This is a genomic window from Parabacteroides sp. KHUB-01 (assembly GCF_056640935.1).
On record NZ_CM153256.1, the window covers coordinates 3,525,659 to 3,756,344 of the forward strand.

Consider the following 230,686-nt stretch of genomic DNA (forward strand, 5'->3'; position numbering starts at 1 on the left):
TATTTTTTTTCTTGTCATATCTTGTTGCAGACTAAGAAACTATTTATATTTTCTTCAATCTGTACGGTAAATAGCTTTAGTACAGATAATATATACGTCTGCCGGATACCTTGCAAAAGTGTGTACTATGGCAAAGTATTTTTCAAAACGTAAAGTTAATAAATTATTTCGTATTTGTACTTTTAGTTAGGTTGGAATCTGTTAAAACTATATTTTGTGGAATTTCCGTGTTACAACTGTTCTAATTTTCTCAAGAGTTTAGAGTATTATATTAAAGAAAAAACAACGAGTTGGCAAGGTTTCTAAACAAGCTTTGTTTAAAGCCGTTATTTTTACCTTGTCAACTCGTATATGAAATAATTGCCGAAAAAAACGGACAATGTGTTTTTATTTACATACTTTTTCTATTGCTTTCTGCACTAGTCCTTCCATCACCTTATATCCTTCAAGATTAGGATGAACTCCGTCTTCAGAATACTTCTTAGGCAAACCACCTTCAGAATCGCTCATAGCTGAATGATAATCTACATATTCAATGCCATTAGCTTCTGCATATTCTTTAACTTTCTTGTTCAAAGCTTTAATAGTTTCTGCAGGCTTTACACCCGGACGCCATCCGAACTTGCTTGCAGGCATAGTGGAGCATAATATAACTTTGATATTATTTGCTTTTGCAAGCTGTACCATTGAAACAATGTTTCCGAAAGTCTTTTCCGGAGTCATAGCATAGTCATTCAGAGCTATATCGTTTGTTCCTGCAAGAATTACTACTGCTTCAGGTTTCAAGTCTATTACGTCCGGACGCATTCTCAACAACATTTGTGCTGATACTTGTCCGCTTATACCTCTACCCACATAGTTATTGCTCTTGAAAAAGTCTGGGTCAGCACTAGGCCATCCGTCAGTAATTGAATTTCCCATGAACACAACTTTAGGGCTTTTTACCTCTTTGTTTGCCGCTTCATAACGTGCAAAGTTTGCCCAGTCTTTTATTTCCTGAGCAGATAAATGCAGTGAGCCAATTATAAACAAGGCTGCTAATAGTATTTTTTTCATTTTTATATGTATTAGAATTATACTTCAGTATTCTGATTTACTTTATTATTCGCAGATGCTGTTTTTGCACTTTTGCGTTGTCCGCTTTTTCTTCTCGAATTCTTTTTACTACTACTTTTTTTCTTGGCATATTTTTCCGGTTCATAAGCCGGTGTTTCTCCAAACTCAGGGTCAACAGGTATTTTATATACCGTTTTGCCAAGGAAAGATTCGATTTGCTGGAACTGGTATTGCTCTTCAGGCGATACAAATGTTATGGCGAGACCTTTGTCATTTTTACCCCTTGCTGTTCTACCTATTCTGTGGACATAGTCTTCAGGATCGTGAGGAATATCAAAATTAACAACAAGCTGGATGTCGTTAATGTCTATACCACGTGAAACGACATCTGTTGCTACAAGAATATCTATTTTCCCACTTTTGAAATCCTTCATCACTTCCTCTCTTTGGCTTTGTTCCAAATCTGAATGCATTTCAGCTACATTGAAATTCATTCTTTTCAGGCTGGATGTTAAATCCTTGACCTTTAACTTTGACGAGGAGAAAATAATAACTCGTTTAGGATTACTGTTTTTGAAAAGGTCTTTAATAATCTGTATTTTCTGTATTTCATAACAGATATATGCCGTTTGCATGATAGTTTCCGGAGGTCGCGAAATTGCTATAGTGATTTCAACCGGATCCTTCAGGATATTCTGCGCCAATGTTTGTATTTTGGGCGGCATAGTTGCTGAAAACATGATTATCTGGCAGGATTGGGGCAGATGCTTGTATATCTGCATTATATCATCATAGAATCCCATATCCAGCATTCTGTCAGCTTCATCTAGAACAAAGAAGGATACCTTTGAAAGGTCGATTGAATCACATTTGAGGTGTGAAATCAATCTTCCGGGAGTTGCAATAACAATGTCAGCGCCCATTTCCAGACCGCGTTTTTGTTGTTCCCACACAATACCGTCAGTTCCACCATATACAGCCACAGCTGAAGCAGAAACAAAATATGAAAATCCGGAAATCTGTTGGTCAATCTGTTGTGCCAACTCTCGGGTGGGAGCCATAATTATTGCATTTACGGCATTCTCGGGAAATCCACCATAATGGAGTTCGTTTAATATCGGGAGAACATAGGCTGCAGTTTTACCTGTTCCTGTTTGCGCGCATGCAATAATGTCTCTCCCCTCCAAAATGATAGGAATAGTTTGCTCTTGTATTGGAGTTGCTTCCGTGAAGTTCATCGCATCAAGACCATCAAGGATAGCTTCATCCAAAGGTAATTCATCAAATCTCATGTCTCAATCAAAAATATCCGTAAAAATAAGGATTTTCATTGATTGTGCGAAATAATGTGATATGTTTTTTTCAACGCAAACTGGAGTATTCAATAGGGTTTTACTTATAATATCTTCGGTATATTCTGTTATATAGACCGTTCTCTCTTATTTGGCTAATCCATTTGTCGAGGCTGTCTTTTAGGATAGGAGAGTCCTTTCTAAGTACCCATGCCTGTAGTTGAGTGAAGCTGATATCAGTTTTTATATCGATATTGTTGAATTCTTTTAATGATGCTTCAGCAATTTGCTGGTCACATACTGCCAAGTCAATATCTCCGCTTGAAACCATTATTATAAGTTGTTCGTCAGAATACAAGCTGTCTTCTTTGATATATATAGTATCACCAATTTCTTCACTAAGATTTTTCAGTCTTTGCAGTGCAGGTGAACCTTTGGGTATATAAATGGTTTTACCTCCAAGTTCCAGATGATTTCTTATAGGCTTTTGCTCTTTCCCATCTGCCAGCTTTCTTTGTACCAGCACTTGCTTGTTTAGAACAATAGGTTCCGTAAAAAGATATTTATCTTTAAGCTCGCTTGTTATAGGTACATTTCTTGCAATGACATCACACTCTCCATTGTTAAGCTTTTCGAAACTGTTGTCAAGGTTCATATCCAGAAGAGTCTGGATTTCCAATCCTGATTCTTTTGATATTGCCTGACTCATCTCATATTGAAATCCGCTGATTGTATCTCCATTAACAAAATATCCCGATAAAGAATATTCCGTTATTATCCTCAGAATACCTTCTTCCTTTATTTCCGGATAATCTTTGGTGGATAGCTTAGGCTGTTCCTCTTTGCTTGAAGGCATAAGGTTAATCATTGTTGCCACAGCCAATGCAAGCATAACAATATATACTATAAGAAGTCTCTTAGTTTTCATTTCAATCAGTTGTTGAACATAACTGCAACTCCCATCTTAATCATCATAGGATTCAATGGGTAATGAGCCAATGAGAAATAATTTGGCTTTATAAATTGTGAGCCCAAATTATATGCTGTGACAAAAAATCTTGCCTGTTTCAGATGGCAGTTCACATATGCATTAATTAGAGGGTAATTACCAATCTTTACATCGTTCTGTATTTGGAACTGTTGTGTTGCCGGTTCATAATATGGAGCATAATATGATGTATGATAGTGAACATCTGCGCCTAATTGTATTGAAAGTACTTTTACGACCTTGAATGACAAATACAGGTTTGAGTATGCACTTATTGCAGGTAATGGCAATACGTTTTTGTTGCTGCTTAATTGATAACAAATTTCATTTTCCCATCCCAAAGCTCTATACCTGAAATCCTGCTTTAGATTTGCGGATATGACTTGTATATTTCCGTTGTGTTGCGCAGGATAACCGAGATACCCAAAATATACATAATTCTGGATGCTTTCAACTCCAGCAGAAAGTTTAGTCTTAGTTGATTCAATGTTTACTTCACCACCTGCATAGAATTGTTGTATGTTGCTGAACTCATTTTCCCATGCAAAATATTTTGAAAAATTGTGACGCAGGTAAAATGCAGGAGTCACATTCTTTATATATCCGGTTGCTTTTACTGATGCATTTTTATTGAATAACTTGAATTGTGTCTGCATTTCTCCATTTGCCCTGAACTCACCAATGTCATCACCAACTACGCAAAGTTCACCGTTTGCATTATATGTAAACAAGGTGCCCAGTCTTTTCGAGAGTTCTGCCCCGATATATGTAGAAAATTCACTGTAATCTTTGTTTCTCATACTTTGAATATCCGGGAAATTATCCATTGGACCCAAATAAGGCAAACGGAATTTCCTTTGTTCCATCCTGATGAAACCTGTTAGTCCGAATTTTGCCCAATCCTGAAAACCTTCTCTTAGCGACAAAGCCAAAGTATTCTTCAACACCCACGCTGAAGTTGAATCATTAGGAAATTCGTCCAAAGTGTAAACTTCTGGATAGTTGGCATCAAGGCTATTGTCAGACAGGAAATGTCTCCTGTTCTGTTCATAGTCTATAGTGTGTATGATACTGGATACGGGAACAAACTGCTCCTTTGGATTACCTTCTTCATCGGTTTCCTGAAGAGTTTTTGTGAATCCAAGGTTATATCTGTGAGTAAGATATATCTGCATTCCACTGACTTTATTCCATGTGTTGATATATCTGACAGGATAGTCTTTGGGTTTCATCATCTGTTTGCCAACGGCATAATTGTCTGGATGTGTGAGCACAGAGTCATTAGTCAGACCTCCATTTTCATAATTAGTCACACTGTAGTTTCTGATATAAGCCTTTGCCTCATACCTGTCACTGTTGTAACTTGAGAAAATTCTGTATCCGATTAGTTTTGTACTGTTTGACTGATAATATCCACGTCCGTAAATATAATCAAAATCACCTCCGACATTCAATTTCTTGCCGAAGTTTATAGTAAGAATACCCTTGAGTTGTTCCTCTTTATTCAAACTACCACCAGCAGTTGTATACATAATATTGGTGTACGGAACCTTGGTGTTATAGAATTTTGCTTTTTCAGGAGTTATGATATAAGGATCATAAGCGTCAGCAAAAATGAAATCCCTGGCTTCTTTTCGTTCTCTGAAAATTCTGGACTGTGATGGTGAGCCTAAATTACCCAAATGAGCAATGGATAGGGATTTACCTTCAACAAGTGTTGAATTTGCAGTATTCTCTCTTAACGTATCAACTTCAGCTTCATAATAATCTCCCAAAATAGGAGTGAGTTGATAGGCATTGAGTCTTCTTGTGCCAAGAGTAGTGCTGTCTGTGAGCAGACTATCTGGAATATCGGTTTGCTTTTGTGTCAGATTTGACAATGAAAAGCCTCCTCTTCGGCTACCACTTCTGCTTTGAGCGTTCGAAGTAAGAGTCAATGAGCAAACCAGTATTGATAATAATATATATATACATTGTTTCATGGTCTGCAAAGATATAATAAAAGGGCATTTCTAATGCAAGAAATGCCCCGCTTTCTAATCTTTTATAAAAAGAATTATATCTTTTCAATGATTTCCATTCCTTTTTTGATTGCAGCCTCATTCATCGGAATCAGGTTATGGTGTCTTTCCGGAAGAGACTTTTTCAAGCCTAACAGCACGTTCTCAAGTTTCACCATCGGCTCTATCTTAAGCAATCCGCCAAGAATTAGCATGTTGAATGCTTTTGCATTTTGCATTTCAGTAGCAGCATCCATAGCATCAATCTTATAAACCTGAATGTCTGTTCTTTTTACCGGAGTGTGTATACCATAACTGTCATAAATAAGAATTCCTCCAGGTTTTACTTTATTCTCAAACTTTTCCAAAGATGGTTGATTAAGAATTATAGCAATGTCATATTCATTCAGGATAGGAGAGCTGATAGGGTCATCGCTCAGTATGACCGTCACGTTTGCAGTTCCACCACGCTGTTCCGGACCGTATGATGGCATCCATGTCACCTCTTTGCCTTCCATAAGACCTGAATATGCAAGGATTTTACCCATTGAAAGCACTCCCTGACCTCCGAATCCTGCAATAATTATCTCGTGTTTCATAATTTTTACAACTTTTACTGGTTATACATTCTTTAAATCGCCTAATGGATAAGCTGGGAACATATTTTCTTCCATCCATTTGTTAGCTTTTTCTGGAGACATCTTCCATCCAGATGAACAAGTAGAAACAAATTCTACAACAGAAGTTCCCTTTCCTTCCATTGCGTTCTCAAAGGCCTTGCGAAGCATTTTCTTAGCTTTGCGCACTGCAGCAGGAGTGTGAACGCTTTGACGAGTTACCAGACAAGTTCCATCAAGCTGAGCAAGCAGGTTACTTATTTTCAGAGGATAGCCGTTCAAGGCAACATCACGTCCGTAAGGGCAAGTTGCTGTAACCATTCCTTCCAAAGTTGTCGGAGCCATCTGACCTCCGGTCATACCATATATTGCATTGTTTATAAAAATAATAACTATATTTTCACCTCGGTTTGCAGCATGTATTGTCTCAGCAGTTCCGATAGCAGCCAAGTCTCCATCTCCCTGATAAGTGAACACCATCTTGTCCGGATTCAGTCGTTTAGCAGCAGTTGCAACAGCTGGAGCACGTCCGTGAGCAGCTTCAATCCAGTCAATATCAATATAATTATAAGCAAATACAGCACATCCAACAGGTGAAATGCCTATGGTTTTTCCTTCGAGCCCCATTTCTTCAACAACTTCAGAAATGAGTTTGTGAACAACGCCGTGGCTACAACCCGGACAATAGTGCATAGGGTTGTCGTTCATTAATTTCGGCTTGCCGTAAACCAAATTTTCCGGTTTAATAATATCATTGAGTTCCATAACTTAATTCTTTTCTTTAATTACTAAGGCTATGTAAACCTTGTCAACTTGTGTTTGAAGCCTTTCAACTTAATTGTTGAGCAGCATTATTTATGAAAGAATCTCAGCAAATACTGAACCACACGCATTATGATTGCAGCGCCGGCACAGCATAGAAAGATTGTTTTGTCGGGTGACGAGAAACTATATATGTATGAAACAATTGCTGCAATGGCAAAAACCATAAACACCAAAGTCATAATTTCGTCAGCTTTACTACCTTTAGTCATATTCTCAGAATAATTTCTCTTTTAAGGCATTCAACACTTCATCCGGAGTGAAAACAATACCACCAAGACGTCCGAAATGTTCAACTTTTACCTTTCCGTTAACGGCAAGTCTGATATCCTCAACCATTTGTCCGGCATTAAGTTCGACAGAAAGCATGCCTTTAACCTTGTTGGCATATTCTGAAATAACTTTGCTTGGGAATGGCCACAATGTTATAGGTCTGAGCAAGCCAAGCTTCAAGCCTTCAGCTCTTGCATTTTCAACAACTTTCTGGCATATACGAGCTGATGAACCAAATGCAACAAGCAGATATTCTGCATCGTCACAATGGAATTCTTCATATCTCACTTCGTTTTCTTCAATCACTTTATATTTTTTCTGGAAGCGAATATTGTTCTCTTCCATTTTTGCAGGGTCAAGCTCTAGTGATGTAACTACATTCCTGTTGCGGTCCGGACGTTTTCCTCTTGCAGCCCAAGGACACTGTTTAATGATTTCTTCTTCTGTTCTTCTTTTACGGAAAGGAGGGAGAACAACTTTTTCCATCATCTGTCCGATGATACCATCTGCAAGTATTATTGCCGGATTACTATATTTGAAAGCAAGATCAAATCCTAATGCAACGAAGTCTGCCATTTCCTGTACTGATGAAGGAGCAAGTGTTATAAGTCTGTAGTCTCCATGACCTCCACCTTTAACTGTTTGGAAATAATCTGCCTGGCTAGGCTGGATTGTTCCAAGTCCAGGACCTCCACGCATTACGTTTACAATCAGACAAGGAAGTTCAGCTCCCGCAATATATGAAATACCTTCCTGCTTAAGACTTACGCCAGGACTTGACGATGATGTCATAACAGCTTTTCCGGTGCTGGCTCCGCCATATACCATGTTTATTGCTGCAACTTCGCTTTCAGCCTGCAATACAACCATACCAGTTGTTTCCCAAGGCTTTTCAGCCATAAGAGTTTCCAGAACTTCTGATTGGGGAGTGATGGGATATCCAAAATAGCCATCTGTTCCGTAACGGATTGCAGCATGTGCGATGGCTTCGTTTCCCTTCATTAGTTTTATATCTTCTGCCATAATTATTGCTTTTTATTGAAATAAGATGAAAAGCTTGAAGAAATAAGCTTTGATTATATCTCTATTTTTTTCTTGTAAATAGTCAAACATCCGTCCGGACATACCAGTCCGCAACTTGCACATCCGATACAATTGTCGGGATTCTTCATATACACATAGTGATAGCCTTTGTTGTTGACCTCTCTTGGATGGAGTTCCAAAACATTGGCGGGACATGCAACCACACATAAGTTGCAACCTTTGCAGCGTTCAGTATTTACAACAACTGCTCCTTTTATTTTTGCCATATAATTATAGTTTGTTTGATTTTAGAGGAAACCAACATCCGTGGCAAAATTAGGTTCCCATCCCCGCACACTGCCGGAGAACTGTGTTTTTCGGCTGCTTTGCGGATGAACCGCCTGTTTGTCTATCGAAAAATTGAATTCCGCTAAACATTAGTTATAAACAAATGTAACACTTTCTATTGTTGCCAAAGTTAATTAAAACTTTTTCAATTTGAAATCTATTTTGATGAAGAAAAGAAAAAAAAACTTGTCTTTTTTTCAGAACAGCGTTGTGAATCAGTGAGTTTTATTTAATATTGAAATAATTACTATTTGTATGACAAAATGACATATTGGATTCTTGCTTTTTTTATTAAATTCAGCATTTTAGCTCTTAATTTAGACTAAAAATCCTTTTGTTTTAGATTGGTTAAAAAAATGATTGCAATGTTTTCAGTAAACGATTACAATTGTTGCCTCAAGTCTTCTAAATGATTTCACTGTATGATTGCAATCATTGCCTGAAGTCATTGCAATCATTTTTTTAACAGTTGCTTCTTTTAGATAAAAGTACTGTTTTCTATGCTTAATTTACCGCAAAAAACAAGCTTTTTTCATCTGGAACGACAAATTTCGTGACCAAAATCAGAATGTCGTTTTGATGATGATTCGTGAAATAGCCTTTACATTGTGTCTTGTTTTTAATGAAATGATTATAAACGTTATTCTTTATGTGTTAGATTTCATTTTGTTTTACTTTCAATATGTATTTTCTAAACTTCATGAGAGTGATGTCTTTTTGTTTTTTCTTTATTATGTATCGGAATAATCGATTCTCGTGAAGTTAACGTGACATAATGGCACATTCCGTTACGTTGCAAGGAATAAAAACAGAAAATTCCTTTCGAAAGCAATTTAATTTTCTTTCGAAAGGAATTTCTTTTTGTTCCGAAAGAAAATCTGATTGCTTTCGAAACAAATTATATTTATGTCCGAATGTAATTTCTTGTTGCTTTTACCCAACAAATCCAGATAGGAATGAACTTCCCATAAGAACATTAAGCAGCATGTTTACTGCAAATGTAAGGGCAATAGTTGCGTATAGAATTTTTATATTTATTCGTTTCAGCATCTGATAATATACAGCAGCCAGCATTACGCATGTGAATCCGGCAACAAGTGTTATTCTTGGGGTGAAATCTATAACCAGATTGATGCCCCAACTTTCAGGGAAAAATGGAACCATCAGACCAAGGAGTACAACTGTTGCAAGAAATGCAGCAAATATGCGGGTGCAAAGCGTTCTGTATTCTGTTACGAAAAGAGCATATTCTGCAAGGAATATGGTTATGAAAGGGTATATTGGTAGAAGAAATGAACTCTTCTTTACCGGCATGATTGCATATACTACAAACAGGGAAACAAGGACAATGAAACTGAAAAACTTTACATTGTTTTTCGGCATTGATGGTTTTTTGTATTGAGCTCCGAATAGAGAGAATACAAAAAATACGACCCAAGGCATGAATCCAACAGCAAGGAGCAGGAATGTGTAGAATATATTATAGTTTGAGCCTTTCCAGAAATAATCAAACTCAAGGCTCATCACAGACTGTAATAATTCGAAACCACCTTGTTTCCAGATTGCAATATACCACAATGCAGGAATAAATAAAGCCGAAACTCCCATATAGAAAAGGGTTTTGAATATGGTAAGCTTGTCGTATTTATTAAGCATAAAAAGATATATTCCAAACGCAAGGAGTGGCAATATTAATCCCATAAGTCCTTTTGTGAGTACGGCAGCGCTAAGAAGTGCGGATATTCCAACCGGAAGTCCTTTCAGCTCAATGGTTTCTTCCCATCTGTAGAGCTGGGTTAGGGAGATGATTATGAATGTAGCAAAAAGCAAATCGCCTGAATTGACGAAGTATATATTCTGCATACCAACGCAAGTGATTAAGAAAAGTGAGCCAATGAAAGCTTCGTGGAACTTGGTTCGTCTGCCGAAAAATATCAGTGTACTAGTTATTATAGCAATATATGCAACGGCTCCCGGAAGCAACACTGTTAGGTGTGAGACATATCCTTGCCATAACGAACATAAAGAAACAAGCCAATAGAGCATTGGATGGTCATATGATACATATTTACCAGACAGGATAGGAGCTATCCAATTGCCCGATTCAAGCATTGCCGATGAAATTTGTGCCGTTTCGGAATTGTCGGGCATAGAGATGTCCGAAAGTCCAAGCCATGGCAAAACCGATATTATACATATGATGACTATCATTGTTACCGGTTTTTGCAGGTACAAATATTGCAGTGTAGGTGTACGCATAATAATTGATTTAAAAAATTGCGTCAAATATACAAAAAACAATCATTATTGCTTGTCTGTTTTTTTATAAATATGTTGGGTAACATAATTTATTAACAGAAGTTTTACAAGCTAAACGTACGATAAATTATGTGGTAAGTTAATGTGATGGCAAGTTGGCAAAGATGTTTTTAGTTTGCCAACTTGCTTAGATGTTTTTGAGGATTAATCAGCATGAACCGATAGCGCATCTAATGCAGTTTCTTATCCTCTGTCCGTCAGCGTCGTTGCTTTTTAACAGTGAAAGGATAAGGTTCAGATAGTTCTCCTTATTACTGATGCCGCACAAAGAGCATAATCTGCTTTGCGGAAGCATTCCTTTCTGGTTGTAGACGCGAAGGATACTGCTATAATCTTCGTTGTCAATATAGCTTTTGAACTCTTCTTTTATATTGTTATATATTTCTTCTGCATTGATGTTATGGCGAATACTTTCTACATGAGCAGTAAGTTCTTCACAACTGTTAATCTTGTATGCCATAGCCATTTCTAGTTTCTTGCGGACTAAATGTTTTGCATGCAGAAGTGTCTGGCTGTCTAATTCTTTTTCAAAAAGACGGATTACATTTTCCTTTGTTTGTGAGAACACTTCTTCCGGGTCTTTCAGAAGTCTTCCGGCTACAGTTTTGATTACGTCTTCGAGCATCAGTAAGTTTTCTACTTCTGCTACATCTGGTACGAATATGTTCTGACTTCTGAGATATTTTATTTCGCCTTCAGTTCTTCTGTCTCTGTCAACAATACCCATGCTTTTCAGATTATGGAAATCCTTGAGCTCGCCGAAAGCTTTTGTAGTTTCAATAACTTTCTGACATCCACCCATTGGCTTTACCATATAATCAGGGTATATAAGTGGATATAAACGGCTGTCAATGCTATTACTGTCTGTTCCTTCGATGAATAATATAGGTTTACGGCTTCCAAGTATTTCCATGTATAATTCTTCCGGAAAACCGTCGTTATTTCCTATAATATCATAATCCCAACATTTCTGTTCGGCATTGAAAGAACGTAGCCAGATTCTTTTGCTGTCGTTTCGGGATGCGGCAAATTCTATGTCGTGGGTAAGATATACAAATGTACAGTCAGGACGCATATTTTCAATCTCATCCCATAGCTGGTTTTTTATACAATTATGGAGAAGAGTTTCTGGTTCATCAATTATTAGAAGTGCATTAGGTTTGGCACATAATATTGCTCCAACCAGATAGAATACGAGCTTTTCACTGTCGCTCATTCTTCCAGCAGTATATGATGGAATATTCTTTTTTGCCGGACGAACTTCAATGAATCCTGATTTTCTTACCAGCTGGTTGTGAGGAAACATTTTTTCCCATATTTTCTGTATATAGTCCAGTTTTGTTACAGGAGGCTGAAAATCTTTGTTTTCTTTATATCTTTCCTTGAAGTTTACAGCAGCTTCGTATTCTTCATATTGAAGCTGTAGGATAAGTTTTTCATAATCTGATAATACAGGTACAGAAATTCTTTCTTTAAGGATAGATTTGAAGAATGCGAATGATGGTCCTGGACTTTCTGTATTGTCACTGTTAATAAACAAGGCATGCAGTCCTGATATTCTTTCTGATTGATTTGGATATCTGTCTAGTAAATCGCGGCCGAACGAACTTTTACCAACACCATTCGTCCCGATTACTACAAGAATATTTGTATGGATAGTTTCTGTATTTCTTGCTCCTTGTTTTATGGGAAGAGTTAATTCCATAATATCTAAGATTTACGTTTTTCAAATATAAGAACTCTTCTGTATAAAAAACAAGTGATATGCATTAAATGATGTTTAATGCATATCACTTATAGGAGCTATACTCTCTTTTTTAGAGTAAACAGGAAAGTTGTCCCTTTTCCTAATGTGCTTTTGGCTGATATTTGTCCTTTGTGGAAGAGAACAGCGTTTTTAACTATTGACAATCCTAGTCCTGTTCCACCTATTTTTCGGCTTCTGCCTTTATCTACTCTGTAAAAACGTTCGAATATTCTGTTCAGATGCTCTTCCGGAATTCCCGTACCATTATCTGCGAAACTGAAATAATAGTAAGAATCGTCTTCCTTGTAGCAATTAAGTTTTATTTTTATACCATCGCCAGCATAAGCAATAGCATTGTCATACAGGTTACGGAATATTGAATACAACAAAGAGTAGTTTCCATGAATCATAGCATTTTCCGGAAGGATTACTTTTGTTGTTATACCTTTACTTTCAATTTTCTGGGCACATTCTTTTTCAATTTCTTCAATCATCTTGTTGATGTTGACATCTGTGATTTCGAACATGCCTGAAGCTTCTTCAAGTCTGTTGAGGACAGAAATATCTTGCAATAAATCTGTAAGGCGCAGACTTTGTGAGTAACATCTTTCCAGGAAAAATTTCTGTTTGCTAGCTTCAATATTGTCATTGTAAAGTAATGTTTCCAAATATCCTTGTATGCTGCTGACAGGAGTTTTCAGTTCATGGGCAATGTTTTGAGTCAATTGCCTTTTCATCTTGTATTCTTCTTCCTGCTGAGTTATGTCATTAATCGAAATCTCATAGCTATTGTTTAGGAAAAGAATACATTCAACGGAGAACGTTTTACCTCCTTTATCAATTGTCGATGTTTGTCTGAGAACTTTTACCTTAGGCTCTTTTGACTTTTCATTAATGAAATTACGTATTTCTTCAAGTTCTGGAATGTCAATGATTTCTTCAGAAGAATGAATTTCAGTATTTGAAATCAGATTGGCAAATTGGATAATTTGGATATTGGCAAGAATTTCAACACCTTCTTTTGTAAATACTGCAAATCCTTCTTTGGCGTATTGGAAGTGTTTGATTATCTTTTCTCTTTCCAGAGCAAGGTCGTTCTTTGCCTTTTGTTGTTTTCTGTATATTGAAATGATTTGTTGTGCTATATCTCCAAGTTCGTCATTGGGAAAATTGTATTCAATTTCCTTTTCTGGGTTCTTTGGAACATTTTGTGAGAAATACTTTAGTTTGGCTATAGTTTGTCCGATACTGAAAGTAAAACGTGAAAGCACAATGAAGAAAACAAGAATCATCAGCGCCATAAAGTATATGAATTCCTTATTTACTTTCAATGTGTTTTTTACATAAGGGCCATAAAGTATAGCACATCTGTAGATGTATCCGTCAATATTGTTTGCCGAATAGAAATATTCCTGTCCTGTTGATCCTGACGAGCGGATAGCATATCCGTTCATATTCATTCGTGCTTTTCTTACCTCACTTCTGTCGTTGTGGTTGTTGAATTTTTCAGTTCCAGTATTGTCAAACAGAACTTCTCCTTCGGGACTGATTATAGTCACTCGCATTTCGGTTTCAGGAATTTCCCTGATAAATTCTTCAACAAGACTATCCAGATTGTTAGTGTATTGTGCTCTATGATGTAACTGATAGTTATAACTGCTTAGAACACTGTTGAGTTTCTCTCGTGTAAATTCTGTTTCACGCTGATATTGAAAAATAAGAACGCAAACAGTGAAGCCTAAAAAAATGAAAAATACAGACCAAAATAGTCTTTGGCTAAAAGGTATTCTATTCTGTGAATTTTTTTCTGTTGTATTATTATACATTATTATTCTCCTTCAAAACAATAACCAAAACCAAGGCGTGTTACTATATTCTTTCCATATTCGCCTATTTTTTTTCTTAATCTGGTGATGTTTACATCAATAGTTCTATCGAGAACATATACTTCATCACTCCATACTCGGGAAAGAATGTCTTCGCGGCTTAATACGCAGTTTCTATTTTCAAGGAATAGTTTAAGTATCTCAAATTCTTTTTTTGTAAGAGATATTTCTTCTCCCTTAATAGTCGCTTTTATGCGTTTTGTATCCAGTGTGAGAGTTTGGTAGCTGAGATATCTGTTTTCGTCTGATTCTTCTTTTTTATTTACAGTGTTTGTTCTGCGTATCACAGCTTTAACTCTGGCGATAACCTGTCTGATTGAGAAAGGTTTGGAAATATAATCGTCTGCTCCAAGATTGAAACCAGTCAGTGCATCGTTCTCTGTGTCTTTTGCTGTCAGGAATATGATTGGCAAATGTGCAGTCTTTTCGTCTGCCTTTAATATTTTAGCCATTTTAAAACCTGAAATTTCTCCCATCATTACATCAAGTAGCAAAAGTTGGTATTTTGTAAGATCCAACTTTAATGCTTCTTCCGCGCTATGGGCTGTATCAACTTTGAAACCTTCCATTTCAAGATTGAACTGAAGAATTTCGCATAGGTCTTCTTCATCATCTACTACCAGAATATGTGAAGATGTAATGTTATCGTTCATTTTGTCGTACTTTTTTGTTTGCAAAAGAATATATATGGTATTTCCGAGATATGAAAAATGTGTTACAATCGTGTTACAAGGATTAAAATTGCTGTAATTGTAAACAAGAAGGAATAATTGTTTTGTTGTGTTTTTGTTTTGGGTTTGTCATATATTTGAAACAAAACTTAGATTCCTTTTTCAGAAATCTAAGTTTTGCAATTTAATAATCAGATTGAATTTTGTTATTATCTGGATTTTTCAAGGTAAGTGTATCCATAAAGACCAGAACGGTAGTTCGCCAGGAATTCACGTCCTTCTTCAGTAGAAATTTTACCTTGTTTTACGGCTCCTGCAACCCAAACTTCGATTGAGCGTGCCATGCGTTTTGGATTAAACTGTACATAATCAAGAACGTCAGCAACTGTTTCGCCTTCGATAATTTTATCAATTACATATTTGTTGTCTTTGATTTTTATATGAACAGCATTTGTGTCACCAAACAGATTATGTAAATCTCCAAGAATTTCCTGATATGCACCTACAAGGAATACACCAATATAATAAGGCTCATCCGGTTTCAATGGATGAACAGGCAAGTGGTATGAGAAATTCTTTGTTGATATGAAGTTATCAATTTTTCCGTCAGAGTCACAAGTTATGTCTTGTATAGTTGCTGATTTTGTCGGCTTTTCATCCAATCGGCTCAATGGCATAACAGGGAAAATCTGGTCGATAGCCCAAGAGTCTGGAAGAGACTGGAACAGAGAGAAGTTGCAGAAATATTTATCAGGTAACATTTTTGCAATTTTCTTAAGCTCTTCAGGTGAATGTTTGATATTCTCAGCCATTTCGTATACTTCGCGTGCTATGGACCAGAACAAACGCTCTACTTGAGCCCTTGTTTTCAAATCAATCAGACCTATGTTAAAAAGCTCAAGAGCTTCTTCACGACATTGCATTGTGTCATGCCAAGTTTCGATAAGTCTTGGCTGGTTCAAATTGTCCCATAGATTATACAATTCTTTCACAAGCTCATGTGCATCTGGTTGCAACTCTTCGTTGTCATCACATATCGGAAGACCTGCACTTGCCAGAGCTTCGAATACAAGAACGGAATGATGTGCAGTAAGTGATCGTCCAGATTCTGTGATGATATTAGGCTGTTCCATATTGTTCTTTTTGCAGACATCAGCAAGAGATGAAACAGCATCGTTTACATATTCCTGTATAGAATAGTTCATGCTGTTACCACTAAGAGGAGAACGTGTGCCATCATAATCAACACCTAAGCCTCCGCCAATATCAAAGAAACGGATGTCGTATCCCATCTTTTTCAATTGAACATAGAACTGAGTTGCCTCACGCAAAGCTGTTTTAATTCTTCTGATGTTTGTAACCTGGCTTCCAATGTGGAAATGAATCAACTGGAGACAATCTGATAATTCATTTTTTTCAAGGAAAGCCAAAGCATCAAGAAGTTCACTTGAGTTCAGACCGAATTTGCTGACATCGCCTCCTGATTCTTCCCATTTTCCACTTCCGGAACTTGCAAGTTTAATACGGATGCCAATATTAGGGCGGACATTCATTCTTTTTGCCAAAGTCGCGATGGTATGCAGTTCCATCATCTTTTCAACAACTAGGAATATCTGTCTTCCCATTTTCTGGGCTAACAAGGCGAGTTCGATATAACTCTCATCTTTGTATCCATTACAAACAATAATTGCATCGTTGTCAATATCGATTGACAAAACAGCATGGAGTTCTGGCTTTGAACCGGCTTCAAGACCAATATTGTACTTGTTGCCATGGCTTACAATTTCCTCCACAACTGGACGCATCTGATTCACCTTAATAGGATAAATGACATAATTTTTGGCATTATAGCCATATTCTTTTGCTGCCTTTTCAAAACAACCGGATATTTTTTCAATTCGATTGTTCAGAATATCTGGAAAACGCAGTAACAGAGGGGCAGCTACATCATGCAGCTGCAGTTCTTCCATCAACTCCTTTAAGTCGATAGTTGGACCACCCGGCTTTGGTTGAACAGCCACGTGCCCTTTCTCGTTGACCGAGAAATAATTCAGCCCCCATCCATTGATGTTGTACAGCTCGGCTGAATCTTCAATTTTCCATTTTCTCATTTACCTTAAAATGTGTTTAAAATGAATATTTACCCCAAGTATATGTCTGATACTCTATGGGATGTTAATTAATTTATGTGTTTGTAAACTTAATCTCCACCAAGGGTGTTTTTTTATATATTCAATCACTTCGTCAGTGTTTTTGCAAGAACATGGTTGAAGGAAATAGTACTGAGCTTTGATGTTATGATAATATTGCTCAACATCTTGCTGTGTGTATACTATTTTCACTTCATTCGCTTTTTGCAATTTAATAATAGAGTTTTCTTTGGGTGAACATGTAATCCAGTCAATGTTTTCTGGCAATTTATGCGTGCCATTTGTTTCAACGCATACAAATTTACCTTCTTTGTGTAGCATATCCACAAAATTTGAATCAATCGACAGTGAAGGTTCTCCTCCAGTTAGAATTACAGTTTTTGCCGGATATTGGCGGACATTGAGCAATATTTCTTCATCATCCATATATTCTCCTTCAGTATGTTTTGTATCGCAGAAGTCACAATGGAGATTACATCCTGAGAATCTGATGAACAATGCTGGTGTCCCAACATGAAAACCTTCGCCTTGCAAGCTGTAAAAAATCTCATTAATCTTTCTCATAGACTGCGGTATTGTTTTCAGATTCTTGAACTTCTACTTTATAACATGACTCAAGTTGATCACATATCCAGCGAGCAATGTTTTCTGCTGTTGGATTGAAAGGAAGAATTTCATTAAGATTCTTATGGTCTAATTTGTCTTTGATTTTATTTTTGATATGGCTGAAATCAATAACCATTCCATCTTCATTCAGTTCTTTAGAACGGCAATGAACAGTAATAATCCAATTGTGACCATGTAAATTACAACATTTACTTGGATAAGATAACTGCAAGGAATGAGCAGCAGAAATTTCTAATTTTTTAACAACAGTATACATAGCTTTTGTTATTAATTAAAGTTGTGCAACTTGACGTATGGCTGACAATAAATAAGCTGACAAGTTTTTCATTTATTATTTTAAAATCTTGTCAACTTCATAAGTGAATCTTTGTCAACATAGAGTTGTAAGTTTGCAAAACTTAAATTGTTTAATTATTAAAAAAGCGAAGCTCTTAATGTCACCTCAGAGCATCGCTACAAATTTACTACTTTTCTTTATAACCCAAATAACTGTATAAGTGTTTTCATGTGATTGAAAAATGTTTTTAATATCGGTATACGCTATAAATTCAAAAATGTCGGTAAAATTTAGTTTTTTACAAAGATTACATTAATTTTGTATTCAACATTTCTGGTATGCCGGGTTGTGTCGGAGATGTCGTTTTATAAGAATTACTTATATATTATTCAATCCGGTTATCATTGAATCAATAATTATTTTTATGTCAGACAGTGTAGTTATTATTCCTACATATAACGAAAAGGAAAATATAGAAAATATTATTCGTGCGGTTTTTTCGTTGGAAAAGGAATTTCATATTTTAATAATTGACGATGGTTCTCCAGATGGAACAGCTGCTATTGTTAAACGATTGAAAGAGGAATTTCCCCAAAAGCTTTTCTTAGTTGAACGCACTGGAAAATTGGGTCTTGGAACAGCATACATATGCGGCTTTAAATGGGCTATCGAACATAAATATGATTATATTTTTGAAATGGATGCTGATTTTAGCCACAATCCGAACGATTTGCCAAGACTTTATTCTGCTTGTTCAGAACAAGGTGCTGATGTTGCTGTAGGTTCGCGTTATTGCAATGGTGTGAATGTTGTGAATTGGCCTTTGGGAAGAGTTCTGATGTCTTATTTTGCTTCAACTTATGTACGTTTTGTTACAGGAATGAATGTCCGTGATACAACTGCAGGTTTCAAATGTTATAAACGCTATGTACTTGAAGCTATAGATTTGGATAATATACACTTTAAGGGGTATGCATTCCAGATTGAAATGAAATTTACAGCATATAAATGTGGATTTAAGATAATAGAAGTGCCTATAATTTTTATTAATAGAGTTTTAGGCGTTTCAAAGATGAATTCTTCAATCTTTGGTGAAGCTTTGTTTGGCGTGCTTAAACTAAAAGTATGGAGTTGGTTCAATAAATTACCGATAAGATCTTATAAGGCTAAGAAGGCTTAATGTGATAGTAATATATACTAAGAAGCTCATTATGGTATTTATGGATGTTTGATATATATTCTTATAATACCATAATGAGCTTTCATTTTATAAACAGATTAAGATTTACTTTTTATATTTGGTAACTCTTTCATCGTTTATTACACCTTTCCAGTTAAGACCAAATGCAAAATCATATACATTTCCTTCACTGTCCTTGTAACATTTCATGTCATGTGAAGTATCTTCAAACTGCTCTTCTACGGTTTTCATATCTGCTGGCATTTGTAATGGTAAAAGTGCTGAAGGTTCTGCTTCGCCACTTATAATATCTAGCATTGCCTGATTCTGAACATCAAAACCAATTAGTATAGCATCAGCCGAAGGTTCAAATTCTGACATGACGGTTGGATTTGTCATAGACAAGGAAACAATAACTGGTTTTCCTTTCATTTTCTGTTTTGTTTCAATTACAGACAGCATATCTTGTTTATTGGCTGTTTTTACAGATTTACCCTTATAGCTTCTGTTTGTAAAGTCTTCAAAAGGATCACCGCCAGAAAGACTCTTCGCTCTTGCGTGTGTCGCTGTGTAATCGTTGTATTGCAGGCTGATTGGCATATATCCGTTTCCTCCTTTATCACGATCAGCTTTATCATATCCGACACCACTATTAGGGCTTGTAATGAATACTATTGCGAAATCTGCTTCTTCAGGATTTTCAACCAGTGTATAATATTTTTTTACTAAATCAAGATTGACCGGATAATCTGTATGAGCTTCGCTAACAGTTCCAAAGAATCCTTTCACAGCAGGGAAGTAGCGTTTAGGAATATACACCTTTTTGCTCTTGTTCATAGGCAGAACATTGTTCTTGTTTTTTACCATGACGATTGATTTAAGCTGAGTATTATAAGCTTCTTTCATGAAATCAGGATTACCTACGGTTTTCTGTGATTCTTCCGGATCGAGATATGGATTTTCAAACAGTCCTGTTCTGAATATATTCATAAGCAGTCTTACTGCAGACAATTCAAATCTTTCTCTCATTGCTTTTTCTCCAAATTCCTTTACACCCATCTGATATGCTTCAAGCACAGGACCCTTGTCGTTGTTTCCGCCAAATTGGTCAACTCCTGCTTTCAAAATAGCATAGTGACGTTCTGCTACGGTCATATTTTCCGCACCCCAAGGTTTTCCGGCAAATGTTTCAACACCTGTTTCATCTGCAGTGATTCCCCAGTCAGTACATACAACACCTTCATATTTATATTTATTTCTCAACTCGTCTGTTATAAGAAATTTGTTGTAGCTATTGGCTATATCAACTCCTCCGCCATTCTGACCGACAGATATTGTGTAATAAGGCATAACTGCTGAAGCCATCTTAGTTTTACCATCAAGTTTAAATGCCCCATCTGTAAAAGGTTTTTTCAATTCTTCCCAGTTTTTCCCTGGATAAACAGCATATTTACCATAGGCATAGTGTGCATCTCTGCCTGCTTCGCCTGGTCCGCCTCCAGGCCAGTGTTTAATCATTGCGTTTACACTGTGAAATCCCCATCCGTCTTTTATTTCACTTTCACCTTCAGATGTTTGGAATCCGTCAACATATGCTCTTGCCATATCTGCAGATAATTGTGAGTCTTCGCCAAAGGTTCCGCTCACTCTGCTCCATCGCGGTTCAGTTGCCATATCAATCTGAGGCGATAGGGCAGTAGCTATACCTAATGCTCTGTATTCAATAGATGCAATTTCTCCGAATCGTTTGGTAAGTTCCGGGCGGAATGTTGCTGCCAATCCAAGTGATCCGGGCCAAAGTGATATTTGTCCGCCACTACCATAGTTATATTCAGTGTCCGCTGCAGTTGCATGTCGTGGATCGGAACTGTTGTTGGCAGGAATACCATGTCCGATACCTTCAACAAGAGCTTGAACATTGTTGTTCCATTCGGCAGCAATAGCTGGACTTTGAACTTTAGTAATCAATACGTGACGTAAATTGTCTTCGGTGAGGAATTTTCTTTGGGCATCAGAAATATCTGAAGCCTTTGCTCCGCTTTCGTCAAAAGGTTTTCCGTTATATGTTGAAGCTCCAAAACCTTTACTTGCACCAGGAATAGACTGATGTGCGCTATATAACATCAATCCGGCAATTTCCTCTATGGAAAGTTGTGATGCCAGATCTTTTGAACGCTCAAGTGCATCTTTTCTCCAATCTTCGTAAATGTCAAGTTTCCCGTTTTTGTTCAAATCTTTGAAAGCCAAACCGTCTATAGTCAGAATCTTAATGCCGGATTTTGTGGAATAACCAAGAGTTGCACCGGCATCTTGCGTGATAATGTTGTAAGAACCTTTTTCTTTTTCTGTCCATTTACGGTTAGAACATGCTGCTGATGATAATAGTACAGCTCCAATCATTCCATAGGCTGTACATTTTCTTAATTGCTGCTTTTTCATTTTTATAAGTAAAATAAGTGGTTTTATAAAGTTAATATCCGAAAATCTTAAATACTAAACAAACAATTGAATATAAAATAAACTTACTTATATGTTTTGTTGTTTTGTGTTTCGAATACAATTAATAGTATAAAAGTAGTGAATATATTTTATTTATTATCCAATTTACTTGATTTTGTTTTTGCAGTGTATAATATATACGATGATATAGAATATAATTGAGATAAAAATATGTCCGAATGTGTTTTGTGATACATTCGGAAGAAAATTAACGTAGGTTCGAATGTAAATATAATTACATTCGAACCTATATAATGGTTACATTCATATATCTTTATTCAAGATTATCATCTTTATCTGAAAATTCAAGTTTGTTTTCTCCTTTATATAATTCCCAGATTCTGTATCCGATAATAATAAGTAATATGATTGTACCTTGTATACAAACCCATCCGAACAGCTCCTTCATACTAACCATTGTAGCTTGTCTGTTTACTTCGGCATACAATTCTTTTATTGGGGCATTGGGCATCCATTCATGCAGTTGGTCAATATCCCTACCAACAATTCCTATTTTGTCCACTTGAAGGAGACGCATCCATCTGTTAAGAATAGCTGTTCCTAAAGGAGTGGCAATACTTGTCCTTATAAAACTTAGAACACACAATGCCTGAAAGAAATGCTTGAACGGAACACTCAATGCTATATATATTGTAAGGGAAATGTACAGAATACCATGACCTAGCCCTCGTAAGAAGTTCGGAAAATAAAGACTTTCAATGTTCAAATCCGGATAAATAAGGAAATACATATAATATTGGTAAATCACTACTAAAAGAAATCCAATGAATATAAGCATCTTAAATCCTTTTTTTAATATTGCTTTACGATAAAAAACGGTTGCAGAACCACATAGTATTCCTGCAAAAGCGAACCAATTAATTGATATACTATTCAGATTATCATAGTTCAGAATTCTTGACATAAGCAGGTTTTGAAGAACTGATGATGTTGTCTGATTAAGGCATAACATAAGGAAAAGCAACAGAACGATTGGAAAATTCTTGTATCGTAATGTCTGGAATTCAATGTATGGACGTTTTAAACTTGCCATTCTGTTTATATTTATCAAAATGGCAACAACTGCTATTACTGCTGCTATTCTTATCTCCCAACTGTAAAACCAATCGAAGTATTCTCCATATATACAAATGAAGACTACAGAAAACAGCATTATCGTCCATATAACGGCACTAGTCCAGTCGATACCATAAAGAGGCATCAGTTTGCATTTACGAATATGCCTTGTCAGCAAATAGAGGGTTATCCATGCTACTAATAACAAACATATAACAAAATAATGCATATATTGCCAATTGGCTAAATCAGTAAGATGCATTGCCACGATACCAGAAACTTGAATGCTTTCCAAAACGACAATATAAATCACCGGATAAAAGACTGAAAAGTTTCCTGAAGGTGTTACTGTCAGTCGGATATTTGAGAAACATTCAAAGGTTCCCCACATCCTGAAGAATCCAGATATGAAGCAGGTTATTATCAAAATGAGCTGGTTATGTACATTTATAGCAATAATATTACATATAATTAGGATAGGACATACAGTCATAAGAATTGACCTTGTGGTAAATCTGAATTTCAGTCGTATAAGGATTGGAAATATGATGGTCATTCCTATGAACGAAGCATATCCTGCCATCATAACGTCCTCTTGTATCCAACCCAAAGCACTTGACATCTGATATGCTGTGGGCAGGAATACTCCACCGTTGAATTGGAATATCATTGCACAAATCAATGATATAACAATACATACAGGTGTAGGAACTTTTTCTTTGAAATATATAACTCTGGGTAAATGTGAGAAATCCATACTTAATCAAAATCAACAATACATTCCACATTCATACCGGCACGAAGGCGGTTCAGATTCTCAACTTTATTGTTTTCCGTAAATTCAATTCTGACAGGAATTCTTTGCTCAACTTTGACGAAGTTTCCGGCTGAGTTGTCTTGTGGAATTATAGAATAGAAAGAACCGGTTGCATCGGATATTGAAGATATTCTACCTTCAAATGTTACACCTGGAATAGCATCAACCTTTACTTCGACTAATTGGCCAACACCCATATTAGTAGTTTGAGTCTCTTTGTAATTGGCAATAACCCATTTTTCTGTACCGTCCACCAAAGTGACTAGAGTTTGTCCAGGTTGAACTAATTCTCCTTCATGGATGTTTTTTCGTCCTGTTACACCGTCAGTAGTTGCAAGTATAACAGTATATGAAAGGTTTAGTTTTGCCAAATTCAAGGCAGCTTCAGCTACTTTTATTGCTGATTCATTTTGTTCAAGTCTCTGTGTCTGTTCTTCCTTAATCAGAGAAGTTGACTGACGCTGACGTAACAATTGCTCATATCTGGCTTTTGTTGCTTCATATTCAGTTTTCATGCGGTCAAACTGTTGTGGAGTAACAGCTTCTTCTTTCATTAGCTCTAAATAACGCTTGTATTCAGTTTCGGCATTTTGCATTCTTATGTATTGCTCATCGATAGCAGCTTCTGTGACCAAAATATCATTTTGTGTCGTGTTGATTGTTGTGTACATTGCAGTTTTACCGATAAGAGCGTTCTGATAGTCAGCCTCGGCTTGTGCGACTTTAAGTCTATATTCTGTATCTTCTATAATAACCAAAGTATCACCCTTTTTAACAGACTGATATTCTTCATAACATATTTTCTTAACAAAACCTTGAACTCGCGTATTTATAGGAGTAAGGTGTTGCTTGATTTGAGCATTGTCAGTATATTCAACACTTCCTATATGAAAAAAACGTCCGAATGCCCAGCTGCATCCTGCAACTATAACTAAAATAATGATGAAGTTAGGGATGATTCTTCTCTTATTGCTTATCATATCTTTTTATTTTTAAGTTTCTGATTAAATAAAATTGCTCTTGAAATTATAAACTGCCAGTAATTTTCTTAAGTAGGAAATATTGGTAAAGTATACCAATCTGGTCATTTGCAAGTTTCAGCTCCATATCCAGCTGCATATTACTAGCGTCAAGCATATCCGTAATTAGTGACAGACCGTTAAGATAACGTTGCTGGACGATTTTGTAGTTTTCGTGAGCCAACTGTACACTCTTCTTTTGTGTACGCAGACGGACATAAGCTTCATCCAGTCCGATATATGCTTCATGTAATGCATTATCTATTTCTTCCTCGATAAGTTTTCTTTTCTCCTCAGATTTCATTGTGGAGATTTTCGCCTTTTTGAGTTTTTTGTTGCTTTTGAATAAAGCATCAATATTATAAGAGACTTCAACACCAGCAAACCAATAAGTGAAATTATTATTCATTGGAGGAACTTCAATAAGGATAGGTCCACTGAATTCATTTGTTGCAAAAAGGCTAATGTTTGGACGGCGCTCTGCCTTAATCATTTGTTGTTCACTAAGGTTTAATTCAATAGCCTTTTGGGCAAGTTTCATTTTAGGTGTATTGTCAATATCTTCTCTCCAGGTTGATTCTGTTCCTTTATCAATGGAATATTTAACAAGCATAGTTGTATCTGGCAATAATTTTATTGCTGGGTCAAGACCAATTGTTGTAGAAAGATGATGATTGATTACGTTCATCTTATTTTCTGTAGTTGTCAGACCAAGTTCCAAATTCTGTAACTGAAGTTCATATCGAGTAATGTCACTTTTTAATGCAGTTCCTTGTTTATATGCTGCTTGCATATCTTTTACAAGAAGTTTAGTCTGTTCTATGTTTTTTTGGTATACAACGACTTGATTCCTTAATTGAAATAAATCAAGATAATAGCCAAGTAATATAAAGCGTAAGTCCTGTTTTTGCTGTGAAAGTTCAAGTTCCGCAATTTGTTGATGTAATTGTTTATTTCTGATATTTTCGGAAATTTTTCCTCCTGCATATACAACTTGAGATGCTTTAAGAGCAAATGAATTTCCGAAATGAGGCATTTCTGCATGTATAGCATTTGAAAAATCTCTATCAGTCATATATCCGTCACCAATATAATTTAAAGACAAGTGAGCTTTTATATCTGGCAATTTGTCGTTTTTAGCTACTTTTATAGCTTGTTCCGCTTCGTCAATAGCTATAGAACGTATTTTAATTGCCTTACTGTTTTCATCTGCCAATTGGAACATTTCCTCGATGGTGAGAATTTTGTACTGTGCAGATATTCCAATAAATGAACATAACAATGTAAAACCTAGAAACAATCTTCTTTTAATCATATAATATGTTTTATATTTATTTCGGGACACTCTTGTCCTAATATTATTCCCTAAAAATTATAGTGCAATACAACCTGTTGATAATGTTCTATATATCTTTTGTTGTCTTATTTTTGCCTAAAAAACTTGCGTATGTTATTTTTGATTTTGCAAAAGTAAAATATTAATTTTGGTCAGAATTTTCATAAAAAGCAACAATATTATCCTTTTATGCCAGAATTAAGAATAATATGAACAAGGAGCAACGAGCGTATATAAATATAATTAATGATTCATCTCCTACTGAAATATATATAAAAAAGACAGGCTGGGAAGGCGTGAATCTTGATAATCATTCACATCCGAAGTTTCAGATTATATATATGCTTTCTGGAACTTTGAGAATTCAGATTGGAGAGAATAACTATTTTGTTCCTGAAAAGCATATAGCTTGGATTCCTGGAGGAACAGAACATAAATTGTCCAGCAACAATAAAAGAATATCTATAGTGATTTTTTATTGTAATCTTAAGTTTGAGCCGGGCGATAGAAGAAATAATTTTTACATATATAATACGAACGCTGTTATTTCAGAAACGTTGAAGTTTCTTGCAACAGGAAATGCTAAAATTAGTATTGACGAGTCAAAGGATTTATATAATTATGCATTAGGATTTCTGAATTTCCTGCCAATTATGAATAAGAATCTGGAATTTATGTTTCAGGCTAAAGTAATTCCCAATGATTCACGTATACGTCCGGTGCTTAAATATATAGTGGAACATTCAAATGAAGATATAACATTAGCTTCTTTGGCTGAGAAGTTTGGTTTTTCAGTCAGAAACCTTAGCCGTTTATTACAGGGTTCAGGAATACGTTTCAACCGTTATTTGAATCAGCAGCGTATAATTCGTGCAATAGAATTGTTTACCGATGGAGGCAAAACTATGCAACAGATAGCCTTCGATGTTGGTTTCAGTACACCGAATAATTTCAATAGAGTATTTAAACAAATCACAGGAACATCTCCGGGTGGATTCTTGCGTGATAAATAACATTTAAAGTTACAATAACTTTATCTTTTTTGTACTTTTGCGCAGTTAAAAATAATAATATGCTAACATTAGATAGAATTTATCAGGCTTCTTATGCTTTACGTACGGTGATTCGCCGTACGGATTTGATATTTGCTCCACGGATTAATCCAAAGAGTCAAATATATCTTAAACCGGAAAATCTTCAAGTTACAGGTTCATTCAAAGTCCGTGGTGCTTGTTTTAAGATTTCCCAGTTGACAAAAGAAGAGAAGGAGAGAGGCGTTGTTGCCTGCTCTGCCGGAAATCATGCTCAAGGTGTTGCTCTTTCTGCAACGGCTCATGGAATAAAATCACTTATTTGTTTGCCTGATAATGCTCCTATATCAAAGGTTGAAGCAACTAAAGCATTAGGTGCTGATGTTTGTCTGGTTGAAGGTGTATATGATGACGCTTATCAGAAAGCCTTGCAATTGCGTGATGAAAAAGGTTACACATTTATCCATCCTTTTGATGATGAAGATGTAATTGCTGGACAGGGAACAATTGGTCTGGAACTTCTGGAACAATTGCCGGATGTGGATGCTGTTATAGTTCCAATCGGTGGCGGTGGACTTATATCAGGTGTTGCATTTGCAATCAAACAACTAAATCCTAAAATAAAGGTTTATGGAGTTCAGGCTCAAGGTGCACCAAGTATGCAACAGGCAATAAGTCATGGTAAAATTGAGCGCCTTGAATCAGTCCGAACTATTGCAGACGGAATCGCAGTAAAAGAACCAGGAGTAAATACATTCGACTATTGCCAGCAGTTTGTTGATGATATTGTAACAGTTAACGATGATGAAATCTCAACAGCAATACTAGCTTTGATTGAACAACAGAAGCTGATAGCAGAAGGTGCAGGTGCTGTTTCTGTTGCTGCTGCAATGTTCAATAAAGTTCCAGTTGAAGGAAAGAAAGTTATATGCCTTGTGTCAGGTGGAAATATTGATGTTACTATTTTGTCTCGTGTCATAGGTCGTGGCCTTCAGAAGTCAGGACGTTCAGTCACAATGACTATCGAACTTGTTGACAAGCCTGGACAGCTTCAGCATGTGTCTGAAATTATTGCACGTTGTGGCGCTAATGTTGTTTCTGTTTATCACGAGCGTGTAAGCCATACAAAAGATATTAATGGCTGTTATCTGCATCTTGAAATGGAGACAAGAAATCAGCAACAGATAAATGAAATACAGCAGGCTTTGACTGTTGCGGGTTATAGGATTATAAGTTAATTCCTATTTATTCAAAGAGTATAAAACAGTACTAAACCCGGCAATTATCGGGATAGAACCTGGCTTAGTTTGGGCTCGCTCTCGATAGCTGCCGGGTATGTGTTTTTACAAATGTTGCTGTTATATTTTATTGAAATATATTTTTGTTGTATTCCATACTTACATTAATATAAAATGATTATGATGAACAATCCTTTGAAGTGTATTCCGCTTCTTTTTTCTTTAATATTTGTTTCATGTACTACAGAAATACATGAAACAAATATTTTGCCGTATTCTCCGGAGATTTCTGTCGACTCATTAAAATATAATGATATTTCAGATGATAGTAAGCGTACTATTCTTTATGTAGATAAGAATAGGATGGAAAACAATGATACAGTAGTCAATAATCAACTCCGTAGTTTCAATACAAAAGAGCTTCTGCAACTTCGGATTTATGATGACAGGACAGTGAGATTGACTAGTTGGGTCTGTGAAACGATTCACGATGTTTCCATTTATTGTTCTTTGCAGAATATTGGAATGGACGAGCCTTTCCTTATTGCTCATATTGACTCGCTTCCGGCATTAGGTCAGATTGACTATACTCCGAGATTTGTGAATGATCAGTCAATATATCAGACAGCAGACGGAAAGTACATTGATTTTGAACTGCCTTATCTGAAATCAGATGATGTGAAATTTACAGTTTCTTCTAATGACAGCTTATATAACAAGCTGCAGAACGAGATAAAAGTAAGCTGGAATCTTTCATTCAGTAATTATCATCTGAATAGTTCGTGGGGAACAATGGATGCTATTTATGCTCGTGAATGGGTTGTTATGATAACAAATCTGGCATATATGGTAAGTTCTCCTGAAATGAATCATATTGTGCATAATTATAATGCTGTTATGGGCGGTGAATTATACGGAAATGATGGAGAGACTTTTAATGCAGATGATTATGAAGATTTGTATAACAGGTTGACTATGGACAGGACATTAATACTTGGTCGTACAACAATGGGAGGCGGACTTGGCGGTGGAACTACTTTAGGAGTTGATCACTGGATGTTCTATACTCATTATTATTCCTTGTCTTCTCAAGCTTGGGATATGATTTCACATGAATTTGCCCATTGTATGGGATATAATCACAGCAGTAATCTTACTTATGGAAATAGTGCAGGTTTTGCAGTGAACTGTATGCCTTGGCTTCATAATTATTTACGTAAACAGGAAAGACTGCCTTATCGTAATCCTAAGAAATTTGATTTCACTAATCCTGATTATGAGAAATATTGGGGACATTCTGTAGATTACAGTGCAATGAAATATACTGATACAGATACAAAGATGGATATTTACTTCAGAGATAATGCTGATAAGGTTTCATCTTTACAATATAAAAAATAGCAGTTTTCCCGCTTGCCAATTACAGTTGATATGAGAAACATTCCATTCAACCGTATATTGTGCAGGTAATATATAAACTAAACGGAATTATGTATAATAATAATTTTATCCCTATAATGTCTCTTTTGCTTGCCGGGTCTTTATATTCATGCAACAAAGAGAAAATTGTAATAAATGATGTTCCGCAATCTACTGATACGATAACAGTTGTGGAACGCTATGCAGAAGCATTATGGCAACCGATAGACAGAAACACTTTGCCCTCGGATGCCGCAGGATTCAATCCTTTAGGTTTCTGTATTTCCGGTGATACATTATATATATCAAACTGGACTGCACGAGCAATTGAAGTGTATGATGCAAAGAATATGACATATTCTCATACAATCTACGCTAACGAAAGCGGCAGAACTCTTAACAGCCGTGATGTTTGTGTGTCCGATTCTTTGCTATTTGTTACAAGCGGAAATCCTAGCCAAGTTTCTGTTTATAATCGTTTTACTGAAGAATATCTTTGCCGTCTTGGAGATGGCTCTACTTCTGGTTCTGTTCAGCAGGCGAACAGTGTGGCAGTTGACTCGAATTTCGTTTATGTGCGCGATCAGTCTGAACTCTTAAAACTGTTCGACAGAAGAGAAATAAATGAAGCAATAGCTAAAAAGCAGAAGAATGTTTCTCCTAAATATAAATATAGTATACCAGGTTCTGTATCAATCTCTCAGGATTATGATATGCAGGCAGTTGACGGATATTTATTGGCTGCAAATAATATGGATAAGACATTGTATATCTATTCTTGTGAGGCGGATACTTCTTTATATGAAGTAAAGTCATTGAAATATACTGATAACACTATTCCTTACGGAATTGCCGCTTCTGAAAAGTATATCTTTATTTCAACAGAAGGAGCTTCTGCTGGTATTCATGCTTATAACAGGAAATCGTTCTTTGAATTGGATAATCTGGATGAACCGGAATATACATTAAACTACACAGAAGTTGTAGGTTTGGACAATGCCTTGGAATTTGTTCATTTCATGGACTTTTCAAATGATAGTACATTGTTTGTGCGTCAAAATGGTAAAATACAACCTTTATTGTTAAGGGAAAGACATTATCATATAATAACTCCGGTTCTAGTGCCTGGAAACACTGATAGCGATAAAAACAAAAATGAGCAGAATTAACTCTGCTCATTTTTTGTATTCATTTAATATCTGCATTCTTTCCAAAGAGAAAGTGGAGTCGTTGGCTTGTACATATTCTATGATTTCACAAGCTTTGCGACGCAGGATTTCTGAATCCTTATCACAATAATAACTTTGCTCAATCATTGTTTTAGCAGCAAGTTCCATACGTTCCAATCCGCATGAATCATCGTGATTAAGCTCTTCCCTTATTTCTTCAGGCGAGTGGGAGAGAATGAAATCTATATTAGTCTTTAGTGTACGGTAGATTGTGTCAATCAGCTCTTGTGCTTTCTGCGAATCTTGCTGTTTTGCGCCGTCATTTCCGTCGTTACGGTCGAAAACCAGTTGCACAATCATTTTGCTGATTTCCTCAATTTGAACCATTATGAAGTCTCTTTTCAGCATGACTTTAATCTTTTCTCAATTATTTTTTCTCAACTTTGACTTCCAGGATACGAACGTCATTTAACGGTCTGTCATATTTGTCCTTCTTCTGGTTTGCTATGTTGTCAAGGACATCGAAGCCTTCGACCAATTCGCCGTAAATAGTGTAAACTCCATCGAGATGATGACAGCCGCCGATTGTCGTATAGGCTTTTCTCTGCTCTTCTGTGAATACAAGATGTCCCGGTGTTGCCAGAATAACAGAGTCGATTTTTTCATTTATTTCTGCAATCTTTTTGTTGTATTCTCTCGGATTGTCCATTTTTAGAATTTGCAGTTGTCCTCTTACTGGATAATAAAATTCCTGCAAAGCCTTTTTTCTGGCAGGATAATTCTTTACTTTTTCCAGAGTGTCCAATTCTCCGCCGCTATAAACTTTTCCTTGTACTATAAAGAACTGCGACATGTCAGACTTCTTCTGAGGATTTATTTTGTCGTCTTGTCTTGGAGCTGCCAATGCACCTTTTTTATGGAAATATTCAGGTCTGAGTTCCGGCATAATCTCCGCACTAGAATCACCAAATCCACATCTTGCACCGGCAGGAGCGTTTCTGGAGTCGGGCGCACCGCCTTGAATCATGAAATCTTTTATGACTCTCGTAAACAAAGTTCCGTTGTATTCTCCGCTTTGAGCTCTTTTGATAAATGTACTTACATGGTTTGGCACGTTGTCATAAAGACGGGCTTTCATCGTGCCAGCAGTAGTTTTGAATGTGACAAAAATTGTGTCGTTCTGGGCATTGATGCCTGTCAGGCTAATGAACAAGGCTAAAGCTGAAACAATAGTTTTTTTTATCATCATAAATTATAATATTTGATTAAAGTTGAGCAGTTGCAATCTTGAGTTATGATTGCCGTTGCAAAACATCAGTTTTAAGTAAAAAATGTAGTTTATTATTGTTCTGTAAAGATATAAAAACTATTTTTATGGCAGAAAAAGAGCTTGCTTAATTTTATTTTCGCAGTTTAAATTTAAACAGGCTTCAAAAGTGCAGCTTAAAAATGCATTGATGGTTATGCATATTTTATTAATTAATAATCGTTATACTTTATGAAACACCTTTTGTATTTATTTGTGGCTTGCTGCTTTATGCTATCCTCTTATGCGGCAGAGCCAATCAAGACGCTTGTCGTTACCGGGCAGAATAACCATAATTGGCCGGTCAGCCATGTAGCTATTCAGAAAATTCTTGAGAATTCCGGACTTTTTGATGTTGATATTGCTTGCTCTCCGTCCAAAGGTGAAGATATGAGCAGTTTCAAGCCAGATTTTATGAAATATCAGTTGGTTGTGCTTGATTATAATGGCGACAGATGGCCAGCTGAAACAGACAGCCGTTTTTTGGAATTTGTAAGAAACGGTGGTGGCGTTGTTGTTTATCACGCTGCAGATAATGCTTTTGCAGACTGGCCTGCCTTCAATCAGATTTGCGCATTGGGCGGTTGGGAAAATAGAAATGAAAATTCCGGCCCTTATGCCTATTGGAAAGATGGAGCGTTGGTGAAAGATTATTCAGCCGGTCCTGGAGGTTCACATGGAAAACAACATGAATATGTTGTTAATTCACGCTCTTCAAATCATCCTGTACTCAAAGGTTTGCCAAACCAGTGGCGCCATGCTACAGATGAATTGTATGACCGTATGCGTGGACCTGCCAATATAAAAGATTTGCTTTACACTGCATATTCTGATAAGAGTACTGGTGGTTCAGGACGTGAAGAGCCACTTGTTTTTACTGTTGACTATGGTAAAGCTCGTATTTTCCATATTATGATTGGACATGCAGGAAATACTGTTGAAGACAATGTTGCTATGCAATGCACAGGTTTCCAGGTTTTGCTTCTTCGCGGAAGCGAATGGGCTGCAACAGGCGAAGTTACCCAGCCTGTTCCGTCTGATTTCCCAACCAAGGACAAAATTTCGTTGAGAAAGGATTATCGTTGACAGTTGAATTATATAAGGTAAGTTTCGTAAGCGAAACTTTCAGCTGATAAGTTGACAAGAAAACAAGTTGACTTTATTTAATCGCAGAAACAGCAAATAAGATTGATTACAATCTGCTGTCTCTGCGATTTTTTTGTTTTGAAAAATAAAAATCCGTACAGAACTTCACAGCTCTGTACGGACCAAACAAATAACAAACTCTACTTATATGAAAAAACAAATACTACTGATATTCTGCTTTATTCTAATAACAGAACATAGTTTCAAAAGGTTCATTATTTTCCGTGATTTTTTTATCTAACTTGATGAAATACTTGAAATAGACTTGAAAATATTAAATATATTCTTAAAACTAAGCTTTAGTTTCTAAGAACTAAGATTCAGTTTTTAGAAACTAAGACTTAATTTATAAAAACTAAGGCTTAGTTTTAAGAAAAGATTACTATTTACTGAAAATAATAATAGATTTAAGATACTAAAGTTGCTTATTTTTTAAGTTGATAAGGCTTCATTGACAAGTTAAACAGGCAAATTATTTGTCTCTTCATGCTTAATTGTCTAAAAAAGTTTTGTCAACTTGTTTTCTTGTCAACTCTTTAACTGTAAGTTGAGTTTGCGAAACTTCAGTTAACATATTTGTCAATTGGATAATATGGCTTATCTTTGTCTGAATAATAGCTGAAAAATATTGAATAAATTATGAATAAAATCTGGATTTGCGTCTTTGCAATGATGTTTGGCTGGGGATTTGAATCTCAAGCTCAAAGAGATAACACTTCGGTCCGAATAGTTAGTGAAAGAGACAAAACTTTTTCTCATACCATAGAGCGAGGTCAGACTGTTTATGCCATAGCAACTATGTATGGCGTTTCTACTGAAGATATCTACAGGCTTAATCCGGATAGCCGAAATGGTATAAAGGCTGGCGATACTTTGCTGATTCCTCAGCAAAAAGCCGCGACAGAGAAGGCTGAGTCTGCTTCTGCAACACAGAACTATACTTTCCATACAATTCAGAAAAAAGAAACTTTGTATGCGGTTTCAATGCGTTACAAGGTTCCTGCTACCGAGATTGTCAAGGCAAATCCAGGTCTGACAGCAAAGACCTTCACCATCGGCAGAACAATAAGAATTCCTAATTTCATTGATGCCGAGGAAAATGCAGTTTCGGAACCATCTGTAAAAACAGAAACAGTTGTTACGGAAGAGGAATACAAAATTGCAAGACGTGAAACAATGTATAGCCTTTGCAAGAAATTCAATATTTCAAGCCATGAATTGATTAAGCGAAATCCTGTCCTTAAGAAAGGTGTAAAGGCTGGTACAATAATTTATGTACCAGTTACTAAAACAGAGGAAGTTGTTGTAAACGACTTGAAACACGATGCAATACTGAGCGAAACCGAGGTTAATGCTCTTTTGGACAAAACTGAGAATATTGAGAAATTGAATCAGATTAAGGTCGCTTTGCTATTGCCTTTTAAAGACGGACAAAGTTCTCATGCCACATCTCGTTTCGTTGAATATTACGAAGGAATGCTGTTGGCGGTGGATAGTTTGAAAAATATGGGAGCTTCAATCAGTCTTTCTGTTTATGATACAGGAAAGGGAACAGCAAAGCTGAACAAAATTCTTAAGGAAGATGCTTTGAAAGAATCTAATTTGATTATCGGAGCCGTTCAGAACGACCAGATTGCGCAGATAGCACAGTTTGCCGAGACAAATCAGATTAAATATGTTATACCTTTCACGTCTAAGAATGACAATGTGCTGTCGAACTCAATGATATTCCAGGTGAATACTCCTCATTCATACTTGTATTCTAAAGCAGCTCAGGCTGGTTGCGAATTGTTTGCTGAGGATAATATTATCATTGTGAACATTAACGATAAAGATGTAAAGAAAGATTTTATCACTGCATTCAAAACAGAGCTTAAGGACAAGAATATAAAGTATAAGGAAATTAACTATAAAGGGGAAACTTTCTCATCGGATATTCTTGCTCTTATGGATAAGAACAAGAAGAATGTTGTTTTGCCAACTTCTTCTTCGTTGGACGCCTTGCAACTGATAAAGACTCCTTTACGTTCGTTGGCTGAAACAGGAATAGAAGAAACAGATTCTGCTAATCCGGAAAATAAGAATCGTTTTGTGTATAATATATCAATGTTCGGTTATCCGGAATGGCAGACATATATGCGCGAAGCTTTGGAGGACTTCTATGTTCTGGATACATATATTTATACGAATTTCTATGCAGATAATTTGTCTGACAGAATTCATAATTTTTATAACTCATATAAGTATTGGTATAGCAAGACTCTGATAAATACTTTCCCGAAATATGGCATATTGGGATTTGACACAGGAATGTATTTCTTGGGAGCAATTCATAAGTATGGTATCAATTTTGAGAAGAATATAGATAAGATTTCTTATCCGAGCCTTCAGACGGGCTTTGATTTCCACCGGGTGAACAACTGGGGCGGATTTATAAATACTAATGTATTTGTTGTACATTACAAGAAGGATTATACAGTGACAAGAGATGAACGTAAGTAAATATATATTTCTACTGGCTTTTTTGTTTGTTGCGTTGGGGAATTCTTTGGCTCAGGATGGCAAATTCAAGCACGAGCTTGATGTCGGCGCCTCGTTTGGTATGAATTTTTCATCAGTAAGCTTTTCTCCTAAAGTGGATCAGAAAATGCTCCAGGCATACAACGGAGGATTGATTTTGAGATGGATAACAGAAAAGCATCTGGGTTTGCAGGCTGAGGTGAATTTCACCCAGCAAGGTTGGGAAGAGGAGTTTGAAGAGCAGCCTCAGTATCAGTATAGCCGCACGATAAACTTTATCGAGATTCCTTTCCTTACGCATATTTATTTCGGCAGTGACCGTTTCAGGTTCTTTGTGAATCTTGGTCCTAAAATAGGATATGCTTTAGGCGAATCAACGAGCAGTAATCTTGATGGAGCCGAACCAAATAAGAACAATGAACAGCATAATCTGAAAGTGCAGAAAAAGTTTGATTGGGGATTGTGCGGCGGACCGGGAATTGAGCTCCGCACCGGAATCGGACATTTCATCCTTGAAGGTAGATATTATTATGCTTTAGGTGATTTGATGAACAGCACAAAGAGCGACCCTTTTGCCAAGTCTTCAATACAAAACATCTCTGCAAAAGTTGCTTATTTGTTTAGAGTAAAATAATTGACAATGTAATTCTGGCTTTGCAAGTATGGTTTCTTTTTTGTCATGCTTGCAAAGCATAAATAAAGATTATTATGAAACAACCTTTTCAAATTTTCAATACCAATATTCCTAAAGTTGCATATTGGGTTTTGACATTTGTAGCGTGGCTTGTATTTTTTCAGCTTAATAGTGAATACCACTTATTTTATTTGGAACAGTCGCAGCTTTTTGTTCCTGAATCAGTAAATCTGACTTCTTCTTACGGCGTTGTAGATTATTTGACTGGAAGTTATGTGCAACATTTTGGAGTGCCGTTTTGCGGGGCATTCATAATGGCATTGTTTAACACTCTGACTTCGATGATGGCTACATATCTGCTGACAAGAATATCTCCTTCTAAGATATGGTGTGTATTGTCTCAGCTTCTGCCTGCAACGATGACTTTTGTTTTCTTCAGTCATCTTTATCGTATGCAGGGAACAACGGCTATGTTGTTGGCTTTGTTCCTAATGTGTATCCTGCAATTTGTAAGAAATTATTTTTTGCGTTTGGGACTTTCTTTTTTGCTTGTTCCTCTGTTGTATTATTGCGCCGGACCGATTGCTATATTTATGGCTTTCTGTATAGTGCTTGTTGATATATTCCGTGAGCGTTCAGGAAAATCTCTTCTTGATATACTCCTCATTCCTTATTCGATATATATTGGATGGTGCGCATTCTATTTTGGAATAGCAGGTTCGATGAGGACAGCATTGTTCCCTGATGAATATTTTAACCATTTGATGTCGGCTCCGGCTATGGTTTATTATCCTTGGCTGGTGATGTTTGCATTATTGTGTGCAGCCGGAATATTCAGGAATGTTAGGATAAAGTCCGTTTGGGCGTCTCGTTCGGTGACAGTAGCTTCAGTAGTATTAGTTCTGCTGGTAATATGGAAAGGAACGGTTTTGTATGGTATTTCGCACGCTTTGCCATTAAAACAGATAACATATTATTCGCAGCACGATAATTGGGAAAAAGTTTTTGATGTGACAAAGGATAACGGAAGTAATTATTTGTATGTTGCATATAGAAACCTGGCATTGTCGCATGCAGGAGTTCTTGCCGACAGGATTTTTGAATATCCGCAAGTCGGACCGTTGGGCTTGCTTCCGAATTGGGACCAATCGTTTACTGTTTCGCAGCTTTTGAGTGATATATATTATCAAATAGGAGATATTGCCATATCTCAGCAAATGGCATTTGAGGGAATAATGGCTCAGGGAAACGGAGGCAATCCACATCTTTGGAAACGTCTGGTTGAAACAAATCTTATATTTGGATATAATGAAGTTGCCGGAAAATATATTGATATGCTGTCTAAAACACCACATTATTCAGATTGGGCAGAAAAATACAGACCATATCTTTATTCTCCGGATAAAATCAGTGAAAATCCTTTGCTGATGGAAAAGAAAAAAAATGTTGGAGGAGAGAACCATTTGTCCAGAGTTCTTGGTTTTGACACCGATATCGATAATATTCTGAAATGTAATCCTGGAAATAAACCGGCAATTGAATATCTTGGTTGTTTGTATCTTCTTGGAAAGGATTTGGAAGGATTTCAGAAAATGCTCGACAAATATTATGGAACCGAATCTTTGCCGGAATTGCCTTTGAGTTTCCAGCAAGCTGTCATTATAATAAATGAAGGAAATCCGGATAAGTGGAAAGAATATAAGTTGTCGGATAAAGTTATTTCTCAATTTGAGGCATTCAGAAAATTGTTTGTTGAGCAACGTCAGTCTCCTTATTTGCAGGAAACTGTTTATCGTTCGTTCGGTAAAACTTATTGGTTCTATTTTACATTCAAGAAGTGATAAACGGTTATGAAGATTTTAGGTAATATATTATTGTTGTCGGCTTTTTTGTTTTCATGCAGCGGTGGAATGAAAAAGGCTGATGTTACTAGTCCGGATAAACCGGATATTTATCCGGACTATAAGGATGTAACAGTTCCGTCTGATATAGCACCGTTGAATTTCCGTCCGGCTGCAGGTTCGGTTACGGAAGGAATGGTGTCTGTTTCCGGCAGTGGCATTGAGCTCGTCGTGCCGCTTAAAGAACAAGGTTTTTGTTTTCCGGAGAGTAAATGGCATAAAATACTGGAAGCAAATAAAGGCAAAAATATAACATTGAATGTGCAGCTTAAGGAAAACGGGAAATGGATTTCTTATGCTCCATTCAACATAAACATTGCGGAAGAAGAAATAGACAGTCACATTGCCTACAGATTGATTCCTCCAGGATACGAAACATGGAATGATATGGGAATTTATCAGCGGGATTTGTCGTCGTTCACTCAGAAACCTATAATAGAGAATTATAGGACTGATAAGAATTGTATGAACTGCCATTCGTTCTGCAACCGTAATCCGGAGAAGTTCCTTTTCCATATGCGCGGGAAGAATGCCGGAACTTATATTATTAATAATAATACAATAGAGAAGCTCGATACCAAAACACCTGAGACAATATCAGCTTTGGTTTATCCTTCGTGGAATCCAGACGGAAGATTTGTGGCTTTTTCTACAAACGAAACTTTCCAGTCTTTTCACCGACATGACAAGAACAGGATTGAGGTTTATGATAATGCGTCGGATGTTGTTGTGTATGATACCGACAAGCATGAAATAATATCATCACCATTGCTGTCTTCGTCTGAGCGTTTCGAAACTTTCCCTACATTTTCGGCAGATGGCACCAAACTATATTTTTGTTCGGCCATTGCAAAAGACAGAGTTGATTTTGATGAAATACGATATAGTTTGTGCAGTGTATCATTCAATCCCGAAACACGAAGTTTCGGTTCAGAGGTTGATACATTATATAATGCAGAAAAGGAAATGAAAAGCGTTTCTTTTCCGCGTGTTTCTCCGGATGGAAAATATCTGATGTTTACAGTGTCAGGATATGGAAACTTTTCCATCTGGCATAAGGATGCGGATTTATATTTGATGAGTCTTGCTGACGGAACATATCGTGAAATATCTGAGGTAAACAGTGATGATGTGGAAAGCTATCATTCCTGGAGTAGCAACGGTCGTTGGTTTATATTCAGCAGCCGCCGTGATGACGGACTTTATACTCGTCCTTATATTGCTTATATTGATGAGAACGGGAAAATTGGCAAACCTTTTATGTTGCCTCAGGAAGATACAGGTTTCTATCACGATTTTATGTATTCATATAATATTCCGGAATTCATTACCGGAGAAGTGGAATGCAGCGGATATGATATAGCAAATACTGCACGAAGAGAGAAAGGACGAAAAATCAGATTTGTAAAATAAGAATCTATAAGAGGAAAAAAGGACTGCTGAATATTTATTCGAGCAGTCCTTCAAGTTTTGTTTCCGGCGAAAGCCTGTATTTTTTCATCCATCCGATTAATGTGGAATATAATGCTGTATTGTTCTGGTAGTCCGGAACAAGTCTTATTTTCTTTATAGCATCGACGGGCAATGGGAAAATACTTGCAGCTTTGATATTGTTGTCACCTAAAATATAAATTGCATTTTCCGGTTCTGACATTGTTACTATTCTCCATTCCTTGAAATCTGTATTTTCCGGTTTGTCGATATTCAGGCAAGCATTGCATAGTAATGAGAAAAAGCGTGAATCCGGAGAGAATCCTGTATTTTCGGAATCAAAGAAAACTTTGTCATATTCTCTATTCAACTGTTCTTTCAGATATGTTTTATTCTCGTCAACATCATATTTGCACTTAATTAGAAACATATTTTCCATCAAAGCCTGTTGCGCCAGTTCGCTGTAATCAATGCTGATTATAACTCCTGATTTATTATTTCCGTAGCATTGTTTCATAGCTGTTGATTCGTCCTCGAAAAGTGACAATGAGAAAGGAGTCACTTCCGGACCGATAAGCCGGCATTGATAGTCACGGAAAAAAGGCATAGATTGTTTGGAGTCATTCAAGCTGATGTTATTCTTGGTTTCGTATTCCTTTATTGTCTGTCTCAGCAAGCTGAAGCCATAAGGTTCGTTTCCGGCAGAATAGTCGGATAGGAAATCGTGCATTTTCAGAGAAATGGTGTTGCTCTCAGGATTAAATCCTGAAATTAAGTCTTCAATATTGATATAAATATGTAGATTCTGCATATAAGTTGATTTTATATAGCAAAGTTAGTTCAGTTTCTCTCATATTGCCAAAATATAAATGATGAACTTTGTTTTGATAATTCGGCTGTATATAGAGAGGCACAATATCCTAATCACATAAAAATATATTTATTGAAAATATTTTGTCAAAAAATTAGGACGAAAAAAATATTATTATAATTTTGCAGTGTAAATAAATAATAAAATGAAAACAAACTCAATATTGCATCATTATCATCATCATTGTAACAACGGACAATAGTTCGGTGGCTGATGGATATGTGTGTAATATTCGATATAAGAGAAAAGATAATGAGCCTGCCGAATATCGGTAGGCTTTTTTTGTTAATCAAAATATAGAAAAAACAATGTTACGTATTGCTGTACAATCAAAAGGCCGTCTTTATGACGAAACAATGATGCTTCTTGAAGAAGCAGGTATCAAGTTGAATCGTGGAAAACGCATACTGCTTCTTTCTGCCAAGGATTTTCCTGTTGAAGTATTGTTCCTGCGCGATGACGATATTCCTCAGTCTGTTGCTAATGGAGTAGCTGATGTTGGTATTGTAGGCGAAAATGAATATATAGAGAAAGGAGCTGAGGCTCGTTTGGTTAAGCGTCTGGGATTCAGTAAATGCCGTTTGTCTTTGGCAATACCGAAAGACGAAGAATATATTGATGTGAATTGGTTCCAGGGAAAAACTATTGCAACATCTTATCCGGGAATACTTTCTACATATTTGAAGGAAAAAGGAGTAAATGCTGAAATGCATGTGATAACTGGTTCTGTTGAGATTGCTCCGGGAATTGGTTTGGCAGATGCAATTTTTGATATCGTAAGTTCAGGCAGCACTCTTGTCAGCAATCAACTGAAAGAAGTTGAAGTGGTGATGCAAAGCGAAGCTCTTCTTATCGCTAATGAGAACTTGAGTGAAGATAAACTTGCAGTACTGGAAGAGCTATTGTTCCGTTTTGAATCTATACAGATGGCGGAAGGAAAGAAATATGTGCTTCTAAATGCTCCTAAGGAAAAACTTAATGACATTATTGAGGTTTTGCCAGGTATGAAGAGCCCGACTGTAACACCTTTGGCAAATGGCGAATGGGTTTCTGTTCAGACTGTTATTGCCGAGAAATATTTCTGGGAAATAATTGGTAAACTTAAGAACCTTGGTGCTGAAGGAATTCTGGTGTTGCCGATTGAGAAAATGATATTATAATAATTGTATTTTGCAGACTGTACAAATTATTCATAATATATATATGATACGAAATAATGGAGTTTGCAGAATTTGACGAATTGAAATAGAATATAATTATGGAAATAATCAGATATCCGTCGCAGGAAGAATGGGCTTCGATAGCAAAGCGTCCTACTCTGGATGTGACATCTCTTTTCGATACAGTTCGTTCAGTGTTGGATGATGTCCGGAATAATGGAGATGATGCAGTGCGACGTTATGAAGAGAAATTTGATAAAGTATTGCTTTCGGAACTCGTGGTTTCTGAATCGGAAAAGGAAGAAGCTTATGGCTTGGTTGATGAATCATTGAAAAATGCCATTTGCCTTGCTCATAAGAATATTGAAACATTTCATGCCTCACAACGATTTACAGGTCGTAAGATTGAGACAACTTCCGGAGTTACATGTTGGCAAAAGGCTGTTGCTATAGAAAAAGTGGGGCTTTATGTTCCCGGTGGAACTGCTCCATTATTTTCAACAGTTCTTATGCTTGCAGTTCCTGCCAAAATAGCCGGTTGCAAGGAAATAGTTTTATGTACTCCTCCGGGAAAAGACGGGAAAGTTAATCCTGCAATTCTCTATGCAGCAAAAGTTGCAGGCGTAAGTAAAGTTTGTAAAATTGGAGGAATACAGGCTATAGCAGCAATGGCTTACGGAACAGAATCTGTTCCAAAGGTGTATAAGATATTTGGTCCGGGAAACCAATATGTTACAGCTGCCAAACAACTTGTCAGTCTGAAAGATGTGGCAATCGATATGCCGGCAGGACCATCTGAAGTTGCTGTAATAGCAGATGCTTCTGCTAATCCGGAATTTATTGCAGCAGATTTCCTTTCACAGGCGGAGCATGGGAAAGACAGTCAGGCTATTCTAGTGACTGTTGATGAGGCGTTGATTCAGCCGGTATGTGATGCCATCAAATTACAGCTTTCTGTCCTTCCACGTGCAGAGATAACAGCTCAGGCTTTGACAAACAGCCGTATTATCCTGATGAAAGATAAGAATGAAGTGATGGATTTTATAAACTATTACGCTCCTGAGCATCTTATAATCCAAACAAAAGATTATGCGAAACTTGCTGAAAAGGTGGAAAATGCAGGAAGTGTTTTTATGGGACCATTCACACCGGAAAGCGCAGGTGATTATGCTTCTGGAACGAATCATACATTGCCGACAAATGGTTACGCTCATGCTTATAGCGGTGTCAATTTGGATAGTTTTATAAAGAAGATAACTTTCCAGGAAATAACAGCTGAAGGTATATCAAAATTGGGACCGACAATCCAGATTATGGCAGAGAACGAACAGTTAGAAGCTCACAGGAATGCAGTAACAGTTAGATTGAAAACATTATGAAAGGGAATGAATCATTTGATATAAATGCTCTTGTCAGACCAAATATAAGAGCGATGAAGCCTTATTCTTCAGCTCGTGATGAATTTCATGGCTCGGCTTCTGTGTTTTTGGATGCCAATGAGAATCCATATAATGTTCCATATAACCGTTATCCGGACCCGATGCAATGGGAGTTGAAAAGACGGATATCAGAAATCAAGGGCATTGATGTTTATAATATCTTTTTGGGAAACGGAAGTGATGAACCGATTGATTTGCTTATCCGCGCTTTCTGTGAGCCGGGAAAAGATAAAATAATCACTCCGGATCCGACTTACGGAATGTATCAGGTAGCTGCTGATATTAATAATGTGGAATGTGTGAAAGTTCCGTTAAAAGAAGACTTTTCTTTGGACGTTGAGCAGATAAAAAACAACATATCGGATGAGGTGAAACTTATTTATATGTGCTCGCCGAATAATCCGACAGGAAATAGTTTGAATAGGGACGATATTTGTGACATCATCAACTCATTCCATGGAATAGTGGTAATTGACGAAGCTTATATAGATTTTTCTTCACAACCTTCATTCTTGGGTGAGTTGAACAAATATCCTAATGTTGTTGTTCTGCAAACTCTATCAAAGGCTTGGGGCGCTGCTGCAATCAGATTGGGAATGGCTTTTGCTTCTCAGGATATAATATCTGTGCTCAATAAAATAAAATATCCTTACAATGTAAATCTTCTTACTCAGGAAAAAGCTTTGGAAATATTGGATGTGGAAAGAATGAAATCCCAGCGTGAGATGATTATACAGGAAAGAGAGCGTATGATCAAGAATCTGCAGTCAATACCTATTGTAAGAAAAATATATCCGACTGATGCCAACTTTGTGTTGGTAAAAGTTGATGATGCTAATATAACATATAACAAGCTGGTTGAAGATGGTATAATTGTCCGAAACAGAAATAAAGTTTCCTTGTGTAATGGCTGCTTGCGTATAACAATAGGAACTGAAACGGAGAATATGTTGTTGGTTTCGGCATTAAAGAGAATGTAACTATGAAGAAGAAAGCATTGTTTATCGACCGTGATGGAACGCTTGTTATTGAACCGCCGGTAGATTATCAGTTGGACAGCCTCGAAAAGCTGGAGTTCTATCCAAAGGTTATTCGTAATCTTTATTTTATCCGTGAACGATTGGATTTCGAGTTTGTTATGGTTACTAACCAGGATGGATTGGGAACAGATTCTTTTCCTGAAGAAACATTCTGGCCGGCTCATAACAAAATGCTCAAGACTTTCGAAGGTGAAGGCATAACATTTGATGACATACTAATTGACCGTTCATTCCCGGAAGAACATTCTCCAAACAGAAAACCGGGAACCGGAATGCTCAAGCAATATATGAATGGTGATTATGATTTGTCTGCCTCTTTTGTGATCGGAGACAGACTTACTGATATGCAATTGGCAGCAAATCTGGGAGCAAAAGGAATATGGCTTACTGACGATGATGAAGTTTCCAAATCTCTGTTGGCTCAGCATCCGGAAATTTCTCCTGTTCTTATTACTAAAGATTGGGACAGAGTGTCTGAATATCTTTTTGCAGGTGAAAGAACGGCAAAAGTTAAGAGAACAACAAAGGAAACAGATATTGACGTTTATGTAAACCTTGATGGTAAAGGCAAGACCGATATATCCACTGGCTTAGGTTTCTTTGACCATATGCTGGAGCAAATTGGCAAGCATTCAGGAATAGACCTTTCCATTAATGTAAAAGGCGATTTGAATGTGGACGAACATCATACAATTGAAGATACTGCTCTAGCTTTGGGCGAAGCTATATATAAAGCTTTGGGCGAGAAACGAGGAATTGAGCGATATGGATATTCTTTGCCGATGGACGACTGTTTGTGCAGTGTAGCTTTGGATTTCGGCGGTCGTCCATGGCTGGTTTGGGATGCTGAATTTAAACGTGAGAAAATCGGAGATATGCCGACTGAAATGTTTCTTCATTTCTTCAAGAGTTTTAGTGACTCTGCACGGATGAATCTTAACATCAAAGCTGAGGGACAGAATGAGCATCATAAGATTGAAGGAATCTTCAAGGCTTTAGCACGCTCTATAAAGATGGCGGTCAAACGTGATATATATAATTATCAGTTGCCTAGTACTAAAGGTGTAATATAATCTTTTATACCAATATGCAGTGTTTTTCGTCTATGTGGTTTTTTATTTCTATCTTTGTGTTTAGTATAGATTTATCTAAACATTAATATTCACTTATAATAGATAGATGAAAAAAATTATAATTGCAGCTGTGTCATTTATCATGATGTTTTCGGCTTGTGATAAAATGACTACTGAACTGGAAGGAAAATGGCAATTGAAGCAAATCGAATCTGAAGGTTCTTTTACACCGGTCGACACTGTTTGGTATAACTTTCAGACATCATTGTTTATGTATCAGATATATGACGCCTCAAAGGGAACTTACCCAAATATGTATGGTTTCAATTATTTTGAAAAAGAAGGAGAAGTTCGACTGGAGCTTAGTTATAACGAAGATTTCCTGAAACGAACTGACTGGACTTCAAATATCAGAACATTCAAGATTGAGAAAGTTTCCGGAAAGGAACTTATATTGAGCAGCGACGGTAAAAAATATTATTTTGACAAATTCTGATAACAGAATATTTTATTGTGTTTAATCAAACTGATTGTCCGATGGAAAGATTCAATTATTCTATCGGACAATCTATCCCATAAATTTTTTATACTATTATGTATTGGCAAAAAGACATCGAAACAATGAGTAGGGAGCAATTGTCGGAATTGCAACTGAAAAGATTAAAAGAAACAGTCAAGCATGCAATTAACTCTCCTTTTTATAAAGAAGTTTTTGAGCGTGAAGGACTGACTCCAGATGATATACAGACATTGGACGATTTAAAGAAAATACCTTTTACAACTAAAGATGATTTACGTAGTCACTATCCATACGGAATGGCTGCTATTCCTTTACAGAAATGTGTGAGAATACATTCTTCCAGTGGAACAACAGGCAATCCTACCGTAGTGCTTCATTCTGCTAAAGATTTGGATGAATGGGCAAATCAGGTGGCACGTTGTATGTATATGGTTGGAATACGCGATACTGATATTTTCCAGAACACTTCAGGATATGGAATGTTTACCGGTGGTTTAGGTTTCCAGTATGGAGCTGAGAAACTTGGAGCGCTTACAGTGCCTGCTGCTGCTGGAAACTCAAAACGACAGATTAAGTTTATTACTGATTTCGGTACAACTTGCCTACATATAATACCAAGCTATGCAACACGTCTGGCTGAGGTTATGCAGGAAATGGGTATTGACCCGCGCAAAGACACAAAGCTTCGTGTTGTTTGTATTGGTGCAGAGCCTCATTCTGAGGAGCAGCGTCGTCGTATCGAACAGCTTTTAGGTGTCAAGGCATATAATTGTTTTGGAATGTCGGAGATGAATGGTCCTGGTGTAGCCTTTGAATGTCAGGAGCAGAACGGACTTCATATTTGGGAAGATAATGTAATTGTTGAGATTGTTGACCCAGTAACTTTGGAACCGGTTCCAGAAGGAGAAGTTGGAGAATTGGTGCTGACAACCATCAACCGTGAGGCAATGCCTTTGCTCAGATACAGAACAAGAGACCTTACTTGTATTTTACCTGGCGATTGCCCTTGTGGACGTACTCATAAACGACTTGCTCGATTCAAAGGAAGAAGTGACGATATGATTATTCTTAAGGGTGTAAATCTGTTCCCGATTCAGATTGAAAAGATTCTTATGCAATTCAAGGAATTGGGTAGCAATTACCTGATTTCAATTGAAACGGTAGAGAATAACGACGAAATGTTGATAGAAGTTGAACTCAGTGATTTGTTTACTGACGATTATTCTGCTCTTCAGCGCTTGACTAAAGAAGTTACACGCCAGTTGAAGGATGAACTTTTACTTACTCCAAAGCTTAAACTCGTAGGAAAAGGCACTTTGCCTGTTCAGGACGGAAAGGCTGTTCGAGTTAAGGATTTGAGAAAATTATGCTGATAATTATTCACCAATTAAATAGTATTAAGTATGACAGTAAACCAAATATCCATTTTCCTGGAAAATAAATACGGGAAATTGTGCGAAATTCTAGAGCTACTTTCTGCAGCCAATATTCGAATAATAGCGGCAACTGTCGCTGATACTTCAGAATATGGAATATTGCGTATTATTGTAAGTGATCCGGAACGTGCCTACGAAGTGCTGAAGAATAACAATGTCAGTGCAAATCTTACAGACGTTTTGGCTATTGCAACTGATTCAAATGCAAGCAGCTTTGCACAAACTTTATCATATTTCACAAAAGCAGGTGTCAGCATCGAGTATATGTATTGTTTCTCATTGAATGGAAAGTCAATTCTTATTCTTAGAACAAACAACAGAAATGCAGCCCGCGAAGTTATCCGCCGTCAGAATATTGAATATATTCATGAAGCTGATTTGCTGAATATGTAATTCTTTAATAAATATAATATAGAAGATATATGCAGTTGATAGATACGGAGCTTCTTGATTCAGTTACCAGCAAGGCAAAGGAATCGCCTCGTTTGAGAATGAATCATAATTTCCATGAATCACTGGATGCAAAAGCCCAGCGATTGTTGAATGCTATGGAACCGGGAACAATTCTCCCAATCCATCGTCATCAAGAAACCGCAGAAACATACATTCTACTTCGAGGAAAAGTAAAAGTTATTTTCTATAATGAACAGAAAGAAGTAACAGAAGCAGCGGTTCTTGATCCTAAAACAGGAAATTATGGTATTCATATCCCGAAAGGTCAGTGGCATACATTGGAAGTTTTAGAAAGTGGTTCTATGATTTTCGAGGTGAAAGACGGGCCATATAAACCGTTTGCCCCTGAAGATGTGCTTCAATAAAATATTGGAGAATCTAAGGATTTTTTCCAAATGAATATTGTATCAAAAAAGGTCGGCAGCTTTTTTCAAAAACACTACTATATTTTCTGAAAAAGTTGCCGACCTTTTTTTACAAACATCGCAGTCTTAATTTTGTAATGTCTATTTTTATTGTCTTCTGCAGGGTATTTTTACTTTTGTAAGCTTCACATCATTTATATATCTGTGATTATTAGATAAATCCTGTGATTTTAGAAAATCTTTTAACATCCCATAATTTGCCATTCTGTCTTAAGATTTTGAATATGATATATTGATATACATGGCTATTTTATATATAGCTGTAATCAAATAATCGGTTAAATCAAGTTAAATCCGGAGAAAAATATATGTTTTACAACATAGATATTAAAAATCTTATATATCTTTGCATCGTATTTAAGGCAGAAAAGATAAGTTTAGGTTAATTATTAATTTATTTCCCTGGTGAGGGAAATCCCCTTTGCCTGGGAATTCTAAAACAGAAAAATTATGTTAGTGGAAAATGAAAAGGATATGCGAACATTGGCAATGTTGCGCTATCAGGCAGAACGTTATCAAGCTATGGGAAAAGGTTCTATGTGCCAGTTGTTGAACGCCGAAATCCGTCGTTTGACAAGACAACAGCTTAATTCAGTAAAGAACTGATTAGCTGTTGATTTTTAGATTATTAAATTGAAGATGTATTAGAAAAGAAGTAATATCTCTTACCACCGTTAAACGGTATGGTGAGAGATGATGATGGAGGGACTTTCAGCGAGGTTTTACGCGGAAGGTCTTTTTTGCTTTTATATGTTACCAAAACATTACTAATAATATATCTGTTATTAATTACAGAATAGAATTTTTGAAAACTATATATATTATGAATAAACTTTTGATGTTGCTAGTAATAGGACTTAGCGCTTGTACAGCAAATAATAACAAAGAAGAGAGTGTGAAAGCTTGCAAAACTGAAATCAGTAATTTATCAGACAGTGTATCAATTCGTAAGGCTTATGATGGTTTTACGTGGGCAACTTTATCAGGTGCAGGAATAAAGCTCAGAGCACAATCCAATCAGGAAATAAGGCTTATGATTGATCCTTCAATACCCGGAGTAGTTATGGTAAGAAACGGTGATACTAGTCCGCGAATGCTTATCCAGATTTTTGACTTACCAAATAACGATATTAATGATGTAATAAATTCTTTATCTAAATCAGAAAATTGGGATGAAAGTCAGACTTGTAAATTCAAAGAAGTTAAATCAGGAAGAAAAGGTGTGAAAAGATTCGTATTAGTTCCTGATGGAAACTATGCTTTGGAAATTGACAATCAGATGAAAACGGAACCAGTTCCAGCAACTTGCAACGACTGGGGCGTTGGAAATAGCGGAATGAGATATTTTGAGATTTACGATAACAAACCTGATAAAGCTGTTTTTATGGAAATAGGTCAGGATGCACCATTGTTTGATGAGAATAGTATTGAATTGACAGAGCTTTCTCATGACGATATCTCAAGTAAATCAAAAGACATTCTGTATAATATGAGTGGTATTGTTTGTATTGGCCACGAAGTGCGCTCCTTTAAGCCAGATGGTTCAAATGAAGAATATTGGCTTATAGACAAAACAGGAGAACTAAGTCAGAAATACGATAGTTTGACAGGTGGAGTGAAAAACGGAAAACCGGTGCGCGCAATGTTGAAATTGGAATATAACGGAGTTTGGGATGACGGTTTTGCTGCCGAATATCCAGGTGTATATTTTGTAAGAGAAATAGTTGAACTCGGAGAAAGTAAGTAATATTTAATTTTGGTAGTTTAATCTGTAAATCGTATACAATCCTATATATTTATTTGAAATACTTTTGCTTGAAATGGATTAGATGAAAATAGAAATTCTTGCCTGTTGATTCTTTCCAGTACGTCTTATCATTAAATAGTAAAAGTATGAATTGGAAATTGCTGCTTCTTCCTGCATTGTTTATTGCAGAAATGGCTTATCCGTCAGTAAAAGGTGGAACAATAGAAAACAATGTTTCAATAAATAATAAATTTATGGGAGAAAAATCGAATTATACTCTTGACTGGGATAAAACATTCCCGAAGAGTGACAAGGTGACGCATTCTAAAATAAGTTTCCATAATCGTTATGGTATAACTCTTGTAGCGGATTTGTATATTCCAAAGGATTCTGAAAATAGTAAATTGCCTGCAATAGCAGTAAGTGGACCTTTTGGAGCGGTAAAAGAACAGTCTTCAGGATTATACGCGCAGACATTGGCTGAACGTGGTTTTATCACTATTGCGTTTGATCCGTCTTATACAGGAGAAAGCGGAGGTGAGCCGAGGTATGTCGCTTCTCCGGATATAAATACTGAGGATTTCTGCGCAGCTGTTGACTATCTTTCTACAAGAGATGATGTGGACAGTGACCGTATCGGAATTCTTGGAATTTGCGGTTGGGGAGGAATGGCTCTTAATGCAGCAGCAATTGATACACGAATAAAGGCTACAGTTGCTGTAACGATGTATGATATGAGCCGCGTCAACGCAAATGGCTATTTTGATTCGATGGATGCTGATGCTCGTTATGAATTGCGACGTCAGCTTAATGAACAACGAACTGAAGACTATCGTAACGGAACATATTCACTTGCCGGCGGACTTCCGGATTCATTACCCGAAGATGCTCCTCAGTTTGTAAAAGACTATTTCGGTTATTACAAAACAGAAAGAGGATACCATAAACGCTCGCTCAATTCAAACAATGGTTGGAACAAAACATCTTCGTTATCGTTTATCAATATGCCTTTACTTTCTTATAGCAGCGAAATCCGCAATGCTGTTCTTATGATTCATGGCGAAAAAGCTCATTCTCGTTATTTCAGTGAGGATGCTTTTAAGAAACTTAAAGGTGACAATAAAGAGTTGATGATTATTCCTGGAGCTAATCATGTTGATTTATACGACAATCTTAAAGTCATTCCTTTTGATAAGATAGAACATTTCTTTAATGAATATTTAAAGTAAGAAGTGTTAAAAAAATGGGTCCGAACCTACGTTGTCGTGGGGTCGGACCTATTTTGATTTTATTACGGCCCCAATTGCCGATAGGTTCGGACTATTTTGGGACGTAATTTTTGTATGCCTAATATGTTAAATATCAGTTATTATAATTCTCTGTCGGGATATAACTCATTCCACCATTCCGGCTGTCCTTTAAGCCATTTGGCAAACCAAGCGAAGATTGTATTTTGCCATTTCACACGTTTGCTGTAGTCAAGGATATGATGGTCCTGCCCGTCAACTTCAACAAGCTCAACTTCCTTGCCAAGTATTTTCAGAGCTGCAAACATTTGGATACTTTCTCCAACAGGAACATTTGTATCTACATTTCCATGAAGGAGCAGGAGAGGTGTATTAATCTTATGGGCGTTAAACAGCGGACTGTGCTCTGTAAAGAACTCCGGATTGTTCCAAGGATAAGTTCCAGCATTGGCAACAGCACAATATCCGTAGCCCCAATATCCTTCGCCCCAGTAACTGCTCAAAGCACTGATTCCGGCATGACTGATTGCAGCGGCAAAAATATCTGTTTTGGTTTGCAGATATTGAGTCATAAAACCACCATAACTTGCGCCGATACATCCAATCTTTGTTTTGTCAACGAATGGATGCTCTTTGCAGAACAATTCTGTTCCGCGTATAATCTCGTCGGCAGTTTTTGTTCCCCAGGCATTTACGTGTCTTGCTGAAAATTCCTGTCCATATCCGGTTGTACCGCTAGGATTCAGAATATATACTACATATCCTTGTGCTGCATACATATGAGTTGCATAACGTCCTTCCATTGAGCGGTCGGTAGGCGATGTTCCTCCATAATAATTCACAATAAGAGGATACTTTTTGTTCGGGTCGAAATTTGGTGGCAGATAAAATCTTCCCTGGATAGTTGTTCCGTCGGCAGATTTAAAATTCCAGTCCTTAACTTCTCCAAGAACTACATCTTTCAGCTTAGCAGATGAAAGGTCGTCTATCATTGTAGCTTTGTCGCTCTTGATATCATAAGCATACAGGCGATTTGCATTTGACGCACTCTGTCCGTAAGTCAACATCACAGATGCATTTTCAGCCAATGCATAATGCGAAACTACATCTTCAGGAATGTTAAGACGAGTGATTTCTCCTGTTTGAGGATTACATCTGAAAATACGCACATAATCTTCATCTTCTGCCTGAAGATAAATTTGTCCGTCAGCCTTGCTCCATACTGCATTGCTTACGCTAGGGTTGAAGTCTTTAGTAAGCGGACGTGCTTCTTTTGTTGATAGATTATATATGAAAAGCTGGCCGTCATATCTGTTGGACATTTGTCCTTTCTTAATGTTAAGACCGATTTTTCCGAAACTTTCCCCCGAGCCGAAAACAAGAAGTTCTTTTCCATCCGGTGAGAATACGGCATGATTTAGATATTCTGCATCTTTCCAGATAGTCTCTGTCTTCATCGTTTGCAAATCAAGACAGAACAATGAACTGCGAGAGAATGGCAGCGAAGTGTAAATTCTATCTGATGTGCCGAAGAGCAAATATCTTCCGTCACTGCTTATATCATTAATGCCTGTTGTGTGATTACCGAATGTAAGTCTCTGATACAGTCCGGTTTTTATGTCATATTTCCAAATGAAATATCTGTTTCTGAAACCAGGTATTCTGTCGGCTGGTTCAAGAACTCGGATTATTTCCTTATCTTCTTTCGGACCTTCTTCTTTCACCATATAGAACAGTGACTTTTCGTCCGGTGAAACACTGAAAGAACCTTCAGGAATACCGCAAGCCATAACACGTTCTTCTCCGTTTGCCGGATTTACGCATACAAGTTCGCGGCCGTAAATGCCATTACGTGTGATATAATAAAGGTTGCTTTTCGGCATCCATTGTGCATAGGCAAGTTCTTTGCTCTGCAGAATCACTTTTCCGCTGATATCTCTTAATTGTCCGTATGAATCACTTTTCCCGCTTTCATATCTGTTGGTATATGAAATCAGAGCATATTTTCCGTCGGCAGAAAGACTTGCTCCGGAAACATCTTTGCCGTACATTACATCAGACAGTTCATATCTCTTTTCTTTGTCAGTTGTTGCGACAACGACAGCTTCCGAGTCTGTTTTGTAAGTAACTTTTATTTCCGGTTTCTCAACATCTTTTGATGCTATATATTTAATCACAACTTCATATCTTCTCGGCTCAAGATTCAGCTCTGATTCTGTTTTTACAAGTTCCCCGTTAATGAAAACCTGAAAACTTCCATTTCCCGAAACTTCAAGTTTGCCTTTTGTGTATCGGTCACTGTTGAGATAGAATGAAAGCAAATGTAAAGCATAATCTGTTTCCGGAGTGCTGAATATAAACTTTCCGTCATTTCCGGCTTCTGAAATCTTTGAAGACTTAAGAGCTTGCTCAAAAGGAATGGAAGTTTTAAGCATTTCTTCAGCATTCAACTTTTTCCCTTGAACATTAAGACTGTCCGTCATAATCGGCGAAGCGATACTTATCGGACCGGCATGTATGAACTTCTTCACTTCCACATTCTCCGCATACAACGAGCTGCATAGAAGAAGCGACGCTAATAGATAATGTTTTTTCATGATTCAATTTATTACTTATCAGAAAACAAAAATATCAATAAATACAATTTTGACAATAAGCAAATAAGTAAAATCTATAACATAAAATAATAATTCCTTAGGAATACGATTAATAAAATTAGTGTATTTTTGCGCCCGATTTTTAGCAAGACAAAAATTATAAGGAATATGGCAACTTATAGAGAAATGACATCAGGAGCAGCTTTGCCCATTATTTTTGCTTTTACATTGCCTCTTTTGTTAGGCAATTTGCTACAGCAGACTTATTCTATGATTGATGCTGCGATAGTCGGACAATATTTGGGAATAAATGCCTTGGCGTCGGTTGGAGCAAGCACTTCCGTAATTTTCCTTATTATTGGTTTTTGTAATGGCTGTTGCTGTGGTTTTGCTATTCCCGTTGCTCAGAAATTTGGAGCAAGAGATTATGTTACGATGAGGCGTCTGGTGAATGTCAGTCTCCGCCTGGCAATGCTTATGTCTGTTCTGATAGCAGCTATTACGAGTTATTTCTGTTATGATATTCTGCATCTGATGCAGACACCGGAAAATATATTCCATGACGCATATCTATATTTGTTGGTCACATTCATAGGAATACCTTGTACATTCTATTATAATTTACTTTCAGGAATAATTAGAGCTTTGGGCGATAGCAAAACTCCTTTCTATTTCCTTTTGTTCTCCACTGTGCTTAATATAATCCTTGATTTATTCTGCATACTTGTTCTTGGCTGGGGCGTTTTAGGTGCAGGTGTTGCAACTGTTGTTTCTCAGGGAATATCAGCAGTTTTGTGCTATATTTATATGATGCGGCGTTTCACAATCCTTCAGAGTTTTGCCGAAGAAAAAGTATTCGACAAAGGATTGGCTAATACATTGTTGGGAATTGGTATACCGATGGGACTTCAGTTTTCAATTACAGCCATTGGCAGCATAATGTTGCAAAGTGCAAACAATGCTTTGGGCACAGCTTGTGTGGCTGCATTCACCACTGCGATGCGCATAAAAACATTCTTTATCTGCCCTTTTGAGAGTCTGGGAATTGCGATGGCAACTTTTAGCGGTCAGAATTATGGCGCAGGAAAACCGGAGCGAGTTTGGTTGGGAATAAAGGCAAGTATGCTTATGATGCTGATATATGCAGCTTCAATGTTCTGCGTGCTTATGTTGGGTTCGGGAAAACTGGCGCTGCTCTTTGTGGATGCTTCTGAAACTGAAATAATAAAAGATACAGTTCAGTTCCTTCATATATCTTGCACATTTTTCCCTGTGTTGGGTTTGCTTTGTATATTTAGATATACAATCCAAGGTGTAGGATTCACCAAATTGGCAATGCTTTCCGGAGTTTCCGAGATGATAGCCCGAACTTTGGTCAGCTTATATGCAGTTCCGGTGTTTGGATATCTTGCAGTTTGCTATGGCGACCCGACAGCTTGGATTGCAGCAGATATGTTTCTTATACCTGCATTCTATTTTGTATATAAACGAATCAAATGCACCACTCGCAGTAATCTTTAAAGCTGAATTTCTCGAAATTCGGGATTACTTTATACGCTTTGTCCTTCAATGTTTCAGCAGGATTTGTTGTGGAAAGAGCAATGACTCTGGCTCCGGCAGCAGTTCCTGCCTGTATTCCGGCGAATGAATCTTCGAAAACAATGCAATCTTCAGCTTTTACGTTCAGTTTTGAAGCCGCAAGCAAATAGCAAGAAGGGTCGGGTTTGCCATGCTCTATTAAATCAGAAGTTACAACAACGTCAAACAAATCTTCAATTCCAAGTTCGCGGAATGCACGGTTCACTTTCTCACGATCGGAACTTGTAACCAAAGCTGTTTTCACTCCGTTTTCTTTCAGAGACTTTACGAAACTGATGGAACCAGGCATTTCCGGCAATTCCATTTTGCTTTCATATTCTGTCGATTCCTTTATTACCATTTGCCTGAATTCTTCTGTTCTGTTACCAAAATATTTCTTCAGAATGTTAGGTAGAGTAGTTCCTTTTATAACTGCTGCAAAATCAGGAATTCCTGTTCCGTATCTTTCTCCAGCTTCATTCCAGAAAATGTCATAAAGAGGTTCGGTGTCAACTATTACTCCGTCAAAATCAAAAAGTGCACACTTTGTCATTGTTCTTGTTTTATAATTATAAAGTTTGTTAGTCTTTTAAATTCCAAGAAGCCATCCGACTGACAACTCCTTGGAAATATCTTGTAAAATCGAATGCAAATGTATGATAAAAATTATGAACCTTGAATTATATCTCTCAATTTTTCAGCTACTAACTGATAGCCTTTGTCCGTGAAATGAATATAATCTTTGCTGTAAAATGCGTCATCAATCTTTCCGTCCTTATCAAGGAACCACTGGCTAGGATTTATATATTCCACACCGTCAACAGGTGTTTCGCCTAATATTGAATGTATTTTGTCGCATTTCTTCCTCACTTCGCTGTCCTTTTCTTTTCCAGAAGGAAACAATCCCAAAAGAATTATGCGAGAGTCCGGGAATTGGCTGACAGCCTCTTTACTTACGGCAATGATTCCTTCGGCTGTGTCTTCGGCTGAGTTCTGTCCGGATACAAGATTGTTTATGCCAATAGCAATCACAACAACCTTTGGCTGGCATCTGTTATAGTTGCAATGTCTTATTCTCCAAAGCAAATTCTGAGTTCTGTCGCCGGATATTCCTGCAGTTTCCCAGCGGTTTTCTCCAAACATCTTATCCATTGCAGCTTTCCCAGGTTTATATGTGACAGCCTTGCGATTTCCGCCCCAACCTTGAGTTATGGAATTTCCGAGCAGAAGCAAATCAAGTTTTCTGTTCTCCAGACTGTTTTCAATATCCTGTGATACGGAATGCCATTCCGAATCTTCTGCCCATCCGGCTGCAGAACGGAATTCATTTCCAGGAACAGCTATAGTGCAGTAATTGATATACATATTCATCGAGTTGAGAATGAAATCAACAATAGGTTCCGGATTGCTGAGCGAATGTGGGTGATGTCCTACGTTTGGTTTGTGAATCACCAGAATATCTTTCCCATATTTCTTCATTTCATCAACAAAAATCTCTGTGTTTTCATCAACCGGAACAGTCTCGTCAATATCGCCCACAACGTGAATGATTGGGATATTATGCTTTGCCATTATCGATGCGTGGTTCAAAGGGTTCTTTTCCCATTTAATAGCCTCGTCCGTATTGCTGAATCCGTAAGCTCCCATCATCAGCTTTGTGTCTGCTGCCGAACCTTCTGATTTTCCTTTTCCCATAGGCCAGCTTTTGATGTCCATCACCGGAGCATCAGCATATATGCATGCCACTTTCTCAGGATTGCGGGCTGCCCAATTATACACAATTAATCCTCCTCGGCTCATTCCTTCAAGAACAACCTTTTTGTTGAATCCTAATTTGGTCATATATTTATAAAAGGAATTCCACCGTTTAACAGCTTTGTCCGAGCCATACAAATCAGCCACGTCACAATATGCTATGTGAAAACCTTTCTCCAGCAAATCAATATCGGTCTGCGGCTCGTGTCCCCAGAATCTTGCACGCAAAACCCACGGTTTTCCTTTTGCCTCATTCTTCGGTACAACAATTTTGCAGTTAATGCCGTCAACTGTGAAATCATAACCTTGGTGACCATGGAAATTGAAAGGCTTTCCATCGATGTTTGTATCTGCCTTTTGATTTGAATTTATTGACAGCAGATAGCTGCTTATCTTTTTAGCCATTATTCCTGCACCGATTGACGAAGGATGCAATTTGTCCGGAAGAAGAGCTTCGTCCCATTTGTCGCCAAAAATATTGAAAAGATTGATGATGTCCAGCTTGTTTTCCCATGCCACATCTTCAACCATCTGCCTGATATCTTTCGAGATAAGTTCCGCTTTTATATTACTCTCCGGAGCGAGAAAACATCTTACCGGAGTCAATATTATTATTCTTGGCTTAGATGGAAGATTGCGATATGATTCAATAAGAGAATTATAGTTTTCCTTGAAATTATCTTTGAACTTCCAGTTTTGAGGTTTTGAATCGTTTGTTCCTAGTTTAATAAGAACAATATCCGGATTGAATGACTTTGATTCTTTGTATTCTTTAGTTGTGATATAAGGATAATCACCTTTGGACAGAAGAGTTGTTGCCGAAACTCCGAAATTCTTCACTTCATATCCTTCACCTAAATAATACTGTAATTGTGCCGGATAGCTGTTTTTGTCTCTGTTTGCGATTCCTGCTCCATAGGTGATACTGTTACCGACGCAGGCAACTCTTATGGTTTTACCTTGTGAAAAGAATGTCGGTAGAAAAAGAACGATTAAAAATAATTTTAAGACAGTCTGCTTCATAATATTGATTTTTTTTAGTTTCGCATATTGCTCAACTTAAAAGTTGACAAGGTTTCAGATGCAAGTTGACAAGAATAAATACGTTCATTAAAAAGTAATTATCAAGAAACTCTTGTCAACTTGTTTTCTTGTTAACTTATTAACTGAAAGTTAAGCATACGAAACTTGATATTAAGTTTAACATAGCAAATATATAATATTGTTTGTTTATATATTCCGTTTTATTCTTCTAAAAATAAGCCGAAAACTTTATAGATAGTGATTTATTCTTAAAACTAAGACTTAGTTTACAAAAACTTAGTTTTAGTTTTTATAAACTAGGTTTTAGATTGTAAAAACTAAGCTTTAGTTTTAAGATTAAATAAGCAATATGTAATGTTATAATTAGACCTTTTTCAAAAGGTTTAATGACACTGTGAAATAAAAATGAAATTTAAGATTTACTTTTTGATGTTCTTAAAAAACAAGAAATACTGCGTGCAAAGCAGGAAATAATGCCGTAAATATTGTTTTCATTTATATATTAGCCACCACAAAAGAGGAGGAAAGAGTATGAAAAGAGGAATAATTATATCATTGATTTTTGTTTTGACAACTTGTTTTCAGGCGTTTTCGCAGATTTGGGTACATTTTGAGTGGGGAAAACATGACTGTCGGGAATGTGCATGGATGTGCAGTTCCTTGCATTTGTCGCCTAGGGCACAAATAGAGTATCAGAAGATTATCCATAAATATGGAAAGAAAATAGAAAAAGAGGCTCTGAGGGATTATTATTACTGGGACCGCTCTGCTGAGAGAATATATAAATACAGAATGCAGCGCGACAGAGAATTGCAGAGATTGATGAGTCCTGCCCAGTTCAGACAGTTCATAAGACTTGCACGAACAAGACCAATACGCATACATGACTACAGAGGCTGGTATATGAATCCTCATCATCCGGATTGGCATCCTTCATATGATTGCTACAGATGGGAAGATTCATATTGGGATTGCCGTTGGGATTATGTGGATGGTCATTGGCATTCTCACTTTGATATTAATCTGTGGCAGCCGCCGCATAATGTTCCGCGTCCTCAGCCGCGTCCGGAAGTCCGTCCGCCGCATAATGCCCATAAGCCAGGCAAGCCATTGCCTCCTGCAAACAGACCGAAGGATAAGAATCATTACAGCAGCAGAGATGACAGGAATCCGGGCCGTACGCAAGTAGGAAGCCATTCTGCCGGAGGAAGAACGGAAACTACAGTCAACGGACGTTCAAGTTATAGCAGCAGTAGTAAAAGAAATGACAAAGTGAAAACTGAAGCTCCTGCTAAGAGAAGTTCTAACAATAAGGAAAATAAGGGAGGACGTTCGTCAAGGTAGTTTAAATATTGTTTTTTTGTAGTATCTTTGTATTGAAATAACTGAGGTTTCGCAAAATTGACAATGTTTTTTAAAAACAGAGTTCATAGAGTTACAGAGGTTTTTTAGTTGACAAGTTGACAAGACTTCAGGTAAAAAAGATATTTCTACTTGACTTCTTAACTTCTTTAAAGCTTAACTTTAGGATTTTAAACGAATAAAAAGATAACATCAATCTTTAATAGACAGATGAAGGAAAACGAAATGATTTTTGGCATTCGTGCCGTTATTGAAGCAATACAGGCAGGGAAGGAAGTGGATAAAATCCTTGTCAAGCGCGAATTGCAAGGAGAATTGGTAAAGGAACTGTTTGAAGTTTTGAAAGGAACAGAGATTCCTGTTCAGAGAGTTCCTCAGGAAAGACTGGACCGTTATACACGTAAGAACCATCAAGGAGTAATAGCTTTCGTATCTGCTGTTACATATCAGAAACTGGAAGATATCATACCTTTCGTGTATGAACAGGGAAAGGATCCGTTCATTGTCCTTTTAGATGGTGTTACTGATGTCCGTAATTTCGGCGCCATTGCCAGAACTTGTGAGTGTGCCGGTGTGGATGCTATTGTTATTCCGGCTAAGGGAAGCGTAACTGTGAATGCTGATGCAGTAAAAACTTCGGCAGGAGCATTGCATGTTTTACCTGTTTGTAAGGAAAGAAGCATCAATCAGGCAATCCGTTTCTTGCAGCAGAGCGGAGTTAAAGTTTATGCTGCGAGCGAGAAGGCTGCGGAAAATTATACCAACATCAAATATGATGGTCCTGTTGCCATTGTTATGGGTGCGGAAGATACGGGAGTGTCGATGGACAATCTTCGCATATGCGATGCGATGGTTAAGATTCCTCAGTTTGGAACAATCGGTTCGCTTAATGTTTCGGTAGCTTCGTCAATTCTTGTTTACGAAGTGGTTCGCCAGAGAATGTTGAATAGTTAATAGAAAGGAAAGAAATACGGTTGGTTGGAATATTTTTCCCGGCCAACCGGTTTATTTATAGAAAACTCAAATTATATAAATCTTATGAAAAAGATAATTGCTACTAAAAATGCTCCTGCAGCTATCGGCCCTTATAATCAGGCTGTAAAAGTTGGTAATATGTTGTTCGCTTCAGGACAGTTAGGATTGAATCCTGAAACAGGAGATTTTGCTGAAGGCGGAATCAAAGAACAGACAGAACAGGCATTCCGTAACGTAAAAGCTATTTTGGCTGAAGCTGGAATGACAATTGACAATGTGGTTAAGACAACAGTATTCTTGGCTGATATGGCTGATTTCGCTGCTATGAACGAAGTTTATGCTTCACAGTTCAACGGTGATTTCCCTGCACGTTCAGCAGTTGCAGTGAAAACTTTGCCAAAGAATGGTTTGGTGGAAGTTGAAGTTATTGCTGTAAATGATTAATGATTTACATTTACTTTCAGATAAAATTCCTTGCCAGTCTTGTATCTAAAGTTGGTAGTTATAAGGGAATTTAAACAAACAATCAGCCAATCAATTACATTCAGATGTATTGGTTGGCTGATTTTCTTGCCTCATCTCGGACTGAATACCATTATTCAAAATCTTCAAGGATTGAATGTAGGCGTTTTAAGTCAGCATTACTTTTCTTAATAGTGCTCAATCCGATTTCTTTTTCAATGTAAGAATACAGTTCATAAATAGCTGGATTTATCTTTTGTTGTAAATCCACTCCAAGTTCCGTAAGATAAACACAATTGTTTCTTCGGTCGACTTTACTCTCTTCACGTCTCACGAAACCGCGTTTTTCCATATTGGTCATCAGACTAGTCAGGCTTGCTTTGTCTTTTGCGGTTCTTTCTGCCAAAGTTTGTTGGCTGATACCTTGTTCTTGCCATAGGCAGCTTAATATTTGAAACATTTCAAAAGTAATGCCTGTATTGTGTTTTTTCAGAACACGTTGCATGGCTTTCTTAAAAGCCATCCTTGTGTGTATTATTTGCAACACACATTCTCTTGCTTCTTTTCCGTTTTGCATAATGTATGATATTCATTTTTCTTTACCCTAATGCAAAGATATGTTTATTTAGAATAAAAATAAAGAATATGATGTTTTTATGGTATATAAAGTAATATTATTAAACTAAATATATGGGTATTTGATGCATTTATAAGGCGTTTACTGTATAAATACAAAAATAGTGATTTATCGTGAATTCCATAATTATTGTTACGTTAGTTTTTCCTTTCTTTTCTTTATTATGCCTTTGATATTCCTATCTTTGTAAACAAAGCTTCTTTGTAAATTATAATTCCAAAAAAAGCCTACCATTAACGAAACAAACATTTTACAAACAATGAAAAGGTTATCAAAAAAGCCTGATAAAGTTTCTTGTACCCAAGCATTAGCTGTAATAGTTTCAGTAAGAAGATAGGTTCCATAGGTATTTAGGAAAATACTTCCTATCCATACCAATGTGTATTTGATGAAAACGAATTCCATACGGCATCCGCCATCCTTGAAAGTCCATTTATAGTTGATTATACAGTTGACAATACCACCACAAATTGCACCGCTGAAAGTAGCTACAACATAATATACACTAAAGATATTTGCTAATATAATTGTTGTGCTAAAATCAACCAAACTTGAAATTTGTGAAGCAAATTGAGCTTTCATAAAGGTTATCAAACCTCTTTTTGTCCATTTTATTTTATCGGTCATTAAGCAACTGTTATAAAATCAAACTTAAAAAAGACATAACAATAGTCTGTCATCATCACAAAAACTTTTTCCGGATAATATTACTTCTTAAAATATTAGAAAGTATTATTTGGTAAAAGCTAAAGCTTATATCCTTATAAATGAAATTTCTTTCTTGTTATACTCAAGAAGGTTTTTCATTGTTTTTGTATTCCTCAAAAATAAAGAGTTGAGAATTGGGATTAACTATCTCAATTTACAACTCCTTAATTATATATTTATTTTTTATAAGTCTCTCTAATTATTTAAATACAAAATAATCATAGTAAGACGGTACAAATATAGACAAAATTTATTTTCTACAGACTGTTATCAATTAAATATATCTTAAACATTGAATTTTTGTCATTTTAGAACCAATTTGAAAAATTGGCAATATTTATCAAATCAGATTATAGATATTAAAGAAACAGACGTTCCATTGTCATCATTTTGTCTTCTGTTTCGTTCCATTCATCCTCCAGTGAAGATGACGGTAATAATCCGCCTCCGGCATAGAATGTGAATTTGTCTGGACTTATATTCATACAGCGGAGATTCACATATAAATCACTCTGTCCGCCCGGTTTTAGCATACCGATAAATCCGGAATAATAACTTCTGTCATATCCTTCTTCCTTAAGAATAAATTCATAAGCAGTTTCTTTAGGAAGACCACAAACAGCAGGAGTGGGGTGAAGTACTTTAAGAACTTTACCTATTATATTCTCATCGTAAAGATTAAATATGAATTCCGTTTTAAGATGAGATAATTCACCGGCTTTGACAGGAAACGGACCTTTGCTTTCCGTAAGAATGTTTAACGATAATAACTTCTGTCTGATATATGTTGCAACTAAGGCTTGTTCCCGAATGTTTTTTTCATCCCATGTTTCTGGAAGTTTTCCATCTTTAAGCCTTTGTGTACCGGCAAGAGCAACTGTCTGCCATTTGTTTTTACTTCCGGCAAGTAATATTTCAGGAGTGCTACCCATCCAAATACCAGTTTGCGGAGTATAACAAATGTATACATATGAATATATGTATCTTTTTATGGCTCTAAGAAAAGCTGTTGTAATAGAAACATTTCCTCGCCTTTGTACTGTTTTTTTTCTGGACAAGACTAGTTTCTCTTGTTTATTTGAAACAAGCTCTTGCAGGAAATTGTTGAATTTCAACTTATAATCTGATATGTCTTTCTCTTCTGATACAAAAGAATAACCGGAAGGATTGCTATGCAAATCACAATTGTCAGAAATTTCTTCTATTTCTATGTAACCAGTGTCTTCAGGAGAAATTAATACAATCGGGTGGGCATCAGAAATATTGAACGGAGCGATGACAAAACCGCTCCGTCCATTTAAAGATTCTATATCGTAAAGTAAAGAAGATGATTCTTTTGTTTGTATTGCGTAATGAATACATGTTTCACCGGGAATTCTCCACAGAGCAAAAGACTTCTTTTGATTAATAAGACTATCAATCTTTGTGTTTAAATTTGTTTTAGTCATTTCTTCTTTAAAATGCTGTTTACTACACGAACTGATGAAACCAGTTTGTCTGTTGAAGTATATATGTTCACATCCCAAACATGAGAAGAGCGACCTTTATGTATAATAGAACCAACAGCTCTTACTGTATCTCCTTCATGAGCTGAAGACATATGGTTTCCGCTTACTTGCATACCGACAACCATTTCGTCAGGATTTGCTATTAACATTGAACCTAAGCCAGCAACGGTTTCTGCGAGTGCCAGAGTTGCTCCACCATGCAAAATACCGAATGGTTGTCTTGTTCTCTCGTCAACAGGCATTGTCGCTTCAACTCTGTTATCTGATACATAAGTATATTGTATACCAAGGTTTCCCATAAGAGCATGTTTGCCTCTGGCATTAAGTTGTTCCAAAGGTATTTCAGTAGGTTTGATGCTCGTTAGTAAAGCCTTTTCTATAGCAGCAGCAACACCATTCTCTTCGTTGCTTAGTGTGATAAAATCAGCACAGGCTTTTACAGAATCTCGTGCATTGCCCATTGCTATACTTGTTCCTGCAAGTTGTAGCATACTGACATCAGCAACTCCGTCACCTATAGCAACAACCTCATCAGTTGATAGTTTTAATTCTTGAATCAATAGAGCCAAGGTGTTTCCTTTGTCAACTGTAGGTGGAACAACTTCAAGAAAATAATCTTCAGAGCGGAAAACATCAGCCATACCGGCAAGACGCTTTTTCCAGTGATTCTCCAATGATACAAGTTCTTCAGTATTGTCGCTGGTTAATACACATTTTGAAGGACGGAATTCTATATTCGCAAAATCATTTATTTTGACAACTTCAAGATTATTAATCTTTGCTTCACTTATGATGTGCTCATTATCTGCTTGTTCGGTAAACAACTTGTTACCTTTGTAAGTGAAGATTGCAAAATCATTTCTTTTCGCCTTTTTATCCAAATATGCCAATAAATCATTTTCGAGCCTTTTCTCGAAAATAACATCTCCTGTTTGCATATTTATGATTTGCGCACCGTTATATGAAATCACGTAACCGCCGTAGTGATTAAGCTCCAATTTATTGGCAATTGGTAAGATGCCGCTTGTTGGTCTTCCCGAAGCCAATACAATTTGTATTCCCATCTGCTGAGCTTTGCGCACAGCTGCAATATTATGGGGAGAAACTTCTTTTGCTTCATTCAAAAGAGTTCCGTCAACATCAAGAACTAATAACTTATACTTCATAACCTGTCAATTTTCGATTATCTACAAATATAAGAAACACTTTTGACAAAGTCGAATATTTAAGTTCATAAGTTTTGGCGTTTATCCTTTTTTCAATAGAGCATTGACAAAATGAGCAACACCGTCTTCGTCGTTTGTATGTTCTGTTATAATATCTGCTTCCGCTTTAACAGCTTCTTGCGCATTAGCCATAGCTACACCAAGTCCTGCAAATTTAATCATTGTCAAGTCATTGAACCCATCTCCAATAGCAATAGTATTTTCTTGCTTAATTCCTATTTTATTTATTAGATTAGATATAGAAGCCGCTTTGTCAATTCCTTTAGGAACAAGTTCTAAAAAAAATGCTTCGGAACGGAATATGTTTATTTTGTCACCGATTTCTTCTTTTAGTTTTTCTGCAAGTGGAATTAGTAATTCCGGTTCAGCAACAGCCAGACATTTGTCTGCTGGCAATTCTAAATCTCTAAGGAAATTGTCTGTTTCCTGCAATTCCATTTTATTAAGGAATGATTCATATTGGACATATTTATCATTAATGTTTTCTGTAATAATTTTAGGTCCGTTATATGATAATATGGAAACAGCAGCTTCTTTAGTTCTGTTGTATAATATCGGTAGAACTTCATTTGGAAGAGCTTGCTCAAACATAATAGTGTTAGTACCATATTCTATTACTCTTCCTCCATTAAAGGCCAGAATATAACCATGATATTTTTGCATTTCCAACTCTTCTGCTAAAGGGATTATACCATAAGTTGGTCTGCCTGATGCCAACGCAATACGTAAACCTTTTCTCTGTGCATTAAGCAGAACTTCTTTAGTAAATGGAGTTATTTCTTTTTTACTATTTGTCAGAGTTCCGTCAAGATCTAAAATTAAGAGCTTTGAATTCATATTTTATAATATCCTATTCTTTTATTTTTATAACTTTTCCTTTCTCCCCAATATAATGATAAAGCTTTCTATAGAAATTATGTTTTGATAATGTCTCAGAATCACCTATAATTATAAGCTTCATTCTTGCTCTTGTGATAGCAACATTCATTCTTCTCAAATCTTTAAGAAAACCAATATTGCCATCTTCATTTGCTCTTACAAGGCTTATCATTATTACATCTCTTTCCTGTCCCTGAAAACCATCTACTGTATGAATTGTTATAAGTTTTCGGAACGGGCGGAAGAAAGGATTTCTTTTTATCAGACCTCGCAGATAATAAACTTGAGCTTTATATGGAGAGATAATTCCAAAGTCAATGTTCTCTTCCAGGATTCTTTCTTTTCCGATATTTTCCATATAAACCTGTAGTTGCAGAACCAGTAGTTCTGCTTCTTTTCGGTTTATACGGCTTAAACTGTCGGTTAAGTCTTCTCCTTCAATATCATATCCTGCAGTATCAGTCCATACTAAAGGCGTGTCCCAATCAAGAATGCCACGATTGCAGACTTCCGGTGCAGAAAACAGTTCACCGTTATAGAACCATTGTGATGAAAATCCCATAATGTCGTTATTCATTCTATATTGGATTTTCAACAAAGAAACAACTTCAGGTTTACGGTCTGCAACATATTCCATCAAAGTTTTGTCTAATCCGCCTTTAGCTGCTTCAATACATTTTACAGTAGGAGGGAGCTGTTTATGGTCGCCCGCAAGAACAACTCTGTCTGATTTGTTTATTGCAATCCAACATGCTGCCTCAAGAGCCTGAGCAGCCTCGTCAATAAACAGGGTACTGAATCTTTTTCCTGTTAGAATTTTATTTGCCGAACCTACTAATGTGCAGGCAATAACTCTTGCTTCGTCAAACAGGCTAGCTTCAATGCTCATTTCAAGTTCAGTTGCTCTGTATCTTAACCTGGATAACCTGTTTCTGTCTGTATCTTTTTCGCTTCTGCTTTTTTTGCGTAGCGATGATTGTATTTCCCTTATCGTTTTTCGTATGCTCCACAATTCTGCATAATCTGGATGAGATTCGAATTTCCTTTCATATGTGAATGATAGCATTTTATCATTTACTCTAGTAGGATTGCCAATTCTCAAAACCGGAACACCTCTGTCTGTAAGTTTTTCTGCTATCCAATCTACAGCAGTATTACTTTGTGCGCATACCAAAACCTGATTTTCCCTGTGTAAAGTTTCATATATAGCTTCAACCAGGGTTGTTGTCTTTCCTGTCCCTGGCGGGCCATGAACAATACTTACATCTTTAGCGGCGAGGACTTTGTTTACTGCGCAGTCTTGCGAACTGTTAAGCCAAGGGAATCTTACCGGAAATATTTTCCTTTCCTCAGCTTTCTCCGAACCAAGCATAACATCACGCAAATGAGCTGTTATATTATTCTTTGCCGACATAACTTCTTTCATGGCAGCAAACATAGTTTTATAACTTGTCTCATCGAAATAGAGCTGAACACCTATTTCTGATGTGGACATCTGCAGTTCTGCCAATGACTGTTGGGAAGGGACAGAAACAATCATTACGTCGCCTTCAACATAACTGATATTTGCGCTGAAATTGAAATAGTTCAGCTTCTGTCCTGTTTTCATCGTGAAAAAACATACAGGCCGTCCATGTTCGAATACATGCTCTATTTCTTTTTCCTGTGTGCGCTCAATTTCTACAACCAGTTGGTTCAAAGAGTTGTAATAGCTTCGTCCAAGTCTTATCGGATACCAGCAAAGTCCTTGTTTTATTCTGTGCAGAAGTCCAGCCTGTTCGGCTTGTTCCTTGTATTGTTCCTTCTCAAACAAGTATTCTTTTTGGAGAAGATCATATTGTGTCTGAAGATGAGCAAATGGAGAAATTGAATTTAGATACATGAAACCAAATCTTTGAATATCGTTGTCATTCGTTTTGCAGCCTTGTCTGCCTGTATGATAACATCGTTGGCATCATTTACAAAGTCGTCAGCAAAATGATATCCTTCGTTAGTTATTACGGACATACCGAAAACTCTGATACCTGCGTGGCGAGCCACAATTACTTCCGGAACGGTACTCATACCAATGGCATCTCCACCAGCTTTTCCGTAGAAAGCATATTCAGCAGGAGTTTCATATGAAGGACCAGTAAGACCTACATATACGCCTTCCTTAACAACAATATCATGCTTATTAGCTATTTCTTTAGCCTTAGCAATAAATTCGCGGTCATAAGCACGAGTCATATCCGGAAATCTTGGTCCGAACTTTTCATTGTTTGGTCCGATTAATGGATTAGGCATCATGTTTATATGATCACGAATTATCATCAAATCCCCAATCTTGAAAGATGTATTTATACCGCCGGCAGCATTTGAAACCAACAGATTCTTTATTCCCAGTAATTTCATTACTCTTATAGGGAAAGTAACCTGTTCCATTGCATAACCTTCATAATAATGAAAGCGTCCTTGCATAGCAAGCACATTCTTGTTTCCAAGTCTTCCGTGTATTAAATTCCCTTTATGACCCGTTGCAGTCGATGCCATGAAATTAGGAATCTGACGGTACGGGATTATTGCTGCATCTTCTATTTCATCAGCTAATGAGCCCAAACCGCTACCTAAAATGATTGCTGTGTCCGGAATATTTTTGATACAGGCAGCCAGATAGGCTGCCGTTTCAGAATATAAATCTTTATTAATTTGCATATTTTATTTCATTAGATTATACGCACGTTCACTAGTCTTTTCCATTATTTCTTCTTCTCCCGGAACCTTTCTGTTCTCCATAATGATTTGCCCGTTGCACAAAACTGTGTCCACACTGTTCCCGTTTGCAGCATAAACAAGGTTTGATACAAAATTGAAGTTCGGAGTGAAAACAGGTGATTTTAGCTCTATCAGAGATAAATCAGCCAAATAACCTACATCAATTTTTCCACATTTCAGCCCAAATATTTCAGCTCCGACTGATGTTGTTGCATCAAAGACTTCAGCAGCAGAAAGTACTTCCGGGTCTTTTCTCCAAACCTTGCCAAGTAAGGCTGCAAGTTTCATAGCTTCAATCATATCCAGATTGTTTGATGAAGCACATCCGTCAGTACCAATACCCACTTTTATTCCGGCGTTTTTCATTTCATGAAACTTGAATTCCATTCCTGAAGCCAATTTCATATTTGAAGCCGGATTGTGTATAACTTTCACACCATGGTCTGCCAACATTCTGATTTCATCATTATCCACATAGATTCCATGAGCAATGATTAATCTTGGAGATAACAGGCCAAGATGATACAAATATCTGACAGGAGAATATCCGAATTGTTTGATAGAATTGCTCACTTCTCCTTCTGTCTCAGCCAAATGAATATGAATTGGAATGTTATTCTCTTCAGAAAATTTATTTATCCATTTCAGCAATTCACCTGAAACTGTATATATTGCGTGAGGACCCAATGCCGGAAGAATCCTGTCGTTACATTCTTCAGTTATGAATTCATAAACCTTTTTACAGTTTACTTTTGCTTTTTCGGCAGTTTCTGCGTCAAAATGGTCAAAGCATGCTGCAGAAAGAATAGCTCTAAGTCCCATTTCTTCGGCAGCTTTTGCTATGCCACGAACCTTAAAATACATATCGGAAAATGTAGTAGTCCCGCTTTTTATCATTTCCAGACAAGCGAGTTTTGTTCCCCAATATATATCTTCCTGTGTCATTTTTGCCTCATTAGGCCATATTTTCTTTTCCAGCCAAGGCATAAGCTTCATGTCATCAGCATACCCGCGGAACAATGTCATTGCTGAATGCGTATGTCCGTTGATAAATCCTGGAATGATTGCTTTATCTTTAGCATTGATGACTCTATCAGCTTTTACCTGCAGATTTTCTCCAATGCTTTTTATCCATTTACCTTCAATATATATGTCTTTTATTGCTCCATCTAAAAGAGCATCTTTTATAAGTATATTCATGATTTGAAAATACGATAAAATTCAGCAACTGATTCAATACCTTTGTAGAAAATATCCAGCCTGCAACTTTCATTGGGTGAGTGAATTGCATTTTGCTCAAGACCGAATCCCATAAGAACAGTTTTTATACCCAAAACCTGTTCGAAAGTTGAGATAATAGGAATACTTCCGCCTCTTCGGACTGCAAGAGGTGTTTGTCCGAATGCAATTTCCACAGCCTTTTCTGCAGCCTGATATGCCGGAAGGTCAATAGGACAAACATATCCTTCTCCGCCATGCATAGGAGTAACTTTTACTTTTACATAATCAGGAGCTACATTAGCGATATATTCTTCAAACATTTTTGATATTTTCTCATGATTCTGATGTGGCACAAGTCTGCATGAAACCTTAGCATAAGCCTTTGACGGCAACACCGTTTTGCTTCCTTCGCCAGTGTATCCGCCCCAGATACCGCAAACATCAAATGACGGACGACAGCTGTTGCGTTCCAATGTTGAATAGCCTTTTTCTCCAAACAGTGCATTGACATCAATAGCTTGTTTGTATTTTTCTTCGCTGAAAGGAACTTTTGCAATCATTTCTCGTTCACGAGCCGACAATTCTTCCACATCATCATAGAATCCTGGAATAGTTATTCGACCATCAGCGTCAGTTATGTCAGCAATCAGTTTACACAAAACATTTATAGGATTGGCAACTGCACCACCGAAATGACCGGAATGAAGGTCTCTGTTCGGACCAGTCACTTCAATTTCCCAATAAGCAAGTCCTCTCAGTCCTGTTGTCAGTGAAGGAACTTCTGCACTTACCATACTAGTGTCCGAAACCAGAATTATATCAGCCTTGAGCAGTTCCTTATGTTTCTCGCAGAAACTTTCCAGGCTAGGAGAACCGATTTCTTCTTCTCCTTCGAATATGAATTTTACGTTGCAATCCAGCAAACCTTCATTAAGAGCAGTTTCAAATCCTTTTACCTGAATCATACCCTGACCTTTGTCGTCATCAGCACCGCGTGCATATATTTTCCCGTCTCTGATTTCCGGTTCGAAAGGATTACTTTTCCATAATTCCAAAGGTTCGGCAGGCATAACATCATAGTGGGCATAAACCAAAACTGTTGGTTTACCTTCACCAATTATTTTTTCGCCATAAACGATAGGATTACCTTCTGTAGGCATCACTTCTGCTTTGTCTGCACCGGAAGAAAGTAGCAATTCAACCCACTTTTCGGCACACTTTGTCATATCTGCCTTGTGTTCATGTTTTGCACTTATCGAAGGAATACGAATAAGAGAGAACAGTTCTTCAAGAAATCTCTCTTTGTTATTTTCAATATAATTCTTTACTGACATAGAATGTTAAGTTTATGAGTTTATTAGTTTTAGGTGTAAAGGAGTCAAGTAGTTAAGTAGTCAAGAAGATATTAGTTACTACCTTGTCAACTCGTCAACTTGTCAACTTGTTAACTTGTCACCTTAAACACAGAGATACTGAAACTCCGGATTATAATTCTATAATTACCTCTGTGACTTTGTGCCTCTGTGTTTTCTTTACTTCCAACTTCCTCCAAAGTTATAAACTAATATTGATAAATGCAAAAAGGGAACAAAAGCTCTGTTGGTGTATTTTAAATAACCAAAAGACTTTAGTTCCCTTTGTATATGTTGCCAATTTATTTATATTCAAGTTTCGTAAACTCAACTGTCAAGTTACGAGTTGACAAGAATTATTATAAAGTTCAAATTAAAAGCTGTTTGACCATGTTAACTTGTCTCTGAAGCCTTGTTAACTTTTAAGTTGAGCAACTTGAGAAACTTAAGAGATTTATCTCTTTTCCAACAACCAAGCATCCTGGAAGTTAGGAGCATATTTTGCTTTAACTTCGTCACGGCTGTGAGCTGCATCAATCTTGCTATCATAGCTTGAAACGATAACTCTCAACATACCCTGTTCGTTTTCACCAAGAACTGCATTGTAACCGTCGTTAATCATACGTTCTTTAAGTGCGTATGCATTTGTTTTGTTCTTGAAGCTACCTACAACAACACTGTAGCGTCTCAGTCTGCTTGCATCTTCACCTGCAGCAACTCTGATGCTTTCAGAGCGAGTAGTTGTGTTTGTTGGACGAGGTTTTGAAACCGGAGTAACAACTTCTTCCTCTTCTTCGTCATAAATTTCTTCCTCCACAGGAGCAGTAGTCTCTTTCTCTTTTGCTTGTTCGTAAGCAGCTTTGTAAGCACTCTGTTTTGGCTTACAAGAACCAAAAGCTAACACCATACACAATGTAGCTCCAAATAACCAGATTTTATTCATAATTTTTTATGTTTTTTGAAACCTATTTCAAGTTTAATAGGGGCAAAGATATTAAAAATACGAATTGGCAAGCAATTTTATTGATGGAAAAAAGTAATTTCGCAAACAAAATTGGTTAACTCAAGTTTAAAGCTTTATTTTTTATATGAATAAATCTATAGGTTCAATGATTATGGCAACATCCGTGTTGTTAGGCTCGTGTGCCGGTAATGGAAACGATGCTTCCAATTCGACTGTTGAGACTAAAGATCTCATCGGCCGTTCAGAGATTAATGTTACTGATGGCAGAATGACTCCGGAAGCTCTTTGGGCATTTGGTCGTATCGGAGGGGTAAGTGTTTCTCCGGATGCCAAGAAGTTGGTTTACACTGTAGGATATTACAGCGTTCCTCAGGATAAAGGAAACAGAGAAGTGTTTGTTATGAACGCTGATGGTTCTGAAAATACTCAGATAACAAAAACTCCTTTTTCCGAAGGTAATACAGTATGGTTTAAAAATGGAACGAAAATAGCATTTCTTTCTTCCGAAAGTGGTAGCAGCCAGGTTTGGGAAATGAATCCGGACGGAACAGGACGCAAGCAGCTCTCAAATTATGACGGAAATATCGAAGGTTTCGCTTTCTCTCCAGACGAAAAGAAGATTCTTTTCATTTCTCAAGTTAAAACTGTTCCATCAACAAAGGATAAATATCCAGACTTGGATAAAACTACAGGACTTGTAATTACCGACCTTATGTATAAGCATTGGGATGAATGGGTGACAACTGCTCCTCATCCTTTCGTTGCAGATTTCGATGGAGAGAAGATTTCTAATCCGGTGGATATAATGGAAGGTGAACCTTTTGAAAGCCCGATGAAACCTTTCGGTGGCATTGAGCAGCTTGCGTGGAACACAACGTCGGATAAAGTGGCATATACTAGCCGTAAAAAGGTTGGTAAGGAATATAGTCTTTCAACTAACTCAGATATATATGAGTATGATTTGAAAACCAAAGAAACTCGTAACCTGAGCGAAGGTATAATGGGCTACGATACAAATCCTCAATATTCTCCTGACGGTAAATCTATTGCTTGGCAGAGTATGGAACACGACGGATACGAGTCAGATCAGAACCGTCTTATGGTTATGGATCTTGAAAGTGGAAAGAAAACATTTGTCAGCAAAGATTTTGATTCAAATGTGGATGCTTTCTGTTGGAGCAACGATTCAAAAACTATTTATTTCACAGGTGTATGGCATGCTAAAACTCAGATTTATGCTGCTGATGTTGCTAACTGCACTGTGAAACAGATTACAGAAGGTCAGCACGACTACAGCGGCGTTTCTCTTCTCGGCAACGATAAACTTCTTGCCTTGCGTCATTCCATGAGTGCGGCAGACGAAATATTCACTGTTTCTCTGGATGGCGAACAGACTCAGATTTCATTTGAAAACAAGCATATTTATGACAAGCTTGAAATGGGTAAAGTCGAAGAAAGATGGATTACTACAACTGATGGTAAGAAAATGCTTACATGGGTGATTTATCCTCCTCATTTCGATGCTTCAAAGAAATATCCGGCAGTATTGTTCTGTCAGGGCGGACCGCAAAGTCCGGTAAGCCAGTTCTGGTCTTACAGATGGAACTTCCAGATTATGGCTGCTCACGATTATATTGTTATAGCTCCTAACCGTCGCGGTCTTCCGGGCTTTGGCAAGGAATGGAACGAGGCTATCAGTGGTGATTATGGCGGACAGTGTATGAAAGATTATTTGTCGGCAGTCGATGAAATTTCAAAAGAACCGTTTATTGATAAAGACAGACTTGGTTGCGTTGGTGCAAGCTTCGGCGGTTTCTCTGTTTACTGGCTTGCCGGACACCACGACAAGAGATTCAAGGCATTTATTGCTCATGACGGTATTTTCAATATGGAAATGCAATATCTTGAAACAGAAGAAATGTGGTTCGCTAATTGGGATATGGGCGGAGCATATTGGGATAAGTCAAATGCTACAGCTCAGCGTACATTTGCTAATTCTCCTCATCGTTTCGTTGACAAGTGGGACACTCCGATTCTTTGTATCCATGGCGAAAAAGATTACAGAATACTTGCAAACCAGGGAATGGCTGCATTCAACGCCGCAGTTCTTCGTGGCGTTCCTGCAGAACTTCTTATCTATCCGGACGAAAACCATTGGGTGTTGAAACCTCAGAACAGTATTCTTTGGCAGCGTACATTCTTTGAATGGTTGGATAAGTGGTTGAAGAAATAGTTTTGGCTAGGTGACGAGTTGACAAGGAAACAAGTTGACAAGGAATTATGTCTTGTCAACTCGTTTCTGGAGCCTCGTCAACTTTTAAAAAAATCAATTGTATGAAAGGAAAAATTATTCTAATAACCGGCGCAACAAGCGGAATAGGAGAGGCTTGTGCCAGAAAGTTCGCCAAAGAAGGAAATGATATAATCCTGAACGGACGTAATTTGGAAAAACTCGGAGCATTGAAATCTGAGCTTGAGGCTTTGAATGTTGACGTTCTTCTGCTTCCGTTCGATGTACGCGACCGTGAAGCTATGCGTTCAGCCGTAAATTCATTGGAAGGTAAATGGAAGAATATAGATGTCCTGATAAATAATGCCGGGCTTGTCATTGGGCTTGACAAGGAACACGAAGGTTCGCTAGACGAATGGGACATTGTTATCGATACAAACGTAAAAGCTCTGCTAGCAATGACACGCATGGTTGTTCCGGGAATGGTGGAACGCGGATGCGGACATATAATTAATGTAGGCTCAATTGCCGGCGACGCAGCATATCCGGGCGGAAGTGTATATTGTGCAACAAAGGCTGCTGTCAAAGCTTTGTCGGACGGCCTTCGCATTGACTTGGTTGATACACCTCTGAGAGTTACAAATATTAAGCCCGGAATGGTGGAAACTAATTTTACAGTAGTACGCTATCGTGGCGACAAACAGAAAGCTGATGATTTCTATAAAGGTATCCATGCTCTTTCGGGCGACGATATTGCCGATGTTGCTTATTACGCAGCTTCAGCTCCTGCTCATGTTCAGATAGCTGAAGTGCTGGTTATGCCAACAAATCAGGCAACAGGTACTATCAGCCATAGAAACCCGGTAAAGTAATTCCTGATTCAAGTTTCGCCGGGCTAAATGTTCAGTTAACGAGTTAACAAGAAAATAAGTTGACAAGGAAATTTTGGTATAATTAAGAGCTGATTAGCAGATATTTGACCTTGTCAACTTGTTTCTGGAGTCTTCTCAACTTTTAATTTGAGCAACTTGCGGAGCTTAAATTCCTAATTTAAAACTTCATTAACCTAGGTATTATATCGTTTTTGTATTAATCGTTGAATATTAGCTGATTACATTTTCAGCTAATTTTTTTATGTTGGAAAACTTTTTTCATAATATATGAAAATAAAATTTCATAATATATGGAAAAACTTTTTCATAATATATGGAATTTTTGTTTCATATATTATGGAACTCCTGACAAATAATAATCATTTTCCGGAAAAGTCCGTTTAACATGCAAAACGATGTACAACCTTTGAAAAAAATAATCGAATATGCCAGACAGACGAATCAATTATATATGTATAATTTCCATATTATTTCTGATACTTTGTTCGTGCGGAAGCAGAAAAAAGGATAAGGTTGTTTTGCCGGCAGACTTCAAGGGACCGAAGGAATTGTCGCGTCTTTATGGCGTCCGACTAACTCCGGATGATAATATTTATCTTTATAATGCCGGTGCCCATTGGCTTGGTGTTCCTCACCGGATGGGAGGACTTACAAAAAGAGGAGTTGATTGCTCCGGTTTTGTTACAATAATTTATAGAGAAGTTTACGGAAAAGAATTGTCACGCTCAGCAAGAGAGATGTTGAACAAAGACTGTAAAAAAGTGAGCCGTTCGAAGCTGAAGGAAGGAGATTTAGTTTTTTTCCGCACGGGAAGTGGCAGGAAAAAGATTCCGAATCATGTAGGTATATATCTTAAAAACGGAAAATTCATACACACCAGTACATCCCGCGGTGTGATGGTCAGCAGCCTCAGCGAACCTTATTATGCTCGAACATGGATTTGCGGTGGGAGAGTGAAACAGTAAAAGAAGTTTCCGAATGATTTCTTTGAAATAATTTACATTTCTTTCTATCTTTGCACGTCTTTAAGTTGGCGGTGGACTATCGGATGAGGAGTTAAGGAGCCAAGGAGTTAAGGAGTTAAGAAGTCAAGGAGTTAAGTAGTCAAGTAGATGTTAGTCTCTATCTTGTTAACTTGTCAACTCGTTACCTCGTCACCTTGTCAATTTAAAAACTCAAAAACTCAAAAACTCAAAAACTTAATAAAACATATATGTTGACGCTAAAGTTAATTTCAGAAGAAACAGACCGCGTTATAGCAGGTTTGGAAAAGAAACATTTCAAGAATGCAAAAGAAACAATTGCGCAGGTTCTTGAATTGAACGATAAGAGACGCAGTACACAGAATGTATTAGATAAAAACCTTGCTGAGGTTAACTCAATTTCAAAGTCTATCGGTTCCTTGATGAAGGAAGGCAAGAAAGAAGAAGCTGAAGAAGCAAAGAAGAAAGTTGCCGAAATCAAGGAAGCATGCAAAAACTTGCAGGCTGAGATGGATAAGGCTGCAGAAGATATGCAGAACATTCTTTACACAATTCCTAACATACCTTATGACGAAGTCCCTGAAGGAAAGACTGCCGAAGACAACAAAGTTGAGAAGATGGGCGGTATGGAAACAGAACTTCCGAAAGACGCTCTTCCTCACTGGGAATTGGCAAAGAAATATGATTTGATTGATTTCGACCTTGGTGTTAAGATTACAGGCGCTGGTTTCCCTGTATATAAAGGTCAGGGCGCTCAGTTGCAGAGAGCTTTGATTAATTTCTTCTTGGATGAAGCTCGTAAGGCAGGATATACAGAAATTATGCCTCCTACAGTTGTTAATGCAGCTTCTGGTTACGGAACAGGACAGTTGCCGGATAAGGAAGGACAGATGTATCATTGCGAAGTAGATGATTTGTATCTTATTCCTACAGCTGAGGTGCCTGTTACAAATATCTACCGTGATGTTATTCTTGATGAAAAACAGTTGCCTATCAAGAATTGCGCATACACTCAGTGCTTCCGTCGTGAGGCTGGTTCATACGGAAAAGACGTTAGAGGTTTGAACCGTTTGCACGAATTCTCAAAGGTAGAGTTGGTTCGTATCGACACTCCTGAGCATTCAAAAGAATCACACAAAGAAATGCTTGACCATGTTGAAGGTTTGCTTCAGAAACTTGAATTGCCATATCGTATCCTTCGCCTTTGCGGTGGTGATATGAGTTTCACTGCAGCACTTTGCTTCGACTTTGAAGTATATTCAGAAGCACAGCAGCGTTGGTTGGAAGTAAGTTCAGTTTCTAACTTTGATACTTATCAGGCAAACAGATTGAAATGCCGCTATCGTGATGCAAACAAGAAAACTCAGCTTTGCCACACATTGAACGGTAGTGCTTTGGCATTGCCTCGTATAGTCGCTGCATTGCTTGAAAACAATCAGACTCCAGAGGGAATACGCATACCTAAAGCGTTGGTTCCTTACACTGGATTTGATATGATTAAGTAATTTAAGTTGTGCAAGTCTGTTCAACTTAAAAGTTGACAAGGAGTATTAATTGAAAGTCAGATTAATACTCCTTGTTTATTTTTATTTTGTATTAAAAATTTGTCAGCTCCTTAAAATCATCTTTCTGTTGTTCCCTTCTTTTTTCAATGACAAATGCAAAAAGTTTTTCTTTTTGTATACAATAGCCTGGTCAAACTCCAGCCCCGAGTCGAGAAGAACTTGAAGCAGAAATTCCGGACCATCCGTACAATAACAATCCGCAGCTTCACCTTTAGTGTGCTGGCTCGTCGGAACACCGCCAACAAGACGGTTAAGCTCTTCGCAACGATAGCCGCTTGTGACATGAATAGGCTTCCCAAGCTTGTCACGCAAAGGCTGCAAAAGATTTTTACAAAGATTTTTGAGGCTTTCCAAACTTTTTTCATCAGGCGTATTATCTATTGCGTTTTCAATAGCGGTCAGAGAATGGGTGAGTTCGGATAAGTTGAAATTTGGTGATAGTTTGTTTGTGTTGTGTAACATATAAATATTATTTGATTGTAGTTAGTAAAAGATTACATTTGAAAAATGTTAAACAATATACCCTAATGTAATTTTAAAGAGAAGAGGCTGTATGGTGTTTTATTGCCATATTGACTTTTAATCAATAAAATTATTAGGCTTTTAGTGAGTTCGCCTTATTTTAAGGTGAAGGGGGAACAGCAGTGATGCTCTTCCCTTTTGTTTTATTAAAATATGTTGTGTAGCATATAAATAAATTTGTTTGAAATTATTTTAAATATTATTTTCGCAATTAAATAAATATTGATTATTCCTAAATTGTATTTTGGGAATTTAATATTTACTGTGGTGAAAAATAAAAGTTGAGAAAATATAAAAACTACAATGATAAAACGCTATTTTTTTTAGGGTACAGGTTTGGTTAATTAAAAAAGTGTCATTATAAGCTGTGAAGCTTATTGATACAATTTATAGTTAAGGTTATAGGGAATGGTCGTAATGACTGTTCCCTTTATGTTAATTCTTACATAGATGTTCAATTAAGGAGGGAATAGCAGCTACTTTTTCCCTCCTTGTTTTTGTTCCATTAAATTTGCAATCACGTTTTGAATGGTATGAATTGCAAATCTATCGGAGTATATGATTGGACTATGTCGAATAACATATAAAAGTTATTTTTATTGTTATATTATAAAGGTTATATTTGAATAGTTAAAATGGTATTTTCTTAAGAATCATTAGGAGAAGGGAAGCTGTGAAGTTTCTCTTTTCCATTTATGGTTTTTGTATAACTGAAAATTTTGATATTGATAAATGATTTTTCATTGTTGAAGGGAATAGCAGTGATGCTCTTCCCTTTTGTTTTTTTTATTAAAATATGTTGTATAGCATATAAATAAATTTGGTTGAAATTATTAAAAAATATACATTTGCCACAAGAAAAGTGGGAAAAATAATCCAGTAATTTTGTAAATAATTCAGTATCATTATCAGCTGTGAAGCTGGTATGATACAATTTCATAGTTAAGGTTTTGGTCAAGGGAACAGCCATTAGGTTGTTCCCTTTTTTTGTGTGAGTGGCTGAAATCCTTGGTGTATTATTCTTTCCCTTGTCCCCTTGTATCTGATCTCTTGTCTCTGTACTTATAATCCACCCCGAACAACGCCCCTGCAAACGTCGAAACCTCACCGAAGGCAACCAGGACTGAAGAATCAATCTCTCCTTGAGGTGGAATCCAGAAACCGAGAAATAATAAAACAATGCCACTGAGGCAAAGCGTTACGGCAACATATAATTGAATCATTCTGTCACGTGTCTGAATTTTAGAGAATCTTTTTTCAGTTTGATTTTCTTGCCGGGGCAGAAGATAAGGCTTGAGCTTCTTATGTTTCTGTTAGCGATGAATTCATCCGGATTGTCCACACCATCCGAGGATAACGACAAGCGGAAACTGCCTAATTCTCCGAGCTGGACAATTCTACCTTCTTGTAGTTCCCTGCGAATTATGTAACAAAAGCTGTCAAGGATGGATTTTACAGCGGCACTGTTCAGATGCGAGCGGTTTTCCACAGCTTCACAAACAGCATCTAAATCGAAAGTTCCGCTGTGTGATACTATTGCATAGTATTTTTCAGTTTTACCGGCACCGAATTTACCGATGCACTTTTTGATTAATTTGTAATTTACAGGCATTGACTACGGTTCTCCCAAATATTTAAAGATTAACTTAACTTGGAGCGGCGTAAAAACACGCTGTCCGTTGATATAACCTGCTTCGAGAAGCGACTCCCAAAGCGTAGTGTTGAGCATCAGCCAACGCTTTAGTTGGCGGCGTGCCGAACTGGCGGTGCTGTTCGGAAAATACATAACCGCCAGTTCTTTCATATGTAATGCGTTGTTTTTCATAATATAAAAATAGTAAAAAATTATGACAAAAACAAGCAAAACATACTGTTTTTCAGTGGATTTACTCCAAATGAGGCTTGTCGCAAACTTCAGTTACCACAACCGGCTCAACTTCGGAATATGACAATCCTGAACGCATATTCTGCAACAGCTTGCCCGGAGTGAACACGATTCTTGACTTTCGCATATTGGTTGCCACCGAGAATTCTTCGCCTTCTCCTGCGCCAATTGACGATACGGACGGGCGGAAGTTTCCGATTTCTCCCAATTTTACGATGTTTCCTTTCTTCATCTCAAAGGCAAGCACGTAGTTGAGCGAATCGATGATACTTTTCACGTCTGCGCTCGACATTGACGAACGCATCGACACCAGCTCGCAGACATCTTCCAACTCGATAGTTGCGTTGTAGACAGTCTGTGCATAGGATTTTTCAACTGCCGGACCACCTTTGAGGTCACTTACTTTTCTTTTTACTAAACGGTACTTTACTGGCATAAGTTTTTAAGTTTTTGAGTTTATAAGTTTGTTAGTTTATGAGTTGACGAGTTAACAAGTTGACAAGGCTACAGGAACAAGGGGTATAAGGCTGAAAGCCTCCGTTCCATTGGATTTGCAATCCAATGGAAATTTATTCGGGATTTGTAATCCCGTTTCCAATGGTGTGGATTTCAAATCCACCAATATTAACCAACGGATTTCAAATCCGTTGGAACGGAGGGATAAGGCTGAAAGCCTTTGGCATAGCCCAGGGCGTGAGCCCTGGGTCACCAGCCGCCACCCACATACAAGCTCTGAAGGAGCGCTTCAATTCTAATTCTTGTCTCCATGTTTAAATCTATTGCAAAGTTACCGCCCCCCATTTTTCCCACTGTCCGCATCTGTCCGCTTAAGGTTTCCGAAAGATTCCTTTATATCTCAAGAGCATTATAATCGCAATGATAAAAGCAGACGCAAGGAAATATTTCCGAAATCCGGAGCTTTTAATTTTAGATTCTGTTTTGTCGGTTATTTCCGAATTTTGCATTTCTCCTATTTTCCTTTCGTATTCCCATATGATTTGTGAAAGGCTGTCGCAGTTAGCTTCAACAAAAAGGGTATCACGTATGAACCGCACGCTGACGGATGCGTTGCCTTTGCGTGCGTTGTAGGAACTTCCCGGCGGAGTTTTGTTGATCACGCCATTTATCGCAGGGATTTTCATAGACACGTTGCTCGCCGGAATATCAACTTTCCTTGTGCTTATTTTCTCCAATTCTATTTTTCTGTTTTCGGAAATATTTTCCACGGCGGTTTTACGTGAGGAGTGGCAACTCGCCATAGTTGACATGAATAATAAAATAATGTATGTTCTCATAGCTGCAAAAGTTTAAAATTTTTGCCCGCCAAAATATATTCTGATGATTTACAATTGTCGTGTTACGTCATTTTGCAGCTCTATGTATATCTAAAAAGTCCCGAAGCCATTTTTTGTAGGTCCGACCCCACGGAGAAATATATATTGCCCCACGAAAGAATATATACGGACGTATTTCCATATAGGTTCGGATAGGCACTAGTATATCAAAGTAGTGCTAATGTATAAACATATTTTAAATAAAAAACAATAACAGAAAAAATTAAATATATTGTAAATTAATGGTATAAATATTTTGTAGTTAAAAAACATATCGTTATATTTGTTACTATAAGATAAGAGGAATAGTCCACTTATCAACTTTAAATCTCAATATATGGGAAAAAACAAATCAGTAACTCTCAAAATTGACATCAATTCTTTTGAGACCGTTTTAAACGAAAATGCCGGAAAAAGCGTTGCAACTAAGACCACAGGTGAAAAACTTTTTGCGCAGGCTGAAACTTATGGCATGAATGAAAATCTAGCCGAAGAAATCCGTACTTACATCGCTGAATGTTCCGGTGCAGTCCGGACGATGCACGAAAAACGCAGACCGTTCACTGATACGCTGACTAAATTGCAAAAGCAGCTTGTTGCACTTGAAAATGCTATTGATCCGAAGAAAACGGATTCGCCGGCTTACAATTGCAATGTTGTTTTGAAACAGTATCTGAGGAGTGTGGCTGAAAAAGCCAGAGCCGAAGCTGCGCGTCTTCAGAAGAATTACGAGATGTCGCAAAAGCGTATCAGTAAAATTACTGACGAGAAGAAAAAAGCAGAAGCTTACAATCGTGCTGCTGAACGCCGCACGTCTGGTCTTGCATCATTGCAACTGAACGCCGTTGAAATGGAACTGATACCTGAAGCTCTTACCGTTGACGGATATGTTGAACTCTTCAAATTCTGGTGGGAAAATGTTGGTAAGGGATTGCCCGATGCAGACCTTCGCCGCATAATGCACCCGATGTTAATGTTTGCGAAACAGCAGGCTAGGAAAGGAATAAGAATAGATTCTCCAAGCGTGGAATATAAGGAAGAACCTAAAGCAGCGTGATTATGGAGAAGTTAAATAGTCCGTTCCATTGGATTTGTAATCCAATGTGTATGCTATTCGGGATTTTTAATCCCGTTCCAATCAATGTGGATTGCAAATCCACTAATGTTAACCAACGGATTGCAAATCCGTTGGAACAGAGACAGAGACAAAAAAAGTTAACCCAAGACTCACGTCTTAGGTTAACCTATGGTAATTTTAAAACTAATAAATCATTTATGTATGGGAAAAAACAAAACGATTTACCAAATTTCCGTCAAAAGTAACTACTTAAAAGTAGAAATGGAAATTTTTGATGAAAAAAACGACGATACTTATCGCACAGTTTATTTCAACGAGGCGCCGATTCACGAAGAATTTGCGTTGGCAATGCAAAACCTTGCATTCCATATTGAAAAAATCACGGGAACAAGTTATCATAATCTTGTTGTTGACGGATATTATCGCCAACCGTCGGGAAATAGTGAGTTGCTGACCATATATGCCCATCTTTCAGTGAATTACGAATCGACAACCAATATGTCTGTACGTCTGCATCTTGGCAAAGACGAGTATGCTTGGATTGACCGCCTTCTTGAAGATATGTCACTTTGCGAACGTGAAGCACTGCTCTACATCACGAAAGGCAAGCGTTACGGACTGGACAAGTTCCTGACAATAGAAAACACCAATGTAGAACCTAAAAAAGTTGCGTAATTATGAAAAACTACATGATTAATGCAGAAAAAGTGCGGGAGGTTATGAACTCCTGCCTTTTCGACAATGAGGCAAAGAAAAAATACAATGAGCTGAATGTTGGTGAACATCTTAGCCGTGCTTACAGTTTCAACCATAACCACGATTACGGCTATTTCTATGAAGAAGCCAACAATGCCTGGATAGCATTCGACAACCGGATGAACACGTATGAGGTGAAAATGTTCGACTCTCAGTATGAAGCTGAGCAATTCCTGATAGACTACAATGAGTTATTCGCCGCTTGACGATATGGTGTTCCGCAACACCGGCTTTCATGTCGTTGCGGAGCACCGTTTCCATCCCACGCGCGACTGGAGCTTCGATTTTGCAATCATTGAAGCAAAAGTTGCCGTCGAGGTTGAAGGTGGTCTCTATAATGGCGGTCGCCATTTCCGCCCCGAAGGATTCCTGCGTGATATGGAAAAATACAATGAGGCAGCCGCCTGCGGTTGGTTACTTATACGTGTTTTGCCGTCGGAGTTGTTGACGGTGAGGACAGTGAGGTTGATTGTGAGGGCAATAAATATGAGGAGACAAGTTGACTAGTAAACGAGTTGACGAGGATTTGAGGTTATCCGTTGGAACAAAGGAGCTCTGAAAGAGCGACACTCATATAGCCTAGGGTGTAAGCCCTAGGTTTATGATGCGTCACCGCCGAAAATAAGCTCTGAAGGAGCGACATATTTGGCTGAAAGCCTTAAATTATATAGCACAGGGCAACACCCTGTGTCTCAGACGTGTATCATATATTAAGCCCTGAAAGGGCGGAACTTCCCTCAGTTATGCCCCTTCAGGGCGTATAATAGGTGGGGAAATGCCTGAAACGTAGGGCGTTGCCCTACGCTGTAAAATGCAAGGCCTTCAGCCTTGACAAATTGCTAACTAATAAACTAAAAAATTATGGCTACAGAAATAAAGAAATTATCGTATTTCCCTTTGGACACACAATTTTTCGAAAATGAAAAAATCGAAATGCTAATGGCAAATTTTGGCTTCGAAGCATCCGGAGTGTATATAAAACTATTGTGCAAAATATATACGAATGGTTATTATATGCGATGGAATGAAACAATTTGCAAGGTGTTTACATATTCGTTGCACTCACGTTTTAACAGTAAAAAGGTGCAGCAGATAATCGACTTTCTGGTTGAGTTTAATTTCTTTAACAAAAAGCTCTTTTTAGAGCACCAAATCTTAACATCAAAAGGAATACAGGAGCGTTTCTTTGAAATTATATCACGCCGTAAAAACTTTGTATGTGAGAATGTTGAATATCTTTTGGTGCCAATTCCAAAGCGTTTTTCTGAATCAAAAAACGCCTCAAAAATGCAACAATCATCTCCGTTGAATGATGAAAAATGTAACATTTCAGTTGATTCAACGGGTGAAAATGTTGACATTTCCAAACAAAGTAAAGTAAAGGAAAGTATAGTAAAAGAAAGTAAAGTAAAAAATTTATATTCTTCTTCTTCATCATTCGCGTGCGCGTGCGCGCGAGAAGCGAATGGAGTTATAGTTTTAGAGGAAGAAATTAAAAAGCCAAACTCATTCAGCGAAAACTGCAAGAAGTGGAATGCCGAGCTTATGAAAGACGAAGAATGGCTGAGCAGCGTTGTCAGAAGCAGCGGGAAAGGATCTCCGGTGTTAAGACTGCTGCCAGAAATTATGGACTATTTTGAACAGCACATAGTGTCAATCGGCGAAACCGGTTCGATGCTTAACATCAACGACTACAAACGCCGTCTGATAAACTGGTGGAGATACCTGAAATTCCAGTCAGTTCCGGAGATATTGGAACAGCAAAATTCAAAGCCCCGTAAGATTCGTGAAGAAAAGAAATCGAAGGTTGACGAGGCTATGGAATGTGCTCAAAAAGCGAGTGTTATTGCCCAACGATTATTAGATGGAGGAGGATTGTAATATGGAAAACAGTTATGAAGAAATGATGCTTTATAAAGCAATGCATGATAGAAAGATAAAAGATATGAGCCAGAAAGAGTTGACCGAGTTTGTATCGTCCCAGATAGTGCAATGCTATTTTATGGTCGGTTATCAGACTTATGAAGAAAAGGCGGTTGGTGTAATTTCCGCAAAACTCGTATCAGACCTTTTTCAGTGTTATTCTTATCTGACATGCAAGGAAATTGAATATTGCTTTGAAAACGGAGCAAAAGGACGCTTAGGACGCTTTAGCGGAATAAATCTTTGGACATTCACAACCTGGCTTGAAAAATACAAGACAAGTGATATTCGCCAACAGGTGCGCAAAAGGATTCAGGAAGAACAACAGCAAAAAGCCCTTTCCGCCGACAACAGCCTTTCTTCCGCCGACCAGGATATGCAATACGCCCGCGAAGCCTTCCGTCGCTACAAAAACGGAGAAAGTCTGGAAATGCTCCGCCCGCCATATATCTACAAGACATTGCAGGACCGTGGAATTATCCATCACACCCGTGAGCAGAAACTGGAAGCCATGGAGCGTTTCAAAGATTTCAAACCGACCGGAGGTTTTAATATCCCGGAGCATGCTTGCCAGTATATCATAAAATCCCAAGCGATGGCATGGCTGCTGATGCAGGAGTTTGATAAGTGGGGGGAGATGAGGGCGTGAAGATTATTTTTTTAATAAAAAATCACGGTATTCGATGCAAAAAAGGTGAATTTCTGCGTTTTGAACTGAGCCATAACGCATTAAACAGAAAACCTCAGAAATAGTGACAATAGCAATTTAGCAAAGAAACGCAAGGTAATGAAATAGAACGGTTGCCAAGTCATTACCCGATAATGCAGTAAAGTTTTTCTTTGTGTCGTCACGTTTCATCGTTCTGCGTTAGTTTGCATATCAATGTGTAACTCGCTGATAACTAATTTTGTAACTAAAAAAAGATTAGATTATGCGAAGTACATTTAAGGTGCTGTTCTACGTGAACGGAAGCAAAGAGAAAAACGGTATTGTCCCGATTATGGGACGAGTAACAATCAACGGTTCTGTGGCTCAATTCAGTTGCAAGCAGAGCATCCATAAAGACCTATGGGATGTAAAAGGCAACCGAGCAAAGGGCAAGAGTAAAGAATCGAGAGACATCAATTTGGCTTTGGATAATATCAAGGCTCAAATCATCAAGCACTATCAACGCATTTCAGACCGTGAGGCGTTTGTAACTGCCGAAATGGTACGCAATGCCTATCAAGGCATCGGAACGGAGTATGAAACACTGCTTCGAGCATTCGACAAGGAGAACGAAGCCTTTGCCAAACGAGTTGGCAAGGATCGTTCTCTGCGTACATATCAAAAGTATCTCACCGTAAGAAAATATCTGGCCGAGTTTATCAAGGTGCATTACAAGCGCAATGACATTGCAATGAATGAACTTACTGAAGATTTCATTCGTGATTATTGCTTGTATCTACGAAATGAGGTTGGATTGGCTCAGTCATCAGTATGGATATACTCCATACCACTGAAGCATATTGTAACTACTGCTCACTATAACGGTAAGATAGCACGCAATCCATTTGCCCAATATAAGGTTGACCCCGACCACAAGGAACGAGGTTTCTTGACGGAGGAGGAACTGCAAGCCTTTACAACTGTTGAATTGAATAATCCCGATTTGGAGTTGGCAAGAGATTTATTCGTGTTCGGCTGTTGGACGGGTATATCATTCATCGACATCAAGAACCTGACAACTGAGAATATTACAATGTTGGGCGGTTCACCGTGGATTGTATCAAAGCGACAAAAGACAGGTGTACCGTTCCAAATCAAGTTGATGGATATTCCTATGCAGATTATCAAACGATATGAGCCATACAGAATAAGCAACAATCTATTCAATATCGGTAGCCACGATGTGATTAACAGACGCATCAAGGAGGTTGCCAAGATATGCGGTATCGAGAAGCGAACTTCGTTCCATCTGAGTAGGCATACATTCGCAGTGTTAGCCTTGAACTATGGTATGCCGATAGAGAGTGTAAGCAAGATTCTCGGACATACGAACATTACCACAACGCAGATTTACGCAAAGGTTACTAATACCAAACTTGAACACGATATATCAATGTTTGAGAGTCGAGTTAGCGGAAGATTTGCAATTTAATATGTATAGATATGGAACGAACAATAATAACAATCAGCGAATCAGGCAAAGTGAACATTCCTGATAGCAATATATGGATGTCGTTTACGGAACTTATGGCGCTATTCGATGTGGCAGCACCCACATTAAAGGTTGAAATCCGAGCCATACACAAAAGCGGAGTGATAACAGAACACACTCAACATTGCGAAGTAATACCATATACCTATTGGGCTACCCTCTACAATATGGATATGATTATAGCCCTTGCATTTCGCATCAACTCATACGGTGCAGAGAAGATACGGGGTGAGTTGTTAAAGAGAATATGCGGACGAAAAGAGAAAGTATGTTATCTCTTTTCGCTTGCAAACTCTATATCGGGTATGTCGTGATGGCATACCGACAAGCCGATAAATCGGTAAGTCTGCATATCGGCTGACTAATCAGCAAAGCAAGCCCGAAGATAGGTTTTTCGCCTGTTTTCGGGCTTGTGGTGTTTATATACCCCTCACATTCCCACCCTCAATGTATCTTATTCATCATTCTGCTACAATTTGCGTAGCAACTTATCCATCAATCACTTATATTTTTGTAGCTGACATTTTTCAAACCCAAAAGAGTGAAATATGGAAGCTAAAAAAGTTACAACAAGCTATCAACCGCCATCAGATGGCGGTATGGCAAAAGAAGAATTTATCCGAGTGGGAACAACACTCTACAAGATTGTGGAGCAGCCAAGACTGAGTGGCGGATATGTGAAGAAGCGTATCCCGTGGAACAATGAAACGCTCCGCCAAGATTATGGCAAGGACTACATCGGCAGCGTTCCCAAGTATGACGGTTTCTGCACCGTACCCGAACACATCGGCTATCGCCCAGTAATCGGCAAGTTTCTTAACCTCTATGAGCCGATAGACCACCGACCGCAGGAGGGTGATTTCCCCTCTATCCGCTCATTGATAGAACACATCTTCGGTGAGCAATATGAGTTGGGTATGGACTATCTGCAACTGCTCTACCTGCAACCTGTTCAGAAGTTACCAATCCTGCTGTTAGTATCGGAGGAACGCAACACAGGCAAGAGCACATTCCTCAATTTTCTGAAAGCCCTCTTTCAGAACAATGTCACATTCAACACCAACGAGGATTTCCGCAGTCAATTCAATTCCGATTGGGCAGGCAAGCTCCTTATCGTGGTCGATGAGGTGCTGCTCAATCGCAGGGAGGACAGCGAGCGGTTGAAGAATCTTAGTACCACATTATCCTACAAGGTGGAAGCCAAAGGCAAAGACCGTGACGAAATAGCGTTCTTTGCCAAATTCGTGCTATGCTCCAACAACGAGTATCTGCCCGTAATCATCGATGCAGGAGAAACACGCTATTGGGTACGCAAGATAAACCGCTTGCAGTCCGATGATACCAACTTCCTGCAACGACTAAAAGCAGAAATACCCGCATTTCTTCATTTCCTCACCAATCGAAAGTTATCCACCGAGAGGGAGAGCCGAATGTGGTTCAACCCCTCATTGCTGCATACCGAAGCATTGCAGAGGATTATCCGCAGCAACCGCAACCGATTGGAGATAGAGATGTCGGAGCTGTTGCTCGATATTATGGCAACTATGAATGTGGATAGCGTTTCATTCTGCCTTAACGACTTTATCGTGCTGTTGATGCACTCTCAGGTAAAGGTAGAGAAACACCAAGTGCGTAAGGTGGTGCAAGAGTGTTGGAAACTGACACCTGCACCCAACGGACTTACCTATACCACCTATCAAGGCAACTACAACCAAAGTTGCCACTATGAGCCGATAAGGAGAGTGGGACGCTTCTACACCATCACAAGGGAGCAACTCGAATCCTTGTAACATTATCTTTTTCTGTTGAATTGTTGAATATGAGTATAAACACACTGATAACAAGCAATATACATTCTCAACAAAATCTCAACAATCCAAAAGAGAAGTTGAGAGACCGACAACCACCGTTTGTGAATTTCTCTTTTGGTGAGCGGTTTGTTGAGAAGATGTTGAGAGGTTACAAGGTTGTATATAAGCATATTACATCAACGGTTCATCAAATCAACAAAATTTCATTAACCTCAAAATCGTAGTAATATGACAATCAACGATGCAAAACAAATCAAGTTGGCAGATTATCTGCAAAGTTTGGGCTATACGCCTATCAAGCAGCAGGGCAAAAGCCTATGGTATAAATCACCACTGAGAAACGAAACCGATGCTTCATTCAAGGTAAATACCGAACTTAACCAATGGTATGACTTCGGTATAGGCAAGGGTGGCAACATCATCGCATTGGCAGCCGAGCTGTACCATAGCGAGAATGTAGCCTATCTGTTGGCTCGCATAGCGGAGCGGACTCCATACATACGCCCTGCCACCTTTTCTTTTGGCGAGCAACAAACCTCTAATCATAGTTTCGAGGACATACAGGTTGGCGAGTTATCCTCGCCTGCACTAATCGCCTACTTTCAGGAGCGAGGCATAAACATCGAACTCGCCAAAAGAGAATGTAAGGAGTTGCGATTTGAGTATAACGGTAAGCCATACTTCGCCATCGGCTTTCCGAATATGGCAGGAGGCTATGAACTCCGTAACCGCTACTTCAAGGGTTGTCTTGCTCCAAAGGATATTACACATATCCGACAGCAGGGCGAGCCACGAGCAACGTGTTACCTCTTCGAAGGGTTTATGGATTACCTCTCTTATCTTACCATTCGGGTAAACGACCACCCCGAAGAGCCACGCATCGAGGCGCAGGATTATATGGTACTCAACTCCGTTACCAACCTCTCAAAAGCAGAACGACTGCTACAACCATACAGCAGAATCGGCTGTTTTCTCGACAACGACCAAGCAGGGCAAAAGGCAATGGAGAGTCTGAAAAAGATGTTCGGAGACAAGCTTAGGGATATGTCGAAACACTATGCCGAGCATAAGGATTTGAACGACTACTTACGCCACAGAATACAAGCGAAACAAGCAGTAAAGAAATCGCAAGTTCAATCCGTAAGACGGATGCCACAACCGCAGCCAAAGAAGAAACGAGGCTTCAGGTTATAGCCCACTATAACTACACGCTTCGCCGATGTGTAGTTGTGGGGCAGAGTGACCTCTCTGCACTCCGCTTATGGGCGTTGCCCCTAAGGACCCCGTAAGCGGAAACTAGCAAACAAACAGCCTAATTGTAACCAATAAAATCAAAGAACTATGGCAATAAAAAGCAGCATACATATCAAGCCTTGCAATATATCATCAAGCGAGGCTCACAACCTCAGAACTCCCGAATATATGCGTAACATCGGAGAGTCGAAAATATACCTCATTCCCGAACTTGTTGCCGACAACGAGCATTGGATAGACCCTCGCATTGCCGACTACGATTTGCAGACGCATTACGACAACATCAAGCAGATGGTTAAAGCAAAGACGGGGCGAGCAATGCAAGAAAAAGAGCGAGAACGCAAAAACAAGAGTGGCAAGATTATCAAAGTGGCAGGATGTTCTCCAATTCGTGAGGGCGTGTTACTCATCAAGTCCGATACAACATTGGAGGATGTTCGCAGATTTGGCGAGGAGTGCCAGGAGCGTTGGGGTATCACACCGCTTCAAATATTCCTGCACAAAGACGAGGGGCATTGGCTGAGTGGAAAGCCCAATGCAGACGATATGGAGAGCTTTCAAATCGGTAGCAGATGGTTTAAGCCGAACTACCACGCACATATCGTATTCGATTGGATGAATCACGAAACGGGGAAGAGTTACAAACTCAACGATGATGATATGACACAGATGCAGACATTGTTATCTGAAATCCTATCAATGGAGCGAGGGCAATCCAAAGCCGAGACAGGCAAGGAGCATTTGGAACGAAACGACTTTATCATCGAGAAGCAGCGTGCAGAGCTGGAACGCATAGAAGTTGAACGGCAGCACAAGGAACACCAGATAGATCTTGCCGAGCAAAAACTCAAACAGGTGAAATCGGAGATACGCACCGACAAACTAAAAAGCGTAGCCACCGATGCAGCCACAGCCCTTGCAAGCGGTGTGAGTTCTCTTTTCGGCAGCGGTAAGATGAAATCATTGGAACGCAAGAATGAGGATTTGAGAGATGAGATAGCCATCCGAGATGAGACCATCAAGCAACTGCAATCCGATATCAAGCAAATGCAGGTGGAGCATCAAAAGCAGATGCAGGAGGTTAAGAGGTCTTACGAAGAAGAGAACCGCAAACAATCGGAATATATCGACAAGATTTTGCGTTACTTCCCGTATGTGGAGAAACTGATGCCGATGATTAAATACCTCAGCGAAAAGATGGGCTTTACGGACGACCTTATACGGAAATTATGCACATTCAAAGATGTATCTGTTACAGGTAAACTCTACTCATCGGAACATAACCAATCGTTTTCAGCTAATGGTGCTATTTGCTCTCTTAAACAAGATAGAGAGGGACATTTTGACCTTAATATCGATGGAGTTTCACGCCATTCGTGGTTCAGACGCAAGAAAGATGAGTTTATGGAAGCGTTAGGACTGCCGACAAGCAGAAGAAACCAAAATCGAGGGCTGAAACTATAAAACACACCCCTAAGTCGTAATAATTCGCCCGTAGAGTGCTTATTATTACGACTTTTGAGTAATTTTGCAGAATAAATAACAAGCTTGAAAAATGGATTGGAAAGTCAATAAACATGTGATTATACCAGAAGGGACAAAATTATCTGAAAGGATGTTTCAATATAATAATATTGTTGAAACAATTACTTTACCAGATGATATTACCTTTTTGCCAGAATATTTCTGTTTTGGCTGTAAAAACTTGAAAGCAGTTTTGGGTGGTCGTAATGTAAAAGTTGTTAGTTATAATACATTTGAGAACTGTTCGCAACTTCATCATCTTGATTTTATACCTAAAATTGGTTACTGGGCTTACGATAGATTTTCCAAAGAATACAATTTAAAGATCGTTCGTGAGTTAAGAATTACAGATTTTTGCAATAGCTATTCAATGAATGACAAACAATATGGTTATGTATTACATAAACAAAATAACGAATATTTAATATGGAATATTACTGCAAAAAAATATGTTTATGCAGTAATTCACTCAGATATTCCATTATATAGTTATGTTGAGTTTTTATACAAATACTCAATGATATTTGATACAAACAATGCTTCATTGAATATCGAACGAAATTTTGTTGATAACATATCTTTGGCAAGTGATGAAGATGTTGATAAATTCATAAATATTGATGATGCTAAAGCATATATAAATGGTTGTTTCTCCTATATCAAGAAAATTAATGCTATGAAAGAGACTGTTCTAAATTATATTGATTCATTAAATATTAAAGAAATAATAGAATCTTATACGGTTTCTATAGATGAGCATATTCGTACAAAAATAGGAGATGATGATACCTATACATTAAATGAGTTTGCATATAGCAATGCTAATCCGTCTGATGTATATTTAGGGAAATTACTGCCATCATATTCTAAAAAAACAAGAGAAAGTGGGTATTGTACATTTTCGTATATGACAGATAAAGAAAAGGAAACTTATAAAGACAAAGAAAATACTGTGAAATTTGAGGCCTTGCACCAATATTCTAAAGAAGAACACATAACCTCGCTAATAGATGCATATATAAGATATCTCTATCGTAGAACGAATATTTATCAAGAAGTTTTAGACGCTGTTAATATTCTAAACAAAAACAGAGAATACATAAGAAGTTCAATGTCATGGAATAGTGATTATAGTTTTTATTGGGATAATATATCACAATTTACATTCAAATTAAATGATAAACTGAATTCTCTGATATTTAAAAAATGAAAATAATATAATAATTGCAATTTATGAAAATAAAAATATTACAAAAAAATGGATGTGCCATATTAGCTGTATTATGCTTAATTGGTTTGTGCCTTCCGTTTGTTGATGCGTATAACGGAGCAGAAAGGTCTATATATTCTAATGTAAAAAATGCGAAAGACTACGAAGTTGACTATGAATGCATGAAATACCTTGATAAATATCCTAAAGGAGAATATGCAAAAGATGTCTCGAATATACTAATATCAAAAATGAAGAAAGATGGAGATATTAAGAGGACATATAAATTGGGTGTCCGTTATGCATCTTTGGAAGTTGGTAAGAAATTAAAAGAACTATCTTATAAAATGGCAGAAATAAAGAATGATTACTATTCTTGGAGTCAATATCTCGAAGTGTGCAACATTGAAGATATAAAAGATGCACAAGAAAGACTTAATAAGTGTACTAACTAATCAGCCTTCTTTATATAGAGCTAAATGTTAATGAGTTTTGATATTTGTGGTATGGAAGAACATATATTTTCTGTTTTTTATTCATGGCAATCTTATATTGGAGGTTACGCAAACAAAAGTTATATTAAAGACAAAATAATATCCGCCTTTAATGAACTATCAATTAGTATAGAGCTTCTTGAAGATTCGAGAGGTTCCACAGGAGCACCAGACATCCCCAACGCCATATTAACAAAAATAGGTAAGTCTGATATTTTTATATGTGACGTAACACCTGCATATACTCTTGTAGTAGATAATGTAAAACAACGAGCTTTGCCCAATCCTAATGTAATGTTTGAATTAGGGTTTGCAGTGCGTTCTTTAGGTTGGGAAAGAATTATTTGCATATGTAATGAAGAATATGGTAGTGTCGAATACTTACCTTTTGATATATCCGCACATCGAATTATCACATACAGGAAAAAAGATACTGACAAAAAATCTGTCAAATCATTGTGTCTAACAAAACTATTGTCTGATATTATATTTAATTACAATGATATTGTCGCTAAGGAAAATGAATTTGATTACAAGAGACACGATATTGAAATTTTTGAAAAAATGATGTCCTTTGTGTCTGAGGAAGAATTTATCAATAGTATCACAGATTTTCGTTCTTCTGGACGATTCTTTAAATGGTATGAAAAGTGTTGGGACTATGTTCAATATTTTCAAGATTATCCTCAAAACAGATTTATCAATTCCTATCTTAACGATAGTTATACCAAGTTATCAAAAGCATTAGATGATTTAAAATCATTAACTTGCCAAATATGTCGTGCTTACAACACAAAATATTGGGAATATGAAGAACCTGAAAATGAATACACTCAAGAAGAATTAAGAGATATTTTAATGACTCAAGAATATAGAAAACGTGAAATACCATATCCTGATAACAATAATTCTGATGAAATTCGTAAATATTACGATGTTATCGATAATGATGAAAGAGAGATTAGAGAAGTGTCTGATAATGTGCTAAGAACATACACAATTTTTCGTGATTGTATAAAAAAAGAACTGATCATATAAATCTATGCATATGAACAATATACAAGCATATACCGAAGCCGTAAGGATTATCAAAGAGGCGATATTACAAAGCCAATATCGTGCAGTTTCCATTGCTAACAAAGAACAATTATCGTTATATTATGGCATTGGCAAATATGTATCAGAAAACTCCCGTAATGGTTTTTGGGGCAAAGGTGCAATAGAAACCATTAGCGAACGATTACAGAAAGAATTACCGGGACTTCGTGGATTCTCTGCTGCGAACATCAAATTTATGCGTCAATTCTATGAGACTTGGTGCGAGGACTTGAAATCGCTAACTGTGGTTAGCGGATTAGGGGATGATAAATCGCTAACTGCGGTTAGCGAAATAGATACGCAGTTATTGATTCCTTGCGAAAGCCCTCAAAAAGAGAATTTTGATGTTGCTTCATTCTTGGGATTGGGATTCACACATCATATGATTATTGTTCGTAAGACCAAAACACTTGCAGAGCGTCTGTTCTACATTCGTCAAGCTCTTGCGAATAAATGGAGCAAAGAGGTATTGTCAGCAAGAATCGAGGATGATTTGTTTAATCATCAAGGAGAGATTGCAAATAACTTCATACAGAAGATACCAGATGCCCGACAGTCATTGAAAGCCATTGGAATGTTCAAAGATGAATATCTTTTGGATTTTATCAATGTAGAGGAACTTGGAGAGCGAGACAAAGAAGATATTGACGAACGAGTCATAGAGCAGAAAATCATACACAACATTAAGAAGTTTATTCTCACTTTTGGACGAGACTTTGCTTTTGTCGGCAATCAGTACAAATTGGAGGTGTACGGGGTGGAACATTTCCCTGACTTGATTTTCTTTAACCGAGAGCTGAACGCACTCGTGGTGATTGAATTAAAGAAAGGAGCGTTTAAATCTTCTTATTTAGGGCAATTATGCACCTATCTTCGTTTAGTGGACGACCAAATGCGTAAGCCACATGAAAATCCATCAATCGGTATAGTTCTATGCAAGAGTGCCGATAAAAAGTATGTTGAGTATGTAATCCAAGACTACGACAAGCCATTAGGCGTTGCAACATACAAAACTTCGGACGAAATGCCTGAGAAATTGAAACAAGCATTGCCCGATATTGAAGAACTGAAAAAATTGCTATAATTGAAATGCAGGCGAAAGAAAATTATTATCATTCTCTTCTCGTCTGCATTTCTTTTTGTACCTTTGTAGCATCAAGAGTTATCACATTGTAGCATAACAATGAAGAACTCAGAAATACGAACGGTTGCTATCTCGTTACCCAATTTTCAAGCAATCCGAATAACCGTTTAATTATAAGATAATTGCATTTTTAGCGTTATTTTTGTAAAAAATATCGTAAAAATTTGTTGGTAATTAAAAAATGCGTACATTGCGTCAAGTTTAGAAATTGTTAACCTAAGTTTGGATTTTGATATAATTATTTGTTGATATAAGTGGAGAATATGAAACAAATACAAAGAGAGGTTATAATTTTCAAACTAATTTGTTTGAGATAAAAAGAAGTGAATCCTTATTCTAATAATTAAATGTATGAAAAATAAATCTCAACCATTATCTATGATGGCTAAAGTAGCTAAATTATCTACTTTATGTCTTATGGTTTCGGCTTTTTCTGCTTATACAGCAAGCGCAGAAGAGGTAAGTTCAAATGATGTTAACATATCAACTGTTACACAGCAATCTAAAACAATCAAAGGAACTATTGTTGATGCTTCCGGCATTCCAATTATTGGTGCTAATGTCCTAGTAAAAGGAACGACAATAGGTATAATTACAGACCTTGATGGAAAGTTCGTTCTTCAGGATGTCCCTGCAAACGGAGTATTGCAGATTTCTTATATTGGCTATAAGTCTGTGGAACAGCCAATCGGTTCAAAAACAGATTTCAATATTACATTGACCGAAGATTCCGAGAAACTTGATGAAGTTGTTGTTGTAGGTTATGGTACTCAGAAGAAAGTTACTGTAACTGGTTCTGTAGCAAGTGTCTCTGGTGAAGAATTGAAAGCATCACCGACATCAAACCTTACGAATGCAATGGTTGGACGTATGCCTGGTGTAATCGGTTTTCAGACAGCAGATGAACCTGGAGGTGGCGGAACAACAATCCGTATCCGTGGTACAAACTCTTTGGGTAGTAAAGACCCGTTGATTGTAATTGATGGTATACCTGATCGTGGGGGTGGTATGAACCGTTTGAATCCAAATGAAATAGAATCAATGTCTGTTTTGAAAGATGCATCAGCAGCAATCTATGGTGCACGTGCAGCTAACGGTGTAATATTGATCACTACAAAACGAGGTAAAGAAGGAAAACCTACAGTATCTTTTAATGCAAGTGCAGGATTTTCTCAGCCGAGTAGATTGCCTAAAATGGCAAATGCTTATGAGTATGCAACAATGGTTAATGAGATTAATCCGGGAACTTGGTCAGATGAAGATTTACGCTTGTTCCAAACAGGAGAAGATCCTTGGGGACATCCTGATACCGACTGGTTTGATACTGTATTGAAACCTGCATCACCAGTTTATCGTGCTGACGTTGGTGTAAGTGGTGGTACAGATATAGTTAAATATTATGTAAATTTAGCTGCAAATGGTGAAGATGGTTTGTATAAAAATTCTCAAAACCGTTATGACCAGTATAGTATTCGTACAAATCTTGATATAAAAACAAGTAAATATGTAACATTCCAAATAGGTTCTACTGCGCGTTTAGAGAATACTAATTATCCGGCAAAGTCTGCAGGTAGTATATTCTCTGGTATTAGACGTGGAAAACCTACACAAGTAGCCTTTTGGCCTACAGGTGAACCAGGTCCGGACTTGGAGCGCGGTGATAACCCAGCAGTAACATGTACGGATGTGGCAGGAAAAGATCAATATAAAAATTATTATATTCAGAATAATGCTTCTGTAAATATAAAATTGCCTTGGGTGGAAGGTTTGTCTTTAAGAGGTAATGCTTCTTATGACGTGCATTTCCAAAATCGTCATAAATTTGAACGTCCTGTTTATCTTTATTCATGGGATGGTGTAAATTATGATAGTTCAGGCTTAAGTGGTGCAAAGCGTTGGTTGGAATCACCTCAGTTAGAACGAAAACATATTGAGCAAACAGATTGGATGACTAACGTGTTGGTAGATTATAACCGTACATTTGGTGATCATACTTTTGGCGGAACATTTGGTGTCGAGGCGCAGAAAAAACATTATGAAGAAACTTATGCATTTCGCAAAGGATTTATTTCTGATTCAAAACCAGAATTGAATCTTGGTGGTGAAGAAGGAATACAAGCTAATGGATATTCATGGAATGAGTCTCGTTTGAATTATTTCGGTCGTTTTTCTTATAACTATTTGGAACGTTATTTGTTAGAATTTGTATGGCGTGTTGATGGTTCTTATCGATTCCCTAAAGATTCTCGTTATGGATTCTTCCCTGGAGTTTCAGCTGCTTGGCGAGCATCGGAAGAAGGTTGGTGGAAAGATAATATCAAATTTATAGATTATTTTAAATTAAGAGCTTCTGTATCTCAGACTGGTAATGATGCATTGCTTGATGCTAACGGTAACTATGACAGATCTATTCAATATCTTAATACCTACGGATTCAGCTCTGCAGGAAGTGTGTTTGGAGGTGTCGAGTATAAACGTTTGTATCCTACAAGAACACCAAATACAGCTATTACTTGGGAAGTTGGTACAACATATGATGTTGGTTTGGATTTCAAATTTTTAAACAATCGTTTGAGTTTGGAAACAGACGTATTTTATCATAAACGTACCAATATGTTGATTTCTAGAAATGCTTCTCTTCCAGAAATAACAGGTATAACATTACCGCGTGAGAATATTGGAAAGATGAAAAATCGTGGTTTTGAAATGTTGTTAGGATGGAATGATAAAGTAGGTGATGTTGAATACTACGCATCATTCAATATGACATATGCAAAAAATGAAATACTTTTCTGGGATGAGACTCCAGGTGTTCCTTCATATCAGGTGTCAACAGGTATGCCTGTAGGTACAGAATTGTATTATATTGCTGATGGAATATTCAGAGATCAAGAAGCTGTTGATTCATACCCTCATTGGGAAGGAGCACAACCAGGTGATATTCGTTTTAAGGATGTTAATAATGATGGTGTAATTAATGCAGATGACCGTGTACGTTTAGATAAAAATCAGGAACCTCGTTTTGTTGGAGGTTTGACTTTAGGTTTGAACTGGAAAGGTTGGGATTTAATGGCATTGTTCCAAGGTGCAACAGGAGGTCAGGTGTATATTCAGACTTGGTCAGGAACAATTGGTAACTTTTTGAAGAGTTATTATGATGAACGTTGGACACCAGAAAATCCTGACGCTACAGGACCACGTACTTACGAACGAGAAAATCAGTATTGGATAACTAACCGTAATACATATTTTTTGAAGAATGCTAATTATTTACGATTGAAGAATGTGGAATTAGGCTATACATTCAATAATGAAGTCTTGAGTAAGATAGGCTTAACTAAGTTAAGAATTTATTCAAATGCAACAAACTTGTTCTGTATTGACGGTGTTAAAGATGCGGACCCAGAACAGCGTGATGTTAATTTGGAATCATATCCATTGAGACGTATTATTAATTTTGGTATTCAAGCTACGTTCTAATTTTTTATTATTATGAAAAAAGTTATAAAGAAAATACATTTGATAGCTGCCTTAGGTTTGGCTATGTCTGTGTCGATTAGTTCATGTTCAGATTTTATGAACTTAACTCCGGAAGACCAGTATGATGAAGAAACCGTATGGTCTGATGCTGGACTCGTTCAGGCTGTAGTAAATGATGTATATTCATACATCCGTCATGGATCAGACGAAGTAAGTACAACAGCTTTGACAGATGATGCGTATTTTACACATAATTATGGTATAAAAGCCATCAATGAAACTGCTGTTTCAGGAAGTGATCTTCAATGGTATGATAATGATTTTTGCCCGTTCAGATGGTCGAATTGTTATAAGGGAATTTATAGAGCTAATCTTGTTCTCAATAATATAGATAGAGTTCCTGAAAAAGTAGGTTATGATCTGAATATGATGAAAGGTGAAACTCTTTTTTTAAGAGCATATTTATATTCTCAATTGGTGAGAGGTTTTGGTGGTGTTCCATTGGTTGATAAAGTATATTCAATCGAAGAAGCTTCAAAACTTTCAATGCCAAGAAATACAGTAAGAGAATGTTTGGATTTTATTATTTCAGATTTGGATCAGGCTATAGAACTGTTACCTGAAACAGTTTCTTCTTCAGATTTGGGACGTGCCACGAAAGGAGCTGCAATAGCACTTAAGGCTCGAATGTACTTACATTTAGCAAGTCCATTATATGCAGATCGAACTGTAAATACTTTGGCTTGTAATCAGTATGATGGAGATTCAAAAGCATTATATGAAAAAGCTTTAGAGTCTGCTAAAGCTGTAATCAACAGTGGTGTTTATTCTTTGGTTGATTGTAATGCTGGAAGTGTTGCTGAAATAGCAAATAATTTTCATTCAATTATTACAACAAACAATGCTGAGATGATTTTTACAAAACAATTTATAAATAAATCTCAGAATGCTGATAACAATGTTAGGAATAGGGTTGCATTATGTCATGGTCCTAATGGATATCATAATTGGGCTGGTGTTACTCCGACTAATGATTTGGTAATGTCGTTTGAAATGGAAGACGGTTCAATCAATAGTTCAATGTTTAAAGCTGGTGAGACAACAACAATGAATCCTTTTTTGAATAGGGAGCCACGTTTTTATGCAACAATTGGTTATGATGGTGCAGAATGGGGTCGTCCTCGTCCATCAGATTCTCAGGCATTTGACCCGACTCCAATGGGAACATTACAGATGGGATTTTATGAATTATCTTCTGGAGGTGGTCCTGTTGATGCACAAGTAGCTTTTGATGCAACAGGTAATCCGATAAAGACTATTTCATTTACTGGAGTGAATGGTGTTGACACACGTAGATCTTCTGTTGAGGATTGGAATGGTTCATTTACTGGATATTTGGAGAAGAAATTGATTGATACTTCGTTTGAAGCATCAGAGTCAATGTTTCAAACATGCCCGTATCCATTTATTCGCTTAGCGGAAATGTATCTTATTGCAGCTGAATCTTGCATAGAATTGAATCGTCTTGATGAAGCCGTTTCATATTTAGATGCTTTACGAAACAGAATTGGACGTCCTGATACAAAGGCTACATTGAATATCAGAAATCTTGCATTTAATCAAAGTAATTTGAGAGAATTCTTAAGATTAGAACGTCGTTCAGAGTTATCTTATGAAGATTCAAGATATTATGATATTCGCCGTTGGATGATTGCGCCTGAAATGATGTCTAAACCATTAACTGGTATTGCTGTGGTTGCAAGATTGAAACCTGGTAAGACAGCGAGTGCTCCTTATGTACAAAATCCGGAAATTTGGGACTACCAATATTTTGTAACGGATTTAACTTATAGAGAAACTAGAAAATGGAACAATAAATTGTATTTCGCTCCAATTAAACGAGATGAAATAAATAGAAATCCGGCTATGGTTCAGAATCAGGGAATGGAATAAATGAATAATTGACTTTGGATTGACAGAAGAGACTGCCTCGTGGTGAGGCGGTCTCTTTTTTTAGTTGACAAGGTTGTTAAATTGAAAATTGAGAATTGAAAATTAGGAGTTAAGAAGTTAAGTAGTTAAGAAGCTTTTTTCTGAAGCCTTGTCAACTTGTCAACTCGTTTCCTTTCTACAAAACCAAATCACAAACTTCTGCCCTTGACTCCTTAATTAAGTCTTTAGGTGATAGTTTTACCTGAAGCCCTCTTTGTCCGGCACTTACATATATGTGTTCAAAGTTTTCAGCTGTATGATGTATGTAAGTTGGGAAGTGCTTTTTCATTCCGATAGGAGAGCAACCGCCACGGATATAGCCGGTCAGAGGAAGTAATTCTTTTACAGGAATCATTTCACAGTTTTTATTACCGGATATTTTAGCTGCCTTTTTCAGATTCACTTCATCAGCTCCCGGGATAACACAAACGAAATATCCGCTTTTGTCTCCATGCAGAACGAGAGTTTTGAAAACTTGTGCGACATCTTCTCCAAGTTGGGCAGCAACATGAACGGCACTAAGGTCGTTCTCGTCCACTTCATATGGAACTAATGTGTATGCGACTTTTGCCTTGTCCAGCAAACGAGCAACATTTGTTTTGTTTATTTTCTCTTTCATATATTTACTCCTTTCATTGAGAGTTGCACTCTCTTTCTAGATTTATCTACGCTTATTACTTTAACCATTACTTGCTGATGCAAAGATACAACCTCTGACGGGTCAGAAACAAATCTGTCTGCAAGTTCTGACACATGAACCAATCCGTTTTCCTTGATACCGACATCAACAAAACATCCAAAGTTTGTTATGTTGGTTATTATTCCTGGAAGAATTTGTCCTTCGCGCAAATCTTCAATGCTTTTAACCGTTGGATCAAAAGTAAACACTTCAATTTGGCGGCGTGGATCACGGCCGGGTTTGTCCAGTTCCTGCATTATGTCGAGCAGTGTCGGCATTCCGATTTTACTGGTCTGATAATTCTCCAGTTTGAGAAGTTTCTTTTTGTCTTTGTTCTTTATCAGTTCTTCAACAGAGCAACCGAGGTCTTTTGCCATAGTTTCTACTATCGGGTAACTTTCCGGATGAACAGCGGAATTATCCAAAGGGTTGTCTCCGTTCTGAATACGCAAGAATCCTGCGCATTGTTCAAATGCTTTGGCTCCCATTCTTGGAACATTCATAAGTTCTTTACGGGAGCGGAATGGTCCGTGTTCAGCTCTGTAGTTTACGATGTTTTGTGCTAATGTAGGGCCAAGGCCTGAAATGTAGGTAAGCAGATGTTTGCTTGCAGTATTAACATTTACTCCAACCTGGTTTACACAACTCTCCACAGTCTGATCCAGACTTTTCTTCAATGCAGTCTGGTCCACATCATGCTGATATTGACCCACACCAATACTTTTCGGGTCGATCTTTACCAGTTCTGCAAGTGGGTCCATCAGTCTTCGTCCGATACTGACAGCACCGCGAACGGTTACGTCATATTCAGGAAATTCTTCTCGTGCAATTTTTGATGCAGAATATATTGATGCTCCGTTTTCACTTACAACGAAAATTTGCAGTTTGCGGTCGAATCTTATGTTTGTTATGAATTCTTCGGTTTCACGACTCGCTGTACCATTGCCGATTGCAATTGCTTCGATATTGTAAGTACTTACTAGTTGGGCAACTTTTGCTGCAGCTTTTCCTTTCTCATTCTTTGGCGGATGAGGGAAAATTGCTTCGTTGTGCAGCAAATTTCCCTGAGAGTCCAGACATACAATTTTGCAGCCTGTTCTGAAACCCGGATCAATCCCAAGCACTCGCTTTTGTCCTAAAGGAGGAGCCAGAAGCAATTGGCGTAAATTCTCGGCAAATACACGGATTGCTTCTCCGTCGGCTTTGTCTTTGCTTATTTTGGCATATTCTGTTTCTATTCCTGGTTTTAGCAATCTTTTCAGAGAATCAGCCAAGGCAATGGCAACTTGCTCGGATGATTCACTATAACCTTTTATGAATCTTCTTTCAAGTCGTTTGCGGCAGTCATCCATATCCGGACTTATACTTACTCTGAGAATACCTTCTGCTTCACCGCGTCGTAATGCCAATATACGATGGGATGAACATCTGTATAATGGTTCGCTGAAATCGAAATAATCTCTGTATTTCTCGCCTTCATCCTCTTTTCCTTTGATAACTTTTGAGGTAATTACGGCTGAGTGCTTGAACGACAGGCGCACGGTGTTGCGTGCATTTTCATTCTCATTAATCCATTCTGCAATTATATCACGTGCCCCTTGTAAAGCATCTTCTGGAGTTTTTACTTCACCTTTGACGAACATCTGTGCCCGTCGCAATGGAGTTGCCTCATTCTGTGCCATAAGGATTTTTGCAAGAGGTTCCAATCCACGTTTACGGGCAACTTCTGCCTTAGTCATTCTTTTGGGTTTATAAGGCAGATAAATATCTTCAATTACAGTAGAATCCCAAGAAGAAAGTATGCGTTGCTTCAGTTCATCACTCATCATTCCCTGTTCTTCAATTGATGATATGATGAAATCCTTTCTTTTCTTTAGTTCCGTCAGTTTGTCCAACTGCTGTTTTATGTTTCCGATTTGGACTTCATCAAGTCCACCGGTCATTTCTTTCCTGTATCGGCTGATGAAAGGGATTGTTGCCCCTTCTTCCAAAAGTGTTATTGTATGTTCTACTTGTTTCTCAGGTATTTGGAGAGCCTGGGAAATAAGCGGGTAAAATTCAGTTGTCATATGTTTGAGTTTTTGAGTTGACAAGTTAACAAGTTGACAAGGCATCAGGAAAAATCTATTTCTCCTTAACTCCTTGTCCCCTCGTTCCCTTGTCCCCTTATAATTACTATTTTCGCTTTCATCAAATCCGCTTCCTCCTCGTTGTGAGAAGAGAATAATATCGTTTGTCCTCTTTCATTTTGCAAATTCTTTATTATTCCGATAATACGCTGCAGAAGTTCCTTGTCGAGTCCTCGGAACGGTTCGTCCATAAGCAGGAGAGGAGCCGGATAGGCAAGAGCACGTGCCAATGAAACTCGTTGCAGCTGACCGTAACTGAGTTCTGATGGATATCGTCCTGCAAGTTCTTCTATCTCCATTGCTTTCAGAAATTTGTCGGCAATTTCCATCGCTTTATTCTTGCAATAAAATGAAGATAGAGGAAGAGTAATGTTATCTTTTGCTGTGAGATGTGTCAGTATTTCCTGTTCCTGGAAAACAGACGATACATATTCCGGCATTCCTTCGATACTTCCTTTAGCCGGCTTGAAGGTTCCATCAATAAGTTTCAGACACGTAGTTTTTCCTGCTCCCGAAGGTGCAGACAACATATATGTATGTCCTTTTACAAGTGAAAAGGAGATATTATCCGGACCAAAATAATATGAAACATTATTTAGCCTGATTTCATTGCGAAGCTGGAAATCCGGAATATTTATAGTAGGATTTGTTGCTTTAATGAATTTTATCTCAGGTTTCCATACTGACAATGATTTCACACCTTTGTCAGTAAGCCAGCTAAGGAATATGGCTATTATAGTCCAAGCTATAAGTTCAGACGTGTTGATGAACAGTTGCGCTTCTTTCATTTTTCCTCCGATACCATTTGTACATTGAGCGATTACTTCGCCCATTATTATAGCGCGCCATCCGAAACCGGCTGCTGATGAGATACCGCTGAACAGATATGGCTGTATCTGCGGATAAATTATGTGCGCAATATAGTTCGTCTGCGACAGATGAAAAACTCTGCCCATTGTTTTATATCCCGGTCTGATATGTTTTATTCCTTGATATAAATTTTCCGTAAGAAGAGGAAACATTGTCAAAAACGAAATGAATAAAGGAATACTTTCGGAATTGAGGAAAATCAGAGCCAAAAGTATAAATGATATTACAGGAACAGAACGCATCGTCACAATCCATGGATTCATTATAATCCTTATCCATTCCTTTTTTGCCATCAAGTATGAAATGATAATGGCCAGAACTAAAGCCGAGACAAGTCCGGCTGCCATTCTCAAACATGTATATGCAATTGAAAGCAGAAAATCTGAATTTCCCGGAATACTTATCAATGTTTTTATCAAATCTGTTATGGGCGGAACAATTTGCTGATTGCCGACAATACAAGCAATTACTTGCCATATCAGCAACATCGATATAATGGAAATGATTGATAGAATTTTCTTTTTCATCTGTTATTCCTCTATAAAGAATTTATTGTCCGGCATTTTACTTCCCAATGCTTTGGGCTCATATTTATATATTAATTCCAGAAATGAATTAACTTCATCCTTTATCTGTGATGCCGGCTTGTAACTGATACAGCATCGTATCACAGAATTACTGTCAAGCGTATTTTTTGCAAAAACTTTCTCTTTTTCCAGAGTTTTAATTGCCTTTTCCGGAAACTTGGCTGTTGAATTGCAGCTTATTGTCAACAGAGAATCTATGATTTCTCTTTTGTTACTTAATTCCTTATGACATACAATTGCAGTCTGAGGGAAACCATACGAAGACTTATCTTTCCTACAGTTCAAATCTGCTACTATTTCCAGACTTTTGTCCTTATTCATCGCAATTGAGATGAAAGGCTCGCTAAGAACAGCAGAATTTACTCTTCCCGACAACAATGCTTGAGTAAGTTCGCCGGCTGATGAAAATGTAAATCTGAAATCTTCGTCCTTGAAATTTGTCAATGATTGTTTTGCGAGAATTTCAGGAGTTGTGCCACGGCCGAAAACATATACAGGAGCTTTCAGACTGTCACGGCTTACTGCATATAAAGTTCCCCAAATTGGGCAACCTGACAAATGATATGGCAGATTTTTATTATACAAATTCGCCGCATTTATCATAGGCAACACAGCTATATCCACTTCCTGTTTTATCAGCAGTGACTGCATTATTTCCGGAGAATCAATCCATCTGATATGGAAAGTGTCTCCATCTATTACAGGTGGATTATCTGCCCATTCGGCAAAAGCTAATGCAGACGGGCCGCGGAGCACAGCTACACTTATTTCTGAATTGTCGTTTTCTTTTGTAATGTGTTTGCAGGATGTTATCAGGAATATTAATATCGGGAGAAAATATTTCATATACTATATTCGGATGTTATTCTAGCTTTATTTATTAGACAAAAAAACACGTGGAATGTGATTATAAAAACAAACCACGTGTCTATAAACAATTAAAGGCTGTCTCACGACAACCCCTAACCAATTTTGTTAACCTTAAATCTAATACTATTATGAAAAAACCACGATGCAAATATATGAACTCGTGTAATACTGTGCAAGAGTTTTGAAGAAAAAAGTGTGTATTTAACAATGTTTTATATGATAATGGGTCTGTTTAATATATTATTACAATATAGAGGTGTTTTACTACTAGAATGAAGGTGTAAATACGTCCGGATGTAATGGATTTTCCTTCCGTAAGTAATTTGATTTTCTTCCGTAAGTAGCACCGGTTACATTCGGATGAAATTTGCAGATGTCACGAAATTTTGCGAATATTGCATACCTGATAGTTGAGATTGTGCAACTTCATTAATATGATTTTATCAAATGGAACTTATAATGTATTCAGCTGATTTGAGCAGCGAACTTCCATTGCCTTTTGCTGACCAGGGAGTAAAGGCTGGTTTCCCTTCTCCGGCTCAGGATTATCTGACTGACAGCATTGACTTGAACCGTGAACTTATCCGCCATCCGGCAACTACTTTTTATGCCCGTGCTTCAGGTGATTCAATGAAAGGCTGTGGAATTGATGATGGCGATCTGCTTGTCATAGACAAGGCTTTGGAACCTCAGGATGGAGATATTGTCGTTGCTTTTATTGATGGAGAGTTTACATTGAAAAAAGTAAGATTTGATGATGCAGACAAATGTATATGGCTTATTCCTGCAAATGAAGAATATTCTCCAATTAGGATAACAGAAGAAAATGATTTTTTGATTTGGGGGGTTCTTACCTATAATATTAAAAGACAATCAAGGAAAAGATGATAGCCCTTGTAGATTGCAATAACTTCTACTGTTCATGCGAACGAGTGTTCAATCCGCTGCTTCGTGACAAGCCTGTCGTTGTCCTTTCGAACAATGACGGATGTGTCGTGGCCAGAAGTAATGAAGTAAAGGCGATGGGTATCAAAATGGGTACACCTCTGTATCAGGTTAGAGATGTTCTTGAGAAGAATAATGTGGCAGTGTTCAGCTCAAATTATAATCTTTATGGTGATATGAGCCGCAGGGTTATGATGCTGCTGTCGGAATTTACGCCGGATTTTGTTCAGTATTCAATTGATGAGGCTTTTCTTGACCTGACAGGTTTTGGAGAAGGAGAAGAGTTACTTTCTTATGGCAGGAAGATAGTTGCTACTGTTAGTAAAGGAACAGGAATTCCTGTAACGATGGGCATTGCTCCGACAAAGACTTTAGCTAAAGTGGCTAGTAGATACGGAAAGAAATATAAAGGTTACAAAGGTGTCTGTATGATTGACTCGGAAGAAAAGCGTATCAAAGCTTTGCAAGGGTTGGATATCGGTGATGTTTGGGGAATAGGACGTCGCAGTTTGGACAAGATGCGTTATTACGGAGTTAACACTGCATGGGATTTTACTCAGAAAAGTGAGAGTTGGGTGAGAAGGCTATTCACTGTATCCGGGGTTCGCACATGGAGAGAACTTCAAGGTGAATGTTGTATTAGTGAAGATGATGTTCCTCAGAAGAAAAGTATATGTACCAGCCGTAGCTTTCCTGATTCCGGTATTTCAGAACTATCTTCATTGGAGGAAGCTATAGCAAATTTTGCTGCAGAATGTGTACGCAAACTTCGTGGACAGAGGAGTTGTTGCACTGAGATAACTGTATTTGCATATACTAGCCGTTTCCGTCAGGATGTCCCGCATCATTGCATTAATCGTACAATACATTTAAATGTACCTACAAATAATTTACAGGAATTGGTAAGTACGGCTGTAAAAGCATTTCGTATGGACTTTCGTAAAGAAAGTGGATGCCTTTATAAGAAAGCCGGTGTTATAGTTTGGAATATAATATCAGATAATGCGATTCAAACCAGTCTGTTTGATAATATAGATAGAGAGAAACAAGCCCGTTTGGCTGATGCCATAGATGCTATCAACAGGAAAAACGGGCATAACACTGTGAGGGTTGCTGTTCAAGGAACATCCGATAAATCATGGCATTTGAAAAGTGAACATAGGAGTAAACAATATACGACTAATATTGATGAGGTCATTATTGTAAAGTGATATAGGGATAATGTGTTGATTATTTAGGTTTCGTTCAGTTAATGAGTTGACAAGAACTCTTATAGATAATTAAGTGCTAAGTAATAGGTGTTTTATCTTGTCAACTTGTCTCTGAAACCTTGTCAACTTTTAAGTTTTGCAATTTGTAAAACTTAAATTAATTATACAGAGAGAAAGAAATATAATCTAAATTTGCAGCCTGATAAATATAAAGTTTCGATTATGCTGGAATATTTCATAGTTTGCCCTCTTGTTTTCCTTGCTGGATTCATTGATGCGATAGCCGGAGGTGGAGGATTGATTTCATTACCTGCTTATCTGATAGCCGGATTGCCGCCACATATGGCAATTGGAACCAATAAATTCAGTGCTTGTATGGGGACGATAGTTGCCACTTGGCATTATGCCCGCCGCGGATTTATAAATATACGCAGAGTGTGGCCGGCTGTATTGACAGCATTACTTGGTTCGTGGGCTGGAGCGAGGCTCGCGCTTATGGTGCCATCTGATATATTCCAGATTGTGATGCTTGTGATTTTACCTCTGACTGCTGTTTTCATAACCAGATGCAAGGCTTTGCAGTCTGACAAGCCGGCGCTTCCGGAAGGGAAAACGATGATTATCATTATGTTGTTGTCGTTGTTGATTGGTGTGTATGATGGATTTTATGGTCCAGGCACAGGAACTTTCCTTATGATACTTCTGATATATTTGGCGCGTATTGGTCTGAATGAGGCTGCCGGAACAACAAAGATTATAAATCTTTCTACCAATGTGGCTGCATTGGCTGTGTTTCTGGTTCATGGAGAAGTGTTGTTTCCGCTTGCAGTTGTAGCTGCTGTTTTCGGAATAGCAGGTAATTATATTGGAGCGAATTTCTTCACAAATAAAGGGAAAAATATTGCCAGACCAGTTATAATGCTGGTTTTGGTAATTATGTTCGTGAAAATTATATTGGACTTGACTTCTTAAATAAAAAACAATGCTACGCCGATAACGCTGATAAATGCGCCGACAATCTGACGGACAGTTATTTTCTCTTTGAAGAAATACATTGACGGAGCAATGATTATTATTGGAGTGAGTGCCATCAGCGTTGAAGCAATTCCTGCCGATGTATATTGCACAGCCATAAGGGAAAGAGAAACTCCAGCAAAGGGACCGAAGAAAGTTCCTGCGGCAGATGCTGTCATTGCCCTTCTGTCTGCAAACGATGCGAATAACAGATTCCATTCCTTCCGTATGAGCATTAGTGTAACAAATCCTGCGATACCGGCAAATGCTCTTATTTGAGTTGCTGCGAAAGGTAACATGAATTCCTCAAGTTCATTTGCTGGAGGATTATATTCCATAAAACTGTTCATGCCAATTTTGCTTAACACCAAACCAAAACCTTGTCCTATTCCGGCACCTATACCGAAAAGAATACCTTTTAATGGAAGATTAATGCTCAGTTTCTTTTTTTCGCCTTCAGCATCCTGATGTTTTCCTGTGATTGAAAGCCCTATTCCGAAAAGGCATATCAACATCCCGGCAATGGCATTCAGTCCCATTTTCTCACTAAGGAAAAGGAATCCTGTGATGGCTGCGGTAGGCGGGGCAAGAGTCATAAATAGCTGTCCGAATCTTGAGCCAATTAGAAGATATGAATTGAAAAGGCAATAGTCGCCGAAAACATATCCTACGGCACCGGATAATAACAGCCAAATCCATGCGTCAATTCCTGCATCCCATGGAGCGATACTTCCTGTTGTTATTTTCAATGTTATACCAAGCATTACTATTGCCATAAGTAAGCGTACAATGTTAAGAGTAAGTGCTCCTACACGTTTTCCTGCATATTCGAAACATATAGCAGTGATTGTCCATGATGTTGCTACGATTAGTGATATTATTTCTCCGGTGTACATATTCAGTAATGAGTTTTTAAGTTTTATGAGTTTTTAAGGAGTCAAGAAGTCAAGTATTTAAGAAGTTGAGGAGAAATAGTATTTTTACCTGAAGCCTTGTCAACTTGTTAACTCGTTAACTAATAAAAACTGGCAATATTAGTCAACATCTGCCAATCTTGCAAGAGATATCAATAAATCATTTTGTTGATATAGGTCATAACGTGGAAAAATATTATCTTCGCATGAGATAGGATTTTTTATTTAGGTCTCGTTTAAAGTTTATAAGGCTTCAGAGATAAGTATATAATGATACAAAAACAGCAAAATTTCAATTACAAAATCTAAATTAAAAGCAAAAGTATAATGAATAAAAGGTATTTGATTCCCATATTAGGAATGTTCGGTTTGGTCTCATCATTGTCGGCACAATCCAGAACAGAGTTTTTATTGGAAAAGAACTGGAAATTCACTCGTGAAGACAAACAAGAGTTTATATTTCCTGCTTATGATGATAAGCAATGGCAAACGGTGACAGTTCCTCATGATTGGGCTATCTACGGACCATTCAGCTCACAGAATGACAAGCAGAATGTTGCTATTTCACAGGATGGACAGACTGAAGCTATGGAACATGCCGGACGAACAGGCGGTTTGCCATTTGTGGGTACAGGATGGTATCGCACTAAATTTGAAATACCAAATTATAACAAAGGCAAACGTGTGTCATTGCTTTTTGACGGCGCGATGAGCCATGCCAATGTTTACGTAAACGGGCATAAGGTTGGATATTGGCCTTATGGATACAATTCTTTCCATTTTGATATTACACAATATCTGAATCCCGAAGGTGAAAATACTTTGGCTGTTCGTTTGGAGAATTTGCCGGAATCTTCACGTTGGTATCCCGGTGCTGGACTGTACAGGAATGTTCATGTGATAGTTACTGAAGATGCTTATATTCCTGTTTGGGGAACATATATTACAACTCCGGCTGTCAATGAGAAGTTTGCCAGAGTTAATGTCCGCACATCTGTGAAATTGCCAGGCGGTGCTATTCCGTCTGATTATATGGTTCGCACATCTATTGTTTCTCCTAAAGGAAAGATTGTCAGCGAATCTGATATGCCTCTGGATGCAGTATATCAGGAAGAAGGATATGTGGAACAGGGATTTGTTGTTGAGAAACCGGATTTATGGTCTGTTGAGTCTCCTTCCCTTTATAAGGCAGTATCAAAGATTTATAAGAATAAAACGGAACTTAAAGACGAATATACTTCGGTGTTCGGTATCCGTTCAATTGAAATCATTCCGGATAAGGGATTTTTCCTGAACGGTAAAAAGACCATGTTTAAAGGAGTGTGCAATCATCATGACCTTGGACCACTTGGCGCTGCAGTCAATGACGCAGCAATCCGCCGTCAGATAAGGATACTGAAAGATATGGGATGTAATGCGATACGTACTTCTCATAATATGCCGGCACCGGAACTTGTCCGTGCCTGCGACGAAATGGGGATGATGCTGATGGTTGAGAGCTTTGACGAATGGAACAAGGCTAAATGTGCCAACGGTTATCATAAGCTGTTCGATGAATGGGCAGAAAAAGATTTGGTGAACTTGTTGCACAATTACAGAAACAACCCGAGTGTCGTGATGTGGTGTATTGGTAATGAAGTGCCTACGCAGTGGGACGAAGGAGGTTGCAAAGTTGCCAAATTCCTTCAGGATATTTGCCACAGAGAAGATCCGACACGTCCGGTAACTCAGGGAATGGATGCTCCGGATGCAGTGGTTAACAATAATTTTGCGGCAGTTATGGATGTTGCCGGATTCAATTATCGCCCACATCTTTATCAGGTAAATTACAGGAAATTGCCTCAAAGAATTATTTTAGGAAGTGAAACGGCATCGACAGTCAGTTCGCGTGGAGTCTATAAATTCCCGGTTGAGAGAAAGGCTATGGCTGTTTATGACGATCATCAAAGTTCTTCTTATGATGTAGAACATTGCAGCTGGTCAAATCTTCCTGAAGATGATTTTATCCAGCACGAGGATTTGCCATATTGTATAGGTGAATTTGTGTGGACAGGATTTGATTATCTTGGCGAGCCGACTCCATATTATACTAATTGGCCAAGCCATAGCTCTTTATTCGGTATAATTGATTTGGCGGGAATTCCAAAAGACAGATATTATCTGTATCGCTCGCATTGGAATCTAGAAGAAGAAACCTTGCATATTCTGCCTCATTGGACTTGGAAAGGAAAAGAAGGAGATACAGTTCCTGTGTTTGTATATACAAATTATCCTGAAGCTGAACTTTTCATTAATGGAAAGAGTCAGGGACGCAGAAAGAAAGATTTGACAGTTTCTTTGGATTCATCAGGAACGAAAGAGGCTTTGGCGGGTTTGGAAAGACAGAAGCGTTATCGCCTTATGTGGATGGATACAAAATATGAACCGGGAACAGTCAAGGTCATTGCTTATGACAAAGATGGAAAGGCTGTGGCTGAAAAAGAAATTCATACTGCCGGAAAACCTCATCATATTGAATTGTCGGCAGACAGGACATCGCTTGTCGCTGATGGAAAAGATTTGGCTTTTATAAATGTCAAAGTAGTGGATAAGGATGGAAATTTATGTCCTGATGCAACAAACGAGATAATGTTTAAAGTGAATGGAGCTGGAAGCTATAAGGCGGCAGCAAACGGCAACAGTGTGTCTTTGGAATCATTTCAGGCTTCGCAAATGAAAGTGTTCAGTGGTCAGCTGACGGCTATTGTCCAAACTGATGAAAAAGCAGGAGATATAGTTTTTGAGGCGACTTCCAAAGGTTTGAAGAAAGCAGTCCTGAAATTGAAATCGACAGATAAATAGAAAAATAGAGTTGGCTTGGGAAATAAATATTAACCTTGTCAACTCTTTTCCTATATTACAAGGGAATTAGACAATAAAAACAAACGTATAAAATGAATTCAACAGAATTGAAAGGCCATGTGGCCATGTTTAGTGCAAATGTAATGTGGGGATTGATGTCTCCTTTGGCAAAATTTGTGATAATTGGTGGTGCAGTTTCTTCTTTGGTTGTTACGGATATGAGAATATTCGGTGCAATGGTATTGTTTTGGGTAGCTTCGTTTTTCCGTAAATCGGAATATGTTCCGCCAAAGGATATGTTTCGTTTATTTCTGGCTTCATTACTGGCTATTGTGCTTAATCAGGGAAGTTTTATTTCTGGAGTGGGAATGACATCTCCGGTTGATGCTTCGATTATAACAACAAGTATGCCTCTGCTGGTAATGATTCTTTCTGCCTTTTTCCTTAAAGAACCTATAACAGGAAAGAAAGTACTGGGAATTGCAGCCGGAGCTTCTGGAGCGTTGTTGTTGATTTTGGGAAGTCATCAGTCATCAGAGACACGTATTGTCGGGGATAATTATATACTTGGAGACTTGCTAGTCCTCTTTGCTCAGTTCAGCTATGCATGTTATATAGTTTTCTTTAAACATTTTGTTGAGAAATATTCATTGTTTACGATAATGAAGTGGATGTTCACATATGCATTTATATGTATTCTTCCATTTTCATATATGGATTTGATGCAGGCTTCGTGGGACGCATTGACTATCAATGAAGTTCTGTCATTATTGTTTATAGTTGTATGTAGTACTTTCATCAGTTACGTATGTGTTGTTATCGGTCAGAAAAATCTTCGTCCGACGGTTGCCGGAATGTATAATTACGTGCAACCGGTTGTTGCCTCAGTCATAGCTATTTGTTGGGGAATGGATTCATTCAATCTTATGAAAGTTCTTTCTGTTATATTGATATTTGTCGGAGTATATCTAGTTACAAAGAGTCGTAGCCGTGCAGATATGGAGAAGATGATGAAACAGAAGTCTGAAGTGCAATAATTCCGGAGTTTGTTATGCAGGAGGAATATATAGGTTTTGGCGGAAAAGACCGTGATACATTTGTCCGTTATGCGGAAACATATTTCAGTGAACTTTATGGATTGGTTGACAGTGCTGATATGTCTTTACGTCACCGATATGAGGAAATGTATCGTTTGTTCAATGTCGTTCTTAATGAGCAGACGGCCGGAAGTCCTATCAGTTTTTCCGGTCCGTTTCCGAAAATGGACTATCTGTGCAAGAAGATGGCTTATGATGATGAGGCATATTTCAGGCTTAATTCATTCAGAGCTTTCTGTATGCATTTGTCTGTCAAGAAGGACGATGAACTGGAGAGTTTTTTTCTGTCAGACGTCAGAACATTGTCTGAATTCATACGTGATTTGTATGACGTTTCAATACCGGATAATTTATCTGCTGTTTTCCCTCGCAAATTCAAATACCGCCAGCGAAACCGCAACAGTCTTTCGTATATCCGCATAATTGTGGATAATTGGGATGACGAGTATATATATGGAAGAACATCCGGCGAGGATTCTGACAAAGTGAAGATAAAATATCAGACCAGTGTGAACGGTGCTGACTTTACATATATAAAAGAGATTCTTACAGAAAACACGCAGCTGAATGTGATAGGCTGTATTGAAGAAGATGACTATTTTATTCCTGAGCAGATAATCTATGAGCCGGATTATCTGGTAGATATTTCATCCATAGCAGCTTGTTTCGAATCATATGGAACTACACATTTAGTTCATCTCATAAACAGAATAAAGCCGCAGGAAATAAAGAAGGCAATATTGCTCGGTAATTTTTCCGGACAGTTGCTTGATGAAGCTATATATAAGGATTCTTCGTCATTGAATAATAAGGAAAGATATTCGGAAAGTGCCATGGCTTTTTTCCGTAACAATGCATTGGCTCTTGCTACTTGTGATGATATGGATCGGGCTTTCCATCAGGATGCACTGATGCAGCAGAATAATCTGATTCATATGGTTTCCGAAATATTTCCTGGCATAGAGAATTACGACCCGGAAAAGATAATTCTCGAACCTTCATTCTTTTGTGAGAAACTGGGAATACAAGGCCGTATGGACTTGTTGCAGGAAGATATGAAAGTCCTGATGGAACAGAAATCAGGCAAGAAGGATTTTCATACAGACGGTCATGTGGAGAAGCATTATGTTCAGATGCTTCTTTATCTTGCCTTGCTACATTATAATTTTGGAAAGAACAATACGAGTGTTTCATGTTATCTTCTATATTCGAGATATCATAATGGTCTGATAAAGGAAGGAAATGCTCCTATGCTTCTAGCCGAAGCTCTCCGTATCCGCAATATGATAGTTTGGAGCGAGTATAACTACTCCAATGGAAATCTCCGTGAACTGATTGATAATTTGACTCCGGAAGATTTTCATCTGATTAATTCCGAGAAAAACCGTGTGTTGTGGGATAGATATTCAAAACCTCAGCTGAAGAATTTGCTTTCACCGCTGCAATGTGCCGATGATTTGGAAAAAGACTATTTCTATCGATTCTTCCGTTTTATTCAGCGTGAGCATATTTTGTCTAAAATAGGAACTCCATCGAAAGAGGCGAGTGGCTTCTCTTCAATATGGAATACAAATCTGGCAGAGAAAAAGCAAGTCGGAAATATCTTTGACAAATTGCATATAGTATCTTATGGAAATCCCGATGGCGGAAGCGACAGTGGCATATCTCAGATAACATTATCAGTGCCTCGTGGCGAGGAAGATGTGTTGCCTAATTTCCGTGTAGGAGATATTGTGATTTTATATCCATATTTGGAAGAAGAAGAGCCGGATGCACGCAAAACAATGGTGTTCAGATGCAATATCAAGGAACTGCGCACTGAAGAAATAGTTCTTTCTTTGCGCTCTCCACAAAAGAACAAATCAGTGTTTGTCAAACCGGGACATTTTTGGGCAGTTGAGCATGATTTCATGGATTCGTCATATAGTGCGCTTTACCGCTCAATGTATTCTTTCCTTACGGCAAAAGCTGACAGAAAAGATATGATATTGAACCGTCGTCAACCGCAGATTGACAAAACACTGAGTTTGAATGGTGATTATAGCCAGGGTGGCAAATGCCCGGATTTCAATGAACTGGTGCTGAAAGCAAAGCAGGCAAAAGACTTTTTCTTGCTTATTGGTCCTCCGGGAACGGGAAAGACTTCATTCGGTTTGGTAAATATACTGAAGGAGACACTGAGCAATCCTCAGTCATCAGTGCTTCTAGTGTCATTTACCAATCGTGCAGTTGATGAGATTTGCAGCAAACTTAAACGGGAAGAGATAGATTTTATCAGATTTGGTTCAAACCTCTCGTGCGATGATGCTTATTATCCATATCTTCTAGGAAATAAAGTTTCGTCATGTTCTAACATAACAGAAATAAGAAACACAATTTCTAAGACACGTGTTTTTGTTGGAACAACAACAGCTGTAACCTCAAATCTGAATTTCTTTTCTTTAAAGAAATTTGACCTGGCAATTATAGACGAAGCTTCTCAGATTTTGGAACCGCACTTGATGGGATTGCTTTGTGCAAAACATGGAAACTCTAATGCTATAGATAAATTTGTATTTATCGGCGACCATAAACAGTTGCCGGCAGTTGTTTCACAATCTGAGTCTGAATCAGCAGTGAGCGAGGAAAGTTTGAAAAACATCGGATTGGTGAACTGCCGATATTCTCTTTTTGAAAGATTACTTTTTTTGCATAAAGGAAACGACAGTCTGTTTTTCACTCTGACCAAGCAAGGACGAATGCATCCGGGAGTTTCGGCTTTCCCCAATAAATCGTTCTATGCCGACTCATTGGTTCCGGTTCCTTTGAGCCATCAGATTCCGGAGAATCTGCCTTTTGCCGGATTGCCAGTTTCAGGATTGGAAAGGTTGTTGGCATCCAGACGTTTTCTGTTCATTTCTTCGCCTCGAATAGATAATCCTTATGCTGTAAAAGTTAATATTAAGGAAGCAGAGATTATATCTTTGATTGTAAAATCTGTTTGGGATTTATATCTGAAAAGCGGGAAGAGTTTTTCTGCGGCATCTACTTTAGGAATCATAGTTCCGTATCGTAATCAGATATCTGCAATACGTAAGGAAATCAGCAAATACAATATTCCGGAATTGTCTGATATTACAATCGACACTGTTGAGAGATATCAAGGTAGCGAACGTGATGTCATAATCTATGGTTTTACTGTTCAGAAAATATATCAGTTGGATTTCCTTGCGGGAAATGTGTTTGTTGAGGACGGAGTTCTGATTGACCGTAAATTGAATGTCGCATTGACTCGTGCAAGAGAGCAAATGATTATAGTTGGAGAGAAAAAATTATTATCCCATAATTCTGTTTTTGCTGAACTGATTGAATATTCGGAAAAGTTAGGATGTTTTTTTGTTTGGAATGATATGCCTGAATAAACTTTTCAGAATCACTTGAATTTCTTTCCGAGAGTAATTCTTTTTTCTTCCGAGAGTAATTTGAATTTGTTTCGAAAGAAAATTTAGTTGGATTCGAAACAAATTCCAGTTACTTTCAGATATAGTTTTATCCATATTTCCATATTTTTGTATTTATATAAGATTGTATTGATACTTATAAGATATTTTCTGTTTGTGGAAATATATGTTTACCGAGAATCGTAGTTAAGTTAAATACTTATATCATAATAGAGTAATATGAAAAAACGTTGTGTGCATTTACTTGTCCTGATTTTATTTGTCAAATTAGGAAATATTTTTGCTGTTGAGCCGGTGGATTATGTAAAACCTCAAATTGATACACATAAGTCCAGATGGTTCTTTTTCTCATCAGCTTCGCGTCCGTTCGGATTAGTGAGTCTGAGTCCAGACAATGCCGTAAAAGGTTCGTGGAATTCCGGCTATTTGTATGACTCAACTTATGTGAGATGTTTCAGCCACGTTCATTGCTGGCAGCTTTCCGGAATACCGGTGATGCCAACTGTTGGAATGATAAACGGACATAAAGGAATGGATTTCTATAAGTCTGAATATTCGCATGAAGGTGAAATTGTAAAACCAGGATATCATAAGATAAAACTGGACAAATATAATGTCAAGGTAGAGTTGACATCGACAAACAGAGTCGGATTTCACAGATATGATTATTCTTCGGCTGATACAGCCAATGTCCTTTTCGATGTAGGAGCATTTCTGGCTCACGATAAAACAACGAAAGCCAAAATCTATAAAACTTCTGCCGACGAAATACGTGGATATTCTCTGATGGCACCTACTCATCGAAGAAAAAAGCCTATTCAGGTTTATTTTGTTGCCAAATTCAATAATCCAATTTCTTCTTTTGGTGGATGGGAAAAAGATGCTTCCGAAAATAAGATTCTTTCTGATAAGCAGATTTATGAAGGAGAAGATGTTGGAGGCTATGTACGTTTCTATAATCTGGACGGTAAACCATTGCTAATGAAAGTAGCCATTTCATATGTTAGTGAGGAGCAGGCTCTGTTGAATATGCAGGAGGAACTTCCTCATTGGGATTTCGATAAAGTTGTTGACGATTCTTTTGCTGAATGGAACAGTGAGTTAGGCAAAATAAAGGTTGAAGGCGGAACTTATGAGCAAAGAGTGAAATTTTATACTGACTTATGGCATTCTCTTTTGGGAAGACATACTTTCTCTGATGTAAACGGAAAATATATTGATAATACCGGAAGTGAACCTGTTGTCCGCTCTGTTCCTTTGGATAAAGACGGAAAACCTGTCAGAAGCACTTATAATTCGGATGCTTTTTGGGGTGCGGAATTTAATCTAAATATATTGTGGTCAATTGCTTATCCGAAAAGGATGAGTGAGTTTGTTTCCACTTTAGTGGACTATTATGATAATGGTGGACTGATTGCACGAGGACCTAGCGGCGGTAATTATACTTATGTTATGGTCGGCGACCAGGCAACTCCGCTGATTGCTGCTGCATATAATAAAGGAATACGCGATTTTGACATCGAAAGTGCTTATAAAGGTTGTCTTAAGAATTCAGAACCTGGAGGAATACGTGACCATGCCGGATATGAAGTTGAGCCGAACAAATACATGACTTATTATGTTGAGGATGGATTTGTTCCGGATGATATCAAAGGAAAAGGCGGACATGTTGAGGGCTGCGCTATGACTTTGTATTTTGCATATCAGGACTGGTGTATGGCTCAGTTTGCTAAGTCACTGGGAAAGGATGATGTGTATGACAAATATTTCAAGCGTTCGTTCAGTTATAGGAATGTGTTTGATAAAAATGTTGGTTGGATGCGCCCCAGAATGTCTGACGGAAGCTGGATGAAAGATTTTGCTCCGATTGGAAAAGGTTTCAATATGAAAGGTTTTGTGGAAAGTAATTCTGCTATTTTTACATATTATGTTCCTCAAAATATGCCGGACTTGATTGATATGCTTGGAGGAAATGAGGCCTTTGTGAAACGTTTGTCCGAGCAGTTCGAGAAAGCTTCGCATTCAAATTTCATAACACCTCATGGTTCGCATGCCGAGAATTGGGTAGATTATGAAAATCAGCCGTCGTTGCATATGGCTCATTTGTTCAGTCATGCCGGTGCCCCATGGCTGACTCAATACTGGGTGAGACGAATAAAGAAAGATGTGTTTGGCGACATCACTCCTTATGGCGGATATAATGGTGATGAAGACCAGGGACAGATGGGCGCACTTGGTGTGCTGATGGCTATTGGTCTATTCGATATTCAGGGTGGAGCATCTGTTGATCCATGCTATGAAATTACTTCTCCGATTTTCGACAGAGTGGAAATTTCACTGGATAAAAGATATTATGATGGAGACAAGATTGTTATTGATGTAAAAAACAATAGCGAGGAAAATGTATATATACAGAATGTACTTTGGAATGGCAAACCTCATAATTCTTTCCGTATTCCACATAAAGAGTTGATGAAAGGAGGAACTCTTACTATTGAACTAGGAAATAAGCCGAATAAGAAATGGGGCATAGACTGATTTCCTGGATTGCAATAAATTCATCTGAATTATAGGTCCGGACCCGCGGTGAAATATATCTATATATATTTGTTCATACATCTATATATATTCCGAATTACTTCTATATATATTTTCAAAGGCTTGTTTATAGTCTCATTCTATATACAGAAAGTTTACGGAGAGATGTTTCACAATTTTGCTATTTCTTTAATAAGCAGGGAAATATGGTGAATTGATGACAATGTTTAACAAATGTTTTAATCAGCCGTGATTCACTGTTTTTGGGGAAAGTATTTATGCGGAATAATGATGAGAAATCAAAGTGAAAAATTAATGTCCCTTGTTTTGAAAAAAACTGCCTACGTTTCCGAAAAAACGTAGGCAGCTTTTTCCTGAAACTTCCCATGTTTCTTGATAGCTGTTCACAATATAGGGCACTAATTTCTAAACCTTATCTTTTCCTAAACTTTTGTATTCTTCAAATCTCTCTAAAATCTCTTTTACATAGTTGAATGTTTCCGAGCCACGCAGATAACCATGTTTACATACAGGGTCGTTATAATATTCTGGTTCACTTTTAAGACGTACAAAGTCAGCAACATTATGTTCCCAAATATTAGGATTTTTTCCATATTTCTCAGCAAGACGTCTGGCGTCATAAATATGTCCAATTCCTGCATTATATGAAGCAATGGTGAATTTTATTTTTTCCTCTTCGTCTTCTATTTCAGGGAAACCGTCGTAGAAACGCATCAGACATTCAACTCCTGTACTGATTGCTGTTTCAGGCTCTCTAAGTTCGTGTGGAGTTACACCTAAAGCTTTTGCTGTATTTGGCATTATTCCCATAAGACCTTCGGCGCCAGCCCATGACACAAGATTAGGATTGAAATGCGATTCCTGGTATGAAATAGAAGCAATAAGTTTCCAATCCCAACCAATTTTTCCGGAATATTTGCGGAAGAATTTATCGTAAGGAGAAATGTGTCCCTTAGGAATTTTTGTCGGAGCAGACAAATCTTGTTTACCCAATTCGTAATATCTCTTGATGATACGGCTGAATGAACGTTTTCTGTTATTATCAGAAGCCCAGGAATTAATCGAATTAGCCAAATCTGAATTTTCCTTTCTTACAATCCATGATGAACGTTGCACAAAACTAATTTTAAGGTTGGTGTTGATATTCCAATGGTAAGTTTTGTTTAGTCGTGCCACATTTTCATCTGCAACTGTGTATTCAATTTCACCTCTTGAAACCATAGAAATCAAATCCTCCAATGAAATTGAATCATTATTGACAATCTTTATGTCAATATCTCCTCCAAGTTCACTGTTCAAATTCTTCATTCGTGTCAGAAATCTCGAATTGTCTTTTACATAAACTGTTTTGCCGATAAGTTCTGTTACGTTTTTCAGAATTTTCTTGTTCTTGTCCGTGCGCTGTATCAGGACTTGAGAACTTTGTTCCTCTTTTCCACAGTATGTGTATTTATCTTTTAGATTATTACTTACGAAAACCGGATATGCAATTACATCAACAATTCCACTGTCAAGCATTTCATACATTCGTTCACTGCTTGGAGCAACTTTTATTTCAAGACTCAGATTGTTGGATTCAGCATAATCCTTAATCATTTCATACTCATAACCCATCGGTTGCATTCTGTATTGGAAATAACTTGTAGAACTATATAATGTGGTGACAATCAGTTTGCCGTCTTCCTTTATCTGTTCAAAATTTCTGAAACATATTTCCTCATTGTCGTCAGAATTATTGTTTTGTCTGCCGCCAATGCACGAAACAAGAATAATGGTAATTAGTAGGAAAAAATAGAATGGTTTCATAATGGGAGATTTTGTGGATAAGAAAGGGTAGAGTAGTGTAGTTATGTTGTTAAGTAGTTAAGAATGGCATTCCTTCTTAACTACTTAACACTATAGTTCTTAATCCCTCAATTCCAATAGTACCACATTTTCTACATGGTGAGTGTGAGGGAACATATCAACAGGACGAACCTTTTTGACTTTATATTTGACATCCAACAGGCTCAAATCACGTGCTTGAGTCGCAGGATTACAGCTGACATATACAATACGCTTAGGCTGTGCAAATAATATGACATTTATTACATCGTCGTGCATTCCGGCACGAGGTGGGTCTGTTATTATTACATCTGGCCTGCCGTGTTTGTTGATGAAGTCCTGTGTAAGTATATCCTTCATGTCGCCGGCATAGAACAATGTGTTGTCAATATTATTTAATGCAGAATTTACCTTTGCGTCTTCAATAGCTTCCGGAACATACTCGATACCGATTACTTTCTTCGCCTTGCGTGAAACAAAGTTTGCAATTGTTCCAGTTCCAGTATAAAGGTCATAGACCAATTCTTCACCAGTTAGTCCGGCAAATTCTCTAGCCACTTTATACAGATTATATGCTTGTTCGCTATTAGTCTGATAGAATGATTTAGGACCGACCTTGAATTGCAATCCTTCCATTTCCTCTATAATATGATCCTTGCCACGGAACACCAGGACTTCCTGATCTGTGATTGTGTCGTTACATTTGCTGTTGATAACATAAAGCAGGGAAGTAATCTCAGGGAACTGCTCAGCTACGTGATTGAGCAATGCCTCGCGACGTTCCACATCTTCGTGATAGAAAACAACAACTACCATCAAATCTCCTGTTGATGCAGTTCGTATCATAAGCGTACGAACGAATCCTTCCTGATTGCGCAGGTCATAGAAAGGATAACCATCGTGTTCGAGACAATATTTCTTTATACAAAGACGGATTTTGTTGGAGATATCATTCTGCAACCAACATTTATTTATGTCAAGAACTTTGTCAAACATTCCCGGAATATGGAATCCTAAAGCATTCATACAGTCGAATGTTTCACCGGATTGAACTTGTTCCTCGGTTAGCCATTTTTTATTTGAAAATGTAAATTCTAGTTTGTTACGATAGAACGTAGTATTTTCCGAACCAAGTATAGGAAGTATTTCTTCCATTTCAATTTTTCCTATTCTTGTCAGATTGTCTATAACCTGCTTATGCTTGTATTTAAGCTGTTCTTCGTATGGAAGATGCTGCCATTTGCAGCCACCGCAAACACCAAAATGTTCACAGAAAGGTTGTGCTCTTTTTTCAGAATATTCATGGAAGAACACTGCTTTTCCTTCTGCATAACTGTTTTTCTTTCGTGTCAGTTGGATGTCAACAACATCACCTGGGGCAACGAATGGAACGAAAACAACCATGTCATTGACACGTGCAATCGCTTTTCCTTCAGCCGCTACATCTGTAATTGTCACCTTCTCAAGCAAAGGCAACTGTTTCTTCTTTCTTGCCAATGTATTATATATTTTAAACCGTTTGCAAAGATAAGGTATAATAAATCAAAAACCTTGCTTTTTAAAGTGAAAACATTAAAACATTTGATTTTATGATGTTGTTATTTTTATATAATAGTTGACGAGTAAACGGGTAGTACATGTCATATTGTCTTCTTGTGAACTTGTTCCCTCGTCTCTTAAAATATTAATCTTAAAATATGAAGGCCATGGGAAAGAAGAATTTTATTTTGGATACAAATGTGATACTTCACGATTACAAATGCATCGAGAATTTTCAGGAAAATGATATTTATTTGCCAATAGTTGTTTTGGAAGAACTTGACAAATTCAAACGTGGAAGTGATCAGATAAACTACAACGCTCGTGAGTTTGTGCGTGCTTTGGATGCGATAACTACAAATGATTTGTTCTCGAAAGGTGCTTCATTGGGTCCTGGAAAAGGGATGCTCCATGTTGTTACTGGCGGAGTATATCACAAAGATATTGAGGCTTCATTTCCTTTGAAAACTGCGGATCACAGGATTCTTTCGTGTGCTAAAACTGTTGCTGATGAACACCCGGATATGGTAACTGTATTTGTCACCAAGGATGTGAATCTGCGAATGAAGGCTCGTTCGCTTGGCATACAGGTTGAGGATTATATCACTGACAAGGTTACAAATGTTGATATTTTTGAACGTGCCCAGGAAACATACGAAGGCATTGATGGTGATTTGATAGATAAAATTTATTCAGAAACTGAGGGTGTTGATGCTGCCGAATTGATTGAGATGCTCAAACTTCAGCCTAATGAATGCTTTATATTGAAGAGTGAACGCAATTCTGTAATGGCACGCTATAATCCTTTCACCGGTAAAATAAGGCGTGTTGGCAAAAGCAATAACTACGGTATCCAGCCACGAAATGCAGAGCAAAGTTTTGCTTTTGAGGTATTGAATGATCCGGATATCAAACTGGTTGCTTTAACAGGAAAAGCCGGAACTGGAAAAACTTTGCTTGCCCTTGCTTCTGCATTGAGGCAGAACGAAGCATATAAGCAGATCTTACTGGCTCGTCCTATTGTCGCTTTGGCTAATAAAGATCTTGGTTTCTTACCTGGTGACGAAAAACAGAAAGTGGCTCCTTATATGCAACCTTTGTTCGATAATTTGAATGTAATCAAAGGACAATTACCAGCTGGAGGTTCGGATGTTCGACGCATAGATGATATGCAGAAAAACAATCAGCTTGTCATTGAAGCTCTTGCTTTTATTCGAGGTAGAAGTTTGTCTGAAACATTCTGTATAGTTGATGAATCTCAGAATCTGACTCCGCATGAAATTAAAACAATAATTACCAGAGCAGGTGAGGGTACAAAGATGGTGTTCACCGGTGATATTCAGCAGATAGATTCTCCTTATCTCGATTCTCAAAGTAATGGTTTGGCATATATGGTCGATAAAATGAAAGGTCAGGACTTGTTCGCCCACATTAATTTGATAAAGGGAGAAAGAAGTCAGCTTTCTGAATTGGCATCAGATTTGTTGTAAAGTTTCGGACAAGTTGACGAAGGAATATTTGTGAGGTTAATCTGTCAAATAAAACCTTCGTCAACTTGTCGGCTTATCAACTTCTTTTCAATCAGTGTATTGCTGATGTTTGGAAAGTGTAAATTGTTATATAAATGGACCGAGAAAAAAGAATAATGCGAGCCACATTGTTGGGCTCTTTAGCTAATTTAGCCTTGCTGGCGTTTAAGTTTGTGGCAGGTTTTTTAGGAAATAGTGCTGCCATGATTGCAGATGCTGTGCACTCTTTGTCAGATTTTGTCACAGATGTCATAGTAGTTTTTTTTGTAAACATTTCGTCCAAACCAAGGGATGAGATTCATAAGTATGGTCATGGAAAATATGAAACTCTTGCCACATCAGTTATTGGAATAATACTTCTTTGTGTCGGTTTCGGTTTGTTTTGGGAAGCAGCCTGCAGAATATGGGATTATTATGTGAATGATATTCCTTTGGAAAGTCCTGGAATGATAGCCTTGATTGCAGCTCTGATTTCAATTGTAGTAAAGGAGCTTCTTTACCAATATACTTGCTGGGTCGGCAAGCAGGTAGATAGTCAAGTGGTTATAGCTAATGCCTGGCATCATCGTTCTGACGCTTTTTCATCCATAGGAACAGCATTAGGAATTGGGGGCGCGGTTCTTTTAGGAGACGAATGGCGTATTCTTGATCCTTTGGCGGCTGTCGTTGTAAGTATGTTTATTGTGAGAGTTTCACTTATGCTTCTTCATCCTGCAATAAATGATTTGTTGGAAGTTGCTTTACCTCCGGAAACAGAAAAGGAAATATTAGATATATTGTCCGAGAATAAAAATATTTCATGTCCGCATAACTTGTATACTCGTAGAATTGGCAATTCTGTGGCTATTGAAGCTCATATTAGGGTTGATGGAAATACAAGTGTGGCGCTTGCTCATGAATGGACTAGGGAGATAGAAAACAATTTACGTAATAGATTCGGTAAGGATACACATGTGATGCTTCATGTTGAGCCTAGTACTTCAAAGCATTAATTAAACAAGTAAATAAGAATGAATATTATATATCGGGGTGAACTGTTTTGGTTTGTATCAGATCCATTGATTGATGGTGATAAATCATATTGCCATATAACAGATGGCGGACTGGTTGTAGGTCATGAGGGGAAAATATTGGATGCAGGTGATTTTTCTGAGATTCGTTCAATCTATCCAGATGCAAATATTACAGATTATTCGGGCTCGTTGATAATGCCTGGATTTATTGACACTCATGTTCATTATGTTCAGTCTGAAATAATAGGAATGTATGGTAAGCAATTGCTGGATTGGCTTAATAACTACACTTTCCCAGCTGAGTCAATGTTCTTCTATCCGGAATATGCATCCAAAGTCGCAGAGAATTTCCTTAAGGAATTGTTGAGAAATGGAACAACGGCATGTATGGCATATTCTTCAGTACATAAAGTATCAGCAGACGCACTTTTTTCTGAAGCGGTGAAATTGGGCATGCCTGTCTTCACCGGAAAGACATGGATGGATAGAGAAGCACCGGATTATCTTATGGATACTACAGACAGTGCTGTTAGAGACACAATTGAACTCATAGAGAAATGGCATGGAAAATCTCGTTGCCGGTATGTGGTGACTCCGAGATTTGCAATTACTTCAACTCCTGATGCGTTAAAACTTGCCGGGGAAATTCATAATACATATACTGAAACTTATATGCAGACGCATTTGTCAGAAAATCTGAATGAAGTGGAAGTGGTTAAAAGTCTGTTCCCCGATGCGCCGGATTATCTTAGTGTTTATGAACGATTCGGATTGTTGACAGATCGTAGTGTGTTTGGACATTGCATACATCTGACAGAACGTGAATATAAAGCGCTGCGAGAAAGTGGTGCAGTTGTGTCACATTGTCCCACTTCGAATTTTTTCCTTGGAAGCGGCTTGTTCTCAATGAAGAAAGCTAATGATAATGGACTTAAGACGACAATGGCAACAGATGTTGGTGGCGGAACATCTTTTTCTATTTTCCGCACAATGGATGCTTCATATAAGATGCAGCAATTGCAAGGATATTCACTTAATCCTTTTGAATCATATTACAAGAGTACTTTAGGCAGTGCAAAGGCTTTACACATTGACACAGAAACAGGTTCTTTCGGTAAAGGCAGATATGCCGATTTCATTGTGGTAGATTATTGTTCAACGGTCCCTCAAAAACTCCGTTGTGAACGTTTGCTATCGAAGGGAGAATGGACACTTCAGCATAAGCTGTTTGGATTACAAACATTGGCGGATGATAGAGCTGTGCGTGCAACATATGTCTCTGGGAAGAAATTACACGATAGAGATAATGATATAGGCAGAGAATAAATATATTTTCTGCCTATTTTTGTTTTAAATATATTGCATTGTGTTTCTAAATGACATAAATATTATATTATTACAGACAAATAATAAGTTAAAACCATGTAAATAGTATCATATTGTAATTTGATTTATCTTGATTTTGTTTTTCTAATATTAAATATTTAGATCTTATTTTACTTGTGAAAGTAAATTTATAGTTTTGCAATCAATAGTAAAGGTAAAACAATATTTATTAGACCAAATGAAAGCAAAACTAGGTATGAATAGGAATTATGTAAATAAAGACATATCTAAAGTCAAATACATTGTAGGCCAAGATACAGGATTGTATAGGAAAGAATTTGAACACGACGCATGTGGAATAGGCATGATAGTGAATATAAATGGAAACAAGTCGCATGAACTTGTTGATTCAGCCTTGACTGTCCTTGAAAATATGAAACATCGTGGAGCTGAAGGTGCTGATGACAAAACAGGAGACGGAGCCGGAATTCTGGTTCAGATTCCTCATGAGTTTATCCTGCTTCAGGGAATTCCTGTTCCAGAAAAAGGGACTTATGGTACAGGCCTTGTTTTTCTCCCAAAAGACAAGAATGAGCAGAAAGGTATAATTGATATTATAGAATCTGAGGTCAAAGATTCTGGAATGTCTGTGCTTGCGTGGCGACCTGTCCCAGTTGATTCTTCTGTTCTAGGAAGTGGAGCATTGGCAACTGAGCCGGATATCATGCAGATTTTCATTACAGCAAATCCGCTTCCAGAGAATCTTGAACGTTCTCTTTATATTCTCAGAAAAAGAATTGAGAAAAAAGTATCACATCCGGATTTCTACATTGCATCCTTGTCCGGAAAGAATATTATATATAAAGGAATGCTTTCTTCGGAACAACTACGAGAATATTTTATAGACCTTAATCAGCCGTATTTTACCAGTGGTCTTGCTATTGTACATTCTCGTTTCAGCACAAATACTTTCCCAACATGGAGCCTTGCGCAGCCTTTCCGTTTCTTAGCTCACAATGGCGAAATTAATACTATCCGTGGAAACCGTGCATGGATGGATGCTCGTGAAAGTGTCCTTTCAACTCCGTTCCTTGGTGCTGTGAAAGATATTGCGCCTATTGTTCAGCCGAATATGAGTGACAGTGCATCTCTGGATAATGTTTTAGAATTCTTCGTGATGTCCGGTCTTAGCCTGCCGCATGCCATGGCAATGCTTGTTCCGGAATCATTCAATGATAAAAATCCTATCAGTGAGGATTTGAAGGCTTTCTATGAATATCATTCAATATTGATGGAACCGTGGGACGGACCAGCAGCACTTATTTTCAGTGATGGCCGTTATGCCGGAGGAATGTTAGATAGAAACGGGTTGCGTCCTGCAAGATATCTTATAACCAAGAATGATACTCTTATGGTTTCTAGTGAGGCAGGAGTTCTAGATATTGCTCCGGAGCAAATCAAGTCAAAAGGAAAACTTCAGCCGGGAAAAATCTTTTTGGTTGATACTCAAGAAGGGAAAATATATTATGATAAAGATATAAAGCAGGCTTTAGCTTCCGAGAAACCTTATCGTCAGTGGCTTTCTGCAAACCGTATAGAGTTGGATACTCTTCGTAGTGGTAGAAAAGTTGAAAATACTGTTGCAGATTATGAGCGTAAACTTCGTACATTTGGTTTTACTCGTGAAGATATTGAGCGTACTATAGCTCCTATGTGTACAAACGGAGCTGAACCTACAGCTTCAATGGGAAATGACACTCCGTTGGCTGTTCTTTCCGAGAAGCCTCAGCTTTTGTTCAATTATTTCAGACAGCAATTTGCTCAAGTTACTAATCCTCCAATTGACCCGATAAGAGAAGAGCTTGTTATGTCGCTTACTGAATATATTGGAGCTGTTGGAAACAACATACTTATTCCGGACGAGTCACATTGTAAGATGGTGAGACTTCCTCATCCTGTCCTCAGCAACAATCAGTTGGATTTGTTGTGTAATATCAGGTATAAAGGTTTCAACACTGTAAAACTCCCAATACTTTTTGAGGTATCTAAAGGAAAACAAGGATTGGAAGAAGCTTTGCATCAGCTTTGTCTTCAGGCTGAGAAATCAGTTAGTGACGGTGTAAATTATATTGTCCTTTCTGATAGAGGTGTTGATTCCACTCATGCTCCTATTCCTTCATTGCTAGCAGTCAGTGCTGTGCATCATCATTTGATTAGTGTGCAAAAGCGAGTACAAACAGCTTTGATTGTGGAAAGTGGCGAGATACGCGAAGTTATGCACGCAGCACTTCTCCTTGGATATGGTGCAAGTGCCATCAATCCATATATGGTGTTTGCTATACTTGACAGCCTGGTTCGCAAAGGCGAAGTTCAGATGAATTATGAAACTGCAGAGAAGAATTATATAAAGGCTGTTTGCAAGGGCTTGTATAAAGTTATGAGTAAAATGGGTATAAGCACTATCCGTTCTTATCGTGGAGCTAAAATTTTCGAACCGATAGGGTTGAATGGTGACTTGTTGGCTAAATATTTCGGTACAGGAATTTCAACAATAGGCGGTGCTCGTCTCGATGAAATTGCTGCGGATTATATAGCATTCCATAATTCAGGTTTCGTATCAGAACAGGGAACAGATGAATTGCTGCCTCATATCGGACAATTCTCTTTCAGAAAAGACGGTGAGCAACATGCCTGGAATCCGGACACTATAAGTGCCCTTCAGTTGGCAACACGCCTTGGCAGCTACAAAAAATTCAAGGAATTCACAGCTGCGGCAGATAATAAGCCTGCTCCTGTTTTCCTTCGTGATTTCTTCAGATTCAAGAAGAATCCTATTGATATTTCAGAGGTTGAACCTGTGGAAAGTATCGTTCGTCGTTTTGTAACAGGTGCTATGTCATTCGGCTCAATCAGCAAAGAAGCGCACGAGGCTATGGCTTTGGCTATGAATGAGCTTGGCGGACGCAGCAACACTGGCGAGGGTGGGGAAGACTCTGCTCGTTTCAAGGGAACTTATGATGGAATTTCATTATGCAGCAAGACTAAGCAAGTTGCTTCAGGCCGTTTCGGTGTCACAACTGAATATCTTGTCAATGCAGAAGAAATACAGATAAAGGTGGCACAGGGTGCGAAACCGGGCGAAGGTGGACAGCTTCCTGGATTCAAGGTTGATGAGATTATTGCTCGTACCCGTCACTCAATACCTGGAATTTCACTTATATCACCTCCACCTCATCATGATATCTATTCTATTGAGGATTTGGCACAATTGATATTCGACCTTAGAAATGTGAATCCGGATGCCCGAATCAGTGTCAAGTTGGTTGCTGAAAGTGGAATCGGAACTATCGCAGCCGGAGTTGTTAAGGCTAAGGCAGATTTGATAGTAATCTCTGGAGCAGAAGGTGGAACAGGCGCTTCTCCTGCTTCTTCAATGAGATATGCTGGTATTCCTCCAGAAGTAGGATTGAGCGAAACTCAGCAGACACTCGTTCTCAATTCTCTTCGTGGAAAGGTGAGATTGCAAACTGATGGACAACTAAAAACTGGACATGATATTATTAGCATGGCTTTGTTGGGAGCAGATGAGTTTGGCTTTGGAACAGCTGTATTGATAGTTTTGGGTTGTGTTATGATGCGCAAATGCCATGCTAATACATGTCCAGTTGGTGTTGCCACTCAAGATCCTGTGCTTCGTGAGCATTTCCGTGGACATTACAAATATGTAGTGAACTATTTCCGTTTCCTGGCAGAGGAAGTAAGAGAATATCTTGCCGAGATGGGCTTTAAGAAACTGGATGATATAATCGGTCATACAGATTTGATAGAAGTTGATACAGAAAAAATGGTCGGTAAAGGTGCATTGTTGGATTTCAGTCGTATTTTCCATAAAGTGGACAATGGTTCAGCTATACATTATATACCTCGTCCATTATATACTTTGGAGAGAAATATTGACAATTCTATTATAGAGGCTTCCTTTGAATCTGTTGGCAATGCAAGGGAAATATCTCTTGAATATAATATTTCAAATACAGACCGTTCTGTTGGTGCAATGCTCTCCGGACATGTCGTTTCGCGTTTTGGCGAAGCAGGATTGCCTCATCAGACTATATCTGTGAAATTTAAAGGTTCGGCAGGTCAGAGTTTTGGTGCCTTTCTTGCTCCTGGAATCAGCTTTAAACTTGAAGGCGAGGCTAACGACTATCTTGGAAAAGGTTTGAGTGGCGGACATATCAGTGTTCAACCTCCTTTACGTTCGACATTCGAAGCTTCAGAAAATACAATTGCGGGAAACACTCTGCTTTATGGTGCTACAAGTGGTGAAGTATATATCAGCGGTAGAGTTGGAGAACGTTTTGCCGTAAGAAATTCTGGAGCAATAGCCGTAGTAGAAGGTGTTGGAGATCATTGTTGCGAATATATGACCGGTGGACGTGTGGTTGTCCTTGGTGAAACAGGTCGCAATTTCGCTGCCGGAATGAGTGGTGGTATTGCTTATGTATGGGATAAGAACCATAACTTCGATTATTTCTGTAATATGGAAATGGTTGAACTTTCTTTGCTCGAAGATGCTTCTGCACGCAAGGAACTGCATGAATTGATACGTCAGCATTACCTCTACACTGGCTCATCTTTGGCTCGTACAATGCTTGATAACTGGAATAAATATATCGACGAGTTTATACAAGTAACACCGATAGAATATAAGAAAGTTCTGGCTGAAGAGCAGATGCGAAAATTGCAGCAGAAAATATCGGAGGTTCAGAGGGATTATTGATAGTCGACAATTTAGTAAGTTGACAAGAAATGAAATCCTTAGGTATTAAATAACAATAAACCAACAAACTCAAAAACAAAGAAAATGATTAATCCTAAAAACTTCATAACAATTCGCCGTCAGGAAGCAGGTTACAGACCTGTTCACGAACGAATAGCTGATTTCGGAGAAGTAGAACAAACACTTAACACCGGAGACCGACGTCTTCAGGCATCCCGCTGCATGGACTGCGGTGTTCCGTTCTGTCATTGGGCTTGTCCGCTTGGAAACAGACCTCCGGAATTCCAGAAAGCAATGTCTGACGGCAAATGGGAGAAAGCATATAGAATTTTGTCCAAAACGAATGATTTCCCTGAATTCACCGGCAGAATATGCCCGGCATTATGTGAGAAAAGTTGTGTCCTCAAGCTGAGTATGAACGAAGCTGTTACAATTCGTGAAGACGAGTGTGCTGTAATAGAAGCAGCTTTCCGCGAGGGCTATGTTGTCCCACAGGAATATAGCCGCAATGGCAAGCGTGTTGCCGTAATCGGTTCAGGACCTGCTGGATTGGCAGCATCTAATCAACTAAATCGTATGGGCTATGATGTCGTAGTTTTTGAAAAATCAGAATATATAGGCGGACTTCTAAGATTTGGTATTCCTAACTTCAAACTACAGAAAACCGTAATCGACCGTCGTATCCATATAATGGAGCAGGAAGGAATAACTTTCCGAACAAATGAAGAAATAGACCTTACTGCTTTGCCTGACGGATTTGATGCATATTGCATTTGTACCGGTACACCTGAGGCTCGTGATTTGCAGATTCCGGGCAGAGAACTCAAAGGAATACATTTCGCTATGGACTTGCTTGCACAGCAGAATAGAATACTTGCAGGTAGAGTTTTCTCACCTGATGAGCTTATTTCAGCTAAAGGAAAACATGTCGTAGTGATAGGAGGTGGCGACACAGGTAGTGACTGTATAGGTACTTGCAATCGCCAAGGCGCTCTTTCTGTAACTCAAATAGAAATTATGCCAAAGCCTCCAGTTGATTATAATCCTTCAACTCCGTGGCCGCAATGGCCAGCTATTTTGCGTACAAGCAGTAGCCACGAGGAAGGATGTATACGCCGTTGGTCTTTAACTTCTAACCATTTTATTGGTGAAAATGGTGAGGTAAAAGGTGTTGAAGTTGAAGAAGTGGAATGGAGCACACCTGCTGACGGTTCCCGTCCTGTGATGAATCTAACAGGAAGAAAAGAAATTCTCAAAGCAGATATGGTTCTTTTGGCAATGGGATTCCTCAAGAATAATCTGCCACAGCTTCCTCCTAATGCCTTTGTTGCAGGTGATGCAGCAACCGGAGCCAGCCTTGTAGTAAAATGTATTGCAGGTGGACGAAAGGTTGCAGCAGAGATAGATAAATATTTAAACTTTAGTCATTAATATTATTTCGCAAGAAAGATAATGTTGTTATAAACTCCATACCTTTCTTGCGAATCCTTAAAACCTTATTATCATGTGTGGAATTACAGCAGTGTTCCGTATTCAGGAACAAAGTCCGGAACTCAGAACTAAAGTACTGACAATGTCTCGCAAACTACGTCATCGCGGTCCGGACTGGAGTGGTATTTATTGTGGAAAAACAGCAATCCTAGCACACGAACGATTGTCTATCGTCGATCCTCAAAGTGGCGGTCAGCCTTTATTCTCGCCCGATGGAAAATTGATTCTTGCCGTTAATGGCGAAATATATAACCACCGTGAAATCAGAGAAAAATATAAAGACAAATATGAGTTCCGTACAGGCAGTGATTGCGAAGTAATCCTTGCTCTTTATCGTGACAAGGGAATATCTTTCCTTGAAGATTTGAGTGGTATATTTGCTTTTGCTCTTTACGATGAAGAAAACGATGATTTTCTTATTGCCCGTGACCCAATTGGTGTGATACCTTTGTATATTGGTTTCGACAATGACGGAAAAGTTTATTGCGCTAGCGAACTTAAAGCCTTAGAAGGTTTCTGTGATCGTTACGAACCATTCCTTCCTGGTCATTATTATTCAGGTAAAGAAGGAAAAATGACATGCTGGTACACTCGCGATTGGTCATCTTACGACGCTGTAAAAGATAACGAAACATCTATACCTCTGCTTCGTGAATCTCTTGAAACAGCTGTTCGCCGTCAGCTTATGAGTGACGTACCATACGGAGTTCTTCTTTCCGGAGGTTTGGACAGCTCAGTTATATCAGCAATTGCACGCAAATATGCTTCACGTCGTATTGAAACTGATGGTAAGAATGAGGCTTGGTGGCCACAGCTACATTCATTTGCAGTCGGATTGGAAGGTGCACCGGATTTGGCTAAGGCAAAAGAAGTGGCAGAACATATTGGAACAGTTCATCATGAGATCCATTATACAATTCAGGAAGGTTTGGATGCCTTGCGTGACGTGATATATTATATCGAAACTTATGATGTTACAACTGTACGAGCTTCTACTCCAATGTATCTGTTGGCAAGAGTAATAAAAAGTATGGGTATAAAAATGGTTCTTAGTGGTGAAGGTGCAGACGAAGTGTTCGGTGGTTATCTATATTTCCACAAAGCTCCGGATGCCAAAGCATTCCACGAAGAAACAATACGAAAACTTTCCAAACTTTATCTTTACGACTGTTTGAGAGCAAACAAGGCTCTTTGTGCTTGGGGTGTCGAAGGTCGAGTTCCTTTCTTGGATAAAGAATTTCTTGATGTGGCAATGCGAATCAACCCGGCAGATAAAATGTGTCCCGGCAAAACTATCGAGAAAAAAGTGGTTCGTGAAGCCTTTGCAGATATGCTTCCTGAAAGCGTTGCCTGGAGACAGAAAGAGCAGTTCAGTGACGGTGTTGGATATAGCTGGATTGACACTCTTAAGGAATATACATCACAGGCAGTTAGTGATGAGCAAATGGCTCACGCCGCAGAGCGTTTCCCAATTAACACTCCAATGAACAAGGAAGAATATTTCTATCGTTCTATATTTGCGGAATATTTCCCTAGCGATAGTGCTGCAGCCAGCGTGCCAAGTGTACCGAGTGTTGCATGTTCAACTGCTGAAGCTCTAGCTTGGGATAAAGCTTTCCAAAATATGAATGACCCAAGCGGAAGAGCTGTTGCAGGAGTTCACGAAGATGCTTATTAACAACCAATAAAAAATAGGAAGACACATTGTGCCTTCCTATTTTTTTGTTTTTTCATCATCAGTCTTTAGAATTCAACATAGAAACCAAGACTTATATTCTCTGAGCTGAAAGATATTCCTTTCAGATTGCTGCCCAAATAAGAATCTCTATAACCAAGGAAACCGACTTTTGTTACTAAAGATATATGGTCACAAACATTAATCAATGCTCCAGGTACAAGTCCAATCTGGAATCCGGTGTCGTCGTCACCAGTTGATAATCCTACTGTTCCGTCAACAAACAATGTGAGCTTTTGAATATTATACAATTTGCATCTTGCATATGGAGCAATATAAAAACGGTCGAATTCGTCTCTATGTGAATATCCCAATTCACCACCAATTGCCCATAAATCACTGATGTGATATCCGATTTCCGGAGCTAGTTTAAATGAAAAACCATTGTCATCTGCCAATGTAAAGCTACCACCAGCATAGAGCCCATCTTGCGCCTGACTTGTGAATATTGCAGCCACCGCAACAATTAATGATAAAATAAACTTTCTCATACACTTCTGTTTTTTTTAATGAAATTCTTTCCAAGAATGTTTTTTATAACTTTTGTTTAAGTTTATAACAAAAAAGAGTGTCATTTTGTTTTGAAAAATGTAAATGCGATTTTTTATTTGATTTCTTTATCTCTGTTTACCTTCTTGCAGGTTTCGTATTATATAATTAAAAATAGTTTTATGTATATTGTTGTTATATCAATAACCATATCTAGTTCTACAGAAAAATAGGACAGTAATTAACTCTGCGTGGAACCGTATATATTTTATGAATATTTCTGATATGAATGATTATGGTGATAATTAAGGAATGTGGAGCATTGTTGTAAAAATATCCGGAAACAAAGAGCAATTCTTTCCGAATGTAATCCGAATTTCTTTAGGAAGTAATTTGATTTTCTTTCGAGAGTAATTTCGTTTTGTTCCGGAACAAAATTCGCAAGATTCAGTTTTTGCATTATTGTCTGCCATGTTCGTTTGAAAATAGTAAATAATAAAGGTTATACAGGGCACGCTCTGTATAACCTTTTAAATTGAAAAAACAGAAAGAAGGCAAATTCTGTATTCTATTATTATCTAATGAACAAAAGTTCTCTGTATTTTGGTAGAGTCCACATTTGGTCGTCAACAATTAACTCTAATTTATCAATATGATATCTGATTTGTTCAAGCATTGGAGCAATATTGTCGTGGTAAGCTATAGCCTTTTCACGTTCGTCTGAAATGCGGTTTGCTGATTTACGAGCTTCTACCATAGTATCAACGTGCTCTTTTATATAAGAAGTATGTTCTGCAATTTTCTTGATTATGGCAAGATTCTCGGCAGAAAGTTTATCTGCTTCTTCAGCAGGGAACAAGCCTTTTAGTTTATATACATTATCAATCAGTTTAGTCTGGTATTCAGTCGCTATTGGAACGATATGATTCATAACCAAATCACCAAGAACACGAGCTTCAATCTGAATTTTCTTTGTATATGTTTCCCATTTCACTTCATTTCTGGCTTCTAGCTCTTTCTTAGTCATTACTCCTGCAGTTTCGAACATAGCAACGCTTTCCGGAGTAAGATACTGATCGAAGATTACCGGGCAGCTAGTTTGGCAGTCAAGTCCACGTGCAGCTGCTTCAGCTTTCCATTCTTCGCTGTATCCGTTACCATCGAAACGGATAGGCTTGCATATTGTGATATATTTTCGGATGACTCTGATGATAGCTGAAACTTTAGATTCACCATTTTCAATCAGAGAATCAACCTCTTTCTTGAATTCTATAAGCTGTTCTGCAACTGCTGTGTTGAGAGCAATCATAGCGCTGGCACAGTTTGCTTCAGAACCTACAGCCCTGAACTCGAATCTGTTTCCAGTGAAGGCAAAAGGTGATGTTCTGTTACGGTCAGTATTGTCGATAAGCAATTCTGGAATCTGAGGAATATCGAGTTTCATACCCTGTTTGCCGCTGATAGAAACAAAGTCTTCGTTGTCGTTCTTCTCCATTTCGTCAAGAATATGACTTAACTGTGTGCCTAGGAAAGACGAAATTATTGCTGGAGGAGCTTCGTTAGCGCCTAGACGATGAGCATTTGTTGCACTCATAATGGAAGCTTTAAGCAAACCATTATGGCGGTACACTGCCATCAGAGTATTGACTATGAATGTGATGAATCTTAGGTTCTCTTCTTGAGTTTTTCCTGGAGCCATAAGTAACACACCTGTGTTAGTACCAAGTGACCAGTTGTTGTGCTTACCAGAACCATTTACGCCCTTGAATGGCTTTTCGTGTAATAGAACACGGAAACTATGTGCACGTGCTACCTTTCTCATTAAAGACATTATAAGCATATTATGGTCTACTGCTAAGTTACATTCCTCATAAATAGGAGCAAGCTCAAACTGGTTAGGAGCAACTTCATTGTGTCTTGTCTTCAAAGGAATTCCAAGTTCGAGAGCCTGGATTTCAAGATCTTTCATGAAGGCTGCGACTCTAGTTGGAATGGCTCCGAAATAATGGTCCTCAAGCTGCTGGTTCTTTGAAGCTTCGTGTCCCATAAGAGTTCTGCCTGTTAGCAGAAGGTCTGGTCTTGCTGCATACAAACCTTCATCTATAAGGAAATATTCCTGTTCCCATCCAAGGTAAGCAACAACTTTTTTTACTTCAGGATTGAAATAGTGGCATACATCAACAGCTGCTTTATCAACTGCACGCAAGGCTTTCAATAGAGGAGCTTTATAGTCTAGAGATTCACCTGTGTAGGCAATAAATACAGTAGGAATACATAATGTATCATCAACTATGAAAACAGGTGATGACGGATCCCATGCACTGTATCCGCGAGCCTCGAATGTGTTTCTGATGCCACCGTTAGGGAAAGATGAAGCATCTGGTTCCTGCTGAACAAGAAGTTTTCCTGAGAATTCTTCCATCATTCCACCTTTTCCGTCGTGCTCTACAAAAGCATCGTGTTTCTCGGCAGTTCCTTCAGTCAAAGGTTGGAACCAGTGGGTGTAATGTGTTGCACCCATTTCAATTGCCCATTTCTTCATTCCGTCAGCAACAGCATTGGCGATACTTCTGTCTAGGCTAGCACCGTTGTCGATTGCGTCGGTTAGTTTTTTGTAAACATCACTGGAGAGATATTTAAACATTTTCTCTCTGTTGAATACATATTTGCCAAAATATTCACTTGGGCGTTCCGAAGGAATCTTTACTTCTGCGGGCTTTGTCTGGAAAGCTCTTTCTACAACTCTGAATCTTAATCTTGACATAATACTGAATATTAAATTGTATAAAGTTTTGAAATATCTACTGTTTGTGTCATAATGTAGGTAAAAATAGTTTTATTATGACTATATGTTTTTCTTGTGAGCAAAATTATATAATTATGTTTTTGTTTATCCTGTTGTTTTATCATATTGTTTGATTTATTTTGTTGTTGTTGCGTTTTGTAAGGTTATCTTGGTTTTATGTGATAAATTGTTGTTAAATATTGGTGGTGATGTTATATTGTGTAAGTACTGATAGTCTTGTTCACTTTATTTATGTGTGAGAATAATAAAAACTGTAAAATTCATTTTATTGGGACTTGAATAATATAATTTCTATTAATGAATTTATGGATTATATAAGCAAAAATACTTTTGTATTAATTAAAGAATAAAGAGTGCTATTAAATAATTTGAATCTTTTTTGTTGGTTAATATACAATTATTATCTTCGCAGCTATAAACAATATCTATATACTTAATGGAAATATTTATAATCGTAGGTCTTATATTATTGAATGGCCTACTTTCAATGTCGGAGATGGCATTAGTCTCGGCAAGAAAATCCCGTTTGGAAACGGAAGCCAAGAAAGGCAATAAGTCAGCGAAAACAGCGCTGGCATTAGCGGATGACCCTGACCAATTTTTATCTACAATTCAGATTGGTATCACATTGATTGGTATTTTGACAGGTTTGTATTCCGGTGAGGCTCTTGCCGGAGATTTGGCAGTAGTCTTGAATCAAATACCTGCAATTCAGCCTTATTCTTATACTATAGCTCAGACTGTAATTGTTGTTATTGTAACATATCTTACACTGATTTTTGGAGAGTTGGTTCCTAAGCGAATAGGATTGGGATGTGCAGAAAGAGTTTCTATGATTATTGCTCGTCCGATGTATCTTTTATCTTTATTGGCATCTCCTTTTGTTTGGCTTCTTTCAAAAAGTACTGAGTTGTCGGTTAAAATGACAGGTATTAATACAGATGAAGACAACAAAGTTACAGAAGAGGAAATCAAGGCTATCGTTAAGGAAGGTTTGGATGGTGGCGAAGTTCAGGAAGTGGAACAAGACATCGTGGAGCGTGTGTTTAACCTTGGAGATAGAAAAGTGGGCTCAATTATGACGCACAGAAGTGATATGGTGTGGTTGGATTTGAATGACTCGCTTGAGAATATTAAGAAGTTAGTAGAAGCTAATCTATATAATGTATATCCTGTTTCGTCAGGAAAGCTTGACGATTTGCTAGGTGTAGTTCATCTTAAAGACTTGTTTGGAAAACTTGACACTCCAGGATTCTCTTTGCAACATGTTATACGCCCTGCACAATACGTTCCGGAAAATCAGAGTGTATACAATGTGTTGGAGCAGATAAAACAGACGAGGGTGCATTCGGCAATTGTAACAGATGAATTTGGAAGTGTTCAGGGTATAGTTACATTGAAGGATATTATGGAAGGTTTGATTGGTCAGGTTCCGGAGCAAGGTGAGGAACTGGATATCGTTGAGCGTCCGGATGGAACTTATCTGGTTGACGGGCAGTATTCTTTCTATGATTTTCTGGAATATTTCGATAAGGAAGATTTATATACGGAATATGATTATAATACTTTGAGCGGACTTATCTTGGAAATTCTGGAACATGTTCCGAAGACAGGTGAGACCCTAAGCTGGATGGATTTCAAGTTTGAGATTGTAGACATGGATGGAGCCAGAATCGACAAGGTTTTGGTGACTAAGATAGAAGAAGAGCAGGACTTATAATCCTGCTCTTTTTTTATGTCAGGATTCAGAATTTTTGCTGTATCCTGATTTTTTTGCTTGTGAAAAAGATATTGTTTCCTTTACAATATATATAGTATACCTATTTGTAGCAAATACAATATAAAAAACTCAGCAAAATAGTAGGTTATCTCAAATAATAATTTTTATATTTGCAAAAAGTAAAGGGAAAATCATGAAAACACGGGGTGAAAAAACCAATACTTACAATCCGCATGTATCTGTTGACTGTGTGCTTCTAAGTATTGTTGACGACCAACTGTCAGTTCTATTGGTTGAACGAAAAGATATAAAAGAAGATAGAGTTGGCTATAAATTACCGGGCAGCCTTATATATGATGATGAAGACTTGGACGAGGCAGCATACAGAGTCTTGAATGAAACAACTGGCCTTAAAAGAGTCTCAATGAAACAATTCAAGGCTTTCGGTTCTCCGTTGCGTACATGTAATGAAGCTGATGTGCTATGGTTGGAAAGAGCATCAAAGATGAAGATCTCTCGAATAGTAACGATTGCTTATCTTGCTTTGTGCAAAACGGGCCATCGTTCTGTTGTTCTTCCAAACAATGATTCTGTCATGTGGTTCTCAGTTCAGAATTTGCCGGAACTCCCGTTTGACCATAAGGCTATTATCGAGTCTGCAATTGAGGAGATAAGGCACCTCATAGATATGGAGCCATCGATTCTTTATTCCTATTTGCCGTCGAAATTTACTGCTTATCAACTAAGAAGGGCTTATGAGCTTATTTATGACAGAAGTTTCGATGTGAGGAATTTCCATAAGAAGTTGAATGCTTTGGAATATATAGTCCTTACGGATGAGTGTGAGCGTAAGGTTGCACACCGGGCTGCAAGATATTATCGTTTCGACAAAGTGAAGTACAATAAGTTGCGCTCGAGATTCAATAACAAGAAATAAATAACAAATTTAATATATAAGCGATGTTTTTATTAGGATGTGATTTAGGAAGTTCTTCAGTGAAGGCTTCAATCGTGGAAGTGGAAACGGGGCTGACTGTAGGTTCCGACTTCTTTCCAAAGGAAGAAGCTCCAATAAAGGCTGTTCGCCCCGGTTGGGCTGAGCAAAACCCGGAAGACTGGTGGACATATATGAAGCAGGCGATTTGCGGAGCTATCAGTAAAGCCGGAATTTCCGGTGAAGATATCAAGGCTATCGGAATTTCTTATCAGATGCATGGATTGGTAGTTGTAGATGAGGCAAAGAAAGTGCTTCGCCCTTCAATAATATGGTGTGACAGCCGTGCTGTGCAGTATGGAGAGCAAGCTTTTGCTAGCATTGGCGACGAAAAATGTCTTTCACATCTGCTAAATTCTCCAGGTAACTTCACTGCTGCGAAATTGGCGTGGATAAAGGAAAATGAACCTGCAGTTTATAAGTCTATACATAAGATAATGCTTCCGGGCGACTATATCGCTATGCGTATGACAGGAGATATTGTAACGACTATTTCCGGTCTGTCTGAAGGTATTTTCTGGGATTTCAAGGAAAATAGAATTTCTGAAGATTTGTTGTCTTATTTTGGATTTGGCAAAGAACTGATAGCTGATATCAGACCAACATTCGGCCTGCAGGGCGAGTTGTTGCCATCTATAGCTGCTGAGTTAGGACTTAAGAAAGGCACTCCGGTTACATATAGGGCAGGAGACCAGCCTAACAATGCTTTGTCATTGAATGTGCTTAATCCGGGTGAGATTGCCGCTACTGCTGGAACATCAGGCGTTGTTTATGGTGTTAATGATCAAGTGAATTATGATATGCTTTCAAGGGTGAATACATTTGCTCATGTGAATCATACTGCGGAACAGACTCGTTTGGGTGTTCTATTGTGCATCAATGGTGTTGGCATTCTGAATTCATGGATGAAGAAAACAGTGGCACCGGAAGGTTTCAGCTATGATGATTTGAACAAGTTGGCAGCACAAGTGCCTATCGGTTCTGAAGGTTTGTCTATACTTCCTTTTGGAAACGGAGCAGAGAGAATGCTGCAGAATAAGCAAGTTGACTGTTCTATTTACGGACTGAATTTCAATATTCATACAAAAGCTCATTTGGCTAGAGCTGCTCAGGAAGGTATAGTATTTTCATTCAAATATGGAATGGATATTATGAGTAATATGGGTATTGATATAAGCGTGATTCGTGCAGGACATGCAAATATGTTCCTTAGCCCGATATTTTGTGAGGCTCTTGCCGGTGTGACTGGTGCTGTTATTGAGTTGTATGATACAAATGGCGCAGTTGGTGCTGCTAAAGGAGCCGGAATTGGTGCAGGAATATATAAGTCACCTGAAGAAGCATTCTCATCTCTAAAGAAAATAGATATAGTAGAACCTGATGGTTTCAAGGCTAACGACTATTGCGGAGCTTATGAAACTTGGAAGGAAAGATTGGAAAAAATGATATAATTGTTAAAAATTTAGTATTATGAATTACTTTAAAGGCGAAAAAGAATTTTTCCCAGGAATAGGAAAAATCCAGTTTGAAGGACGTGAGTCAAAAAATCCGATGGCTTTTCATTTTTATGATGAAAACAAAGTTGTGATGGGCAAGACATTGAAGGAACATTTACGTTTCTCAATGGCATACTGGCATACATTGTGTGCTGAAGGTGCAGACCAGTTTGGTGGCGGAACAAAGACTTTCCCTTGGAACGCTGGTGCTGATGCAATTTCAAGAGCAAAATATAAAATGGATGCAGCTTTCGAATTCATGACAAAATGTAGCATTCCTTATTATTGTTTCCATGATGTTGACATGGTTGACGAAGGTGATAGCTTTGCAGAATTCGAACAGCGTTTGCAGACTATGGTTGGTCATGCAAAAGAACATCAGGACGCTACAGGTGTGAAACTGTTGTGGTCAACTGCAAATGTATTCGGTCACAAGCGCTATATGAATGGTGCTGCAACAAATCCTTATTTCCCAGCAGTTGCTTATGCAGGAACTCAGATTAAGAACGCTATCGATGCTTGTATCGTTTTGGGCGGTGAAAACTATGTATTCTGGGGCGGCCGTGAAGGTTATATGAGCTTGTTGAATACTGATATGAAGCGCGAAAAAGAACATCTTGCAATGATGCTTACTATGGCTCGCGATTACGGACGTAAGAATGGTTTCAAGGGAACATTCCTTATCGAACCTAAACCAATGGAACCAACTAAGCACCAGTATGATGTAGATGCAGAAACTGTTATCGGATTCTTGCGTCACTATGGTCTTGACAAAGATTTCGCTTTGAATATCGAAGTTAACCACGCAACTCTTGCTGGTCACACATTCGAACACGAATTGCAGGCTGCTGCTGATGCAGGAATGTTGTGCAGTATCGATGCTAACCGTGGTGACTATCAGAATGGTTGGGATACAGACCAGTTCCCTATTGATTTGTATGAACTTACTCAGGCTTGGCTTGTTATGCTTCAGGGCGGTGGTTTGACAACTGGCGGTACAAACTTCGACGCTAAGACTCGTCGTAATTCAACAGATTTGGAAGATATCTTTATCGCTCATATCAGCGGCATGGATGTATTTGCACGTGCATTGATGATTGCTGCAGATATCCTTGAAAATTCTGACTATAAGAAAATGCGTGAAGAACGTTATGCAAGCTTCAATTCTGGCGAAGGTAAAGCTTTCGAAGAAGGCAAGCTTACTTTGGAAGATTTGCGTACAATTGCAATGCGTGACGGTGAACCTAAGCAGATCAGCGGCAAGCAGGAATTGTATGAAATGATTATCAACCAGTATATTTAATCTTCTTCCGGAAAATAATAACCGGAATATGATTTATATTATATTGCCGGCGTAAGAATTGCGCCATTGAACAAAAATGCAGAGACATAGAAAACAAGGAGTAGTTTTATCTCTACGTTCTCTGTGGCTCTGTATTTTTTATTTTTATATGAATTTAAAACTATTATCATGAAAAATAACCTTTATATCTTATGCATTACCTTGGTTGCCACATTGGGAGGATTGCTTTTCGGATATGATACGGCAGTTATTTCCGGAGCTGAACAGGCTTTGCAGAAGCATTTGGGATTGGATGCATTCTGGCATGGTGTTACAGCTTCAAGCGCCTTGATTGGATGTGTGATTGGTAGTGCGGTTTCCGGATATTTTGCTTCAGGAATGGGACGTAGAGATTCCTTGCGTGTGGCTGCATTCTTGTTCTTTATTTCTGCGCTGGGTTCATATTATCCGGAATTTCTGTTTTTTGAGAAAGGCGATACTTCGTTTGCCCTTATTCTTATGTTCAATTTCTATCGTATTATTGGTGGTGTGGGCGTAGGTTTGGCATCTGCCATTTGTCCAATGTATATTGCCGAGATTGCACCATCTGAAATTCGTGGAAAATTAGTTTCATGTAACCAGTTCGCCATTATCTTCGGTATGCTTGTGGTTTATTTTGTCAATTATATGATTAAGGACGGAATGACTGAAGAAGTACTCGTATCGGATGGTTGGAGATATATGTTCGGTTCTGAGGCTATTCCTGCTGCATTATTCGGTATTTTGCTGTTCTTTATTCCTCGTACACCGCGCTATCTTGTTATGACAAACCGTTCGGAAGAAGCTTTGGACGTATTGAAGCGAGTTAACGGAGTAGAAAAAGCTCATACGATATTGTCGGATATTCAGTCTGTATCTAAGGAAAAGACAGAGAAACTGTTTACTTATGGAGTAACTGTTATCGTTGTTGGTGTTTTGTTGTCTGTTTTCCAGCAGGCAATAGGTATTAATGCAGTGCTTTATTACGCTCCTCGTATATTCGAGAAAATCGGTGCAGGCGACAGCATGATGCAGACCGTAATAATGGGTGTTGTAAATATTCTTTTCACTTTGGTAGCTATATTTACAGTGGAAAAAGTAGGACGCAAGCCTTTGCTTGTTGTAGGCTCAATAGGAATGGCTGCCGGAGCTTTCAGTGTTGCTTTGTGTGATGAGATGTCAATTGGCGGAATTATTCCAGTTCTTTCAATTATAGTTTATGCAGCATTCTTCATGATGTCCTGGGGACCGATATGTTGGGTGCTTATTGCTGAGATTTTCCCAAATACAATACGCGGAAAAGCAGTTGCGATTGCCGTTGCATTCCAGTGGATATTCAATTATCTGGTATCTTCTACATTCCCGGCATTATATGAATTCAGTCCGGGATTCGCATACAGCCTTTACGGTGTAATATGCGTTTTGGCTGCTTTGTTTGTATGGAAAATGGTGCCTGAGACCAAAGGTCTTTCTCTTGAGGAAATGAATGCTCTTTGGAAAAAGAAAGAGTAATATTTTAGTCGACAAGGAAACAAGTTGAGAAGATATTTAGGACTTGAGAACTTGTTCCCTTGTCGATTTTTATTCCGATAATTTAGCTTATAAATACAATACTTTTATGAAACGTGTTTTTTTATTGTCAGCTGCTCTGACTGCAGCTTTGATGGCTTCATGCAGCCATCCTGAAAGTAGCAAAGTCACTAATGCAACAACCGACGAGACTAAGTTTCTCGCTTTGGTTGATACACCGCAGATTACAGCTCCACCTGCGGAATTGAAACTAGACCCCTTTTATAAGAAATATATGAACGTGAACGGAATACACGTTGTCAGTTCATGGCGTGTTCCCGATAGCTGTTTTTATGCTGCTTATGTGAGTCTTGATGCACTTACCAAAATGATGCCAGCCGAGGTTATGGAATCATTGACCAGCCGCAATACAAGAATTGGTATTATGGCAAGATATGAAGGAACTACTGATATTCCGGAACATGCTTTCCTTGCCAATGACACTACTATCAACTGGGATTTGCGTGCCCGTGGATTAGGCGGAACCTTGCATATGCCTTTCTCTACATGTGCCGAGGAAAATATACTTGCTTATCAGATTGACAAATATCATGCGGAGGATATAATGATTCACGAATTTGCCCACACAATACATAATGTAGGTATTTCTCCGGTATATCCGGATTTTAATGATGAACTGCAAGCTTCACTGGACAAGGCATTGGCCGAAGGAAAGTGGAAAAATGTATATGCAGCCACAAATATTGAAGAGTATTGGGCTGAAGGCGTTCAGACTTGGTTTAATGTCAATGCCGAAGTGAATAACGATGGTGGCGACGGTAAACACAACAAAGTGAATACACGTGAGGAATTAAAGCGTTATGATCCGGGATTATATTCAATCCTTGCCAGATTCTTCCCTGAAGTGCAGGAGCAAATCAGCCGACATAAGAAAGTTAATCTGTATAATTATGAATGATAGATGATTAGTTGAATAAATAATGCATTGAAAATAGGTTCGGCCCCAGCTCGATTTGGGGCCGTATTTATTTCGTCGTGGGTTCGGTCCTACGCCGTGATACATCCGATCCTATTTTTTACTAATTCTTTCACGGAATATTTGTGGCGAAATACCGCTGTTACGTTTGAAGAATTTACTGAACGAAGCTTGGTCCGCGAAATTCAAAGAAACTGCTATTTGCTGGATTGACATTTTTGTAGATACAAGCATATTCCGCGCTTCACTATATATAAGCTCGTTGATAAATGAATTTACAGTTCGTCCTGTTTGCCTTTTTATTATTGATGTCAGATATTGTGGAGTGATATTCATTTTTTCAGCATAGAATGGAACATTATGTTCTGTCTTGAAATTAAGCATCAGAAGAGATATGAAATCCTGTAGCATCATTCTATATCTGGCGGTATTGGACGGTATATAATTTATTGTAAGATTATCCAGTATATTATCCAATTCCAGATAAAACTTTATAAGAGCATTCTGTATAAGTTCCAAATGATAAATATGAGCCTCTCTCAAAATTTGTTTTTTTATCTGTTTTATGCACTCGTCCAGCAGGCAACATTCCATATGGTTGATTTTTGCAATTGGCATACTGTGCATATTTATTCCTTTTGCAATCCTTTGCTTTAGATTAAATACACCAATCTTATCAATGAAATCTTTGTGAATACACAGAAATGTGCATTTGAAATCGTCAGAAATATCAGAGAAAAAAGTAAGATGCAAAGGCGAAAGAATACAAATACTGTTTTCTTCAAGAGCATGTTTGTTTTCGTCGATGTTCAGCACTGCTTTTCCTGATATTACTATAACGTAGGAAAACGCATTGACATATACAGGCGTTTTTCCCGAAAGAGAAAAATCTTCCGTACTATTTGACTCGAATACGGCAATCTCTCCGTTGTAACTGTCTCCTTCTTTTATGGAAATAATTTCCTGTATGTTTATGATATTATATTCATTCATAATATTGGACCGTTATATATGTCTTTGTCCAAAAGTAATAATTTATTTTATTCAATATAAATATTGACATTGTTTTATTAATCTCTTATTAAACTTTTCTTTCTGGTTATATGTCTGTTATTATATTGTTATATAATATATTTACTGTCACTTTAGTGTGATAATATATTCTGCTGGATTAATTATATGTTTCAAAAAAGACAAATTGTGAACCACAATAAACATCAATGGTAAAACATAAAAGTGTGAATTTTGCAATGGAATTTAAAGACAGAGAATAATATATGAATCGCACTAAAATTTTGACATCGTTGTTTGCCGTCTTTAGCATTTTGAATGTCGGAGCACAGCAACATAAAGTAATGACGATTGAAGAGCTTTTTAATCTGGCAGAATCGAACAGTAAAAGTCTGAAAGTTCACAATCTGGCAGTCGATGAAGCAATTCAGGCTGTGAAAGTTGCCAAAAATGACAGGCTTCCATCCATTGAAGCAAGTCTTTCGTTCAGCTATATTGGCGACGGATGGATGAGCGACAGGGATTTCTCAAATGGAATGAAAGCTGAAATGCCACATTGGGGAAATAATTTTGCATTCAAGGCTACACAAGCTATATATGCCGGAGGTGCCATAACTGCTGGCATTGAGATGAGTGAATTGCAGAAGAAAACAGCTGAAGCTAATTTGGACAACGACAGACAAAATATCCGTTTCATGCTTGTTGGCCATTATCTGGACCTTTATCAGCTAAGCAACCAGAAGAAAGTTTATGAAAAGAATATTGAACAGACAAAGTTGCTTATCGAAGAAATTAAATCTGCATTTGAACAAGGAACTGCCTTGATTAGCGACATAACCCGATATGAATTGCAATTGAAGAACCTGGAATTGGGACTGACCAACACAGAGAACCGCATGAGTATATTGAACAGAGAGCTGGTGACAACTATCGGTTTGGATACTGATATCGTGATTGTTCCGGACACTTCAATTGTTGGCAAACAGATTGAAATAATTTCTGAAACAGACTGGCAAGAGAAAAAGGAAAATTCCCCTTTATTGCGTATGGCAGAATTGGGAGTGAAAATGTCGGAAAAAGAACAGGATTTGGTGCGCTCTGAACGTCGTCCAACTGTCGGACTGATGGCTGCAAACAATTTTGACGGACCGATTCTTATTGAAGTTCCGCCTATAAACAAGAATTTCAACTATTGGTTTGTAGGTGTAAATGTCTCTTACAAATTCGATGCTTTGTTCAAAAGCAACAAAAAGCTGAAGCGTGCGAAGATTGCAACAATGAAGGCTCAGGAAAATCTTCGCCTTGCCGATGAAAGAATTTCAAATGATATCAATGCTGCTTACATTAATTTGCAGGAAGCATATACAAGATTAGATACGAAGCAGAAGAGTGTTCAGCTGGCTCATGAGAATTATGATGTAATTCACAACCGATATCTCAATGGTTTGTCGCTGGTGACTGATATGCTTGATGCAAGTAATATTCAGTTGAGCAGTGAGCTGGAACTTGCCAATGCTCAGATAGGAATTCTTTATCAGTATTATCTGCTTAAGAAAACGGTCGGTAACCTGTGATGGATAATTTTATTCCGTAATGTTAAAAAACATTCAAGTTTCACACCATTTGTTTGGTATTCAGATATATGATGAAATTGTGAAACTTGTGTTAGTGAAAAATATATGTATAAAATAAAGAATAATCATAGCAGATAAAAAAGGTAACGACGTTTCTCAAAAAATGACATGCACCCCGAAAGTTAGACAAAAAACTTTCGGGGTTTTGTTATGTCTAAAAAGTACAGGAAACATGGCTATGCAGAACGGCTAAAATATATGCATATGCTAGAGAATGGCTTTAGCCGAAATTATATTAAGCGCCGCTTTGGGATTAGCGGGGAGCTTCTTGGATATTTATGGACACGATACCGTTCAGAAGGTCCAACGGGATTGTTGAAAAAGCAAAATGTAAGGGCGGATTATGCCTTCAAGCTTGAAGTCGTTCGTGATGTTGAAGAAAATAATATAACTTTGCTGGATGCTTCGTTGAAGTATAATGCAAGTGCCAGTCAAATCAAGGTATGGCTAAAAGTCGCCAGGACTCAAGGTTATGATGCTTTAGCTATCACCAGGCCAAGAGGCCGCCTACCAAAGAATGCCATGGGAAGATCAAGGAAAAAGAAACCGGAAGAAATGACAGAGCTGGAACGTCTCAGATACGAGAATGAGTGCCTGAGGGCTGAGAATGCTCTGCTAAAAAAAGTGAAAGCCTTAGTAGAAGCAAGAGACGCCCGTCTCAAAGAGATTGGGCGGAAGCCATCCAAGAACTAAGGCAGGAGCATGATCTAGAGATTCTTCTGGAGAAGACAGGGATGGCCAGATCCACATTCTACTACCATACTAAAAGGATGTTAGAACCTGACGGCTACAATGATGCAAGAACCGCAATCCGAGAGATATATGATCGTCACAGAGGACGTTATGGCTATCGAAGAATAACTGCCCAGTTGCGTAATGATGGTATGCTCCTTAACCACAAGACCGTACAGAAACTTATGGTAGAGATGAACCTATATGGCAAGCGAAAGACGGCAAAGTACAAGTCATATAAAGGTGAGATCGGAACGGTTGCGCCCAATGTCATTGACAGAGACTTCACGGCAACTGCACCTAACCAGAAATGGGCAACTGACGTGACTGAAGTCAAGATAAAAGACAGGAAGATATATCTTTCTCCTGTCCTGGATATGTTCAATGGGGAGATAATATCTTACACAATATCATATCGTCCGGACCTGGAAATGGCAATGAAGATGCTGGATAAAGCGTTCAAGAAAACTGATATACCGGAAGGACTCATACTACACTCTGATCAAGGATGGCACTATCAGCATCAGAGATACCAGAAGGCATTGAAAGACAGGAATATCGTACAAAGCATGTCACGTAAGGGCAACTGCCTGGACAATGCCATGATGGAGAACTTCTTCGGACTTTTGAAGAATGAATTGCTATATTTGCAGGAGTGGGACAGCGTTGAACAGTTCTCAAAGGAACTGGTTAAGTATATACGCTACTACAACAATGACAGGATCAAACTGAGGCTGAATGGAAAGAGCCCGGTACAATACCGAGCCCTATTCCAATCGAAGTCCGCCTCCTAATATAATGTTAAACCGTCCAACTTTTGGGGGTCATATCAAAAGCTCGGCATCTTTTTTCAAAAACACTGCGATGTCTTCGGGAAAAGCTGCCTACCTTTTTTGAGGAGAAAATACATCCGGAATCATATCCATTTACATCCGGAAGAAACTCCGGTTACATACGGATGTAATTCAGATTACTTACGGAAGAAAATCAAATTGCTTTCGGATGGTTTTCGGCGTAAGTTTCACAATAACTTCAGTAAACAATTTATCAAACTTCAAATAAACATAACACTATGGCTAATAACAATATTAAAAGGAATAAGACTATATCAAATATAATCTTGACTGTTGTCATTTTGGGTGGAATTGTGTGGGTGAGCAGCCGTTTTATCCATCTGGGAAATGTGGAATTTACAGACAATGCCCAGGTGAAACAGCATATCACTCCGATTAACACACGTGTTCAGGGCTTTATAAAGAAAATCTATTTTGACGAATATCAGCCGGTGAAAAAGGGTGATACGCTAGTCGTTATTGAAGATTCCGAGTATCAGCTTCGTCTGGCTCAAGCAGAAGCTAATTATCGCAATGCTTTGGTGGGAAAGGATGCTATGCATACAACGATAAATACAACTCAAAGCAATATCCTCGTCACTGATGCAGGAATAAAAGAAGCAGAAGTGCGCTTGAAGAATGCGGAAGTTGACTACAAAAGATATTCAGAGATGATTAAGAAAAATGCAGTCACAAAGCAGCAATATGACAGAGTGAAGACTGAATATGAAGCTGCAAAAGCTCGCTATGAGCAAATGACCAGACAGAAAGAATCAACATCGCTGGTCAAGCAGGAACAGACTCAAAGACTTGAACAGAATGATGCTGCCATCAAACTTGCTGAGGCAGAGTTGAATCTTGCCCGTCTTAATCTTTCTTATACAGTAATAGTTGCTACTGCTGATGGAATGACAGGAAGAAAGAATGTGCACGAAGGTCAGCTGGTTCAGCCAGGACAGACAATGGTCACTCTTATTGACAACACTGAGAAATGGGTGATTGCCAATTATAAAGAAACACAGACTTCGGTGATGAAGAACGGACAGGAAGTGGATATTGAGGTTGATGCCGTTCCTGGAGTGAAATTCAAAGGACGAATAGCTTCAATCTCAGATGCAACAGGATCTTCGCTTTCGTTGATGCCTCAGGATAATTCCGCAGGAAACTTTGTGAAAGTAGAACAGAGAATACCGGTAAGGATAGAGTTTACATCTGATAATAGAGCAGAGGATTTGGAAAGACTTAGTGCAGGAATGAATGTTGAATGTAAAGTGAATTATTGATATGGTCGGACCAAATATATCAACTCGTGTTATGATGTTCCGGGACTTTGTTCCGGACAAGCTGCGAGTGTTCTTGTGTCTTTTTTTTGCGGTGGCATTTCAATTTAGCGGAGGAATATATTTGTCTTCTGTATCGCAGATGGTAGGTTCGCTGGCTTTGATGCAGGAAGATATTATGATGGCAGGATATGCATCGTTCGTTGGGATGACGATGATATTCCCGATATTGTTTCGTTTGAAATTCCGCTTTACAACCAGAAGTATTTTGATGGTTATATGTCCAGGACTAATAATATGCAATCTGATAACAATGAATACTGACAGCATTCCGTTGCTTGTTTTCGTTTGTTTTGTTTCCGGAATTTTGCGAATGTGGGGAACATTCGAGGCTTTGTCGAATGTGCAGCTAAGTATAACACCGACAAGAGATTTTGCTGTATTCTTCCCGGTTGTTTATCTTATAGTGTTGGGTAGTATTCAATTGTCCGGACTTCTGACAGTTTATTTGGGTTATTGGGCAGAGTGGAGATATATGCATTATTTCATAATTGCATTGCTTTTTGTGGTTTGGGCATTGGTAGCAATGCTGACTCATCATTTCCGCTTTATGAAGCCTTTGCCATTGTTTGGCATTGACTGGATTGGTGGAGCTTTGTGGTCAATATTCCTGCTGTCTTTGATATTTGTGCTTGAATACGGACAATTCTATGATTGGTATGATTCGGACCAGATAGTTATTGGCACTGTTGTTTGCATAATATCGCTCGCGTTGAGCATACACAGGATAATTGTTCGCCGTCATCCGTATATATCAAAAGAAGCATTCGGATATAAGAATCTGGGATTGTTGCTTTTCCTATTTCTGATGTTGAGCTTCTTTCTGACAGCTCCGACTGTGCTTCAGAATATGTTCACAAGTGCAATATTGAAATATGATGTGCTTAATTCTGTGTCTCTGAATTGGTGGAATTTGGGTGGAACGGTTATAGGTGCAGCTTTGGCATACGTATGGCACGTCCGTTTTCACGGAGGCTTCAAAATACCGGTTATAACAGGTTTTTCTCTTATAGTCGGTTATTTATGCGTGATGTATTTTCTGATTGACCCTAACATGAATATAGAATGTCTTTATATTCCGACCATAATGCGAGGAGCCGGATATATAATATTGTATATATCACTGACTGTGTATGTGACTGGAATAGTTCCTTTCCAGCATTTCTTCCAGGTTCTTTCATTACTTGGATTTGTGCGTACCGGTTTCGGCTCAGCATTTGGTAGTGCGGTTTATGGCAGAATGTTGCAATATATTATTCCGGAGAATTTCCAGACTTTGAGTATTGAACTGGATAATGTAAACACAGCTTTTCATGAAATAGGATTCGGTAATATATATGGAGAAGCAATGAGACAGGCAATACTTGTAAGTCTGAAGGAAATGTACGGATGGATTTGTATTGTAGGCGTCTTGTTTATTTTGGGCCTTTTGTCTAACAGATATTTGAGAACCAATATTTCCGGAAGATTACCACGAATGAGAAGAATAAAAATGCTTATCAAAAAAGAAGTGTGATTTATCGTAAGCGTCTCCACGATTTCAAATTGCGTTAGGAAGAAAATACGGGTTATATATGGACTTATTCCATGATTAATTTCAGAAAACAGGTCCGAATCTACACGCAAAGTTAGGTTCGGACCTGTTTTAGTAAGATAGCGTGTTTTATATGGTTGTTAAACAGGATATTATCTTATTTATGCGCTCTGCAAAGATTTAATATATTCTATATGCCAGAATGTCATATGCTAAAAGCTATATTTCTTTAATTTTAGCTGTTCCAAGAGTTGATTTAATCAAGAAAAGACACTGATTTTACACTCTCCGGAAAATCATTACAATGTTCCCAGTCGGTTATTACAATGTTTGCCATGGGGTATTGTAATGTTTTGGTGATGTTATTTAAATAATAGACCGAAAACATTGTAATGATATTTTTAACAATTGTGTTTAATGGGCTGAAAAGCCATAATAAGGGCCGTAATTATCCTTTGAAAACATGTGTTTTTCATCAGGAACGTCAAATTTCCCAATCAAAATCATAATGTCATATTTCCAATAAATGAGTTGTTATACAAACAAAATGTCCATTGTTTTTTTTAATGATATAGATGAAATATTCCTTATGTATTTTATAAATTGATTTTCGTATCAGATTGTATTTCCCGAATTTCGTGTGGCAGCCTTCAATTTGAAAATCTTTGTCATTGTACGGAAATATTGGATTCTCGTGAGGTTTAGGTGACAAAATGGCATATCCTGTTTTATTTGCTGTTTCGAATCTTTTCAAGTCCTATGAAAAGGAGAACCTTTATTAAAAAAATTAGTTTTGATTGAGTATATTTTTTATATTTGCGTTGATGAATTTCAAGAATTTCCATATCTTTCGTGTAAGGATGATAAAAGGAACAGACATTCTATAATAACTTTAAACTAATATTATTCTGTTATATTTACAAGTACATATAATTCGTCGAACTCACGTTAATATAGTAAGAAACATACTTAATAACATGAAAACAAGAAATTTATTAATAGCGTTCCTTGCTGGAAGTCTTGCTTTAGTGAGTTGTAAAACCCATACTGACAAAGAATATTTGTCCGACGTACTACAGAACATGAACAAGGTAGAATCTGTAAGCTACAAGGCTGTTCAAAAAGTATGGCTTCCAGGAGAGAAAAAACCGAATTCAATACGTCCATTCGAGTGTTACGAGCATACGAATCCTCAAGATACGGCAATCGGCTCATCGTACGTAAAGATTCATAAAGATGGCTATCGTCAAATGTACGATGGAAAGATATCAGCATATACTTATGTGGAAGATGGGAAAAAATTGATGAGAGTGGATGACTTTACCACCAGAGGTCCGCTTCCTTTCCGAATGGTTATGACGCCGTTCTTCTATTATACTCAATCGATCCTGAAATATGCAATCGCCACGCAAGATTCGATTGAACTTTCCTTGAAAGATTTGGGCAATGACTACTTGATGGAACTGACCATACATGAGCCTACCCAAGTGGAATTCTTTGGAAAGGAGCGCTATATGCCTCGTCCTCCTTTTCCTCAAGATCCTACTTCAATCTATCAGATTTGGATTTCGAAAGCAAACGATTTGCCTTATCGATATCGTAGGGAAATGGCCCATAATACGGTTGAGACCTCTTGTTCCGACTTTGTTTATAATCATTCTGATAAAGGGCGTATCGTGGCAACTGATTATTTCCTGGAAGGTTATAAGGTGGTCCGAAAAGGGGAAAGTGTTTCCAAACCGGCTGTGGATATGACGGGAAAGAAAGCACCAGAATGGGTGCTTGTCAATATGAAGGATCAACCGGTTTCCTTGAAGCAGATCAAGTCGAAAGTAGTATTGCTACAGCTGACAGGCATTGGTTGCGGTCCGTGTGGAATCTCTACGAAGTTTTTGCATCAATTGAGAGAGAAATACAGTCCGAGTGATTTGGCGATTGTTGCCGTGGAGACATGGGGAAAGGCGAAACCGTCTTGTGAGGCGTACGTGAAGCATCATGACATCAATTATGATTTCTTGACTGGCGAGAGAAAGGTAATCAATCAGGTGATCAGGGATTATCATGCGGACGGCGGTGTCCCACAGTTCTATATCATAGGTAAGGACCGTACCATTCTGAAATGCTTCAAGGGTTATGCATTGGAGAAATCGGATAGGATGATTGAAAGTGAGATCAAGAAAGGATTGAAAAAATAATATGAAAAACAAAGATGAAGTATCTCAATCATTTATACCTTTTTCGTGATTTCTCGCCACAAAGCCACTCCAGATATTCAGAAATCGCATAGACGTTTACATTTATCTCGTATATTCTTTAGACCAATATGTAAGAATAATATATTATTGTATCTTTGTACCTTAATTAGGAAAAAACTTGCCTTTTTCGCTCGTTTCTATGAATGGCTTTCCTTGTAGCATTTGAGCAGGAGCGCGGTGTAAAAGGCATATCATCATATATTTATGGTAAAGACTAAGACTGTGTTTGTTTGTTCCAATTGCGGAGCTGATTCGCCAAAATGGGTAGGAAAATGCCCCAACTGCGGTGAATGGAATACCTACGTGGAAGAGATTGTGGCAAAGGAAAGTTCTGCCCGAAATAGAATTGTGGCATCTCTCAGACAGGATAAGGAAAAATCTCGTCCGGTTCTGCTTAAGGAAATCACATCAGAGGAAGAAACAAGAATAGACTTGCATGATGCCGAACTGAACAGAGTTTTGGGAGGCGGATTGGTGAAAGGTTCGCTGGTTTTGATTGGTGGTGAACCAGGAATAGGAAAATCCACTCTTGTGCTACAAACCATATTGAATCTTAAAGATATCAAGGTGCTTTATGTTTCCGGAGAGGAAAGTTATAAGCAATTGAAATTGCGTGCCGACAGATTGAGCAGCGACAGTTCCAACTGCTTTATCCTTTGCGAAACAAATCTTGAGCAGATATTTGTGCAGGCTCAGAATGTGAAGCCTGATTTCCTCATTATAGATTCTATCCAAACTATATTTACTGAAACTGTTGAGTCTTCGCCCGGAAGTGTTGCCCAGGTGAGGGAATGCAGCGCTGCTATTTTGAAATATGCGAAAGAGAGCGGTGTGCCTGTGTTCCTTATCGGACATATCAATAAAGAAGGGAGTATTGCCGGTCCGAAAGTTCTTGAACATATTGTTGACACTGTGCTCCAGTTTGAGGGCGACCAGCATTATATGTACAGGATTCTGCGAAGCATAAAGAATCGTTTCGGAAGCACAGCTGAGCTTGGCATTTATGAGATGCGTCAGAATGGATTGCGTGAGGTTAGTAATCCTTCAGAACTTCTCCTCACTCAGAATCATGACGGATTGAGCGGAGTTGCCATTGCTGCTGCTATTGAAGGAGTGCGTCCTTTCCTAATTGAAACACAAGGGTTGGTCAGTTCGGCAGTTTATGGAACACCGCAACGAAGCTCCACAGGTTTTGACCTTCGGCGTATGAATATGCTTCTTGCCGTTCTTGAAAAGAGAGCAGGATTCAAGTTGGTTCAGAAAGACGTGTTCCTGAATATAGCAGGTGGTTTGAAAGTGAATGACCCGGCAATAGATTTGGCTGTGTTGAGTGCCATCCTTTCCTCAAGTCTTGACATAACAATAGAATCCGGCACTTGTATGGCGGGAGAAGTTGGTCTTTCCGGTGAAATTCGTCCGGTAAACAGGATAGAACAGAGAATTCTTGAAGCCGAGAAACTTGGGTTCAACAGAATTTTTATACCATATAATAATCTCAAGGGTTTTGATGTGAGCAAATGTAAAATCCAGATTATACAAGTACGCAAAGTTGAAGAAGCTTTCCGAGGTTTGTTCGGATAAGATGTTTTAGGAATAGAATAAGAATTTTTTATGATAAAGGAGTTACAACTTAGGATATTGCCTCAGGAAGCGGCAAATGAACAGTCGTTGAAGAAAATAGTAGCACGTGAAACCGGCACCTCTGTTTCGTCTGTCGAAGCAGTAAGAGTTCTAAAGCGTTCGATTGATGCGAGACAGAGAACAATTTATATAAATCTTAAAATCCGAGCGTTCATAGATGAAATTCCAACTGAACCGGAATTTGAATCTGTGGAATATAAAGATGTGTCCGGAGGAAAAACAGCTGTTGTTGTTGGTGCGGGACCAGGCGGATTGTTTGCTGCCTTGCGACTTATAGAGTTGGGATTTCGTCCAATTGTGGTGGAGCGTGGAAAAGATGTGCGCAACAGAAAGAAAGATATTGCATTGATAAGCAGAGAGCACAGAGTTGACCCGGAATCAAATTACAGTTTCGGTGAAGGTGGCGCAGGTGCATATTCCGATGGAAAGCTTTACACTCGAAGCAAGAAACGTGGTTCGGTGGAAAAGATATTGAATGTTTTCTGTCAGCATGGCGCTAGTCCGTCAATACTTGTAGATGCTCATCCTCATATTGGAACAGATAAATTGCCTCGTGTTATTGAGAATATGCGTGAGCAAATAAAGAAATGTGGCGGTGAAGTGCATTTCGAGACAAGAATGGATGCCTTTGTAATGAAAGGAAATGAAGTTGTCGGCATTGAAACAAATAACGGCAAGTGTTTCATGGGACCGGTAATACTTGCTACCGGTCATTCTGCTCGTGATGTTTACAGATATTTATATGACAAACAAATAGAAATCGAGGCGAAGGGAATTGCAGTTGGTGTTCGTCTGGAACATCCTCAGAAACTGATAGACCAGATTCAGTATCACAGTAAGGAAGGACGAGGAAAATATCTTCCTGCTGCCGAATATAGTTTCGTGACTCAGGCAAATGGACGCGGTGTATATTCATTCTGCATGTGTCCCGGTGGATTTGTAGTTCCGGCAGCGAGTGGTCCGCGACAGGTTGTGGTGAATGGCATGTCGCCTTCAACACGCGGTTCGTATTGGTCCAATTCCGGAATGGTTGTGGAGATTCGCCCGGAAGACTATACCAGTCTTATGAGTAAGGAAGATATGACTGTGGCGCCGGATTCTCCTTTGGCATTGATGGCATTCCAAGAACGTTTGGAAGAACTTAACTGGCTGAATGGCGGGATGAAGCAGATAGCTCCGGCACAGAGGATGAATGATTTCGTTCAGTCAAAATTATCGGCAGATTTGCCAGTCAGCTCTTATACTCCGGGTTTGGTGTCATCTCCTTTACATTTCTGGATGCCGGAGTTTATCACTTCGCGTTTGCGTGAAGGATTCAGAACATTCGGACGTAATTCGAAAGGTTTTCTTACAAACGAAGCATTAATGATTGGAGTTGAAACCAGAACTTCGTCTCCGGTACGTATTGTCAGAGATAAAGACAGTCTTCAGCATATAACTGTAAAAGGCCTTTTCCCATGTGGCGAAGGTGCCGGCTATGCCGGAGGAATAGTTTCGGCTGCTATTGATGGCGAGCGTTGTGCTGAGAAACTGGTGGAAATATATGGAGGAGCTGCCGTATGATGACTTATCTGATTATAGGATTGACAGTAATTACGTCATTTATCTGTTTTCAGGACAGAGAGAAATTTGTACGCATGGCACTTATCCCTTATAGAATAAGGAGATATAATGAGTGGTATAGAATGGTCTCACACGGATTTGTCCATGCCGATACTATGCACCTTCTGGTAAATATGTTTACATTCTGGTCGTTCGGTGAATATATCGAAAGTCTGTTTACATATGCAGGATTGGGAAAATGGGCTTTTCTTCTGTTGTATTTCGGAGGAATGATTATTGCTTCATTATATGATGTGATAAAGAGGAAAGATGATTCATCTTATATGTCAATCGGAGCTTCAGGCGCAGTTTCTGCCGTTTTGTTTGCAGCAATCTTTTTTGACCCTTGGGGAAAGATTTATTTCTTCGCCTTTCTTCCCATTCCGGGAATATTGTTTGGTGTGATTTATTTGTTCTACTGCCAGTATATGGCGAAAAAATCAGTGGACAATATCAATCACAATGCCCATTTTTACGGAGCTGTTTTTGGTTTTCTATTCCCTCTTCTTCTGAAACCGGAATGGATACATATGTTTGTGAATAATTTTTTCAGTTTCTGATAAATGAATAAAAAGATTCTGAATATAGCAATTCCTTCCATTGTGTCGAATATTACGGTTCCATTGCTTGGACTGATTGACGTGGCAATTGTCGGTCATCTGGGCTCAGCCTCATATATCGGAGCAATTGCAGTGGGAGGGATGTTATTTAATATGATATATTGGATATTTGGATTCCTTCGTATGGGAACCAGCGGAATGACTTCACAAGCTTATGGACGGCGAAATATGGAAGAAGTGATTTCTCTGCTGGTGCGTTCGCTTGGAGTTGCCTCTTTTATTTCCGTTGTGCTTCTGTTGCTCCAATATCCGTTGCTGAAGATTGCTTTTGGACTTATTCGCCCAACTGAAGAAGTTGCTGTTTATGCTTCTTCTTATTTCCATATATGTGTTTGGGGCGCACCTGCAGTATTGGGACTATACGGACTTTCAGGGTGGTTTATCGGTATGCAGAACTCCAGATTTCCGATGTTTGTTGCCATAACTCAGAATATTATAAATATCATTGCCAGTCTGTTCTTTGTATATGGACTTGATATGAAAGTGGAAGGCGTTGCCTTTGGAACTTTGACCGCCCAATATGGAGGTTTTCTGATGGCAATATTCCTTTGGTATAAATATTATGGTCGTCTTGGACGCTATTTTGATAATCGGATTTGTTGGGGGAAGGATAAAATGTATGCTTTCTTCCGTTTGAACCGGGATATATTTTTCCGTACATTGTGTCTTGTTGCCGTAACTACGTTTTTTACTTCTGCCGGAGCTAGACAAGGAGACGTGATTTTAGCCGTTAACACACTTCTTATGCAATTCTTTACATTGTTTTCTTATGTAATGGATGGATTTGCATATTCAGGTGAAGCCCTTTCTGGACTTTATATAGGTTCGGGAAATAAAGTTCTGCTGAATAAGATGATAAAGAACTTGTTTTATTGGGGAATAGGAATGGCTTTACTCTTTACATGTATTTATGCAATTGGAGGAAAAACTTTTGTGAGTTTGCTAACTGATGAAAAAGAAGTGATAACTGCGTCGATGGAGTATTTGCCTTGGATAATAGTTGTCCCTATTGCCGGATTTTCCGCATTTTTGTGGGACGGAATATTTATTGGAGCAACAGCTTCGAAATATATGCTTATAGCGATGTTTGTCGCGTCGGTATGTTTTTTCCTTATATATAATGTATGTTATACAAAATATGAGAATCATGCATTGTGGTTAGCTTTTATGGTTTATCTGTCTGCACGTGGTGTTGTCCAGACAATTTGCCGGAAGCGTGCTTTGGCAATAATTGTTCCGGTTTGATTATGAGGTACGATGTTAAAGTGGCGGATTATAGCAAATCAGTTTGTTGAAAAAATTAAAGGTACGAATCTTATTCGTACTTTTGCATGTCAATATATAGTAATAAAATGTTGTTGAAAAGAATATTAGTTTGTTTAGGTGTTCTGGGTATAAGTTTTTTCTCAAAAGAAATTTGTGCTCAAGAAAATAAAACTGTCGATATAGGCAAAAGTGATGTTGAAAAGGAAGTCCTCCAGAATGACACTCTGAAACATGAGGAAGGAAAAATGGTAAATGGAGTTTGGCTTAATGAAAAACAGCTGCAACGATATAACAAGAAATTACATAAAGATTCTATACGTGCCAAAAAGCCTGTTTGGTGGTCAATTTTAGGTGGTCCTTCATATACACCTGAAGCTTCACTGGGAATAGGCGGGGCTGTTCTTGCCAGTTTCAGAATAAATAAAAACGATAGTATATCGCAGCGTTCATTTATCCCAGCAGGTTTTAATGTCACACTTAACGGAACATTTGTTGTGGCAGGTTCCGGAACATTATTCTTTAATGAAAACAGATTCCGAATATATATAACTTACGGATTCAGAAACGAACCGTCGCATTACTATGGTAAAGGTTATGAATCAATCGAGAATGTGGTGAGAGGCGACTCTACTACCAAATTCAAGAAAACATATTTCCAGCTTTATCCTCGTTTTGTGTGGGAAGTGAAGAAGAATTTATATGCAGGAACATTACTGGATTTGAACATGAGCAATTCAACAGATATTAATCCGGTGATGGCTCAGGACCCATATTTCCTTAAGTTTAAGCAAAAATATATGAATGTCGGTATTGGTGGTTTGTTGCAATATGACACTCGCGACGATGTGGCTACTCCAACACGCGGACTTTTGCTCAGTGCCATTGCCAAATATTACAGTAAATGGTTTGGCGGGTCATATAATTATGGTATAGCCGAGCTTGAATACCGACAGTTCAAGAATGTGTTCCGTCCGCGAAGCACTTTGGCTTGGGTTGCTAAAACTCAGATTGGTGTTGGAAATATTCCTTTTACTGAACTTCCATCGTTTGGTTCGCCTTTTGATTTGCGAGGATATTATATGGGACAGTATCGAGACAAAACAATGGCTTATGCTATAATGGAGTATAGACACATGTTTGGCAATCAGCAGCAATATATGAGTGGTAGCTTTTGGTCGAAATGTGGATTTGTGGCATGGGTTGGAACAGGAACAATAGGAAATACTCCTGTTGTCGATTGGTCGAAATGGAAATTGAATTACGGTGTTGGTTTGCGTTTCCAGATTCAGCCTGGCAAGAATTTCCGCCTGGATTTCGGTAAAGATCCGGCAAACAAAGGAATATCTTTTTATATGAATATGACAGAAGCATTTTGATGGGAAAGAAACATTCACGCATAGAAGAGGAAAAACAAGTCATAGTGCAGATGATTCATTTGTATTGCCGCAAGAAAGAAGGTAATGCGGAACTATGCTCTTCATGCCGTAATCTTATGGATTATGCTTTGTTACGGTTGGACAAATGTCCATTTGGTGAGAAAAAATCAACTTGCAGGCAGTGTCCCGTTCATTGTTATAAAAAAGATATGAGAGAAAGAATGTGTGAGGTTATGCGGTATTCCGGACCTCGGATGATAATTTATCATCCTCTTGATGCTTTGCGGCATTTGTTTCGCGAAACGAAGAATAATATTTTGAAGCATCTTTGAGAGTATTCGAATTTTGTTTAATATTGTTTTCTAAAAACAGTATTGAAAACAAATGCCGACAGAATTAATTCTGCCGACTTAAAAAACAGTTTAATATGGAAAGCGTTGTCCCTTTTGCTTTATTGTGTTTCACATCGTTCTTTACTCTTATAAATCCGCTTGGAACGATGCCTGTGTTTTTGTCTATGACAAATGGCCTGACAGAAAAGGAACGTAGGAGAATAGTGAGGAAAGCAACTTTTGTTTCTGCTTTGATATTGATTTCCTTCACCTTCTTCGGCAGATTCCTGTTCAGTTTCTTTGGATTATCTACTAATGGTTTCCGTATAGCTGGAGGATTTATTATTTTCAAGATTGGATATGATATGCTGCAGGCACATTATACGCATGTGAAGCTTAATGAAACAGAAATGAAAACTTTTGTAGATGATATATCCATAACTCCATTGTCTATTCCTATGCTTTGTGGACCTGGCGCAATTGCCAACGGTATCGTGTTGATGGAAGATGCTCCAAATTTTACGATGAAAGCAGTTCTTATATCAATAATAATTCTGGTGTTTTTCCTTACATATTGCATATTAAGAGCGTCAACGAAGCTTCTTGCGCTGATAGGAGAAACAGGAAATAACGTAATGATGCGTCTGATGGGGCTTATCCTTATGGTGATTGCTGTGGAATGCTTCACTAGTGGAATAAAACCAATATTGGCTGAAATAGTAAAGATGGGAATTTCCTGATAATAACATCCCGAAAATACATCCGAAAGGAGGAAGAATTACTTCCGAAAGGAATTTGGATTCTTTTCGGAAGAAAATCAAATTACATACGGAAGGAAATAGAGCTTTCTTCCGTATGTAATTTTACTTTTTTGATGTAAATGATATTTATGGGAAAATACAGAAAAATTTCTGTATTTATTTCTAAAAAGCTGCCCTAAAACATAGAAAAATGTTTATTTTTGCAGAAAATTACATATAAACAATTTTAGTTATATCATGGCAAATGTGATTAAGATTAAAAAGGGTTTAGACATTAATCTGAAAGGCAAAGCTTCAGAAGTTATGCTAAGCAGCGGAAAGAGTGCGTCTTACGCAATCGTTCCTGACTACTACAGCGGCATTCTTCCAAAAGTGGTTGCTAAGGTAGGAGACAAAGTCAAAGCCGGTTCTGTATTGATGGTAGATAAGAACCGCCCCGAAATCAAATTTGTTTCGCCTGTAAGTGGCGAAGTGGCTGCCGTAAACCGTGGTGAAAAACGTAAGGTTTTGAGCATTGTTGTAACTCCTGATGCGCAAAACGAGTATGAGGATTTTGGCAAGAAGAGTGTTTCATCTTTGAACGCAGATCAGGTTAAGGAAACTTTGCTTAACGCTGGTATGTGGCCGTTCATCAAGCAGCGTCCTTATGACATTGTTGCTTCTCCGGCAGAAACACCGCGTGACATTTTCGTTACTGCTTTTAATTCTGCACCTCTTGCTCCTAATTTTGATTTTATCGTTAAAGGTCAGGAAGCTGATTTGCAGGCAGGCTTGGATGCTTTGTCAAAATTGACAAACGGTAAAGTTTATGTAGGCGTTAAAGCTGGTTCTTCAGTTAAGTTGAATGGTGTTGAAGTGGTTGGTTTTGAAGGTCCGCACCCTGCAGGAAATGTTGGAGTACAGATTAATCACATTAAACCTGTAAACAAAGGTGAAGTTGTTTGGACAGTTAATGCTACTGATGTTATCCTTATGGGACGTGTTTTCAATAAGGGTATCGCTGATTTCAGCCGTTTGGTTGCTGTTACTGGTTCTGAAGCAACAGAACGTGGTTATGTGAAAGTTGTAGCTGGTTGTACAATTGAAAGTATCCTTGGTGGTAAGGTATTGGACAATGGCCATATTCGCATGATTAGCGGTAATGTTTTGACAGGTACAAAGGTTTCAATGAATGACTATCTTGGCGCATACGACTGTCAGGTAACTGTTATTCCAGAAGGTGATGACGTTCATGAATTGTTCGGTTGGGCAGTTCCTGGATTCAACAAATACAGTACAAGCCATTCTTATCTGACATGGTTGATTGGCCGTGGCAAGGAATATGTTATGGATGCACGAATCAAAGGTGGAAAGCGTGCGATGATTATGTCAAACGAATACGACAAAGTATTCCCAATGGATATTTTGCCAGAATATTTGCTTAAGGCTATCATCACATTTGATATCGACAAGATGGAAAATCTTGGTATCTATGAAGTTGCACCTGAAGATTTCGCTTTGTGTGAGTTCGTTGATACATCAAAAATCGAGCTTCAGAAAATCGTTCGTAACGGTTTGAACTTGCTTTATAAGGAAATGAATTAATAACATTATTAAAATAGTAAAACATTGAAAGCGTTAAGGAATTATCTCGACAAGATTAAGCCTAACTTCGAGGAAGGCGGAAAGCTGGCGATGTTCCGTTCTGTATTTGACGGTTTCGAAACATTCTTGTTTGTTCCGAATACAACATCAAAATCAGGCGTGCATATTCACGACAGTATAGATTCAAAGCGTACAATGACAGTTGTTATCATCGCTTTGTTGCCTGCTTTGCTTTTTGGTATGTATAACGTAGGTTACCAGCATAACTTGGCTGTTGGATCAAACCCAGGTTTCTGGATGACTTTTATTTATGGTTTTTTGGCCGTACTTCCTAAGATTATTGTTTCTTATGTAGTAGGTTTGGGAATTGAGTTTACTGTAGCTCAGTGGAAAAAAGAAGAAATCCAGGAAGGTTTCTTGGTTTCAGGTATCTTGATTCCGATGATTGTGCCAGTTGATACTCCACTTTGGATGATTGCAGTTGCAACTGCATTTGCTGTAATTTTTGCTAAGGAAGTGTTTGGTGGTACTGGTTACAATGTATTTAACGTAGCATTGGTAACTCGTGCATTCTTGTTCTTCGCTTATCCGGCAGCAATGTCTGGTGACCAGGTATGGGTTCGCACAGCTGATACATTTGGCTTGGGTGCAGGTCAGGTAGTTGACGGATTCTCTGCTGCAACTCCTCTTGGTATTGCTAAAGTAGCAACAACTTCTACAGCTGAATTCCCATGGAGCTTTAGCGATATGGTTATTGGTTTTATTCCTGGTTCAATTGGTGAGACTAGTGTTGTTGCAATTGCAATAGGTGCTATTATCCTGTTGGTTACAAATATTGCAAGCTGGAAGACTATGTTCTCTGTATTTGTAGGTGGTGCTTTGATGGCATTGATTTTCAATGTTGTTGGTCCAGACACAGCTACAGCAAACATGGCTTGGTATGAACACCTTACATTAGGTGGTTTTGCTTTTGGTGCAGTATTTATGGCAACAGACCCTGTTACTTCAGCTCGCACTGAAACAGGTAAATATATCTACGGTTTGTTGGTTGGTGCTATGGCAATCATTATCCGTGTATTGAACCCAGGTTATCCAGAAGGTATGATGTTGGCAATCCTGTTCATGAATGTGTTTGCTCCACTTATCGACTACTATGTAGTGGAATCAAATATCAACCGTCGTATTAACCGTGTTAAATTGAATAAATAATAAAGGAATATGGCTACAAAGAAATTTAGATGTAAAGTATGTGGCTATGTCCACGAAGGTGATAAGGCTCCTGCAACATGTCCGGTGTGTAAAGCTCCGGCTTCTGAATTTGAAGAAATTGCATCAGAAGCTTCTAAGAAAAAAGGTATTGACAGAGATAGCAATGCTTATACAATAATATATGCAGCTGTAATGGTTGTTGTAGTTGCTGTTTTGTTGGCATTCACTTCTCAGTCTTTGCGTTCTTATCAGCAGAAGAATGAAGAAAACGATAAACGTCAGCAGATTTTGCGTTCAATCAATGTTACAGTTCCTGCAAATCAGGCAGAAGCTAAATACAATGAATTGATCAAAGAATCATTCCTTGTTAATGCTAATGGCGAAAAAGTTGAAGGTGACGCTTTTGCTAGCGAAGCAACTGATGTTTATCCTGTTTTTGTTGCTAATGTTGACGGACAGACAAAATATATCATGTCATTGCATGGTGCAGGTTTGTGGGGTCCGCTTTGGGGTTATTTGTCAGTAAATGACGATAAGAACACAGTGTTTGGTGCAGACTTCAGCCACAAAGGTGAAACTCCGGGTTTGGGTGCTGAAATCTCAAAACCAGCATTTAGTTCTAGATTCTCAGGTAAGCAGATTTTTAAGAATGGCGAATTCAAGTCTATCAAAGTTGTTAAACCGGGTAAAGCTGTTGAAGGTATCGATTGTGTAGATGGTATCTCAGGAGGTACAATTACCAGCCAGGGTGTAAGTGATATGATTCTTAACAGCTTGAAAGGCTACGAGAAATTTTTAACTTCAAAATAATAAGGAGATGGGATTATTATCTAAAAAAAATAAAGAAGTTCTGGTTGGCCCATTGAGTATTAACAACCCGGTCATTATCCAGATGTTGGGTATCTGCTCTGCATTGGGTGTGACTTCAAAGTTGGAACCATCATTGGTAATGGGTATCTCAGTAACTGCAGTAGTTGCATTTGCGAATGTTATTATCTCTTTGATGCGTAATACTATTCCTAACCGTATCCGTATCATTGTACAGTTGGTTGTTGTTGCTGCTTTGGTAACAATTGCGAGTGAAGTTTTGAAAGCTTTCGCTTATGATGTTAACAAACAGTTGTCAGTGTTCGTTGGTTTGATCATTACAAACTGTATCCTTATGGGTCGTTTGGAAGCATTTGCTTTGGGTAACGGTCCTTGGGAATCATTCCTTGACGGTGTTGGTAACGGTTTGGGTTATGCAATCATTTTGGTTATAGTTGGTTTCTTCCGTGAATTGTTTGGTTCAGGAACATTGTTCGGTATCCAGGTAATTCCTCAGGCTTTCTATGACTTGGGCTATGTAAACAATGGTTTGATGATTTTGCCTCCAATGGCATTGATCGTTATTGCTGTGATAATTTGGGTTCATCGTTCACGCAACAAAGAACTCCAGGAAAACTAATGATAACCATTATAAATTAAGAAAAAAATGGAAGAATTATTAAGTACGTTTGTCCGCTCGATCTTTGTTGATAACATGATATTCGCATACTACCTTGGTATGTGTTCATACTTGGCAGTATCTAAGAATGTAAAAACAGCAATGGGTCTGGGTTTGGCAGTAACATTTGTGTTGGTATGTACATTGCCAATTAACTATTTGCTTGAAAACTATGTATTGAAAGAAGGTGCATTGTCATGGCTTGGCGAACAGTATGCTAGCGTTGATTTGAGCTTCTTGGCATTCATCTTGTTTATTGCCATCATTGCTTCTTTTGTGCAGTTGGTTGAAATGGTTGTAGAAAAATTTGCTCCGGCATTATATTCATCTCTGGGTATCTTCTTGCCTTTGATCGCTGTTAACTGTGCTATCTTGGGTGGTTCATTGTTTATGCAGCAGAAGGAATTCTCAAACGTTGGTGTTGCAACAATCTATGGTTTGGGTTCAGGTATTGGTTGGATGTTGGCTATTGTCGGTATGGCTGCAATCCGCGAAAAGCTGGCTTATTCTGATGTTCCTAAACCATTAAGAGGATTGGGTATTACATTCATCATCACTGGTTTGATGGGTATAGCATTTATGTGCTTCTCAGGTTTGAAGATTTAAGTATTAACGCATTAAAGATTATTAAAATATGACTTTATTAATGTCGGGCGGACTTACAATCATCACCAGTGCTGTTGTTTTCCTTTTGGTGACAATGATTCTGGTTGGTGCATTGTTATACGCTAAAGCAAAATTGGTTCCTTCAGGTAATGTTAAGCTGAAGGTAAATGGAGACAAAGAAATTGAAACTCCAATAGGTGGTACTTTGCTGGGTGCTTTGCAGTCTGGCGGTGTGTTCTTGTCATCAGCTTGTGGTGGTGGCGGTAAATGTGGTCAGTGCCGTGCACAGGTTCTTGAAGGTGGTGGCGAAATCCTTCCAACTGAAAAAGGATTTTTCTCTCGTAAACAGCAGAAAGAACATTGGAGATTGGCTTGCCAGTGTAAAGTTAAGGAAGATATGCAGGTTAAAGTTCCTGAAGAAGTTCTTGGTGTTAAGGAATGGGAATGCGAAGTTATTTCAAACAAGAACGTTGCAACATTTATCAAAGAGTTCATCGTTCAGTTGCCTAAAGGTGAACACATGGACTTTATCCCAGGTTCTTATGCCCAGATTAAGATTCCTGCATTCTCAATGGATTATGACAAGGATATCGATAAGAGTCTTATCGGTGATACATACTTGCCTGCTTGGGAAAAATTCGGTTTGTTTGGTTTGAAGTGTAAAAATGATGAACCAACTATCCGTGCTTATTCTATGGCTAACTATCCAGCAGAAGGAGACCGTATCATGTTGACAGTTCGTATTGCAACTCCTCCTTTCAAACCGAAAGATCAGGGTCCTGGATTTATGGATGTTATGCCTGGTATCGCTTCTTCTTATATCTTTACATTGAAACCTGGTGATAAGGTTATCATGAGTGGTCCTTATGGTGACTTCCATCCAATTTTCGATTCTAAACGTGAAATGATGTGGGTCGGTGGTGGTGCCGGTATGGCTCCGTTGCGTGCTCAAATCATGCACTTGACAAAGACATTGAAGACTACAGACAGAAAGATGTCTTACTTCTATGGTGCTCGCGCATTGAACGAAGTATTCTATTTGCAGGACTTCTTGCAGTTGGAAAAAGAGTTCCCGAACTTTACATTCCACTTGGCGCTTGACCGTCCTGATCCTGCAGCTGATGCAGCAGGTGTTAAATATACAGCTGGTTTCGTACATCAGGTAATTTATGATACTTATCTGAAAGATCACGAAGCTCCTGAAGATATTGAATACTACATGTGTGGTCCTGGTCCTATGTCAAAAGCTGTTGAAAATATGCTTGATAGCCTTGGCGTTCCAATGGAAATGTTGCATTTCGATAACTTTGGCGGATAATAATTGGATTTTCCTTCAATATTTATTGATTAATATGGGGCTGCTCCGAAGATTCGGTGCAGCCCTAATTTTTTTCTTCTTTATATTTGTTTTTGATAATTGTATTCGTATGAAAATATTCGAACAGTTTTCCAAAAACATTGCAATTGGGGAAAACATATATATGTATAAATAATCGTAGGATAAGTTATATTTTGTGCTAGGTTTGGCTTTATTGTAACGTAGGTAATGGGTTTAAGCAGGCTATTATTATTTTTTCCTGGGATTTTACTTTAAAATAAAAAGATACTTGAAAAAGAATAGTAAAATTCTGATTCAAGTATCTTTTCTTATAATGTCAAGAAATAATTTATTTATAATTTCTCAATTTTGTTTAGTCCTGAATTATATTCATCTATAATTTCTTTCATAACTTCCTCAACAGACTGTATTTCTCTGAATAAAGAAGCTATCTGTCCGATTTCGAGTTCACCGTCAGCCATATCACCTTCAAAAATACCTCGTTTTGCACGTCCGCGTCCAAGTAATTCTTTAAGTTCTTCGGCAGAGGCACCACGGTTTTCCGCTTCTTCCACTTCGTTAAAGAACTCATTTTTGACAAGTCGAGTAGGAGATACTTTCTTCAACATCAATTTAGTGTCACCCTCATTTAGATTCAGGCAATACATTTTGAAATCTTCGTGTGCAGAGCTTTCTTCAGTCAACGCGAAACGTGTACCGATTTGAACACCTTCAGCGCCAAGAGCCATTGCGGCAAGCATTCCAGCTCCGGTTGCAATTCCTCCGGCTGCAATTAGTGGGAGAGAAGTTGCTTTGCGAACAGCAGGAACAAGACACATTGTTGTAGTTTCTTCGCGCCCGTTGTGTCCACCAGCCTCAAAGCCTTCACAAACAATTGCGTCAACTCCTGCTTCCTCACATTTCTTTGCAAATTTAGATGAAGAAACTACATGAGCCACTTTTATACCCTTTTCTTTAAGATATGAAGTCCATGTTTTAGGGTTTCCTGCTGATGTAAAAACTATTTTTACACCTTCTTCAACCACAATCTCCATTATCTCTTCAATTTCAGGATACATCAGAGGAATATTCAAGCCAAATGGTTTGTCTGTAGCTTCTTTGCATTTCTGAATGTGGTAACGCAGCTTATCCGGATGCATTGAACCAGCGCCAATTAATCCAAGACCACCATTATTACTTACTGCAGCTGCAAGATGCCAGCCGCTACACCAGACCATTCCTCCTTGAATAATAGGATATTTTATTCCAAAGATAGATGTTATTCTGTTCATTGTTATATTTTATCAATTTGTGTTTAGCAAAGTCGATGCTATTACATATGGAATAGAGTGCAAGATTGAATTATTACTTCAATAATTCTCTTAATTTTTCAGCAACTTCTTTTCCATGCAGACCTTTTGCAATTATTGTTCCATCTTTGTCAACTAAAATTGTATGAGGAATGCTGTTGACACCATATAATGCAGCTCCATCATTTTTCCAACCTTTTAAATCTGATAGCTGGGTCCATGTTATATTTAAGTCTTTTATACCTTTTTCCCATGCTTCTTTTTTGCTGTCTAAAGAAATACCGACAATTTCAAATCCTTTACCTTTGAATTCCTTGTATGTATCAACCAAATTTGGCATATCTCTGCGGCAAGGAGGACACCAGCTTGCCCAAAAGTCTAATAGAACAATATTCTTTCCATTACCGACAAATTCAGACAATTTGTGAGTTTTACCTTTGATATCTGCCATTTCAAAGTCTGTGAATTTCTGACCTACTGCAACTTTCTTAAGAACTTCAAGATGGTCGATTAGTTTCTGAACACCTGGAACATTTTTGAACTCTTCACTTGCACTTGCAACAATGTCGTTCTGTTGTTCTTCGTTCAACTCATATCTGAAATCAACAAGCAATTTGGCTGATGTAAGATTATTTATATTTTGTTTGATATACGAATATGCTTTTTCAGCAATTTGGTGGTCAAACTCGTCATATTTAGTTTCTGCAGCACGCTTAACTTCTGCTTCTTCAGACTTTAGATCAGCTTCGAGCTTTTCCTGCTCTTCACGTAATGCTCTGATTTCTTTTTGGAATGCTAGCATCGCATCATTTTCCGGAGTTCCTGATACATCAGAATATTTCTCGTCAAGAACTACGTTAATAGCACTATTTTGCAATGCAAGTAAAGCCGTGAATGGAGATGTTTCACCTGAAGCAGCTCTTCGTGGTTCAACATCATTTTCTGAGAATCTGATAGTTCTCAAACTTGTAGTATTCTGTGTTCCTTTTAATGTGAAAGCTCCATTTTCTACTAACGCACTATCAATAGGTGCTGCATCATTGCTTCCATATTCATAAAGATAGACATATTTGCCATTTAGTTCAGCATTATTTACTTTTCCGGTAATTGTATAACCCGGTTTTTCACTACAAGCAGCAAGAAGTAATGCTGCACTAGCAACGGTTAAAATCTTTTTCATATCAAAATAATATTGCGTTTTTAAAAGTTTTTCTCATCTTGCAAAAATAGTGAAATAATATGTAACTTTGCCGCCAATTAAAGAAATAGGTGATATAATATGTCTGTAGCAAAAAAAGATGACGAAATTAAGAAAGTGACTACTCACCGTTTGATGAGTATGAAACAGTTGGGCGAAAAAATATCAATGCTCACAGCTTATGATTATACAATGGCAACTTTAGTTGACCAGGCGGGTATAGATATTATTCTGGTTGGAGATTCTGCTTCAAATGTTATGGCAGGTAATGAAACTACATTACCAATAACTGTCGACCAGATGATTTATCATGCAACATCTGTTGTTAAAGCTGCAAAGCGTGCTCTTGTTGTGTGTGATATGCCATTTGGCTCATATCAGATAAATGCAACAGAAGGCACAAAGAATGCAATACAAATAATGAAAGAGAGCGGTTGTGATGCTCTAAAGTTGGAAGGCGGAGTTGAAATTATAGATACAGTCCGTACTATTATATCTGCCGGAATTCCTGTAATGGGACACTTAGGACTCACTCCTCAAAGTGTTAATATGTTTGGTGGATATGGTGTTCGTGCGAAGGAAGAAGCAGAAGCTCAGAAACTGATAGCTGATGCCCATGCATTGGAAGAAGCTGGATGTTTTTCTTTAGTATTGGAAAAAATACCTGCAGCATTGGCTGCCCGAGTTGCCTCAGAACTTTCAATTCCTGTAATTGGAATCGGAGCTGGGGGTGCTGTGGATGGACAAGTTTTGGTTGCTCAGGATATGCTTGGTATGAATCAGGGATTCAAACCAAAGTTTTTAAGACAGTATGCAAATCTAGCAGATGTTATAACTTCTGCAATTCAGAATTATGTTCAGGATGTAAAAGACGGAGATTTCCCTAACGATAAAGAACAGTATTGATAGAAAAAATATATAGTAATTTATATATTAAGATAAGCTCGATCATAAACTTTATGGTCGGGCTTTTTTATTTTGCAATATTTTATTTCAATAATACAAAAACAAGAAAATGCCCGAGATACAAATGTATTCCCGGGCATTTTAGTTAGGTTATATTCTAGTCAAAGAATAAACATAGATTAAGCTTCTGCGCTCCAATCTTCAGCAGCCATACGTTTGTAAGCGCGAAGACGCCATTTAGCGTTTTCTTCAGCAGCTGCAAACAACTCAGCAGCTTCAGCAGGATACTGTTTAGCAACAGATGCGAAACGAACCTCGCCTTTCAAGAAGTCCTGGAACTTGCTCCAATCTGGTTCTTTTGAATCCAAAGTGAATGGGTTCTTTCCTTCTGCTTCCAAAGCTGGGTTGTAACGCCACAAGTGCCAGTAACCACATTCAACAGCAGCTTTTTCTTCTGCCTGTGATTTACCCATACCTTTCTTCAAACCGTGGTTGATACATGGAGCATATGCGATAACCAAAGATGGACCATCATAAGCTTCTGCTTCACGGATTGCTTTCAATGTCTGAGCCTGGTCTGCACCCATTGCAATCTGAGCAACATAAACGTAACCGTAAGTTGTAGCCATCAAACCAAGGTCTTTCTTACGAACTCGTTTACCAGCAGCAGCAAATTTAGCGATAGCACCAACAGGAGTAGCCTTAGATGACTGACCACCAGTGTTAGAGTAAACTTCAGTATCCAATACCAAGATGTTTACGTTCTTACCAGAAGCGATAACGTGATCCAAACCACCGTAACCAATATCGTAAGAAGCACCGTCACCACCGATAATCCACTGTGAACGTTTTACCAAGAAGTGAGCTAATTCTGCGATAGTAGCACAGTTCTTACATTTATCTTTGTTAGCTTCAACCATAGGAATGATCTTTTCAGCCAATTCCTTAGTCTTTTCAGCATCGTTCTGGTTTGCAATCCATTCTTTGTACAATTCTTTGTCAGCAGGGCAAGTTTCGCTTGCGATAGAAGCTTCCATAGCTGCCTGAAGGCGAGCACGCATCTTTTCGTTAGCTAATTCCATACCCAAACCGAATTCACAGAAGTCTTCGAACAAAGAGTTTGCCCAAGCTGGACCGTGACCTTTTTCGTTAGTAGTATATGGAGTTGATGGAACTGAACCAGAGTAGATAGAAGAACATCCAGTTGCATTAGCAACCATTTCGCGATCACCAAACAACTGAGAAATCAATTTAACGTAAGGAGTTTCACCGCAACCAGAGCAAGCGCCAGAGAACTCAAACAATGGAGTAGCGAACTGTGAATTCTTAACGTTTGATTTAACGTCAACCAAATTCTGTTTTGATTTAACGTTTTCAACGCAGTAATCCCAGTTAGCGGCTTCGCTCATCTGAGTTTCAAGAGGAACCATAGATAATGCTTTGTTTCCTTTGAAGCCCGGACATACATCAGCACAGTTACCGCAACCCAAACAGTCCATAACGTCAACCTGCATACGGAAAGCCATACCCTTCATTGTTGCAGGAGCTTTTACAGCGATAGTAGCGAAGTTTGCACCCTTCAATTCTTCTTCGTCTAATACGAACGGACGGATAGAAGCGTGAGGACAAACATAAGCACACTGGTTACACTGGATACAGTTGTTTTCATCCCAAACAGGAACGAATGCAGCAACACCACGTTTTTCATATTTAGCAGTTCCCTGATGCCAAGTACCATCTTCAATACCTTTGAAAGCAGAAACTTTCAACAAGTCACCATTCTGAGCATTGATAGGACGAACTACTTCGTTGATGAATGCAGGATCGTTGTTTGCAGCAACTTCGTCATCTGCCAAGTTAGCCCAAGCTGGATCAACAGTCAACTGCTGGTATTCACCACCACGGTCAACGGCAGCATAGTTCTTGTTAACAACGTCTTCACCCTTCTTACCGTATGACTTAACGATGAATTTCTTCATCTGTTCGATAGCCTGTTCAACAGGAATTACACCTGTGATACGGAAGAATGCAGACTGAAGGATTGTGTTTGTACGGTTACCCAAACCGATTTCCTGAGCAATCTTAGTTGCGTTAATATAGTAAACAGAAATATTTTTCTGTGCGAAATAACGTTTTACGTTGTTTGGCAAATTAGCAGCCAATTCTTCGCCTTCCCAGATTGTATTCAAAAGGAATGTACCGTTTTCACGCAAACCGCGAGTAACGTCATACATGTGCAAATAAGCCTGAACGTGGCAAGCAACGAAGTTTGGAGTGTTTACCAAATATGTTGAGCGGATAGGAGTGTCTCCGAAACGCAAGTGAGAACATGTGAAACCACCAGATTTCTTAGAGTCGTAAGCGAAGTAAGCCTGACAATATTTATTAGTGTTGTCACCGATAATCTTCACAGAGTTCTTGTTTGCACCTACTGTACCGTCAGCACCCAATCCATAGAATTTAGCTTCGAACATACCTTCACCACCCAAAGCGATTTCTTCTTTCTGAGGAAGAGAAGTGAAAGTAACATCGTCAACAATACCGATAGTAAAGTTGTTTTTAGGCATTGGCAATGCCAAGTTTTCATATACAGAAATAATCTGTGCAGGAGTTGTATCTTTAGAACCCAAACCATAGCGACCTCCTACGATAAGCGGAGCATTTTCTACGCCATAGAAGCAGTCCTTAACATCCAAATACAATGGTTCACCGTTAGCACCTGGTTCTTTAGTACGGTCCAAAACAGCAATACGCTTAGCAGTCTTAGGCACAGCAGCCAAGAAATGCTTAGCAGAGAACGGACGATACAAGTGAACAGAAACCAAACCTACTTTTTCACCGTTAGCCATCATATAGTCGATAGCTTCGCGAGCAGCTTCTGTTACAGAACCCATAGCGATGATAACGCGTTCAGCATCTTCAGCACCATAGTAATCGAACAAACCATATTTACGGCCTGTAATCTTAGAGATTTCGTTCATATATTCTTCTACGATAGCTGGAACTGATTCATAGAAGTTATTTGAAGATTCTCTGTGCTGGAAGAAGTGATCTGGGTTTTCAGCCATACCACGTGCTACTGGTTTCATTGGGTTCAATGCGCGAGCACGGAATTCAGCCAAAGCTTCCTGGTCGATAAGCGGAGCCAAATCTTCGTTTTCCAACATTTCAATCTTCTGGATTTCGTGAGATGTACGGAAACCATCGAAGAAGTTAACGAAAGGAACGCGAGATTTGATTGTTGACAAGTGAGCAACACCTGCCAAATCCATAACTTCCTGAACAGAACCTTCAGCTAACATTGCGAAACCTGTCTGGCGGCAAGACATAACATCCTGGTGGTCGCCAAAGATACACAATGCGTGTGAAGCCAATGTACGAGCAGAAACATGGAATACGCAAGGAAGCAATTCACCTGCGATTTTATACATATTAGGGATCATCAGCAACAGACCCTGAGATGCAGTGTATGTTGTTGTCAATGCACCAGCCTGCAATGAACCGTGTACAGCACCAGCTGCACCAGCTTCTGATTGCATTTCCTGAACCAATACTGTTTCGCCGAAGATGTTCTTACGTCCGGCAGCAGCCCATTCATCTACATATTCAGCCATTGTAGATGATGGAGTGATGGGATAAATAGCAGCAACTTCACTGAACATATATGAAATATGCGCAGCAGCCTGGTTACCATCACAGGTGATAAATTTCTTTTGTTTTGTCATAGACTTATAAACTATTAGTACTATTAGTATTTTTGTTTTTAGTATTAATCAATATAAAAAACCGAACAGCCACAGCGGAATAACATTGTCTTCACCACAAGTTATCTTATCCACTGCATAATATATGTCAGGATTATTTCTTGAACGCATAGTCTCTTCAATCCTGAACTGATATTTGTTGTCAACTACAAATTGTGTGTTTTTGGCACCCTGACTAAGTGTACTGTCTTTTTGCAACTGATTGTAGAAAAAAGATTCGCGCACAGTATCCGGATTGACCTGCATAGGTCTGATAGGATACATAAGGTTTGAATTATACATATATACTTTCGACGGTTTTTTAGGAAATGATTCTCCCGCAGGATAAAGCATGTTTACCAGACGTGCGTCTGCCAGATATTTTATATAATTCATCACCGTTGCACGTGAAGTCTCAATTTCTTTGCTAAGTTGACTTACATTTGGTGTTCCAGGTGCATTTACCGCTAGCAAATATAATAATTTGCGCAATTTAGGCAAATAACTTTGTTCAATTTGTTTTATGTACAGGACGTCTACTTCAAGCATCATGTTCATTGTCTTGAGCAGATTCTCTGAGAAATTACGTTTTTCGAGGAAAAATGGATAAAAACCATGATGGAGATAATCCTGAAAATAATCCAAAGGTTGTACTTTCCTGCATATTTCCCTGCAAATATCACGGTGATTATTCATTATCTCACTCAGCGTGTAAGCTCTGAAGTCATTTCCGGAAAGCAAGTTAAGAAATTCTCTGAAAGAAAAACCTCTCAAATGGTAAGAAACAACTTTCCCGGACAGATCCGGGTTTTCTTCTTTCAGACGCATTACTGAAGAACCAGAGAAAACTATTTTCAAATCAGGGAAGTTGTCATAGCAATAACGAAGTTCCTTTGACCAGCCAGAATATTTGAATACCTGATCAATAAGCAAAACTTTACCTCCTTGTTTATAAAAGTTTGTAGCAAAATCTTTGATAGAACATTCTGTAAAATAAAAATGGTTCAGATTAACATACAGACATTCCTGATTGTCTGCTCCAAAATGTTCACGTGCATAATCAAGCAAAAATGTAGTTTTGCCTACACCTCGTGAGCCTTTTATCCCTATCAAACGATCATTCCAGTCTATTTCGTCCATTAAACCTCTCCGAACGGGAGATTGCAGATGCTCGACCAAATATTTATGTGTACGAAAAAAAGCTTCCACAATTATAAACAATATTTATTGTTTGACAGCGCAAATATAAGTAACTTCTTCTAAACTGCAATGTGTAGATTGCAATTTTGTTGTTCTGCTATCTGTTTTTTGATGCTTTTCTGAAAAAATATACATTATTAGCCTTGAATGTAACGTATTTATATTTTATGTTCATTCAAGTCTGACAGAACCTTCTTCAATAATAATATGGTCCATTATATTTGCAGGCGGACGTTGAGCTTGCAATTCCTTTTTCATGAAATCCATAAAAGGCGCTACATGTTCGAAAAACTTATAATAGCCTTTACACAGATAATTCAAACCAAATTCTCCGTCTTTTGTTTTCATAAATCTGTTTTTAGGACATTCACCGTTGCAAGCGAATAAGTATTCACAATTTTTACACTGAGAAGGAAGTGTGTCGAATTTATCAGTTCCAAACTTTAACTGTCTTGGGCTATACATCATTTCTGTCAGTGTTTGTGTACGGATATTACCAAGTTTATATTCAGGGAATACAAAATGGTCGCAAGAATATACATCTCCATTGAATTCCATTACACCAGCATGTCCACAATGTTTAGCCATAGAACATACTCCAGGCTGAACTCCAACCCAGTTTGCCAACGTGGAATCGAATATCTGAATGAAAAATTTACCGACATCCTTTTTTACCCATTCATCGAATATGCTACAAAGAAATTTACCCCATTTTTCTGGATCAACTGAAAAAGGAGCCAGTTTGATTTCTTCATTTTGCTCATTCGGACTTGTCAGGACTGTACCGTTATTATGTGCTGTAAATCTTTCAACTATAGGTGCAAACTGGATATATCTGCAATCTATTTCCTTGAAAAAGTTATAGAATTCCAGAGGATAGTCAACATTATAGTCATTGACAACAGCCATCGCATTATATTCTACTCCGTGTTTTTTGAGCAGTTCAATTCCTTTCATAACTTTGAAGAATGAAGGCAGTCCTTGCTTATTCCTTCTGTATTCGTCATGAAATTCTTGTGGACCATCTATTGATATTCCGACAAGGAAATTGTTTTCTTTGAAGAATTTACACCACTCATCATTTAGCAATGTGCCGTTTGTCTGTATACAATTGTCAATTTGTCTGCCGTTAGCATACTTTTTCTGAAGCTCGATTGCTTTTTTGTAGAAGCTCAGCGGACGCATAAGAGTTTCTCCTCCGTGCCAAGTGAAAAGAACTTCTTGTGTAGTCTGACACTCAATGTATTCTTTGATGAACTTTTCAAGCAGCTCATCTGATAAAATTGTGTTTTTTTCTTCCGGATAAAGTTTCCCTTTTTCCAAATAATAGCAATATTCGCATGCCAAATTGCATATTGAACCTGCCGGTTTCAACATTACATACACTGGTCTTGCGAATGGTGAAATAGTAGACATAGGTAAAATAGTTTATATTGAGGTTTATTTATTCTTTCTGTAGTCTAACAGAAATCCTTCACATATCCAATTTGCTAAAGCCTGACGATTGTTCTTTTGGACAATACGTTGCTGATCATATTTATTCTGAATATTACCCAATTCCACAAACAAAGCAGTTGGAACTGTATTCTTTATAACATATAAATCACGCTTGCTGATAGTTCCAGAAAAACCTCTGCCAGGTTGATGTCTGTCATATTTTTTTTGGAATGTATTTCTCATTGTGCGGGCAAGATGTTTACCTGCCGAGCTGCCACTGTGATAGAAGAATACATCAGTTTGTTTACTTTTACTTCTGCTATCAACATGAACGAACAATGCTCTTTTATAAGTTTCCTTATCTTTATTATATAGGGAATTGATTTTGTCACATCTTTGTTTCAGACGCTGAACTTGGTTGAGCGGGATTTTGCTTCCCATGCATGTTTCACGTTTACTGTTGTTCAGAAAATATTCGTCACGGATTCCATCTTTGGAATCTTGGATAATTATATGAACTTTAGCTCCTCGCATCATAAGGTTACGTGCCACTCGGAGTATGATATCATAAGCATATTCATCTTCATGCAATTCTTTTTTACCTGCATATCCAATGGCTCCAGGATCTGGTCCGCCATGTCCGCTCACAAGATAAAAGCATGCTCCGGATAGCTCATTTGAGACAATATCAAAATTAGCGTAATTTTTCCCGAAAAGCGGCTCATAATTTTTCCTTTTCGCGGAATTGTCCTGATTTCTTACTTTAATGTTTTTATCTGAAGTGCTTTCTGAATCTTTCAGAGGAGGCAAGGTGTATTTGATATGTTTGAGCAAACCGTAATTTCTGCCGAATTTGCCTCTGTTAAGTTCAATGAATTGATTTTTATAATATTCACCGGTTCTGTTGAACCTTTTCAAGAACAGTGTTATTCCTTCTCCATCCTTTGGATAAGCCTTTTCCTGAGCTACCAAATCGTTGGAGAATACAAAAGTTCCTAATATCAGAAAAAATAAAATGTTTTTAATAGCGTTCATCAATTATTATGTTTAGTGATTATGTCCCATATAGCTTTGGTAAGCTCTATGTCGTATTTAGCGTCGTGTAATTTCACTGATTCAATAGGGATTCCTAATTCTCTTGCAACGGTTTCCTGTTTGAAATCTTTCATTTTTGAGCGTTCTGTCATAAGATATTGTGATGCCAGAACCATAACATCTATTGAATTTACCCAAAACCAGGAATAAAAATAGTTGTCTCCGTTTTGCACAAAAAAAGCTTTCAGAAAATGATTATCGAATGATGCATTGTTGTATCCGGCAAGAAAAAACTTATCCGTCTTGTCGTATTTGTCAATATATTTTGAAAGCAATTCTATTAGTTGGTTGTAAACATCTTTCATTGGAGGATAAGAAAGTATTTGCTGGCGTGTAACATTGCAGACCTTCAAAGCTTCATCGTCAATTTCGCATTGCGGGTTAGGACAAACATTGAAATTAAAATATTCTTTAGTTTCTCCGTCAATGACAATTTGTCCGCTTATCTGGTGGATACCGTTTCTCCAGTATTTTATACCAGTAGTTTCCAAGTCGAAAAAAAATATTTTCATATGTAGATGTCTTATTATATTCTGTGATTTTGCAAGTTTGCAAAACTTTGGGGCAAAATCCCTCATTGCAAAAATACAAAAATAAATCACAGTTGTTGCAAAAAAATACATTTGATGATGCGCATTTCACATATTGTTATTTCCTTTGCAGTCCGAAGAATATATAGCAATAATATGTTTTTAAGAAAAATACTTATTCCCGCCATGCTCTTTGCTGCGGTGACTGCCAAAGCTCAATTGACAGATGAATTATATCGTAGCGATTATAAAATTGATAAAGACAATAAAGGTAGTTTGTTTATAGAGTTGGACAATTTGTCTTTTTTCAAGGATAACGAATATTCTGGAAATGTAATGAAAGGATATTCGTTGCCGGGATTTTGGCTTCAGCCTAAAGTCGTTTATTATCCTTTGGAAAATATCAAGCTGGAATTAGGTGCGCATCTTTTGAAATATTGGGGAGCACAGCAATATCCTTATGCTTCATATTTTGATATTCCGGAATGGCAGGGGAATGATTTCCAACATGGTTTCCATGCTTTGCCTTGGCTAAGGGCACAAATTGATTTTTCGGATAATTTCAGTGTAATTCTGGGAAACATTTACGGCGCATCAAATCATCGTTTGATTGAACCTCTTTATAATCCTGAATTAAATCAGACTGCAGATCCTGAAGCTGGAGCTCAGATTCTGTATTCGAGCAAATATTTTGATTTGGATTTCTGGGGAAGCTGGGACAGTTTTATTTTCCGTAATGACGTGCATCAGGAGTCATTCACTGTAGGACTTTCCACTCGCGCCAAATGGAATGAACCGGAAAATGAAGTGCATTTCTATACAAACCTTCAGCTTTTGGCGCGTCACTATGGAGGTGAGATTGATACAATAACAACGAATTCCGTACAGACATTGATGAATGGAGCTTTGGGAATAGGTACGGAATGGAATGCTTCCAGGAAATATTTGAAAAAAGTAGGTTTGGAGGTGGATGTTTTGGGCTATTACCAGCAAGCTGGCAAGATGTGGCAACTGGATTCAGGATATGCAATTTATTCCAGCGCATATGCAGATATAAAAAATGTCAGACTTAAAGCAGGATATATGTGGAATAATGATTTTATTTCCATGTATGGCAGTCCGTTTTTTGGCTCAGTATCAACAAAACAGCCTGGCGGAGTTTTTGATAATCCGCAACTTGTGCATTGGGGATTGGAATATACCCGTTCATTCGGGAAATACTTTTCTTTTGGTGCTGACTTGTCTGTTTACCATTGTTTTGGTGGAAAATTCATTGTTGATGGAGTGGAGGAGAATAACAAACAGTCCACAAGCTTTTCAGCTGGAATTTACATGCGAATAAAACCTTCTTTCCTTTTGTTCCGGAAAAAATAGAATGAACTCTTGATTTTTAATGCAGATGATATTTTTATTTCATAATATGTGGAAAAAGTTTTCCATATATTATGAAATAAGTTTTCCAAGCCGTAAAAAAGTTGTGAAAATGTAATTTGTTTATTTACAAAGGTTTATAAAATTGGCTTTTAGGCATAAAAAAATCTATAGTTTTCTTGTATAGAAAAACTATAGAATATTATAATTTGAGTTGCTTAAAAGCGGACAATGTGCAATGAACTTGAGACTTTAAAAGTAAACTGCAGTAATAATTGTAATAGTATTACCAAAACTTATTCTGCATAGGATTGTATTCAAATCCGACCGATTTCATTTTGTCAATCAGATATTTCTTGTCAATATCCATATCTGTACACAAGTCGTCAAGTGAAGAATAATAATCTCTTAATTTTAGATTGATGAAGCTAAACAGCATCATCGGGTCATTAGGTAATTCCATTTTTATTTTATGTTTAAACATATAAACACAGAAAACACGGAGAAATTATTTCTCCATGCTTTCCGTGTCTATTTAGTCTATTCTTTAATTTAAAAGAAAAAACAATTTATTATTCGCCTTTGATAGCTGCGATACCCGGAAGAATTTTACCTTCGATAGCTTCAAGCAAAGCACCACCACCAGTTGAGATGTAAGAAACTTTGTCAGCCATACCAAATTTATTGATACAAGCAACAGAGTCACCACCACCGATCAAAGAGAATGCACCTTCAGCAGTTGCTTCAGCGATAGCATCAGCAATAGCTTTTGAACCGCCAGCGAAGTTATCCATTTCGAATACACCTGCAGGACCGTTCCAAAGAATTGTTTTAGCACCTTTGATAGCAGCTTTGAATTCTTCGCGAGTCTTAGGACCAGCATCCAAGCCCATCCATCCGTCAGGAATATTGTTGTCATCGCAAACCTGAGTGTTAGCATCATTAGCAAATGCATCAGCAGCGATACAGTCGCAACCCAAAACCAAGTTTACACCTTTAGCTTTAGCTTTAGCGATGATATCCAAAGCCAACTGAAGTTTGTCATCTTCAACCAAAGAGTTACCGATTTTGCCACCCTGAGCTTTAGCGAAAGTAAATGCCATACCACCGCAAAGAATCAAGTTGTCAACTTTGTCCATCAAGTTTTCGATGATACCGATCTTAGTTGAAACTTTAGAACCACCCATGATAGCAGTGAACGGACGTTTGATGTTGCTCAATACGTTGTCAACAGCTGTAACTTCTTTTTCCATCAAGTAGCCCAACATTTTGTGGTCTGCATCGAAGTAGTCAGCGATAACAGCAGTTGAAGCGTGTTTACGGTGAGCTGTACCGAATGCGTCGTTAACGTAGCAGTCAGCATAAGAAGCCAAAGTTTTAGCGAATTCTTTCTGAGAAGCCTTCATTGCTTTCTTAGCATCTTCGTATGCAGGATCTTCTTTTTCGATGCCTACTGGTTTACCTTCTTCTTCTGGATAGAAACGCAAGTTTTCCAATAGAAGAACTTCACCTGGTTTCAATGCAGCAGCAGCGTCAGCAGCTTTAGCGCAATCTGGAGCGAATTTAACTGCAACACCAAGTTTTTCAGAAACTGCGTCAACAATCTGGCTCAAAGAATATTTAGCATTTACTTTACCTTTTGGTTTACCCATGTGAGACATGATGATAAGGCTACCACCGTCTGCCAAAATTTTCTTCAATGTAGGCAGAGCACCGCGGATACGAGTGTCGTCAGTGATTTTACCTTCTTCATTCAAAGGCACGTTAAAGTCAACGCGCACAATTGCCTTTTTACCGGCAAAGTTAAAATTGTCCATTGTTTGCATAACTTTCTTTATTTAAAGTCTGAATAAATATAATCTTTTTCGTTTGTGTTTTCCGATTGCAAACTTACACAAAATATATTTTATAACAATGTTTGCCGTAAAATTTATTCGATAAGTTTGAATCTCAGTCTTAATCTTCCGTCCTGATAGTCGTAGTTCAACATTTTGAAATGCCCGATTTCAGATGTGTTTGCCACATGTGCACCAATACATGCGCAAGCGTCATAATCTCCAATTTTTACGATTCTTAGCGTGTCACTTGCATTATCCGGCAGTTTGCTCAGGTCCACAATGTTTGCCGCATCTTCTTTGCTCATGAATTCTGCAGTAACATTCAGATGTTGGTCTATTACTTCATTTATCCGTCTTTCCACTTCCTGCATCATTTCGTCGGTTGGAGCCTCGCTTAATTCATAATCAGCTTTACTTTTCTTTCTTTCAATATGTGCATTTTTCGAACGTGGGCATCCGAACATTCTGACCATAGTCTGGTTCAGGATATGTTCGGCGGTGTGCATAGGAGGGTATTCCTGTTTGTTGTGTTCGTTCAGTTGAATTTCTTTATCCATGAATAAATTTATTTCAAAAAATAATAAATCTGTTTGTCTTATTTTATCTCAAATCTTTCTCGAAAGCCAGCCTTTCTTCACCGCCACGATAAACGACATCGCCTTTATATACAAATCCTAGAGATTTGAATATACTAAGCATATAATTGTTGTCATATTTCGTGTCTACACGGAAAAAGTTTACACCTCTTTGTCTTGCCACATCCTCAGCTTTGAGCATAAATCTTTTCCCAAGACCTTGGTGTTTGGCTTCGTCAGCAACAGCCAGACGGTGCACAACAAGATATTTGTCGTCTGTTGTCCAGGTATTGATTTGCCTGTATACATCTTCTTCTGTAAAGGAAATAACACCATAAGCTACGACAGTTCCTTCCTTTTCAAATACATAACCTTCGTCGTTACCTATATCTGTGATTATGTTTTCACGTGCAGGATAATTCTCATTCCACTGGCAACTTCCCAAGCGTTTCATTTGATCTTTTGCCTGCTGCATGATTTCCATAATACGGTCCGTGTCGCTATGTCCGGCTTTCCTGAATACTATTGAATCGTTTTGCATTTTTGATAATATACATTTAAAAGCACCGTAAAATTCATAAAAATGATTTAGAGAAACAAATTTGCAGAATATAAATGTTTATAAGTTTTGCATATTGCTCAACTTAAAAGTTGACAAGGTCAAATATCTATTATTTAGCACTTAATTGTTTAAGAGCTCTTGTTAACTTGTTTTCTTGTCAACTCGTAAACTGAAAGTTGAGCCTGGCGAAATTTAAATAAAAGAGCTAATGTCTGTTTCTGATTTTGATTTTTAGTTTCTGTTATGTAGCGAAGTCAAACAAAATGCCTATTTTTGTATCGAATATCAAAAAAGTAGAAACTGAAAAGAAAAATATATAAGAAAGAGATGAAGAGATTGCTTATATTGCTGTTGATAAATATATGCTCTTTTTCGTTGTGGGCGCAGATTAACACAGACCGAGTGATGTCAATCGGACGAAATGCTCTGTATTTTGAGGATTATGTGCTATCCATACAATATTTCAATCAGGTAATCAAGGCTAAACCTTGGCTTGCTGAGCCATATTTCTATCGTGCTGTCGCAAAGATTAGTTTGGACGATTATAAGGGTGCAGAAGATGATTGCACTGCATGTCTCGAACGAAATCCGTTTCTGGCTCAGGCATATTATGCCAGAGGTGTTGCCCGACAGAGTCAGGAAAACTATGATGGAGCAATTGCCGATTATACCAAAGGGTTGGAGTTCCGCATGGAAGATCGTCAGATGATGATAAATAGGGCAGTAGCTTATATTCAGAAAGGTGATTTCGATGGTGCTGAAAAAGCTTTTGAAGAACTGATGAAAGCTCACCCGAGATATTCAATGAATTATCTCTCAAGAGGTGCGATGTATCTTGAAAAAGGTGATACACTGAAAGCTCTTGCCGATTATAACAAGGCAATCGAAATGGATCCATATTATGCTCCGGCATATGGAAACCGTGCTATTCTGCATTATCAGATGCATAGTTTGGACAGCGCTTTGGTAGATTTGAATGAAGCAATCCATCTTAATCCCCGCGAAAGTGGATATTTCATAAATCGTGGTTTGGTTAGATATCAGCAGAATAATCTTCGTGGCGCAATGGCGGATTACGATCAGGTGGTAAGTATGGACAGAGACAATCTTATTGCCCGCTTCAACCGCGGACTTCTCCGATTCCAGGTTGGCGATAACAACAGAGCGATTGAAGATTTTGATGTAGTGATAAATCTTGAGCCGGACAATTACATGGCGTACTACAATAGAGCTTTGCTGCGTTACGAAACTGGTGACTATCGCGGAGCCGTTGCCGATTATGACGTAGTGCTTAATGAATATCCTAACTTCTTGCCTGGATATTACAGCAGAGCAGAAGCCAAGAAGAAAATGAATGACCTTGCTGGTGCCGACAAAGACTTCTGGACAGCTTATAATAAGGAGCAGCAGATGAAGAAGGATCGCGCAGCCGGAAAATCAACATCTTCTTCAGACTTGGCGGATAATGATGATAATAAAGATAAGGATACAAAAGACAAGCAGGAAGAAAATACTCGAGAGCAGTCTGATAAGAACATAAGCAAGTTCAACCACCTTGTCGTTTATGATAAAGAGGAAGAACGACGCAGTAAATATCAAAGCGAAGTGCGTGGACGAGTTCAGGACAACAATGTGCATGTTGACATTGAACCTCAGTTCATCCTTACATATTACGAAAAGCCTGACCCAGTCAAGAAACTTGTATATTATGACAAAATTGTTGAGTCATATAATTCAAAGATGCTACTGAAGCGCAAATTAATTTTGACAAATCAGGAAGCAGCTTTGACTGAAGACCAGGTAAGTGCTCACTTCGAGTCTATAAACGAATATTCTGCACGCCTTGAAAAGAATCCTAATGATGCTGATTTATACTTTGGTAGGGCTATTGATTATATGTTGGTACAGGATTTCGATGAAGCAATAAAAGATTTTGACCGCGTAATAGACATCAATCCGGAATTCGTAATGGCTTATTTCAATAGGGCTGTGGTGAGATATAAAAAGTTAGAATATGCTTCGTCTCAGGAAGAGCAGACTTATGCCGAGGAGTTTATTCCCGGGGGAAATATGACAATGAATCTTGTTACGGGAAAAACAAGCGGAGTTAAGAAAATGGGTGACGACCCTGTTACTGCAAAACTGAAAGACAACAAAAAGTCATACGAGTATGAAATGGTTACTCGTGACTATGATATGGTTATTAAGTATGCTCCGAACTTTGTATATGCATATTTCAACCGTGCAAATCTCAGATGTGCTCAGCGAGATTATCGAGCAGCAATTGCCGATTATACAGAAGCGATATACAGAGATCCTGAATTTGCTGATGCATATTTCAACCGAGGTTTGGCTTATTTGTCTCTTGGCGATGCCCGAAACGGAATAGCCGATTTGAGCAAGGCAGGAGAGTTGGGTATATTCAATGCTTATAGCATTATTAAGAGAATGACAAGCAGATAATACAACTTGTTGGAGGAAAGAAAACTTGTCATAATTTGGAATAATATAAATTTTGAAACAATTAAAACTAGTAAATCCGATGAGAGAATTTGGAGATTTCACATCAGAGTACACAGATTATTCTACGGCTGCAATCGCCATTCTTCCTGTGCCATATGATGGAACAAGCACATGGATCAAAGGCGCAGATAAAGGTCCGGAGGCATTGCTTGACGCATCGTTTAATCTGGAATTTTATGATATAGAAACTGGAACTGAAGTATATAAGAAAGGTATTGCTACATTAGCACCAGTAACTGAAGATTCATCACCGGAAGCTATGTCTGCCGAGGTTGAAAAGGCTATGGACAATATTTTGGCAGATGGAAAATTCCCAGTTTTGATTGGAGGCGAGCACTCTGTCAGCATTGGTGCTTTCCGTGCCGTGGCTAAGAAATATGATGATTTGTCAATCATCCAGTTTGATGCTCATTCTGATATGCGTGATGAATATGAAGGTTCTTCACATAATCATGCTTGCGTTATGGCTCGTGCATTGGAACTCACTGACAGCGTAACTCAGGTGGGAATCAGAAGTTCGGACACTAGTGAGCTTAAGAATATAAATCCGTCACGTATATTCCATGCTTATAAGATAAAAGAACAGCAAGGATGGGAGAAGGAAGTATCTGCACAGCTTAAGAAAAATGTATATATAACTATAGACCTTGATGTTCTTGATCCGGCATATCTTCCGTCAACAGGAACACCGGAGCCTGACGGTCTGAGTTATCGTGACTTGTTGCGCACAATAGGACTGATAGCAAAGGAACATAATGTAGTTGGTTTGGATGTTGTAGAGCTATGTCCTAATCCTGCAAGCAAGGCATCTGATTTTCTTGCAGCAAAATTGATATACCAGATATTGTCATTGGTATTCAATAAATAATCGGGAAAAATGAGTCCGCAGGGTCCTCAATTCTGTACCCTGCATTCTATAATTATCTAATAAATAAATGTCAAGAGTATTAATTATTGGTGCCGGCGGTGTGGGAACCGTTGTAGCACACAAGGTAGCTAAACATTCTTGTTTTTCAGACATTATGTTGGCAAGCCGTACAAAATCGAAATGTGACCAGATTGCTCAAGCTGTAGGTGGCAACCGTATCCAGACGGCACAGGTCGATGCAGACAGTGTGCCAGAATTGGTAGCTTTGATGCGTTCATTCCGTCCGGACATTGTAATTAACGTTGCTTTGCCATATCAGGACCTGACAATCATGGATGCATGTCTGGAATGTGGTGTTAATTATTTGGATACTGCCAACTATGAGCCAAAAGACGAAGCTCATTTCGAATATAGCTGGCAGTGGGCTTACCATGATCGCTTCAAGGAAAAAGGTCTTACAGCGATTTTGGGCTGCGGTTTCGACCCGGGTGTTTCTGCAATCTTCACTGCTTATGCAGCTAAGCATCATTTTGATGAAATGCAGTATTTGGATATCGTGGATTGCAATGCCGGAAATCACGGTATGGCTTTTGCCACAAACTTCAATCCGGAAATCAATATCCGTGAGATTACTCAGAACGGTCGTTACTACGAAAATGGCGAATGGGTGAAAACTCAGCCACTTGAAATCCACAAGTCACTTACTTATCCAAACATCGGTGAGCGTGATTCATATTTGTTGTATCACGAAGAATTGGAATCTTTGGTTAAGAATTTCCCAACTCTTAAACGTGCTCGTTTCTGGATGACATTCGGTCAGGAATATCTGACTCACCTTCGAGTTATTCAGAACATCGGTATGGCTCGTATAGACGAAGTGGAATACAACGGTACAAAGATTGTTCCATTGCAGTTCCTGAAAGCAGTTTTGCCTGACCCTAAATCTTTGGGTTCAAATTATCACGGCGAAACTTCAATCGGTTGCCGCATCCGTGGTATCAAAGACGGAAAGGAACGCACATATTATATCTATAACAACTGCGATCACGAAGCAGCATACAAGGAAACAGGCACTCAGGCTGTAAGCTACACAACAGGTGTTCCTGCAGCATTGGGAGCAGCTATGTTTGCACGTGGATTGTGGAAAGGCGCTGGTGTGTTCAACGTAGAAGAATTCGATCCGGATCCATTCTTGGCAGAATTGGGAGAACAAGGTTTGCCTTGGGTTGAGAAATTTGATATCGATCTGGAAGTATGATAGATAAAGAACAAGTGTTGCGCGAGTGGGACTTCACTGAAGTCCCATCGCCTTCTTATGTCCTCCATACATCATTGCTGGCTGCAAATATGGAAGTGATAGACAAGGTGAGAAAGGCAACAGGTGTTGAAATTATCGTAGCCCTTAAGGCAAATGCAATGTGGAGCATTTTCCCTGAATTGCGTAAACACAGCGACGGAGCCACTGCTAGTTCATTGGCTGAAGCTCGTTTGGTATTCGAGGAATATGGTGAGAAATCGCATACTTATGCTCCAATTTACACTTCAGCTGAATTCCCAGAAATAATGGCTTGCAGCAGCCATATCACTTTCAATTCTCTGTCGCAGTATGCACGTTTTGGCAACGATGCTCGCAAAGCAGGAATCTCATGCGGCTTGCGTGTGAATCCCGAATATTCAACTGTCGAAACAGATTTGTATAATCCAGCATCTCCAACTTCACGCCTTGGTATCCGTTCTGTTGATTTGACAGAACTTCCTGAAGGAATAGAAGGACTGCATTTCCATTCTCTATGCGAGTCACGTCCGGCTGACCTTGAAGGAACACTCAAAGCTGTAGAAGAAAAATTCGGACACTTCTTCCCACAAATAAAATGGCTTAATATGGGCGGTGGACATCTGATGACTCATAAAGACTATGACGAAAACGAACTCATCCGTATTCTCAATGAGTTCAAGTCACGCCATCCGCATCTGCGCATCATACTTGAACCGGGAAGTGCTTTCACATGGGATACAGGTTGTCTTGTTTCAACTGTAGAAGATATAGTAAGAAACGGAGGAATAAATACTCTGATGCTGAACGTGTCATTTGCATGCCACATGCCTGATTGCCTTGAAATGCCATACAAACCAACGATTTTGGGAGCTCATGATCCTGAAGAAGGTGAGGAGAAATGGCGAATGGGAGGCAACAGCTGTCTTGCCGGTGATTTCTATGGAGATTGGGCTTTCGACGGTGGACGTGAACCAAAAGTAGGCGACATGATTGTATTCCGTGATATGATACATTATACTATGGTAAAGACAACTATGTTTAACGGTGTCACTCATCCGTCAATCTGCATCTTTGACCCAGAGAAAGGACTACGTGTTGTCCGCAAATTCGGTTACGAAGATTATAAGACCAGAATGTCCTAAATCATCAGATTTAGTAAATCCGGAATATCATATTGATTTTATGTGTCAGGTATGTTATGTCCGGGATAAAATAACAACTAATAAAATAAGAATTATGGAAACAAAAGACAAAGTATTGGCAACAATGAAAGAGGCAGGAACTCCTCTTAATGCAGGTAAAATTGCAGAACTAAGCGGAATCGACCGCAAAGAAGTTGACAAAGCTATGAAGCAGCTTAAGGAAGAAGGTGCTATCGTTTCTCCTGTTCGTTGCAAATGGGCTCCTGCGGAATAATTTGAATCATTAAAACTATACATTCTAGCCATGGTTTCTTATAAGGAAACTGTGGCTAGTTTTTTTATGCAGGTTTGTTGGTATTTCTATTTTTACCGGATATTTTAATTGCCGGCAATAGTATCGATAATTTGGGTATTAATATCTGTAATTTATATACATTCCTTTATGTGCTATAGGACTAAATTTGCATAAACCGTTAAAAAACAGGTGTAAGAATGTGATAGCTATATAAACTTAAATTGTATAAATCCAAAATTACTTTCATAATAAACTTTTTGTCAGATATTAATAAACAATTTAATTTATAATTATATGAATATTATCAGAAATACCGAATTTGGAGGAGAACGTCCTTTGTTTGAGTCTCATAATCTTCGTTTGGAAAATGTGGTAATTCGTGCCGGTGAATCTGCAATAAAAGAATGTAGCAATATTGAAGCAGTAGATTGTCGTTTTGAAGGGAATTATCCTTTCTGGCATGTTCATGGCTTCACTATTGAGCGTTGCTATTTTGATGTAGGCGGACGTTCTGCCCTGTGGTATTCCGATCATCTGAAAATGACAGATACTGTTATCGATGCGCCAAAAATGTTCCGTGAAATGAGCGAAATCGACATTGAAAACGTGACTATGAATGATGCTGATGAGGTGTTTTGGCGTTGCAACGGAATCCGAATCAGAAATCTTATTTTGCATGAAGGAACTTATCCGTTTATGTTTAGCAATAATATTTATATTGACGGACTTGTGAGTGACAGTAAATATGTATTCCAGTATGTGAAGAATGTGGAAATTCATAATGCTAAGATTACTACAAAAGATGCTTTTTGGGAAGTGGAGAATGTAACGATATATGATTCAGAACTAAATGGAGAATACCTTGGTTGGCATTCAAAGAATCTTCGCCTTGTTAATTGTCATATAACCGGTGAGCAGCCTCTTTGTTATGCTCATGACCTTGTTCTTGAGAATTGCACATTCGGTCCTGATTGTGATAGAGCATTTGAATATAGCACTTTGAATGCTGATATTCGCGGTGCTATTACAAACATAAAGAATCCTATGTCCGGATCTATAGTAGCTGATGAGATTGGTTCTATAACAATAGATGAAAATATAAAAGCTCCGGCAGATTGTGAGATCAGACTTAGAAATGGACATTCTTGTTTTACAAAATAAAAAGCGCAAACTATGAAATATAACTTTGATAAGATTATTTCCCGTCGTGGAACTAATTCCTATAAATGGGATAGTGGACCAGCAGAGAAAGATATATTACCTCTATGGGTAGCAGATATGGATTTTCGTACTGCTCCGGCTATTATCGATGCTTTGGAAAATAGAGTGAAACATGGTATATTTGGGTATGTACGTGTTCCGGACGAATACTATAAAGCAGTGATTCGATGGTTTGAACGTCGTCATAACTGGCATATTGAGAAAGAATGGATTATCTATACATCCGGAGTTGTTCCGGCTATCTCAGCTGTTATAAAAGCTCTTGCCGAACCGGGCGATGGTGTGGTAGTTCAGACTCCGGTCTATAACTGTTTCTTTTCCTCAATACGAAACAACGGTTGCCGTATAGTTTCAAATCCTTTAATCTATGAGAATGGAACTTATCGTATCGACTTCGATGATTTGGAACGTAAGACGGCAAATCCGGAGGTTAAATTAATGTTACTTTGTAATCCTCACAATCCGGCTGGCCGTGTTTGGACTCGTGAAGAATTGTGCCGCATAGGAGATATTTGTAAAAGAAACAATGTTACAGTTATTTCAGACGAAATCCATTGTGAATTGGTATTTCCGGAATATGTATATACTCCGTTTGCGTCAATCAGCGAAAGTCATCTGTGGAATTCTGTGACTTGTGTATCTCCTAGTAAAGCTTTCAATTTAGCTGGTTTACAAATTGCTAATATAATTACTTGTGATGAGGAGGTTCGAAAACGCATAGACCGAGCTATCAATATAAATGAAGTTTGTGATGTAAATCCTTTCGGCATTGAAGCTACTATTGCTGCTTATAACAATAGTGAGGAGTGGCTTATTCAGTTGCTTGATTATATAAAAGCCAATTATAATTATTTGTGTGAATTTATCCATGCTCATATTCCAAATGTATATGTTACAAAATTGGAAGGAACTTATTTGGCATGGACAGATTGTCGGGCATTGAGACTGACTTCAGATGAATTGCAATCCCGTTTATTTGAAGAAACAGGTTTGTGGCTTAACAGTGGTTCGATGTATGGAGCCGATGGCGAAGGTTTTCTGCGCTGGAATTTAGCTTGTCCAAACTCTGTGCTGCAAGATGCATTAGAGCGTTTCCGTAAATTTATTATATTAATCACACAGTGATTAAGCCTATATGTTATTTGAATATCATATACTTAAAAACAATCTTAAATTGACTGAAATCTTATTCTAAAATATATATAGTCCTAGCAAAAAATATATACGGCCCCGCGCAGAAATATATACGGTTCTACGTTTAGCTAGGACTATATATATTTTTTATGCTGAAATAAACGTAAGCGTTTCTACGATTCCCCATAAAAACTAAAAATAACATATGACATTTTGTCATCCATCTTTGTGTGTTTTTTTCAAAATAATACGTTTAAGGAGTGAAATTCGATGAAAAAAATCATCAATTTTGATTGTTTAAAAAAATGATTGCAATGATTTTGGAAAATGATCATAATGATTGTTCCAACTCTTCTAAATGATTTTGCATAATGATTGCAATCTTTTCCTGAAGTTATTACAATCATTTTTTTAACACTCCCTTTTTTAGGGATAAAACACCATTTTTTTAGCTTGATATATCATGAAAAACAAGCTTTTTTTATCAGGAAGGGGATATTTTATGGTATAATTATTAATATCATTTTGATAGCATTTATAAAGCGAAGTTTTGCAATATGTCTATTTTTTAACAAGATTATCGCAATGAATAATTGTTTGTGTAACTTTTTTGCAGGTTTTAGATTCAAATTGTATTATTTGAATTTTACGAGAGTGCCGTCTGTTTTGTTTTTGTAAAAAATGTACCGGAAAAATCAATTCTCATGAAGTTAAGATGACATTATGGCATAAAGTGGTGTAATCTTAGATTGGACTTTGTTTTTAAGAGAAATAAATAATATGGGTTTGCAGATTGGATAAAATTTGTTGTAGTTGGATTTTTAAAAAAGTTCAAGACAGAAAGTCTGAGAAAAATTAAATTGTCAAAATTTAACAAGATTTGATTTTTTTTTTTCTATATTTTTCAGATTTTTGCATCCGCAACCTAAAATTTAAGATTTCTAATATTTATGTAAACCTAACTGTATATAATTTATAATAAATGTTTTGTTAATCTTACATTGATGGACGTGAATATTATAACCTAAATTAGAAACTGTTTAAATTTTATTCAAAAATAATTTTATGGCAGCGATATGCATCATGGCTTCGTGCGTATCGGCCCTGTATTCATAGTCAATGGTCAGTCTCCTGAAGTTCTCGAGCCATGAGAAAGTGCGCTCGACAATCCATCTTTTTGGCATGGGGACAAATCTGTCCGTCCGTTTGTCGGACCTGAGTACGACATCCAGGTCGCAATGCAGCAGTCTCTTGACCGTGTTCCTGACAGTCTCGCCCCTGTAACCTCCGTCCGCCAGAATCCGTTTCAGCCCCGGGAATTTGTATCTCATGGATTCGAACACCTCTTCCGCCCCTACGCTGTCATGGACATTTGCCGGATGGACTCTCACTGACATGGGCAGCCCCAGTGTGTCAACCACTATGTGCTCCTTCCTGCCCTTTATCTTTTTGTTTCCGTCTATTCCCCTTTGACCATCAATATGATGGGAGGTCCTGACACTCCTTGAGTCGATGATCCCAAGGCTGGGACTCTCCGCCCTGCCCGAAAGACGGCGGACAATGCCGCGGAGGGTGTCGAAGATCTCTTCAAGCAGGCCCTCGTTCTTCCACTTGCTGAAATAGTAATACACTGTCTGCCACGGAGCGAAATCCGATGGGAGCATTCTCCACTGCACGCCGGTCTTCACGATGTACAGGATGCCGTCAAAAACAGAGCGCAGTGAATATTTTCTGAATCTTTCTTTGGGGTCTAACATATTTTTTATAACTTGCCACTGTTTATCAGTCAGGTTGGTTGGGTACTTATGCATAACTTTAATGTCTTGATAATCATAAAGTTACGAAAAAAATTCCAATTAACCTACTGATTTACAACTAATTATAAATAAATTTAAACAGATTCTTAGAAAACTAATACAGTATGATGAACAAAGGAAACCCCTTTTTGATGAAACAGATTGCACAAGTTTCAACATTGTGCTTACTGTTATCTGCCTTTTCTGCTGAAGCAAAAGCTGGTGTATCATTGGAAATTCGGGACAACGATGTTGCCAATGATTTAGTTACACAGACAAAAACTGTTACAGGTGTAGTTTTGGACGCATCCAATATTCCGGTTATTGGTGCGAATGTAATTATAAAAGGTACTTCTAATGGAACAATTACAGATATGGATGGTAAGTTTGTTTTGGAAGTTCCAGAAAATGCAGTCCTTCAAGTTTCTTATATCGGTTATATCGATCAAGAAATTCCGGTTAGTGGAAAATCTTCTGTTCAAGTTCTTTTGAAAGAAGATACTCAGAATTTGGATGAAGTTGTAGTGGTAGGTTATGGTGTACAGAAGAAAGTAAACATGACCGGTTCTATTTCTAATGTTAAATCAGAAGAGTTGACAGTAATTCCAAATACCAATTTGTCAAATTCATTAGCTGGTCGTGCTCCTGGTGCTACAATTACAGGTAATTCTGGATTGATGGGTGCTTCTTCAGAGATTCGAATGCGTGGAGGATTTGGAGATCCGTTGTTTGTAATTGATGGAGTTATTCGTGATAAAGAAGCTTTTGACAATTTAGAGCCATATGAAATTGATCAGATGAGTTTCTTAAAAGATGCAGCAACTGCTTCTATATATGGTTCTGCTGCAGGTAATGGTGTTGTTTTGGTAACAACAAAAGGAGGTGTAAAAAATCAGAAACCGGTATTTAATTATCAGGGTTCATATGCTTTTAGTAAACCAACTCAAGAATTGTTTGCAGATCGATGGACTGCTATAGATGATTTGGATTATCAAAATGCAGTGGCTCGTTTTCAAGGAACGAAAGAACCTAATGGCGAGGCTGAGTATGCCTATTTCCGTGATAATAACATTAATTATAACGTAAATGATTATATTTGGCAGAATCCATGGAATACTAAGCATTCATTAAGTGTAACAGGAGGTAGTGAGAAAGTTCAATATTATGTAATGGGTTCATTCCTTGCTGAAGAAGGTTCATATGTGTCGTTGAAAAATAAGAAATTTTCTTTGCGCTCTAATTTGACGATTGAGTTGAGTAAATACATTAAGATGAATGTGAATTTGGATGCAAATCAATCTAATGATAGACGTTTCTACTGGCCATTTTCAGATGATGACGACCAGGCGGTATATGATTTGTACCGTTGTACTTTTAATGCAATGAAAACAATGCCATTCTATTCTAATTTAGATGGAACTCCTTCTGCAACGATTACAGATTATCCAATATATCAGGATTATGGGTCATGGCAAGGATGGAATCCTGTAGATCAAGTTGTTGGAGATCGTTATTTGAAGACTCGTCGACGTAATATGAATGGAATTGTATCGTTAGATTTCAACCTAGGTTTTATTACGAAAGGTTTGAGTACTAAAATTGTGGGAAGTTATTTGGGTCATGATTATAACCGTAAAAGGTTTATGACTTTCCAAAAGAATTACAAATTCCAACAGGCCGATCCTGAGGGAAATCGTTTTTTACCGGCACCTTTGAATTTGAATGAGTATAATACCTTCAACTTCTCTCAGAATTATGAAAACTTGGATTATCGAGCAAAACAGTTATGGACAGAGCAGTTTAACTGGTTTGTGAATTATGCAAATACATTCGGTAAACATGATGTCAATGCTATGGTCGTATTTGAACAGGCATCAAATGGTGGTGAATGGATACAGGCTAAAGGCGAACAGCCATTGACTAATTTGGACCAGATGTTTAATTATTCACAAGATGCAGAACGTCGTTGGGGTGATGCAGAAGAATATACAGGAGGACGTCTTTCTTGGATTGGACGTTTCAATTATACATTTGATCAAAAATATATAGCTGAATTTTCTTTCCGTTATGATGGTAATACCTTGTTCCCGGATGGACATCGTTGGGGATTCTTCCCATCAGTGTCTGCTGCATGGCGTATTAGTCAGGAATCATTTATGCAGGGTACATCTGATTGGTTAAGTAATTTGAAATTACGTGCTTCTTATGGTACAACAGGTAACGATTTAAATGTAGATGATGAGGAAATCGCAGCTTTTTCTTATCTACAGAAGTACAATAAGGGTGGTTCATATGTATTTGGCAATAATTTGGCAAATACAATTACACCAGGGGCTACACCAAACTTAACTTTGACATGGGCAACTTCCAAAACTATAAATGGAGGTTTGGATTTCGGCTTTTTCGACAATCGTTTGTCAGGAACATTTGATGCGTTTTACCGCAAAGAAACTGATATCTTGGGCGCTCGTACTGTAACGCTTCCTAACACATACGGTCAGACTTTGGCTCCAGAAAACTATGCAGAACGTTCTTGGAGGGGTGGAGAGTTGGCTCTTACTTGGATGGATAAAGCTGCTAATGGTTCGATAGACTATTCAGTATACGTAAATCTAGGCTTTGCTCGTGATCGTTGGGATGTTTTAGATGTTTCACCAACATATCAGGAAGGAGGGGCATTGTATGCATTGTCTCCGGTAGGGAAGGCTGACGGAATTTTAACAGGTTTGATTGCAGATCATTTATTAACAGATCCTGCAGAAGTGGAAGCATTGAAGGCTCAAGGTTTCAAACAATTTGGTCGTGATCCTTATTTAGGTGGTATTTTATACAAAGATACACGTGGCGATGGTTATTCAGAGGGTCCTGATGGACGTATTGATAGTAATGATACATATAATTTACTGAGTGAAAATGGTACACCTCGAATTAATTATGGTTTCGGAGGTAATATCAAATGGAAAGGTATTACGGTAGATGTACATTTCCAGGGTGTTGGTAAGTATGACCGTTTTGTAGGTGGTGTAGATGGAGGCTTCAATCAGCATGGTGGAGCTGTTCGTCCTTATTTCCCGATTTGGACAAGTGATAAAGTTTATGACCCTGATTATAATCCAGATGGTGTTTATCCACGTATTACAGGAACTAATTGGTATGAATCTGGAACAGGAAATACTAGTTATTGGATTCGTAACGGAGCTTATCTTCGATTGAAAAACTTGAATATTGGTTATGATTTGCCAAAAACAGTTCTTAAACCGTTAGGCTTAACTCATGCTCAGTTTTTTGTTAATGCGACCAATTTGTTCTGTATTTCTGCGGTAACGGAATTCTTAGATCCAGAACAGGAATATTATGATTCTTATCCGTTGATGCGTACTTTTTCTTTTGGTCTTAATTTCTCATTCTAATTTTAAATCAAAGAAAATATGAAAATGAAAAAAATTAAATATGGAATAATCGGAACGGTTCTTATCTTAGGTGGAATGATGACCAGTTGCGATACATTAGATATAGATAACCTGAATAGTTATGATGAATCAATGGTTTGGCATGATGTTAACTTGGCAACTGCATATGTGAACAATCTTTATACAGAATGTTTTGGTAACTGGAATGCTGGAGCTGACAATAATTCTGAACAAGTTACAGGTATGCCTTGGTATTTAGGTACTATTACAGAAACAGGAGGTTCGTATAAAAGTTGGAATTATACAGCAATTCGTCATATTAATGAAGCAATAAAACGTCTAGAAGAGGGAGAATTGGATAGTGAGACTGTTAATAGCTTATTGGGCCAAGCTTATTTTATGCGTGCCTATATGTATTATTGGATGGTTCTCCATCATGGCGGTGTCCCTTATATTAAAGTACCACAGGACAAAGACACAGATGATTTATATGTGAAACGTAATTCAACTCCAGAATGTTTTCAGTTTATGGTCGAGGATTTGGATCATGCAATCACATTATTACCTGAAAAGATAGCAGGTAGTTCCTCTGACTATGGGCGTATTGATCAATGCTTTGCCAAGGCTTGGAAAGCAAAAACATTATTGTTGAAAGCTTCTCCGCAATTTAATCCAAGTAATCCGTGGAATAATGATTATTGGAAAGAGGCTTATGATGCAGCAAAAGAGGCTTATGATTTTTGTGTCGCAAAGGGAATTGCTTTAACACCTAATTATGCTGATATTTGGATTCAGGAGCAAGGACCGGAAGTTGTTTTTCCAGTAGTAAATTCAAATCCGAATAAAGTTTCAACGTGGGAATACAATACACGTCCGGCTTCAATTAGTCGTGATAAACCTTATAATAATCCTACATGGGAATTTGTGAAAAGCTTTCCTATGCTAGATGGAAAATTATATGATGATCCTACTGGTAAATACTATGTTGGAGATGAACAGGCTTTATTAAAGTCTTTTTGGAAAAACAGAGACCCTCGTTTTAATGATGTATGTTTATATAATGGTCGTGAATATCCTGTAGCAGGAAAACCTGCAAATTACAGACAGTATAATGCACTTGGTGTAACCAGTCCGGATGATCAGTATGGTGTGAATCCTAACGCACATACAAATGCAGTGAACAATGATATTTATTCAGGACTTTATATATATAAAGGTGCAGATCTGTCGTTGACTCAAGATAAGGTAATGACATATGATATAGATTACATTTTGATGCGTTTTGCAGAAGTTATGTTTATCTATGCTGAGGCTGCTAATGAAACTGGTCATTCTGATGTGGCTGTTGACATGTTGAAGCAGATTCGTAAACGTGCAGGAATCGAACCTGGTTCTGATGGTTTGTATGGATTGAAGGTTGGTAGTCGTGAGGAAATCAGAAAAGCTATATTGGATGAAAGAAATATAGAATTGTGTTTCGAAGGACATCGTTTTTGGGATTTGCGTAGAACTCGTAATATGATGCACCTTAACGGTTGGACAAAACATGGTATTGAGGCCATTGCTATTAATCCAGATGGAACAGATATGGATTTGAATACAGCCAGAGAAAAAATAAATAACAATGAATTGACTACTGGCGATTTCCGATATGTTATTCATCAAGTCCCTTATACAGAGGCTGCTGAACGAGAATTTGTAATTGAAGAATCTTTTTATTTCTTCCCGATTCAGAAGAGTAACATTGACCAGAATCCTAATTTGGAACAGAATAATAACTGGGGTGGAACATTTAATCCTACAATGGAATAATATTTGAATAATAAAATCGGCTCTGATAGCAATAGCTGTTGGAGCCGATTGTTTTAATTAATAAAATATAAGACTTAAATTATAAAGTAGTAATAAAAATATTGATAGATTATGAAACGAGTTATATTATTGTGTTCTTTGATTTTATCTTCTTTTACTTTTTCTTTCGCATCCAACAATATCACCATAGGTGTTATTCAATATGATTTGACTAATATTGATAAAAGTTTCAAGGAGCTTAAGGCTCAGGGTTTTGGCTCATGTGAGGTTAATTACAGTAAAAAATTTACTCCTGAGCTGGCAAAGCAGATAAAAGAAGCTTCGGAAAAATATGGTATAAAGGTTACTACAATTGTTGGTGTTCCTGGTAGTAAATCTGTGTGGAATTTCAGACAAGGACCGACAACTATCGGTCTTGTGCCTACAGATGAACGTGCAGAGAAGCTTAGCGAATATAGGAAAATGATAGATTATTGTGCTATGGCTGGAGTTCCTGCAATGCATTCACATTTTGGTTTTATCCCTGAAGACCCTTCTTCTGAACAGTATAAGGATTTTATAAATGTGATGAAAGATCTTGCAGGTTATGCTAAGGATAAAGGTGTAATGATTTATTTTGAGACAGGTCAGGAAACACCAACAACTTTGATCCGTGCCATCAAAGATATTGGAACTGGAAATGTATTTATCAATTGTGACCTGGCAAATCTTTTGATGTATGGAAAGGCTAATTCCCTTGATGCTGTCAAGATGTTTGGTCCGTTAATCAAAGAGTTTCATGCAAAGGACGGAAAATATCCCGATCCTGAAAATCCATATGAACTTGGAGCTGAAGTTCCTATTCCTACAGGTGATGTGGATTTTCCGGCAGTTATTAAGGAGCTGAAACGTCAGGGATTCGACGGAGCAATAACTATTGAATGTGAGTTGAATGGTTCACGTCACGATTATGTGGTTAAAACTAAAGACTACCTTCAGGAATTGTTGAATAATTGATTCTCAGTGGAATTGAAGTGAGAGTAGTGATATACTTTCTAAATATTTGGCTATACGCTAAACATATATTATATTTGCAGAAATGTGAAACACATAAATAATTTACCATGAAAACTAACAGAAGGGACTTCCTCAAGACATTGGGGGGAATTGCGGCGTTTTCCATTGTTCCACGCCACGTGTTGGGTAATGGATATATTGCGCCTAGTGATCAGTTAACAAAAGGTATCATTGGTACCGGTGGTATGGGACGTGGTCATTTGAATTATGCAGGAACACGTCTTGTTGCTGTATGCGATGTCGATAAGAATCATCTTGAACTTGGAAAGAATCTTGTGAAAGAAAAGATTGCGGCTTATCATGATTTCCGTGATCTGATTCTGGATCCGAATGTGGATATTGTTCATATAGCTACTCCTCCTCACTGGCATGGAATCATGTCTGTTGAAGCAGCAAAAGCCGGAAAAGATATATGGTGTGAGAAGCCGATGACTCGTACTATTGGTGAAGGTAAGCGTGTAATGGAAGCCGTTAAACAATATGGCAGAATGTTCCGTTTGAACACATGGTTCCGCTTTACTGACCAGTTCTATGGCCTTGGTACACCTGTAAAACCGTTGAAAAAACTTGTTCAGAGTGGTTTGTTGGGATGGCCGTTGAAAGTTACTATAAGCAAGCATACTGGATTTGACTGGAAATTCTATTGGGTAGGTAAGGAATATCTTGAACCGCAGCCTATACCAAAGGAACTTGACTACGATATGTGGTTAGGCCCGGCACCATACAAACCATATAATGCTCATCGTGTTCACCAGACATTCCGTGGATATTGGGATTATGATGGAGGAGGTTTGGGTGATATGGGACAGCATTATATTGACCCAGTTCAGTATATCTTAGGAAAAGACCATACAAGTCCGATTAAAGTTGAAGTTGATGCACCTCAGCAGCATCCTGATGCTGTAGGAACATGGCGTTCGATTACATATACTTATGAAGATGGTTGCCAGATCGTGCTTTGGGGTGGTGATTATGGTGATCCGAATACTCCTTATATTTCTGGTCCAAATGGAAATGTTTACAAGAATTTCGTTTGTGATATTCCTGATTGGGAAAAGAAGCTTGCTGACTTACCTGATCCAGAACCACAAGTTACAGATTTCATTGAATGTGTGAAGACTCGTCAGCCATTTGCTCTTAACGAACAGAATGGTTTCCGCTCTGCTACTATTGTCAATATGGGGGCTGTGGCATTGCGCTTGAACAGGACTTTGCACTTTGATCCGGTTAAACTTGAATTTATCAATGATGAGGCTGCCAACAGGTTATTGGATCAGCCAATGAGGGCGCCGTGGAATATTTGATTTGAGTTTTTGAGTTCCTAAGTTAGAATAGACTCAAAAGAAATGGAAAATTAGAAATAATCGAACTTCATGAAAAAAATATATATAACTATAAGTACATTGCTGCTTTGTGGCAGTATGTTAATGGCACAGACTCCGGCAAACCGTACTGCAAAAACAGTGACTGCGGATGTGCTAGCACAGATGCCAGCAGAGCGTCAGGCTGAATACAATAAATTGATTGGAGAGTTGTCGTCGGTAGGAGAAGAAGCTGTCCTTAATCTTGTATCAAAAATTAATGCTCCTGGTAAAGGCAGTAATTCACAGGTTGAATATGCGTTGAGCGGATTGAGTCATTTTGTTATGGCACAAGGTAAGGAAGATGCTCGCCTTGTAGTTTCAAATGCTTATGTAAAGGCTTTGGATCAGGTTCAGGACAATGAAATAAAATCTTTCATAATTTCCCAGTTGCGTATTGTTGGCAAGGCTGAAGCAGTTGATGCTTTGTCAGCTTATCTTGCCGATCCATATTTGAGCAGTGCTGCAGCTAGGGCTCTTTCATCAAACGGTTCTGCTGAGGCTGGTGCTGCGCTTAAGGCTGGATTACTTCGCCGTATGGGTACTCCTGAAACTCAGAAGAATATTATTGAGGCAATTGCTGAAATCCGTTTGGACGGAGTTGAAGATATTCTTATTCCTATGCTTCAGAATGGTGATGCTGACATGAAGAAAGTTGTGCTTTATGCTTTGAGCCGCACAGGAAGCGAAAAATCTTTGGATGTTGTAGGAAAGGCAGCAGAAGCAGCCGGTTATACAATGGAACCAACAGGTGCTACTGAGGCATATATCGCTTTGATTAAGAATCTTGCAGCTAAAGGAGAAATTAAAGTTGCAGAAAAGGCAGCCAATACTCTGATGAAGAAGGCTACAAAGGCTCAACAGGTTCATGCTCGTGAAGCTGCATTGGAAATTCTTATGTCAGTCAAGGAAACAGAGGATGCAACAAAACTGCTTTTGGCAGCAATGAAGGATGCAAACAAGCAGTATAGAAATGCCGCTTTGAATTTTGCTTCTTCATTCATCAATCAGGAAGGTTATATTGAATTGGCTAAATATATGGTTAAGGCTAAGCCTGAACCTAAGGTTGATATATTGAACTGGTTTGGTCGTGAAGCTAAATGCCCGAAGAAGCATGATGTAATCAAGAATCTGATGCTTCGCTTTGATTTGTCATTTGCTCAGGTTCTTACTCAGCAGTTGAATAATGAAGATTTTGCTGTTCAGCAGGCTGCAGCTTGGACAATGGTGAAAATCGGAGATAAAGGTTATATCCAGACATTGGCAAATTTGCTGACTAGCGATAATAAGCAGGTTGTTCTGTTGGCTCAAGATGCGTTGTTGGCATTCCCTGGTGATATCAATGGTGCTGTAGCTTCAGCTATTGGTAAGGCACAGAGCTTAGGAAAGATTGCTGGTGTGGAATTGCTTGCAGCACGTATGGCTGATTCAAAGATAAATACTGTATTAGAACAGACCAAGTCGTCTGATGCATCTGTGAAGATGGCAGCCTATACAGCTTTGAAATCTGTAGCTACAGCTCAGGATTTTACTCAACTTTGTGGAATGTTGGAAAGTGCTGAATCTAACTATGTAGCTCCTATGCAGGATGCTGTAATTGCTTCAGTTTTGGCAATGCCTAAGAATCAGCAAGTAGAGTCATTGAAACGCAGAATGTTGCAGGCTGGTAGTGAAAAGTCTGTTCTATATTATAAGGTACTTTCTGCAACGGATGATAAGGAAGCTTTTGCAACTATACTTGAAGGATTGAATTCCGGTTCTTCAGCTGCTAAGAGTGCTGCTTTCGAAGCATTGCTTCAGTGGAAGGGTATTGAGGCTGCTGAGCAGTTGTTCGCTGTTTGTAAGAAGTCAGCTTCAGGAGATATGTTTAACAAGGCTTTGGACCGTTATGTTCAGTTGGTTTCTAATCCTGAATTCACAGGTGAGAACCGTTTGTTAAGCTTACGTAAGGCTATGGAAATTGCTAAGACTGGTGACCAGAAGGTTAAGATCTTGAAACAAATCCAGCAGGCAGGAACATTCCTTTCTTTGATGTACTCTTCTGAATTCCTGGATGATTCTGACAAAGCTGTACGTTCAGCTGCTGCTTATTCTGTATGGAATATCGCACGTAATCACAAAGAATACACAGGCGATAATGTTAAAGCTCTGCTTAACAAAATCTTGCCTATGCTAGACGGTGAGGATGCACGCTACGATATTGACGCATTGAAACAGCATCTTGCAGAGATGCCAGATGAAGTTGGTTTCGTTTCTATGTTTAACGGTAAGGATTTGACTGGCTGGAAAGGTCTTGTGGAAAATCCTATAGCACGTGCAAAAATGAAACCTGCTCAGCTTGCAAAGGCTCAGGAAAAAGCTGATGAGCAGATGCGCAAGGATTGGAAGGTAGAGGATGGATGTCTTGTATTTGAAGGTTCAGGTTTTGACAATTTGTGTACTGAAAAGCAGTATGGCGACTTTGAAATGTATGTAGATTGGATGCTTGATCCTGCAGGTCCAGAGGCTGATGCCGGTGTTTATTTGCGTGGTACTCCACAAGTTCAGATTTGGGATACAGCGCGTGTGGACGTTGGTGCACAGGTTGGTTCAGGTGGTTTGTATAACAACCAGAAGAATGAAAGCAAACCTTCAAAAGTTGCCGACAATAAGTTGGGTGAGTGGAACAGCTTCTATATCAAGATGGTTGGAGACCGTGTAACAGTTGTTTTAAACGGCGAGAAAGTTGTTGACAATGTTATTATGGAAAATTATTGGGATCGCAAACAACCTATATTCCCTGTAGAACAGATTGAGTTGCAAGCTCACGGAAGCAAGTGTTCATTCCGCAATCTTTATATCAAGGAATTGAAGCGTCAGGAACCATTCCAGCTTTCTGAGCAAGAAAAGAAAGAAGGTTTCAAGGTGTTGTTCGACGGAACTAACATGCATGAATGGCAAGGTAATACAACTGACTATATCCTTGAGGACGGTTGTATTTCAATGGTTCCTAGCAAGAGTTTCGGTGGAAATCTATATACAAAGAATGAATATGCTAATTTCATATACAGATTTGAGTTCCAATTGACTCCAGGTGCAAATAACGGTATCGGTTTGAGAACTCCAATGGGTGTGGATGCTGCATATCATGGTATGGAAAGCCAGATTTTGGATTGCGAACACCAGATTTACAGTGATATTACTCCTTATCAGCATCATGGTTCAATTTATGGTATCATCAAAGCTAATGAAAACCATAAGAAAGCAATCAAACCGGTTGGCGAATGGAATGAGGAAGAAATCATTTGCGATGGCGATAATATCAAAGTTACAGTAAATGGTGTCGTAATTGTTGAAGGTAATATTCGTGATGCCGTTAAGAATGGAACACCGGATGGCAAGGAACATCCTGGATTGTTTAATAAGAAAGGCTATATCGGATTCCTGGGTCATGGTTCTCCTGTGAAATTCCGCAATATTCGTATTATGGAATTGAAGTAAAATATATAATTAAATTTTACAAGATTACATAAGCAAGTCGGCAAGGGGATTTTCTTCTTGTCAACTTGTTTTCTTGTTACTTATCCCTTTATCCACTAATTAGATTATTATGAAAAAAGTATTTGCTAAGTGTATGTTGTTTATCTCATCAGTTATGTCAGCACAAGATAAGATTGAGATAAAATTATGGGAAAAAGAAAAATGTCCCAATACAAATAATATGACTGAGCAGGTTGAAGGTGGTGCTCTTTATGTTGAAGAACCTACACTGACGATTTATCCGGCAAAAAATGGAAATGGAATGGCTATTGTGGCTTGTCCCGGTGGCGGATATTATGGACTTGCCACAGGTCATGAAGGACATGATATGGCTGATTGGTTTAATAGTCAGGGAATAACTTATGCAGTCCTTATATATCGTATGCCTAATGGTAATAATGAGGTTCCGTTGAGTGATGCTCAGCAGGCTATAAGAATAATGAGAGAGAAAGCTCCTGAATTAGGCGTTGAGAAGATTGGAATTATGGGTTCATCTGCAGGTGGACATCTTGCCAGCACTGCTGCCACTCATTTTGATTCTGAAACGCGTCCTGATTTCCAAATCCTTTTTTACCCGGTGGTGACTATGGACAAAAAATTGACACATGGTGGATCTAGAGATAATCTGCTGGGAAAGAATCCTTCTGCTGAACTTGTAGAGAAATATTCTAACGAGAAACAAGTGACACCGCAGACTCCGCCTGCATTTATCATGCATAGCAGTGACGACAAGGTTGTTCCAGTTGAGAATAGTGTTAATTATTACCTGGCTTTGGTAAAAAACAATGTCCCGGCTTCATTGCACATTTATCCAATTGGTGGACATGGATGGGGATATAATGATAGTTTCATATACAAACGTCAATGGACTGACGAATTAGAGAAATGGCTTAGAGAGTTGTTTTGATATTAATAAAATAAATAAAGGAACGAAGTTGACAATCTGTCAGCTCGTTCCTTTTGTTTTATGATTAATAAGAATTATAATCCTTATTCTTTAACCTCAAAAATAACACTGTTATAGTTCTGATTTTCCCATGCACGGATTAATTCTGTGAATTTAGGATAATCTTTTGCTTCAATCTTAGGATTGGAAATTGTTATGCTGCGTGAAACATTTACCTTTCCGTTTTCAGCCTTAATATTGATTTTTACTGAACCAACACTGTTTGTGATTTCCTTATTTGCAGATTTTGAACTGACTGTTGCATTTGCAGGAGAAGAAACAGAATATGAGTATGATTCGTTAATCATGCCCGGTAAAGTGATAAGTCTGTTGCTTTTTCCTCCTTGCAGGGCAAGCATTGACAGATAGTTTCCAGTTCCGCAGTCAGGAAGAGAAAGAATAATGTAGTTTCCTGCTTTTTCTGTACTGATATTCTTTGAATACTCCATTTCAGCCAAATCTCCGTTTGTTTTGCATGACTTGATATCATTTCCTGCAAAAGACTTGATTTTCTTACCTTCAATATCAAGATAATATTCAGGAACAGAAGCTTTGACATTCGCATTGAATTTACCGTCTTTGTCTGCTGAAATATTTGCGTCGAAAGTCAAATCCAATTTCATCGGTTTAGCTTCTGAGATTGTTCCGTTTTCAAGATTCAAAGCACTGTAATATTGACGGAAAGTTTTCAATGCAGCAGTTGTAGCATCGTCTGTTGCCAGGATGTATTTGTTTCCGTCTGCTTCAGTTTCTACGAATATTATAGATTTGTTCAGTCCATAGCCTTCTGCGGATTTGTCAGGGAAGCAAGCTAATGTATTTGCCTTTATATTAGCAGCTCTCAACAAACCTTGCATTATGTTCGCCAATTCAGCAGGAGTTCCGTATGCAGAGTTAATCACTTCTTCAGCCGGTCTGATTTTATATCCTGTTTCGTTGATTGACAGAGGAATCATTTCGTAGTTACCTTTTATATACTGATATATGGCAACAACTTTGTCTCTGTCGTTTGCTGCCTTTTCAGTTATAGCTTCAGCCATTGTAACCAGCGGCATTGTCTTTTTCTGCTCAAACTGTGAATAAATTGTTTCAGCCATTTCCTTTGATGAAGGATATGTATTGGCAGCAATGCACTGTCTGTCCATATGATAAGAGTCAATCATACGTGAAGCAGCAGGAATATTGCTGAATCTCCATTTATACACTTTCTGTCCGTTTGAACTTGACTGAGACGCTTTCTCATTTCTGTTTGCAATCTTATAGCTCAAAGTTTTGCTTTCAGGAATAGATATTGAAATCTCGCAGCTTTTCACTGGTGATGATTGCTGCAAATCCTCATTTATATCAATTTGAGGCAAATAACCTGCCTTAGTTTTGATAGTATAATCCAGATAAATTGTTGCGCCAAGTTCCAGTCCTGTGTGAACCACAACCATTTCCTTCAGCTGGTTGTAAGCAGGAGCGTTTGCAGCGTTGCGTGGCAAAACTTCCACAAAAGCATTGTCCGGAGTTTTTACGATGTTACCGTCTTTCTGCTTAGTGTAAGATTCGTTGATTGTCAGTGTCTGATAGTCCGGATTATAAACTATGAAACTTTCGCCATATGTGCTGTTCATAGCTGTGTGAGTATATATGGCAAGCTCCATTTTATAGTTGAATTCCTGGCTTCCGTCCGGATTGAGAGTCCAAGACTTTACCAGTTTCTTATATTCGGCTTCGGAAGCTGCGAAGGTGGCAGTTGCCAAAAGCAGCAGGCCGAACAACATCATTATTTTATTTGATATTTTAATCATCATGATATTTGCTTTGTCAGGTTGTTATTTTTTAATTATCACATAATCTCCATAAGCTTTGTGTGCATTCACGGCTGTGCGGAATCCTTTCCAGTCGGATGCTTCATAAACTCTTTTCTTCAAAGCCAGCTTCTGGTGAAGAACGATATTTCCGTTTTCTGCCTTCAGCGAACCTTCGAAGTCTGCGGCATTACTTTCCATTGAGTCTGATTTTTCGTCGCTTGCAAGAGTGTAGCCTTTGGGAAGCTGTATTGTTTCGTCAAGTTCAACAAGTCTTGAGCATCCGTCTTTGAAACCATACTTTCTGTCTTCCAGACTTGTGTCTATTCTTAGATAACTTTTAACCTGGTTATACAGATTATTCATAACCATAGGTTTCAGAATCATTTCATTATCTCCGCAAAGAGCATAGCCCGGTATTTCATATTTGAATGTGATACTTATCGGAGCAGCCTGATAGTCTTTAGGATTCTTTCCCCAGTCCACACTGATTAATTTTGCATTAGGTGATACGGCAAGAAGCTGTTTTTCCATTGTTCTTGTCCATTCGCTTTGCCAGCCTGTAGTGAAGATTCGGCGGATATTGCTGTCTGACTGTCCTTCAGCTTTGATTGTGAATGAACCGGTGAGAGTTCCGTCAGCAGAAAGTTTGTTGTTTGCCTTGATACGCACATAATGATTTTCTGGTGCAGACACAGGAGTGAGGCATAGGTCTGAGCCTTCAGGAACACCCGGCAGATAATTCTGCTGTTGTTCTGCGCTGCTCCACAATTCACGGCAGAAAGGAACCCAAGTCGGGTCGAGCGGCATATAAGTTCCGTTTGAAAGTTTCACAACTGCAACGCAGTGATTGAAATGGTCAGCCGGAATTGATTCCACACGGCTTCCTGCCATAGTCATAGCCGGATAAGCCTTGAAACCTGCCATTCGAAGGAAGGAGATAAGTGTTCCGGCAATATCCTTACAAACACCGCAGCGGTCAGTATAATTCATTTTTGTGTTGTGCAAAGTGTAGCCTTCGCCTTTGCCCATACTTATACCTGAATAACGGATATTATCTGCCACCCAGTGAGTGAGGACAGCGATTTTCTCCATTTCAGTTTTCTTTCCTTTGATAAGTTCATCCACTTTCTTCTGTGCTTCAGGAAGAGGAGCAAAGCTTCCGTAGTCCTCGTTCACTTTGTTGAACCACAAAGATTTGTCCTGCCATTTCGGAGTGGATGACATCATAAGTTTCGGAGCAGCATCAAAAAAGTCCACCATATTAGCCTCACGCTCGAAAGGCATCATATTGTCCATTGCAAATGTGTAGCACTTTTTTCCGTCCTTATATCTCATTGATGATGTGCAGCTACCCTGATAGAACTGGAACTGCATTTCCTTGCTCATCGGAATTGACACCTGATAAACTTTGCGTACAGTCGGGTCGGAACTCCAGAAAGGAACAATATCATAGAACTGACCGCGCATAGGAGGGATGAATCTTGATTCATCATCTTCCGAAGCCAGCAAGGCATAAGTAAATCCTTTCTTTGCAATTTCATATTCTACAACGTCGCCCGGCATCAAACGTCCGAGGTCAAGCATAATCTGTCGTGCGCCCCAATATATGGCACGTGCCGGAGCAGTGTAGTCCTTTGCCTGTGTAACGTCGATGTTTAGAACATCTCCGCTGGCACGGTAAATTGTTGCATAACGGAATTCGGCAAAAGCCGTCAGCGGGTCGTAGTCATACTTTATTATATGATTTTTAACAGCTCCGGCTTCGGTCTGAACCTTGAATTTCTTGTGAACACTGAAAGAACCGGAACCGGTTTCCTGAACATTGACAGCTGTGCTGTCTAGAAGAGTAACACAATCAAAACCAGACAAGTCCTGTTGTGTTCCGCAACTTGCAGAATTCTGGGCAAAAGCCAATGGCATTGCTGCAAGAAGGGAGAAAATTGTTATAGGTATGTACTTCATCGTTTTGAAATAAGATTAATGGTTTATACACTGAAGGCAAATTTATATAAAACTCCCATAAATTTGTCCGAATAGAATTAAAATAAAGGGCTTTTAAGTTTGCTATATAAAACTGGTTCGGTTAATGTATTGGTATTCATTTGTTTGCATTTTCAGCGTTTTTTATAAAGCTGAAAAAGTTTTTTCATCCATATGGAAATATATTTTCATATATTGTGAAATTTTATTTCCATATAATATGAAAAAACTTTTTCAACAAGAACAAAATATGTGACAAAAATAATCTTTTATTTTCCTGAACGCAAGATTCCAGAATCGGAATCTGAATTGTTCAGTTTCTTGCTTCCTGAGCTGTAACTTCTACCGAAGGAAAGATTATAGCTGAGGGTTAGGAAAAACATTTGGGAGCTTTCCTTGAAGTATTGCAGTTTTTTGGTTGAAGCGTATTTATTCCAATTCCCGGATTCTACTTTATAATTGTCGGAGAACGGATTTACCATGCCTGCTCCAATATTTAAGTCTTTCCATCTGTATCCAAGCATTATTTTCTGCACATTTTCTCCTCCAGTTAAAGTTTCCCCGACAAACCAGTTTTGGTTTGTCATAATCTGATAAATCAAAGTAAAGTTCTTCCACATTGCAGTTGCGCTTCCGTTTAGCCACCAATTGGAGTAACGGTGGTTGTAGTTATTGCCGTTACTTATGAAATGGCTTAATCCGCCACTGACGGAGAACTGGAGAATGTTAGCAATTGGACCAACACGAAGCTGCATCATCGGGGCTATTCTATGCCAGCTTTTCTGGTTGTCCCATGTCTGTACAACTTTGTTTCCTTCAACAAATTTCTCATCCATTATAGCATTGGGCTCATAATTATATGAGAAATTCATATAGGCATAAAATATACCTTTTGACCATTCCGCATCTAAAGCTTCTGTATAGCTGAGATATGATTCAAGGTATGGATTTCCACGTTGGATTTGCAGTGAGTCGATAATCTGTTCCACTGCGCTTAGATTTGCTAGCGAAGGATTCTCGTTACTGATTGAAGAACGGAAACGGATGTAACTTCTATCTGTAAAAGCATATTTTAGAGTGACTTTGGGATTGAATGTGTAATATTGGTAAGTGTCCGTACTTCCTTCCTGACGGTAGAAGGAGCGTGTTCCGCCAATTCCCAGTATATAGTCAAACTTGTTCAGCTTGCCACGCAATTCACCATATACATAGGTGCTTCCTTGCTGCATTTTGGTGTTATAATCGTGTTCGTTAAGATAGTCGTTGTTGGAGAAAGACTGAGAGTGTCTTATTCCAGTTCCTATTCTTTTATCTCCTGCGAGTTTTTTTTCGTAGATTGCCTCGCCGATAATTGAATATTTGTTTCCATGCACAATATTTTGTATATCAGTAAGCTTGTTGCCATCTTTGCTTTCTGTATACAGGCGGTCGGAGAAACTTTTATTATATGTACCAACGACGTTGAATATCAAAGCCTGTTCATTCTTCAAGTTCCTTTGGTAATATATGTCCAATGAAGGGTTATGTATTGATGATTTTGTTTCATCCAGCATATCAACATAATCTGTTTCATCAGCTTTATTTGCTAAAATACCTTTGTATCTTGCAATTGGGACTTTGTCGCTGGTATAATTCAGTGCAATGTTGAATTGGTATTTGTTGTTGTCCTGCAGATTATATGCGACGTTAAGCCATTGTTGCATAAGTTTCCAATGTGAGGGAATTCCTTTCTCATATCTGTGCAACTCAAAGCCATTACCCAAATTGAAATCTTCGAAATTGTCTCTGTAACTTCCATAGAAATCACAAGGACTGTTCCTATAGTTTGCCGAGAATTCCGATTTCTTGTGATTGATTTTTATATAACCTTGATAATTACCCCATCCGATGTGTGGCGACTGCATCAAGTCAATTCCAAAGCTACCACCTGTTTCCGGACGTTTTACTATATAATCAAGAACTATTTCTGCATTCCCGTATCTTAGTCCGGGATTGTCGTGATATTCCACACGTATTATATCTTCCGGCCTGAGGGCATGAATTTCCTGGATGGAAACTTTCACACCGTTGATTCTTGTCTGCACTTCTCCGTTTCCCGGAATCTTTATTGTGTTGCTCATAGGGTCAACTTGCAGCCTGGGCAACATCATATGAAGTAGTAATTCAACTCCATTTGATGAAGCCTTTACTTGTCTTTCGGATGGATAAACTATTTTTCGGTCCACTTCGCTTCTTTGTGCCGAGGCTGTGACTGTTACGCCTTCCAGTGATAGAGCGTCCTCCACGAGTTGGATGTTTCCCAGGTTTCGTGATTCATTAGTCCCGTTGAGCCACAGTTCTTCTGTTTTATATCCTACGCTTGATATTGTAAGTTTATAATTGCCGGATTTCAATCCGCTTAGTTCAAATGTTCCGTTGCTGTTTGATGTCGTTCCGGTAATTGTTTCCGACTTTTCGTTTCCTAAAGCTATGTTTACAAACTCGATAGGCTGTTTTTTTTTCATCCAGAATTGTTCCCTTTATTTTTATATGCTGGGCATAAGAATTTATGCTTACAGCAAGAAACACAGATACAATAGTTTTCTTCATGTTATTATTGATTAGCTTAGTTATACTTCTATGAATAACGAGATTCAGGTAATCTACAGCCTTAATATAAAGAAAGACGCAGACAACCGCCTACGCCTCTGGGCTCACCACAAGCCACGACACACTAAGCGAGAAGTCTGCGCCATATACGGACTCCTCAACGCGTGTCGTGATAGCTCGTTCATTTCCGAGGTGGTGATTCAGAGGCGATTGAGCTATGAATATGTAAAATTGATTAGCATTTCTAACACAAATCGATGCAAAGATAATTTAAATAGTTATAACATTCAAAATTAAAAATGGCTTTATTTGCCAGTCTGCATAATTCCGGAATCGGAATCCTTATTGTTCAGCTTCTTGTCGCCGGACTTGTAGCTTCTTCCAAATGAGAAGTTATAACTAAGAGTGATAAATCCCATTTGGGCGCTTTCTTTGAAATATTGCCGTTTTTTACTTGAGGCATATTTGTTCCAGTTTTCAGATTCAACTTTGAAATCGTCGGTGAACGGATTGATCATCCCGGCGCCGAATCTGAAGTCTTTCCATTTATAATTAAGCATTATTATTTGAGCATTCTCGCCGCCGCTCAATGTTTCGCCGCTGAACCAGTTCTGATTTGTCATTATCTGATATACGAATGTAAAGTTTTTCCACATTGCAGACACACTGCCGTCGAGCCACCAGTTTGAATATCTGTGGTTGTATGTGTTACCGTTGCTGATGAAATGGTTCAATCCGCCACTGAGGGAGAATTGCAGAATATTGGCAACAGGACCGACGCGCAGCTGCATCATTGGGGCAATACGGTGCCAGCTTTTCTGGTTGTCCCATGTCTGTATGATTTTATTACCTTCCACATATTTCTCGTCCATTATAGCATTTGGCTTATAATTATATGTAAAGTTCATGTAAGCATAGAAAATACCTTTTGACCATTCAGCATCCAGAATCTCTGTGTAATTAAGATATGATTCCAGATAAGGATTTCCCTGTTGAATCTGCAATGAATCTATCACCTGGTCAATGGCGCTTAGATTTCCCAGCGATGGCATCTCATTGTTTATTGACGAACGAAGGCGTAAATAACTTCTGTCCGTAAAAGTATATTTGAGCGTTAACTTAGGATTGAATGTGTAATACTGATATGTATCCGTGCTGCCTTCCTGGCGATAGAACGAACGTGTGCCACCAACACCGAGAATATAGTCGAGCTTGTTCATTTTACCACGGAACTCACCATATACATATGTGCTTCCTTGCTGCATCTTGGTGTTGTAATTATGACCGTTGATGTAGTCGTTGTTCGAGAAAGAATGTGTATGTCTGATTCCTGCACCGATTCTTTTACCGTTTGCAAGTTTCTTTTCATATATTCCTTCTCCAATGATGGAATATTTGTTACCGTAAACAATGTTTTGTATGTCGGTCAGTTTGTCGTCTCCTTTGCTTTCTACATACAGACGGTCTGAGAAAGATTTATTATATGTACCAACCACGTTGAATATCAAAGTCTGTTCTTTCTTCAGATTCCTTTGATAATAAATATCGAGCGAAGGATTATGATAATGCGATTTGGTTTCGTCGAGCATATCCACATAATCCGTTTCGTCAAGTCTGTTTGTCAACACTCCTTTATATCGTGAAATAGGAATATTGTTTCCGGAATAATTAAGAGCAATATTGAGTTGGTATTTGTTGTTGTCCTGCAAATTGTAGGCAACGTTGAACCACTGCTGCATCAGTTTCCAGTGTGAAGGAACACCTTTCTCATATCTGTGCAGTTCATATCCGTTTCCAAGGTTGAAATCCTCGAAGTTATCTCTGTAGCTTCCGTAGAAATCACGCGGACCGCCCCAATAATTAGCAGAGAATTCAGATTTTTTATGATTGATTTTTATATTCCCCTGATAATTACCCCAACTTACATGAGGAGACTGCATTATGTCAAGACCAAAGTTTCCACCCGTTTCCGGACGACGTACTATGTAGTCAAGGACGATTTCAGCGTTTCCGTATCTCAGTCCCGGATTGTCGTGATATTCGATTCGTATGATTTCATCGGGACGTAAAGCATGTATTTCCTGGACGGACACTTTCACACCGTTGATTCTCATCTGCACTTCACCGTCGCCGGGAATCTTAATAGTATTGTTCACCGGGTCAACCTGTACTCGTGGCAACATCATTTGTTGCAACAATTCCACTCCGTTTGCCGAAGCCTTGGTCTGTCGTTCGGAAGGATAAACGATTTTTCTGTCCACTTCGCTTCGTTGAGCTGAGGCGGTGACTGTTACTCCGTCCAGTGAAAGAGCGTCTTCTACGAGTTGGATGCTGCCGAGATTTCGGGAATCAGTAGTTCCGTTAAGCCACAGCTCTTCCGTTTTGTAACCGACGCTGGAAATTGTCAGTTTATAATTTCCGGATTTCAATCCGCTGATTTCAAAAGCACCATTGCTGCCGGAAGTTGTTCCTGTTATTAATTTTGAGTTTTCGTCTCCCAGCGAAATATTTACAAACTCTATAGGTTGTTTCTTTTCGTCAATGATTGTTCCCTTAATTTTTATATGCTGAGCGTGCGCACTTAAGCTAGTCGCAATGCATAATGTTATCAATGTCTTTTTCATGTTTATTTTAGTCTTTGTTTTCTTTTATAGACGCAGAGTGTGTATTTTTGTTACAAAATATTTAGGAATATCCTTCTTCATTAAATTTGCAAAGCAGAAAAAGAAAAGGAACTAATATAAAAAACAGAAAAAAGTCTTATAGTAATTTGTTTTATTCAAGTGAAATTGATACCTTTGCACACGATTTTTCCGCGGAGGGTAGAAAAGCGATGCAAAGAATGTATCCACCCTCGGGACCTAACTGTTTAAATATTATAAGACAGATGTACGTAGTTGTAGAAATTAACGGACAACAGTTCAAAGCTGAACAAGGTAAAAGATTATTCGTTCACCACATTCAGAACGCTGAAAACGGTGCAGTTGTAGAATTCGACAAAGTTTTGTTGGTTGACAACAACGGTGAAGTTAAAGTAGGTGCTCCTGTAGTAGAAGGTGCGAAAGTAGTATGTGAAGTACGTTCTCACTTGGTAAAAGGTGAGAAGGTGTTGATCTTCCACAAAAAGAGAAGAAAAGGTTATCGTAAATTGAACGGTCACCGTCAGCAGTTCACAGAAGTTGTAGTTAAAGAAGTTGTTGCTTAACATTTAAAAAAGGAGTAAAAGAAAATGGCACATAAGAAAGGTGTTGGTAGTTCTAAGAACGGCCGTGAATCAGAAAGCAAACGATTAGGTGTTAAGTTGTTCGGTGGTGAAGTAGCTAAGGCTGGTAATATCATCGTTCGTCAGAGAGGTACAGTTCATCATCCAGGTGAAAACGTAGGTATGGGTAAAGATCATACTTTGTATGCTTTGGTTGATGGTGTAGTAACTTTCCGCAGAGGTAAAGAAAACCGTTCTTTTGTTTCTGTTAAAGTTGCAGAAGCTTAATCAAGGAATTGGTTCAAGTTATAAAATGAAGGAGATCTTTTAAGGTCTCCTTTTTTTGTGTCCAAACATTAGCTGTTAGTCGTTTTTTTGCCACATAATTGCTTTGAAAATATATACGGAAGCATCTTGACGTAGGTTCGGTCCCGCGTTCAATTATATATTGCCCCACGGATTTGTGGGTTCGGATGTATTTTTACAGATAATTCTATAAATAGAAATTGTGTTAAATTGAAGTGATATAAGTGTATTTTGTGAGTTTTTTGTATATTTGGAATGAAGTAAATAATATTTTGTATGTGCAGCATACATATACACCTTAATTTCTGATAGTATGAATACACTTAATGGTCATCCTAAAGGCCTTTATCTATTGTTTGTGACTGAAATGTGGGAGCGTTTCAGTTATTATGGAATGCGTGCGTTGTTTGTTCTGTATATGACGCAGGCTTTGCTTCTCGACAAGGAATATTCTTCCGAAATATACGGAAGCTACACTGGTTTAGTTTATCTTACACCTTTACTTGGCGGATATATAGCCGACAGATATTGGGGAAACAGGCGTTCCATTCTGGTCGGTTCGCTGATGATGGCTCTTGGGCAGTTCTTTATGTATTTGAGTGCCTGCTATTATCATAATGTGGAACTTGCCAAATGGCTAATGTTTTGTGGATTGGGAGTTCTTATACTTGGAAACGGATTTTTCAAACCCAATATTTCAACAATGGTAGGAGATTTGTATGAAGCCGGCGACAAGAGAAAGGATTCTGCATTTACCATTTTTTATATGGGCGTTAATCTCGGAGCCACAATTGCTCCTCTGTGGTGCGGATTGGTAGGAAATACTGGAAATCCCGAAGATTTCAAATGGGGCTTCTTGTCTGCTTGTATCGGTATGCTTATCGGAGCAGCAGTGTTTCAGTATTATAAGGACAGATGTCTTTGCATGCCAAACGGAACTCCAATTGGTATGCCGGTTGAGAAAAAAGCTTCTGAAGAGAAGAAGAATGAAAAACGGAATTCCGCTTCGATTAAAGTTGATGGACGAATTATCCTTTCTATATTGATTTCTGTTTTTCTTGTTTTGTTTTTTTCTTTTAATTGGGAATCTCTTTCAGATAATACAGTCGGATATTTCTCGGGAGCAGATTGGATTGGCTCAATAATATATGCGACAATTATAATGGTTCCGTCCGTCATAATTACGGATAAGTCTCTGACTTGCCGTGAGAAGAAGCAGATAGGAATTATATTTATTCTGGCTTTCTTTGTTATATTTTTCTGGGCAGCGTATGAGCAGGCAGGAGCTTCGCTCACATTCTTTGCTGACGAACAAACCGACCGTATGATTTGGGGTTGGGAAATGCCGGCTTCTTATTTCCAGTCTTTCGGAGCTGTGTTTATTGTGTTGCTTGCTCCGGTGTTTGCTTCATTATGGTCTTTCTTGAACAAACACAACATTGAACCTTCATCTCCAATGAAACAGGCAATAGGTTTGTTTCTTCTTTCTATGGGATATTTGCTTATAGCGTTTGGCGTGAAAGGTGTTGAGCCGGGAATGAAGGTGAGCATAATGTGGCTGACAAGTCTTTATTTCATCCATACGATGGGAGAGTTGTGCCTTGCTCCGATAGGTTTGTCGTTGGTGTATAGATTGTCTCCGGCACGATTCTCGTCGTTACTTATGGGAGTTTGGTATCTCAGTACTTCAGCAGCCAACAAACTGGCTGGATTGTTGAGCGGTTATTATCCTGAAGAAGGAGTGGAGAAAGCGTTCCTTGGTTACACAGTAAGCAACTTGTTCGACTTTTTCTTTCTTTTCGTGTTAATGAGCGGTGCTGCCTCAGTTGTTCTGTTTTTGATTTCGGGTAAATTGGCGAAAGAGATTGACAGTTAAATAGGGGACAAGTTGACGAGTTGACAAGGGAACAAGAGGATATAATGTTCTTTCCTTGTCAACTTGTTAACTTGTTTCTAGTCTCTTATCCCAAACAATTATCCAATTCCCTGATAATTCCTTCCTTATCCATATTCTGACCGATAAATACTATTTTCTGCATTCGGTCACCATATTCATCGTCCCAGTCACGCAGCAAACCAGGTTCACGCATCATAAGAGCCCTGATTTCCTCTTCCGGATAAGTTGCATACCAGAGTCCGGCTTGTGATAGAGATTTCTGAATTCCTGCCTGTTCGAACAGGAACGACATATCCGGATTGTTCTTGAAATAGCATATACCTTTTGCACGGATTACGCTAGCAGGCCATTTTGTGGCAATAAATCTGTCGAACTTATTAAGGTCGAGAGGCTGACGGCGGTAATATACGAAAGTGCTGATGCCATATTCCTCAGCTTCGCCTTCGCCTTCGCCGTGATGATGATGGTGATGATGGCAGTTGCAGTGCGGACAGTTCTCGTCGTCATGATGATGGTGATGTTCATGATCATGTTCGTGATGATGCTCGTGTTCATCAAATTCTTCATCTTCTTCCTCTTCTTCTGGAATCTGCTTTTCTATTTCTTTTATCCATCCTGCTGAAGTTGCCACGCGCTCGAAGTTGAACAATCTTGTGTTTATGATGTTGTCAAGCTCTATTTCTGCATAATCGCATTCCAGGATTCTTGCCGCAGGTTGCAAGGCACGGATAATATTCTTTATCCTTTGCAATTCATCGCCGCTCACCTCAGAAACTTTGTTGAGCACAATAGTATTGCAGAACTCAATCTGCTGTATAATCAGATTCTCAATGTCGTCTTCATTTGGATTTCTGTCAGTAAGCTTTTCTGCGCAAGAGAATTCGCTCTGCATACGCAAAGCGTCCACAACGGTCACAATATTGTCGAGTCTGCAAATGCCGTATTTTGTGTAAGCGCCGCCAAGTTTCGGGATTGAGCAGATAGTCTGCGCGATTGGTTCCGGCTCGCAAATACCGCTCGCCTCGATTACGATATAATCGAATCTTTCCGTTTTCATAAGCTCAAAAAGTTGCTCAATCAAATCAGTCTTAAGCGTACAGCAGATACATCCGTTTTGTAGGGCAACCAGATTCTCTTCCTTCTTGCCGACAACACCACCTTTCTGGATAAGTTCGGCATCAATATTCACTTCGCCGATATCATTTACGATTACGGCAAATTTTATACCTTTTTTATTGGTAAGGATTCTGTTAACAAGCGTTGTTTTTCCGCTTCCTAAATATCCGGTCAGCAACAGAACCGGAACTTCCTTTATGCTCATATGATTTATTTTTAATGTTATGTCTATGCAAATTTAATTATAAAAAAGAACGCTGCGAAACCAAAACACAGAATCAGTGTTTGCGGAGTCGCAGCGTTGATGTCTATTCCGGATTATATATTTTATTCATTATCCGATAAGCTGAACGCTTCTTCTGATGAAGTTGCTCAAAGCTTCGCCTTTCAACATACCGTTGCTAAGCAAAGCAAGGTCGATAAGCTGGCTTACTTTGTTGTTGCCTGCAGCATATTCAGCGATAATCTTGTTGCATTCAACACGCAGTTCAGCGATTTTCTTGTTTGTGTTAGTCACATCTTCTTTTTCAGCTTCAGTGATTTCTTCTTCCTTCTTCTTGCTCTGAGCTTCACGCAAGTCAGACTGACGAGCTTTCCAGCCTTTCAAGTCAGCAAGTATAGGCTGAAGTTTTTCTGAACAAGCAGTTTCTTCACCTGCAAGGATTTCCTTAACCAAAGGATGCTGAGTGTTTACAACCAAGTTGTAGCTGTCTGGCATTTCTCCGTAGAACGACATACCCGGTTGCATAGCAGACATTTCTCTCATACGGCGCATATATTCGCTCTGAGTAAGAACCACAGGATTTGCGTTTTCGCCCAAAGCTTCAAGAGTTACCATAAACTCAGCCTTTTCCAACTTAGGCATCTGGCTCTTGAATATTTCCTGCAATGCGTTCTTCTGTTCGTCGGCAAGTTCCACTTCAGCTACGTTTTCCTTAGCGATAAGCTTGTCGATGATATCGCTGTCCACGCGAACGAAACGGCTCTTTTCCCATTTCTGCTCCAACTGTCCGATTACGTGAACATCCAGCTGTCCGTTCATCAGAAGCACGCTATAACCTTTGTCCTTAGCAGCCTGAATATAGCTGTATTGTTCGTCCTTGTTAGTTGTGTACAGATATATCAGATTTCCATCCTTGTCAGTCTGGTTATCTTTAATAAGAGTCTTGTATTCTTCGAATGTGAAATACTTGTCTTCAACATCTTTCACCAAAGCAAATTTTGCAGCTCTGTCATAGAATTTCTCTTCTGTAAGCATACCATACTGGATGAACAGTTTCAGATAATCCCATTTTTCTTCGAACTGCTTGCGGTCAGCTTTGAAAATTTCTTCCAATCTGTCTGCTACTTTCTTTGTAATGTGGCTTGAGATTTTCTTGACATTCTGGTCGCTCTGCAAATATGAACGTGAAACATTCAATGGAATATCCGGAGAATCAATCACACCATGAAGTAAAGTAAGGAATTCTGGAACGATACCTTCAACAGAATCAGTAACGAAAACCTGGTTGCAATACAACTGTATCTTGTTGCGGTGCAAGTCAATGTTGCTCTTTATTCTTGGGAAATAAAGAATACCGGTCAGATTGAACGGATAGTCAACATTCAGGTGAATCCAGAACAAAGGTTCTTCAGACATCGGATACAAATCCTGATAGAACTTCTTATAGTCTTCTTCTTTCAGTTCCGAAGGTTTGCGCACCCAAGCCGGAGTTGTATCGTTGATGATATTGTCTTCGTCTGTATCAACATACTTACCGTCTTTCCATTCCTGCTTTTTACCGAAAGCAATTGCAACAGGCAAGAAACGGCAATACTTAGTCAACAGTCCGCCAAGCTTTTCTTTGCTTAGGAAGTCCTTGTTTTCGTCATCGATATAAAGGATGATATCAGTACCACGGTCTGCCTTTTCAGTTTCTTCCATTGTATATTCAGGAGAACCGTCGCAGCTCCACTTCATTGCAACTGCACCTTCCTTGTATGATTTTGTAATGATTTCAACCTTCTTTGAAACCATAAATGAAGAATAGAAACCAAGACCAAAGTGACCGATAATTGAAGCGGCATCGTTCTTGTATTTCTTCACGAATTCTTCTGCTCCAGAGAATGCAATCTGGTTGATATATTTGTCAATTTCCTCGGCAGTCATACCAATACCACGGTCGGAAATAGTAATAGTATTTTCGTCGAATTTTACTCTTACTGTCAAATCACCCAATTCGCCTTTGAATTCGCCTACAGAAGACAATGTCTTAAGTTTCTGTGTTGCGTCAACTGCGTTTGAAACCAATTCACGAAGGAAAATTTCGTGATCGCTGTATAAGAATTTCTTGATAATAGGGAATATGTTTTCACTTGTTACCCCAATGTTACCTGACTTATTCATATGTTTGAGTTTTTGAGTTTTTATGTTTTTGAGTTTTCCAACGCATAGATACAGGGAACACAGATTTATTATTCAACTATCCAGTTCCTTTTTTGTCGCTATGTGTTGTTATGAATAACCGGTAACATATCTTACAAAAAAAATGCCATATCTCCATTTTTAGTTATTAGGATATGGAGATATGACAAAAAGTCGTAATTTGTCTTTCGCTGTTAATGCTTAGCGGCAGACAACTGAAAAAAAGGCAGAATTTATTTCCTTATAGCCGGAAGAACTATTGACTGAAACTCGTTCTCAAAGTTAGGAGTGAAAATACCTTTTCCGATTGATTCCAATATTTCGTCTATAGCCCAGAATCTGCCGCCGTCCAGTTCTTCCGGATCAGGGTTGAATGGGCCGTTATACACCGTGCGGAATGTATTCACCAGTTCCTTCTCAATAGCAGATTCAAATATGTATGAAGTAATCATGATAGGAGAGAAGTCCGTCACACCAAGCTCCTCGCGCACTTCCCGGCGTAATGCTTCTTCCACACTTTCTCCATAGTCAATATGCCCGCCAACGGCAGTGTCCCATTTCCCCGGTTGTATGTCTTTACGCATTGAACGCTTCTGAAGATACAAATCTCCGTTGTCGTTGAAAATGTGCAAATGCACCACTGGATGCAGCATCTTGCTTCCGCTGTGACATTCCTTGCGTGTCGCTTTCCCTATTGTTTTGCCCTCTTCGTTTACGAGAGGAAAATATTCTTGTGACATAATTTATATTTTTTGAATTGAAAATCTCCAACACAGAGTTACCTTGTCAATTTGTCCCTTTGTCAACTCTGATGTTCTTAATAATCTTTGCCAATTCCGCATCACTCAAGCCTTCGCCATAAGTGTCATAATTCATGCGGAAATTACATCCGTTCTTATATTCCGAGCAACCGTATGCCGTTTTCCCTCTTAAAATGGAACCTTTGCCGCAGACAGGGCAGAGCAGAGGTTTCTCCTTTTTAGCCCTTGGCTTGCGAGGCTTCTTTTCAGCATTCTCACCGTCGGAGGCAGATTCTTTTTTCTTAGCCTCTTTCTTGTTGTCTTTTTTCTCCTCTTTTACATCCTCGATAGTTATGGAACGTCCGGAATTGTCGGAAAGAACATTTATCACCACCTGGTTTACCATTTCCTTCAATTCATCCAGGAATGTCTTCGCTTCATAAGTGCCTTTCTCGATTTGTCGGAGTTTCTTTTCCCACAAACCTGTCAGCTCAGCGCTTTTCAGCAATTCTTCATTGATTGTTCCGATAAGCTCTTTTCCTGTCGAAGTCGGAAACAAATTCTTTCTCTCTTTCCTTATATAATTACGTTTGAAAAGAGTTTCGATTATAGCAGCCCTGGTTGAAGGACGTCCGATTCCGTTTTCTTTCAGTGCATCCCGCAGCTCATCGTTGTCCACCAGTTTTCCTGCTGTTTCCATAGCTCTCAGCAATGTAGCTTCTGTATATGGCTTTGGTGGTTGGGTCCATTTTTCGCCCAGCACAGGATTGTGAGGTCCGTATTCTCCAACGGTAAATACCGGAAGAACCTTTTCTTCGTCGGCAGATTCCGTATCCGAGTCTTTCTGCTCAGTGCCGAAAACAACTCTCCATCCCGGCTTTAGTATTTGTTTTCCGGTCACTTTGAATTCTATATCTTCCACTTTCCCGAGCACCGTTGTAGTTGCTATGTCGCAATCCGGATAAAATGCCGCAATGAAACGTCGTGCCACAAGGTCGTAAACCTTCCTTTCCTGGTCTGTGAGATTTCTTGCCGGCACACCCGTAGGAATTATGGCATGGTGATCAGTCACCTTTGAATTGTCGAAAACCCTTTTCGATTTCGGAAGTTTTATGCCCTGAAGCGGAGCCGTAAGTGCCGTATAATCCACAAGACCACTCAAAGTTTTTGGTACTTTCGGATATATATCATCACTCAGGAAAGTAGTGTCCACACGCGGATAAGTAGTTACCTTCTTTTCATACAGCGATTGAATCAGTTTCAGCGTGTCGTCTGCAGTGAATGCGAATTTTTTGTTACATTCCACCTGCAGCGAAGTAAGGTCGAAAAGTCGGGGAGCATATTCTTTCCCTTTCTTTTCGCTGATATCCGTTACGGTAAAATCCGAGTTGGAAACGGTTTCAAGAAAAGCTTCACCTTCCTCTTTCTTTGTGAATTTTCCTTTAGTGGCAGAAAAGATAGTGTCTCTATACACTGTTTTCAATTCCCAATAAGGTTCTGGAACGAAATTATCAATCTCTGCCTGTCGGTTCACAATCAGAGCAAGCGTAGGAGTCTGCACCCTTCCGATGGACAACACCTGCTTGTTCTGTCCGTAGCGCAAAGTATAAAGTCTGGTTGCATTCATTCCCAGAAGCCAGTCGCCAATAGCCCTTGAAAGTCCTGCCTCATACAGTTTAGTGAAGTCGCTCTGCTCTTTCAGTTGCTGGAAACCTTCACGGATAGCCTCTTCGGTCAGTGATGAAATCCACAATCTGTAAACCGGACATTTGCATCCGGCCTTTTGCATCACCCATCTTTGTATGAGTTCTCCTTCCTGGCCGGCATCACCGCAGTTTATCACCATCTCCGCATCCTTGATAAGGCTTTCAATCGTGGCAAACTGTTCTTCATATGTAGGATTACTTATCAGCTTGATACCGAAGCGGGGAGGAATCATCGGGAGAGAAGACAAAGTCCAGCGTTTCCATTCCTGAGCATAGTCATGAGGTTCCTTCAGAGTGCATAAATGCCCGAAAGTCCAGGTCACCTGGTATCCGTTCCCTTCAATATATCCTTTCATCTTCTTGGTTGCACCAAGCACTTCAGCAATTTCCCTCGCCACACTAGGTTTTTCGGCAATACAAACTTTCATACATTATTATTTTTCGAGGTACAAAGGTACGGAAAATATTGAGAAAATAAGACTAACTCCACTGATGTAATTTGTATGCCAAAATGACATGTTGAACTTAGCATTTTTCTTTAAGGATCATAGTTTTAATGTTGAATATAGGTATAAAAATACCTTTTATTCTGATTGTATAAACAAATGATTGTAATGACTCTGGGTAAATATTACAATCTTTGCTCTGTGTCTTCTAAATGATTTCATTGCAGGATTGTAATCGTTACTTAATGTCATTGTGATCATTTTTTTAGCAGTTGCTCTTTAAAAGTAAAAACAATGTTTTGAAAGCTTAATTTACTATGAAAAATAGGTTTTTTTCATCAGAAACGACAGATTTTATAGTCAAAATCAAAATATTATTTTGTATAGATTAAGGAAAATATTTTTACATTATTTCCGCTTCATATGAAATGAATCTAATGTAAATATTATTTGTGTAAGTATTTGTTTAGTTTAACTTTCAAGATGTTTTTTTTAAACTTCATGAGAGTGCCGTAATTTTGAATCACCTTTAATATATATTGAAAAAATCGAATCTCATAAAGTTTAAATGCCATAATGGCATACCACGTTTTTGTTATTTTTCATACTGTAAATTTCTTCCGTAAGTAAATGAATTTTCTTCCGAAAGCAATTCAATTTCCTTTCGGAAGAAAATCTTGTTTGATTCGGAAGTAATTGTATGTTTTGTCTGGAAAAAATTCTTGCGAACATAAATATTAAGAATAAATATTTGTCAGAATATAGATAAAAACTCCGTGTCTCTCTCTTTTGTCGTCTTTGTGTTTTTTATACCTTTGCAGAAGTTTATAAAAAATGAATAAAAATGCAAGATTCCGACTACATTATCAGAGTAGAGAATGTTTCTAAAAGTTTTGGGGACAAGATTGTGCTGAATGATGTAAATTTATTCATCCGCAAAGGAGAGTTTGTTACAATATTGGGACCTTCGGGTTGTGGAAAGACAACTTTGCTCCGCCTTATAGCCGGATTTCAGACATCAACCAGTGGAGAAATATATATTTCAGGAAAAGATATAACACAGACTCCGCCACATTTGCGCCCTGTAAATACTGTTTTTCAAAAGTATGCATTGTTTCCGCATTTGAATGTATATAACAATATAGCATTTGGACTTAAATTGAAGAAAGTACCGAAGGCTGTGATTGAAAAGAAAGTGAAACAGGCTCTTAAGATGGTGGGCCTGACGGACTATGAATACAGAGATGTTGATTCTCTGTCCGGAGGCCAGCAGCAGCGAGTTGCCATAGCTCGTGCTATTGTTAATGAGCCGGAAGTTCTGCTCCTTGATGAACCTTTGGCTGCATTGGACCTTAAGATGCGCAAGGATATGCAGATGGAACTTAAGGAAATGCATAAGACCTTGGGTATTACTTTCGTTTATGTGACTCACGACCAGGAAGAGGCACTGACGCTGAGCGATACTATCGTGGTGATGAGCGAAGGAAAAATCCAGCAGATTGGCGCTCCTATGGATATATACAATGAGCCTGTAAATTCTTTTGTCGCGGATTTTATTGGCGAGAGCAATATATTGAACGGGACTATGATTGAAGACAAGAAAGTGTCGTTCGCAGGAAAAGAATTTGAATGTGTTGATGAAGGTTTTGGAACCGATGTTCCGGTGGATATAGTTGTGCGTCCGGAGGATATATATATATTCGACTATTCTGATGCAGCTATGCTTTCAGGTATTGTGTCGTCATGCATATTCAAAGGTGTGCATTTCGAGATGATGGTTCAGACTCCTGAGGGGTATGAATTTATGGTTCAGGATTATCACTCGTATGATGTAGGTCAGAAAGTGGGCTTGCGTATAAAACCGGTAGATATTCATGTAATGAAGAAGGAACGTCTGTGTAATACTTTCGAAGGAAAGATTGTTGATGATAATCATGTAGAATTCCTTGGTTGTACATTTGAATGTAAGCCGGATCATGGTCTTCCGGGAGGTACTGATGTCAAGGTTGAGGTTGATTTTGATGATGTAGTTCTTGAAGACAATGAAGATGACGGAAGTCTGACAGGAGAAGTCAAGTTCATTCTTTATAAAGGAAATCATTATCATCTTACAGTTCTTACAGATTGGGATGAAGATATCTATGTAAATACCAATGATGTTTGGGATAATGGAGATCATGTAGGTATTTCAATAGCTCCAGAGAATATTCGTATAGTTAAGTTATAATTTAAAAGGAAAGGAAGTGATCGGTAATTTATCGTTATTGTTGTCGAGACGGCGCAACTGGGTTATCCCATATCTGATATTTTTAATGATATTTGTTGTAACGCCATTGCTTTTGATTGTTTATTATGCCTTTACAGATAATGATGGGCTGTTTTCGTTTGCCAATTTCCGGAAATTCTTTATTCATCCGGAGGCAATAAACACATTTGTCTATTCCGTTGGAATAGCTTTGCTTACAACAATAATATGCCTGTTGCTCAGTTATCCGGCAGCATGGATATTAAGCCGGTCGAAACTTGATTCGTCGCGAACGATTGTTATGTTGTTCATTTTGCCTATGTGGGTGAATATCCTGATCAGGACACTCGCTACGGTAGCATTGTTTGATTTCCTGAAAATACCGTTGGGAGAAGGAGCGCTATTGTTTGGTATGGTGTATAACTTCCTGCCTTTTATGATGTATCCTATATATAATACGCTGCAGAAAATGGACCGAAGCCTTATTGAGGCTGCACAGGATCTTGGGGCAACACCAATACAGGTTTTTGTGAAGGTTGTTCTTCCTTTGTCAATGCCTGGTATTGCGAGTGGTATAATGATGGTTTTCATGCCTACTGTTTCCACTTTTGCAATTGCCGAATTGCTTACGATGAATAATATCAAACTTTTCGGAACAACTATCCAGGAAAACATAAACAATGGAATGTGGAATTATGGAGCGGCTTTGTCGTTGATAATGTTGCTGCTTATAGGTATAACAAGCTTGCTGACATCGGGCGATGGAAGCAAGGATAATGAAGGAGGCTTGTTGTGATGATACGTGTTCTGTCAAAAATTTATTTGTGGATACTGCTGGCTTTCTTGTATGCACCAATATTGATAATAATGATTTTCTCATTTACTGAAGCCAAAGTGTTGGGAAACTGGACAGGCTTTTCGTTAAAGCTATACGAGTCTTTATTTTCGGGAAGTGTGCAGCATTCTTTGTTGAGTGCGATATGGAATACGTTTGCGATAGCATTGATTGCATCTGTTGTGTCTACAATATTGGGAAGTCTGGCAGCAGTGGGAATATTTAATTTACGTAACCGTGCACGTCAAACGGTATCTTTTATGAACAGTATTCCAATTCTGAATTCGGAAATAATTACCGGTATATCTTTGTTCCTACTTTTTGTAAGTCTGGGAGTTTCTCAAGGATTTACAACTGTTACACTGGCACATATAACTTTCTGTACTCCATACGTGGTGTTAAGTGTTATGCCTCGTTTGAAACAGATGAATCCGAATATTTATGAAGCTGCTCTTGATTTGGGTGCGACACCTTTGCAGGCATTCTGGAAGGTGATACTTCCTGAAATCAAGCCTGGTATGATAAGCGGATTTATACTTGCTCTGACTCTTTCAATAGATGATTTTGCGATAACTATATTTACTATCGGAAATGAAGGACTTGAAACATTGTCAACCTTTATATATGCAGATGCAAGAAAGGGAGGTCTGACTCCGGAGTTGCGTCCTTTGTCGACACTGATTTTCGTTGTCGTTTTGTTGTTACTCATTATTATTAACAAACGTGCTGATAAGGCGAAGCAAATACATTGATATATGTTGTTCGGACAGTTAAGAATTAAGTTAGGATTAGTATTGTCTCTGTTG

The 230,686-nt window shown here is 38.3% G+C and carries 176 protein-coding genes and 2 pseudogenes (1 of these 178 only partly in view); 106 read left to right on the forward strand and 72 right to left on the reverse strand.

Annotated features, from left to right (window positions below; translation table 11 throughout):
- Positions 1 to 387 precede the first annotated feature (387 nt).
- The 16 genes from ACYIAR_RS14920 to queD form a co-directional block, all read right to left on the reverse strand.
- Positions 388 to 1,056, reverse strand: coding sequence for an SGNH/GDSL hydrolase family protein (locus ACYIAR_RS14920; protein WP_480330720.1), 669 nt, complete (start codon positions 1,054 to 1,056; stop codon positions 388 to 390).
- 17 nt (positions 1,057 to 1,073) lie between these two features.
- Positions 1,074 to 2,348 (reverse strand): DEAD/DEAH box helicase, encoded by a 1,275-nt coding sequence (locus tag ACYIAR_RS14925; protein WP_480330722.1) that lies wholly within the window; start codon positions 2,346 to 2,348, stop codon positions 1,074 to 1,076.
- Between the two features lie 100 nt (positions 2,349 to 2,448).
- Positions 2,449 to 3,276: a transporter substrate-binding domain-containing protein gene (locus tag ACYIAR_RS14930; RefSeq protein WP_480330724.1), complete on the reverse strand. Its 828-nt coding sequence runs from the start codon at positions 3,274 to 3,276 to the stop codon at positions 2,449 to 2,451.
- A gap of 5 nt (positions 3,277 to 3,281) precedes the next feature.
- On the reverse strand, positions 3,282 to 5,318 hold the full coding sequence (locus ACYIAR_RS14935) for a putative porin (protein ID WP_480330727.1): 2,037 nt from the start codon (positions 5,316 to 5,318) through the stop codon (positions 3,282 to 3,284).
- Between the two features lie 74 nt (positions 5,319 to 5,392).
- Complete coding sequence (locus ACYIAR_RS14940) at positions 5,393 to 5,935, reverse strand: 2-oxoacid:acceptor oxidoreductase family protein (protein ID WP_480330729.1); 543 nt, start codon at positions 5,933 to 5,935, stop codon at positions 5,393 to 5,395.
- Between the two features lie 21 nt (positions 5,936 to 5,956).
- The gene (locus ACYIAR_RS14945) at positions 5,957 to 6,718 is read right to left on the reverse strand and encodes a thiamine pyrophosphate-dependent enzyme (protein WP_480330731.1); all 762 of its coding nucleotides are present in this window, start codon (positions 6,716 to 6,718) and stop codon (positions 5,957 to 5,959) included.
- A gap of 86 nt (positions 6,719 to 6,804) precedes the next feature.
- On the reverse strand, positions 6,805 to 6,987 hold the full coding sequence (locus ACYIAR_RS14950; RefSeq protein WP_480330733.1) for a hypothetical protein: 183 nt from the start codon (positions 6,985 to 6,987) through the stop codon (positions 6,805 to 6,807).
- Between the two features lie 4 nt (positions 6,988 to 6,991).
- Positions 6,992 to 8,071, reverse strand: a complete 1,080-nt coding sequence (locus ACYIAR_RS14955; protein WP_480330735.1) for a 3-methyl-2-oxobutanoate dehydrogenase subunit VorB — start codon at positions 8,069 to 8,071, stop codon at positions 6,992 to 6,994.
- A gap of 53 nt (positions 8,072 to 8,124) precedes the next feature.
- A complete protein-coding gene (locus tag ACYIAR_RS14960; RefSeq protein ID WP_480330737.1) occupies positions 8,125 to 8,358 on the reverse strand; it encodes a 4Fe-4S dicluster domain-containing protein in 234 nt (77 codons plus the stop codon).
- A gap of 994 nt (positions 8,359 to 9,352) precedes the next feature.
- On the reverse strand, positions 9,353 to 10,630 hold the full coding sequence (locus ACYIAR_RS14965) for an ArnT family glycosyltransferase (protein WP_480330739.1): 1,278 nt from the start codon (positions 10,628 to 10,630) through the stop codon (positions 9,353 to 9,355).
- Positions 10,631 to 10,886: 256 nt separating this feature from the next.
- Complete coding sequence (locus ACYIAR_RS14970) at positions 10,887 to 12,443, reverse strand: DUF4435 domain-containing protein (protein ID WP_480330741.1); 1,557 nt, start codon at positions 12,441 to 12,443, stop codon at positions 10,887 to 10,889.
- 98 nt (positions 12,444 to 12,541) lie between these two features.
- The gene (locus ACYIAR_RS14975) at positions 12,542 to 14,311 is read right to left on the reverse strand and encodes a sensor histidine kinase (RefSeq protein ID WP_480330743.1); all 1,770 of its coding nucleotides are present in this window, start codon (positions 14,309 to 14,311) and stop codon (positions 12,542 to 12,544) included.
- Between the two features lie 2 nt (positions 14,312 to 14,313).
- On the reverse strand, positions 14,314 to 15,024 hold the full coding sequence (locus ACYIAR_RS14980) for a response regulator transcription factor (protein WP_480330745.1): 711 nt from the start codon (positions 15,022 to 15,024) through the stop codon (positions 14,314 to 14,316).
- Between the two features lie 227 nt (positions 15,025 to 15,251).
- The gene (gene speA / locus ACYIAR_RS14985) at positions 15,252 to 17,153 is read right to left on the reverse strand and encodes a biosynthetic arginine decarboxylase (RefSeq protein ID WP_480330747.1); all 1,902 of its coding nucleotides are present in this window, start codon (positions 17,151 to 17,153) and stop codon (positions 15,252 to 15,254) included.
- 54 nt (positions 17,154 to 17,207) lie between these two features.
- Complete coding sequence (locus ACYIAR_RS14990) at positions 17,208 to 17,756, reverse strand: 7-carboxy-7-deazaguanine synthase QueE (protein ID WP_480330749.1); 549 nt, start codon at positions 17,754 to 17,756, stop codon at positions 17,208 to 17,210.
- Positions 17,743 to 18,075, reverse strand: a complete 333-nt coding sequence (queD, locus tag ACYIAR_RS14995) for a 6-carboxytetrahydropterin synthase QueD (protein WP_480330751.1) — start codon at positions 18,073 to 18,075, stop codon at positions 17,743 to 17,745. The genes ACYIAR_RS14990 and queD overlap by 14 nt, the downstream gene beginning before the upstream one ends.
- 445 nt (positions 18,076 to 18,520) lie before the next feature.
- Between queD and ACYIAR_RS15000 the strand changes: the two genes are divergently transcribed.
- Positions 18,521 to 19,276, forward strand: a complete 756-nt coding sequence (locus ACYIAR_RS15000) for a polyprenol monophosphomannose synthase (RefSeq protein ID WP_480330753.1) — start codon at positions 18,521 to 18,523, stop codon at positions 19,274 to 19,276.
- A 105-nt stretch (positions 19,277 to 19,381) separates the two neighbouring features.
- On the opposite strand, the gene ACYIAR_RS15005 is transcribed toward ACYIAR_RS15000, so the two are convergent.
- The 4 genes from ACYIAR_RS15005 to ACYIAR_RS15020 all read right to left on the reverse strand — a co-directional run bounded on the left by ACYIAR_RS15005 (position 19,382) and on the right by ACYIAR_RS15020 (position 25,913).
- Positions 19,382 to 21,715 (reverse strand): glycoside hydrolase family 3 protein, encoded by a 2,334-nt coding sequence (locus ACYIAR_RS15005; RefSeq protein WP_480330755.1) that lies wholly within the window; start codon positions 21,713 to 21,715, stop codon positions 19,382 to 19,384.
- A gap of 334 nt (positions 21,716 to 22,049) precedes the next feature.
- Complete coding sequence (locus tag ACYIAR_RS15010; RefSeq protein WP_480330757.1) at positions 22,050 to 23,609, reverse strand: MFS transporter; 1,560 nt, start codon at positions 23,607 to 23,609, stop codon at positions 22,050 to 22,052.
- 2 nt (positions 23,610 to 23,611) lie between these two features.
- On the reverse strand, positions 23,612 to 24,649 hold the full coding sequence (locus tag ACYIAR_RS15015; protein WP_480330759.1) for an HlyD family secretion protein: 1,038 nt from the start codon (positions 24,647 to 24,649) through the stop codon (positions 23,612 to 23,614).
- A 46-nt stretch (positions 24,650 to 24,695) separates the two neighbouring features.
- The gene (locus ACYIAR_RS15020; protein WP_480333675.1) at positions 24,696 to 25,913 is read right to left on the reverse strand and encodes a TolC family protein; all 1,218 of its coding nucleotides are present in this window, start codon (positions 25,911 to 25,913) and stop codon (positions 24,696 to 24,698) included.
- A 320-nt stretch (positions 25,914 to 26,233) separates the two neighbouring features.
- On the opposite strand from ACYIAR_RS15020, the gene ACYIAR_RS15025 reads away from it, so the two are divergent.
- The 4 genes from ACYIAR_RS15025 (at position 26,234) to ACYIAR_RS15040 (ending at position 30,881) form a co-directional block, all read left to right on the forward strand.
- Positions 26,234 to 27,037: a helix-turn-helix domain-containing protein gene (locus ACYIAR_RS15025; RefSeq protein WP_480330761.1), complete on the forward strand. Its 804-nt coding sequence runs from the start codon at positions 26,234 to 26,236 to the stop codon at positions 27,035 to 27,037.
- 59 nt (positions 27,038 to 27,096) lie between these two features.
- Complete coding sequence (gene ilvA / locus ACYIAR_RS15030; RefSeq protein WP_480330763.1) at positions 27,097 to 28,293, forward strand: threonine ammonia-lyase; 1,197 nt, start codon at positions 27,097 to 27,099, stop codon at positions 28,291 to 28,293.
- 180 nt (positions 28,294 to 28,473) lie between these two features.
- Positions 28,474 to 29,694, forward strand: coding sequence for a hypothetical protein (locus tag ACYIAR_RS15035; protein WP_480330765.1), 1,221 nt, complete (start codon positions 28,474 to 28,476; stop codon positions 29,692 to 29,694).
- An 89-nt stretch (positions 29,695 to 29,783) separates the two neighbouring features.
- Positions 29,784 to 30,881 carry a YncE family protein gene (locus ACYIAR_RS15040; RefSeq protein ID WP_480330767.1) on the forward strand — a complete coding sequence of 366 codons (1,098 nt, stop codon included), beginning with the start codon at positions 29,784 to 29,786 and terminating at the stop codon, positions 30,879 to 30,881.
- Between the two features lie 6 nt (positions 30,882 to 30,887).
- Here ACYIAR_RS15040 and ACYIAR_RS15045 read toward each other — a convergent pair whose 3' ends face one another.
- Positions 30,888 to 31,289 carry a hypothetical protein gene (locus ACYIAR_RS15045; RefSeq protein ID WP_480330769.1) on the reverse strand — a complete coding sequence of 134 codons (402 nt, stop codon included), beginning with the start codon at positions 31,287 to 31,289 and terminating at the stop codon, positions 30,888 to 30,890.
- 19 nt (positions 31,290 to 31,308) lie between these two features.
- Positions 31,309 to 32,130 (reverse strand): peptidylprolyl isomerase, encoded by an 822-nt coding sequence (locus ACYIAR_RS15050; RefSeq protein WP_480330771.1) that lies wholly within the window; start codon positions 32,128 to 32,130, stop codon positions 31,309 to 31,311.
- A gap of 249 nt (positions 32,131 to 32,379) precedes the next feature.
- Here ACYIAR_RS15050 and ACYIAR_RS15055 point away from each other — a divergent pair, with 249 nt between their 5' ends.
- The 5 genes from ACYIAR_RS15055 (at position 32,380) to ACYIAR_RS15075 (ending at position 39,801) form a co-directional block, all read left to right on the forward strand.
- Positions 32,380 to 33,273: a ThuA domain-containing protein gene (locus ACYIAR_RS15055; protein WP_480330773.1), complete on the forward strand. Its 894-nt coding sequence runs from the start codon at positions 32,380 to 32,382 to the stop codon at positions 33,271 to 33,273.
- Between the two features lie 699 nt (positions 33,274 to 33,972).
- The gene (locus ACYIAR_RS15060; RefSeq protein WP_480330775.1) at positions 33,973 to 35,835 is read left to right on the forward strand and encodes a LysM peptidoglycan-binding domain-containing protein; all 1,863 of its coding nucleotides are present in this window, start codon (positions 33,973 to 33,975) and stop codon (positions 35,833 to 35,835) included.
- Complete coding sequence (locus ACYIAR_RS15065; RefSeq protein ID WP_480330777.1) at positions 35,822 to 36,487, forward strand: porin family protein; 666 nt, start codon at positions 35,822 to 35,824, stop codon at positions 36,485 to 36,487. The genes ACYIAR_RS15060 and ACYIAR_RS15065 overlap by 14 nt, the downstream gene beginning before the upstream one ends.
- Positions 36,488 to 36,561: 74 nt before the next feature.
- Positions 36,562 to 38,328, forward strand: coding sequence for a DUF6057 family protein (locus ACYIAR_RS15070; RefSeq protein ID WP_480330779.1), 1,767 nt, complete (start codon positions 36,562 to 36,564; stop codon positions 38,326 to 38,328).
- 9 nt (positions 38,329 to 38,337) lie between these two features.
- A complete protein-coding gene (locus ACYIAR_RS15075; protein WP_480330781.1) occupies positions 38,338 to 39,801 on the forward strand; it encodes a TolB family protein in 1,464 nt (487 codons plus the stop codon).
- Positions 39,802 to 39,835: 34 nt separating this feature from the next.
- On the opposite strand, the gene ACYIAR_RS15080 is transcribed toward ACYIAR_RS15075, so the two are convergent.
- Complete coding sequence (locus tag ACYIAR_RS15080; protein WP_480330783.1) at positions 39,836 to 40,630, reverse strand: hypothetical protein; 795 nt, start codon at positions 40,628 to 40,630, stop codon at positions 39,836 to 39,838.
- 368 nt (positions 40,631 to 40,998) lie between these two features.
- Here ACYIAR_RS15080 and hisG point away from each other — a divergent pair, with 368 nt between their 5' ends.
- The 11 genes from hisG to ACYIAR_RS15135 all read left to right on the forward strand — a co-directional run bounded on the left by hisG (position 40,999) and on the right by ACYIAR_RS15135 (position 51,212).
- A complete protein-coding gene (gene hisG / locus ACYIAR_RS15085) occupies positions 40,999 to 41,850 on the forward strand; it encodes an ATP phosphoribosyltransferase (protein ID WP_480330785.1) in 852 nt (283 codons plus the stop codon).
- A gap of 98 nt (positions 41,851 to 41,948) precedes the next feature.
- Positions 41,949 to 43,229, forward strand: a complete 1,281-nt coding sequence (hisD, locus tag ACYIAR_RS15090) for a histidinol dehydrogenase (protein ID WP_480330787.1) — start codon at positions 41,949 to 41,951, stop codon at positions 43,227 to 43,229.
- On the forward strand, positions 43,226 to 44,269 hold the full coding sequence (hisC, locus tag ACYIAR_RS15095) for a histidinol-phosphate transaminase (protein WP_480330789.1): 1,044 nt from the start codon (positions 43,226 to 43,228) through the stop codon (positions 44,267 to 44,269). Before hisD ends, hisC begins: the two co-directional genes overlap by 4 nt.
- A gap of 2 nt (positions 44,270 to 44,271) precedes the next feature.
- Positions 44,272 to 45,402 (forward strand): bifunctional histidinol-phosphatase/imidazoleglycerol-phosphate dehydratase HisB, encoded by a 1,131-nt coding sequence (gene hisB / locus ACYIAR_RS15100; RefSeq protein ID WP_480330791.1) that lies wholly within the window; start codon positions 44,272 to 44,274, stop codon positions 45,400 to 45,402.
- Positions 45,403 to 45,508: 106 nt separating this feature from the next.
- Positions 45,509 to 45,898, forward strand: coding sequence for a lipocalin-like domain-containing protein (locus ACYIAR_RS15105; RefSeq protein ID WP_480330793.1), 390 nt, complete (start codon positions 45,509 to 45,511; stop codon positions 45,896 to 45,898).
- Positions 45,899 to 45,996: 98 nt separating this feature from the next.
- Positions 45,997 to 47,295 carry a phenylacetate--CoA ligase family protein gene (locus ACYIAR_RS15110; RefSeq protein WP_480330795.1) on the forward strand — a complete coding sequence of 433 codons (1,299 nt, stop codon included), beginning with the start codon at positions 45,997 to 45,999 and terminating at the stop codon, positions 47,293 to 47,295.
- Positions 47,296 to 47,325: 30 nt separating this feature from the next.
- Positions 47,326 to 47,751 (forward strand): acetolactate synthase, encoded by a 426-nt coding sequence (locus ACYIAR_RS15115; RefSeq protein WP_480330797.1) that lies wholly within the window; start codon positions 47,326 to 47,328, stop codon positions 47,749 to 47,751.
- Positions 47,752 to 47,780: 29 nt separating this feature from the next.
- Positions 47,781 to 48,176 carry a WbuC family cupin fold metalloprotein gene (locus ACYIAR_RS15120; RefSeq protein WP_480330799.1) on the forward strand — a complete coding sequence of 132 codons (396 nt, stop codon included), beginning with the start codon at positions 47,781 to 47,783 and terminating at the stop codon, positions 48,174 to 48,176.
- Between the two features lie 510 nt (positions 48,177 to 48,686).
- Complete coding sequence (locus ACYIAR_RS15125) at positions 48,687 to 48,842, forward strand: hypothetical protein (protein ID WP_480330801.1); 156 nt, start codon at positions 48,687 to 48,689, stop codon at positions 48,840 to 48,842.
- Positions 48,843 to 49,059: 217 nt separating this feature from the next.
- Positions 49,060 to 49,983: a hypothetical protein gene (locus tag ACYIAR_RS15130; RefSeq protein WP_480330803.1), complete on the forward strand. Its 924-nt coding sequence runs from the start codon at positions 49,060 to 49,062 to the stop codon at positions 49,981 to 49,983.
- Positions 49,984 to 50,237: 254 nt separating this feature from the next.
- The gene (locus ACYIAR_RS15135; RefSeq protein WP_480333677.1) at positions 50,238 to 51,212 is read left to right on the forward strand and encodes an alpha/beta hydrolase; all 975 of its coding nucleotides are present in this window, start codon (positions 50,238 to 50,240) and stop codon (positions 51,210 to 51,212) included.
- A 140-nt stretch (positions 51,213 to 51,352) separates the two neighbouring features.
- Here the strand turns inward: ACYIAR_RS15135 and ACYIAR_RS15140 are convergent, their stop codons facing one another.
- Entirely contained in the window at positions 51,353 to 53,827 is a 2,475-nt protein-coding gene (locus ACYIAR_RS15140) for a S9 family peptidase (protein WP_480330805.1), read from the reverse strand.
- Positions 53,828 to 53,995: 168 nt separating this feature from the next.
- Between ACYIAR_RS15140 and ACYIAR_RS15145 the strand changes: the two genes are divergently transcribed.
- Positions 53,996 to 55,348, forward strand: coding sequence for an MATE family efflux transporter (locus ACYIAR_RS15145; RefSeq protein WP_480330806.1), 1,353 nt, complete (start codon positions 53,996 to 53,998; stop codon positions 55,346 to 55,348).
- Here the strand turns inward: ACYIAR_RS15145 and ACYIAR_RS15150 are convergent.
- A complete protein-coding gene (locus ACYIAR_RS15150) occupies positions 55,320 to 55,958 on the reverse strand; it encodes an HAD family hydrolase (protein WP_480330808.1) in 639 nt (212 codons plus the stop codon). The two genes, ACYIAR_RS15145 and ACYIAR_RS15150, sit on opposite strands and share 29 nt — an antisense overlap.
- A gap of 113 nt (positions 55,959 to 56,071) precedes the next feature.
- On the reverse strand, positions 56,072 to 58,183 hold the full coding sequence (locus ACYIAR_RS15155; protein WP_480330810.1) for a GDSL-type esterase/lipase family protein: 2,112 nt from the start codon (positions 58,181 to 58,183) through the stop codon (positions 56,072 to 56,074).
- A gap of 552 nt (positions 58,184 to 58,735) precedes the next feature.
- Here ACYIAR_RS15155 and ACYIAR_RS15160 point away from each other — a divergent pair.
- The 3 genes from ACYIAR_RS15160 (at position 58,736) to ACYIAR_RS15170 (ending at position 60,985) form a co-directional block, all read left to right on the forward strand.
- Positions 58,736 to 59,548 (forward strand): hypothetical protein, encoded by an 813-nt coding sequence (locus tag ACYIAR_RS15160; protein ID WP_480330812.1) that lies wholly within the window; start codon positions 58,736 to 58,738, stop codon positions 59,546 to 59,548.
- A 228-nt stretch (positions 59,549 to 59,776) separates the two neighbouring features.
- Positions 59,777 to 60,520: a 23S rRNA (guanosine(2251)-2'-O)-methyltransferase RlmB gene (rlmB, locus tag ACYIAR_RS15165; protein WP_480330814.1), complete on the forward strand. Its 744-nt coding sequence runs from the start codon at positions 59,777 to 59,779 to the stop codon at positions 60,518 to 60,520.
- Between the two features lie 84 nt (positions 60,521 to 60,604).
- Positions 60,605 to 60,985, forward strand: coding sequence for a RidA family protein (locus tag ACYIAR_RS15170; protein ID WP_480330816.1), 381 nt, complete (start codon positions 60,605 to 60,607; stop codon positions 60,983 to 60,985).
- 151 nt (positions 60,986 to 61,136) lie between these two features.
- Here ACYIAR_RS15170 and ACYIAR_RS15175 read toward each other — a convergent pair whose 3' ends face one another.
- The 10 genes from ACYIAR_RS15175 to ACYIAR_RS15220 form a co-directional block, all read right to left on the reverse strand.
- Complete coding sequence (locus ACYIAR_RS15175) at positions 61,137 to 61,580, reverse strand: MarR family winged helix-turn-helix transcriptional regulator (protein ID WP_480330818.1); 444 nt, start codon at positions 61,578 to 61,580, stop codon at positions 61,137 to 61,139.
- Positions 61,581 to 61,772: 192 nt separating this feature from the next.
- Positions 61,773 to 62,267 carry a GtrA family protein gene (locus ACYIAR_RS15180; RefSeq protein ID WP_480330820.1) on the reverse strand — a complete coding sequence of 165 codons (495 nt, stop codon included), beginning with the start codon at positions 62,265 to 62,267 and terminating at the stop codon, positions 61,773 to 61,775.
- A 440-nt stretch (positions 62,268 to 62,707) separates the two neighbouring features.
- Complete coding sequence (locus ACYIAR_RS15185) at positions 62,708 to 63,796, reverse strand: isochorismate synthase (RefSeq protein WP_480330822.1); 1,089 nt, start codon at positions 63,794 to 63,796, stop codon at positions 62,708 to 62,710.
- On the reverse strand, positions 63,793 to 65,022 hold the full coding sequence (locus ACYIAR_RS15190; protein ID WP_480330824.1) for a Cof-type HAD-IIB family hydrolase: 1,230 nt from the start codon (positions 65,020 to 65,022) through the stop codon (positions 63,793 to 63,795). Before ACYIAR_RS15190 ends, ACYIAR_RS15185 begins: the two co-directional genes overlap by 4 nt.
- A gap of 81 nt (positions 65,023 to 65,103) precedes the next feature.
- The gene (locus ACYIAR_RS15195) at positions 65,104 to 65,919 is read right to left on the reverse strand and encodes a Cof-type HAD-IIB family hydrolase (RefSeq protein ID WP_480330826.1); all 816 of its coding nucleotides are present in this window, start codon (positions 65,917 to 65,919) and stop codon (positions 65,104 to 65,106) included.
- Between the two features lie 13 nt (positions 65,920 to 65,932).
- A complete protein-coding gene (locus ACYIAR_RS15200; RefSeq protein ID WP_480330828.1) occupies positions 65,933 to 67,843 on the reverse strand; it encodes an AAA domain-containing protein in 1,911 nt (636 codons plus the stop codon).
- Complete coding sequence (locus ACYIAR_RS15205) at positions 67,834 to 68,655, reverse strand: purine nucleoside phosphorylase I, inosine and guanosine-specific (protein WP_480330830.1); 822 nt, start codon at positions 68,653 to 68,655, stop codon at positions 67,834 to 67,836. Before ACYIAR_RS15205 ends, ACYIAR_RS15200 begins: the two co-directional genes overlap by 10 nt.
- A 3-nt stretch (positions 68,656 to 68,658) precedes the next feature.
- Complete coding sequence (locus ACYIAR_RS15210) at positions 68,659 to 69,915, reverse strand: amidohydrolase (RefSeq protein ID WP_480330832.1); 1,257 nt, start codon at positions 69,913 to 69,915, stop codon at positions 68,659 to 68,661.
- Positions 69,912 to 71,270, reverse strand: coding sequence for a dipeptidase (locus ACYIAR_RS15215; RefSeq protein ID WP_480330834.1), 1,359 nt, complete (start codon positions 71,268 to 71,270; stop codon positions 69,912 to 69,914). The genes ACYIAR_RS15210 and ACYIAR_RS15215 overlap by 4 nt, the downstream gene beginning before the upstream one ends.
- Positions 71,271 to 71,742: 472 nt before the next feature.
- Positions 71,743 to 72,231: an SPOR domain-containing protein gene (locus ACYIAR_RS15220; protein ID WP_480330836.1), complete on the reverse strand. Its 489-nt coding sequence runs from the start codon at positions 72,229 to 72,231 to the stop codon at positions 71,743 to 71,745.
- Between the two features lie 145 nt (positions 72,232 to 72,376).
- On the opposite strand from ACYIAR_RS15220, the gene dpp5 reads away from it, so the two are divergent.
- The 4 genes from dpp5 (at position 72,377) to serS (ending at position 77,863) form a co-directional block, all read left to right on the forward strand.
- Entirely contained in the window at positions 72,377 to 74,485 is a 2,109-nt protein-coding gene (gene dpp5 / locus ACYIAR_RS15225; protein WP_480330838.1) for a dipeptidyl-peptidase Dpp5, read from the forward strand.
- Between the two features lie 101 nt (positions 74,486 to 74,586).
- Positions 74,587 to 75,354, forward strand: coding sequence for an SDR family NAD(P)-dependent oxidoreductase (locus ACYIAR_RS15230; RefSeq protein ID WP_480330840.1), 768 nt, complete (start codon positions 74,587 to 74,589; stop codon positions 75,352 to 75,354).
- Positions 75,355 to 75,800: 446 nt separating this feature from the next.
- The gene (locus ACYIAR_RS15235) at positions 75,801 to 76,340 is read left to right on the forward strand and encodes a C40 family peptidase (protein WP_480330842.1); all 540 of its coding nucleotides are present in this window, start codon (positions 75,801 to 75,803) and stop codon (positions 76,338 to 76,340) included.
- Positions 76,341 to 76,588: 248 nt separating this feature from the next.
- Positions 76,589 to 77,863: a serine--tRNA ligase gene (gene serS, locus ACYIAR_RS15240; RefSeq protein ID WP_480330844.1), complete on the forward strand. Its 1,275-nt coding sequence runs from the start codon at positions 76,589 to 76,591 to the stop codon at positions 77,861 to 77,863.
- A 102-nt stretch (positions 77,864 to 77,965) separates the two neighbouring features.
- Here the strand turns inward: serS and ACYIAR_RS15245 are convergent, their stop codons facing one another.
- From ACYIAR_RS15245 to ACYIAR_RS15270, 6 genes are all read right to left on the reverse strand, one after another.
- Entirely contained in the window at positions 77,966 to 78,385 is a 420-nt protein-coding gene (locus ACYIAR_RS15245) for a D-Ala-D-Ala carboxypeptidase family metallohydrolase (protein ID WP_480330846.1), read from the reverse strand.
- Between the two features lie 1,076 nt (positions 78,386 to 79,461).
- Positions 79,462 to 79,668, reverse strand: a complete 207-nt coding sequence (locus ACYIAR_RS15250; RefSeq protein WP_480330848.1) for a hypothetical protein — start codon at positions 79,666 to 79,668, stop codon at positions 79,462 to 79,464.
- Positions 79,665 to 80,057: an HU family DNA-binding protein gene (locus ACYIAR_RS15255; protein WP_480330850.1), complete on the reverse strand. Its 393-nt coding sequence runs from the start codon at positions 80,055 to 80,057 to the stop codon at positions 79,665 to 79,667. Before ACYIAR_RS15255 ends, ACYIAR_RS15250 begins: the two co-directional genes overlap by 4 nt.
- A 3-nt stretch (positions 80,058 to 80,060) precedes the next feature.
- The gene (locus tag ACYIAR_RS15260) at positions 80,061 to 80,270 is read right to left on the reverse strand and encodes a DUF4248 domain-containing protein (protein WP_480330852.1); all 210 of its coding nucleotides are present in this window, start codon (positions 80,268 to 80,270) and stop codon (positions 80,061 to 80,063) included.
- A gap of 61 nt (positions 80,271 to 80,331) precedes the next feature.
- Positions 80,332 to 80,766 (reverse strand): HU family DNA-binding protein, encoded by a 435-nt coding sequence (locus ACYIAR_RS15265; RefSeq protein WP_480330854.1) that lies wholly within the window; start codon positions 80,764 to 80,766, stop codon positions 80,332 to 80,334.
- Positions 80,767 to 81,157: 391 nt separating this feature from the next.
- Entirely contained in the window at positions 81,158 to 81,625 is a 468-nt protein-coding gene (locus ACYIAR_RS15270; RefSeq protein WP_480330856.1) for a hypothetical protein, read from the reverse strand.
- A 376-nt stretch (positions 81,626 to 82,001) separates the two neighbouring features.
- Here ACYIAR_RS15270 and ACYIAR_RS15275 point away from each other — a divergent pair, with 376 nt between their 5' ends.
- The 17 genes from ACYIAR_RS15275 to ACYIAR_RS15355 all read left to right on the forward strand — a co-directional run bounded on the left by ACYIAR_RS15275 (position 82,002) and on the right by ACYIAR_RS15355 (position 101,590).
- On the forward strand, positions 82,002 to 82,721 hold the full coding sequence (locus ACYIAR_RS15275) for a hypothetical protein (protein WP_480330858.1): 720 nt from the start codon (positions 82,002 to 82,004) through the stop codon (positions 82,719 to 82,721).
- 222 nt (positions 82,722 to 82,943) lie between these two features.
- A complete protein-coding gene (locus tag ACYIAR_RS15280) occupies positions 82,944 to 83,417 on the forward strand; it encodes a hypothetical protein (protein ID WP_480330860.1) in 474 nt (157 codons plus the stop codon).
- A gap of 2 nt (positions 83,418 to 83,419) precedes the next feature.
- Positions 83,420 to 83,704 (forward strand): hypothetical protein, encoded by a 285-nt coding sequence (locus ACYIAR_RS15285; RefSeq protein WP_480330862.1) that lies wholly within the window; start codon positions 83,420 to 83,422, stop codon positions 83,702 to 83,704.
- Complete coding sequence (locus tag ACYIAR_RS15290; protein WP_480330864.1) at positions 83,685 to 84,005, forward strand: hypothetical protein; 321 nt, start codon at positions 83,685 to 83,687, stop codon at positions 84,003 to 84,005. The genes ACYIAR_RS15285 and ACYIAR_RS15290 overlap by 20 nt, the downstream gene beginning before the upstream one ends.
- Before the next feature lie 354 nt (positions 84,006 to 84,359).
- Positions 84,360 to 85,379 (forward strand): DUF4373 domain-containing protein, encoded by a 1,020-nt coding sequence (locus ACYIAR_RS15295; protein ID WP_480330866.1) that lies wholly within the window; start codon positions 84,360 to 84,362, stop codon positions 85,377 to 85,379.
- 1 nt (position 85,380) lies between these two features.
- The gene (locus tag ACYIAR_RS15300) at positions 85,381 to 86,070 is read left to right on the forward strand and encodes a hypothetical protein (RefSeq protein WP_480330868.1); all 690 of its coding nucleotides are present in this window, start codon (positions 85,381 to 85,383) and stop codon (positions 86,068 to 86,070) included.
- A gap of 283 nt (positions 86,071 to 86,353) precedes the next feature.
- Entirely contained in the window at positions 86,354 to 87,562 is a 1,209-nt protein-coding gene (locus ACYIAR_RS15305; RefSeq protein ID WP_480330870.1) for a site-specific integrase, read from the forward strand.
- 11 nt (positions 87,563 to 87,573) lie between these two features.
- Complete coding sequence (locus ACYIAR_RS15310) at positions 87,574 to 87,936, forward strand: virulence RhuM family protein (protein ID WP_480330872.1); 363 nt, start codon at positions 87,574 to 87,576, stop codon at positions 87,934 to 87,936.
- 234 nt (positions 87,937 to 88,170) lie between these two features.
- Entirely contained in the window at positions 88,171 to 89,412 is a 1,242-nt protein-coding gene (locus ACYIAR_RS15315; RefSeq protein WP_480330874.1) for a primase-helicase family protein, read from the forward strand.
- Positions 89,413 to 89,661: 249 nt separating this feature from the next.
- Positions 89,662 to 90,627 (forward strand): toprim domain-containing protein, encoded by a 966-nt coding sequence (locus ACYIAR_RS15320; protein WP_480330876.1) that lies wholly within the window; start codon positions 89,662 to 89,664, stop codon positions 90,625 to 90,627.
- A gap of 147 nt (positions 90,628 to 90,774) precedes the next feature.
- Complete coding sequence (locus ACYIAR_RS15325; RefSeq protein WP_480330878.1) at positions 90,775 to 92,151, forward strand: mobilization protein; 1,377 nt, start codon at positions 90,775 to 90,777, stop codon at positions 92,149 to 92,151.
- Positions 92,152 to 92,242: 91 nt separating this feature from the next.
- Complete coding sequence (locus ACYIAR_RS15330; protein WP_480330880.1) at positions 92,243 to 93,421, forward strand: leucine-rich repeat protein; 1,179 nt, start codon at positions 92,243 to 92,245, stop codon at positions 93,419 to 93,421.
- A 23-nt stretch (positions 93,422 to 93,444) separates the two neighbouring features.
- Positions 93,445 to 93,876: a hypothetical protein gene (locus tag ACYIAR_RS15335; protein WP_480330882.1), complete on the forward strand. Its 432-nt coding sequence runs from the start codon at positions 93,445 to 93,447 to the stop codon at positions 93,874 to 93,876.
- Positions 93,877 to 93,927: 51 nt separating this feature from the next.
- Positions 93,928 to 94,953: a hypothetical protein gene (locus ACYIAR_RS15340; protein ID WP_480330884.1), complete on the forward strand. Its 1,026-nt coding sequence runs from the start codon at positions 93,928 to 93,930 to the stop codon at positions 94,951 to 94,953.
- Between the two features lie 10 nt (positions 94,954 to 94,963).
- A complete protein-coding gene (locus ACYIAR_RS15345; RefSeq protein WP_480330886.1) occupies positions 94,964 to 96,097 on the forward strand; it encodes a PDDEXK nuclease domain-containing protein in 1,134 nt (377 codons plus the stop codon).
- Positions 96,098 to 96,508: 411 nt separating this feature from the next.
- Positions 96,509 to 99,637: a SusC/RagA family TonB-linked outer membrane protein gene (locus ACYIAR_RS15350; protein WP_480330888.1), complete on the forward strand. Its 3,129-nt coding sequence runs from the start codon at positions 96,509 to 96,511 to the stop codon at positions 99,635 to 99,637.
- 12 nt (positions 99,638 to 99,649) lie between these two features.
- A complete protein-coding gene (locus ACYIAR_RS15355; RefSeq protein ID WP_480330890.1) occupies positions 99,650 to 101,590 on the forward strand; it encodes a RagB/SusD family nutrient uptake outer membrane protein in 1,941 nt (646 codons plus the stop codon).
- 175 nt (positions 101,591 to 101,765) lie between these two features.
- Here ACYIAR_RS15355 and ybaK read toward each other — a convergent pair whose 3' ends face one another.
- The 4 genes from ybaK to ACYIAR_RS15375 all read right to left on the reverse strand — a co-directional run bounded on the left by ybaK (position 101,766) and on the right by ACYIAR_RS15375 (position 106,740).
- Positions 101,766 to 102,248, reverse strand: a complete 483-nt coding sequence (gene ybaK / locus ACYIAR_RS15360; protein ID WP_480330892.1) for a Cys-tRNA(Pro) deacylase — start codon at positions 102,246 to 102,248, stop codon at positions 101,766 to 101,768.
- The gene (locus ACYIAR_RS15365; RefSeq protein ID WP_480330894.1) at positions 102,245 to 104,377 is read right to left on the reverse strand and encodes a Tex family protein; all 2,133 of its coding nucleotides are present in this window, start codon (positions 104,375 to 104,377) and stop codon (positions 102,245 to 102,247) included. Before ACYIAR_RS15365 ends, ybaK begins: the two co-directional genes overlap by 4 nt.
- A 65-nt stretch (positions 104,378 to 104,442) precedes the next feature.
- Positions 104,443 to 105,834, reverse strand: coding sequence for an ATP-binding cassette domain-containing protein (locus ACYIAR_RS15370; RefSeq protein WP_480330896.1), 1,392 nt, complete (start codon positions 105,832 to 105,834; stop codon positions 104,443 to 104,445).
- A gap of 3 nt (positions 105,835 to 105,837) precedes the next feature.
- A complete protein-coding gene (locus ACYIAR_RS15375; RefSeq protein WP_480330899.1) occupies positions 105,838 to 106,740 on the reverse strand; it encodes a substrate-binding domain-containing protein in 903 nt (300 codons plus the stop codon).
- A 471-nt stretch (positions 106,741 to 107,211) separates the two neighbouring features.
- Between ACYIAR_RS15375 and ACYIAR_RS15380 the strand changes: the two genes are divergently transcribed.
- From ACYIAR_RS15380 to ACYIAR_RS15390, 3 genes are all read left to right on the forward strand, one after another.
- The gene (locus ACYIAR_RS15380; RefSeq protein ID WP_480330901.1) at positions 107,212 to 107,652 is read left to right on the forward strand and encodes a LexA family protein; all 441 of its coding nucleotides are present in this window, start codon (positions 107,212 to 107,214) and stop codon (positions 107,650 to 107,652) included.
- Positions 107,649 to 108,920 carry a Y-family DNA polymerase gene (locus tag ACYIAR_RS15385; RefSeq protein ID WP_480330903.1) on the forward strand — a complete coding sequence of 424 codons (1,272 nt, stop codon included), beginning with the start codon at positions 107,649 to 107,651 and terminating at the stop codon, positions 108,918 to 108,920. Before ACYIAR_RS15380 ends, ACYIAR_RS15385 begins: the two co-directional genes overlap by 4 nt.
- Before the next feature lie 222 nt (positions 108,921 to 109,142).
- The gene (locus ACYIAR_RS15390) at positions 109,143 to 109,892 is read left to right on the forward strand and encodes a sulfite exporter TauE/SafE family protein (RefSeq protein WP_480330905.1); all 750 of its coding nucleotides are present in this window, start codon (positions 109,143 to 109,145) and stop codon (positions 109,890 to 109,892) included.
- On the opposite strand, the gene ACYIAR_RS15395 is transcribed toward ACYIAR_RS15390, so the two are convergent.
- On the reverse strand, positions 109,889 to 110,830 hold the full coding sequence (locus ACYIAR_RS15395) for a DMT family transporter (RefSeq protein WP_480330907.1): 942 nt from the start codon (positions 110,828 to 110,830) through the stop codon (positions 109,889 to 109,891). The two genes, ACYIAR_RS15390 and ACYIAR_RS15395, sit on opposite strands and share 4 nt — an antisense overlap.
- 345 nt (positions 110,831 to 111,175) lie before the next feature.
- Between ACYIAR_RS15395 and galB the strand changes: the two genes are divergently transcribed.
- From galB to ACYIAR_RS15415, 4 genes are all read left to right on the forward strand, one after another.
- Positions 111,176 to 113,689 (forward strand): beta-galactosidase GalB, encoded by a 2,514-nt coding sequence (galB, locus tag ACYIAR_RS15400; protein ID WP_480330909.1) that lies wholly within the window; start codon positions 111,176 to 111,178, stop codon positions 113,687 to 113,689.
- A 92-nt stretch (positions 113,690 to 113,781) separates the two neighbouring features.
- Positions 113,782 to 114,726 carry a DMT family transporter gene (locus ACYIAR_RS15405; protein ID WP_480330911.1) on the forward strand — a complete coding sequence of 315 codons (945 nt, stop codon included), beginning with the start codon at positions 113,782 to 113,784 and terminating at the stop codon, positions 114,724 to 114,726.
- Positions 114,727 to 114,740: 14 nt separating this feature from the next.
- A complete protein-coding gene (locus ACYIAR_RS15410) occupies positions 114,741 to 118,187 on the forward strand; it encodes a DEAD/DEAH box helicase (protein WP_480330913.1) in 3,447 nt (1,148 codons plus the stop codon).
- 258 nt (positions 118,188 to 118,445) lie between these two features.
- Positions 118,446 to 120,764 (forward strand): GH92 family glycosyl hydrolase, encoded by a 2,319-nt coding sequence (locus ACYIAR_RS15415; protein ID WP_480330915.1) that lies wholly within the window; start codon positions 118,446 to 118,448, stop codon positions 120,762 to 120,764.
- 426 nt (positions 120,765 to 121,190) lie between these two features.
- On the opposite strand, the gene ACYIAR_RS15420 is transcribed toward ACYIAR_RS15415, so the two are convergent.
- Together ACYIAR_RS15420 and rlmD are read right to left on the reverse strand one after the other, a co-directional pair.
- On the reverse strand, positions 121,191 to 122,594 hold the full coding sequence (locus ACYIAR_RS15420; RefSeq protein WP_480333679.1) for an MltF family protein: 1,404 nt from the start codon (positions 122,592 to 122,594) through the stop codon (positions 121,191 to 121,193).
- A 96-nt stretch (positions 122,595 to 122,690) separates the two neighbouring features.
- Entirely contained in the window at positions 122,691 to 124,106 is a 1,416-nt protein-coding gene (gene rlmD / locus ACYIAR_RS15425; protein WP_480330917.1) for a 23S rRNA (uracil(1939)-C(5))-methyltransferase RlmD, read from the reverse strand.
- A 209-nt stretch (positions 124,107 to 124,315) separates the two neighbouring features.
- Here rlmD and ACYIAR_RS15430 point away from each other — a divergent pair, with 209 nt between their 5' ends.
- The 6 genes from ACYIAR_RS15430 to asnB all read left to right on the forward strand — a co-directional run bounded on the left by ACYIAR_RS15430 (position 124,316) and on the right by asnB (position 135,965).
- Complete coding sequence (locus tag ACYIAR_RS15430) at positions 124,316 to 125,638, forward strand: PhoH family protein (RefSeq protein WP_480330919.1); 1,323 nt, start codon at positions 124,316 to 124,318, stop codon at positions 125,636 to 125,638.
- A gap of 134 nt (positions 125,639 to 125,772) precedes the next feature.
- Positions 125,773 to 126,669: a cation diffusion facilitator family transporter gene (locus ACYIAR_RS15435; RefSeq protein WP_480330921.1), complete on the forward strand. Its 897-nt coding sequence runs from the start codon at positions 125,773 to 125,775 to the stop codon at positions 126,667 to 126,669.
- Positions 126,670 to 126,687: 18 nt separating this feature from the next.
- Positions 126,688 to 128,016: a guanine deaminase gene (gene guaD / locus ACYIAR_RS15440; protein WP_480330923.1), complete on the forward strand. Its 1,329-nt coding sequence runs from the start codon at positions 126,688 to 126,690 to the stop codon at positions 128,014 to 128,016.
- Positions 128,017 to 128,272: 256 nt separating this feature from the next.
- Positions 128,273 to 132,796 (forward strand): glutamate synthase large subunit, encoded by a 4,524-nt coding sequence (gltB, locus tag ACYIAR_RS15445; protein ID WP_480330925.1) that lies wholly within the window; start codon positions 128,273 to 128,275, stop codon positions 132,794 to 132,796.
- Between the two features lie 84 nt (positions 132,797 to 132,880).
- The gene (locus tag ACYIAR_RS15450) at positions 132,881 to 134,227 is read left to right on the forward strand and encodes a glutamate synthase subunit beta (RefSeq protein WP_480330927.1); all 1,347 of its coding nucleotides are present in this window, start codon (positions 132,881 to 132,883) and stop codon (positions 134,225 to 134,227) included.
- A 73-nt stretch (positions 134,228 to 134,300) separates the two neighbouring features.
- On the forward strand, positions 134,301 to 135,965 hold the full coding sequence (gene asnB / locus ACYIAR_RS15455) for an asparagine synthase B (protein WP_480330929.1): 1,665 nt from the start codon (positions 134,301 to 134,303) through the stop codon (positions 135,963 to 135,965).
- Positions 135,966 to 136,030: 65 nt separating this feature from the next.
- Here asnB and ACYIAR_RS15460 read toward each other — a convergent pair whose 3' ends face one another.
- Positions 136,031 to 136,513 carry a hypothetical protein gene (locus tag ACYIAR_RS15460; protein ID WP_480330931.1) on the reverse strand — a complete coding sequence of 161 codons (483 nt, stop codon included), beginning with the start codon at positions 136,511 to 136,513 and terminating at the stop codon, positions 136,031 to 136,033.
- Between the two features lie 572 nt (positions 136,514 to 137,085).
- Entirely contained in the window at positions 137,086 to 139,275 is a 2,190-nt protein-coding gene (locus ACYIAR_RS15465; RefSeq protein WP_480330933.1) for a glutamine synthetase III family protein, read from the reverse strand.
- A 478-nt stretch (positions 139,276 to 139,753) separates the two neighbouring features.
- On the opposite strand from ACYIAR_RS15465, the gene ACYIAR_RS15470 reads away from it, so the two are divergent.
- The 6 genes from ACYIAR_RS15470 to ACYIAR_RS15495 all read left to right on the forward strand — a co-directional run bounded on the left by ACYIAR_RS15470 (position 139,754) and on the right by ACYIAR_RS15495 (position 147,336).
- Positions 139,754 to 141,037 carry a hemolysin family protein gene (locus tag ACYIAR_RS15470; protein ID WP_480330935.1) on the forward strand — a complete coding sequence of 428 codons (1,284 nt, stop codon included), beginning with the start codon at positions 139,754 to 139,756 and terminating at the stop codon, positions 141,035 to 141,037.
- A gap of 193 nt (positions 141,038 to 141,230) precedes the next feature.
- On the forward strand, positions 141,231 to 141,974 hold the full coding sequence (locus tag ACYIAR_RS15475; RefSeq protein WP_480330937.1) for an NUDIX hydrolase: 744 nt from the start codon (positions 141,231 to 141,233) through the stop codon (positions 141,972 to 141,974).
- 23 nt (positions 141,975 to 141,997) lie between these two features.
- Positions 141,998 to 143,482, forward strand: coding sequence for a xylulokinase (locus tag ACYIAR_RS15480; protein WP_480330939.1), 1,485 nt, complete (start codon positions 141,998 to 142,000; stop codon positions 143,480 to 143,482).
- A 19-nt stretch (positions 143,483 to 143,501) separates the two neighbouring features.
- Positions 143,502 to 144,830, forward strand: a complete 1,329-nt coding sequence (xylA, locus tag ACYIAR_RS15485; RefSeq protein ID WP_480330941.1) for a xylose isomerase — start codon at positions 143,502 to 143,504, stop codon at positions 144,828 to 144,830.
- A gap of 168 nt (positions 144,831 to 144,998) precedes the next feature.
- A complete protein-coding gene (gene xylE, locus ACYIAR_RS15490) occupies positions 144,999 to 146,360 on the forward strand; it encodes a D-xylose transporter XylE (protein ID WP_480330942.1) in 1,362 nt (453 codons plus the stop codon).
- A 106-nt stretch (positions 146,361 to 146,466) separates the two neighbouring features.
- Positions 146,467 to 147,336 (forward strand): hypothetical protein, encoded by an 870-nt coding sequence (locus ACYIAR_RS15495; protein ID WP_480330943.1) that lies wholly within the window; start codon positions 146,467 to 146,469, stop codon positions 147,334 to 147,336.
- A gap of 111 nt (positions 147,337 to 147,447) precedes the next feature.
- Here the strand turns inward: ACYIAR_RS15495 and ACYIAR_RS15500 are convergent, their stop codons facing one another.
- Positions 147,448 to 148,347 (reverse strand): helix-turn-helix domain-containing protein, encoded by a 900-nt coding sequence (locus tag ACYIAR_RS15500; RefSeq protein WP_480330944.1) that lies wholly within the window; start codon positions 148,345 to 148,347, stop codon positions 147,448 to 147,450.
- A 284-nt stretch (positions 148,348 to 148,631) separates the two neighbouring features.
- On the opposite strand from ACYIAR_RS15500, the gene ACYIAR_RS15505 reads away from it, so the two are divergent.
- From ACYIAR_RS15505 to nqrF, 19 genes and pseudogenes are all read left to right on the forward strand, one after another.
- Entirely contained in the window at positions 148,632 to 149,939 is a 1,308-nt protein-coding gene (locus ACYIAR_RS15505; RefSeq protein WP_480330946.1) for a TolC family protein, read from the forward strand.
- A gap of 210 nt (positions 149,940 to 150,149) precedes the next feature.
- Complete coding sequence (locus tag ACYIAR_RS15510) at positions 150,150 to 150,692, forward strand: helix-turn-helix domain-containing protein (protein WP_480330947.1); 543 nt, start codon at positions 150,150 to 150,152, stop codon at positions 150,690 to 150,692.
- Positions 150,677 to 151,525 (forward strand): annotated as a pseudogene (locus tag ACYIAR_RS15515) (IS3 family transposase); the annotation flags it as partial. The gene ACYIAR_RS15510 and the pseudogene ACYIAR_RS15515, both read left to right, overlap by 16 nt.
- Before the next feature lie 278 nt (positions 151,526 to 151,803).
- A complete protein-coding gene (locus tag ACYIAR_RS15520) occupies positions 151,804 to 152,847 on the forward strand; it encodes an HlyD family secretion protein (RefSeq protein WP_480330949.1) in 1,044 nt (347 codons plus the stop codon).
- Positions 152,848 to 152,878: 31 nt separating this feature from the next.
- Positions 152,879 to 154,420: an efflux MFS transporter permease gene (locus tag ACYIAR_RS15525; RefSeq protein ID WP_480330951.1), complete on the forward strand. Its 1,542-nt coding sequence runs from the start codon at positions 152,879 to 152,881 to the stop codon at positions 154,418 to 154,420.
- A gap of 995 nt (positions 154,421 to 155,415) precedes the next feature.
- Positions 155,416 to 156,633: a peroxiredoxin family protein gene (locus ACYIAR_RS15530; RefSeq protein WP_480330953.1), complete on the forward strand. Its 1,218-nt coding sequence runs from the start codon at positions 155,416 to 155,418 to the stop codon at positions 156,631 to 156,633.
- A 264-nt stretch (positions 156,634 to 156,897) separates the two neighbouring features.
- Positions 156,898 to 158,274: a DNA repair protein RadA gene (gene radA / locus ACYIAR_RS15535; protein WP_480330955.1), complete on the forward strand. Its 1,377-nt coding sequence runs from the start codon at positions 156,898 to 156,900 to the stop codon at positions 158,272 to 158,274.
- 30 nt (positions 158,275 to 158,304) lie between these two features.
- Complete coding sequence (locus ACYIAR_RS15540; protein WP_480330957.1) at positions 158,305 to 159,897, forward strand: NAD(P)/FAD-dependent oxidoreductase; 1,593 nt, start codon at positions 158,305 to 158,307, stop codon at positions 159,895 to 159,897.
- Positions 159,894 to 160,496, forward strand: a complete 603-nt coding sequence (locus ACYIAR_RS15545; RefSeq protein WP_480330958.1) for a rhomboid family intramembrane serine protease — start codon at positions 159,894 to 159,896, stop codon at positions 160,494 to 160,496. Before ACYIAR_RS15540 ends, ACYIAR_RS15545 begins: the two co-directional genes overlap by 4 nt.
- A 3-nt stretch (positions 160,497 to 160,499) precedes the next feature.
- A complete protein-coding gene (locus ACYIAR_RS15550) occupies positions 160,500 to 161,801 on the forward strand; it encodes an MATE family efflux transporter (protein WP_480330959.1) in 1,302 nt (433 codons plus the stop codon).
- Between the two features lie 107 nt (positions 161,802 to 161,908).
- The gene (locus ACYIAR_RS15555) at positions 161,909 to 163,198 is read left to right on the forward strand and encodes a BamA/TamA family outer membrane protein (RefSeq protein WP_480330961.1); all 1,290 of its coding nucleotides are present in this window, start codon (positions 161,909 to 161,911) and stop codon (positions 163,196 to 163,198) included.
- Positions 163,198 to 163,530: a nitrous oxide-stimulated promoter family protein gene (locus ACYIAR_RS15560; RefSeq protein WP_480330963.1), complete on the forward strand. Its 333-nt coding sequence runs from the start codon at positions 163,198 to 163,200 to the stop codon at positions 163,528 to 163,530. Before ACYIAR_RS15555 ends, ACYIAR_RS15560 begins: the two co-directional genes overlap by 1 nt.
- Before the next feature lie 95 nt (positions 163,531 to 163,625).
- Positions 163,626 to 164,270: a MarC family protein gene (locus ACYIAR_RS15565; RefSeq protein ID WP_480330965.1), complete on the forward strand. Its 645-nt coding sequence runs from the start codon at positions 163,626 to 163,628 to the stop codon at positions 164,268 to 164,270.
- Between the two features lie 258 nt (positions 164,271 to 164,528).
- Positions 164,529 to 165,875 (forward strand): Na(+)-translocating NADH-quinone reductase subunit A, encoded by a 1,347-nt coding sequence (locus ACYIAR_RS15570; RefSeq protein WP_480330966.1) that lies wholly within the window; start codon positions 164,529 to 164,531, stop codon positions 165,873 to 165,875.
- A 24-nt stretch (positions 165,876 to 165,899) separates the two neighbouring features.
- On the forward strand, positions 165,900 to 167,084 hold the full coding sequence (locus ACYIAR_RS15575) for an NADH:ubiquinone reductase (Na(+)-transporting) subunit B (RefSeq protein WP_480330968.1): 1,185 nt from the start codon (positions 165,900 to 165,902) through the stop codon (positions 167,082 to 167,084).
- Between the two features lie 9 nt (positions 167,085 to 167,093).
- Positions 167,094 to 167,894, forward strand: a complete 801-nt coding sequence (gene nqrC / locus ACYIAR_RS15580) for an NADH:ubiquinone reductase (Na(+)-transporting) subunit C (protein WP_480330970.1) — start codon at positions 167,094 to 167,096, stop codon at positions 167,892 to 167,894.
- A gap of 7 nt (positions 167,895 to 167,901) precedes the next feature.
- Complete coding sequence (locus ACYIAR_RS15585) at positions 167,902 to 168,531, forward strand: NADH:ubiquinone reductase (Na(+)-transporting) subunit D (protein ID WP_480330971.1); 630 nt, start codon at positions 167,902 to 167,904, stop codon at positions 168,529 to 168,531.
- A gap of 27 nt (positions 168,532 to 168,558) precedes the next feature.
- Positions 168,559 to 169,176 (forward strand): NADH:ubiquinone reductase (Na(+)-transporting) subunit E, encoded by a 618-nt coding sequence (nqrE, locus tag ACYIAR_RS15590; protein WP_480330973.1) that lies wholly within the window; start codon positions 168,559 to 168,561, stop codon positions 169,174 to 169,176.
- Positions 169,177 to 169,204: 28 nt separating this feature from the next.
- The gene (gene nqrF, locus ACYIAR_RS15595; protein WP_480330975.1) at positions 169,205 to 170,494 is read left to right on the forward strand and encodes an NADH:ubiquinone reductase (Na(+)-transporting) subunit F; all 1,290 of its coding nucleotides are present in this window, start codon (positions 169,205 to 169,207) and stop codon (positions 170,492 to 170,494) included.
- Positions 170,495 to 170,847: 353 nt separating this feature from the next.
- Here nqrF and ACYIAR_RS15600 read toward each other — a convergent pair whose 3' ends face one another.
- Both ACYIAR_RS15600 and ACYIAR_RS15605 read right to left on the reverse strand, forming a co-directional pair.
- Positions 170,848 to 171,786: an NAD(P)H-dependent flavin oxidoreductase gene (locus tag ACYIAR_RS15600; RefSeq protein WP_480330977.1), complete on the reverse strand. Its 939-nt coding sequence runs from the start codon at positions 171,784 to 171,786 to the stop codon at positions 170,848 to 170,850.
- Positions 171,787 to 171,859: 73 nt separating this feature from the next.
- Entirely contained in the window at positions 171,860 to 172,984 is a 1,125-nt protein-coding gene (locus ACYIAR_RS15605; RefSeq protein ID WP_480330979.1) for a redoxin domain-containing protein, read from the reverse strand.
- A 99-nt stretch (positions 172,985 to 173,083) separates the two neighbouring features.
- On the opposite strand from ACYIAR_RS15605, the gene panB reads away from it, so the two are divergent.
- Positions 173,084 to 173,908 (forward strand): 3-methyl-2-oxobutanoate hydroxymethyltransferase, encoded by an 825-nt coding sequence (gene panB / locus ACYIAR_RS15610; protein WP_480330981.1) that lies wholly within the window; start codon positions 173,084 to 173,086, stop codon positions 173,906 to 173,908.
- A gap of 179 nt (positions 173,909 to 174,087) precedes the next feature.
- On the opposite strand, the gene nifJ is transcribed toward panB, so the two are convergent.
- The 5 genes from nifJ to ACYIAR_RS15635 all read right to left on the reverse strand — a co-directional run bounded on the left by nifJ (position 174,088) and on the right by ACYIAR_RS15635 (position 181,895).
- Entirely contained in the window at positions 174,088 to 177,633 is a 3,546-nt protein-coding gene (gene nifJ / locus ACYIAR_RS15615) for a pyruvate:ferredoxin (flavodoxin) oxidoreductase (RefSeq protein ID WP_480330983.1), read from the reverse strand.
- A gap of 48 nt (positions 177,634 to 177,681) precedes the next feature.
- Positions 177,682 to 178,860: an ATP-binding protein gene (locus ACYIAR_RS15620; RefSeq protein ID WP_480330985.1), complete on the reverse strand. Its 1,179-nt coding sequence runs from the start codon at positions 178,858 to 178,860 to the stop codon at positions 177,682 to 177,684.
- Positions 178,861 to 179,022: 162 nt separating this feature from the next.
- Complete coding sequence (locus ACYIAR_RS15625) at positions 179,023 to 180,267, reverse strand: anaerobic sulfatase-maturation protein (RefSeq protein WP_480330987.1); 1,245 nt, start codon at positions 180,265 to 180,267, stop codon at positions 179,023 to 179,025.
- Between the two features lie 24 nt (positions 180,268 to 180,291).
- Positions 180,292 to 181,323, reverse strand: a complete 1,032-nt coding sequence (locus ACYIAR_RS15630) for an N-acetylmuramoyl-L-alanine amidase family protein (RefSeq protein ID WP_480330989.1) — start codon at positions 181,321 to 181,323, stop codon at positions 180,292 to 180,294.
- Positions 181,323 to 181,895 carry a 3'-5' exonuclease gene (locus tag ACYIAR_RS15635; protein ID WP_480330991.1) on the reverse strand — a complete coding sequence of 191 codons (573 nt, stop codon included), beginning with the start codon at positions 181,893 to 181,895 and terminating at the stop codon, positions 181,323 to 181,325. Before ACYIAR_RS15635 ends, ACYIAR_RS15630 begins: the two co-directional genes overlap by 1 nt.
- A 174-nt stretch (positions 181,896 to 182,069) precedes the next feature.
- Between ACYIAR_RS15635 and lpxZ the strand changes: the two genes are divergently transcribed.
- Positions 182,070 to 183,287, forward strand: coding sequence for an LpxZ family protein (gene lpxZ, locus ACYIAR_RS15640; RefSeq protein WP_480330992.1), 1,218 nt, complete (start codon positions 182,070 to 182,072; stop codon positions 183,285 to 183,287).
- 283 nt (positions 183,288 to 183,570) lie between these two features.
- Here the strand turns inward: lpxZ and ACYIAR_RS15645 are convergent, their stop codons facing one another.
- The 4 genes from ACYIAR_RS15645 to ACYIAR_RS15660 form a co-directional block, all read right to left on the reverse strand.
- Entirely contained in the window at positions 183,571 to 183,747 is a 177-nt protein-coding gene (locus ACYIAR_RS15645) for a DUF4250 domain-containing protein (RefSeq protein ID WP_480330994.1), read from the reverse strand.
- A 109-nt stretch (positions 183,748 to 183,856) separates the two neighbouring features.
- The gene (locus ACYIAR_RS15650) at positions 183,857 to 185,110 is read right to left on the reverse strand and encodes a phosphoglycerate kinase (protein WP_480330995.1); all 1,254 of its coding nucleotides are present in this window, start codon (positions 185,108 to 185,110) and stop codon (positions 183,857 to 183,859) included.
- 104 nt (positions 185,111 to 185,214) lie between these two features.
- A complete protein-coding gene (locus tag ACYIAR_RS15655) occupies positions 185,215 to 185,679 on the reverse strand; it encodes an alanyl-tRNA editing protein (protein ID WP_480330997.1) in 465 nt (154 codons plus the stop codon).
- Between the two features lie 43 nt (positions 185,680 to 185,722).
- Positions 185,723 to 186,238, reverse strand: a complete 516-nt coding sequence (locus tag ACYIAR_RS15660) for a GNAT family N-acetyltransferase (RefSeq protein ID WP_480330999.1) — start codon at positions 186,236 to 186,238, stop codon at positions 185,723 to 185,725.
- A 348-nt stretch (positions 186,239 to 186,586) separates the two neighbouring features.
- Between ACYIAR_RS15660 and ACYIAR_RS15665 the strand changes: the two genes are divergently transcribed.
- From ACYIAR_RS15665 to ACYIAR_RS15695, 7 genes are all read left to right on the forward strand, one after another.
- A complete protein-coding gene (locus tag ACYIAR_RS15665) occupies positions 186,587 to 188,722 on the forward strand; it encodes a tetratricopeptide repeat protein (RefSeq protein ID WP_480331001.1) in 2,136 nt (711 codons plus the stop codon).
- 79 nt (positions 188,723 to 188,801) lie between these two features.
- A complete protein-coding gene (gene speB, locus ACYIAR_RS15670; RefSeq protein ID WP_480331003.1) occupies positions 188,802 to 189,650 on the forward strand; it encodes an agmatinase in 849 nt (282 codons plus the stop codon).
- A 67-nt stretch (positions 189,651 to 189,717) separates the two neighbouring features.
- Positions 189,718 to 190,908 (forward strand): saccharopine dehydrogenase family protein, encoded by a 1,191-nt coding sequence (locus tag ACYIAR_RS15675; protein WP_480331005.1) that lies wholly within the window; start codon positions 189,718 to 189,720, stop codon positions 190,906 to 190,908.
- Entirely contained in the window at positions 190,905 to 192,068 is a 1,164-nt protein-coding gene (nspC, locus tag ACYIAR_RS15680; RefSeq protein WP_480331007.1) for a carboxynorspermidine decarboxylase, read from the forward strand. Before ACYIAR_RS15675 ends, nspC begins: the two co-directional genes overlap by 4 nt.
- Before the next feature lie 94 nt (positions 192,069 to 192,162).
- On the forward strand, positions 192,163 to 192,342 hold the full coding sequence (locus tag ACYIAR_RS15685; protein ID WP_480331009.1) for a transcriptional regulator: 180 nt from the start codon (positions 192,163 to 192,165) through the stop codon (positions 192,340 to 192,342).
- A 315-nt stretch (positions 192,343 to 192,657) separates the two neighbouring features.
- Entirely contained in the window at positions 192,658 to 193,524 is an 867-nt protein-coding gene (locus tag ACYIAR_RS15690; protein WP_480331011.1) for a DUF3737 family protein, read from the forward strand.
- Between the two features lie 12 nt (positions 193,525 to 193,536).
- Positions 193,537 to 194,709, forward strand: coding sequence for a MalY/PatB family protein (locus ACYIAR_RS15695; RefSeq protein WP_480331013.1), 1,173 nt, complete (start codon positions 193,537 to 193,539; stop codon positions 194,707 to 194,709).
- 1,049 nt (positions 194,710 to 195,758) lie between these two features.
- On the opposite strand, the gene ACYIAR_RS15700 is transcribed toward ACYIAR_RS15695, so the two are convergent.
- Positions 195,759 to 196,529, reverse strand: coding sequence for an IS5 family transposase (locus ACYIAR_RS15700; RefSeq protein WP_270592782.1), 771 nt, complete (start codon positions 196,527 to 196,529; stop codon positions 195,759 to 195,761).
- 110 nt (positions 196,530 to 196,639) lie between these two features.
- Here ACYIAR_RS15700 and ACYIAR_RS15705 point away from each other — a divergent pair, with 110 nt between their 5' ends.
- The 6 genes from ACYIAR_RS15705 to ACYIAR_RS15730 all read left to right on the forward strand — a co-directional run bounded on the left by ACYIAR_RS15705 (position 196,640) and on the right by ACYIAR_RS15730 (position 208,579).
- Positions 196,640 to 199,924, forward strand: a complete 3,285-nt coding sequence (locus ACYIAR_RS15705) for a SusC/RagA family TonB-linked outer membrane protein (protein WP_480331015.1) — start codon at positions 196,640 to 196,642, stop codon at positions 199,922 to 199,924.
- Positions 199,925 to 199,942: 18 nt separating this feature from the next.
- The gene (locus ACYIAR_RS15710; protein ID WP_480331017.1) at positions 199,943 to 201,736 is read left to right on the forward strand and encodes a RagB/SusD family nutrient uptake outer membrane protein; all 1,794 of its coding nucleotides are present in this window, start codon (positions 199,943 to 199,945) and stop codon (positions 201,734 to 201,736) included.
- 111 nt (positions 201,737 to 201,847) lie between these two features.
- Positions 201,848 to 202,732: a sugar phosphate isomerase/epimerase family protein gene (locus ACYIAR_RS15715; RefSeq protein ID WP_480331019.1), complete on the forward strand. Its 885-nt coding sequence runs from the start codon at positions 201,848 to 201,850 to the stop codon at positions 202,730 to 202,732.
- 107 nt (positions 202,733 to 202,839) lie between these two features.
- Positions 202,840 to 204,096 carry a Gfo/Idh/MocA family oxidoreductase gene (locus ACYIAR_RS15720; RefSeq protein ID WP_480331021.1) on the forward strand — a complete coding sequence of 419 codons (1,257 nt, stop codon included), beginning with the start codon at positions 202,840 to 202,842 and terminating at the stop codon, positions 204,094 to 204,096.
- A gap of 69 nt (positions 204,097 to 204,165) precedes the next feature.
- On the forward strand, positions 204,166 to 207,633 hold the full coding sequence (locus tag ACYIAR_RS15725) for a 3-keto-alpha-glucoside-1,2-lyase-like domain-containing protein (protein WP_480331023.1): 3,468 nt from the start codon (positions 204,166 to 204,168) through the stop codon (positions 207,631 to 207,633).
- 109 nt (positions 207,634 to 207,742) lie between these two features.
- Positions 207,743 to 208,579 carry an alpha/beta hydrolase gene (locus ACYIAR_RS15730; protein WP_480331025.1) on the forward strand — a complete coding sequence of 279 codons (837 nt, stop codon included), beginning with the start codon at positions 207,743 to 207,745 and terminating at the stop codon, positions 208,577 to 208,579.
- A gap of 83 nt (positions 208,580 to 208,662) precedes the next feature.
- On the opposite strand, the gene ACYIAR_RS15735 is transcribed toward ACYIAR_RS15730, so the two are convergent.
- The 4 genes and pseudogenes from ACYIAR_RS15735 to ACYIAR_RS15750 all read right to left on the reverse strand — a co-directional run bounded on the left by ACYIAR_RS15735 (position 208,663) and on the right by ACYIAR_RS15750 (position 217,607).
- Positions 208,663 to 210,414 (reverse strand): DUF3857 domain-containing protein, encoded by a 1,752-nt coding sequence (locus tag ACYIAR_RS15735; protein WP_480331027.1) that lies wholly within the window; start codon positions 210,412 to 210,414, stop codon positions 208,663 to 208,665.
- Positions 210,415 to 210,435: 21 nt separating this feature from the next.
- Positions 210,436 to 212,376 carry a DUF3857 domain-containing protein gene (locus ACYIAR_RS15740; protein ID WP_480331029.1) on the reverse strand — a complete coding sequence of 647 codons (1,941 nt, stop codon included), beginning with the start codon at positions 212,374 to 212,376 and terminating at the stop codon, positions 210,436 to 210,438.
- Between the two features lie 287 nt (positions 212,377 to 212,663).
- Positions 212,664 to 214,983, reverse strand: a pseudogene (locus ACYIAR_RS15745) (carboxypeptidase-like regulatory domain-containing protein).
- Between the two features lie 305 nt (positions 214,984 to 215,288).
- Entirely contained in the window at positions 215,289 to 217,607 is a 2,319-nt protein-coding gene (locus ACYIAR_RS15750; RefSeq protein ID WP_480331031.1) for a carboxypeptidase-like regulatory domain-containing protein, read from the reverse strand.
- Between the two features lie 263 nt (positions 217,608 to 217,870).
- Here ACYIAR_RS15750 and rplU point away from each other — a divergent pair, with 263 nt between their 5' ends.
- The 3 genes from rplU to ACYIAR_RS15765 all read left to right on the forward strand — a co-directional run bounded on the left by rplU (position 217,871) and on the right by ACYIAR_RS15765 (position 220,367).
- Positions 217,871 to 218,188 (forward strand): 50S ribosomal protein L21, encoded by a 318-nt coding sequence (gene rplU, locus ACYIAR_RS15755; RefSeq protein ID WP_480331033.1) that lies wholly within the window; start codon positions 217,871 to 217,873, stop codon positions 218,186 to 218,188.
- Positions 218,189 to 218,212: 24 nt separating this feature from the next.
- Positions 218,213 to 218,473 carry a 50S ribosomal protein L27 gene (gene rpmA, locus ACYIAR_RS15760; protein WP_480331035.1) on the forward strand — a complete coding sequence of 87 codons (261 nt, stop codon included), beginning with the start codon at positions 218,213 to 218,215 and terminating at the stop codon, positions 218,471 to 218,473.
- 331 nt (positions 218,474 to 218,804) lie between these two features.
- Positions 218,805 to 220,367: a peptide MFS transporter gene (locus tag ACYIAR_RS15765; RefSeq protein WP_480331037.1), complete on the forward strand. Its 1,563-nt coding sequence runs from the start codon at positions 218,805 to 218,807 to the stop codon at positions 220,365 to 220,367.
- An 85-nt stretch (positions 220,368 to 220,452) separates the two neighbouring features.
- On the opposite strand, the gene ACYIAR_RS15770 is transcribed toward ACYIAR_RS15765, so the two are convergent.
- From ACYIAR_RS15770 to ACYIAR_RS15785, 4 genes are all read right to left on the reverse strand, one after another.
- Positions 220,453 to 221,709, reverse strand: coding sequence for a CobW family GTP-binding protein (locus tag ACYIAR_RS15770; protein WP_480331039.1), 1,257 nt, complete (start codon positions 221,707 to 221,709; stop codon positions 220,453 to 220,455).
- A gap of 129 nt (positions 221,710 to 221,838) precedes the next feature.
- Positions 221,839 to 223,890, reverse strand: a complete 2,052-nt coding sequence (htpG, locus tag ACYIAR_RS15775; protein WP_480331040.1) for a molecular chaperone HtpG — start codon at positions 223,888 to 223,890, stop codon at positions 221,839 to 221,841.
- A gap of 251 nt (positions 223,891 to 224,141) precedes the next feature.
- Positions 224,142 to 224,648 (reverse strand): NUDIX hydrolase, encoded by a 507-nt coding sequence (locus ACYIAR_RS15780; RefSeq protein WP_480331042.1) that lies wholly within the window; start codon positions 224,646 to 224,648, stop codon positions 224,142 to 224,144.
- Between the two features lie 46 nt (positions 224,649 to 224,694).
- Positions 224,695 to 226,782 (reverse strand): DNA topoisomerase 3, encoded by a 2,088-nt coding sequence (locus ACYIAR_RS15785; protein ID WP_480331044.1) that lies wholly within the window; start codon positions 226,780 to 226,782, stop codon positions 224,695 to 224,697.
- A gap of 862 nt (positions 226,783 to 227,644) precedes the next feature.
- On the opposite strand from ACYIAR_RS15785, the gene ACYIAR_RS15790 reads away from it, so the two are divergent.
- The 4 genes from ACYIAR_RS15790 to ACYIAR_RS15805 form a co-directional block, all read left to right on the forward strand.
- On the forward strand, positions 227,645 to 229,027 hold the full coding sequence (locus ACYIAR_RS15790) for a polyamine ABC transporter ATP-binding protein (RefSeq protein ID WP_480331046.1): 1,383 nt from the start codon (positions 227,645 to 227,647) through the stop codon (positions 229,025 to 229,027).
- 85 nt (positions 229,028 to 229,112) lie between these two features.
- Complete coding sequence (locus ACYIAR_RS15795; RefSeq protein ID WP_480331049.1) at positions 229,113 to 229,841, forward strand: ABC transporter permease; 729 nt, start codon at positions 229,113 to 229,115, stop codon at positions 229,839 to 229,841.
- Positions 229,841 to 230,632, forward strand: coding sequence for an ABC transporter permease (locus ACYIAR_RS15800; RefSeq protein ID WP_480331051.1), 792 nt, complete (start codon positions 229,841 to 229,843; stop codon positions 230,630 to 230,632). The genes ACYIAR_RS15795 and ACYIAR_RS15800 overlap by 1 nt, the downstream gene beginning before the upstream one ends.
- A 3-nt stretch (positions 230,633 to 230,635) precedes the next feature.
- Positions 230,636 to 230,686: the start of an ABC transporter substrate-binding protein gene (locus ACYIAR_RS15805; protein ID WP_480331053.1), read on the forward strand. 1,296 nt of this gene lie beyond the right edge of the window; only the first 51 of its 1,347 coding nucleotides appear in the window; its start codon is at positions 230,636 to 230,638; the stop codon falls past the right edge of the window.

Bases quoted from the DNA above. Each gene is read 5' to 3' on its own strand.
- ACYIAR_RS14990 (WP_480330749.1), bottom strand. From the start codon at position 17,756: ATGAGAAAGATTAATGAGATTTTTTACAGCTTGCAAGGCGAAGGTTTT.
- ACYIAR_RS15560 (WP_480330963.1), top strand. From the start codon at position 163,198: ATGGGAAAGAAACATTCACGCATAGAAGAGGAAAAACAAGTCATAGTG.
- xylE (WP_480330942.1), top strand. From the start codon at position 144,999: ATGAAAAATAACCTTTATATCTTATGCATTACCTTGGTTGCCACATTG.
- ACYIAR_RS15720 (WP_480331021.1), top strand. From the start codon at position 202,840: ATGAAAACTAACAGAAGGGACTTCCTCAAGACATTGGGGGGAATTGCG.
- ACYIAR_RS15405 (WP_480330911.1), top strand. From the start codon at position 113,782: ATGAATTCAACAGAATTGAAAGGCCATGTGGCCATGTTTAGTGCAAAT.
- xylA (WP_480330941.1), top strand. From the start codon at position 143,502: ATGAATTACTTTAAAGGCGAAAAAGAATTTTTCCCAGGAATAGGAAAA.
- ACYIAR_RS15300 (WP_480330868.1), top strand. From the start codon at position 85,381: ATGGAAAACAGTTATGAAGAAATGATGCTTTATAAAGCAATGCATGAT.
- ACYIAR_RS15715 (WP_480331019.1), top strand. From the start codon at position 201,848: ATGAAACGAGTTATATTATTGTGTTCTTTGATTTTATCTTCTTTTACT.
- ACYIAR_RS14955 (WP_480330735.1), bottom strand. From the start codon at position 8,071: ATGGCAGAAGATATAAAACTAATGAAGGGAAACGAAGCCATCGCACAT.
- htpG (WP_480331040.1), bottom strand. From the start codon at position 223,890: ATGAATAAGTCAGGTAACATTGGGGTAACAAGTGAAAACATATTCCCT.
- ACYIAR_RS15200 (WP_480330828.1), bottom strand. From the start codon at position 67,843: ATGTATCTAAATTCAATTTCTCCATTTGCTCATCTTCAGACACAATAT.
- ACYIAR_RS15780 (WP_480331042.1), bottom strand. From the start codon at position 224,648: ATGTCACAAGAATATTTTCCTCTCGTAAACGAAGAGGGCAAAACAATA.
- ACYIAR_RS15000 (WP_480330753.1), top strand. From the start codon at position 18,521: ATGTCAGACAGTGTAGTTATTATTCCTACATATAACGAAAAGGAAAAT.
- ACYIAR_RS15170 (WP_480330816.1), top strand. From the start codon at position 60,605: ATGAAAAAGATAATTGCTACTAAAAATGCTCCTGCAGCTATCGGCCCT.
- ACYIAR_RS15135 (WP_480333677.1), top strand. From the start codon at position 50,238: ATGGGAGAAAAATCGAATTATACTCTTGACTGGGATAAAACATTCCCG.
- ACYIAR_RS15210 (WP_480330832.1), bottom strand. From the start codon at position 69,915: ATGAATATACTTATAAAAGATGCTCTTTTAGATGGAGCAATAAAAGAC.
- ACYIAR_RS15370 (WP_480330896.1), bottom strand. From the start codon at position 105,834: ATGAAAAAGAAAATTCTATCAATCATTTCCATTATATCGATGTTGCTG.
- ACYIAR_RS15190 (WP_480330824.1), bottom strand. From the start codon at position 65,022: ATGAAGTATAAGTTATTAGTTCTTGATGTTGACGGAACTCTTTTGAAT.
- ACYIAR_RS15065 (WP_480330777.1), top strand. From the start codon at position 35,822: ATGAACGTAAGTAAATATATATTTCTACTGGCTTTTTTGTTTGTTGCG.
- ACYIAR_RS15155 (WP_480330810.1), bottom strand. From the start codon at position 58,183: ATGAAGCAGACTGTCTTAAAATTATTTTTAATCGTTCTTTTTCTACCG.
- ACYIAR_RS15600 (WP_480330977.1), bottom strand. From the start codon at position 171,786: ATGAACAGAATAACATCTATCTTTGGAATAAAATATCCTATTATTCAA.
- nifJ (WP_480330983.1), bottom strand. From the start codon at position 177,633: ATGACAAAACAAAAGAAATTTATCACCTGTGATGGTAACCAGGCTGCT.
- ACYIAR_RS15220 (WP_480330836.1), bottom strand. From the start codon at position 72,231: ATGAATAAAATCTGGTTATTTGGAGCTACATTGTGTATGGTGTTAGCT.
- ACYIAR_RS15140 (WP_480330805.1), bottom strand. From the start codon at position 53,827: ATGAAAAAACATTATCTATTAGCGTCGCTTCTTCTATGCAGCTCGTTG.
- ACYIAR_RS14925 (WP_480330722.1), bottom strand. From the start codon at position 2,348: ATGAGATTTGATGAATTACCTTTGGATGAAGCTATCCTTGATGGTCTT.
- ACYIAR_RS15005 (WP_480330755.1), bottom strand. From the start codon at position 21,715: ATGAAAAAGCAGCAATTAAGAAAATGTACAGCCTATGGAATGATTGGA.
- ACYIAR_RS15550 (WP_480330959.1), top strand. From the start codon at position 160,500: ATGAATAAAAAGATTCTGAATATAGCAATTCCTTCCATTGTGTCGAAT.
- ACYIAR_RS15205 (WP_480330830.1), bottom strand. From the start codon at position 68,655: ATGCAAATTAATAAAGATTTATATTCTGAAACGGCAGCCTATCTGGCT.
- ACYIAR_RS15365 (WP_480330894.1), bottom strand. From the start codon at position 104,377: ATGACAACTGAATTTTACCCGCTTATTTCCCAGGCTCTCCAAATACCT.
- ACYIAR_RS15645 (WP_480330994.1), bottom strand. From the start codon at position 183,747: ATGGAATTACCTAATGACCCGATGATGCTGTTTAGCTTCATCAATCTA.
- ACYIAR_RS15320 (WP_480330876.1), top strand. From the start codon at position 89,662: ATGACAATCAACGATGCAAAACAAATCAAGTTGGCAGATTATCTGCAA.
- hisD (WP_480330787.1), top strand. From the start codon at position 41,949: ATGGAAATAATCAGATATCCGTCGCAGGAAGAATGGGCTTCGATAGCA.
- ACYIAR_RS15525 (WP_480330951.1), top strand. From the start codon at position 152,879: ATGATGTTCCGGGACTTTGTTCCGGACAAGCTGCGAGTGTTCTTGTGT.
- ACYIAR_RS15325 (WP_480330878.1), top strand. From the start codon at position 90,775: ATGGCAATAAAAAGCAGCATACATATCAAGCCTTGCAATATATCATCA.
- ACYIAR_RS15015 (WP_480330759.1), bottom strand. From the start codon at position 24,649: ATGATAAGCAATAAGAGAAGAATCATCCCTAACTTCATCATTATTTTA.
- ACYIAR_RS15235 (WP_480330842.1), top strand. From the start codon at position 75,801: ATGCCAGACAGACGAATCAATTATATATGTATAATTTCCATATTATTT.
- asnB (WP_480330929.1), top strand. From the start codon at position 134,301: ATGTGTGGAATTACAGCAGTGTTCCGTATTCAGGAACAAAGTCCGGAA.
- ACYIAR_RS15020 (WP_480333675.1), bottom strand. From the start codon at position 25,913: ATGTTCCAATTGGCAGATGAAAACAGTAAGGCAATTAAAATACGTTCT.
- ACYIAR_RS15555 (WP_480330961.1), top strand. From the start codon at position 161,909: ATGTTGTTGAAAAGAATATTAGTTTGTTTAGGTGTTCTGGGTATAAGT.
- ACYIAR_RS15665 (WP_480331001.1), top strand. From the start codon at position 186,587: ATGAAGAGATTGCTTATATTGCTGTTGATAAATATATGCTCTTTTTCG.
- ACYIAR_RS15685 (WP_480331009.1), top strand. From the start codon at position 192,163: ATGGAAACAAAAGACAAAGTATTGGCAACAATGAAAGAGGCAGGAACT.
- ACYIAR_RS15255 (WP_480330850.1), bottom strand. From the start codon at position 80,057: ATGCCTGTAAATTACAAATTAATCAAAAAGTGCATCGGTAAATTCGGT.
- ACYIAR_RS15330 (WP_480330880.1), top strand. From the start codon at position 92,243: ATGGATTGGAAAGTCAATAAACATGTGATTATACCAGAAGGGACAAAA.
- ACYIAR_RS15540 (WP_480330957.1), top strand. From the start codon at position 158,305: ATGATAAAGGAGTTACAACTTAGGATATTGCCTCAGGAAGCGGCAAAT.
- ACYIAR_RS14920 (WP_480330720.1), bottom strand. From the start codon at position 1,056: ATGAAAAAAATACTATTAGCAGCCTTGTTTATAATTGGCTCACTGCAT.
- radA (WP_480330955.1), top strand. From the start codon at position 156,898: ATGGTAAAGACTAAGACTGTGTTTGTTTGTTCCAATTGCGGAGCTGAT.
- ACYIAR_RS14965 (WP_480330739.1), bottom strand. From the start codon at position 10,630: ATGATAGTCATCATATGTATAATATCGGTTTTGCCATGGCTTGGACTT.
- ACYIAR_RS15390 (WP_480330905.1), top strand. From the start codon at position 109,143: ATGCTGGAATATTTCATAGTTTGCCCTCTTGTTTTCCTTGCTGGATTC.
- hisB (WP_480330791.1), top strand. From the start codon at position 44,272: ATGAAGAAGAAAGCATTGTTTATCGACCGTGATGGAACGCTTGTTATT.
- ACYIAR_RS15630 (WP_480330989.1), bottom strand. From the start codon at position 181,323: ATGAACGCTATTAAAAACATTTTATTTTTTCTGATATTAGGAACTTTT.
- ACYIAR_RS15725 (WP_480331023.1), top strand. From the start codon at position 204,166: ATGAAAAAAATATATATAACTATAAGTACATTGCTGCTTTGTGGCAGT.
- ACYIAR_RS15355 (WP_480330890.1), top strand. From the start codon at position 99,650: ATGAAAAAAGTTATAAAGAAAATACATTTGATAGCTGCCTTAGGTTTG.
- ACYIAR_RS15230 (WP_480330840.1), top strand. From the start codon at position 74,587: ATGAAAGGAAAAATTATTCTAATAACCGGCGCAACAAGCGGAATAGGA.
- ACYIAR_RS15380 (WP_480330901.1), top strand. From the start codon at position 107,212: ATGGAACTTATAATGTATTCAGCTGATTTGAGCAGCGAACTTCCATTG.
- ilvA (WP_480330763.1), top strand. From the start codon at position 27,097: ATGCTAACATTAGATAGAATTTATCAGGCTTCTTATGCTTTACGTACG.
- ACYIAR_RS15035 (WP_480330765.1), top strand. From the start codon at position 28,474: ATGATGAACAATCCTTTGAAGTGTATTCCGCTTCTTTTTTCTTTAATA.
- ACYIAR_RS15585 (WP_480330971.1), top strand. From the start codon at position 167,902: ATGGGATTATTATCTAAAAAAAATAAAGAAGTTCTGGTTGGCCCATTG.
- ACYIAR_RS15520 (WP_480330949.1), top strand. From the start codon at position 151,804: ATGGCTAATAACAATATTAAAAGGAATAAGACTATATCAAATATAATC.
- ACYIAR_RS15785 (WP_480331044.1), bottom strand. From the start codon at position 226,782: ATGAAAGTTTGTATTGCCGAAAAACCTAGTGTGGCGAGGGAAATTGCT.
- ACYIAR_RS15430 (WP_480330919.1), top strand. From the start codon at position 124,316: ATGGGAAAGAAGAATTTTATTTTGGATACAAATGTGATACTTCACGAT.
- ACYIAR_RS15770 (WP_480331039.1), bottom strand. From the start codon at position 221,709: ATGAGCATAAAGGAAGTTCCGGTTCTGTTGCTGACCGGATATTTAGGA.
- ACYIAR_RS15285 (WP_480330862.1), top strand. From the start codon at position 83,420: ATGAAAAACTACATGATTAATGCAGAAAAAGTGCGGGAGGTTATGAAC.
- ACYIAR_RS15795 (WP_480331049.1), top strand. From the start codon at position 229,113: ATGATATTTGTTGTAACGCCATTGCTTTTGATTGTTTATTATGCCTTT.
- hisG (WP_480330785.1), top strand. From the start codon at position 40,999: ATGTTACGTATTGCTGTACAATCAAAAGGCCGTCTTTATGACGAAACA.
- gltB (WP_480330925.1), top strand. From the start codon at position 128,273: ATGAATAGGAATTATGTAAATAAAGACATATCTAAAGTCAAATACATT.
- ACYIAR_RS15475 (WP_480330937.1), top strand. From the start codon at position 141,231: ATGAAAACACGGGGTGAAAAAACCAATACTTACAATCCGCATGTATCT.
- ACYIAR_RS15675 (WP_480331005.1), top strand. From the start codon at position 189,718: ATGTCAAGAGTATTAATTATTGGTGCCGGCGGTGTGGGAACCGTTGTA.
- ACYIAR_RS15010 (WP_480330757.1), bottom strand. From the start codon at position 23,609: ATGGATTTCTCACATTTACCCAGAGTTATATATTTCAAAGAAAAAGTT.
- ACYIAR_RS15110 (WP_480330795.1), top strand. From the start codon at position 45,997: ATGTATTGGCAAAAAGACATCGAAACAATGAGTAGGGAGCAATTGTCG.
- ACYIAR_RS15295 (WP_480330866.1), top strand. From the start codon at position 84,360: ATGGCTACAGAAATAAAGAAATTATCGTATTTCCCTTTGGACACACAA.
- ACYIAR_RS15315 (WP_480330874.1), top strand. From the start codon at position 88,171: ATGGAAGCTAAAAAAGTTACAACAAGCTATCAACCGCCATCAGATGGC.
- ACYIAR_RS15660 (WP_480330999.1), bottom strand. From the start codon at position 186,238: ATGCAAAACGATTCAATAGTATTCAGGAAAGCCGGACATAGCGACACG.
- ACYIAR_RS15690 (WP_480331011.1), top strand. From the start codon at position 192,658: ATGAATATTATCAGAAATACCGAATTTGGAGGAGAACGTCCTTTGTTT.
- ACYIAR_RS15410 (WP_480330913.1), top strand. From the start codon at position 114,741: ATGCAGGAGGAATATATAGGTTTTGGCGGAAAAGACCGTGATACATTT.
- ACYIAR_RS15570 (WP_480330966.1), top strand. From the start codon at position 164,529: ATGGCAAATGTGATTAAGATTAAAAAGGGTTTAGACATTAATCTGAAA.
- ACYIAR_RS15530 (WP_480330953.1), top strand. From the start codon at position 155,416: ATGAAAACAAGAAATTTATTAATAGCGTTCCTTGCTGGAAGTCTTGCT.
- ACYIAR_RS15480 (WP_480330939.1), top strand. From the start codon at position 141,998: ATGTTTTTATTAGGATGTGATTTAGGAAGTTCTTCAGTGAAGGCTTCA.
- panB (WP_480330981.1), top strand. From the start codon at position 173,084: ATGTCTGTAGCAAAAAAAGATGACGAAATTAAGAAAGTGACTACTCAC.
- ACYIAR_RS15265 (WP_480330854.1), bottom strand. From the start codon at position 80,766: ATGCCAGTAAAGTACCGTTTAGTAAAAAGAAAAGTAAGTGACCTCAAA.
- ACYIAR_RS15450 (WP_480330927.1), top strand. From the start codon at position 132,881: ATGATTAATCCTAAAAACTTCATAACAATTCGCCGTCAGGAAGCAGGT.
- ACYIAR_RS14970 (WP_480330741.1), bottom strand. From the start codon at position 12,443: ATGGAATTAACTCTTCCCATAAAACAAGGAGCAAGAAATACAGAAACT.
- ACYIAR_RS14950 (WP_480330733.1), bottom strand. From the start codon at position 6,987: ATGACTAAAGGTAGTAAAGCTGACGAAATTATGACTTTGGTGTTTATG.
- ACYIAR_RS15470 (WP_480330935.1), top strand. From the start codon at position 139,754: ATGGAAATATTTATAATCGTAGGTCTTATATTATTGAATGGCCTACTT.
- ACYIAR_RS14940 (WP_480330729.1), bottom strand. From the start codon at position 5,935: ATGAAACACGAGATAATTATTGCAGGATTCGGAGGTCAGGGAGTGCTT.
- dpp5 (WP_480330838.1), top strand. From the start codon at position 72,377: ATGAATAAATCTATAGGTTCAATGATTATGGCAACATCCGTGTTGTTA.
- ACYIAR_RS15250 (WP_480330848.1), bottom strand. From the start codon at position 79,668: ATGATTCAATTATATGTTGCCGTAACGCTTTGCCTCAGTGGCATTGTT.
- ACYIAR_RS15740 (WP_480331029.1), bottom strand. From the start codon at position 212,376: ATGAAGTACATACCTATAACAATTTTCTCCCTTCTTGCAGCAATGCCA.
- ACYIAR_RS15695 (WP_480331013.1), top strand. From the start codon at position 193,537: ATGAAATATAACTTTGATAAGATTATTTCCCGTCGTGGAACTAATTCC.
- ACYIAR_RS15070 (WP_480330779.1), top strand. From the start codon at position 36,562: ATGAAACAACCTTTTCAAATTTTCAATACCAATATTCCTAAAGTTGCA.
- nqrC (WP_480330970.1), top strand. From the start codon at position 167,094: ATGGCTACAAAGAAATTTAGATGTAAAGTATGTGGCTATGTCCACGAA.
- ACYIAR_RS15105 (WP_480330793.1), top strand. From the start codon at position 45,509: ATGAAAAAAATTATAATTGCAGCTGTGTCATTTATCATGATGTTTTCG.
- ACYIAR_RS15175 (WP_480330818.1), bottom strand. From the start codon at position 61,580: ATGCAAAACGGAAAAGAAGCAAGAGAATGTGTGTTGCAAATAATACAC.
- ACYIAR_RS15280 (WP_480330860.1), top strand. From the start codon at position 82,944: ATGGGAAAAAACAAAACGATTTACCAAATTTCCGTCAAAAGTAACTAC.
- ACYIAR_RS15635 (WP_480330991.1), bottom strand. From the start codon at position 181,895: ATGAAAATATTTTTTTTCGACTTGGAAACTACTGGTATAAAATACTGG.
- ACYIAR_RS15460 (WP_480330931.1), bottom strand. From the start codon at position 136,513: ATGAGAAAGTTTATTTTATCATTAATTGTTGCGGTGGCTGCAATATTC.
- lpxZ (WP_480330992.1), top strand. From the start codon at position 182,070: ATGTTTTTAAGAAAAATACTTATTCCCGCCATGCTCTTTGCTGCGGTG.
- ACYIAR_RS15710 (WP_480331017.1), top strand. From the start codon at position 199,943: ATGAAAATGAAAAAAATTAAATATGGAATAATCGGAACGGTTCTTATC.
- ACYIAR_RS15115 (WP_480330797.1), top strand. From the start codon at position 47,326: ATGACAGTAAACCAAATATCCATTTTCCTGGAAAATAAATACGGGAAA.
- ACYIAR_RS15120 (WP_480330799.1), top strand. From the start codon at position 47,781: ATGCAGTTGATAGATACGGAGCTTCTTGATTCAGTTACCAGCAAGGCA.
- ACYIAR_RS15395 (WP_480330907.1), bottom strand. From the start codon at position 110,830: ATGTACACCGGAGAAATAATATCACTAATCGTAGCAACATCATGGACA.
- ACYIAR_RS15800 (WP_480331051.1), top strand. From the start codon at position 229,841: ATGATACGTGTTCTGTCAAAAATTTATTTGTGGATACTGCTGGCTTTC.
- nspC (WP_480331007.1), top strand. From the start codon at position 190,905: ATGATAGATAAAGAACAAGTGTTGCGCGAGTGGGACTTCACTGAAGTC.
- ACYIAR_RS15505 (WP_480330946.1), top strand. From the start codon at position 148,632: ATGAATCGCACTAAAATTTTGACATCGTTGTTTGCCGTCTTTAGCATT.
- ACYIAR_RS15765 (WP_480331037.1), top strand. From the start codon at position 218,805: ATGAATACACTTAATGGTCATCCTAAAGGCCTTTATCTATTGTTTGTG.
- ACYIAR_RS15060 (WP_480330775.1), top strand. From the start codon at position 33,973: ATGAATAAAATCTGGATTTGCGTCTTTGCAATGATGTTTGGCTGGGGA.
- rplU (WP_480331033.1), top strand. From the start codon at position 217,871: ATGTACGTAGTTGTAGAAATTAACGGACAACAGTTCAAAGCTGAACAA.
- ACYIAR_RS15335 (WP_480330882.1), top strand. From the start codon at position 93,445: ATGAAAATAAAAATATTACAAAAAAATGGATGTGCCATATTAGCTGTA.
- ACYIAR_RS15215 (WP_480330834.1), bottom strand. From the start codon at position 71,270: ATGTCAGTAAAGAATTATATTGAAAATAACAAAGAGAGATTTCTTGAA.
- ACYIAR_RS15415 (WP_480330915.1), top strand. From the start codon at position 118,446: ATGAAAAAACGTTGTGTGCATTTACTTGTCCTGATTTTATTTGTCAAA.
- ACYIAR_RS14975 (WP_480330743.1), bottom strand. From the start codon at position 14,311: ATGTATAATAATACAACAGAAAAAAATTCACAGAATAGAATACCTTTT.
- ACYIAR_RS15500 (WP_480330944.1), bottom strand. From the start codon at position 148,347: ATGAATGAATATAATATCATAAACATACAGGAAATTATTTCCATAAAA.
- ACYIAR_RS14945 (WP_480330731.1), bottom strand. From the start codon at position 6,718: ATGGAACTCAATGATATTATTAAACCGGAAAATTTGGTTTACGGCAAG.
- ACYIAR_RS14935 (WP_480330727.1), bottom strand. From the start codon at position 5,318: ATGAAACAATGTATATATATATTATTATCAATACTGGTTTGCTCATTG.
- ACYIAR_RS15310 (WP_480330872.1), top strand. From the start codon at position 87,574: ATGGAACGAACAATAATAACAATCAGCGAATCAGGCAAAGTGAACATT.
- ACYIAR_RS15345 (WP_480330886.1), top strand. From the start codon at position 94,964: ATGAACAATATACAAGCATATACCGAAGCCGTAAGGATTATCAAAGAG.
- ACYIAR_RS14930 (WP_480330724.1), bottom strand. From the start codon at position 3,276: ATGAAAACTAAGAGACTTCTTATAGTATATATTGTTATGCTTGCATTG.
- galB (WP_480330909.1), top strand. From the start codon at position 111,176: ATGAATAAAAGGTATTTGATTCCCATATTAGGAATGTTCGGTTTGGTC.
- ACYIAR_RS15245 (WP_480330846.1), bottom strand. From the start codon at position 78,385: ATGTTACACAACACAAACAAACTATCACCAAATTTCAACTTATCCGAA.
- ACYIAR_RS15275 (WP_480330858.1), top strand. From the start codon at position 82,002: ATGGGAAAAAACAAATCAGTAACTCTCAAAATTGACATCAATTCTTTT.
- speA (WP_480330747.1), bottom strand. From the start codon at position 17,153: ATGAGAAAATGGAAAATTGAAGATTCAGCCGAGCTGTACAACATCAAT.
- ACYIAR_RS15080 (WP_480330783.1), bottom strand. From the start codon at position 40,630: ATGCAGAATCTACATATTTATATCAATATTGAAGACTTAATTTCAGGA.
- ACYIAR_RS15025 (WP_480330761.1), top strand. From the start codon at position 26,234: ATGAACAAGGAGCAACGAGCGTATATAAATATAATTAATGATTCATCT.
- ACYIAR_RS15495 (WP_480330943.1), top strand. From the start codon at position 146,467: ATGAAACGTGTTTTTTTATTGTCAGCTGCTCTGACTGCAGCTTTGATG.
- queD (WP_480330751.1), bottom strand. From the start codon at position 18,075: ATGTATACTGTTGTTAAAAAATTAGAAATTTCTGCTGCTCATTCCTTG.
- ACYIAR_RS15790 (WP_480331046.1), top strand. From the start codon at position 227,645: ATGCAAGATTCCGACTACATTATCAGAGTAGAGAATGTTTCTAAAAGT.
- ACYIAR_RS15160 (WP_480330812.1), top strand. From the start codon at position 58,736: ATGAAAAGAGGAATAATTATATCATTGATTTTTGTTTTGACAACTTGT.
- ACYIAR_RS15700 (WP_270592782.1), bottom strand. From the start codon at position 196,529: ATGCATAAGTACCCAACCAACCTGACTGATAAACAGTGGCAAGTTATA.
- ACYIAR_RS15350 (WP_480330888.1), top strand. From the start codon at position 96,509: ATGAAAAATAAATCTCAACCATTATCTATGATGGCTAAAGTAGCTAAA.
- ACYIAR_RS15375 (WP_480330899.1), bottom strand. From the start codon at position 106,740: ATGAAATATTTTCTCCCGATATTAATATTCCTGATAACATCCTGCAAA.
- ACYIAR_RS15130 (WP_480330803.1), top strand. From the start codon at position 49,060: ATGAATAAACTTTTGATGTTGCTAGTAATAGGACTTAGCGCTTGTACA.
- nqrF (WP_480330975.1), top strand. From the start codon at position 169,205: ATGACTTTATTAATGTCGGGCGGACTTACAATCATCACCAGTGCTGTT.
- ACYIAR_RS15180 (WP_480330820.1), bottom strand. From the start codon at position 62,267: ATGACCGATAAAATAAAATGGACAAAAAGAGGTTTGATAACCTTTATG.
- ACYIAR_RS15565 (WP_480330965.1), top strand. From the start codon at position 163,626: ATGGAAAGCGTTGTCCCTTTTGCTTTATTGTGTTTCACATCGTTCTTT.
- ACYIAR_RS15270 (WP_480330856.1), bottom strand. From the start codon at position 81,625: ATGAGAACATACATTATTTTATTATTCATGTCAACTATGGCGAGTTGC.
- ACYIAR_RS15385 (WP_480330903.1), top strand. From the start codon at position 107,649: ATGATAGCCCTTGTAGATTGCAATAACTTCTACTGTTCATGCGAACGA.
- ACYIAR_RS15045 (WP_480330769.1), bottom strand. From the start codon at position 31,289: ATGCTGAAAAGAGACTTCATAATGGTTCAAATTGAGGAAATCAGCAAA.
- ACYIAR_RS15040 (WP_480330767.1), top strand. From the start codon at position 29,784: ATGTATAATAATAATTTTATCCCTATAATGTCTCTTTTGCTTGCCGGG.
- hisC (WP_480330789.1), top strand. From the start codon at position 43,226: ATGAAAGGGAATGAATCATTTGATATAAATGCTCTTGTCAGACCAAAT.
- ACYIAR_RS15545 (WP_480330958.1), top strand. From the start codon at position 159,894: ATGATGACTTATCTGATTATAGGATTGACAGTAATTACGTCATTTATC.
- ACYIAR_RS15125 (WP_480330801.1), top strand. From the start codon at position 48,687: ATGTTAGTGGAAAATGAAAAGGATATGCGAACATTGGCAATGTTGCGC.
- serS (WP_480330844.1), top strand. From the start codon at position 76,589: ATGTTGACGCTAAAGTTAATTTCAGAAGAAACAGACCGCGTTATAGCA.
- ACYIAR_RS15340 (WP_480330884.1), top strand. From the start codon at position 93,928: ATGGAAGAACATATATTTTCTGTTTTTTATTCATGGCAATCTTATATT.
- speB (WP_480331003.1), top strand. From the start codon at position 188,802: ATGAGAGAATTTGGAGATTTCACATCAGAGTACACAGATTATTCTACG.
- guaD (WP_480330923.1), top strand. From the start codon at position 126,688: ATGAATATTATATATCGGGGTGAACTGTTTTGGTTTGTATCAGATCCA.
- ACYIAR_RS15075 (WP_480330781.1), top strand. From the start codon at position 38,338: ATGAAGATTTTAGGTAATATATTATTGTTGTCGGCTTTTTTGTTTTCA.
- ACYIAR_RS15465 (WP_480330933.1), bottom strand. From the start codon at position 139,275: ATGTCAAGATTAAGATTCAGAGTTGTAGAAAGAGCTTTCCAGACAAAG.
- ACYIAR_RS15050 (WP_480330771.1), bottom strand. From the start codon at position 32,130: ATGATGATAAAAAAAACTATTGTTTCAGCTTTAGCCTTGTTCATTAGC.
- ACYIAR_RS15055 (WP_480330773.1), top strand. From the start codon at position 32,380: ATGAAACACCTTTTGTATTTATTTGTGGCTTGCTGCTTTATGCTATCC.
- rlmB (WP_480330814.1), top strand. From the start codon at position 59,777: ATGAAGGAAAACGAAATGATTTTTGGCATTCGTGCCGTTATTGAAGCA.
- ACYIAR_RS15150 (WP_480330808.1), bottom strand. From the start codon at position 55,958: ATGACAAAGTGTGCACTTTTTGATTTTGACGGAGTAATAGTTGACACC.
- ACYIAR_RS15305 (WP_480330870.1), top strand. From the start codon at position 86,354: ATGCGAAGTACATTTAAGGTGCTGTTCTACGTGAACGGAAGCAAAGAG.
- ACYIAR_RS15625 (WP_480330987.1), bottom strand. From the start codon at position 180,267: ATGTCTACTATTTCACCATTCGCAAGACCAGTGTATGTAATGTTGAAA.
- nqrE (WP_480330973.1), top strand. From the start codon at position 168,559: ATGGAAGAATTATTAAGTACGTTTGTCCGCTCGATCTTTGTTGATAAC.
- ACYIAR_RS15735 (WP_480331027.1), bottom strand. From the start codon at position 210,414: ATGATGATTAAAATATCAAATAAAATAATGATGTTGTTCGGCCTGCTG.
- ACYIAR_RS15655 (WP_480330997.1), bottom strand. From the start codon at position 185,679: ATGGATAAAGAAATTCAACTGAACGAACACAACAAACAGGAATACCCT.
- ACYIAR_RS15705 (WP_480331015.1), top strand. From the start codon at position 196,640: ATGATGAACAAAGGAAACCCCTTTTTGATGAAACAGATTGCACAAGTT.
- ACYIAR_RS15145 (WP_480330806.1), top strand. From the start codon at position 53,996: ATGGCAACTTATAGAGAAATGACATCAGGAGCAGCTTTGCCCATTATT.
- ACYIAR_RS15435 (WP_480330921.1), top strand. From the start codon at position 125,773: ATGGACCGAGAAAAAAGAATAATGCGAGCCACATTGTTGGGCTCTTTA.
- ACYIAR_RS15195 (WP_480330826.1), bottom strand. From the start codon at position 65,919: ATGAATTCAAAGCTCTTAATTTTAGATCTTGACGGAACTCTGACAAAT.
- ACYIAR_RS15290 (WP_480330864.1), top strand. From the start codon at position 83,685: ATGAGTTATTCGCCGCTTGACGATATGGTGTTCCGCAACACCGGCTTT.
- ACYIAR_RS14960 (WP_480330737.1), bottom strand. From the start codon at position 8,358: ATGGCAAAAATAAAAGGAGCAGTTGTTGTAAATACTGAACGCTGCAAA.
- ybaK (WP_480330892.1), bottom strand. From the start codon at position 102,248: ATGAAAGAGAAAATAAACAAAACAAATGTTGCTCGTTTGCTGGACAAG.
- ACYIAR_RS15510 (WP_480330947.1), top strand. From the start codon at position 150,150: ATGTCTAAAAAGTACAGGAAACATGGCTATGCAGAACGGCTAAAATAT.
- ACYIAR_RS14980 (WP_480330745.1), bottom strand. From the start codon at position 15,024: ATGAACGATAACATTACATCTTCACATATTCTGGTAGTAGATGATGAA.
- rpmA (WP_480331035.1), top strand. From the start codon at position 218,213: ATGGCACATAAGAAAGGTGTTGGTAGTTCTAAGAACGGCCGTGAATCA.
- ACYIAR_RS15750 (WP_480331031.1), bottom strand. From the start codon at position 217,607: ATGAAAAAGACATTGATAACATTATGCATTGCGACTAGCTTAAGTGCG.
- ACYIAR_RS15730 (WP_480331025.1), top strand. From the start codon at position 207,743: ATGAAAAAAGTATTTGCTAAGTGTATGTTGTTTATCTCATCAGTTATG.
- ACYIAR_RS15260 (WP_480330852.1), bottom strand. From the start codon at position 80,270: ATGAAAAACAACGCATTACATATGAAAGAACTGGCGGTTATGTATTTT.
- ACYIAR_RS15605 (WP_480330979.1), bottom strand. From the start codon at position 172,984: ATGAAAAAGATTTTAACCGTTGCTAGTGCAGCATTACTTCTTGCTGCT.
- ACYIAR_RS15650 (WP_480330995.1), bottom strand. From the start codon at position 185,110: ATGCAAACAATGGACAATTTTAACTTTGCCGGTAAAAAGGCAATTGTG.
- ACYIAR_RS15185 (WP_480330822.1), bottom strand. From the start codon at position 63,796: ATGACTAAAACAAATTTAAACACAAAGATTGATAGTCTTATTAATCAA.